Annotated in this window: 191 protein-coding genes, 2 tRNA genes and 3 CRISPR repeat arrays (2 of these 196 only partly in view); of the genes, 105 read left to right on the top strand and 88 right to left on the bottom strand. The window is 46.0% G+C overall.

The features are described 5' to 3' along the window. Positions 1–179, top strand: partial view of an acetyl-CoA carboxylase carboxyltransferase subunit alpha gene (locus R3D00_20200; protein ID MEZ4775518.1) — the end only. It extends 865 nt beyond the left edge of the window; 179 of the gene's 1,044 nt are visible here — the last part of the coding sequence; its start codon lies off the left edge, out of view; the stop codon is at positions 177–179. 127 nt (positions 180–306) lie between these two features. After that, positions 307–816 carry a hypothetical protein gene (locus R3D00_20195; GenBank protein MEZ4775517.1) on the top strand — a complete coding sequence of 170 codons (510 nt, stop codon included), beginning with the start codon at positions 307–309 and terminating at the stop codon, positions 814–816. Here R3D00_20195 and R3D00_20190 read toward each other — a convergent pair. After that, a complete protein-coding gene (locus R3D00_20190; protein MEZ4775516.1) occupies positions 800–2,056 on the bottom strand; it encodes an MFS transporter in 1,257 nt (418 codons plus the stop codon). The genes R3D00_20195 and R3D00_20190 overlap by 17 nt on opposite strands. A gap of 95 nt (positions 2,057–2,151) precedes the next feature. Here R3D00_20190 and dapF point away from each other — a divergent pair, with 95 nt between their 5' ends. Next, positions 2,152–2,949 carry a diaminopimelate epimerase gene (dapF, locus tag R3D00_20185; protein MEZ4775515.1) on the top strand — a complete coding sequence of 266 codons (798 nt, stop codon included), beginning with the start codon at positions 2,152–2,154 and terminating at the stop codon, positions 2,947–2,949. Here the strand turns inward: dapF and R3D00_20180 are convergent. From R3D00_20180 to R3D00_20170, 3 genes are all read right to left on the bottom strand, one after another. Continuing rightward, positions 2,946–3,983: an alkane 1-monooxygenase gene (locus R3D00_20180; GenBank protein MEZ4775514.1), complete on the bottom strand. Its 1,038-nt coding sequence runs from the start codon at positions 3,981–3,983 to the stop codon at positions 2,946–2,948. The genes dapF and R3D00_20180 overlap by 4 nt on opposite strands. A gap of 69 nt (positions 3,984–4,052) precedes the next feature. Then, complete coding sequence (locus R3D00_20175; protein ID MEZ4775513.1) at positions 4,053–4,253, bottom strand: hypothetical protein; 201 nt, start codon at positions 4,251–4,253, stop codon at positions 4,053–4,055. 33 nt (positions 4,254–4,286) lie between these two features. Further along, a complete protein-coding gene (locus tag R3D00_20170; GenBank protein MEZ4775512.1) occupies positions 4,287–5,723 on the bottom strand; it encodes an NADP-dependent isocitrate dehydrogenase in 1,437 nt (478 codons plus the stop codon). Between the two features lie 93 nt (positions 5,724–5,816). Between R3D00_20170 and R3D00_20165 the strand changes: the two genes are divergently transcribed. Beyond that, the gene (locus R3D00_20165) at positions 5,817–6,740 is read left to right on the top strand and encodes a LysR family transcriptional regulator (GenBank protein MEZ4775511.1); all 924 of its coding nucleotides are present in this window, start codon (positions 5,817–5,819) and stop codon (positions 6,738–6,740) included. 103 nt (positions 6,741–6,843) lie between these two features. On the opposite strand, the gene R3D00_20160 is transcribed toward R3D00_20165, so the two are convergent. Beyond that, positions 6,844–8,766 carry a PAS domain-containing protein gene (locus R3D00_20160; GenBank protein MEZ4775510.1) on the bottom strand — a complete coding sequence of 641 codons (1,923 nt, stop codon included), beginning with the start codon at positions 8,764–8,766 and terminating at the stop codon, positions 6,844–6,846. A gap of 218 nt (positions 8,767–8,984) precedes the next feature. On the opposite strand from R3D00_20160, the gene R3D00_20155 reads away from it, so the two are divergent. From R3D00_20155 to R3D00_20140, 4 genes are all read left to right on the top strand, one after another. Further along, positions 8,985–9,227, top strand: a complete 243-nt coding sequence (locus R3D00_20155; protein MEZ4775509.1) for a hypothetical protein — start codon at positions 8,985–8,987, stop codon at positions 9,225–9,227. A gap of 64 nt (positions 9,228–9,291) precedes the next feature. Then, entirely contained in the window at positions 9,292–10,050 is a 759-nt protein-coding gene (locus tag R3D00_20150) for a LytTR family DNA-binding domain-containing protein (protein MEZ4775508.1), read from the top strand. 79 nt (positions 10,051–10,129) lie between these two features. Beyond that, positions 10,130–11,404: a DUF2341 domain-containing protein gene (locus tag R3D00_20145; protein MEZ4775507.1), complete on the top strand. Its 1,275-nt coding sequence runs from the start codon at positions 10,130–10,132 to the stop codon at positions 11,402–11,404. A gap of 99 nt (positions 11,405–11,503) precedes the next feature. Then, a complete protein-coding gene (locus R3D00_20140; GenBank protein ID MEZ4775506.1) occupies positions 11,504–13,543 on the top strand; it encodes a S9 family peptidase in 2,040 nt (679 codons plus the stop codon). Here the strand turns inward: R3D00_20140 and R3D00_20135 are convergent. Next, positions 13,540–15,162 (bottom strand): GMC family oxidoreductase N-terminal domain-containing protein, encoded by a 1,623-nt coding sequence (locus tag R3D00_20135; protein MEZ4775505.1) that lies wholly within the window; start codon positions 15,160–15,162, stop codon positions 13,540–13,542. The two genes, R3D00_20140 and R3D00_20135, sit on opposite strands and share 4 nt — an antisense overlap. A gap of 130 nt (positions 15,163–15,292) precedes the next feature. Here R3D00_20135 and R3D00_20130 point away from each other — a divergent pair, with 130 nt between their 5' ends. The 12 genes from R3D00_20130 (at position 15,293) to R3D00_20075 (ending at position 31,403) form a co-directional block, all read left to right on the top strand. After that, the gene (locus tag R3D00_20130; GenBank protein ID MEZ4775504.1) at positions 15,293–17,326 is read left to right on the top strand and encodes an alpha amylase C-terminal domain-containing protein; all 2,034 of its coding nucleotides are present in this window, start codon (positions 15,293–15,295) and stop codon (positions 17,324–17,326) included. Positions 17,327–17,335: 9 nt separating this feature from the next. Then, entirely contained in the window at positions 17,336–17,836 is a 501-nt protein-coding gene (locus R3D00_20125) for a CinA family protein (GenBank protein MEZ4775503.1), read from the top strand. 55 nt (positions 17,837–17,891) lie between these two features. Further along, positions 17,892–19,751, top strand: coding sequence for a glycosyltransferase (locus tag R3D00_20120; GenBank protein MEZ4775502.1), 1,860 nt, complete (start codon positions 17,892–17,894; stop codon positions 19,749–19,751). Next, positions 19,748–21,061 carry a glycosyltransferase family 4 protein gene (locus R3D00_20115; protein MEZ4775501.1) on the top strand — a complete coding sequence of 438 codons (1,314 nt, stop codon included), beginning with the start codon at positions 19,748–19,750 and terminating at the stop codon, positions 21,059–21,061. Before R3D00_20120 ends, R3D00_20115 begins: the two co-directional genes overlap by 4 nt. A gap of 9 nt (positions 21,062–21,070) precedes the next feature. Beyond that, positions 21,071–22,249, top strand: a complete 1,179-nt coding sequence (locus R3D00_20110; protein ID MEZ4775500.1) for a glycoside hydrolase family 57 protein — start codon at positions 21,071–21,073, stop codon at positions 22,247–22,249. A 36-nt stretch (positions 22,250–22,285) separates the two neighbouring features. Next, entirely contained in the window at positions 22,286–23,122 is an 837-nt protein-coding gene (locus R3D00_20105; protein ID MEZ4775499.1) for a hypothetical protein, read from the top strand. Positions 23,123–23,137: 15 nt separating this feature from the next. Beyond that, on the top strand, positions 23,138–25,534 hold the full coding sequence (locus R3D00_20100; protein MEZ4775498.1) for a glycoside hydrolase family 31 protein: 2,397 nt from the start codon (positions 23,138–23,140) through the stop codon (positions 25,532–25,534). A 132-nt stretch (positions 25,535–25,666) separates the two neighbouring features. Beyond that, positions 25,667–28,462: an alpha-amylase family glycosyl hydrolase gene (locus tag R3D00_20095; GenBank protein MEZ4775497.1), complete on the top strand. Its 2,796-nt coding sequence runs from the start codon at positions 25,667–25,669 to the stop codon at positions 28,460–28,462. A gap of 359 nt (positions 28,463–28,821) precedes the next feature. Further along, on the top strand, positions 28,822–29,094 hold the full coding sequence (locus R3D00_20090) for an autorepressor SdpR family transcription factor (protein MEZ4775496.1): 273 nt from the start codon (positions 28,822–28,824) through the stop codon (positions 29,092–29,094). Further along, positions 29,091–29,732 (top strand): SdpI family protein, encoded by a 642-nt coding sequence (locus R3D00_20085; GenBank protein ID MEZ4775495.1) that lies wholly within the window; start codon positions 29,091–29,093, stop codon positions 29,730–29,732. Before R3D00_20090 ends, R3D00_20085 begins: the two co-directional genes overlap by 4 nt. Then, positions 29,729–30,685: a CPBP family intramembrane glutamic endopeptidase gene (locus tag R3D00_20080; GenBank protein MEZ4775494.1), complete on the top strand. Its 957-nt coding sequence runs from the start codon at positions 29,729–29,731 to the stop codon at positions 30,683–30,685. The genes R3D00_20085 and R3D00_20080 overlap by 4 nt, the downstream gene beginning before the upstream one ends. Positions 30,686–31,100: 415 nt before the next feature. After that, positions 31,101–31,403 carry a hypothetical protein gene (locus tag R3D00_20075; GenBank protein ID MEZ4775493.1) on the top strand — a complete coding sequence of 101 codons (303 nt, stop codon included), beginning with the start codon at positions 31,101–31,103 and terminating at the stop codon, positions 31,401–31,403. A gap of 2 nt (positions 31,404–31,405) precedes the next feature. On the opposite strand, the gene R3D00_20070 is transcribed toward R3D00_20075, so the two are convergent. The 3 genes from R3D00_20070 to R3D00_20060 form a co-directional block, all read right to left on the bottom strand. Next, positions 31,406–32,380 carry a transglycosylase SLT domain-containing protein gene (locus R3D00_20070; protein MEZ4775492.1) on the bottom strand — a complete coding sequence of 325 codons (975 nt, stop codon included), beginning with the start codon at positions 32,378–32,380 and terminating at the stop codon, positions 31,406–31,408. After that, positions 32,381–33,409 carry an amidohydrolase family protein gene (locus R3D00_20065; GenBank protein MEZ4775491.1) on the bottom strand — a complete coding sequence of 343 codons (1,029 nt, stop codon included), beginning with the start codon at positions 33,407–33,409 and terminating at the stop codon, positions 32,381–32,383. 189 nt (positions 33,410–33,598) lie between these two features. Then, positions 33,599–34,003: a MerC domain-containing protein gene (locus tag R3D00_20060; GenBank protein MEZ4775490.1), complete on the bottom strand. Its 405-nt coding sequence runs from the start codon at positions 34,001–34,003 to the stop codon at positions 33,599–33,601. Positions 34,004–34,103: 100 nt separating this feature from the next. Here R3D00_20060 and R3D00_20055 point away from each other — a divergent pair, with 100 nt between their 5' ends. The 7 genes from R3D00_20055 to R3D00_20025 all read left to right on the top strand — a co-directional run bounded on the left by R3D00_20055 (position 34,104) and on the right by R3D00_20025 (position 39,348). Then, positions 34,104–34,730, top strand: a complete 627-nt coding sequence (locus tag R3D00_20055; protein ID MEZ4775489.1) for an ATP-binding cassette domain-containing protein — start codon at positions 34,104–34,106, stop codon at positions 34,728–34,730. Positions 34,731–34,762: 32 nt separating this feature from the next. Continuing rightward, on the top strand, positions 34,763–35,971 hold the full coding sequence (locus tag R3D00_20050; protein ID MEZ4775488.1) for an FtsX-like permease family protein: 1,209 nt from the start codon (positions 34,763–34,765) through the stop codon (positions 35,969–35,971). After that, complete coding sequence (locus tag R3D00_20045; protein MEZ4775487.1) at positions 35,964–36,401, top strand: DUF3299 domain-containing protein; 438 nt, start codon at positions 35,964–35,966, stop codon at positions 36,399–36,401. Before R3D00_20050 ends, R3D00_20045 begins: the two co-directional genes overlap by 8 nt. Before the next feature lie 407 nt (positions 36,402–36,808). After that, the gene (locus tag R3D00_20040) at positions 36,809–37,903 is read left to right on the top strand and encodes an IS110 family transposase (protein ID MEZ4775486.1); all 1,095 of its coding nucleotides are present in this window, start codon (positions 36,809–36,811) and stop codon (positions 37,901–37,903) included. A 248-nt stretch (positions 37,904–38,151) separates the two neighbouring features. Continuing rightward, complete coding sequence (locus tag R3D00_20035) at positions 38,152–38,367, top strand: hypothetical protein (protein MEZ4775485.1); 216 nt, start codon at positions 38,152–38,154, stop codon at positions 38,365–38,367. A 317-nt stretch (positions 38,368–38,684) separates the two neighbouring features. Continuing rightward, positions 38,685–39,041, top strand: a complete 357-nt coding sequence (locus tag R3D00_20030; GenBank protein ID MEZ4775484.1) for a nucleotidyltransferase domain-containing protein — start codon at positions 38,685–38,687, stop codon at positions 39,039–39,041. Beyond that, entirely contained in the window at positions 39,010–39,348 is a 339-nt protein-coding gene (locus R3D00_20025) for a HepT-like ribonuclease domain-containing protein (GenBank protein ID MEZ4775483.1), read from the top strand. Before R3D00_20030 ends, R3D00_20025 begins: the two co-directional genes overlap by 32 nt. Positions 39,349–39,552: 204 nt before the next feature. Here the strand turns inward: R3D00_20025 and R3D00_20020 are convergent, their stop codons facing one another. Further along, positions 39,553–40,134: a hypothetical protein gene (locus R3D00_20020; protein ID MEZ4775482.1), complete on the bottom strand. Its 582-nt coding sequence runs from the start codon at positions 40,132–40,134 to the stop codon at positions 39,553–39,555. Continuing rightward, complete coding sequence (locus R3D00_20015; protein ID MEZ4775481.1) at positions 40,131–41,081, bottom strand: hypothetical protein; 951 nt, start codon at positions 41,079–41,081, stop codon at positions 40,131–40,133. Before R3D00_20015 ends, R3D00_20020 begins: the two co-directional genes overlap by 4 nt. A 157-nt stretch (positions 41,082–41,238) precedes the next feature. Between R3D00_20015 and R3D00_20010 the strand changes: the two genes are divergently transcribed. After that, positions 41,239–42,612, top strand: a complete 1,374-nt coding sequence (locus tag R3D00_20010) for a VWA domain-containing protein (protein ID MEZ4775480.1) — start codon at positions 41,239–41,241, stop codon at positions 42,610–42,612. A gap of 132 nt (positions 42,613–42,744) precedes the next feature. Here R3D00_20010 and R3D00_20005 read toward each other — a convergent pair whose 3' ends face one another. The 8 genes from R3D00_20005 to ilvD are packed head-to-tail and all read right to left on the bottom strand — an operon-like array spanning position 42,745 to position 52,194. Continuing rightward, positions 42,745–43,527, bottom strand: a complete 783-nt coding sequence (locus R3D00_20005; protein MEZ4775479.1) for a sulfite exporter TauE/SafE family protein — start codon at positions 43,525–43,527, stop codon at positions 42,745–42,747. Then, a complete protein-coding gene (locus R3D00_20000) occupies positions 43,527–44,501 on the bottom strand; it encodes an aldo/keto reductase (protein MEZ4775478.1) in 975 nt (324 codons plus the stop codon). Before R3D00_20000 ends, R3D00_20005 begins: the two co-directional genes overlap by 1 nt. A 30-nt stretch (positions 44,502–44,531) precedes the next feature. Next, positions 44,532–45,788, bottom strand: a complete 1,257-nt coding sequence (locus R3D00_19995) for an aspartate kinase (protein MEZ4775477.1) — start codon at positions 45,786–45,788, stop codon at positions 44,532–44,534. Positions 45,789–45,790: 2 nt separating this feature from the next. Next, positions 45,791–47,053, bottom strand: coding sequence for a threonine ammonia-lyase (ilvA, locus tag R3D00_19990; GenBank protein MEZ4775476.1), 1,263 nt, complete (start codon positions 47,051–47,053; stop codon positions 45,791–45,793). Positions 47,054–47,074: 21 nt separating this feature from the next. Beyond that, on the bottom strand, positions 47,075–48,121 hold the full coding sequence (gene ilvC / locus R3D00_19985; protein ID MEZ4775475.1) for a ketol-acid reductoisomerase: 1,047 nt from the start codon (positions 48,119–48,121) through the stop codon (positions 47,075–47,077). A gap of 45 nt (positions 48,122–48,166) precedes the next feature. Then, positions 48,167–48,724, bottom strand: a complete 558-nt coding sequence (gene ilvN / locus R3D00_19980) for an acetolactate synthase small subunit (GenBank protein MEZ4775474.1) — start codon at positions 48,722–48,724, stop codon at positions 48,167–48,169. 23 nt (positions 48,725–48,747) lie between these two features. Continuing rightward, entirely contained in the window at positions 48,748–50,478 is a 1,731-nt protein-coding gene (ilvB, locus tag R3D00_19975) for a biosynthetic-type acetolactate synthase large subunit (protein ID MEZ4775473.1), read from the bottom strand. Between the two features lie 42 nt (positions 50,479–50,520). After that, complete coding sequence (gene ilvD / locus R3D00_19970; protein MEZ4775472.1) at positions 50,521–52,194, bottom strand: dihydroxy-acid dehydratase; 1,674 nt, start codon at positions 52,192–52,194, stop codon at positions 50,521–50,523. Positions 52,195–52,555: 361 nt separating this feature from the next. Between ilvD and R3D00_19965 the strand changes: the two genes are divergently transcribed. The 5 genes from R3D00_19965 to R3D00_19945 are packed head-to-tail and all read left to right on the top strand — an operon-like array spanning position 52,556 to position 58,571. Beyond that, a complete protein-coding gene (locus tag R3D00_19965; protein ID MEZ4775471.1) occupies positions 52,556–53,395 on the top strand; it encodes an ATPase in 840 nt (279 codons plus the stop codon). Positions 53,396–53,448: 53 nt separating this feature from the next. Continuing rightward, positions 53,449–55,338: a metallophosphoesterase gene (locus tag R3D00_19960; GenBank protein ID MEZ4775470.1), complete on the top strand. Its 1,890-nt coding sequence runs from the start codon at positions 53,449–53,451 to the stop codon at positions 55,336–55,338. A 25-nt stretch (positions 55,339–55,363) separates the two neighbouring features. Further along, positions 55,364–56,704 (top strand): PQQ-dependent sugar dehydrogenase, encoded by a 1,341-nt coding sequence (locus R3D00_19955; GenBank protein MEZ4775469.1) that lies wholly within the window; start codon positions 55,364–55,366, stop codon positions 56,702–56,704. A 20-nt stretch (positions 56,705–56,724) separates the two neighbouring features. After that, on the top strand, positions 56,725–57,186 hold the full coding sequence (locus tag R3D00_19950) for a cytochrome c (protein ID MEZ4775468.1): 462 nt from the start codon (positions 56,725–56,727) through the stop codon (positions 57,184–57,186). Positions 57,187–57,197: 11 nt separating this feature from the next. Further along, on the top strand, positions 57,198–58,571 hold the full coding sequence (locus R3D00_19945; protein MEZ4775467.1) for a DUF1028 domain-containing protein: 1,374 nt from the start codon (positions 57,198–57,200) through the stop codon (positions 58,569–58,571). Between the two features lie 4 nt (positions 58,572–58,575). On the opposite strand, the gene R3D00_19940 is transcribed toward R3D00_19945, so the two are convergent. Then, on the bottom strand, positions 58,576–59,100 hold the full coding sequence (locus R3D00_19940; protein ID MEZ4775466.1) for a DUF3299 domain-containing protein: 525 nt from the start codon (positions 59,098–59,100) through the stop codon (positions 58,576–58,578). Positions 59,101–59,404: 304 nt separating this feature from the next. On the opposite strand from R3D00_19940, the gene R3D00_19935 reads away from it, so the two are divergent. The 3 genes from R3D00_19935 (at position 59,405) to R3D00_19925 (ending at position 60,851) form a co-directional block, all read left to right on the top strand. Then, on the top strand, positions 59,405–59,629 hold the full coding sequence (locus tag R3D00_19935; protein MEZ4775465.1) for a hypothetical protein: 225 nt from the start codon (positions 59,405–59,407) through the stop codon (positions 59,627–59,629). 68 nt (positions 59,630–59,697) lie between these two features. Beyond that, complete coding sequence (locus R3D00_19930; GenBank protein ID MEZ4775464.1) at positions 59,698–60,273, top strand: PepSY-associated TM helix domain-containing protein; 576 nt, start codon at positions 59,698–59,700, stop codon at positions 60,271–60,273. Between the two features lie 2 nt (positions 60,274–60,275). Beyond that, positions 60,276–60,851, top strand: coding sequence for a PepSY-associated TM helix domain-containing protein (locus R3D00_19925; protein MEZ4775463.1), 576 nt, complete (start codon positions 60,276–60,278; stop codon positions 60,849–60,851). A gap of 18 nt (positions 60,852–60,869) precedes the next feature. On the opposite strand, the gene R3D00_19920 is transcribed toward R3D00_19925, so the two are convergent. Next, on the bottom strand, positions 60,870–62,267 hold the full coding sequence (locus tag R3D00_19920; GenBank protein MEZ4775462.1) for a hypothetical protein: 1,398 nt from the start codon (positions 62,265–62,267) through the stop codon (positions 60,870–60,872). 408 nt (positions 62,268–62,675) lie between these two features. On the opposite strand from R3D00_19920, the gene R3D00_19915 reads away from it, so the two are divergent. The 4 genes from R3D00_19915 (at position 62,676) to cas2 (ending at position 75,030) form a co-directional block, all read left to right on the top strand. Next, positions 62,676–71,456 (top strand): PKD domain-containing protein, encoded by an 8,781-nt coding sequence (locus R3D00_19915; protein ID MEZ4775461.1) that lies wholly within the window; start codon positions 62,676–62,678, stop codon positions 71,454–71,456. Between the two features lie 143 nt (positions 71,457–71,599). After that, positions 71,600–72,007, top strand: a complete 408-nt coding sequence (locus R3D00_19910) for a hypothetical protein (GenBank protein ID MEZ4775460.1) — start codon at positions 71,600–71,602, stop codon at positions 72,005–72,007. Positions 72,008–72,079: 72 nt separating this feature from the next. Next, a CRISPR array of direct repeats spans positions 72,080–73,316; the repeat unit is 36 nt; unit sequence GTTACAGTCCTCATTCTAATGGACATAGACTTTAAG. 425 nt (positions 73,317–73,741) lie between these two features. After that, a complete protein-coding gene (gene cas1 / locus R3D00_19905; GenBank protein MEZ4775459.1) occupies positions 73,742–74,746 on the top strand; it encodes a CRISPR-associated endonuclease Cas1 in 1,005 nt (334 codons plus the stop codon). Then, complete coding sequence (gene cas2 / locus R3D00_19900) at positions 74,743–75,030, top strand: CRISPR-associated endonuclease Cas2 (GenBank protein ID MEZ4775458.1); 288 nt, start codon at positions 74,743–74,745, stop codon at positions 75,028–75,030. The genes cas1 and cas2 overlap by 4 nt, the downstream gene beginning before the upstream one ends. 17 nt (positions 75,031–75,047) lie before the next feature. Here cas2 and R3D00_19895 read toward each other — a convergent pair whose 3' ends face one another. From R3D00_19895 to R3D00_19835, 13 genes are all read right to left on the bottom strand, one after another. Continuing rightward, a complete protein-coding gene (locus R3D00_19895) occupies positions 75,048–75,386 on the bottom strand; it encodes a HepT-like ribonuclease domain-containing protein (protein MEZ4775457.1) in 339 nt (112 codons plus the stop codon). After that, positions 75,379–75,720 carry a nucleotidyltransferase family protein gene (locus R3D00_19890; protein ID MEZ4775456.1) on the bottom strand — a complete coding sequence of 114 codons (342 nt, stop codon included), beginning with the start codon at positions 75,718–75,720 and terminating at the stop codon, positions 75,379–75,381. The genes R3D00_19895 and R3D00_19890 overlap by 8 nt, the downstream gene beginning before the upstream one ends. A gap of 70 nt (positions 75,721–75,790) precedes the next feature. Further along, positions 75,791–76,828: a reverse transcriptase family protein gene (locus R3D00_19885; protein MEZ4775455.1), complete on the bottom strand. Its 1,038-nt coding sequence runs from the start codon at positions 76,826–76,828 to the stop codon at positions 75,791–75,793. A gap of 897 nt (positions 76,829–77,725) precedes the next feature. Further along, positions 77,726–79,173: a CRISPR direct-repeat array (repeat unit 36 nt; unit sequence GTTACAGTCCTCATTCTAATGGACATAGACTTTAAG). Positions 79,174–79,383: 210 nt separating this feature from the next. Further along, positions 79,384–80,130 carry a hypothetical protein gene (locus R3D00_19880; GenBank protein ID MEZ4775454.1) on the bottom strand — a complete coding sequence of 249 codons (747 nt, stop codon included), beginning with the start codon at positions 80,128–80,130 and terminating at the stop codon, positions 79,384–79,386. A gap of 69 nt (positions 80,131–80,199) precedes the next feature. Beyond that, positions 80,200–80,901: a hypothetical protein gene (locus tag R3D00_19875; protein MEZ4775453.1), complete on the bottom strand. Its 702-nt coding sequence runs from the start codon at positions 80,899–80,901 to the stop codon at positions 80,200–80,202. 10 nt (positions 80,902–80,911) lie between these two features. Beyond that, positions 80,912–82,228 (bottom strand): type III-A CRISPR-associated RAMP protein Csm5, encoded by a 1,317-nt coding sequence (gene csm5 / locus R3D00_19870; protein ID MEZ4775452.1) that lies wholly within the window; start codon positions 82,226–82,228, stop codon positions 80,912–80,914. Then, entirely contained in the window at positions 82,215–83,306 is a 1,092-nt protein-coding gene (locus R3D00_19865; protein MEZ4775451.1) for a hypothetical protein, read from the bottom strand. Before R3D00_19865 ends, csm5 begins: the two co-directional genes overlap by 14 nt. Then, complete coding sequence (gene csm3 / locus R3D00_19860) at positions 83,303–84,052, bottom strand: type III-A CRISPR-associated RAMP protein Csm3 (GenBank protein MEZ4775450.1); 750 nt, start codon at positions 84,050–84,052, stop codon at positions 83,303–83,305. Before csm3 ends, R3D00_19865 begins: the two co-directional genes overlap by 4 nt. Positions 84,053–84,056: 4 nt before the next feature. Next, positions 84,057–84,530: a type III-A CRISPR-associated protein Csm2 gene (csm2, locus tag R3D00_19855; GenBank protein ID MEZ4775449.1), complete on the bottom strand. Its 474-nt coding sequence runs from the start codon at positions 84,528–84,530 to the stop codon at positions 84,057–84,059. A gap of 5 nt (positions 84,531–84,535) precedes the next feature. Continuing rightward, positions 84,536–86,707 carry a type III-A CRISPR-associated protein Cas10/Csm1 gene (gene cas10 / locus R3D00_19850; protein MEZ4775448.1) on the bottom strand — a complete coding sequence of 724 codons (2,172 nt, stop codon included), beginning with the start codon at positions 86,705–86,707 and terminating at the stop codon, positions 84,536–84,538. Positions 86,708–86,731: 24 nt separating this feature from the next. Further along, positions 86,732–87,439, bottom strand: coding sequence for a CRISPR-associated endonuclease Cas6 (locus R3D00_19845; protein MEZ4775447.1), 708 nt, complete (start codon positions 87,437–87,439; stop codon positions 86,732–86,734). A gap of 495 nt (positions 87,440–87,934) precedes the next feature. After that, positions 87,935–88,672: direct repeats of the CRISPR family, unit length 36 nt; unit sequence GTTACAGTCCTCATTCTAATGGACATAGACTTTAAG. A gap of 641 nt (positions 88,673–89,313) precedes the next feature. Continuing rightward, positions 89,314–89,397 (bottom strand) — tRNA-Leu (locus tag R3D00_19840). A gap of 53 nt (positions 89,398–89,450) precedes the next feature. After that, positions 89,451–90,497, bottom strand: coding sequence for a Gfo/Idh/MocA family oxidoreductase (locus R3D00_19835; GenBank protein ID MEZ4775446.1), 1,047 nt, complete (start codon positions 90,495–90,497; stop codon positions 89,451–89,453). Between the two features lie 57 nt (positions 90,498–90,554). On the opposite strand from R3D00_19835, the gene R3D00_19830 reads away from it, so the two are divergent. Both R3D00_19830 and moaA read left to right on the top strand, forming a co-directional pair. Continuing rightward, positions 90,555–91,736, top strand: a complete 1,182-nt coding sequence (locus R3D00_19830; GenBank protein ID MEZ4775445.1) for an aminotransferase class I/II-fold pyridoxal phosphate-dependent enzyme — start codon at positions 90,555–90,557, stop codon at positions 91,734–91,736. Between the two features lie 35 nt (positions 91,737–91,771). Beyond that, positions 91,772–92,773 (top strand): GTP 3',8-cyclase MoaA, encoded by a 1,002-nt coding sequence (gene moaA, locus R3D00_19825; protein ID MEZ4775444.1) that lies wholly within the window; start codon positions 91,772–91,774, stop codon positions 92,771–92,773. A 1-nt stretch (position 92,774) separates the two neighbouring features. Here moaA and R3D00_19820 read toward each other — a convergent pair whose 3' ends face one another. Both R3D00_19820 and R3D00_19815 read right to left on the bottom strand, forming a co-directional pair. Continuing rightward, positions 92,775–93,410, bottom strand: a complete 636-nt coding sequence (locus R3D00_19820) for a response regulator transcription factor (protein MEZ4775443.1) — start codon at positions 93,408–93,410, stop codon at positions 92,775–92,777. A gap of 18 nt (positions 93,411–93,428) precedes the next feature. After that, the gene (locus R3D00_19815) at positions 93,429–96,488 is read right to left on the bottom strand and encodes a two-component regulator propeller domain-containing protein (GenBank protein ID MEZ4775442.1); all 3,060 of its coding nucleotides are present in this window, start codon (positions 96,486–96,488) and stop codon (positions 93,429–93,431) included. 142 nt (positions 96,489–96,630) lie between these two features. Between R3D00_19815 and R3D00_19810 the strand changes: the two genes are divergently transcribed. From R3D00_19810 to modA, 3 genes are all read left to right on the top strand, one after another. Then, positions 96,631–98,091, top strand: a complete 1,461-nt coding sequence (locus R3D00_19810) for a tachylectin-related carbohydrate-binding protein (GenBank protein MEZ4775441.1) — start codon at positions 96,631–96,633, stop codon at positions 98,089–98,091. A 115-nt stretch (positions 98,092–98,206) separates the two neighbouring features. After that, positions 98,207–99,010, top strand: coding sequence for a TPM domain-containing protein (locus R3D00_19805; GenBank protein ID MEZ4775440.1), 804 nt, complete (start codon positions 98,207–98,209; stop codon positions 99,008–99,010). Continuing rightward, entirely contained in the window at positions 99,007–99,753 is a 747-nt protein-coding gene (gene modA, locus R3D00_19800; protein MEZ4775439.1) for a molybdate ABC transporter substrate-binding protein, read from the top strand. The genes R3D00_19805 and modA overlap by 4 nt, the downstream gene beginning before the upstream one ends. Here modA and miaA read toward each other — a convergent pair. The 5 genes from miaA to folE all read right to left on the bottom strand — a co-directional run bounded on the left by miaA (position 99,729) and on the right by folE (position 105,400). Beyond that, complete coding sequence (miaA, locus tag R3D00_19795; GenBank protein ID MEZ4775438.1) at positions 99,729–100,658, bottom strand: tRNA (adenosine(37)-N6)-dimethylallyltransferase MiaA; 930 nt, start codon at positions 100,656–100,658, stop codon at positions 99,729–99,731. The two genes, modA and miaA, sit on opposite strands and share 25 nt — an antisense overlap. Positions 100,659–100,881: 223 nt before the next feature. Continuing rightward, on the bottom strand, positions 100,882–101,247 hold the full coding sequence (locus R3D00_19790) for a transmembrane 220 family protein (protein ID MEZ4775437.1): 366 nt from the start codon (positions 101,245–101,247) through the stop codon (positions 100,882–100,884). 4 nt (positions 101,248–101,251) lie between these two features. Then, a complete protein-coding gene (locus tag R3D00_19785) occupies positions 101,252–103,639 on the bottom strand; it encodes a TonB-dependent receptor (protein ID MEZ4775436.1) in 2,388 nt (795 codons plus the stop codon). Positions 103,640–103,748: 109 nt separating this feature from the next. Further along, a complete protein-coding gene (locus R3D00_19780) occupies positions 103,749–104,603 on the bottom strand; it encodes a hypothetical protein (GenBank protein ID MEZ4775435.1) in 855 nt (284 codons plus the stop codon). Positions 104,604–104,671: 68 nt separating this feature from the next. Beyond that, positions 104,672–105,400 carry a GTP cyclohydrolase I FolE gene (folE, locus tag R3D00_19775; GenBank protein MEZ4775434.1) on the bottom strand — a complete coding sequence of 243 codons (729 nt, stop codon included), beginning with the start codon at positions 105,398–105,400 and terminating at the stop codon, positions 104,672–104,674. A 228-nt stretch (positions 105,401–105,628) separates the two neighbouring features. Here folE and R3D00_19770 point away from each other — a divergent pair, with 228 nt between their 5' ends. After that, positions 105,629–107,110 carry an NAD(P)/FAD-dependent oxidoreductase gene (locus R3D00_19770; GenBank protein ID MEZ4775433.1) on the top strand — a complete coding sequence of 494 codons (1,482 nt, stop codon included), beginning with the start codon at positions 105,629–105,631 and terminating at the stop codon, positions 107,108–107,110. Further along, positions 107,035–107,931 carry a glutamate--tRNA ligase family protein gene (locus tag R3D00_19765; GenBank protein MEZ4775432.1) on the top strand — a complete coding sequence of 299 codons (897 nt, stop codon included), beginning with the start codon at positions 107,035–107,037 and terminating at the stop codon, positions 107,929–107,931. Before R3D00_19770 ends, R3D00_19765 begins: the two co-directional genes overlap by 76 nt. Positions 107,932–108,225: 294 nt before the next feature. Here R3D00_19765 and R3D00_19760 read toward each other — a convergent pair whose 3' ends face one another. After that, positions 108,226–108,543: a hypothetical protein gene (locus tag R3D00_19760; GenBank protein MEZ4775431.1), complete on the bottom strand. Its 318-nt coding sequence runs from the start codon at positions 108,541–108,543 to the stop codon at positions 108,226–108,228. Positions 108,544–108,632: 89 nt separating this feature from the next. Next, positions 108,633–109,361: a TIGR02206 family membrane protein gene (locus R3D00_19755; protein MEZ4775430.1), complete on the bottom strand. Its 729-nt coding sequence runs from the start codon at positions 109,359–109,361 to the stop codon at positions 108,633–108,635. Positions 109,362–109,901: 540 nt separating this feature from the next. On the opposite strand from R3D00_19755, the gene R3D00_19750 reads away from it, so the two are divergent. The 3 genes from R3D00_19750 to R3D00_19740 all read left to right on the top strand — a co-directional run bounded on the left by R3D00_19750 (position 109,902) and on the right by R3D00_19740 (position 112,078). After that, positions 109,902–110,279: a GxxExxY protein gene (locus tag R3D00_19750; GenBank protein ID MEZ4775429.1), complete on the top strand. Its 378-nt coding sequence runs from the start codon at positions 109,902–109,904 to the stop codon at positions 110,277–110,279. Positions 110,280–110,731: 452 nt separating this feature from the next. Next, positions 110,732–111,547 (top strand): hypothetical protein, encoded by an 816-nt coding sequence (locus tag R3D00_19745; protein ID MEZ4775428.1) that lies wholly within the window; start codon positions 110,732–110,734, stop codon positions 111,545–111,547. A gap of 12 nt (positions 111,548–111,559) precedes the next feature. Further along, positions 111,560–112,078 carry a hypothetical protein gene (locus R3D00_19740; GenBank protein MEZ4775427.1) on the top strand — a complete coding sequence of 173 codons (519 nt, stop codon included), beginning with the start codon at positions 111,560–111,562 and terminating at the stop codon, positions 112,076–112,078. A gap of 228 nt (positions 112,079–112,306) precedes the next feature. Here R3D00_19740 and R3D00_19735 read toward each other — a convergent pair whose 3' ends face one another. Continuing rightward, a complete protein-coding gene (locus R3D00_19735; GenBank protein MEZ4775426.1) occupies positions 112,307–112,894 on the bottom strand; it encodes a hypothetical protein in 588 nt (195 codons plus the stop codon). 194 nt (positions 112,895–113,088) lie between these two features. Between R3D00_19735 and R3D00_19730 the strand changes: the two genes are divergently transcribed. From R3D00_19730 to R3D00_19705, 6 genes are all read left to right on the top strand, one after another. Then, positions 113,089–114,552, top strand: a complete 1,464-nt coding sequence (locus R3D00_19730) for a class I SAM-dependent DNA methyltransferase (GenBank protein ID MEZ4775425.1) — start codon at positions 113,089–113,091, stop codon at positions 114,550–114,552. A 51-nt stretch (positions 114,553–114,603) separates the two neighbouring features. Further along, the gene (locus tag R3D00_19725; GenBank protein ID MEZ4775424.1) at positions 114,604–115,887 is read left to right on the top strand and encodes a restriction endonuclease subunit S; all 1,284 of its coding nucleotides are present in this window, start codon (positions 114,604–114,606) and stop codon (positions 115,885–115,887) included. After that, positions 115,884–119,219, top strand: coding sequence for a DEAD/DEAH box helicase family protein (locus tag R3D00_19720; GenBank protein ID MEZ4775423.1), 3,336 nt, complete (start codon positions 115,884–115,886; stop codon positions 119,217–119,219). The genes R3D00_19725 and R3D00_19720 overlap by 4 nt, the downstream gene beginning before the upstream one ends. Before the next feature lie 295 nt (positions 119,220–119,514). After that, complete coding sequence (locus tag R3D00_19715) at positions 119,515–119,883, top strand: transcriptional regulator (protein MEZ4775422.1); 369 nt, start codon at positions 119,515–119,517, stop codon at positions 119,881–119,883. 40 nt (positions 119,884–119,923) lie between these two features. Further along, on the top strand, positions 119,924–120,832 hold the full coding sequence (locus R3D00_19710; protein ID MEZ4775421.1) for an ABC transporter ATP-binding protein: 909 nt from the start codon (positions 119,924–119,926) through the stop codon (positions 120,830–120,832). Further along, entirely contained in the window at positions 120,829–121,647 is an 819-nt protein-coding gene (locus R3D00_19705; protein ID MEZ4775420.1) for an ABC transporter permease subunit, read from the top strand. Before R3D00_19710 ends, R3D00_19705 begins: the two co-directional genes overlap by 4 nt. A 378-nt stretch (positions 121,648–122,025) precedes the next feature. Here R3D00_19705 and R3D00_19700 read toward each other — a convergent pair whose 3' ends face one another. The 3 genes from R3D00_19700 to R3D00_19690 are packed head-to-tail and all read right to left on the bottom strand — an operon-like array spanning position 122,026 to position 126,222. Beyond that, positions 122,026–122,712 carry a methyltransferase gene (locus tag R3D00_19700; GenBank protein MEZ4775419.1) on the bottom strand — a complete coding sequence of 229 codons (687 nt, stop codon included), beginning with the start codon at positions 122,710–122,712 and terminating at the stop codon, positions 122,026–122,028. Further along, on the bottom strand, positions 122,702–124,210 hold the full coding sequence (locus tag R3D00_19695) for a radical SAM protein (protein ID MEZ4775418.1): 1,509 nt from the start codon (positions 124,208–124,210) through the stop codon (positions 122,702–122,704). Before R3D00_19695 ends, R3D00_19700 begins: the two co-directional genes overlap by 11 nt. A gap of 5 nt (positions 124,211–124,215) precedes the next feature. Beyond that, entirely contained in the window at positions 124,216–126,222 is a 2,007-nt protein-coding gene (locus tag R3D00_19690) for a glycoside hydrolase family 3 N-terminal domain-containing protein (GenBank protein ID MEZ4775417.1), read from the bottom strand. A 476-nt stretch (positions 126,223–126,698) separates the two neighbouring features. Between R3D00_19690 and R3D00_19685 the strand changes: the two genes are divergently transcribed. The 3 genes from R3D00_19685 to R3D00_19675 all read left to right on the top strand — a co-directional run bounded on the left by R3D00_19685 (position 126,699) and on the right by R3D00_19675 (position 131,058). Beyond that, complete coding sequence (locus tag R3D00_19685; GenBank protein ID MEZ4775416.1) at positions 126,699–127,763, top strand: hypothetical protein; 1,065 nt, start codon at positions 126,699–126,701, stop codon at positions 127,761–127,763. A 94-nt stretch (positions 127,764–127,857) separates the two neighbouring features. Then, a complete protein-coding gene (locus tag R3D00_19680) occupies positions 127,858–130,146 on the top strand; it encodes a TonB-dependent receptor plug domain-containing protein (GenBank protein MEZ4775415.1) in 2,289 nt (762 codons plus the stop codon). 24 nt (positions 130,147–130,170) lie between these two features. Next, entirely contained in the window at positions 130,171–131,058 is an 888-nt protein-coding gene (locus tag R3D00_19675) for a DUF4249 domain-containing protein (protein MEZ4775414.1), read from the top strand. Positions 131,059–132,047: 989 nt separating this feature from the next. On the opposite strand, the gene R3D00_19670 is transcribed toward R3D00_19675, so the two are convergent. From R3D00_19670 to R3D00_19660, 3 genes are read right to left on the bottom strand one after another with little or no spacing between them, the layout of a single operon-like run. Further along, complete coding sequence (locus R3D00_19670) at positions 132,048–134,135, bottom strand: polysaccharide biosynthesis C-terminal domain-containing protein (GenBank protein MEZ4775413.1); 2,088 nt, start codon at positions 134,133–134,135, stop codon at positions 132,048–132,050. Next, positions 134,132–135,565 (bottom strand): hypothetical protein, encoded by a 1,434-nt coding sequence (locus R3D00_19665; protein MEZ4775412.1) that lies wholly within the window; start codon positions 135,563–135,565, stop codon positions 134,132–134,134. Before R3D00_19665 ends, R3D00_19670 begins: the two co-directional genes overlap by 4 nt. Positions 135,566–135,587: 22 nt before the next feature. Next, on the bottom strand, positions 135,588–136,328 hold the full coding sequence (locus R3D00_19660) for a class I SAM-dependent methyltransferase (protein ID MEZ4775411.1): 741 nt from the start codon (positions 136,326–136,328) through the stop codon (positions 135,588–135,590). 121 nt (positions 136,329–136,449) lie between these two features. Between R3D00_19660 and R3D00_19655 the strand changes: the two genes are divergently transcribed. Continuing rightward, positions 136,450–136,962, top strand: a complete 513-nt coding sequence (locus tag R3D00_19655) for an emopamil-binding family protein (protein MEZ4775410.1) — start codon at positions 136,450–136,452, stop codon at positions 136,960–136,962. Positions 136,963–136,981: 19 nt separating this feature from the next. Beyond that, positions 136,982–137,383 carry a MaoC family dehydratase gene (locus R3D00_19650; protein ID MEZ4775409.1) on the top strand — a complete coding sequence of 134 codons (402 nt, stop codon included), beginning with the start codon at positions 136,982–136,984 and terminating at the stop codon, positions 137,381–137,383. A 3-nt stretch (positions 137,384–137,386) separates the two neighbouring features. Here R3D00_19650 and R3D00_19645 read toward each other — a convergent pair whose 3' ends face one another. From R3D00_19645 to R3D00_19625, 5 genes are all read right to left on the bottom strand, one after another. Continuing rightward, on the bottom strand, positions 137,387–138,106 hold the full coding sequence (locus R3D00_19645) for a hypothetical protein (GenBank protein ID MEZ4775408.1): 720 nt from the start codon (positions 138,104–138,106) through the stop codon (positions 137,387–137,389). Positions 138,107–138,181: 75 nt separating this feature from the next. Then, complete coding sequence (locus R3D00_19640) at positions 138,182–139,426, bottom strand: alanine dehydrogenase (GenBank protein ID MEZ4775407.1); 1,245 nt, start codon at positions 139,424–139,426, stop codon at positions 138,182–138,184. 4 nt (positions 139,427–139,430) lie between these two features. Continuing rightward, on the bottom strand, positions 139,431–139,853 hold the full coding sequence (tsaE, locus tag R3D00_19635) for a tRNA (adenosine(37)-N6)-threonylcarbamoyltransferase complex ATPase subunit type 1 TsaE (GenBank protein ID MEZ4775406.1): 423 nt from the start codon (positions 139,851–139,853) through the stop codon (positions 139,431–139,433). An 82-nt stretch (positions 139,854–139,935) separates the two neighbouring features. After that, positions 139,936–141,507, bottom strand: a complete 1,572-nt coding sequence (locus R3D00_19630; GenBank protein MEZ4775405.1) for a bifunctional response regulator/alkaline phosphatase family protein — start codon at positions 141,505–141,507, stop codon at positions 139,936–139,938. Positions 141,508–141,654: 147 nt separating this feature from the next. Continuing rightward, positions 141,655–142,065 (bottom strand): hypothetical protein, encoded by a 411-nt coding sequence (locus R3D00_19625; GenBank protein ID MEZ4775404.1) that lies wholly within the window; start codon positions 142,063–142,065, stop codon positions 141,655–141,657. 84 nt (positions 142,066–142,149) lie between these two features. On the opposite strand from R3D00_19625, the gene R3D00_19620 reads away from it, so the two are divergent. Continuing rightward, positions 142,150–142,515, top strand: a complete 366-nt coding sequence (locus R3D00_19620) for an endonuclease domain-containing protein (GenBank protein ID MEZ4775403.1) — start codon at positions 142,150–142,152, stop codon at positions 142,513–142,515. A gap of 76 nt (positions 142,516–142,591) precedes the next feature. Here R3D00_19620 and R3D00_19615 read toward each other — a convergent pair whose 3' ends face one another. Then, positions 142,592–143,938 (bottom strand): VWA domain-containing protein, encoded by a 1,347-nt coding sequence (locus R3D00_19615; GenBank protein ID MEZ4775402.1) that lies wholly within the window; start codon positions 143,936–143,938, stop codon positions 142,592–142,594. A 77-nt stretch (positions 143,939–144,015) separates the two neighbouring features. On the opposite strand from R3D00_19615, the gene R3D00_19610 reads away from it, so the two are divergent. From R3D00_19610 to R3D00_19580, 7 genes are all read left to right on the top strand, one after another. Further along, a complete protein-coding gene (locus tag R3D00_19610) occupies positions 144,016–145,254 on the top strand; it encodes an HD domain-containing protein (GenBank protein MEZ4775401.1) in 1,239 nt (412 codons plus the stop codon). Then, the gene (locus R3D00_19605; GenBank protein ID MEZ4775400.1) at positions 145,251–145,979 is read left to right on the top strand and encodes a sulfite exporter TauE/SafE family protein; all 729 of its coding nucleotides are present in this window, start codon (positions 145,251–145,253) and stop codon (positions 145,977–145,979) included. The genes R3D00_19610 and R3D00_19605 overlap by 4 nt, the downstream gene beginning before the upstream one ends. 38 nt (positions 145,980–146,017) lie before the next feature. After that, complete coding sequence (locus tag R3D00_19600; GenBank protein MEZ4775399.1) at positions 146,018–147,001, top strand: hypothetical protein; 984 nt, start codon at positions 146,018–146,020, stop codon at positions 146,999–147,001. Between the two features lie 120 nt (positions 147,002–147,121). After that, on the top strand, positions 147,122–149,518 hold the full coding sequence (locus R3D00_19595) for a sodium-translocating pyrophosphatase (protein ID MEZ4775398.1): 2,397 nt from the start codon (positions 147,122–147,124) through the stop codon (positions 149,516–149,518). A 71-nt stretch (positions 149,519–149,589) separates the two neighbouring features. Beyond that, positions 149,590–151,206: a S8 family serine peptidase gene (locus R3D00_19590; GenBank protein MEZ4775397.1), complete on the top strand. Its 1,617-nt coding sequence runs from the start codon at positions 149,590–149,592 to the stop codon at positions 151,204–151,206. A gap of 18 nt (positions 151,207–151,224) precedes the next feature. Next, a complete protein-coding gene (gene sdaAA, locus R3D00_19585) occupies positions 151,225–152,127 on the top strand; it encodes an L-serine ammonia-lyase, iron-sulfur-dependent, subunit alpha (protein ID MEZ4775396.1) in 903 nt (300 codons plus the stop codon). A 100-nt stretch (positions 152,128–152,227) separates the two neighbouring features. After that, positions 152,228–153,046 (top strand): hypothetical protein, encoded by an 819-nt coding sequence (locus R3D00_19580; protein MEZ4775395.1) that lies wholly within the window; start codon positions 152,228–152,230, stop codon positions 153,044–153,046. 32 nt (positions 153,047–153,078) lie between these two features. Here the strand turns inward: R3D00_19580 and R3D00_19575 are convergent, their stop codons facing one another. From R3D00_19575 to R3D00_19565, 3 genes are read right to left on the bottom strand one after another with little or no spacing between them, the layout of a single operon-like run. After that, positions 153,079–154,548, bottom strand: coding sequence for a polysaccharide biosynthesis C-terminal domain-containing protein (locus R3D00_19575; GenBank protein MEZ4775394.1), 1,470 nt, complete (start codon positions 154,546–154,548; stop codon positions 153,079–153,081). A gap of 11 nt (positions 154,549–154,559) precedes the next feature. Next, positions 154,560–155,048 carry a hypothetical protein gene (locus R3D00_19570; GenBank protein ID MEZ4775393.1) on the bottom strand — a complete coding sequence of 163 codons (489 nt, stop codon included), beginning with the start codon at positions 155,046–155,048 and terminating at the stop codon, positions 154,560–154,562. Between the two features lie 2 nt (positions 155,049–155,050). Then, a complete protein-coding gene (locus tag R3D00_19565) occupies positions 155,051–155,599 on the bottom strand; it encodes a hypothetical protein (GenBank protein MEZ4775392.1) in 549 nt (182 codons plus the stop codon). A gap of 167 nt (positions 155,600–155,766) precedes the next feature. On the opposite strand from R3D00_19565, the gene rpmG reads away from it, so the two are divergent. From rpmG to R3D00_19550, 3 genes are all read left to right on the top strand, one after another. After that, a complete protein-coding gene (gene rpmG, locus R3D00_19560) occupies positions 155,767–155,955 on the top strand; it encodes a 50S ribosomal protein L33 (protein ID MEZ4775391.1) in 189 nt (62 codons plus the stop codon). Between the two features lie 10 nt (positions 155,956–155,965). Continuing rightward, on the top strand, positions 155,966–156,130 hold the full coding sequence (locus R3D00_19555; protein MEZ4775390.1) for a DUF4295 domain-containing protein: 165 nt from the start codon (positions 155,966–155,968) through the stop codon (positions 156,128–156,130). A 90-nt stretch (positions 156,131–156,220) separates the two neighbouring features. Beyond that, positions 156,221–158,485 (top strand): choice-of-anchor Q domain-containing protein, encoded by a 2,265-nt coding sequence (locus R3D00_19550; GenBank protein MEZ4775389.1) that lies wholly within the window; start codon positions 156,221–156,223, stop codon positions 158,483–158,485. An 11-nt stretch (positions 158,486–158,496) separates the two neighbouring features. Here the strand turns inward: R3D00_19550 and R3D00_19545 are convergent, their stop codons facing one another. Further along, positions 158,497–159,849, bottom strand: a complete 1,353-nt coding sequence (locus tag R3D00_19545; GenBank protein ID MEZ4775388.1) for an enolase C-terminal domain-like protein — start codon at positions 159,847–159,849, stop codon at positions 158,497–158,499. A 1,241-nt stretch (positions 159,850–161,090) separates the two neighbouring features. Here R3D00_19545 and R3D00_19540 point away from each other — a divergent pair. From R3D00_19540 to R3D00_19505, 8 genes are all read left to right on the top strand, one after another. Beyond that, positions 161,091–162,368, top strand: a complete 1,278-nt coding sequence (locus tag R3D00_19540) for an alpha-L-fucosidase (GenBank protein MEZ4775387.1) — start codon at positions 161,091–161,093, stop codon at positions 162,366–162,368. Positions 162,369–162,579: 211 nt separating this feature from the next. Then, positions 162,580–162,957, top strand: a complete 378-nt coding sequence (locus tag R3D00_19535; GenBank protein ID MEZ4775386.1) for a hypothetical protein — start codon at positions 162,580–162,582, stop codon at positions 162,955–162,957. Between the two features lie 36 nt (positions 162,958–162,993). Next, complete coding sequence (locus tag R3D00_19530) at positions 162,994–163,746, top strand: hypothetical protein (GenBank protein ID MEZ4775385.1); 753 nt, start codon at positions 162,994–162,996, stop codon at positions 163,744–163,746. A gap of 26 nt (positions 163,747–163,772) precedes the next feature. Further along, on the top strand, positions 163,773–165,050 hold the full coding sequence (locus R3D00_19525; GenBank protein MEZ4775384.1) for a hypothetical protein: 1,278 nt from the start codon (positions 163,773–163,775) through the stop codon (positions 165,048–165,050). 68 nt (positions 165,051–165,118) lie between these two features. Then, positions 165,119–165,607: a TFIIB-type zinc ribbon-containing protein gene (locus R3D00_19520; GenBank protein MEZ4775383.1), complete on the top strand. Its 489-nt coding sequence runs from the start codon at positions 165,119–165,121 to the stop codon at positions 165,605–165,607. Between the two features lie 75 nt (positions 165,608–165,682). After that, positions 165,683–166,483: a hypothetical protein gene (locus tag R3D00_19515; GenBank protein MEZ4775382.1), complete on the top strand. Its 801-nt coding sequence runs from the start codon at positions 165,683–165,685 to the stop codon at positions 166,481–166,483. Between the two features lie 51 nt (positions 166,484–166,534). Then, positions 166,535–167,083: a CAP domain-containing protein gene (locus R3D00_19510; GenBank protein MEZ4775381.1), complete on the top strand. Its 549-nt coding sequence runs from the start codon at positions 166,535–166,537 to the stop codon at positions 167,081–167,083. 61 nt (positions 167,084–167,144) lie between these two features. Next, positions 167,145–167,618 carry a hypothetical protein gene (locus R3D00_19505; GenBank protein ID MEZ4775380.1) on the top strand — a complete coding sequence of 158 codons (474 nt, stop codon included), beginning with the start codon at positions 167,145–167,147 and terminating at the stop codon, positions 167,616–167,618. A gap of 44 nt (positions 167,619–167,662) precedes the next feature. Here R3D00_19505 and R3D00_19500 read toward each other — a convergent pair whose 3' ends face one another. Next, positions 167,663–170,719 (bottom strand): HEAT repeat domain-containing protein, encoded by a 3,057-nt coding sequence (locus R3D00_19500; protein MEZ4775379.1) that lies wholly within the window; start codon positions 170,717–170,719, stop codon positions 167,663–167,665. Positions 170,720–170,776: 57 nt separating this feature from the next. Beyond that, complete coding sequence (gene lgt, locus R3D00_19495) at positions 170,777–171,568, bottom strand: prolipoprotein diacylglyceryl transferase (GenBank protein MEZ4775378.1); 792 nt, start codon at positions 171,566–171,568, stop codon at positions 170,777–170,779. Positions 171,569–171,664: 96 nt separating this feature from the next. Between lgt and R3D00_19490 the strand changes: the two genes are divergently transcribed. Then, complete coding sequence (locus tag R3D00_19490) at positions 171,665–172,114, top strand: DUF3299 domain-containing protein (protein ID MEZ4775377.1); 450 nt, start codon at positions 171,665–171,667, stop codon at positions 172,112–172,114. Between the two features lies 1 nt (position 172,115). Here the strand turns inward: R3D00_19490 and R3D00_19485 are convergent, their stop codons facing one another. Beyond that, a complete protein-coding gene (locus tag R3D00_19485) occupies positions 172,116–174,500 on the bottom strand; it encodes a hypothetical protein (GenBank protein MEZ4775376.1) in 2,385 nt (794 codons plus the stop codon). Between the two features lie 108 nt (positions 174,501–174,608). Between R3D00_19485 and msrB the strand changes: the two genes are divergently transcribed. Further along, on the top strand, positions 174,609–175,061 hold the full coding sequence (gene msrB / locus R3D00_19480; protein ID MEZ4775375.1) for a peptide-methionine (R)-S-oxide reductase MsrB: 453 nt from the start codon (positions 174,609–174,611) through the stop codon (positions 175,059–175,061). 158 nt (positions 175,062–175,219) lie between these two features. Here the strand turns inward: msrB and R3D00_19475 are convergent, their stop codons facing one another. Beyond that, positions 175,220–178,174 (bottom strand): c-type cytochrome, encoded by a 2,955-nt coding sequence (locus R3D00_19475; GenBank protein MEZ4775374.1) that lies wholly within the window; start codon positions 178,172–178,174, stop codon positions 175,220–175,222. A gap of 10 nt (positions 178,175–178,184) precedes the next feature. Next, positions 178,185–179,000, bottom strand: a complete 816-nt coding sequence (locus R3D00_19470) for an SH3 domain-containing protein (GenBank protein MEZ4775373.1) — start codon at positions 178,998–179,000, stop codon at positions 178,185–178,187. A gap of 76 nt (positions 179,001–179,076) precedes the next feature. Here R3D00_19470 and R3D00_19465 point away from each other — a divergent pair, with 76 nt between their 5' ends. After that, complete coding sequence (locus R3D00_19465) at positions 179,077–179,583, top strand: ferritin (protein ID MEZ4775372.1); 507 nt, start codon at positions 179,077–179,079, stop codon at positions 179,581–179,583. A gap of 45 nt (positions 179,584–179,628) precedes the next feature. Here R3D00_19465 and R3D00_19460 read toward each other — a convergent pair whose 3' ends face one another. From R3D00_19460 to R3D00_19425, 8 genes are all read right to left on the bottom strand, one after another. Next, complete coding sequence (locus R3D00_19460) at positions 179,629–180,339, bottom strand: hypothetical protein (GenBank protein ID MEZ4775371.1); 711 nt, start codon at positions 180,337–180,339, stop codon at positions 179,629–179,631. Positions 180,340–180,358: 19 nt separating this feature from the next. Next, positions 180,359–180,745: an RDD family protein gene (locus tag R3D00_19455; GenBank protein ID MEZ4775370.1), complete on the bottom strand. Its 387-nt coding sequence runs from the start codon at positions 180,743–180,745 to the stop codon at positions 180,359–180,361. A gap of 103 nt (positions 180,746–180,848) precedes the next feature. Next, on the bottom strand, positions 180,849–181,592 hold the full coding sequence (locus R3D00_19450) for a DUF1295 domain-containing protein (GenBank protein ID MEZ4775369.1): 744 nt from the start codon (positions 181,590–181,592) through the stop codon (positions 180,849–180,851). After that, complete coding sequence (locus R3D00_19445; GenBank protein ID MEZ4775368.1) at positions 181,589–182,563, bottom strand: NAD-dependent epimerase/dehydratase family protein; 975 nt, start codon at positions 182,561–182,563, stop codon at positions 181,589–181,591. The genes R3D00_19450 and R3D00_19445 overlap by 4 nt, the downstream gene beginning before the upstream one ends. A gap of 52 nt (positions 182,564–182,615) precedes the next feature. Continuing rightward, positions 182,616–185,039 (bottom strand): FtsX-like permease family protein, encoded by a 2,424-nt coding sequence (locus R3D00_19440; protein MEZ4775367.1) that lies wholly within the window; start codon positions 185,037–185,039, stop codon positions 182,616–182,618. A gap of 121 nt (positions 185,040–185,160) precedes the next feature. Beyond that, positions 185,161–187,614 carry an ABC transporter permease gene (locus R3D00_19435; protein ID MEZ4775366.1) on the bottom strand — a complete coding sequence of 818 codons (2,454 nt, stop codon included), beginning with the start codon at positions 187,612–187,614 and terminating at the stop codon, positions 185,161–185,163. Positions 187,615–187,722: 108 nt separating this feature from the next. Next, a complete protein-coding gene (locus R3D00_19430) occupies positions 187,723–188,415 on the bottom strand; it encodes an ABC transporter ATP-binding protein (protein ID MEZ4775365.1) in 693 nt (230 codons plus the stop codon). A 10-nt stretch (positions 188,416–188,425) separates the two neighbouring features. Continuing rightward, positions 188,426–189,679, bottom strand: coding sequence for an efflux RND transporter periplasmic adaptor subunit (locus R3D00_19425; GenBank protein ID MEZ4775364.1), 1,254 nt, complete (start codon positions 189,677–189,679; stop codon positions 188,426–188,428). Positions 189,680–189,940: 261 nt separating this feature from the next. On the opposite strand from R3D00_19425, the gene R3D00_19420 reads away from it, so the two are divergent. Next, entirely contained in the window at positions 189,941–190,636 is a 696-nt protein-coding gene (locus R3D00_19420; protein MEZ4775363.1) for a methyltransferase domain-containing protein, read from the top strand. A 3-nt stretch (positions 190,637–190,639) separates the two neighbouring features. Here R3D00_19420 and R3D00_19415 read toward each other — a convergent pair whose 3' ends face one another. Further along, complete coding sequence (locus R3D00_19415) at positions 190,640–192,109, bottom strand: M28 family peptidase (protein ID MEZ4775362.1); 1,470 nt, start codon at positions 192,107–192,109, stop codon at positions 190,640–190,642. A gap of 169 nt (positions 192,110–192,278) precedes the next feature. Between R3D00_19415 and R3D00_19410 the strand changes: the two genes are divergently transcribed. Then, on the top strand, positions 192,279–195,719 hold the full coding sequence (locus tag R3D00_19410; GenBank protein ID MEZ4775361.1) for a M12 family metallo-peptidase: 3,441 nt from the start codon (positions 192,279–192,281) through the stop codon (positions 195,717–195,719). Positions 195,720–195,737: 18 nt separating this feature from the next. On the opposite strand, the gene R3D00_19405 is transcribed toward R3D00_19410, so the two are convergent. The 4 genes from R3D00_19405 to R3D00_19390 all read right to left on the bottom strand — a co-directional run bounded on the left by R3D00_19405 (position 195,738) and on the right by R3D00_19390 (position 199,672). Continuing rightward, positions 195,738–196,685, bottom strand: a complete 948-nt coding sequence (locus R3D00_19405; GenBank protein ID MEZ4775360.1) for a ketoacyl-ACP synthase III — start codon at positions 196,683–196,685, stop codon at positions 195,738–195,740. A 90-nt stretch (positions 196,686–196,775) separates the two neighbouring features. Further along, positions 196,776–198,191 carry an aminopeptidase P N-terminal domain-containing protein gene (locus R3D00_19400; GenBank protein MEZ4775359.1) on the bottom strand — a complete coding sequence of 472 codons (1,416 nt, stop codon included), beginning with the start codon at positions 198,189–198,191 and terminating at the stop codon, positions 196,776–196,778. Positions 198,192–198,201: 10 nt separating this feature from the next. After that, on the bottom strand, positions 198,202–199,227 hold the full coding sequence (locus R3D00_19395; GenBank protein ID MEZ4775358.1) for a tetratricopeptide repeat protein: 1,026 nt from the start codon (positions 199,225–199,227) through the stop codon (positions 198,202–198,204). Positions 199,228–199,321: 94 nt separating this feature from the next. After that, the gene (locus R3D00_19390) at positions 199,322–199,672 is read right to left on the bottom strand and encodes a T9SS type A sorting domain-containing protein (protein ID MEZ4775357.1); all 351 of its coding nucleotides are present in this window, start codon (positions 199,670–199,672) and stop codon (positions 199,322–199,324) included. Between the two features lie 278 nt (positions 199,673–199,950). Here R3D00_19390 and R3D00_19385 point away from each other — a divergent pair, with 278 nt between their 5' ends. Next, on the top strand, positions 199,951–200,748 hold the full coding sequence (locus tag R3D00_19385) for a metallophosphoesterase (protein MEZ4775356.1): 798 nt from the start codon (positions 199,951–199,953) through the stop codon (positions 200,746–200,748). A gap of 1 nt (position 200,749) precedes the next feature. On the opposite strand, the gene folB is transcribed toward R3D00_19385, so the two are convergent. After that, on the bottom strand, positions 200,750–201,124 hold the full coding sequence (gene folB, locus R3D00_19380; protein MEZ4775355.1) for a dihydroneopterin aldolase: 375 nt from the start codon (positions 201,122–201,124) through the stop codon (positions 200,750–200,752). Between the two features lie 66 nt (positions 201,125–201,190). Between folB and R3D00_19375 the strand changes: the two genes are divergently transcribed. Then, positions 201,191–202,363 (top strand): PLP-dependent aspartate aminotransferase family protein, encoded by a 1,173-nt coding sequence (locus tag R3D00_19375; GenBank protein ID MEZ4775354.1) that lies wholly within the window; start codon positions 201,191–201,193, stop codon positions 202,361–202,363. Here R3D00_19375 and R3D00_19370 read toward each other — a convergent pair. The 8 genes from R3D00_19370 to R3D00_19335 all read right to left on the bottom strand — a co-directional run bounded on the left by R3D00_19370 (position 202,324) and on the right by R3D00_19335 (position 213,104). Beyond that, entirely contained in the window at positions 202,324–202,947 is a 624-nt protein-coding gene (locus R3D00_19370; protein ID MEZ4775353.1) for a metallophosphatase domain-containing protein, read from the bottom strand. The genes R3D00_19375 and R3D00_19370 overlap by 40 nt on opposite strands. A gap of 278 nt (positions 202,948–203,225) precedes the next feature. Continuing rightward, positions 203,226–205,967, bottom strand: coding sequence for a TonB-dependent receptor (locus tag R3D00_19365; protein ID MEZ4775352.1), 2,742 nt, complete (start codon positions 205,965–205,967; stop codon positions 203,226–203,228). Then, on the bottom strand, positions 205,967–207,211 hold the full coding sequence (locus R3D00_19360; GenBank protein MEZ4775351.1) for a TonB family protein: 1,245 nt from the start codon (positions 207,209–207,211) through the stop codon (positions 205,967–205,969). Before R3D00_19360 ends, R3D00_19365 begins: the two co-directional genes overlap by 1 nt. A gap of 396 nt (positions 207,212–207,607) precedes the next feature. Further along, positions 207,608–208,321 (bottom strand): helix-turn-helix transcriptional regulator, encoded by a 714-nt coding sequence (locus R3D00_19355; GenBank protein MEZ4775350.1) that lies wholly within the window; start codon positions 208,319–208,321, stop codon positions 207,608–207,610. A 259-nt stretch (positions 208,322–208,580) separates the two neighbouring features. After that, entirely contained in the window at positions 208,581–210,299 is a 1,719-nt protein-coding gene (locus tag R3D00_19350; protein MEZ4775349.1) for an amidohydrolase family protein, read from the bottom strand. 16 nt (positions 210,300–210,315) lie between these two features. Continuing rightward, on the bottom strand, positions 210,316–210,942 hold the full coding sequence (locus R3D00_19345; GenBank protein ID MEZ4775348.1) for a hypothetical protein: 627 nt from the start codon (positions 210,940–210,942) through the stop codon (positions 210,316–210,318). 10 nt (positions 210,943–210,952) lie between these two features. Beyond that, a complete protein-coding gene (locus tag R3D00_19340; GenBank protein ID MEZ4775347.1) occupies positions 210,953–211,960 on the bottom strand; it encodes a response regulator in 1,008 nt (335 codons plus the stop codon). Between the two features lie 88 nt (positions 211,961–212,048). Continuing rightward, positions 212,049–213,104 carry a glycosyltransferase gene (locus R3D00_19335; GenBank protein MEZ4775346.1) on the bottom strand — a complete coding sequence of 352 codons (1,056 nt, stop codon included), beginning with the start codon at positions 213,102–213,104 and terminating at the stop codon, positions 212,049–212,051. Positions 213,105–213,188: 84 nt separating this feature from the next. Between R3D00_19335 and R3D00_19330 the strand changes: the two genes are divergently transcribed. The 15 genes from R3D00_19330 to R3D00_19260 all read left to right on the top strand — a co-directional run bounded on the left by R3D00_19330 (position 213,189) and on the right by R3D00_19260 (position 226,666). Beyond that, positions 213,189–213,261 (top strand) — tRNA-Gly (locus R3D00_19330). Positions 213,262–213,328: 67 nt separating this feature from the next. Beyond that, positions 213,329–214,246: a dihydrodipicolinate synthase family protein gene (locus tag R3D00_19325; protein MEZ4775345.1), complete on the top strand. Its 918-nt coding sequence runs from the start codon at positions 213,329–213,331 to the stop codon at positions 214,244–214,246. Positions 214,247–214,327: 81 nt separating this feature from the next. Further along, the gene (locus R3D00_19320) at positions 214,328–215,020 is read left to right on the top strand and encodes an SGNH/GDSL hydrolase family protein (protein ID MEZ4775344.1); all 693 of its coding nucleotides are present in this window, start codon (positions 214,328–214,330) and stop codon (positions 215,018–215,020) included. A gap of 22 nt (positions 215,021–215,042) precedes the next feature. Next, positions 215,043–215,669: a LysE family transporter gene (locus tag R3D00_19315; protein ID MEZ4775343.1), complete on the top strand. Its 627-nt coding sequence runs from the start codon at positions 215,043–215,045 to the stop codon at positions 215,667–215,669. 10 nt (positions 215,670–215,679) lie between these two features. Beyond that, a complete protein-coding gene (locus tag R3D00_19310) occupies positions 215,680–217,776 on the top strand; it encodes a glycoside hydrolase family 97 protein (protein MEZ4775342.1) in 2,097 nt (698 codons plus the stop codon). 24 nt (positions 217,777–217,800) lie between these two features. Next, complete coding sequence (locus R3D00_19305; GenBank protein MEZ4775341.1) at positions 217,801–218,835, top strand: hypothetical protein; 1,035 nt, start codon at positions 217,801–217,803, stop codon at positions 218,833–218,835. A 7-nt stretch (positions 218,836–218,842) separates the two neighbouring features. Beyond that, complete coding sequence (locus R3D00_19300) at positions 218,843–220,663, top strand: carbamoyltransferase (GenBank protein ID MEZ4775340.1); 1,821 nt, start codon at positions 218,843–218,845, stop codon at positions 220,661–220,663. 27 nt (positions 220,664–220,690) lie between these two features. Further along, complete coding sequence (locus R3D00_19295) at positions 220,691–220,840, top strand: DUF5989 family protein (protein ID MEZ4775339.1); 150 nt, start codon at positions 220,691–220,693, stop codon at positions 220,838–220,840. A 3-nt stretch (positions 220,841–220,843) separates the two neighbouring features. Next, positions 220,844–221,206: a hypothetical protein gene (locus R3D00_19290; protein ID MEZ4775338.1), complete on the top strand. Its 363-nt coding sequence runs from the start codon at positions 220,844–220,846 to the stop codon at positions 221,204–221,206. Between the two features lie 72 nt (positions 221,207–221,278). Continuing rightward, positions 221,279–222,535 carry a family membership gene (locus R3D00_19285; protein MEZ4775337.1) on the top strand — a complete coding sequence of 419 codons (1,257 nt, stop codon included), beginning with the start codon at positions 221,279–221,281 and terminating at the stop codon, positions 222,533–222,535. 64 nt (positions 222,536–222,599) lie between these two features. Beyond that, complete coding sequence (locus R3D00_19280) at positions 222,600–222,962, top strand: hypothetical protein (protein MEZ4775336.1); 363 nt, start codon at positions 222,600–222,602, stop codon at positions 222,960–222,962. Between the two features lie 367 nt (positions 222,963–223,329). Further along, positions 223,330–223,683 carry a DUF4406 domain-containing protein gene (locus R3D00_19275; protein ID MEZ4775335.1) on the top strand — a complete coding sequence of 118 codons (354 nt, stop codon included), beginning with the start codon at positions 223,330–223,332 and terminating at the stop codon, positions 223,681–223,683. A gap of 156 nt (positions 223,684–223,839) precedes the next feature. Continuing rightward, positions 223,840–224,079 carry a hypothetical protein gene (locus R3D00_19270; protein MEZ4775334.1) on the top strand — a complete coding sequence of 80 codons (240 nt, stop codon included), beginning with the start codon at positions 223,840–223,842 and terminating at the stop codon, positions 224,077–224,079. Between the two features lie 5 nt (positions 224,080–224,084). Then, positions 224,085–224,495 (top strand): putative toxin-antitoxin system toxin component, PIN family, encoded by a 411-nt coding sequence (locus tag R3D00_19265; protein ID MEZ4775333.1) that lies wholly within the window; start codon positions 224,085–224,087, stop codon positions 224,493–224,495. 230 nt (positions 224,496–224,725) lie between these two features. Next, entirely contained in the window at positions 224,726–226,666 is a 1,941-nt protein-coding gene (locus R3D00_19260; protein MEZ4775332.1) for a glycoside hydrolase family 127 protein, read from the top strand. Positions 226,667–226,696: 30 nt separating this feature from the next. Here R3D00_19260 and R3D00_19255 read toward each other — a convergent pair whose 3' ends face one another. Then, on the bottom strand, positions 226,697–227,458 hold the full coding sequence (locus R3D00_19255; protein ID MEZ4775331.1) for a cupin domain-containing protein: 762 nt from the start codon (positions 227,456–227,458) through the stop codon (positions 226,697–226,699). A gap of 74 nt (positions 227,459–227,532) precedes the next feature. On the opposite strand from R3D00_19255, the gene R3D00_19250 reads away from it, so the two are divergent. The 3 genes from R3D00_19250 to R3D00_19240 all read left to right on the top strand — a co-directional run. Continuing rightward, positions 227,533–228,456 carry a prolyl oligopeptidase family serine peptidase gene (locus tag R3D00_19250; GenBank protein ID MEZ4775330.1) on the top strand — a complete coding sequence of 308 codons (924 nt, stop codon included), beginning with the start codon at positions 227,533–227,535 and terminating at the stop codon, positions 228,454–228,456. A gap of 104 nt (positions 228,457–228,560) precedes the next feature. Beyond that, entirely contained in the window at positions 228,561–230,309 is a 1,749-nt protein-coding gene (locus R3D00_19245) for an FG-GAP-like repeat-containing protein (protein ID MEZ4775329.1), read from the top strand. 54 nt (positions 230,310–230,363) lie between these two features. Beyond that, positions 230,364–230,686, top strand: partial view of an NfeD family protein gene (locus R3D00_19240; protein MEZ4775328.1) — the 5' portion only. The gene runs 247 nt beyond the window's last position; 323 of the gene's 570 nt are visible here — the first part of the coding sequence; its start codon is at positions 230,364–230,366; the stop codon falls past the right edge of the window.

Here is a 230,686-nt window from a genome sequence, read left to right as displayed (position 1 = left end):
TTTCAGACATCGCTACGCTGGGGCAGGCCGACATTCCTTCGCTGGTAGCTGCACGGATTGATAAATTTACCCACATGGGGGTTTATCAGGATGCAGAAGAGACGGAAGGTATGTCTGAAGCTCTCAGCAGCGTCCTTATGGGACTGGGAAAGATCGTTGAAACAGATACAGCAACCTGATTTTATACGTAAATTTCCCTTTTTCGCATATTTCGTGTTGCGGATTGAGAATTAATTTGTCTACCGCTTTAGTATTTCCTCTACATGTATTATTTTTGGTTGTGCTTTTTTAGAAGCCCGGAAAATCATGACCAAATACCACCTCTCCAATAAGTATCTATTGACGTTCTTCCTGATCCTTTCCCTTGGATGTGGAGAGATCCGTCCTGTATGGAAAGGTGAAGTTAAGCTGGCTAATTACGAGCTGTTTTACTCTGAACCCTGCGAGTTTAATGTTGTTGTCCCTCCCGTTCAAGATTCCATTAATGGTATGCTTGAACTGGTGATAACCTATTATGTGGGGATTACCCGCAACAATCTTCCGCTGTTTATTGTACTCGAAGACCAGCAACACAATGTGAGAGAATTTACGACTAATGTCATTCTCAAAGAAGAAGGTGAATGGCTGGGAATGCCGGAGGAAAATGAAATTGACTATACACTTACCCATATTGCTATTCCTGAATTAGAACTCAGGGCTGGCAATTATACCCTTCGCCTCTATGCCAATGACGATAGTGAGGAAAAAGTGTATGGAGTCGTAAATATTGAAGCCCGGATTTTCGAAGTCGAACCGGAACCTATGCAGGGATTGTAGCAGGATTTTTTTTCTGGAATACGAAAACATACACCAGGCCCCCACACAAAGTAAAAGCCGCTGCCGCCAGTATTGGAAAATTTCCATTCAACGTATTCAGATATCCGGCAATTACAGGTGGTATCATCTGACCCAGCGATTGTACCGATTGATTAATACCCAAAATCTCTCCCTGCTGTCGTGCGGTAGCCTGCTCTGAAATCACAGTTGTGAGGTTAGGTGCGGTAATTCCCTGAAAAGATGCCGTAAAAGGCGTAATGACAAACAGCCACCATGCCTGGTCCGGGATCAATATCGTCGCGAGTGCTATCCCAAGAAAAAATGGTGTAAAGTTCAGAATTTGCCGGGAAGAAAATTTCTTGCTCAACTTCCTGACCGTAAATCCCTGGGTAAATGCCAGCCAAATACCTACCCAACCAAAAACAAGCCCGATGTTTTTTTCTGTAAAACCAAATTTGTCAATCAGCAGGACAGAGAAAAACTGGGTGAAAAATGAAAAGCCCAGAGAAAGCAACAATACAACTGTAAAGATCACCCGTAAACGTGGTGAAGTCATGGATGTCGCGATATTTTTAAAGCCTTTTGCCAAGCTGATTTCACTTTCCTGCTTCTCCTTTAATGTTTCCTTAAAACGAAAGTGAACCAGCAGGGTATTGATGATAGTGAGGGCTGCCGTAAACCAGAAGGGGGTTTCGTGATCAAACCAACTAACCACAGTACTATCTGCCAAAATCCCACCAATAGCTGGTCCCAGAATAAAACCAATACCAAAAGCCATACCCACCAGCCCAAAATTTTGTGTTTTGGATTTTGCATCGCTCACATCCGCAATGGCAGAAAGTAAAATCGAAATATTCCCCCCCATAAAACCCGGCAACATCCTGCTGGCAAATAACAACCAGATATTCTGGGTCATGATCGCTACGGCAAACAGCAGATAGCCAACGGCTGTGCCTATCAAAGAAATAGAAAGCAACGGTTTTCTGCCATGTCTGTCTGACAATGCCCCCAATACCGGCGCGCCAAAAAACTGCATAAAAGGATATGCGGCAATGAGAAACCCGTACAGGATGGATCTCATTTCATGGGAAAAATCCGAAGAAAAAAATTGACTGCTTTCATCAAAAAATAAAGCGGGTATTACCGGAATGATAATTCCTACTCCCAGCATGTCTATAAAAACTGTCAGGAAAATAGAAAGAATCGATCCGCGGTCAGGTTTGTTTGCGACTTCAGTCATAAAAAGTAATTTTGACGCGCAAAGATACCTGCTACGGCTTTATTTTCCGATGTATTCCTCAAATAAAAGTATCTTTGTTTTTGTAAATAATGCGCATGAATCTTCCATTCTATAAGTATCAGGGTACGGGCAATGATTTTGTTATGGCAGACAACCGTGAGGGCAAATTCACGGATGTTTTTACCCAGAAGCAGATTGCTTTTTTGTGTAACCGTAGGTTTGGCATTGGCGCTGACGGGTTTATTCTCTTAAGCCCTTCATCATCCTACGACTTTCGCATGGTGTACTTCAACAGCGACGGTCGTGAAAGCACGATGTGTGGCAACGGTGGCCGTTGTTTGGTAGCTTTTGCCCATGATTTAGGTATTCGCCGGGAAGTATATCGATTTGACGCGGTGGATGGTGTACATCACGCTACCATCGGAAATGGAATTGTAAGCCTGGAAATGATTCAGCCTCAGGGTTTTCAACAGCTTGCAGAAACAACCTTCTGGCTGAATACCGGTTCTCCGCATTATGTACATTTTTCGCAAAAGCCTGTGGCCGGGATTGATGTGTTTGGCGAAGGTCGCACCATTCGCTATAGCGAAAGGTTTACAGACATCGGGGGTACCAATGTGAATTTTGTAAATGTCGTGGACGCAGGTCACCTGAAGGTAAGAACCTATGAACGAGGGGTGGAGGATGAAACGCTGAGTTGTGGTACAGGAGTCACGGCCTGTGCTTATGCACATTTAACTACCCACAACCAGGGATCGGCTATTTCCAAAGTAGCGGTTGAAACTCCCGGCGGAAATCTGGCAGTAGAAGTCAAAAATATAGGAACAGCCGAAGAACAGGTTTTTCTTCAGGGGCCGGCAACTTTTGTATTTGAAGGCGAAATCAATATTTAAGCCTCTATTTTATGGAGTTGTCGGTGCATGATCCGAAACCATACAGGCGGAATTAAAGTCAGTATCATCATACCCGGATAGCCTTGGGGCAGTTGTGGACTTTCCTCAAAATGCCTGAGCACCTGATACTTGCGGCTTGCCAGAAAATGATGGTCTGAGTGGCGCGTAAGTTCATACAATAAGATACGGCCCACCGTACGGTTGGTATTCCACGAATGCCTGGGCAAAACTCTTTCATATACGCCTGCACTGACCTCCTTCCGCATCAATCCGTAATGTTCGAGGTAATTGACGGTTTCTAACTCGATGATGCCGACCAACGCTGCACCAAGGAAAGCAAACATCGCTGGCAGCCCGAATATCAGGCCAATCATTCCCACAAAAACCAGCTCGATCAACTGAAACCATATCATCTGGTTGTCAAAGGATACAAAAGGCTTACCGAGTTTTAGCAGCCTTTGTTTTTCCAGTTTCCATGCAGAAAGATAACCGCCACTGATAGACCGAAACCAGAATGCGTAAACGGTTTCACCCTTTCGTGCAGTAGCGGGGTCTAAAGGGGTGGCTACATATTTGTGGTGACCGCGGTTGTGTTCGATAAAAAAATGCATATACAGCGAAGTCAGCAGAAGAGCCTGCGCCATGCGTTGCTCTGATTTTTTTGCCCGGTGCCCCAGCTCATGCGCGACATTGATACCGAGAGAGCCACAGGCCATTCCCATACTCAAAATCATGCCTGCCATCTCCCATGGGGTGAGGGTTTCTGTGCGGAACACAAACAGAAAATAACCCAATAATCCGTACTGGATGGGCAGATTGAGGTACAGCAATAAATCAAATAACCTGCGATTTTTGTTTTGTTCTTCTATTTCTGGTGGCAGGTTCTCCTCCGTGCCGGAGATAAACTGCTCCAGCAACGGTACGACTCCAAATAGTACCGCAATCGCAAGGAAAACCCAGTTTCCGCGAAGATAAAGGGAGAGGAAAATTACCCCGGGTACGAGATATGCGAGAAGATATTTGAGATCTTTCATGTTCTAAGATAATCAGGGAAATCAAAAATCTCAATACCCGGGGTTTTATTTATTGAAAGCTACATGGGCTTACTTCATCTTTTGTTGACTATTCACCATCGTTTTTATCTCCATACTTCGCAATGCCAGACAAAGCGCGATGATAGAAAAGCCTAATATTCCGCTGTTTATGATACTCTTCGGATCGGTGATGGAGAGATAAATTCCCGCTGAGAGGAATACGAGACAGGCAGGAATAATGGCAGATTTGATGGCTTGGAGAATTTTCATACAATGGAAATTGGAGGTTGATTATGTCAATAACTATTGCCCCTGAGCTACAGAAAATGCAGACTTGCCATTAAACTCATAAAGATTTTCAGTTTTAATGGTGTCAATATTGTAGTCAATGGATTTGTTGAGCAGGTCGATAATATGCTTTTTGGAAATCTTTTTTCCCTCTGTTGCCTGGAATCGGCAGCGCCAGTGGTCTGTACAAAAGGTTTCTTCAAAGCCATGAGGCCAAACCATAATGCCTCGGTTGGTAATCATCGAAAGCTGGATATCCTCAGCATTCAGCTTCAGCAGTTCACTCGCGAGGTGATTGGGGTTGGTTACGGTTGATTGTACAAAGAGATCGATACCGACCAGCTCTTTTTGTGCAGAGGGTTTCCGCTGATATTTAGGCAGGTTAATCGCAACTTCTTTCTCATAGGAAGCCGCTTTCAAATGAACGGGTTTTTGTCCCAGGTTTGCAATGACTGCATCTGCAAATTCCCGTGTTCCTACCTTCTTTTTGCTGGTATCTTCCTGATAGATATCGGCAGTGTGAATTCCGTCTTCAATGGTTTTTAGCCATGCATTTTGTACTTTCTCTGCAATTTCTGTTTGGCCGATATGGCTGAGCATCAAGACAGCTCCCTGGAGCAGCCCTGAAGGGTTGGCAACATTTTGCCCTGCGATGGTAGGCGCAGAACCGTGAATTGCCTCAAACATGGCACATTCCTGCCCGATGTTGGCTGAGCCAGCCAACCCGACTGAGCCGGTGATCTGAGCCGCTATGTCAGAGAGTACATCGCCATAGAGATTTGGCATCACGATGACGTCAAACACTTCGGGGGTAGCAGCCAGTTTTGCAGCTCCGATATCAATGATCCAGTGTTCGTTTTCAATCTCTGGATATTCGGGAGCGATTTCGTCAAATACTTTGTGAAACAAACCATCGGTCTGCTTCATGATATTGTCTTTGGTGAAGCAGGTTACTTTTTTGCGTCCATACTGTCGGGCATATTCAAAGGCATACCGTACGATTTTTTCACAACCAGGGCGACTGATGAGTTTCAGACACTGAACCACTTCGTCGGTTTGCTGATGTTCGATTCCTGCATACAGGTCTTCTTCGTTTTCCCGTACAATGACTACATCCATTACCGGGTGTTTGGTTTTGATAAAAGGATGAAAGCTTACGCACGGGCGGATATTGGCATAAAGTCCGAGAAATTTACGTGTGCTTACATTCAGGCTTTTATATCCACCGCCCTGGGGAGTGGTAATAGGCGCTTTCAGAAATATTTTGTTTTTGCGGATAATGTCCCAGGAAGATTTTGCGATGCCTGAGTTGTTGCCAGAGAGGTAAACTTTCTCCCCCACTTCAATTTCATCTATTTCAATTTGTGCTCCAGCTGCCAGAATGATTTTTAGCGTGGCATCCATAATCTCAGGGCCGATTCCATCTCCTTTTGCTACTGTTATTCTTTTCATAATTAAATGATGATTGATTTATTGGGACAAAATTCAGTAAAAGGATTCATATAATTTTATTTATATTTGTAATGATTTATATAAAAATAATTTATGAACTATACTTTGCATCAGTTACAGGTATTCCTGAGAATAGCACAGACAAAAAGCGTTACGAAAGCTGCTGAGAGTTTGCATTTGACACAGCCTGCAGTTTCGATCCAGCTAAAAAATTTTCAGGATCAGTTTGATATCCCCTTGACGGAAGTCGTAGGGCGGAAGCTCTTTGTTACTGATTTTGGATTGGAAATCGCTATTGCTGCAGAGAAAATTTTGAATGAAGTAGCGGAGATAGATGTAAAGACCAGTGCGTATAAGGGGCAACTTGCGGGGAAACTGAAGTTGTCCATTGTTTCCACCGGTAAATATGTGATGCCTTATTTTTTGTCTGATTTCATGAAGTTGCATTCCGGTGTAACTCTCCAGATGGATGTTACCAATAAGGCGAAGGTGGTGGAAAGTCTGGAAAATAATGAAGTGGATTTTTCGCTGGTTTCTGTTTTACCTGAAAATTTGAAGATCCAGAATGTTGAGTTGATGCAGAATAAGCTGTTTCTGATCGGCAATACGGAGCGGGATTTTCATGGGAAGATCTACAATAATCAGATTTTCGAGCAATTGCCGTTGATTTACCGGGAAGAGGGCTCCGGTACACGGCGTACGATGGAAAACTATATTCGCCAAAATCAGCTTCCTGTCACTAAAAATATGGAACTCACCTCCAATGAGGCGGTAAAACAGGCCGTACTCGCCGGTTTGGGTTATTCTATTATGCCATTGATCGGTATCAAAAATGAATTGAACAATGGGGATTTGCAGATCATTTCTGTGAAAGGGTTTCCTATAAAATCGACGTGGAACCTGATCTGGTTGAAAGACAAAAACTTCTCTCCGGTTGCCAGGTATTTTCTGGAATATATTCAGGCGGAAAAAGACACGGTCATCCAGGAAAAATTTGCCTGGTATGAACATTATTAAACCGAACGGAATGATGCATTTCTCCCAATTACTTAATCATTCCGATATTAAAATACCTACTGCGATTTCTGGAAGAATGGGCGTTTTCTGAGCGCTGGGATGCTTAATTTCCAATAAAGTCGGAGATCGTAAAATAAAATGTGCTTCCTTTCCCATATTCTGATTCTACCCAGATCTTCCCCCCATGCAGGTGGGCAATTTTCTGACAGTGGGCAAGGCCTATTCCTGAGCCTTCATACTCACTGTCAGTATGTAATCTTTGGAAAATGACAAAGATTTTTTTCTGATACTCAGGCTCAATACCTATACCATTATCGGAGATACTAATTTCCCATTCATCCGTCTCCTTTTTTGCTGAAATGCGAATGATGGGAGGGATTTCCTGATGGCGAAACTTGATCGCATTTGAAATCAGGTTCTGGAAAATGACAAAGAGTTCTGTTTCATACCCTTTTACTACAGGTAAATGATGGATTTCTAAAACAGTATTTGTCGATGAAATTTGTACACTAAGGCTATTTATGACTTGTTGAACCAGAATGTTGAGATCAATATCGATCAAATTTTTATTCATGCCGATATAGGAATATTCAAGCAGCCCTTTGATCAGTTTTTCCATTTTTTCCCCTGCATGATAAATAAACCCCAGCAATTCGTTGATTTCCGGATCCAGATTTGTTCCCAGTCGAATTTTAAGCAGGCCTGTAAAACTCATAATGGTGCGTAAAGGCTCCTTTAAGTCGTGAGAAGCGATATAGGCAAATTGCTCCAGCTCTTTATTCTTCAGTTCGAGCTGTCTGGCCTTTATTTTTTGTTTTTCAGCCTCCTTTTCCTGGGTGATATCCCAGTTGGTGCCCAGCATTCGTATTTCTTTTCCAAGTTCATCGCGTTGTACGGTCGCCAGAGATTTTATATAGTGAATGGATTGATCTGGCCAGATGACTCTAAACTCTGTATTGTAGGCTTTTTCTCCCTTTAAGGCCAGGGTGATTTCTTGTTGGGCCAATGAAATATCATCAGGGTGAATTTTTTCAATCCACGATTCCGCGGTGTTCTTAAAATCTTCTTTTTGAATGCCATAAAGTGTGAACATCATTTCATCCCAAAACAAATAATCGGTTTGGATATTCCAATCCCAGATTCCAACCCCGGCTGCATGGGTGGATAACTGAAACCGCTCTGTAATTTCCGCGAGTTCTATTTTTGTTTTTTTTAGTTGTGTTTCAGCGAAAATTCGTTCCGTAATATCTGCCAGTATACTTAAGTTGAAGTCCTTACCTATGCGAATCGCATAATATTGGGCTATGCGGAATTCTCCGTCAGGCCTTGTAAAAGAAAATTCGCCAATCTCCTTCCCTTTTTCCAGAAATTCATGGTACTGGGTCTTACTATCCTTGATGTTGGTGGTTTTCAATTCGCTCACATTCATGCGAGAGAGTTGCTCTATCGGATACCCAAACAATTGTGCGCTAGCCGGATTGACAGATAGGTAGTTACCTTCGTCATCTGCAACCATTACTGCATTCAGGCTTTGGTCAAAAATAGTCTGAAGAAATGTTTCCCGATCCTGCAAAATCTGAATGGTCTCCAATCTTTCTGTAATATCCTCACATGTACCCATGATCCGATAAATGGTTCCGGAAGAATCATGTAGCAAAAATCCTGAAGATTGAATGTTCCTTACCTGCCCGGAAAGGATGATACGATATTCAAGGTTAAAGGTCTTATTCGAAACGTCTTGTTTTAATATCTGGTTTATTTCCTGCTGAAGCCTTTGCTTATCCTCGGGGTGCAGGACGCTGAGAAAATATTCATTTCTGTTTGCCTCGAAATCCAGCGGAATGCCAAATATATTGTGCATAGGTTCATCCCAATGTATAAGGTCTTCCATTGGATACCAATCGTAACAGCCTCTTAGGGATGCGCTAAGCACAATTTTCCGGTGCTCTGCACTTTTATTAAGTGTATTTTCTATCAGTAAGCGATACCATTGCTCGTCTTTACGGCTGTTAGTGGTATGTGTCATATCTATAGGTTAGGGTAAATCCCTTTTTCTTAAGAACCATGAATACGGATTATTCCTGCGGTTTACAGAATACGGGCCGTGTCGAGCAGATAAAGTTTGAGCTTGGGATTCCATGCAGGGCTTTATTTTGTAAGAATATGCCCTATCGACTTGTATTGGCAATATAGATAAATTGTAGAAAAACAACTATAGTTTTCCTCTCTGAAATATCTATTAGAATGTATCGGATTGACCCTGTCCACTCCGTAAGAATCCGCATTCATCTGGTTATTTTTCAGGTTCAGTATTTCCTATTTTGGTCTTATCAATTGTATGACTTGTTTCAGTCCACAAACAAACACATTATGAGCCAGATTCATTTCTCCCATACCGTTTTTACTGCTATCAAAATTTGTATCGGTTCGCTTGTCGTCGCAGGTAAGTTGCTTCTGATGTTACCCGCTTTACTAATGGACAAATAATCTAAGCGCAATTCTTCCTTTCCTTCGATACTTTTCCGAACTTCCCGAAGGAAATGTATGCCCTATGCTGAAAGTTCTGGTCATTGAAGATGAACACCTCGCGGCCCGCAGGCTCATCCGCCTATTGAAAGAAATAGAGCCTGATGTACAGGTTCTTGCAACGCTCGACTCTGTAAAAGCATCCGTCGAATGGCTCGAAGGCAATCAGGCCGACCTGATCTTCCTGGATATCCATCTTGCCGATGGCAACAGTTTTTCTATATTTGATCAGATTCGGGTTTCGACCCCTATTATTTTCTCTACAGCCTATGACCAGTACGCAATCCGTGCGTTTAAAGTCAATAGCATCGATTATCTGCTCAAGCCGATTGAAAAAGAGGAGCTTGCCCAAAGTCTGAAAAAATTTCAACAGGCTCGCCCGACAGAACCGAAAGTTGATCTTTCTGTGTTAGCCGAGGCTCTGCTGGGTAAAAAATCACCTGAATATCAGAAGCGTTTTATGGTCACGAGTGGCGACAAGATCAAATCAGTCCCGGTGGAGGAAGTCGCCTATTTTTTTGGTCAGCAGAAATATGTATTTCTGATTACCAAAGACAACCGGCGCCATATTATCGATATGACACTCAGCCAGTTGGAAGAAACTCTTGACCCTGCCAAATTTTACCGCATCAACCGACAGTTTATAATTGGTTTTGACTCTATTGTAAATATGGTGGCCTACTCTAAAAGCCGTGTGAAGGTTGAACTCAATCCTGCCAGCGATCTTGAGGCAATTGTGAGTATCGAAAAGTCCAAAAGCTTCAAGGATTGGCTAAATGGCTGAAATCCGAAAAAAATTGCAATAAGATATTACGTTTTTGCCTGCTTGTGATACCAAGCAAAAAATCACCTAATATCTTATCATGAAAAAGTACTTAGTAATTCTGTTTTCCATTTTTATTTTCTCAAATCTTTACAGCCAAAACTGCCTTACAGGCTGGGCTTATTATAAGGAGATTACCTTTGACAACAGTGCCGGCACAAATACCCTTACGGACATTCAGTTAAGGGTCGAAGTGAATACTGCCGAATTATTTTCTCAGGGAAAAGTCCGAAGTGATTTGGGGGATTTGCGGGTGGTGTTTCCCGATTGTACGCCGGTTCCTTTTTATTTTGACAGTGCGGCCACTTCATCAGAGAATACCTTATGGCTTCGTGTACCCCAGGTGATTGCACAGCAAAATCTGGTTCTGCGTCTGTATTATGGCAATCCCAATGCTACGTCTGAGGCAAGCGGTGATGATACATTTCTCTTCTTCGACGATTTCTCCGAAGATTCAGTGGATATGAATAAATGGCAGCCAGTAGGAGAATATGCCACGCTGGACATCATTGATGGTGCGCTTCGTTATTCAAGTACGTATTCGCAGGCAACGGGAGCTCGGTTTAAATATCTCCGGTCCGCAGCCGTCTTTTCCGAATCGGTGTGGATGGATTTCCGCATCAACCAGGCCAATTCTCAGGAATTTGGTTTCAGTAGTGCGGATTCTATTCTGGAGAGATATATGCTCCGCTATCAACTTCCCGGAGATACGATCCGGATTCTGGCTGTAATGACTGATACTACCTCCAACGGCTACGCAACCATTACCGATTATCCTTACATACATATTCCCCGGCAGACTTTCCAGACGATTCAGGTAAAAGCCAAAATCAGTGAAAATCAGAAATTTACAGTGGAAGAAATTTATAATCTGGACAATGGCAATGCCAATACAGACGGACTGGAATTTCCCTTTTTTAATATGTCCGGATTTCACTTTATGCTCTCATCTTTTTCCAATTCCCAATATGTATATCTCGATCATATAAAGGTATGGCGTGCCGTAGATGACAGACCCGAAGGTACGGCGGGAGATGAGGTAGCCAACCCGGTATTCGTGGGGATAACCCCTGATTTATGGATTGGCGTGAAGGTTTATCCCAATCCTGCAACAGATCAGATATATATGGAATGGACAGATTCCCGGGCGATTGAATCGGTGCGCCTGATGGATATTACCGGAAAAATTGTGTTGGAAAAAAATGCCCCCGTAAATCAGTTCAGCCTCGGAAACCTTCCCAATGGCCTGTATTTGCTTCAGTTGTTTGAGAAAGGGCAGTTGATGGGCAGCAAACGAATTGAGATTCTTCGCTAAGGATTGTCTTTATTTTCCTAAAACAGTGAAAATCAACGGTCAGGCATACAAAGAACATGGAGGAATTACGTAATTTCGCCGAAAGAATAAATCAATTTGATGTTGGTAAAAGCGAAACAAATTCCCAGGAAACTGGTGACACACGGCCATGAGAGAATAGACCCCTATTTCTGGATGCGAGACCGCGAAAACCCTGAAGTAATTTCCCATCTTAATGCAGAAAATGCCCTTACAAAGGCTGTAATGGCTCATACTGAAAATCTTCAGAACCAGTTGTTTGAAGAAATGAAAGGACGAATCAAACCCGATGATTCGTCCGTTCCTTACCGGTTGGATAATTATTTCTATTACAGCCGATATGAAGAAGGAAAAGAATATCCGGTGTATTGCCGGAAAAAAGATAATCTGGACCAGCCGGAAGAAATTATTCTGGATGTGAATATACTGGCAGATGGCAAACCTTATTGTGAGATTGGTGGCAGTACGATTAGCCAAAATCATCGGTTTCTGGCATATTCTGTTGACTATCAGGGTAGAAGGATTTATACTATTCATGTCAAAGACCTCGAAACGGGGGAGTTGCTGAGTGATGAGATCCCTGAAATAACAGGCAATATGGTCTGGGCACTTGACAATCAGACCTTATTTTACAGTAAGCAGGATCCCGTTACCCTTCGCTCTGACAGGATATTCCGGCATCTTCTGGGGACATCTGTTTTGGCTGATGTTCAGGTTTTTGAAGAAAAAGACGAAACCTTCTATGTTCAGGTAAGTAAATCCAAATCCCGGCAATACATATTCATCCATTCTTCGAGTACGCTTTCTGATGAGGTCTGTTATCTTGACTCGACCAATCCTACGGGTGATTTCACGACAATTATTCCCCGTGAAAAGGAACATGAGTATTCGGTGGATCACTTTGGTACGGATTTTTATTTATTGACCAATGACCAGGCAAAAAATTTCCGTTTGGTTAAGGCGCCTCTGACAGCACCTTCCCGTGAAAACTGGACAGAAATTATTCCGCACCGGGCGGATGTGTTGTTGGAAGGGATAGAAATTTTTAAAGACTTTTTAGTCCTGGATGAACGAAAAAACGGCCTGAACCAGATCCGGATCATGCCCTGGGAAGGAGAGGGCGAATATTATCTCGACTTTCCCGACCCGGCATATTCTGCGGGTGTGGATTTTAATCCGGAGTTTAATACGCAGGTGTTGCGGTTTAGCTATCAATCGTTGACTACGCCTGCTTCCACTTTCGATTTTGATATGGTTTCGCGCAAGCGTACACTGCTCAAACAACAGGAAATACTGGGTGGATTTTCTTCTGAAAACTACCGTTCTGAAAGAATTTACGCTAAAGCAGAAGACGGAACAGCCGTTCCTGTGTCTTTGGTGTATCACAAAGATACCCCAAAGGATGGCAATTCACCATTGCTTCTTTACGGTTATGGTTCATATGGCTATAGCATGGATCCTTATTTCAGCCCTGCACGGCTCAGTCTGTTGGATCGCGGCTTTATTTATGCGATTGCGCATATCAGAGGTGGTTCAGATCTTGGCCGGCAGTGGTATGAGGACGGTAAAATGCTGAAGAAAAAAAATACATTTTCGGACTTTATTGCCTGCGGCGAACATATGATCCGTGCCGGTTATACCCGGAAGGGCAAGTTGTTTTGTATGGGGGGAAGTGCTGGCGGTTTGCTGGTAGGAGCGGTCATCAATATGCGTCCCGATTTATTTTATGGAGCGGTAGCTTCCGTACCTTTCGTTGATGTCGTGACAACAATGCTGGATGAAGACATTCCGCTTACAACCGGGGAGTATGACGAGTGGGGAAATCCTGCGGATAAAACCTACTACGACTATATGCTTTCCTATTCACCCTATGACAACGTAACAAACAGTGCGTATCCGCATTTACTGATTATTTCTGGCTTACATGATTCGCAGGTTCAGTACTGGGAGCCAACAAAATGGATAGCCAAACTTCGCGATTACCGCACCAATAACAACCGCCTGCTATTGCACACCAATATGGATGCAGGCCATGGCGGTGCGTCCGGGCGATTTGAGTCTTACCGGGAGGTTGCGCTTGAATACGCCTTTCTGCTGGATCTTGCAAGTTCTGATACCTAGTGGACTGATCCGGCATTTACCGTTTCGGTATTTTGCGTATTGGCCAGCAGCGGGTTTGAGAGAATCAGATCCGCTGCTTTTTCTGCAATCATCAGCACGGGCGCCTGGGTATTTCCCCGGGTAACTTTGGGCATAATGGAAGCATCTGCGACGCGCAACCCCTCAATGCCAATTACCCGTAAATGGTCATCTACGACCGCCATTTCGTCCCGGCCCATTTTGCAGGTTCCTACCGGGTGATAGAGGGTTTGCGCATTGCGGGTAATATGAGCCCGAATCTCCTCTTTCGTCCTCAATGCTCTTCCCGGAAGGAAAAAGCCGTCAAAGTATTTTTTGAGTGCAGCCGTCTGCACCAGTTCCAACCCTACCTCATAACCGACAACGAGCGTTTCGAGATCAATATTTTCAGATAGATAATGATGATCTATCATGGGTGCCTGAAGGGGGTTGTCAGATAAAATTTTTATTTCTCCGACAGATTCAGGCTGAAGAAGGGTAGGGCCGTAGCTGAAGCCATGGCCTTTGGGCGGCGTATCAAAGCCGTGATTCATAAAGAATCCGGGGGCAAAGTGGAACTGAATATCTGGCCCTTCCAGCCCGCTTCGCGTGTGGATAAAGGCGCCTGCTTCTGCTACATTACTGCTTAGTGGACCTTCTCCCCAGATCAGATAGTGAAACAAACTTGTCAGACTTTCTGCATTCTCCAGGGTTTTATGGTCTTTGTTGTGAAAAACCATCGGGATAATCAGGTGGTCCTGAAGGTTTTTTCCTACCCCTGGAAGGTGAACCAAAGGCTTTATGCCCGCTTGCTGTAATTCGTTTGAATCGCCAATTCCGGAGAGCATCAGCAGTTGGGGACTATTATATGCACCGGCAGTGAGAATCACTTCCCGGCTTGCCCTGACCTGCTGAATATGTGTAGGCAGCTGATATTCAATCCCAACCGCGCGGTTGTTTTCCACCATAATACGGCGTACTGTAGCATGAGTGATGACGGTTAGGTTTGGCCTGGACAAAGCCGGGCGTAAAAAAGCATCTGCTGCACTAAATCTTTTCCCACCTTTTTGATTGACCTGGTAGAATCCAAATCCTTCCTGCTTTTCGCCATTAAAGTCGGGGTTTACCTCATACCCCAGTTCTTTTCCCGCTTCTACAAAAGATTCTGTTATGGGGAATCTTTCATTTAAGTCGGTAATATGAAAAGGCCCGCCAACATTGTGATAAGCGTTTTCACCGCGGGTCTGGTGTTCTGATTTTTTAAAATAAGGCAAAACGGCGTCGTAATCCCAGCCTTTATTTCCGAGTTTTTCCCAGTGATCAAAATCTTTTTTATTCCCCCGGATATAGATCATCGCGTTTACACTGCTACAGCCACCCAGCACTTTTCCCCGGGGAAGATAGTATGACCGGTTGCCCGAATGAGACTGGGGCGGTGTAGAGTAGTCCCAGTCAATTTCTGTCTTAAAAGTTTTTGAAAATGCCGCGGGGATTTTAATATAACGGCTTTTGTCTTTTCCACCCGCTTCCACCATCAATACACGGATGGAAGGATCTTCGGTCAGACGATAGGCGAGAACGCATCCTGCTGTTCCTCCGCCCACAATAATATAATCATACATAGTATAGTCCTTTAGGCCAATTACGAATATAAACAGAAAATTTCACCCGATACAAATTATGCATGCATACTTTTATCATTTACAAAACTGCTTTTGAAAAATCGCAGGATATTTTGATACTTTGTAGCATATGAAAGCTGAAGAAAAAAAGAAAAAGGTATTGGGACTGGTTGCGGACGATCCGTGGTTGGAACCCTACACAGAAGACCTCGAGTATAGGCTGGAGCGATTTCAGTCTGCACTGAGTGAAATTTCGGACGCAAACGGGAGTCTGCGGGATTTTTCAATGGCATACCGTCAAATGGGCATTCATTATGACCCAATGGCTCAGGGCTGGCGATATCGGGAATGGGCGCCCCGTGCGGAGGCACTCTTTCTGATTGGCGATTTTAATGGTTGGAATCGCTCTTCCCACCCATTAAAAAAGGGGGAAAACGGGATTTGGGAAATTTTCATTTCCGATGATGCGACAAACGGGAAACTTACTGTCGGATCAAAAGTGAAGGTGCATGTAGTGGGCGAGAATGGCACGTATGACCGTATTCCTGCCTATATTTTTCGCGCAGTACAAGCCGAAGGCTCGACAGATTTTGCGGGTGAAGTAGTGGACTTGCAACAACCATTTAATTGGACCGATAAATTGTACAACCCTGCGGAGATTGATTCTCCGTTGATTTATGAATGTCATACGGGAATGGCCCAGGAAAAAGAAGGGCTGGGAACTTATCGGGAGTTTGCCGACAACATTCTGCCCCGGATCTCCCGGCTTGGGTATAATGCTATCCAGTTAATGGCGGTACAGGAGCATCCCTATTATGGATCATTTGGCTACCATGTATCCAATTTTTTTGCTCCCTCCTCCCGTTTTGGCACGGCAGATGACCTGAAGTATCTGATCAATAAGGCGCATGAGTGGAATATTGCCGTGATTATGGATGTGGTACATTCTCATGCGGTGAAAAATTTTGCTGAAGGGCTGAATGAATTTGATGGGTCTACCGACCAGTATTTTCATCCCGGAGGAAGAGGTGATCATAGCGGGTGGGATTCGAAATTGTTTAATTATGGGAAATGGGAAGTGCGCCAATTTTTGCTTTCCAACCTTGCATATTGGCTGGAGGAATTTCATTTTGACGGATTTCGCTTCGACGGTGTTACTTCCATGTTGTATTTCCACCACGGAGAACATGTGTCTTTTGACAGTTATGAGAAATATTTCCGGGAGGGAGTAGAGTGGGATGCGATTACGTATCTTCAGCTGGCAAATGAACTGGTTCACAACCTTAAGCCTGGGGCGATTACCATTGCCGAGGATATGAGTGGAATGCCTGGTGGTTGCCGCCCGATCAAAGAGGGCGGAATTGGCTTTGACTATCGGCTTGGGATGGGGATTCCCGATTATTGGATAAAACTGCTCAAGCATAAAACTGATGAAGAATGGAATGTACATGAGTTGTGGCACGTGCTGACCAATCGCAGGTACAAAGAAAAGACCATCGCGTATGCAGAATCCCATGACCAGGCACTGGTAGGAGATAAAACGCTCGCTTTCTGGCTGATGGATAAGGAAATGTACTGGCATATGCAGATAGATGATACGCATCCTGTCATAGACAGGGGAATAGCCATACATAAAATGCTGCGGTTGCTTACCGCCTCACTGGGGGGAGAGGGATATCTCAATTTTATGGGCAATGAATTTGGCCACCCCGAATGGATTGACTTTCCTCGCGCCGGCAATAACTGGAGTTACCAGTACGCCCGCAGGCAGTGGTCGCTGGTTGACAGACACGACCTGAAATACCAATTTCTCAATGCCTTCGACAAAGCAATGATCGGCCTGCTCAAGAATGAATATATTCTTTCTGCCCAGCCGGCTCAGCCACTCAATATGGACGAAGAAAATCAGGTGATCGTATTCGAACGCCACAATCTGGTGTTTGTCTTTAACTTTCATCCTACCAGATCTATTCCTGACTATGAGTTTACTGTTCCGGAAAACGGTCCTTACCAAATTATTTTAAACTCAGATTCGGCACTTTTTGGCGGACACAAGCGGATAGTTGAGACGCTGGAATATCCCACATTAAAAGATGAATATGGCAATTTTCGTATTCGCCTTTATTGTACCAACCGCACGGCATTGGTCTTAAAACTTAAATAAATCTTTTGTATGTCGCCAGATATTGAATCAAAAAAGCTTGCTGCCAGGGTTGTCTCCCATTGTGGGAAAAAGGGGATCGTACTTGCTATCGCCGAATCCTGCACAGGCGGTTTGGTTTCCGCTTCAATCACTTCTGTTTCTGGCTCATCTGCTGTTTTTGACCGCGGATTTGTGGTTTATAGTGATAACTCTAAAACAGATATGCTTGCAGTTCCTGCTGATCTGATCAGAATTCATGGTTCGGTAAGTGAGCAGGTCGTATTGGAAATGGCACTGGGCGTTTTGAAAGTATCTGTGGCAGATCTGGCGATTGCGATAAGTGGTATAGCAGGCCCTTCTGGCGGGACAGATGATAAACCGGTGGGTCTTGTGTATATTGGGTGGGCAAGTCGCGAAGGGAAAAGTAAAGTCCGGAAATTTCAGTTTAAAGGCACACGCGATGAAATTAGACAGAGTACAACTATCGCGGCACTGTCTATGATCTTAATTGAAACAAATGGTTTGAGTTGAAGGTTTGGAAAACCCTAATCTATTCGTATTTTTTGAGGAGAATTAAGGTAAATATATGTCTGTAGAAAACGCTGAAACACTGCAAGCCCATTCAAATGGCCAGATGAATCCCACAGAACCCGATGCCAACGCGCTTCTGGTGGAAGTTTCCTGGGAGGTTGCTAACCCTGTCGGAGGAATTAATGCCGTTATTCGCTCCAAAGTTCCTACGATGATGGAAAAATGGGGGGACCGGTACCTGCTGATAGGTCCGTATATCAATCATAATGTAATGGCAGTATTTGAGCCGATGGAACCCGGGGATGACCCTTATGGTCGTGCAGTCACGAAGATGCGGAATATGGGGTTTCAGGTTCACTATGGCCGATGGCTGACCAGTGGACGGCCGCTTACCGTACTGCTTCCTCCTTATTCCGTATATGACCGCCTGCCGGAAATTAAATATTTATTGTGGGAACACCATGACATCAGCACACCCGGTGATGATGACCTGATCAATAGTGTGGTGGCCTTTGGCTGGATGGTGAAAGTATTTATGACCCGGCTCTCAGAACCAGACGTCAATACCCAGCCGGTAGTCGCACAGGTCCATGAATGGATGGCAGCTACTTCTATACCCGAAATACGTCGGGATAAACTGCCAATACATACTGTATTTACGACCCACGCGACCATGCTTGGCCGGTATCTCGCCATGAATGACCCCAATTTTTACGACAATCTTCCCTTTTATGACTGGGCCAAAGAAGCCCGCCATTTTAATATAGAAACACAGGTAAAGTTTGAAAGGGCAGCAGCACATGGTGCCCATGTATTTACTACAGTGAGCGAAGTTACTGCTAAGGAATGCGAATCCTTGATAGGCCGAAGACCGGAGGTCGTTACGCCCAATGGCTGGCGCCTGAGCAAGTACGATATCTCCCATGAGATTCAAAACGTTCACCAGAAAAATAAGGACCTGATTCATGAATTTGTCCGCGGACATTTTTTCCAGAACTATTCCTTCGACCTCGATAAAACCATGTACTTCTTTACTTCAGGTCGCTATGAATACAAAAATAAGGGATATGATCTCACGCTGGAGGCCTTGGCCCGGCTCAACTGGAGATTAAAAGATGCGGGTGTAGATACCACCGTAGTCATGTTTTTTATCACCAAACGCGACTATACTTCTATCAACCCCAGGGTACTGGAATCCCGCGCCACCCTGGGCAAAGTCAGACAGACCGTCGAAGAAATCAAACAACAACTGGGCGATCGTCTGTTTGATAAAACGATTTCCAATGACTACAACCGATTTCCCGATCTCAATGATTTTGTGGATGATTACTGGAAAATTAATCTTCGCAGAAGTGTTCAGAATTGGCATAGTGAATCGCTGCCTCCAATTGTAACACATAATCTGGTAGATGACGCCAACGATGAAGTTCTCAACTTCATGCGAATGGCAAATCTGCTAAACTACAAGGAAGACCGGGTAAAAATGGTTTATCACCCAGATTTCATTTCTACTACCAGCCCGCTGTTTGGAATGGACTACCTGGATTTTGTGAAGGGTTGCCACCTCGGAATTTTTCCAAGTTTCTATGAACCATGGGGCTATACACCTATGGAATGTATGTCCTTTGGTGTGCCTGCGATAACCAGCGATATGGCGGGTTTTGGCGATTACCTGGTCAAAACACTGGATAATCCGGAAAAAGCAGGGGTATATGTGGTCAACCGCGTGAATAGAAGCTTCGATGAGGCCGCAAACCAACTCGCAGACCAACTATTTGCTTTTGCCAAAATGTCGCGCGCCAAACGGATTTCCCAACGTTACAAACTGGTCGAAGCTGCGGAACAGTTTGACTGGAAAAATCTGGCTAAATTTTATGAAGAAGCCTATCAGAAAGCACTGAAAATCCATTCATGAAATACAAAATACTTACGCTGGGCTGGGAATATCCACCACAGATTAATGGAGGGTTGGGTGTTGCCTGTCAGGGACTTACTCTTGCGCTAAGCGAATATGCGGATATTTCGATGATCATTCCACGCTCTGATCCCAAATTACTGGAACAGAATATTCAGCTTATTGGTGCCAATGAGGTGGATGTTGAAAAACTCGTCGAACAAACCCCAAAACTTCACCGGTCGATTCTCTCAAAAGTTCACCTTGATTATGCCGATGTAATACTTTCGGGATACGAACAACCGCAATTGTATTTTACCCGAAAAAAAACAACCACTCCCACCATGGTAGTGGAAAGGCCTGTCAAAGACAATGTCATCGGGATGCCCCGCAAATTCAGATTGGGGGCGCTGTATGGTTCTGATTTGCTAACGCGTATCAGCGAATTTACAGAAATCGCTTCCCGCCTTTCCCGCAATATGGAGTTTGATGTTATTCATGCCCATGATTGGATGACTTTTCTCGCCGGTATGGAAATCAAAGCGATTTCGGGTAAACCACTTGTGCTGCATGTTCATTCCCTTGAGTATGATCGCGGCGGGCCTGAAAAAAGAGGGTATGTCTATGAACTGGAAAAACACGCCTTGCAGGAAGCCGATTTGATCATGCCCGTAAGTGATTACACGGCAGATATCATTGAAAATCATTACGAAATTGATTCTGCCAAAATCTGGGTCGTACCTAACGGCCAGGAAAAGCTGAAAAGCTATCGGAAAAAACCTGCATTTCCAGAAAAACTGGTTGTTTTTGTAGGCAGGCTTGTCGCTCAGAAAGGGCCTGAGTTTTTTCTTGAAGTAGCAAAGAAGGTGTTGGAGAAATACGACCGCGTACGTTTTGCGATTGCAGGGAAGGGCGATAAGATGGCCGAACTGGTACAAACAGTGGCCAAAGCCAGGTTGGGAGACCGGATTCATTTTACCGGATTCCTCTCCGGCAAAGATACCCGCAAGTTGCTGGCAATGGCAGATGTACTGGTGATGCCTTCTGTGTCCGAACCCTTTGGGTTGGTTGCAACAGAAGCTGTACAGATGGGGGTCGCATGTGTCATATCCCGCCAGTCGGGAGTATCGGGCGTACTTACCCACGCGCTGACTGCAGATTATCACGATACAGAAAAAATGGCCGGTGATGTCATTTCTTTGCTTCGCAATCCCAGTCTCCACCAGAAGATTGTCGCTGCAACACAAAAAGATCTGGAAAGTATTAGTTGGGAACTCTCCGCAAGAAAAGCTTTGGCGGGTTTTCAGAAAGTTCTGGGACACAATAAATAAGAAATTCCGATGCCTTCTGTATGTTTATATTTTCAGGTTCATCAACCTTACCGGCTCCGGCCCTTGTCTGTGTTTCATATCGGAAGCCACCACAAATACTGGAATAAAAGGCTGAATGAGTCGCTGCTGAATCGCATTTCGGATCACTGTTATCTCCCGGCCAATGAGGTGATTTTGTCTCAGATCGAAAAACATAAAGGTAAATTCCGATTAGCCTATTCCCTCAGTGGCGTTTTGATCGAACAATTGGAAAGCCAGCGCCCGGAAGTGCTGGATTCCTTTCGAAGACTGGCAGAAACTGGTTGTGTAGAATTTCTCTCAGAGCCCTACTATCACTCTTTAAGCTTTTTATATAATCGCGACGAATTTCACCGTCAGGTGTTGCTTCACCGGGAAAAAGTTCAGCAAATACTAGGCTATACGCCGACCGTATTTCGCAATACAGAGCTAATCTATCAAAATCACATGGCCTATTTTGTGATGAAGATGGGATATAAAGGAATCATTGCAGAAGGCGCTCATGCCGGACTCCACGGGCGCTCTCCCAATTATATTTACCATCCGCCCCATCTCCACAAAATCAGCCTGATGTTGCGCAATTATGCGCTTTCAGATGATATATCTTTTCGTTTTGGCGACCGCAACTGGGCACATTATCCTCTGCATACCGATGTTTTTGCGGGTTGGTTGTCCTCCCAGCACGGAGAAGTAGTATGCCTGGGAATGGATTATGAAACATTTGGCGAACATCACAAAGCAGATAGTGGCATTTTGAAGTTTCTCGATTCCCTTCCGGAAGCTGCTTTTCAAACGGGAAATATAAACTTTGTTACGCCTTCAGAAGCTTTTGAAAAATATCCCGCCAAAGGTAGTTATGATGCTTCGCGATTTGAATCCTGGGCAGGTACCGAAAAAGACATCACTCCCTGGCGGGGAAATGAGATGCAGGAGGAAGCATTGCAAAAAATATATGACCTGCGCGAGACAGTGATAGAAAAACAATCGCCTGGACTGATGCGTGAATGGTCGCTGTTGCAGACCTCTGATCATTTTTATTATATGGCTACCAAAGAAGGCGAAGAGGCAAATGTTCACGCCCATTTTTCCCCCTGGAAGTCCCCTTATGATGCTTATATTTGTTTTATGAGTGCAATTGCCGATTTTCAATTAAAACTGCAAAAAATTTGACAATGCGGCAATGTTTGACGAATATAGCCTGAGGTTATGTTAATTGCGGAAAGCGGATCGACAAAGACAGAATGGCGACTTTGCCATGGCGGAAAGGTTGTCAAATCCTTTCGTAGCAGGGGGTTTAATCCCAATGTCATGCCGGAAGAAATGATCCGGAATGAAATATCGTCCATACAAAAATCACATCTTTCCGGCGATCAGCCTGACAGCATATTTTTTTACGGTGCAGGTACCCGGGGAAAAACGCAAAACCAGCTTGTAAAAAATATTTTTCAAGGTTTGTTTCCTCATGCGGAAATTACCATTGGATATGACCTGCTGGCCGCAGCCAGAAGTACGGGAAGGACAGAAGGTCTTGCCTGTATTTTGGGTACAGGCTCGAGCGTTTGCCGACACAAAAACTTTGAAATCGAAGAGATTCGTGGAGGATTAGGCTATATGTTTGGCGATGAAGGTTCCGGAGCAGATCTCGGGCGAAGCCTGGTCAAAGCCTTGCTTCAGCATGATCTTCCTGAAGAAGTCGGCGTATATCTGGAAGAAAAAGAAGGGATGGGTATCCACGACCTGAAAATGGCAATTACCCGCCATCCCAAACCGAATGTGCGCATGGCTGTTCTTGCGCCATATCTTCAGGATTTTCTGCATCTGCCCGAAGTATTTGAGATGGTAACAGAAAGGTTTGGTCAGTTTCTCGACACGACAGTCTGTCGTTTTCCCGGATACCGGCAACTGCCGGTTGATATTATTGGTTCCGTCGGATACTATTTTTCGAAGGCCTTTTCGCAGGCCTGTGATGCGCGGGGGATTACCCCAGGAAAATATATTAAAGACCCCATTGAATTTCTGGTAACATACCATTTATCGCATTAGTAATTGATTTCTGCTTTGCAAAACCGAAAGAAAAATCCCCAGTTGGTTTCACATTGGGAACAAAAGGAAAATAAATATTACTTCTATTGTCCCGAAACCGTCCTAGAAGTCTCTGTTTATGCCGAAAACATTATTCGTTTTCGCTTTTTTCCTGAGGGTAGGCCAGAGCCTGATTTTTCTTATGCCATTCCCACAAAAGGAGATCTGCCCGCACCAGAATGTGCACATTCCGTAAAATCTGAAGGCGATGTTTATGTACTTTCCACAGATGAAATCGATTGCAAAATATCCAAAACCCTGCACACATCCATTTACGATAAAAGTGGGAAGCTGATTTCTCAGGATGAAAATGGTTTCCACTGGGATCCACATCCCGATTATGGTGGGAATATCGTCTATTGCAGCAAAAAAATTCAACAGCAGGAAAATTTCTTTGGCCTGGGAGATAAACCCAACCGGCTTAATATGAGGAGTTTGCGGTTTGAAAACTGGGGTTCTGATACCTATGGTTATGAGAAAACCACTGACCCTTTATATAAAAATATTCCCTTTTATTTCGGTCTCCATCACAATATTGGCTACGGCATATTTTTCGACAATTCTTTCCGCACCCGGTTTGATTTTGGACATGACCGCAGCGATGTATGTACATTCTGGGCCAAAGGCGGGGAGATGAACTATTACTTTATCTATGGCCCGGAGCTTTTGCGGGTAGCCGAAAGTTATACGTATCTGAGTGGAAAACCAGAACTACCACCATTGTGGGCGCTGGGCTATCATCAGTCCAAGTGGTCGTATTACCCCGAAAATAAAGTTAAAGCACTCGCGAAAAAATTCAGGGAAATGGAGATCCCCTGTGATGTTATCCATCTGGATATCGAATATATGGACGGGTTCCGGTGTTTTACCTGGGACAAAGAGCGTTTTCCCGATCCGCGGCGTATGATTGCAGAACTGGAGTCAGACGGATTTAAGACGGTGGCAATCATTGACCCCGGTATCAAGATAGACAAAAACTATTTTGTGTATCAGCAGGCAGTCGAAAAAGGGTATTTCTGCCGTAGAGCGGATGGCCCCATTATGCAGGGAACAGTCTGGCCGGGTGCCTGTCATTTCCCCGATTTTACCAATCCTGAAGTGAGAGACTGGTGGGCAGGATTGTTTAAGGACTTTATGAAGTCAGGGATTCACGGTATTTGGAATGATATGAATGAACCTGCGGATATGGAGCGGGGAACTTTTCCGGTAGATACACGCCACGATTATGACGGGCACAGATGTAGCCACCGTAAAGCGCACAATATCTATGGCATGCAGATGGCCCGTGCTTCCTACCACGGTGTGAAAAAGGCCATATTCCCACGCAGGCCCTTTCTCATCAGCAGGTCTGGGTATTCGGGACTGCAGCGTTATGCCGCTGTATGGACCGGAGACAATCTGGCCACGTGGGAACATTTGTGGATGGCCAATATCCAGTGTCAACGTCTGAGCATATCCGGTATTTCGTTTTGCGGATCAGATATCGGCGGATTTATCGGTGAATGTAATGGCGAACTTTATACCCGTTGGATGCAACTGGCGGTATTTCATCCGTTTTTCCGCACCCATTCTTCCGGTGATCATGGCGAACAGGAACCATGGTCTTTTGGCGAACCTTATACAGATGCAATCAAAAAAGCGATTGTTCTGAGATATAAGCTGTTACCCTATATTTATACAACCTTTTGGCGGCATACGGAATCCGGAACACCCGTCATTCGTCCACTCAGTTTTCTTGATCAGACAGACCCTGAGACTTACTTCCGAATGGAAGAATTTGCCGTAGGAGATAATATACTTGTTTGTCCTATTGCTGAACCCGGTTCAATCGGACGGAAAATGTACCTTCCTAAAGGCTTGTGGTATAACTTCTGGACCGACGAAATAGAAGAAGGCGGAAAAGAGTTTTTTGCAGAGGCCTCTTTGGATCAATTTCCGATTTTTGTAAAGGCCGGTGCGACCATTCCCCAAAGCCCGGTTATGCAGTATGTGGGACAGAAAAAAATCGAAGTATTGGATCTGCATGTATATTATTGTAAAGGGCAGTACACCAGCGAATTGTACGAAGATGCCGGTGAATATTATGATTATGAACTGGGCAATAATACAGTAAGAACCTTTACACTCAGGGTCGATTCCCCCTCGGTTGTTCATGTCTTACAGCGGAAGAAAGGCCGGTTTAATTCTGAATATGGAGAGTTTCAACTGATTTTTCATGGCCTGCCTTTTACTCCGGCCGGGATGATCGTTGACGGGGAAACTACGATATTTGAAATGGATCCTGATGCCATTGACGAACGATTTTCCGTTGTATTAGACAAAGACTTTGAAGAAATGCATCTGATGAGACTGGATGCTTTTGCCGAAAGCTGATGATTAGCGGCATAAATGCGGTTCATCCTATCAGGTGAAACTTTTTATTGTCGTGTATTTGTGCCAAATGATCGACTGGGGCGAATCTTCTATGCCTGTTTGGGTATTTTGCGCCATAAACAATAACACAATATGTTCAAAACTACTACCTTCTCAGCTATTCTGTTTTCCCTGTTGATTTTCTTTCAGGTAAATCTCCATGGACAGATCCTTTCAATTGACCCTGTTTTTCCCACAGTAGAAGACACCGTCACGATTGTGTACGACGCTACACAGGGAAATGGTGCACTCACGGGCGTTTCTCCTGTTTATGCACATGCAGGAGTAATCACCAATCTCAGTACAACTCCTACAGACTGGAAATATGTACAGGGGAACTGGGGTACTGCCGATCCCAAAGTACTGATGCAAAATCTGGGAAATAACCGACACCAGATAAAATACCATATTCGTTCTTATTACGGAGTTCCAGCCAATGAAACCGTAGAAGAACTGGCTTTCGTATTCCGAAATTCCGATGGCTCTAAGGTTGGCCGTGATACCGATGGCTCTGACATTTATTATCCCGTGTACAGCGGCGGGGTGCTCGATATCGCTATTCTTACCCCCTCCGGTTCTGTATTTGCCAATATCAATGATATGATTGAAGTGAAAGCAGCTGCTTCAGACTCCGCTTCCCTTCGGTTATATGAAAATGGCGTGCAGCTATTTCAGACTTCGGGCAAGTCGCTGGTATATTCTTATTCTCCCAATTCTCAAGGCAATAAATGGATAAAATTTCAGGCGGATAACGGCACAACCGTAAAGTCTGATTCTTTTCTCGTTGTTGTTTCCGCTCCTTCGAATATCGCCAGCCTTCCTGCCGGTGTAGAACCGGGAATCAACTACATCAATGATTCTACAGCGGTTCTTGCGCTCTATGCGCCCAACAAAAATTTCGTATATGTGCTGGGCGATTTCAATAACTGGCTTCCCGATGCGGCGTATCAGATGAACCTTTCCCCTGATAGTACTACTTACTGGATCCAACTCAACGGGCTTACTCCCGGCCAGGAATATGGCTATCAATATCTGGTAAATGGCTCACTGAAAATTGCAGATCCTTATTCACAAAAAGTACTCGACCCATGGAATGACCCCTGGATAACAGCTCAAACCTATCCCGGGCTTAAGCCTTATCCCCAGGAGACAGATGGAATTGTTTCTGTACTTCAGACCGCCCGCCCGGCCTACAACTGGCAAACAACCACCTGGGAACGCCCTGACCCTGCTGACCTTGTCGTTTACGAACTCCTGGTAAGAGATTTTATCGCGGCGCATGACTACAAAACTTTGATAGATACTTTGCCATATCTTCAAAACCTTGGTATCAATGCTATTGAACTAATGCCGATCATGGAATTTGAGGGAAATAGCAGCTGGGGGTATAATCCCTCCTTCTTCTTTGCCGCAGACAAATATTACGGCCCCGAAAAAGACCTGAAGGCTTTTATTGATACTTGCCATAGCCGGGGGATTATGGTTATACTGGATATGGTACTCAATCATGCCTTTGGGCAAAATCCATTGGTGCAGCTGTATTGGGATGCGGCAAATAACCGCCCTGCTGCGGACAACCCCTGGTTTAACCCCATAGCCAAACACCCCTTTAACGTTGGGTATGACTTTAACCATGAAAGCCCGCAGACCAAATATTTTGTTGACCGTGTACTGAGTTACTGGGTAGAAGACTATCATTTTGATGGATTCCGAATGGATCTTTCCAAAGGATTTACCCAGGTAGATTATGGCAGTGATGTAGGGGCATGGTCTAATTATGATGCTTCCCGTATCGCATTGCTGAAACGTATGTTTGATCAGCTTCGTTCTGTCGACCCCAGCGTATATTTTATTCTTGAACATTTTGCCAACAATTCAGAAGAAAAAGAACTGGCGGGTTATGGGATGATGCTGTGGGGAAATCTCAACCACAACTACAATGAGGCCACAATGGGGTATCTGAATGACTCCAACTTTGAATGGATTTCCTATAAACAGCGTACCTGGGCTGAGCCGCATGTAGTGGGCTATATGGAGAGCCATGACGAAGAGCGGCTGATGTATAAAAATATAACTTTCGGCAATGCAAATGGAAGTTATAACACCAAAGATCTGCCTACGGCACTTTCCCGAATGGAGTTGGCCGCAGCCTTTTTCTTTACCATTCCCGGTCCCAAGATGATTTGGCAGTTTGGTGAACTGGGGTATGATATCAGCATCGACTTTAATGGAAGGGTAGGGGAAAAACCCATCAAATGGGAATACTTCCAGGGCCCATACCGCCGCAGATTATATAATGTTTACAGCGCGATTATCAATCTGCGCAGAAGTCATGAAGTGTTTCACACTGATCAATATTCGTTGGCATTATCCGGCGCATTCAAGCGGATCAACCTCAACGGAGGGCAGATGAATGTAACCATAGTAGGCAACTTTGACGTAACTTTTGCCTCAGGAAACCCCAATTTTCAGCATACAGGAACCTGGTACAACTACCTGACAGGAGACAGTATGAATGTTGCCAATACTACCGCGGCTATCGGACTTCAACCCGGCGCGTATGCGATTTATACCGACGTGCGCCTTACAAAGCCCGATCTTACGCTGGCTGTTGATCCCGGCTTTGAGTCATTCCCTGCAAATGTGTACCCCAATCCCTTTTCAGACAACTTCGAAATAAGTTTTACACTGGACAAATCCTCATGGGTTAATATTGAGCTTTATACTTTGTCCGGGCAGAAAATACCTGCGATGAGCAGCCGTAGTTTTTACCCGTCGGGCGAACAGTTTCTGACCCTGGATGGTGAAAATCTCACTCCGGGAGCGTATATGCTGAAGATCAGTGACGAGAACGCCACGACAGTGAAAAAGATTATCCGGCTGCCGTAGGCAGACGTGAAGACGTGAGGCATGTATTGACATAGGGCGCTTCTGCGCCAGTAAAACCGGCGGCTGGTATTCAGCGCGCCGGTTTTTTTGTGGTGGAGGTATATACTTTTCGAAAGTATAAAGTGATCGGGATAAAGATACTTTTTAAATGAAAGTGAGGAATCATCTGCACAGCCAACCACCAACCACCAACAGCCAACAGCCAACAGCCAACAGCCAACAGCCAACCCCCCTCCCATTTAATTAATAGACATATAAAAATTTAGATAAATATCTAATTAGATACTTGCCTAATTATTTAAAACTTGTATATTTGAGCGTAGAATGATGAAGAAGTGGATGAAACTGACATACCGGAAATGAACGAATTGTTTAAAGCATTAAACGACCCTACGCGACGTAAAATCCTCGAAATGCTGAGGGAAAAGGATCTCACCGCCGGTGAGATTGCCGATGCTTTTGATATGACCAAACCGAGTATTTCTCATCACCTTGATCTTCTCAAGCAGGCAAAAGTCGTGATCGCTGTAAAAGAAGGGCAGTTTATTCGCTACTCGCTCAGTACAACAGTGCTGGATGACCTGCTGGGATGGCTAATGTCATTAAATGATCCTAAAAACAAAGAACTATGAACTTTGCAGAAATTGTCAAGCGAAACTGGCCGACACTTGTCGTTGCAATCCTTCCATTTATTCTACTGGCTTTATTCTGGAACAGACTTCCGGGACAGGTTCCCCTGCACTGGAATGTTAACGGGGAAATTGATAATTATGGTCCCAAGGCTACATTAGTCATATTCCCTTTTATCACTTTTTCGGTGGTTGTGCTGTTGTGGGCTGTGCCTTTTATTGACCCCAAGAAAAAAGGCGAATATTTCCAACCTACCTTGAACACACTGGGACTTGTGCTGGCTGCGTTTATGCTGTTTATTTTTATTCTGATTTTGGTTTCCAGTTTAGGTTACAAGAAGGATATTAGCTCTTTTGTGATTATTGGGGTATTACTGCTGTTAATGATTATTGGTAACTATTTTGGTAAACTGCGGCCCAACTATTTTGTCGGAATTCGCACGCCGTGGACACTCGAAAAAGAAGAAGTCTGGATAAAAACTCATCGCTTTGCCGGAGTTCTCTGGGTATTTGGTTCGCTGTGTATGATTGTGTTGACGCTATTTATGCCGAGAGAGGCGTTTGCCTACGTTTTTATTCCTTTTATCATTCTTATTTCTACTGCTCCGCTCATCTATTCCTATATTATTTATAAAAAATGAACCGTAGAAAAATCACACTCTACCTACTGTTGAGCTATGGAATCAGCTGGACACTGGCTTTGATTGCATGGATAGCAGGTTTGAAAATGGACAGTACTTATGGTGCAATACTGGTTGGGGGGCTGTTTATGTGGGGCCCGGCGCTAGCAGTATTTATCATTCAGAAGGGCATTTATAAAGAGCCGCTGGCAAATTATGGGTTTTCTGTAAAAAACTTTGATTACCGTTTTTTCTTCGCCAGTATGCTCACACCGGTAGCTGCCATTCTGATCTATTTTCTTGTAGTTTTTCTTCTTGGAAATGTCGCCGCATTACCTGGCTTCGGCCATTTTTCTCTTTCTCAGGATGGAATAGTCAACAATATCAGGGAAATGACCGCGGGTATGGACGAGACAAAACAAGCACTCGCCGAAGCTCAGGTGAGAAGTTTTCCTGCCTGGCTGTTTCTTGTAATTAACATTGCCAGTGGTCTGGTGGCCGGTGTCACTATCAACCTCTTGTTTACGTTTGGGGAAGAATTTGGCTGGCGTGGATTGTTGTTGCAGGAGTTGAAGCCTTTGGGATTCTGGAAAAGCAACCTGTTGATTGGTTTGGTCTGGGGACTATGGCATGCGCCTCTGATTGTACAGGGGCATAACTACCCGGGGTATCCCGTATGGGGAGTGATTGCGATGTGTTTTTTCTGTATTTCTATTTCTTTTGCCATCGCCTATATGGGAGAAAAAACGCGCAGTATCCTGGGGGCAAGTGCCTTTCACGGTGTATTGAATGGCATTGCGGGTATCGGCATATTGGTCGTTGGTGAGGCAAATCCTTTGGTCGGAGGACCCGCAGGTGTGGCCATGATGATTTCTTTTCTGATAGTGACAGTCATTATCAGATGGGCTGACCCAAAGTACTTCGGTTCTCCCATGAATCTTCCGTATGTGGAAAATATTTCTCCGGACCATTGATCTTTTGAAAGTGCGCCCGTCTAAACTGCATTCTATAGGAAAAGCTTATTGTAACGGTAGAGATTTTATATTTCTGCCGTTTTTTTTATTTATCAGGTCAGGTTTCTTTTTCCTCCCCGTCTAATGTGAGTGGGAAAAGCAACAGCCGGTGGTGGTACAAAATACTGCTGCCGGTTTTTTTTTGTTTCAAATTGAAACAACTGCGTTCCATACTGAAACATGGGACACAGAAGAAACAACAGAAGTATGATTTAAATTTTTGATTATCAGGTAATTGTGTTGTGGAATGTTTATTGGTAAATATAAGAAATGGTTGCTTGGAAAAGTAGATAGATGACAAAGTCTTTCTGGAAAATTTCCAACCATTGCTTAGAACGGGTGTCTTTTTTCTATAATTCCCCATAAAAATTCTGCCATGAATCGTTTTTACAAAACCCTGATCCTGTGTTTGTTTTTTTTCGGTAGCACCAGTCTTTTTGCTGCAACTTTTTCCCTAGCATTGCCTGTCCCCAATCCGGAGATCTCTCTTCAGGATAAGCCTAAGGCGAAAGACGAAAAAATAGAAAACACGGACTCGCCGTTGACTATGATGTTTAGGGAACTATTGGGGTATATTTATACACCTGCAATTTCTCCAACAGGTAAGACCGAAAAAATGGCTTCATCTGAGAAGGAAATTCAACTTCCCAAAGAAGACAAAAAACTTCCGGCAAATTAATATCAGGGCATCATAGCTTCCGGCGGGCAGATCAGCCCGGTATTCTGAATCATATCATCCAGTTCCATAAGCGCAGCCAGCACAATTTGGGAATAGTTTTGCGAAGCATTTCCAAATCTCCGCGACCGTGTCTGCCACAAATCGAGCATTAGCTGCATCCCTCCTTCTTTGGGCTGGATTTTTTTCATTACTCGTGCGACATTGCCGATCCCGGCGTGGTAAACATGCATCACCAGCAGTCGAAACCATAAGTCAGTTTCGTTGTATTCAAGATTGTATTTTTGGCAAAGCTGTCGGGTTTGGGGAAGGCAAATGGTATTTAACAAACGTGCGGCTCCTTTGGCCGATTTTTCAAAGTCTGCCCGCTCGTCGATGGTGTCATTGACCAGTAATCCCATATCGCGGGCGACACCTTCCATCAGTTGAAAAGCGCCATAAGCCCCTTCGGTAGAAGCCTGTAATTTTCCCGGACTTTCAATCAGCAGAATGGCCTGTGCATACCAGGGATCGGTGCCTTCCTCCATAAAGACTCCCACGGCCTTATCGATTCCCCTAAGGACTTTATCAAACTGGTAAAAATGCCTTCGCCCACTGGTGAAATAAATTTCATCCCTGGATGAAAGACCATACTTTTTGCGAATCTGGTCTTCGTAGGCTTTTTTCTGTTTCCGTGTTTTAAAAGACCATTCCCATGTGGAAACCAATCCCACGATTTCGCGGGTTTTGGCAATATTTACTACGCTGGTATCAGGGCCGATTTCCATCATTTTCCGCCAGAATTTTGGTTGTCCCAGCGTATCCCAACCTTCTTTATACAGGGTCGAGTCCTGGACAATCCGCAGGCAAATGGCATCATCTGTAAACTGGAGAAACAGGGCCTCTTCAGAGATGACATCTCCCGGAGAGGTTACTTGTGCCGGCCAGTTGACAAACAGAAAGGCGATCAGGCTCCAGATAAAAGAACGAACTTTTCTCATCTATTCGGGAAACTGTGAAGCGTCAATATTGGGCACTACTTTTAGTGCATTTTTGTAATAGATTTTTTTCAGCACATCATCCGGCAAATCCATTCCATACATTTTCCAGAAGGCATGGCGTTTCCGGTAATAATCAAAATACTCATCCGCTGTTTCCAGTACGCGGAAATACACATAATATTCTTCCGGATGCCATGAATCTTTGCCAAACATGATCCGATCCTGATATTTGATAAAAAATGCCCGTGCTGCGCGTGGCTGCCGTCCCAGTTCTGCGAGAATAGCGCCGATCTCTGTGTACATATTGGGAAGTTCGTCCATCAGTTTGCCCAACTGGTCCAGGTCATTGGCAAGCCAGCCCATATGTGCGTTGATAAATTTTGTTTCCGGGTGTTTTCTGAAAATATGGTGCTGTTCTTCCATGACCTCTTCCCACGATGGATAAACCTTCGGGTCGCGGTATCGGTTGGGCACCTGCTTTAGCTCCAGCCATCTTTCATTGTATTTGTCTCTCGGCTTCCAGAAGGCCGCAGGTTCGCCGGTATGGATTAAAACAGGTATGCCAAGCTCGCCGCATTTGGCCCAGACAGGGTCCAGGCGCGGGTCATCCACGTGGATACGGTTGCCTTTACTGTCTTTTGCAGTGAGCCCCAGGTCTTTAAAAATTTTTAGTCCATTGGCACCCAGTTTTACGTCGTTTTCAAGTTGCCTGACCGTAGCTGTTGTCCAGTTGGGGTCGTCAAAACCATCGAAACTGATATTGGTGAAGATGATAAACCGGTTGGGTTTATTCTTTTTTACGTTTTCCAAAGATTTGGGAAGATTGTCGGGACTCCTCCATCCACGGCCGCTGAGGTTTACCATGACGGCCATATTGAGTTTATCCATTTCATCAGTCAACTCATTGAGATCCATAGTCGGCATCTGCCATTGATGGTTGTGCACATCGATGAATGGATACTTTGCACGGGTGACCGGGTGCTGGGGTACTACAAGCGTGGAGATCGGGGTATATTCTTCAAACCCCATGGTTGTATCAGCCGGATTCAGCGGTTGCCCCTGAAGCGTCCAAAAACCTGCTGTAATGCCGATGGTCAAAACCATTCGTAGAAAATTCATAAGGCAGTCTGGATTATGTTTAAACAAAAATAACCCTGCAACAATCAAGCTGCAACTTTTATAAAATTTTCCCGATACGAATAATTGCTTTTTCCAGGCTTATGACCTGGCCAAACCTTTGCGCAGATTGATCAGGTGGGTTACGATGAGGGTAAGTGCAGCTCCATAGGCCAGAAACTGGAAAACAGGAGCGTAGGATTCCAGCATCAGCATAGCTGCGAGGAAGGAAAAAGAAACCCAAAGCAATATTTTCATGTTTTTGCTTTCCGTATGTTTGGCTGAAAACCACACTGCGGCAAATCCAAATACCAAAAATACATAGTCCCACCACGGTTCCAAAAACCAATGGCCTCCTGAAGCATGATCGTGTACAGAGGCGCTGATACCGATATAAAATGGCGCAACCAGACAGTGAATCATGCAAATGGTCGCACTGGTAATTCCGAGATAATCAGAAATTCCCGGAGAAGTGGTTGCGGTGGATTTTGTGGGAGTAGAAAACATGCCGCAAATATACAGGCATTTTGTCTAAATGCAACGATGTTGCAAATAATTCTTGTACATTTCCTTTTGCTGGGATTGGGTCTTTGTTAGATTTGTAGCTATGCTTAGCAGTCAGTCATTAGTATTTTCTTATCCGGGTGGTCAGGCGTTTCATTTTCCTGATATCTCCTGTGAAAAAGGCCAATCGCTGTTGATTCTCGGTGAGTCCGGCAAAGGAAAAACTACCTTTTTGCATGTACTGGCAGGTTTACTTCCCCCACAGTCCGGCGAAGTCAGGGTGGGGGAGACGAATCTGTATTCGCTTAAGCCTTCTGTATTAGATACCTTTCGGGGAAGAAATATAGGGATGATTTTTCAGCGGGCACATTTTATTTCTGCTCTCTCGGTTCGCGATAATCTGATCATGGCGCAATACCTGGCCAAAAAGCCACAGGATCGCCATTCTGCGGAAGCTGTGCTGGAAAGGCTTGGGCTTGCCCAAAAATTTACTGCCAAACCTTACCGTCTCAGCCAGGGAGAACAACAACGCGCCGCCATTGCCCGGGCATTGATGAACCAGCCGAAAGTGATTCTGGCTGATGAGCCTACTTCTGCTCTCGATGATCGCAATTGCTCCCAGGTCATCGGGTTGCTGGAAGAGCAGGCTGCCAATGTGGGCGCTGCTCTTGTGATTGTCACCCATGATGCGAGGCTAAAAGATCGTTTTCACAATCAGATTGTGTTGTAAAAGGATGTTTAAAACAAAAGAAATCTCCGGAAATGAATATACTTTCTGTCAGTTGGCATAATCTCCGTGCAAGGCCGCTGGCCTCCTTTCTGAGTCTGCTGCTGCTGACTTTTGGGGTGAGCATTATTTCTCTCCTTTTGCTGCTGAATGCGCAACTGGAGGGCAATTTTAATAAAAATGTGCGGGGCATTGATATGGTGCTTGGCGCCAAAGGAAGCCCTTTGCAGCTGATTTTGGCAAGTGTTTATCATATCGACAATCCGACAGGAAATATTCCCCTTGAAGAAGTCGAAAAGGCAATGGACAATCCGATGGTCGAAAAATGGATTCCGCTGGCGTATGGCGACAATTACAAAGGTTACCGGATACTGGGTACTGATCATCAGTATGTCGATCATTATGAGGCTTCGCTCGCAGAAGGTTCGCTCTGGGAGAAAGATTTTGAAGTTACGCCCGGTGCGTTGGTGGCAGAAAGGCTGGGGCTGAAAGTAGGCGATGAGTTTCTCGGCGCGCATGGGGTGGTGGGCGAATTGAATATTCACGATGGCCATGCCTATAAAGTCTCCGGCATTCTCAACCCGTCCGGAACGGTGATCGACCAGCTGATTCTTACCAATATTTCCAGCGTCTGGAACATTCATGAAGAACACGAAACTACCGAAACAACCGGAGCAGAAGCTGAGCATGAAGCTGAACACCGCGATATCACAGCTGCCCTTGTAAAATTTCGCACACCGATGGGCACGATGATGATACCCCGGAAAATCAATCAGGAGACCTCTATGCAGGCTGCCCTTCCTGCCATAGAAATCAACCGGCTGTTTAGTCTGTTTGCTGCGGGGATTCAGACCATCAGGGCGATTGCGGTAGCGATAATTATTATTTCGGGAATCAGTGTATTTATTTCCCTATACAGCAGCCTGAGAGACCGTAAGTACGAACTGGCAATCATGCGAACGCTGGGTGCATCGCGGCTTCAGTTGTTTGGATTTGTGGTGCAGGAAGGGTTGATTTTATCTGTATGGGGATTTATACTTGGAATGTGTGTCAGCCGCGGAGGAATGATTTTTCTTTCAGCTGTGATCGAGTCAGATTATCATTATCAGTTTGATCCCTGGCATATTTTACCGGAAGAAGGTTATCTGCTCGGATTAACTTTGCTGATAGGGTTTGTTGCCGCACTAATCCCCGGCATTCAGGCGTTTAATACCCATATTTCAGAAACACTCGCAGATGGATAAAATAAAGTGGATGATCGTATGGCTGGTGATGGGGATATTGCCCCTGCCAGTTTTTGCGCAGCAGAAAGTATCGTGGGAAACGCTCGCAAAAGTAAATTATGAATTTATCCGCAAGGAAGGCCAGGCGCTTTGGTTTGGGAAAGCCAGTTTTCCACCCGAAATCCAATCGCTGGAAGGCCAACAGATTCGAATCACCGGCCACGTACTTCCGGCAGATGCCAGCGAAAACAGCTATATTCTGTCTGCTTTTCCATTTAGCTCCTGCTATTTTTGTGGAGGAGCGGGCCCCGAGTCAGTGGTCGAACTACATCTGAAAAAACGAAAAGAGAAATACAAACTCGACGAAGTTGTAACCTTTACGGGCATTTTGCGGCTCAATGACCGGGAGATGGAGCTGAACTACATTTTGGAAGAAGCGGAGGCGGAATAAATTACAAATGGCAAAGGGAAGGTTATCGCTTATTGACTCGGCCTAAAATAGGTTAACACAGGGGTTGATTTTTATTCGGAATTATCAACTTATTGGGATAAACCACGAAGGGCACAAGGAAGTCTCAAGGGGCACAAAGCGCAGTTTCCTTGTGCCCTCATATGTTTGCAAAATAGAAAAAATGAGGAGTACTTAAAAGAAGAATGAGGCCGGATAGGCAAGCCGATTTGTGCCCGAGTACGGATCAAGCGAGCCGATACTGACACAAAGGAAAAGTCCTATCTGGTTCTCTCCTTCAGGCTGAACAGTACTGTAGGAAGGACGACTGAAGTTGCGATCCTGAATCAAACGGTGAGAAGAGTCAAGGGGAGAGATTCATTCTTTGTATCACCTTCAATTACACTACTATGACAAAGTCCTGGATTCGTTACGGTGTGGGTTTCGACCTGTCCAAAGCCACCTTTTCTGCTTGTATCAAAGGATTGACCGAAGCCGAGCAGGAGAAGATCATCGCTACACGTAGCTTTCAAAATACGAAGGCGGGTTTTGAGGCTGCGCAAGCATGGCTAGCCAGCAAATGCAAGGATACCGATATTCCATGTAGGCTATTGCTGGAGGTAACAGGGGTCTATCACGAGAACCTCTTGCATTTCTTCCATGGCCAGGGGTATTATGTCAGTCTGGAGCTGGCCAAACGGGTGAAGAGTTATCTCAAAAGCCTGGGGCATGATTCCAAAACCGACAAGGAAGATGCCAAAGGGCTGGCCTCGATGGCGCTGCATCGTAAGTTGACACAGTGGCAACCCGTCAGTGAGCAGTTGCATGAGATTCGGCAGTTGGTTCGGTTTCGTAATACCCTGGTAGAGAGTCGGGTAGCATGGGAAAATCAACTACACGCCTATAAACATGCCCACTATTCCATCAAGGAAATCGTGCGTTCCCTCAAACGGAAAATCGCCCAAACCCACAAAGAAATCCGGACCGTTGAAGCCCAAATCAGGGCCCTCATACGTGCCGATTCCCAGCTTTGTAAACGGTTTGAGCAGATTCTCCATTCGCTCCCCGGTGTGGGGTGGATCAGTCTGGCCACCGTCATTGCAGAGACCGATGGGTTTAGTGCCATTCAGTCCGCCAAGCAACTGACTAAGTATGCCGGATATGATGTCATTGAACGCCAAAGCGGTACCCTCTCGGGGAAGACCCGCATTTCCAAACAAGGCAATGCCCGCCTGCGAACGGCCATGTATATGCCTGCCCTGGCACATTTGCGAAAAAAAGAAGGCCCTTTATTTGCCCTCTACCAGCGACTCCTCCTGCGCAATGGCGGACTTACGAAAAAAGCCCTCGTCGCCGTACAACGCAAACTCCTTTGTTTAATCTATGCCTTATGGAAATCGGACCGACCCTATGATCCCAAATATCAACCCAAACATACACCCAAACAACAGCTAGCCCCTAAAACGGAAGTAGTCCAGACTCAAGGCCCGGACTACACGAGATAGTGCGGTCTTTGACCCACTTCTCTATATCTAAGATATAACTTTTTTTTAAATTTCCCTTGCTTCTCAACACAGTACCTTTGTGAGGCCTTTGTGTCCCTGGTGGTTTCTGCCTCGCTTCGGAAAGATTACTTTCTCCCAATTACTTTATAATTCCGTTTTTATTTAACTGACCTTCCCCCACAGTTGCACATAGACAGACACATTTTCAGGAGAATTTCGTGTCTTGGGTGTAACGAAACAAAATGACTATGCCTGAACTTGTAGATCAAATCCTGGCACTTTCGAAATCTGCACGTCTGAAAATTGCTATGCAAATCCTGCTGAGCATCCAGGAAGAGGAAAAACGAGAGGAAGACGACCATACAGCGGAACTGGAAAAGTTTCAGCAAAAGCTGACCGGAGGAAACGTCCGGTACTATTCTGAAGCAGAATTTTGGGCCGAAGTGCGTAAGCGCGTATCATGAGTGGTTGGAGTGTTGAATCCTCAGAAGATGCCTTGAGTTCCGCCGAAAGGAGACCGACCCCGAAATTTATATCACCGGCAATGCCGTTTCTTACAAGTACCGCGTCGAAGATGCGTGGCTGGGGCGATTTTTGAATGCTTCCAGCACTACTTTTGTTTTGAATTCTGATGTGAATTTTCTCCTTCCCATAACAGTAAATTTAAGGTTTTCGGACAAACTTAACTTGCTATCCTAACAATTGGGGTGGGGGCACATCAGGAGTAGGTTATTGCCCTATTGTATTTTAACTTTCTGCTCATTTTTCGTATTATTAGGATATGAAAGCAACGACTGAAATATTGCCTGATTTTCTGGCGAGCAGACTTCATGCTCTACAAGTGCATTGCCGGAAATACAAGGTGAAATATTTATGGGCGATTGGCTCTGTGTTGACCCAAAACTTCAGAAATGATTCTGATATAGACCTTGTATATGATCTGGATCGCCATTCAATACAAGATGAAGAATATCTTGCTGTTCTGGATGGTTTTATATCCGGCCTTATGGTTCTGTTTCCTGGAAGAAAAATTGATCTTATTCATTATCCCAGCCTGCGGAATCCCTATTTTATTGAAGAAGTGGACGAAACCAAAGTTATTCTTTATGAACAGAGAAGCAAGGAAGTATCTGTATGACATTTCTCAGGCGATTAGTTCTATTCTTGATGACTTTCTTGATGACATACATTCGCTCGATCAATTTGAAACAGACAAGAAAACCCAGGCAGCAGTTGAGCGAATGTTGATGATCATTGGTGAAGCTGTTTATAAACTTCAGCAGCAGGGGATCGTATTTTCCTCAGGAGATAGAATTATTAACCGTAGAAACACTCTGGCGCATCAGTATGATGCCTATAACCCTTATACCATTTGGATAAGTATTCAACGTGAACTTCCGGGCCTGAAGGCAGAAGTTGAACAACTGCTGAATGAGCAAGATTGAGAAAATGGTATAAACCACTTCGGTCGTCAGTTCATCAAACGGTGTTAAGTGATTTTTTCAAATATTACCTTAGACGGCAATAATGGACTCTTTTACATCGCCTCGTATGAGGCGGAGGTGTTGAGTGTGCAGGATTAGTATGCTTGCATCCGCCGAAAGGAGACCGACCCCGAAATCTACTACCCCAACCGGATTTTCAATTTGTCATTTGGAATTTTTCATCTGGATCTCCCCCAAAAACACCTCCCACACCCCGATCATTTCGCTGCCAAATTTTTTGGTGGTCTGCCTGAGGGTGATTTCGGCGGTATGGGGCGTGCGGGTTTCGCCTGATTTGAGCATGAAAGATAGTTCGCCGGAAAACTGGTTTTCCCGAAGTCGCAGCGGCTGACTGACAGAAACTTCTTCAACATATACCTGCCCGGCCTGGCTTTTACCACGCAGTCTGGATGTCACCATTTGAGAAAGTGTACCCATCGAGCCTACAGGCACCTGTGCGCTGACAAACAGGCCGTAAATCAGTTCTGATGCATGCTCGCGCAGGCTTTTTTCGTAGGTATTGTTTCCGATGATTTCGAGGTAATCGCCAAAATCTACAAGTTTTTGTACGGCTCTTTCTTCAAATGCCTGAAACTGGGCTGCAGAAAGGTTTGTGGCCAGAAACTGAGATTCCAGTTGATGGTTGGGCCTATTGACGGGTCTTTCGATCGCAGCCTGGGCAAAAATGCCCGAAGGAGCCATGGTCAAAAGCGACACCGCAAAAATTATATATCGGATAATCATCATTGTTCTTTTTGTATAAAACGCATGCCGGCGATTTTTCCATTTACATAGTTTGTTTCCAAAATCTCAATATTCCGGAGGCTTTTCAGCGGCATGGTCATTTTGTCGATAAACTCTTCTTTATTAAACATTTCCATTCCCTGCATGGATCCTGGGCTTACCTGGAAAATCCGCACTTCGTCGTCGAAGATTTTTTCCAGTTGTTCCCTTCTTTTTTTCCAGTCTTTAAGATTGTCGGTAGAAAAATAGTGGAGCATCAGGGCGTAGTCATCCTTTCTGAGAGGAATGGATTCGGGTTCGCGATGGCTGGCGCTTTTTCTGACAATGGTGTCGGGCCGATAATAAGGCGCTTTTACCACGAAGGTGATTTCAGGCCGGTTTTCGGCGATTTTCACACAGCTCTTTTCATCTACTGCAATGGCCCGGGGGGTCTCCTGGTTTTCGAGTATCCACACCTCCACACCATTGACGGGTTTCTGTTCGTCAGCATCCACAAAACAAAACACATAGTCGGCCTTTCGGATTGTATTGGCGAGGATCAACGCAAATACTGCAATCAACGCTATACCCGCAGTAAGCTTTGAGATCAAAGACCAAGGTTTCGAGCCGATGGTACCGCTACTCGGAAACCTCAATTGCGGCTCTGTTCCCTCTGCTTCAGCCACAGACTGTACAAAAGCTTCCCAATCCGGAAAACCCACATACAGACTCAACATATTCAGCACATCAATCCGGGGAAGATGGCGATTGTCAGACGATTTGAGATGGGTGTAAAACCATTTTTCGCTGATACGTCCATTCACTTCTCTGGCAAGGTCTTCCTGAAAATTGACGATTTCCTGCCCTTTCCATTCTGCTATGGGACGGGTTATGTGCGGGTAGCCGGACTGGTATTTTTTTTCCAGGGCCTGCTTCAGTAATTCAAAATTTTTGCGGTCGCTTTCCTGCATACCCGAAGATACGCAATCGCCCGAAATTGGGCTAAAAAACCTTTTGTAAAATGTTTTACAAAGCTTTTACAAGGGTTTTTCCGGAGTTGCAAACACATTTCCCCCAAACTTGTATTCACACAGTCGCTTTTCTGCTTCACTTATAATTGATCAAAAAATGAAAACCTTATCAGCAAATGTATTCATTAAAACAGCCTTCATTTTCCTGTTGGCTTCTTTACTTTTTTTCGCTCCCGCAATAGGACAGCATGGGTATTCTTCCGCATCTATTGCAATGGGAAAACAGCAATCGGTACAGCGAATCATCCCGAAGCCAGAGCAGATTGTTACGCCGGAATACTTTAATTACCACAAACACAACATTCCCCAGCCCGGCCGTAATGAAGCAGTGCACCTCGACCTTCGGTGGGACAATACTATTGTAAACAGAGAAATGATTCTTCAGGTGGGGATTACTACCGGAGAGACAATTGGTTATTTTGACAGAGATGCTGCCAATATTTGTCTGGTCATCGACCGCAGCGGTTCTATGGGTGGAACAAAGATGCAACGGACAAAAGAGGCCATGATGACTTTTCTGAAACATCTGCAGGCAGAAGACCTGCTTTCCATCGTGGTTTTTGATCACGAAGTTAATGTACTTCGGGCGCCGATTCCTGTTGGGGATAAATATTTAGTCGAACAGACGATCAATGGTATTCAGGCCAGAGGTTCGACTGATCTTAACTCAGGTATAATTGCGGGCTATCGCCAATTAGTAAATAATTACCAGCGGGGAAGTACCAACCGGGTGATTATCCTGACTGATGCGATGACCAATACGGGGACGCTGGATCCCGAGCAGATTATTAAAAATGCAGGAACTTATGAGGATGGTTACAATGTAGATTTCACCTTCATTGGGGTAGGAATGGATATCAATGCCGACCTCGCCCGGCAGCTCAGCGAAAGCAAAAGCAGCACATTCCACTTTATCCACGATGCTGCCGATATCGACAAAGTATTTAATGCAGAAGTAGAAAGCCTGCTTAAAAAGGTTGCCCGTAATGTCGAACTGATTATTGAATATGGAAATCATCTGGCATTTAAAGGCGCGTTTGGACAGCCATTTTCCTCCGGAGAAAATGAGATTCAGTTTAGTCTCAATGATTTCAACGGGGGGTTGACACAGGTGGTACTTGCTTCCTTTTTACAGGATCAGGCTGATAAAATGGTAAAAGTTTCATTGGTCTATGACGATATGCGCACCGGGAAAAGGGTGTCTCTGACCCAAAGCATTTCTACCCCGGATGGGAAAACCACAGATCGTGACGTACAAAAAAATGTAACCATCGCACAAATGGCTGTAGCCCTCCATCAGATGGCAGTGCAATACCATCAGGGGTTTGGCGGTCAGGCTCAATATACCTTAAAGTCTGCAATTGAAGTAGCTAAAGAAAGCGGGTATGCCTACGACCCCGATGTCAACAGAGTGTTGGAAATCCTGCAAAATTATGCCGGAGACCTGCGGGAAATTGTGAGGAAGGATTAAGTGCGAAACAATAATTGTTAGGAATTATAACCCTATTGCGATCATAAAATGCACATCTGCGGAACTTTGCGATTCCTCTGTGAAACTCTGCGTTAAACCTTTATTTTTCTTATCCACGACAAACCACCTTCCTTACCGCACAAAAAACTTCACGGCAGAGGCAATCACAATCACAATCAGCAGACGATGAATCCAGACATTGGCGTTGGGAATTTTGGCGATCACTCTCACGCCAATCACAGCGCCAATGGCCTGGAAAAATGCCATCATCAATCCAAATATAAAGTGCACCTGCCCATACCGTATAAAGATAGCCAGGGCCGGAATGGTAATCACCAGTACCACGAGCAGCTTGATGCCATTGGCCGCTACCAGGCTGTAACGTGCCACCAGAACAAGTGCGGCCAGCAAAAAGATTCCCACCCCCGCCTGGATAAATCCGCCGTAAAACCCTATGGCAAAAAATATGAGCAGACTCAACGGCTTTTTATTCCGGCTGACATCTACATCTGATTCTTTAATCCATCGTTTGGTATCGAGCAGAAGTGTAAAAAGCATAAAGATCATCAACCCGCCGATGGTATAATTCATCGCCTGCTCATTGAGGTCTGTCGCGACAAATGCACCTAATATGCCACCCAGCACAATCGGTACGAGCAACCAGGGAGCACCTTTCATTTCCAGTTTGCCGCTTCGCTGGAAACTATACACCCCCACTATGCTCTGAATCAGCACACCGATGCGGTTGGTACCGTTCGCAATAGGGGCGGGGAGTCCGCACAGGAAAATGAATATCGGCAGGGTGATCAGCGAACCACTACCTGCAAGGGTGTTGATGATACCGGTAAAAACACCGGCAACTGCAAAAAGAATCCAGCCTGTGGGACTGAGGTCAGTAAGGGCAAATTCTCCCATCAGAAGCTTTCTCTTACGGGTTTATTTTGCAGAATCGCCTCAATTTTTTCCACGACTTCGTCTGTAAGTTTGGGCAGCGCATTCAGCGATTTGAGGTTATCTTCGATTTGAGAGACTTTGGAAGCGCCCAGGATCACCGAACTCACATGCGGATTTTTGACACACCAGGCAAGAGCCATGTGGGTCATGGACATATCGTATTCGCCGGCCAGGGCTGTTAATGCTCTTACTTTATCAAGACGACCTTCTTTAAACACATTGGTCTTGAGCCAGTCCAGTCCCTGAATGTCAAAGCGGGTGCCTTCCGGCATACCATCGTTGTACTTTCCGGTGAGGAGGCCGGAGGCAAGGGGAGACCAGATGGTGGTCCCCAATCCTTTTTCGTAAAGGCTGAGATAATCGAGCTCTACTTTCTGACGGTGAAACATATGGTATTCCGGCTGCTCCATTGTCGGGGGAATGAGGTGGTTTTGCCGGGCAAAAAGGTGGGCTTCCATGATCCTTTCGGCAGGCCATTCGGAGGTTCCCCAGTAGAGCACTTTTCCCTGCTGGATCAGGCTATTCATCGCCCAGACGGTTTCTTCAACCGGCGTGTCGTAATCCGGGCGGTGGCAAAAAAACAGGTCGAGATAATCCACCTGAAGTCTGCGCAGGGCATTGTGGCAGCCTTCCATGACGTGTTTTCGGCTCAGGCCTTTCTGATTGGGCAGGTTGCCGCCCCAGAAGACTTTGCTGGAAACGACAAACGTGTCGCGGCCCCACTCCATTTTTTTGAGAATACTGCCCATGACCTCCTCGGACTTTCCGCGGGAGTAGATTTCGGCATTGTCAAAAAAATTGATCCCGCCGTCATAGGCAGTTTTCATACAAAGTTCGGCGGTTCCGTCTTCGATCTGCTTGGCAAAAGTGAGCCAGGAGCCAAAAGACAAAACACTTACCTGAAGACCTGATTTTCCGAGTCGGCGATATTGCATGGAATTTTATTTTTTTGAGTCTCGCTTAATTTACTTCACCACAAACAGCTTATTATCATGCTGTTGTACCATCACTGCATCAACCGTTTCCTTCAGATCTTTGATGGAAAAATTGATCATGGTGTAAAGTTTTAGATCAGGCTGAATCTCCACATCAAATTTGTCGAGCAGCAGCGACTCAAATGAAGCTACTTCTGTTTTATTATCTACACAAAGCATGAGTGAAATCGCCGAGTTTTGCACCAGATTGACTTTTACTCCCGATTTATAGATATGGTCAAATATTTCCTGCATCAACCGCTCTTCCATAAAGGAAAAGTCTTTGGGTTTGATTCGGACAAATGACTGCTCTTTTTTGACGATGTAGGAGGTGATCACATCGTCGTTGGTTTTGGCCGAAATGGTCGTTCCCGGTGCTTCGATGTCGAGAAAACATTTTACATGCAGGGGAATGGATTTATTGAAAATGGGTTTGATCGTTTTGGGGTGAATGACACTCGCTCCGTAGAAGGTCATTTCCACCGCTTCCTCATAGGAGAGATTGTCGATCTTTATGGTATTCTCCCTGATGCGCGGGTCGCCATTTAATACACCGGGCACGTCTTTCCATACGGTCAGACTTTCTGCGCCGAGGCAATGTGCGAAGATCGAGCCGGTATAGTCAGAACCTTCTCTTCCCAGTGTTGTCGTTCGTCCGCTGGTGGTAGAGCCGATAAATCCCTGTGTAATGACCGAAGTCCCGGGTTGCATTTGGGGCAATATTTCCCTGCGGATATTTTCTTCGGTCAGCGTCCAGATCACACCTGCCTGTTTGTACGTCGCGTCGGTTTTTACCAGGAGACGAGCATCTGCCCATACAACACTCTGGCCGAGTGAGCGGATATATTCGGCGACAATGACTGTCGAGATCAATTCTCCGTAAGAAACGATCCGGTCATAGGTACGGGGCGGGAACTCTTCCAGCAGCAGGATACCGTTGACGATCCGTTCGATTTCTTCCAGAAATTTCCGCACTTTTTCCTGTACCGGGTGAACGTCTTCCTGCCCAAAAAGGTCGTGAATCAGGTGTACATGAAAGCGGCGTATCTTCCTGAATTGTTCCAGCGCTTCTTCCTGTTTCCCATCTCTGGCGAGGTGCGCGAGGTCCTCCAGATGATTGGTGGTTTTGTCAATTGCAGAAATGACGATCAGGCAGGGATCGCTGCTGAATTTGATAATGATATTGGCAACATTACGGATGGCATCGGCATTTTTTACCGAAGCGCCCCCAAACTTCATTACTTTCATACTTAGACTAAGAGGTTAAACAACATTTGATTATCGTTGACCAGCTGAAAATTAAATTTATACTGTTTCATTCGCTGCACCAGTCCTTCAAAATCGCTGCCGGAGACCAGCTCAATTCCCACCAGTGCAGGCCCTGTTTCCCGGTTATTCTTTTTTGTGTATTCAAAATGGGTGATATCGTCATTGGGTCCCAGCACATGGGTCAAAAACTCTTTGAGAGCGCCTGCCCGCTGGGGGAAACGAATCAGAAAATAATGTTTCAGCCCTTCATAGAGCAGCGCCCGTTCCTTAATATCTTCCATCCGCATGATGTCGTTGTTTCCTCCGCTGAGGACACATACGACTCTTTTTCCCTGAATCTGCGTTTTGTACTGGTCAAGTGCTGCGATAGCCAACGCGCCGGCGGGTTCGGCGACGATGGCATCTTCATTGTAAAGATTGAGGATGGTTGCACAGACTTTTCCTTCAGGCACGAGCAGCAGATCGTCGAGCACTTCCCGGCATATTTCGAAAGTTTTTTCTCCGACTTTTTGAACAGCAGCGCCATCGACAAATTTGTCAATTTCTTCCAACTGGATCACTTTCCCCTGGCGCAAAGATTGGTACATAGCTGGCGCGCCTTCCGGTTCTACGCCGATGATCCGGGTTTTGGGGCTGATTTGTTTGAAATAACTGCCCAGTCCGGATGCCAGGCCGCCGCCACCTACGGGGATAAAGACGAAGTCGATGGGTTCGCGGCTGTCGGAGAGAATTTCCAGCCCTACCGTTCCCTGACCGGCCATGACTTCCGGATCATCAAAAGGGTGGATAAAGACCTTGTCATTTTCGAGGCAATCTTTTGCCGCTGCATGATACGCCTCATCATAGGTATCGCCCATGAGGACGATTTCTACGCGGTTTTTTCCAAAAGACTTTACTTTCTGAATTTTTTGTTTGGGGGTAGTTACGGGCATATAGATTTTCCCGCCGATACCCAGCCTGTGGCAGGAATAGGCTACGCCTTGTGCATGATTGCCGGCACTGGCGCAGACTACTCCTTTTGCCACTTCGGCCTTGCTCATCTGAGCCATCCGGTTGAAAGCGCCCCGGAGTTTGTAGGAACGCACAACCTGCATATCTTCTCTTTTCAGCGAAATATGACAGCCAAACAGCTCCGACAGATAGGGGTTTTCGATAAGAGGGGTATGCATAGCAACCCCTTTCAGTCTTCCACTGGCTTGCATGATACTGGCCAGCGGAAGCATGTGGATGGTTTCAGAGACCATGAGATTAAATATTTGAGGATATTAGCTTCTTTCAGGGCGAAGTTTACGAACGGCTGCCCCTGCCTGCCACATTTCAGACTCGCGGAGTTCGCGGAGTTCTTCTGAAAGTTTTGCGCGGTAGTCGGCTTTTTCGTTGGCTTCGATCGTGATGGCTGCTTCGTTTCCTGAGGATACGCTTTCGTAGAGTTCGTCAAACACTGGTGCAACCGCATCGCGGAACTTGTGCCTCCAGTCAAGCGCACCGCGCTGAGCAGTGGTGGAGCAGTTGGCATACATCCAGTCCATACCATTTTCTGCAACCAGTGGCATCAGGCTCTGGGTAAGTTCTTCTACGGTTTCGTTGAAGGCCTCTGAAGGAGAATGACCGCGTTTGCGGAGCAGATTATACTGCGCTTCCATGACCCCTGCGAGCGCACCCATGAGGATTCCTCTTTCGCCGGTAAGGTCGCTGTATACTTCCTTCTGGAAAGTAGTTTCAAACAGAAAACCTGAACCAATCCCGATGCCTATGGCCAAAACGCGGTCTCTGGCTTTTCCTGTCGGGTTTTGTTGAACGGCGAAGCTGGCGTTGATGCCTTTTCCTTCTTTAAATAGTCTGCGCACACTCGTTCCGCTGCCTTTCGGAGCTACGAGGAATACATCGACATCCGCGGGAGGGATGATGCCAGTTTTTTCGTGGAAGGTAAGCCCAAATCCATGAGAAAAAAACAGTGCTTTACCTGTGGTGAGGTGTTTTTTTACTGTAGGCCAGGTAGAGATCTGACCTGCATCTGAAAGCAGGTTCATCAGAATGGTGCCGCGCTCACAAGCCTCTTCCAGATCAAAGAGGGTTTCGCCTTCAACCCATCCGTCTTCGAGGGCTTTTTGCCAGGACGCAGAATTTTTCCTTTGGCCTACGATCACGTTAAAACCGTTATCTCTAAGATTTAACGCCTGGGCAGGACCCTGTACGCCATAGCCGAGGGCTGCGAGTGTTTCGTTTTTCAACACTGCTCTGGCATGATCCAGGGTAAATTCTTCACGGGTTACTACCGTCTCTGATGTTCCTCCAAAATTGATAATTGCCATTGTTGGTAGAATGAATGATTAGTGGAAAATAGGTTATGATGTAAACTAATTGCCTGGTTCAGGCTCTATATTAAAAAGGTTGCCTTTTTTCAGCCGCCCATCGAGATAGGCAACGAGGTTCAGGGGTTTGCGTGAAATCGCAATGGTACCTGAGCGGGAAAATCCCAGTACGCCCAGTGGTTCCAGCACTTTCAGCAATTTTTCGGTTTCGTAGGGATGTCCGGTGGCTTCGATCATCATATAGTCTTGTTCTACTGACAATACCCGTGCATGATTGTCGCGGATGATTTTTTCCAGAGAGCCATTGACCAGGCTGGCCGTCGATATTTTGTAAAGCGCCAGTTCCTGATGCACGACTTCACTTTCAGTCAGTACAAAGGCTTTGATTACACCTACGATTTTGTCCAGTTGTTTGCGCAATTTGTGGATTTCATTTTCGGTGGAATTGATGACAATGATAAACCGGTATATGCCTTTCACCTCTGTTTCTGAGGTGGTAAGACTTACGATGCTGATATGTCTTCGGGTGAAAATCGTGGTGATTCTATGTAGAAGCCCGATCTGATTTTCGGTGAAAATTGATAACGTGAACTTTTGTTCCATAACTTAAAAAGGTAATTCAATCCTTACGGTTCAAGTTTGATATCTGAAACGGAAGCACCACTGGGTACCATTGGGAATACATTGTCTTCTTTTTCCACAATGATTTCCAAAAGATATGGGCCTTCATGGCTGAGCATCGCATCAATTGCTGCATCCAGGTTTTCCCGTTTATCAACCAGTTGAGATTGGATGCCATAGGCTTCGGCAACCTTAACAAAATCGGGGTTGATGAGATTGGTGAAAGAGTATCTTTTTTCATAAAACAACTGCTGCCACTGTCTGACCATACCGAGGAAGTTGTTGTTGAGAATAATCACCTTTACACCGGCTTTTTCCTGTACCAGACAGCTCAGTTCCTGAATGGTCATTTGAAACGATCCGTCTCCGATAAAAGCAATTACTTCTTTGTCTGGTCTGGCCATTTTGGCTCCAAATGCTGCGGGAAGGGCAAAACCCATGGTGCCGAGTCCGCCTGAAGATACCCAAGCTTCCGAAGTTTTAAACTTATAGTATCGGGCGGCAATCATCTGGTGTTGTCCGACATCTGTAACGACGATCGCCTCACCGTTTGTTTTGTCAGATACCATTTTGACAACTTCCGCCATATTGATTTTCTGGGTAGTCGGGTGAAGGTCGCGGTAAATGACTTTCTCGTGTTCGATCCGGTCGCACTCAGCAAACTCTGCCAGCCATTCGGGGTGGGTACGTTTTTTGAGTTTGGGAATCATTGCTTCAAGCACAGCTTTTGCATCTCCCAGTACCGGAATATCTGCTTTTACGTTTTTGTCGATTTCGGAGTGATCCAGCTCTATATGGATGACTTTCGCTTGTTTGGCATAACGGCTAACATCGCCCGTAACCCGATCGTCAAACCGCATACCTACGGCAATGAGCAGGTCGCATTCGTTGGTTTTGATATTGGGGCCATAGTTGCCGTGCATCCCGAGCATACCCATATGAAGCGGGTGGTCAGAAGGCATGGCAGACAATCCCTGCAGGGTACTGCCAAAAGGAATACCTGCTGTTTCGACAAACTGGCGGAATGCTTCCTCCGCACCTGAAATCAGCACGCCATGACCCAAAAGGCAGAAAGGTTTTTTCGCCTTATTGATCGCTGTTACAGCCTCATCAATTGCTGCGGGATCAATACTGGGATAGGGCTGATAGCTTCTGATGCCTTTGCAGGGCGTGTAATCAAAATCGAGTGTTCCGGTTTGGGCATTTTTACAAATATCGACAACTACCGGTCCGGGGCGGCCCGAATTGGCGATATAAAAAGCCTTGGCAATGGCCGCCGGAATATCGCGGGGATCTGTTACCTGGCAATTCCACTTGGTAATCGCCATGGTAATACTGATGATATCCGTCTCCTGAAAGGCATCAGACCCCAGAAGATGGCGGGAAACCTGGCCACTGATGCATACCATAGGTGTCGAATCAATCATCGCATCGGCAATGCCTGTAACCAGATTGGTAGCGCCGGGTCCTGAGGTTACGAGGCATACGCCAGGTTTCTGAGTTACCCTTGCATAACCCTGGGCGGCATGGGTTGCCCCTTGCTCGTGTCTTACCAGCACGTGATGGATTTGGTCATCATAATCAAACAGTGCATCATAGACTGGCATAATCGCCCCGCCCGGATAGCCAAAAATAGTGGTCACTCCCTCTTCAATCAGAGAAAGAATGATTGCTTCTGATCCGGTAACCGTTTTTCGATTTACCGGGTTTGTCTTAACTTGAGTTCCTGTCGCCATATTGAATGGATTAGGTTAAAAAGTTGGTAGTTGCTTCCACCCTTATTTCGAACCGTCTGTAACACAACCTTTGGAAGCGGGTGAAACGGTTTGTATATACTTATAAAGAATTCCTTTGCTGACTTTGGAAGGGTGTGCCACCCATAGTTTGCGTCTGCGGGCAATTTCTTCTTCAGATAGATGTGCATCTATGCGGTTTTGGGTAATATCGATGGTGATTTTATCTCCGTCTTCCAGCAGGCCGATCAGTCCACCTTCCTGTGCTTCGGGAGTAATATGCCCCACCACAAATCCGTGAGTGCCGCCTGAAAACCGACCGTCGGTAATCAGCGCCACGGTATCTCCCAGTCCGGCACCGATAATGGCTCCGGTTGGCTTAAGCATTTCGGGCATTCCGGGGCCTCCTTTGGGGCCTTCATACCGGATGACTACGACATTTCCGGGCTCGATTTTTCCGGCAACGATTGCTTCATTTGCCGCAAATTCGCTGTCAAAAACTTTGGCCGTCCCTTCAAATTTTTCTCCTTCCTTCCCCGTAATCTTGGCTACCGCTCCCTGCTCAGCGAGGTTGCCATACAAGATTTGCAGGTGCCCGGTGGCTTTGATTGGCTTTTCGATCGGGAAAATCACTTCCTGGTCTTCTGGTAAACCGGGGACTTGCATCAGATTTTCGGCAATGGTTTTTCCCGTTACTGTCAGGCAGTCTCCGTGTAGAAATCCTTTTTCCAGCAGATACTTCATGATGGCCGGCGTGCCGCCAATGGCGTGTACATCTTCCATCAGGTATTTTCCGCTGGGTTTGAGATCTGCCAGTAACGGTACCCTGTCGCTGATACGCTGAAAGTCATCCAGCTCGAGGGGCACCTCTACAGCGGCAGCCATCGCAATCAGATGCAATACCGCATTGGTAGATCCTCCGAGTGCCATGACGATCGTGATCGCATTTTCGAAGGCTTTGCGCGTCATGATATCTTTCGGGCAAATATTCTTTTCCAGCAGCTGCTGCATTGCCAATCCGGCCATTTTACATTCGGCCTGTTTTTCCCGGCTCATCGCCGGATTGGAAGAACTGTAGGGCAAGCTCATGCCCATCGCTTCAATAGCAGAAGCAATGGTGTTGGCTGTGTACATTCCGCCACAAGCACCTGCACCAGGACAGCTAGCTTTGACAATTTCTTTAAAATCTTCAGGCGTAATTTTTCCGGCAATTTTTTCACCCAATGCCTCAAAAGCAGAGACAATATTTAACGTCCGGTCTTTATATCTTCCGGAGGCAATCGTGCCGCCATAAAGCAGGATTGCCGGACGGTTGAGCCTGCCAATGGCCAGCATAGCGCCGGGCATATTTTTATCACAACCTACTACTGCAATCACGCCATCATACCACTGTGCATTCACTACAGTCTCAATGGAGTCGGCGATAATATCCCGGGAAGGCAAAGAATAACGCATGCCCTCTGTGCCCATAGACATCCCGTCGCTTACCCCGATGGTATGGAAAACCAATCCCACCATTCCCGCTTCGTTTACCCCTTCCCGCGCCTTCACGGCCAGGGCATTGAGGTGCATATTGCAGGTATTGCCTTCATAACCCGTACTTACTACGCCGACCTGCGCTTTGTTCATGTCTTCATCTGAAAGGCCTATGCCGTACAACATGGCCTTTGCTGCGGGTTGTGTTTCGTCCTGAGTGAGTCGTTTACTAAATTTATTCATCGATATACTTTTAATCAAAAAGCCTTTCCCAAGTAGGAGAAAGGCTTCTGTAAATTTCAGATAATAATTTTTTACACCAGCCTTTCAGTACAGGTAAAGATAATACCCACCACACTAATAATTCCAAATAGTAGCCCAATACTGAAAAGCATAATCTTTTAAACTTTGTAAAAAAAGCCATCCCCGTATTGAGAATGGCTTTTTATTTTATCTTTATAGCAAACCATTCTCACCCCTTGCGACTAATAATCACAATTAGAAAAATGGAGGTGATAATAATTTGAAAAAAATTCATGTTTTTTATTTGCTCATTGCAAATATGATAAGGATTTTCCTTAATCCAAAGAAAAATTGATTTTTTATGATAAGCGCTCCATTTTTAGTTACTAAAGCATCTGGGGAACAGGTTCCTTTTCAAGTGGAAAAACTGCGTGAATCACTCCTTTCTGCCGGGGCAACGTTTTCTGAAGTGGATACCATTATTGACACCATTGAGCGAGAGCTGACTACCGGTATTTCCACTAAAAAAATCTATCACCGGGCATTTGAGTTACTAAAAAAGCATTCCCGCGCTTCAGCTGCCAAGTACAAACTGAAGCGCGCGGTGTTTGAACTGGGGCCTTCCGGCTATCCTTTTGAGCGGTTTGTCGGAGAAATTTTTAAGATGAAAGGATATCAAGTGCAGGTGGGCATCACGCTCCCCGGGCATTGTGTGACGCATGAAGTGGATGTGTTGGGGCGAAATGGGGAGGAACAGTTTGCCTTCGAATGTAAATTTGGCAATACCGTAGGGAAAAAAATTGATGTAAAAGTTGCACTCTACGTGCATTCCCGGTTTCGCGACCTCGAACGCCAATGGAGAAAAGATCCTGAAAATGAGGGACTTCACTTCAAAGGGGGGATTATTACCAATGCAACTTTTTCAGCTGATGCCATTCAATATGGAATCTGTGCCGGTCTTACCATGGTTTCGTGGTCATTTCCCAAAGCCGGCAACCTCAATCATCTGGTCAACCAGTGCCGGTTGTATCCCATCACCAGCCTGACCTATCTTACAAAGTCTGAAAAACAGCATCTGATTGCCAAAGGAATTGTACTTTGCCGGGAGCTTGCCGGCCGGGAAGATTTACTGCTCGAACTGCGCATCCCCGAAGCACGAATCCGGCGGGCACTTCAGGAATTGGATGACCTTTGCGGCTAATTCCCTTTTTGTATTCAGGTGTATTTTGGTTTACTTAGTTTCAAAATATGATTATGTCTTATCGCCAACTCCTAAAAATCGGGATACTGTCTGCACTTTCGTTGTTCACCGGTGAATTGTTTGCCCAAAAACCGCCTTCTCTTCACCTTGGTATTTCAAATGGGGAAGGAGGCTACCAGGCTAAGCTGGGCGATCAGGTTCTTCAGGAGTATGTAACTAAGCCCAAATACACGCTTGACCAGATGATCGGACGGCCCAAGGGAAACAGTAAGGGGATATTGTTTGATTTTGATAACCCCGAATTTGCCGGAAGAGTATATTTTGGGTTTATCCCTTACGGCGATTCCCGGCACCCAATGCCTGTATATTTCCGGATGTATTCAGAAATTCTCAGTGGAAGAGCATTTATCAATATTCAGGACAACCTGAGTGGAAGATTTGATATGGTAGGCTGGGAAAAAAGTGGGGTAGGAACGCTGGGCTACCGGGTTATGGACTTACAGGGATCGATTTTGTACGACGGAATTGTCACATTCGAAGGAACCGGACCATTTTCCGTGGTTTGTACTGTTACAGAAGGCCCTTTTGTCAACCTGCTTTCCCATGACGGAGCTACGATTTCCTTTGAAACCAGCGAAAAAACCAAAGCAGCGGTTTCTGTAAATGACCAATTATTTGCTGAAGAAAAAGCCGCTACCCACCACGAGATTAGACTTACCGGGCTACAGCCGGATACAGAATATCCCTATACCGTAATTTACGGGAACAATAAGCTGAATTTTTCCTTTCGCACGGCCCCGCTTCCGGGCACGCGCAAACCATTTGTCTTTGCCTATGCCAGTGATTCCCGCAATGGACAGGGTGGGGGAGAACGGGATATTTACGGGACAAATGCCTATATCATGAAAAAAATCATGGCACTCGCCAGCCAGCAAAAAGTCTCCTTCTTCCAATTCTCCGGCGACCTGATCAACGGTTATTTATCCAGTCCGGAAGAAACGGATCTGGAATATGCCAACTGGAAACGTGCCATCCAACCCTTTGCCCACTACTTTCCCGTCTATATCAGTATGGGTAACCATGAGGCGGTGGTGAGAGATTTTGTTGGCGAAACCCGAAGGGATTTTGTCAGTATCGATCGTTGGCCTTATGATACCGAATCTGCGGAAGCCGTATTTAAACGAAACTTCGTCAATCCTGTCAATGGCCCGGAAAGCGAAGATGGCGCAGTGTATGACCCCAATCCTAAAAAAACAGACTTTCCCTCTTATGAGGAAAATGTATTTTATTATACCTATGACAACGTCGGGGTCATTGTCCTCAACTCTGACTATTGGTACAGCCCCTCAGCAAGTACCATCGATGATGTGGGCGGAGGATTACATGGGTATATCATGGATCAGCAGCTCAAATGGCTGAAAGAAACCGTCGCTTTGCTTGAAAAAGATGCCAATATTGATCATGTGTTTATCACTCAGCATACCCCCGCTTTTCCCAACGGTGGCCACGTCGCAGATGATATGTGGTACAACGGGAACAACGAATATCGTCCCTGGGTGGCCGGCCAAAAGCTCGAAAAAGGCATTATTGAGCGTCGCGATGAATATCTGGATATCCTGGTCAACCAAAGCACAAAAGTTGCCGCGATATTTACGGGAGATGAGCATAACTATGCGCTAACGAAAATCAACAGCGAAACCAATATCTATCCGGAGGGTTATCCTGGTTCGAAGGTAAATCTGAGCCGAACCATTTATCAGGTGAACAATGGAGCTGCCGGTGCGCCGTACTATGCACAGGAACAAACACCCTGGACGCCAAAAGTTACCGGATTTACCACCCAGAATGCGCTCGTTTTAATGTTTGTGGATGGAAAAAAAATCCGGATGCAGGTGTTGAATCCAGATACCCTGGAAGAGGTTGACAGTCTGGATATGCGATAAAGAACCTATATTAAATACTACCCATATGAACCCCTTACTTTCTGTCTCACGATTTACGGTTTTGCGGAAAATCGCAAAATATGCTGGCATACCGGCTATTGTGCTCGGCACGCTGATGTACTCCTGCCAGACGGCAGGCACAACCGGGCAGGAACCCAAACTGCCGCAGGCGCTGGCCGACAATGGCGGGATTTCTCTTCCCTCTGGTTTTGGTGCTGTACTGGTTACAGACTCTCTGGACAAAGGTGCGCGGCATCTGGCGATACGCGAAAACGGCGACATTTATGTAAAGTTGCGGCAGACTGCCGGAGGCAAAGGCATTGTTGCGCTCAGAGATACTGACGGCGACGGCGTGGCTGACCAGAAGGAAATGTTTGGCAATTTTACCGGCACAGGTATGCGCCTTCACAACGGCTATCTGTATGCATCTTCCGATACGATGGTCATGCGGTATAAACTTCAGGAAAATGCCCTTCTTCCTGATACCACTGCCGAAGTAATCGTCTCAGGGTTTCCGGTACAGCGCTCCCACGCTTCCAAGCCGATGGCTTTTGACGGAGCCGGCAACATGTATGTAACGGTCGGTGCGCCATCCAATGCCTGCCAGGAGGAGGCTCGTAAGGCCGGTTCGCCCGGAATCGACCCCTGTCCGCAGCGCGATATGCAGGCAGGTATCTGGAAATTTAGCGATTCCAAACTTAACCAGACACATACCGCTGACGGGGTGAATTATGCCCGGGGTATCCGCAATGCAGTGGCTATCTGCTGGAACAAATCCGCTAATTCTCTTTATGCCCTTCAGCATGGGAGAGACCAGCTCAATACCCTCTGGCCGGAGAAATTTACTGATGAGGACAATGAAATACTGCCCGCAGAAGAGTTTTTGCAGATCAGTGACGGGGATGATTTTGGCTGGCCATATTGCTATTTTAATCAGAACCTGAATAAAAAAGTTCTGGGGCCAGAGTACGGAGGTGATGGCACAGAGACCGGACGTTGTGAGGGAATAAAACCGCCTATCGTTGCTTTTCCCGGCCATATGGCCCCCAACGACCTGCTGTTTTACACAGGCGATCAGTTTCCGGAGCCTTACAAAAATGGGGCATTTATCGCTTTCCATGGTTCCTGGAACCGCGCGCCACTACCTCAGGCCGGATATTTTGTGGTATTTGTACCGATGAAAGACGGACAACCCAGCGGCGATTGGGAAGTATTTGCAGAAGGTTTCCCGCAAATCCCTGAGGTGAAGAACCCCAACGATGCCGTTTACCGGCCGGTAGGGCTCTCACAGGGACCTGACGGGTCGCTATATATTTCTGATTCAAGGAAAGGTCGCATCTGGCGGATTATGTATTATGGTGTGTAATGTAAAATGTGTCAATCTATATGAATAAGTTTTTATCAATTTCCCTTATTTCCCTTTTCATTCTTGCTGCCTGTGGTGGCGGAGCCTCAGATAAGACTGAAGAAACACAGAAGCCAGCCTTAATCAAGGAATCGGCACCTGCTGCTGATCCTGCTCAGCTTGCCAGTGGTGAGACGGTGTTTAAAACCTATTGTATCGCCTGTCATATGGCCGATGGAATGGGGGTGCCGGGGATGAATCCGCCGCTAAGTAAAACCGAGTATGTCAATGGAGATAAGGAACGTCTTATAGGTATTGTACTGAATGGACTTACGGAGCCGCTGACGATCAATGGGGAAACTTATTCCGGAGTCATGCCTCCACATGGTTTTCTGAGCGATGATGACATTGCAAATGTGCTGACGTATGTTCGCGCCAATTTTGGCAATAGCTCAGGTGCGGTTTCTGCCGCAGAAGTTACTGCCCGAAGGGCGAAACAATAAGTAACATGTCAATGAAGTTTATTCGAACATACTTACTGCTGACAGGAATATTTTTTTTAGGGCAAATGCTGTCTGCGCAGCACACTTTTTCCATCGTTGCGGTTGATACGCTGACGGGAGAAGTGGGCAGCGCAGGCGCCTCCTGCCTTGACAATTCCAATATTAGCGGTGGGGTGTTGATAATCAGTGATGTTTTCCCCGGCCGTGGTGCCATACATACCCAGGCCTCCTGGCTTCCTGCCAATCAGCAGACCGCACGGACCCGGATACTTGCCGGTGATTCACCACAGGAAATTATAGACTTCCTCGTAGCCAATGATGCCGGTGTAAGTATTGGAAGTGGCGATGCTACCAACAGGCAATACGGCATAGTAGATTTTGATTCTTCCGGGCAAGCACGCTCTGCGGCCTATACAGGTATCAACTGTTTGGATTACAAAAACCATATCACAGGGCCGGGGTATTCGATTCAGGGAAATATTCTCCTGGGGCAACAGATCCTGGACTCTATGGAGCATCATTTTCTCACTACCCCCGGCAACCTGGGCGACAGGCTGATGGCAGCCTTGCAGGGCGCAAATGTGCCCGGAGCCGATACGCGCTGCCTCAGTGAAGGGGTTTCTTCTCTTTCTGCATTTTTGCGTGTGGCGCGTCCATACGATCCTTACGGCAATTATTATCTCGACCTGCTGGTCGGGCAGACCCCTTTTGGGGTAGAACCCATCGACGCTTTGCAGTCATTGTACGATAGCTGGTCACCGCCAGACTGCGGTTTTGCTGTTCCTGCTGATGCCGTTGTCATCGCCAGTGATAGCGCGCTGAGCGTGAGCGGAAAAGTACTGTGGGTATGTACCGGCGATACAGTTACCTTAAATGGGAATAATAATGTTGTGTTGCTGGAACCTGGCGCTTACTTTTTGGGAGCCGGTGGCAGCAACAATCAGGTGTTTTTGAAGGATTCTGCGGGAATCAGTGGCGGGAATTCTATTCTAACGAAAATTTACCATAGCCTGGGTAGCAGGATTGTTCACCCCGGACTGGCTCCTAAATACGTTTCCTGTGATTCTGTTTATTTTACTTATACAGAAGCTCCTGCAAACGGATGTATCGCTTCCTCCACTTCGGTAGATACCTATCTGAACCGATCCCTATTTTCTGTTTTCCCCAATCCTTCCGGGAAAGAAGTGTTTTTGAGCGCGGAAGATCAAATCCAGAGAAAGGTGTTTGTGAAATGGTTTGATATTCAGGGTAAATGTGTCCTGACTGAAAAGGTACAGATGTATGGCGGAGAATCCGTCTTGCGTACTCCTGAAAAAAAAGGTTTGTATTTGCTGGAGATTCAGTACGGAAATACACGTTGGAGCAGAAAACATCTGATAGAATAGCCGGTTAATCAACAGGTTTTGCTCCAGTAAGCACATAATTCATCTTATCCAGATTGGTGGTGTTGAGAGAAAACTCTCCGCGAAAGGTCCGAAATTCGTCCGTGTAGTACATTTGATCGTAAGAGGCTAACTCAAGTTCTATGACGGATTCAGGTCCTGCATTTCCGCAAAAAAAGCAGGCACTAAACGGATTCGCCGACAGCGCATATCGCGTGGGTTCGAGTGGAATGACATAGCCGGTAATTTCTACTGTCTTGCCTGCGAGTGTCTGTACTGAATGGCCAAAGGTGGGGAACAGCATCCACTCCTTCTCTTTTTCGTAAAATTTTTCATTAAACTCCACATCCTTCAAATCCTGCCAGGAAATGATGACAGCCTCTTCGAGTACTGTTGACTGACGGGATTCCATCCTGTCTTTTACCTGTTCTGTGCTGACAGAATCCGGTGAAAACTGCTTTTTTTTATAATCGTCTGATTTACAGGCAGAAACTATGATGGTCAGGGAGAGTAGCAGAATTAATCGAATCATATTTTTATATATTTTTTATTGCAAAATAAAATCAATCAGCAAACAATTTTTGCATTTCACTAATAATTTTTCAACAAGTTTATAGAGTTGGTTAATTTGTGGTAAAATTGAATATATCACTTTTGAATTATTTTAATTTCGCAGAATTGTTGTTAATTTGTCGGAAGACGTAAGAATTTATGATTAAAATCATTCTTATATGATGATAAAAATGTTTTTCTTTCGTCTGAAGAATTAGAATTTTTCCATCCCTGCTCTCCGTGATTTCGGTTTTGCTATTTAATCGACCCCAAAATGTACTCTAATGATGATGATGATGGAAATTCTTATGACCAAAGAGCCCTACTCGATGGTCCAGGCAGCAAAAACCGTACTTACACATGATGGGTATCAGGTAATTGTTGAATTCAGAGAAAACATGGATTTTTCCGGGAAGCTGATGGATGCACTGGATATTATCCGCTATGTAAGGGAATCTTTTGGACACGATACGACGATTATGATTATCGCCGGTGGTCCGGAGAATTGATTTTTTTTGAAATCCTCTATTCTTTCGCTTACCTTTTCTGAATGAAGATGTTCAACTGGCGTCTAATCATGCAGTTACACCTGTATCTGGGGTTACTGTGTATACCGTACCTGATCATATTTGGGGTAAGTTCGCTTGACTTTAATCATCATTTTTTTTCGACGGAATCCCATCGGGAGCCGGTTTCCCGTTCGCTATCCATTCGTGTACCGGAGCTGGACGACGACCGTGCTTTGGGCGAAGCATTGAGAGATTCACTGGGATTATTTGGCTGGTATTTGCCCTGGGAGACGAAAAGAGACTCTGTGCAATTTCAAACCACCATTTCCCAGCCGGGAAAAGACTATCATCTGAGCGTTGATCTGCTGACGGGTAAGGTTGAAATAACCGATAGATTTAAAACAGGCGGGCAGATCTTTCGCAGTCTCCATTTTATAGGAAATGCTATTCCCAATGCTCCCTGGTGGATAAATATGTGGCAGTATTATCAGGTGCTTACCGTTTACTCCATGCTTTTCTGGGCCATTACCGGGGTATATCTTTGGTGGAGGAAGAAAAATTCGCACCCTGCAGAGCGGTGGACCTTGTTGGGAATGGGTATTTTTTCAATTGCTTTTATCATATTTTTATGGCTGGCAGGATAAATATGTATTCAATTTTCCGGCAGATACACTTTTACTCCGGAGCTTTTCTGCTCGTTTTTCTGTTGTTGTTTTTTGTGACGGGCTATCTGTTAAACCAACACGACTGGTTTGAGCATCCTGATCCGGTGTTTGAAGCGAGTAGCTACAAACTTTCTGTTCCGGAAATGGAAAACGAACAGCAAAAAACCGACTGGCTCAGAAAGGAATACAGCCTGAAGGGTAAAAGTAGTCCTGTGAGGCAAAAGGACGATGGCTCGTGGCATGCCGATTTTGTTAGCCCCAGATTCACGATCAAAACGCATGTATTTCCGGCAATTGATTCTGTCGCAATAGAAAAATCTGAGAATCCCAATTACCGGACCATCGTCGTATTTCACCGCATGCACAATTATGGCGGAGGGTTTATCTATGATGTGTACCTCGTCTTTATGGATCTGGTGAGTTTTTCTCTGCTGATTTTTTCCGTCACAGGGATTTTCTTATGGTGGAAACTGATTCCTTCCAAATGGCTGGGCGCAGGGTTGCTGGCAGCAGGTTTTTCCTACGTGATTTGGGTGATACTGACATTTATCCTTTGAGTGTGAGGGTAGAATGTATTATTTATCTCCCAGAGAGCCATTCCAGATTTCAAATTTTCTTCCGGACCTTTCTCCGTTTTTAAAAAAACCGATATAAGTCATCACCTGAAACCCTAAAAACATCTGCGCTTTCCGGTTGGCGCGGGTAAGCTCAAACACCTGTCGCCAGGTACCGGAGTTGAAGTACAATTGTTCAGCATCTTCTGTGGCATCGAGGGGTACAACTTCCTGATGATGGGTATGACCATAAACGATAAAATCCGCTGTTCTTTCCTGAAATGCAGGCTCTTTCAGCGCTTCCGGGTAATAGGTTTCCCCTGCGGACCTTTTCAGACCAGCAATTTTTCCCATGATATTACTAATGGTACGGAAACTGGTTTTTTGCGAAATAAATAATCCCATTTCCAACAAATCGACCGTTTCAAAAGGCATGATCGTATCCTGCCGGCGAATAAAATCGAGTTTCATAAAATCCCCTGCCAGCTCATTCCATATTTCTTTTACCTGCTGTTTGAGAGTCGGTTCCGGACAGGTTCTTTCCAATAAGCCGTTGATCCAGATGGGGATAAACATCAATGGCCTTACATTGTCGATTTCCAGTAACCCCTGCAGGCATGCCGGACTGAGTTGGCCGGAGAGTCGCTTTTTTATTTCGGCAGGGAATCGGTTTAATAGTTCCACCACAATGGCATCGCCTAAAGTAGAAGCGTCGCGGCCTTTTTGCGCATCGTAGTTGATTGAATCAAATATATCGCCATGGCGCACATATACCCCATGCCGGGCACAGATTTCGGCCAGTTCAGGATATTCTTCGAGTGTGTGCGGAAATGGCTTGCAGGGATCATTTGCCAGACCAAGTGCATCTACAACTTTTTTACGGATGTCGTCAAACGCTTCTCCTTGCAGATGATAAAACCAGTCGTGATTTCCCACCATATAGTGTATCCTTACCTTGACAGAACTCCTGGGGACATTCCCGCCTTCCACCTGAAAACCCATCATCGGTAGCTTTTTTTCTGTGGAAAGAGGCAATGTCATCATGCCTTTGGTAGATTTTCCTTTTCGGGAGCGACTGAGGTCTCTGAGTAACTTAAAAGCCTCACGGTTATGCGTGAGAATATCCTCATTGATCTGAGCGACCATCGCAGCAAATTCGGGACTTTGGGGGTCTGTCCACGGCCTGACCGCACTATGGATCCACTTTTCAGACCGGATCACATCGAGAATATCTCCTAACAGGATAATATCTACAGCTTCGACCGGCTGGTAAAACCGGTTGCCCTTTTCGTCAAGCCGCCAGGAAGCTTTGTAAGCCATTTCAGAAATCCTTTCTTTAAAGATCTCAAATGCCCGAAGACCAATGGTTGTACCTGAAGAGCCATCTGTAAGGTGAAGGTCGCTGATAATGACTAACATGCTGTGTGCTTAATTGTGAAGGGAGGAAAAGGTATGCGATATTTCTCTATTTTCCAATTCGCCGAAAGTCAGGTTTGGGTTTACCATTCACGAAATGGTAATATTCTTACTTCGGTTTATGCTGACAGTTTTGTCTGATATCTTTCATGAGAATGATGGTGTTAAGGGCCTTTTTTTTATTTTCCCCCCTGCAAAATTGACCCAAAAACATGGTGACGTGATATGGATTATGATAATTATATAAAAAATTGATCGTATCGGGGTTATTTATTACATGTCGGAAATTAAAATGATTTTTGAATAATCGATGGAATGTACAAATTGGAGGTGTGATTCTTACATGTGGTGGCTCCACCTGTATGGCACATTGAGTTTGGGTTAATAAATAATTTCTCGATTACCGTTTGCATGAACGACACGCTACGCCGACGTAACAGGCAGAGTTTGGTGTTGTACTGTTACCATTCGTTCTTTGCTCTTTTGATCCTCTTGTCCTTTTCATCGCTTCAGGCGCAGGTTACTGCTGACTTCACGTCCAATGCGCAGTCTGGCTGTAGTCCGCTTACTGTGCAGTTTACCAATCTGTCTTCCGGTCCCATCACGAGTTATCTGTGGGATTTTGGCAATGGTAATACCTCCAACCTTCCCAATCCCGGCGTCATTTATGTGAACCCTGGAACTTACACCGTGACCCTCACCGTTTCCAACGGTAGTGCAACAGATGTCATGGTTAAAACTGGTTTTATTACCGTTTTTCAGGATCCGGCTGCCAATTTCAGCGTAAACACAAACAGTGGTTGTGCGCCGCTACCGGTCGCTTTTACCGATCAGAGTGTGTTGGGAAATGCACCGATTACCAGTTGGGTCTGGGACTTTGGCGATGGGAATATTTCTACCCTGGCGGCTCCTACGCATACGTATGGTGCGCCGGGCAGTTATGATGTCACTCTGGTAGTCACGGATGCAAATGGCTGCTCGTCCTCGCTGCTTCAGCCCAACCTGATCAACGTATCGACCCCTCCTTCTGTCAATTATACCTGGACGGGGAATACGGGGTGCCAGATACCTTTTTCGGTTACGTTTAATTCAACTGTTGCACCTGCCGGAGCATACACGTACTTGTGGGATTTTGGCGACGGTACAACTTCCACGCAATCCAATCCGGTTCATACTTACACCACAGTTGGGAATTATTCGATTACGCTTACCGCAACGGATCCCAATGGTTGTTCGGATGTATTGATTGATCCGAATGCGATTCAATTGCAATTTCCGGTTGCGGGATTTCTCGCCTCCAATACCAATGCCTGCGCGGGAGAAGGGGTTTCTTTTCTCAATACTTCATCAGGAGCAAGCAGTTATATCTGGGACTTTGGAGATGGTACTGTTGTTACCGGGCCATCACCGGTTCATATTTACAATTCACCCGGAACCTATACCGTAACCCTTTATGCGAGCAACTCTGCCGGCTGTAGCGATACGTTGGTCAGAAATGCATATGTGACGGTTAATCCTTCTCCCACGGCGGTGCTTAGCAGCACAGATCCGACGGGTTGTGAGGTGCCTTTTGTGGTAGATTTTACGGACATTTCAACCGGAAGTCCGGTCGCATGGTTCTGGGATTTTGGAGATGGAACCACGGCCACTGCCCAAAACCCTTCACATGTATATAATGCGCCGGGATTTTACAATGTTACCCTGGCGGTAGAAAATAGTTTTGGTTGTACCGATACGATTGTACAGCCGGCATACGTGCAGATTGTAAGGCCAACGGCCGACTTTGTTGCCGATACAACTTCCGGTTGTATTCCCCTTACCGTAGATTTTCTGGATCTGAGCCTTTCGCCCAATGACACGATCGTCACATGGATCTGGGATTTTGGCGATGGCGGTACCGCCTTTGTGCAGAATCCTTCTCATGTGTACACTGGGGTGGGGCAGTTTACGGTTTCGCTGGTTGTGATCACCCAGGCAGGATGTCGCGATACAGTGACGTATCAGTATATCGAGGCGGGCATTCCTCCGACTGTCAACTTTACTGCAAACCCGCTGATTGTCTGTGCGGGTACGCCTGTGGATTTTATCGACCAGTCCAACCTGGGTACAGCCTGGACGTGGAACTTTGGCGATGGCGGATTTTCCAATCTGCAGAATCCCTCCTATACCTATAGTGACACCGGAACGTTTGACGTTACGCTGATCACCGAATACTTCGGCTGTCGGGATACTTTGACCCAACCAGGCTTGATTTCTGTGCTGGGACCCATCGCAGACTTTATCTTTACCCCGACTACCGGTTGTGATACACCACTGACGGTCAGCTTTTTTGATCAGTCGATTGCGCCTGACAGCTGGTTTTGGGACTTTGGCGACGGGACAACTTCCACGCTTCAGAATCCCACCCATACTTATACCACGCTGGGAACATTTGCGATTTCCCTGGTAGTGGGGAATGTCAATACCGGCTGCGTGGATAATGCAACCCAGACGCTGGATATCTATTCCCCGGCAGCCAGTTTTACTGCGGCCAATACCTCAGGCTGTACAGGTTTGGTTGTGAATTTTACCAACAATTCTGTCAATGCTTCCAGCTACTTATGGAGTTTTGGCGATGGTACTACTTCTACCAATCCTAACCCCTCGCATGCTTACGCTTCGCCCGGTGTGTATGATGTCATGCTGATCGCATCCAACCCCAGCGGTTGTGCGGATACGATGCTGCTTGCCGGACTGGTGAATGTGATTGGGCCCGATGCACTGTTTTCGGTGAGTAGTACTACCGGCTGTGCACCGCTGGCGGTCGCATTTACCGACCTTTCGACTGCAGTTTCGGGTTCGATCGTAGGCTGGCAGTGGAGCTTTGGCGATGGCGGCACTTCTTCTGCTCCCAATCCATTTTATACTTACAACCAACCGGGAAACTACAATGTAACCCTGATCGTCGCTGACAATCAAGGTTGTGCCGACAGTCTTACTATTCCTTCATTTGTCAACCCTACTTACCCTGACGCTTCATTCACTTCTTCAGATACTTTAGCCTGTCCCGGAAGCCTGGTGACTTTCAACAACCTTTCAACCGGGGTGGGAAATACTTACCTGTGGGATTTTGGCGACGGAACGACTTCCTCCGCCATTAACCCGGTACACGTCTTCCCTTCCACCACCGGTTCGTACACAGTTTCGCTGACAGCTACAGATATCAATGGTTGTGTCAGCAATACGATCAAAACCGGTTTTGTGAGTGTGGGCGTTCCTACGGCTGCTTTTTTTGCTGCCCCAACGCAGCAAAACTGTCCGCCGCTTCAGGTGACATTTACCGACCAGTCGAGCGCCAATGTAACATCGTGGCACTGGGACTTTGGCGATGGTACCACTTCCACTTTGCCCAACCCTTCCAAAATTTACAGCCTCCCGGGAACTTTCGATGTAACGCTGATTGTCGGTACTTCTCAGGGATGTACAGATACCCTGGTGATGGCAGATCTGATCGATCTCAGTGGCCCGGGCGGATCATTTACCTTTTCTCCCATATCCGGTTGCAGCCCGCTGGATGTAACATTTACGGCTTCGACAGGCGGTGCGATCAACTGGACCTGGGACTTTGGCGACGGGAATCTCGGTTCGGGGCAGACCGTAACCCATACTTACGCCAATGATACCATTGCATTTCCTGTACTGGTGATCCAGGATACCGCAGGCTGTGTGGTGGCCATTCCCAGCCCTGACAGCGTGATCGTCTATGGCGGGCCCAATCCCATGGCAAGCGTGGATCAGACACAGATTTGTCTTGGGGAAATCCTTTCCTTTACAGATCTGTCTGTTTCTGCCAACCCCATCATCAGCTATTTGTGGGACTTTGGAGATGGCGACAGCGCATTTGTCAAAAATCCCCAGCATATTTATACTAATCCGGGAAATTATGCCGTAAACCTGATTGTAACCAATTCGGATGGATGTACGGACAGTATCGGTATTCCGATCAGTATTACCGTAGGAACTCCGCCAACGGCCAATATCAGCCCTTCTGCGAATCTCGGCTGTGCCCCGTTGGCAGTAGTATTTACGGATAGTTCGACCGGGCCGGCAATCATGACCGGCTGGGTATGGACCTTTGGCGACGGCACGGTCTCCTCCCAACAGAATCCCTCCCATACTTATACTACACCTGGCGTTTATACTGTCAAACTGGTAGCCACAGATGCCAATGGTTGTACCGACAGCACCACCCGGCTGATCACCGTTACGGGTCCGCCAAATGTCGATTTTATCGTATCTTCTTCAAATGGCTGTGCGCCCAAGACCGTACAGTTTAACGACCTGACAACAGCGGCAGTACCCATTCAGTCGTGGTTTTGGGACTTTGGCGATGGATTTACCTCAACTGCGCAAAACCCCATTCATACCTATACTTTCAACGGTACATTTGATGTAAGTCTGACCGTTACGGATATCAATAACTGCGTCAGTACAAACTTAAAACCGGGGCTCATTCATCTAGCCAATCCTGCGGGGAGTTTTGTTTCAGATGCCACGCCGTCATGTCCGCCCGCTGCGGTTAACTTTACGGCTTCGGCCAGTTCTGATACAACCGTTACAAACTGGATCTGGGACTTTGGAGATGGTTTTGGGGCGAATGTGCAAAATCCTTCCCATACCTATCAGACGCCGGGGATATACAATGTAAGCCTGATTATTACGAATGCCTTTGGCTGCAGCGACACGGTCGTACAACCCCAGCATGTGACCATTCACACTCCTCCTTCGGCATCGTTTTCCGTTTCTGATTCATTTTTCTGTGCGCCACAGACCGTGACGATATTGGGCAGCAGTACACCCGGCACAGGACCCATTGCCTCCTATTTCTATACATTTGGCAATGGCGCTACCTCCAACAATGCCAACTCCACGCAGTTGTACAGTACGCCGGGAAGTTATACTGTAAGCCTGATTGTCAGTGATATCAATGGTTGTGCGGATACGGTGACAAAAACCATCATCGCAAATCCGGGCATAACGGCCAACTTTGGCGCTTCGACTACTACCGGCTGTGCGAGTGCGGCAATTACCTTTCTGGATCAGTCCACGGGAACCAATCCGCCGGTTATCTGGCAGTGGGCTTTTGGAGACGGTACAAACGGATTTACCCAGTTTCCGACTCATGTGTATGGCAATACCGGAATTTATTCAGTTTCCTTATATGTAGAGGATCAGAATGGTTGTTCCGATTCAATTGTAAAACCCGCATTTGTGAATCTGACCGCACCGGTGGCCGACTTTCTGCCAGACAGTGCGAATGCCTGCCCCGGGCAGAGCATTAGTTTTACCGATGCTTCGATTCCCGATACGACGATTGTGGCCTGGCTGTGGAACTTTGGCGACGGCACGACCAGTGGCGTGCAGAATCCTTCCCATGCCTATGCCAATCCCGGGATATATACCGTAAGTCTGACAATTACCAATGCCATTGGCTGTCAGCATACCGAAACCAAAATCAATGCAGTGCAGATATGGAATCCGCCTGCGGCAAATTTTCTTATGTCGGACAGTGTCGGTTGCGCACCCCTTACTGTGCAGTTTACCGATACCTCAATGATGGGGGCCACCAATATCATTGGCTTTCAGTGGGCATTTGGGAATGGTGTGACCTTCGGGTTTCCCAACGCGACCCAAACCTACGCGAATCCGGGAAATTATCCCATTTCGCTGATCGTCACGGATGCTTATGGCTGTAAGGATACGGCTGCACGTAACGTCATTGTTCACGGTGTGCCCGTTCCGGATTTCGTTAGCAGCAGCCAGGCAGGGTGTGCCCCCAAATCTATCAACTTCGTCAGTCAGACTACCGGCACGGCCCCGATTGTCAACTGGTTGTGGGAATTTGGTGATGGGGGCACTTCATCGGTGCAATTCCCCAGCCACAACTATACGGCAAATGGATCTTATGACGTAAGCCTGACCGTGGTTGATGCCAATGGTTGTACCGATTCGCTGACCAAACCGCTGTACATTATTTTGGGCGATCCGCCGGTAAGTTTTTCGGTGGACAATCCAACGCCATGTACCGGGGCGACGGTCACCTTTACCGATACATCAGTCCCTGACACAACAGTAGTGAGCTGGCTGTGGAATTTTGGAGACGGCACTACGTCTAACCTCCCTAACCCTTCTCATTCGTACCTGTTACCGGGTGTTTACACGGTCAGTCTCACTACTACCAATATAGAAGGCTGTGTGGGGACTGATACCGTAGCCAATTTTATTCAGGTGAATTCGCCCCCCACTGCGGCATTTATTCCTTCAGATACTGCGGGTTGTTCGCCGCTTCAGGTGGTATTTACCGACGCTTCCAGCGGTTCCGGCGTATTGATCAACGGATGGAACTGGACTTTGGGAAATGGTTCGACTTCTTCATTTCCCAATCCTATCGGGACGTACACCAATCCGGGGAATTATACCGTAAGGCTGATCGTATCGGATATCAACGGCTGTACAGATACAACTTCCCAAAATATCGAAGTATTCGTATCTCCCACGGCCAATTTTGTTCCGCTTTCAACGCTGGCCTGTGTCAACGACCCTGTAGATTTTCTGGATCTTTCGGGCGGGCCCTATCCGATCAGCAACTGGTTGTGGAATTTTGGCGATGGAACCCTTTCGACCACCCAGAGTCCGAGCCATGTATTTACCACAGACAGCCTGTTTACCGTTACCCTGACAGTAGTGGATCAGAATGGATGCGTAGATTCGATGACCTTGTCGGATGTGGTGAAAGTAACGGCGCCTAAAGCCAATTTTTCCCTCAGTAACGTCAATACCTGTCCGGGTACGGTGGTTACTTTCAACGATCTGAGCATTCCCGACACGACGATTATCAGCTGGTTCTGGACATTTGGCGATGGATATACCTCTACGCAACCCAGTCCGACCCATACCTATACTGACTCAGGATATTACAGTGTGAGTCTGACCGTGACCAATATTCTCGGTTGCAGCAATACCTTTACGGCGGTGGATACGGCCCATGTACTTCCTGCGCCGGAGGCCAATTTCCTTTCCACCTTTACCAAAGGCTGTGTACCTTTTGTGATGGGAACCTCCAGTATCAGTATTGGCAACAATACCATTACCCAATATCAGTGGTACAGAGATGGAATTCTCGCATCACAGAGTCAGTCTGCGCCTTTCCAGTTTAACAATGCGGGCAATTACAATATTACGCTGGTGGTGACAAATGAAAATGGCTGTAAAGATACGGCCAGCCAGATCATCGAAGCGTTTGATAAACCCGTGGTAGATTTTCTGGTTTCGGACACCATTGGTTGTTCGCCCGAAATCCTCATTTTCACGGACCTGACCAATCCGGCACCGCCTGCGACATGGTTTTGGGACTTTGGCGACAGCACATTTTCCAATACCCAAAACCCGATTCACACCTACGAAGACGACGGTTATTTTACTGTCAAACTTACCATTACAGACGGCAATGGATGTATCGATAGCATGGTCAAGCCACAGTTGATTTTCCTTCGCACACCGGAGGCAGATTTTGTGGCCGATTATTTGCCCAACTGTCCACCCCTGGACGCGACATTTACTGCGGTGGCGACCAGTCCGTACGGGATTGCGAGCTATTACTGGGACTTTGGCGACGGAGGAAACGCCTATGGAAATCCAGCAGTTTACACCTATGTGGACACCGGAAGTTATGATGTACGCCTCATTGTAACCGATTCGGTGGGATGTAAGAAAGAAGTGCTGAAGCCCGACGCAGTAACTGTCCAGGGGATCGATGTGCCCGACCCAGCGGAGATTCATTATGTTTCTGTAGAAAACAACGAATCCGTTCGGATCGCCTGGGCACCCATAATGGATCCTCGGTTTGATGCCTATGTGGTTTACCGGAGAGACAGCGTCGGAGGGCCCTATATGCCGATTCACACCACATTTTCCCAGTTTGACACCCTGCTGGTGGACATCGGAGCCGGAGTACTCAACACACTGGAACGCTCCTATTGCTATAAAGTAGTGGTGAGAAACTACTGCGGTACAGAGTCCCGGCTAGGCTTTGCCCAGGAGCATTGCACCGTGGAGGCAACGGCCACACCGATACCCGACAGGATCATTGTGGATTGGAACAACTATATCGGCTGGGATCAGGTAGATCACTACGAAATTCACCGCGTAGCCTCTTACAACCCCAACAATACAGAGTTTCTGGATCTGGTTCCGGGTTTTGTTACGGCTTATATCGACTCAGCGACCAGTTGTTTCAACACGTATACGTACCGCATCAAAGCTGTAGGCGTCAATCCGCTGGAAGTATCGTGGAGCGACACCACACAGGCCACCAATCTCAAGTCAGAGCCCAGCGTGGCAACCGAGCTGGTAACCGCTACAGTACTGGGAGACCAGTATGTGCAGGTCGAATGGAAACGATTTATCATGAATGACCTGACGACGGTATTCCTTGAAAAGAGCATCGACGCCGGCCAGAACTGGAATACCGTGGCCTCATTGCCACCGACGGCGACCAGTTATATCGACACAGCGGTGATTGTCCACGAAGAATTTTACACCTACCGGCTGAGGGCGCGGGATAGTTGTGGATTTATCTCTCCATACAGCAATATTGGCACGAGCATACTACTGACAGCAGGATCCAACGGCATTGAAAACGAGCTGAACTGGACCGCATATGACGGCTGGGAAAAAGGTGTGGATTATTACGAAGTGCAGCTATTCCGCCACGGCAGCAATACATGGGTAACGATAGACGTGGTGCCGGGCGACAGAACGAGTTATCTCGATGCCAGCACCTTCGAAGACATCGAAGAATTTTGCTACCGCGTAGTCGCCTACGAATCCGGCGGCAATCAGGCTACGAGTGTGTCCAATACCGACTGTTTGCCCATTGCCCCAGACATCCATGCACCCAACGCCTTTACGCCGAATGCCGACAATACCAACGACTATTTTTATCTGAAAGGCGTGTATATCCGCGAATTTCACATAAAAATCTACAACCGTTGGGGCCAGCAGATCTTTGAAGCCGCCAATATCGACGAAGCGTGGGACGGGAACTTCAACGGACAACCCGTACCTGAGGGCGTGTATGTATTTGTGGTAGAAGCCACCGCCAACAACGGACGGAAGTTTACGAAGAGCGGGTCGGTGACGTTGATACGGTAAATTCCGGGGCTTCGACTGCGCTCAGCCACCGGAATTGCGCCGTCGGCGCGCATCAAAAAACAAACGTCGGTAGGGGCAATCCCTTGTGGTTGCCCCTAATCGGATGGCGATTGCGCCAATCAATATGGGGCAACCACAAGGGATTGCGCCATCCAATCGGGCAACCACAAGGGATTGCCCCTACCAAAATGGCGATTACGCCAATCAATATGGGGCAACCACAAGGGATTGCCCCTACCAAAATGGCGATTACGCCAATCAATATCGGGCAACCACAAGGGATTGCCCCTACCAAAATGGCGATTACGCCAATCAATATGGGGCAACCACAAGGGATTGCGCCAATCTCTTTGTCATTTGTCATTCCTTGTTTGTCATTTCCCAATTCTCCACGCCGTCGGCGCGCCAATGTGACCGGGGCTTCGACTGCGCTCAGCCACCGGAACCGCGCCACCGCGCGCATCAAAATACAAACGTCGGTAGGGGCAATCCCATGTGATTGCCCCAATCGGATGGCGATTGCGCCAATCAATATGGGGCAACCAAAATAAACAGGGCAACCAAAATAAACGGTGCAACCCCAACGGATTGCGCTAAATCAAGGCAACCACAAGGGATTGCCCCAACCAGTCCTCATTCTAATGGACATAGACTTTAAGGCAGATCGTTGACAAACTTAAGCGCGCGGGAGATCGGTTACAGTCCTCATTCTAATGGACATAGACTTTAAGTTTTACTGATGAAGAGTTCGCCATGAGTCTCGCCGTTACAGTCCTCATTCTAATGGACATAGACTTTAAGCTGCTCAATGGAACTTTGCGCCATGTTCAAGCCACGGTTACAGTCCTCATTCTAATGGACATACACTTTAAGGACTCACCTCTAAGGTTTCATGCCGGACTCGCAGCGTTACAGTCCTCATTCTAATGGACATAGACTTTAAGCGTTAAAGTTTTCCTCGGCATACCAGTGCCGAGTTGTTACAGTCCTCATTCTAATGGACATAGACTTTAAGCAGCCAAGGTAAACAGTGAGTCAGGAAAGCTCTCGTTACAGTCCTCATTCTAATGGACATAGACTTTAAGGTCCCCGCTGGGTGGGGACATCGATTTCGGTGACAGTTACAGTCCTCATTCTAATGGACATAGACTTTAAGTGGGCTGGGGGCATTTGTACACCGCCCTACAGTAGTTACAGTCCTCATTCTAATGGACATAGACTTTAAGACTTTAATTTATTAACTAAATTTTAATTTTACAGAGTTACAGTCCTCATTCTAATGGACATAGACTTTAAGCTTGAGAGGGGTTGGTATGAAATTTCAGAAATGTTACAGTCCTCATTCTAATGGACATAGACTTTAAGAATAATTGCAAAAAGTTCGTGGATCTTAGGTGGATGTTACAGTCCTCATTCTAATGGACATAGACTTTAAGGTCTTTTACATTGTTCAACCTTTTTATTCATTCAGTTACAGTCCTCATTCTAATGGACATAGACTTTAAGCAACAATATTGGATTGAAAATGGTTAGCGTTGCTGGTTACAGTCCTCATTCTAATGGACATAGACTTTAAGAAAAAAAGTTTTAGGTTTGTTGTTATTCATTGTGGGTTACAGTCCTCATTCTAATGGACATAGACTTTAAGTTTCAAATCGCAGCAGATAAAGTAATCTTGAGCGGAGTTACAGTCCTCATTCTAATGGACATAGACTTTAAGCCTAGAGTCCCAAATTGATGGGGCCCGTAACACGTTACAGTCCTCATTCTAATGGACATAGACTTTAAGGGCCATGTTCGCTTTTTTCCTCGTGCGACTATGTAGTTACAGTCCTCATTCTAATGGACATAGACTTTAAGAGCTAATTTTGCATAATTGGCTGATAGTCAGGTGCTAACACTGTTACGAAAAACCCCGAAAAAAGGCCGTTTTTGGAAAAACATGTGACTTTTGCTTTTTTCATAAATTTTTTGTATAACGTTTTTCTACTGACTTCTGTTTCCAGGTTTTTTTCCCCGGTAATAGTATGCTTATTCAGCTTCTTAAAACTATTTCAATATAGAAGGTTTTTCCGGGATTACCAAATTTCTGCTACTGAAAATCAAAGTTATTTTTTTCTGATGGAATATTTATTGGCCAAACTTTTTTCAGGCACTTGCGTTTATTATCAAAAGGTTTTTTGACCTTCGTTCTTTCTGACAGGGAATACTGAAAGTGTGCTTTAAAAGGTACACTACTGACACTCGTATGGATTATCGTTTTTTCACAACTAACGCTTTCAGTTATGCACCTTGTCATCAACTCTTATGGTTGCAGCCTTTCCAAATCCAAAGGCCGCTTTTGCATCCGATCCGAATCGGGCGAGACCTTCGTTTCTCCTGAAAAAGTGACGGCCATCACGCTGTCCAATGCCTGTTCTCTCACTACTGATGCGGTCATGCTCGCGCTTGAGCACGATATCCCCATCGTACTTCTCACCCGAACCGGCAAACCTGTAGGCCGATTCTGGAGCCAGTATTTTGGTTCTATCCCCACCATCCGCCGCAATCAACTGATCTGGTCATCTGCTCCCGAAGGTGCTGACTGGGTTGTGCACCAACTCATCCAAAAGGCTCAGTTGCAAATTGTCCATCTCCAAAAACTGGCCGACCTCCGCCCCAAAAACAGCCGGGAGCTCAAAGCTTGCTGCCAGTATATCGAATCCCAGATAGAAAAACTCAGCGAACTGTCAGGCAAACCCATTGCCGAAATTGCCGCAACCCTCCGCGGAGTAGAAGGATCGGTCTCTCGTGTCTATTTTACCCGAATCTCTGACTGCCTGCCACCCCGCTACCAGTTTGAAGGCAGGTCGCGCCGCCCGGCGATGGATCGGTTTAATGCCACCCTCAACTATTTCTATGGCATGCTCTACAACCTCGTGGAGACGGCCATCATCGCCGCCGGACTGGATCCTGCGCTGCCCGTGCTGCACCGCGACGCGTATCACAAACCTTCGTTTGCCTACGATTTTATAGAACCATTCCGCCCCTGGGCAGATGAAATCGCTTCCAGTCTTTGCTTGCAGAAAAAACTCAAATCCCTGCATTTCCAGCCCAAAGACGCCGGAGAATGGCTCAGCGACAATGGCCGTGCCCTGGCAGTAGAGGTCTTCGATGTTTTTATGGATGAAAAACCGGGAAAATCGCGGGGCGAACTGCCCCCCCGAAAACAAATTTTTTCCGACGCTTCGTCCCTGGCTCAGTCGCTGCTGAAGTATTCTACTTTACCACCTGAACCTGTTGCTGCATGACGGTACTCGTTACCTACGATATCCGAAAGGATAAACTGCGCACCAAAATGGCAGACAGCCTGCTGGAAATCGGGTTTACCCGGGTCCAGAAGTCGGTCTATCTCGCCCGTATCAAAAAGAAAACCCTCGCCAAATGGCTCCAAAAATATGAGCCGAAACTCGAAACAGATGATAAACTTTATATCATCAACCTTTCCGAGTCCCGGCTCCGGCAAATGTATGCCTGGGGTTTTGACCAGAATATGGATATGATCCTCAGTCGAACCAAAACCCTCGTGATCTGACTCCCGTCAGCTCGCTTTTAGCTTTCTATAATTTGTTGGATATTTGTTTTGAGTAGGGGGACATACTGTTGAATAATTTGCCAGACTTCTTCTGCGTCTATTCCAAAATAATCATGTGCAATCATATTTCGGAATCCCTTAATTTTCTGCCATTCGATATGGGGATTGGCTTTAGTGATTTCTTCGCTAAGGCGGGCAATGGATTCTCCGATAATTACGAAATTCATGAGTGTAGCGTCGAAAGTGCGGATGTCGCTATAAAAATTCTCAGCATTTGATATAGCCGATGTGAACGCCTGAATCTTATTGACAGAATCCAGAATTGCCGCAAGATTTCCCCTATCTTTTTCAGACATAAAGTGCTTCTTTAAGTATCTGATCCCGGAAATAGGATTTGATATATTTTTCCCGACACAAATCTATTTCACGTTGAAAAATTTGTTGCAAAAAATCTTTTATCATGCGTTTTTTTTCAAAAAGGCCGGGAGTATTGGGTTCAAATTCGACCAGCAGGTCAATATCACTTTTGAGTGTTTGTTCTCCTCGCGCAAAGGAGCCAAACAAACCCAGTCGTGTGACCTGAAATTCGTGATTCAGGAAATTTCGGTACGTCTTTAGTCCCATTAACACATCTTCCCGCGTGTTTACCGCGATTGGAATTAATTTAGCCGGTCTTTCGGAAGTTTTCACAAAAAATTATTTAACCTAATTTAGACTACGAAGCGGGAATTTCCAATGTTTCCGTCTGAAAAAATTCCCGTCAGCTCGCTTTTGCGTAAGGGATTTTGTAGAGTTCCTTCATCAGTGCCAGAAAGGAATCGTGTTGCCTCCCCCTGACAAATCCCACAAAATTGATTTGCCCTATAATCGATCTGCGGAGTTTTTCGGCAGGAAACTGCTGGAAAATGCTGCGGGTGAATCGTTTGTCCGATCCCAGCATCTGTAAAATCTCCATATCAGAGCGAATCCCCTCGATATAATCCTCTGCGATATCGGGAAACTCTGGCAAAAGGCGCAGGCCAGTGACGATGGGGGGATCTGACTTTTTGTACAGGTTTACCTTCTCTTCATTGGGTTCAAATCCACATTCCCTGATAATCTCAAAAATCGCTGCGATATCATTGGGATAAATCTTTTTGCCGGAGGACAACGTGAGATCGTCAGAAAAGCGCGTGTATTTCCAGCCGCGTTTGTCCGCGTATTCCTGCAATTTGGCATCCATTTCGAGGCAGGCGAAATTGGAGATAATGGGTGAAGACGGTGCGCCCATCGGCAGGCGTTTGCGGAACGTGGTGAGCCGTGCGAGGGTGCGGGCGGCTTTCGGTTTGAACCGGAAAGGAGACCCCAGGAAGATATTTTCCACCTTGGCGCTGGTGATAGTATGGAAAAAGTCTTTGAGGTCGAGATTCAGCACATGTGACTGCCCGAGGTGTTTGCAGGCATTGGTGTAGATATTGCGGGCTTCGGTATCGTCTTTGGCTGTGATGATAAAACCAAAGGCGCAATCAGGCCGGAGGCCGTGATAGACACATTGGAGGATATGATTGATCCGGGTCTGGATGTCTTTCAGCTCTTCGCGGGGCGTTTCGATGAGTCGGGAACCCCCTTCACGTTTGGGCATACGGAAGGAATAATAGTCAGAGGAAGCAGAATCAACAATGCGGAGCAGACTTTTCCTACCTTCCTGGAGGAATGCTGCGAGGTCGCGCTGGCGTTTGAGTTTGCAGAATGCGTGGGAGATCTGTCCGATCTGCCGCGAACGCATCTTTACGGAGTAAGGGAAATACAGAGCGTACATAAAAGAGCGATTTTAGGTTGGTTTTCTCTTTTCTTTACGCGATAGGTCAATAATCCGGATACTTTTTTTCAACGAAAATGCGGGAACGGTAAAATATTTATGTTAAACTGTGATAACTCGCTACCGCGCGGTTTTGTGTCGAACTCCCTTCCGCCTGGCCGTCCCTCTTCCGCCAGTCGAACCCCCTTCCGCCAGTCGAACCCCCTTCCGCCAGTCGTCCCCCTTGGAATGGGGGACTGGCGGGATTATGTTTGCCGGAGGCATAAAACCGGTGGGTGAGGCTCACCTGGAGGTATCTTCGACTCGAACCCACCGGAATTGCGCCGTCGGCGCGCATCGTGTCGAACCCCCTTCCGCCAGTCGTCCCCCTTGGAATGGGGGACTGGCGGGATTATGTTTGCCGGAGGCATAAAAACCGGTGGGTGAGGCTCTCGAACCCACCGGAATTGCGCCGTAGCGCGCGTCGTGTCGAACCCCCTTCCGCCAGTCGTCCCCCTTGGAATGGGGGACTGGCGGGATTATGTTTGCCGGAGGCATAAAACCCGGTGGGTGAGGCTCTCGAACCCACCGGAACTGCGCCGCATGGCGCAACCCCTTAAGCGCGGGGTTGAAACCGCCGCGCTATTGATATACCAAAATGTAATGGGGCGCAGCCAAACCGCGAAGCGGTGAAATTATTATAGCCTACGGCAGCTCATTTTTAATTTTCCCCCATCATAACGCGCCGCATGGCGCATAAAAAAACAAACGTCGGTAGGGGCAATCCCATGTGATTGCCCCAATCGGATGGCGATTGCCCCAATCAATATGGGGCAACCAAAATAAACAGGGCAACCAAAATAAACGGTGCAACCCCAACGGATTGCGCTAAAACAGGGCAACCACAAGGGATTGCCCCAACCAGTCCTCATTCTAATGGACATAGACTTTAAGTCTGACCCAATTTGGTCTGTCGTCGCCATACGGTCTGTTACAGTCCTCATTCTAATGGACATAGACTTTAAGTTAACCAGCTGAAATTTCTCGAGATTTTCACAGTAAGTTACAGTCCTCATTCTAATGGACATAGACTTTAAGAGTTTTGTACAGGAATGTGACCCAACAAGTTGGGTGTTACAGTCCTCATTCTAATGGACATAGACTTTAAGAAGTTCCGGCCGCCCCCCCCGTACCGCTGGAAGAGTTACAGTCCTCATTCTAATGGACATAGACTTTAAGACCATTGGTGAGCAAATGGAGAAGATTGATTCCGGTTACAGTCCTCATTCTAATGGACATAGACTTTAAGTTTGCGGCAGGAGCAGGGGCGTTTGGAGCTTATGTTACAGTCCTCATTCTAATGGACATAGACTTTAAGGAGATGCAGGGAATGTGCCTGATGAGCGGCGAACGTTACAGTCCTCATTCTAATGGACATAGACTTTAAGTGATACAGACAACTCCCCAGTTCGGGCATCATTTGTTACAGTCCTCATTCTAATGGACATAGACTTTAAGGTTTTAGAGGCGGCTTCCGATCAGCGCCGGGGTTAGTTACAGTCCTCATTCTAATGGACATAGACTTTAAGCCAGACCACCACGGGCGGACGCGACGTCTGTGACGCGTTACAGTCCTCATTCTAATGGACATAGACTTTAAGTAAGTCCCTGGCTTCTACATAACATAATGCAAGGTTACAGTCCTCATTCTAATGGACATAGACTTTAAGTTTTACCGAATTCTTAAACCATTCAGAAATGAACGTTACAGTCCTCATTCTAATGGACATAGACTTTAAGAGTTCAAGATAGGAGATTCTCTTTTTGTGCCGACAGTTACAGTCCTCATTCTAATGGACATAGACTTTAAGTTAGTGGTGCTGGGAAGTCGAGTCTTTGTGATGACGGTTACAGTCCTCATTCTAATGGACATAGACTTTAAGAAGAGATACAGTGATGCTCCCTGGAGATACGATCGTTACAGTCCTCATTCTAATGGACATAGACTTTAAGGCATCGGAGGGCAGGTAGTTACCGCCGCAACCCGTTACAGTCCTCATTCTAATGGACATAGACTTTAAGATTTAGATTTTTTATTGGATGCATTATGCATTGAATGTTACAGTCCTCATTCTAATGGACATAGACTTTAAGCGGTATGCCTCCTCATCAGATGACAATCAAGTTCAGTTACAGTCCTCATTCTAATGGACATAGACTTTAAGACTCCAGTCGCTACGAAATGATCCCGCCTCCGCCGTTACAGTCCTCATTCTAATGGACATAGACTTTAAGTTAAACCGAAACTCATGAATAATTCTAAGTCTTTTGTTACAGTCCTCATTCTAATGGACATAGACTTTAAGAGCTAATTTTGCATAATCGACTGATAGTCAGCGGCTAACACTGTTACGAAAAACCCCGAAAAAAGGCCGTTTTTGGAAAAACATGTGACTTTTGCTTTTTTCATAAATTTTTTGTATATGCAGGTGGTTGACTGCTACAATTATGCCGGTTGATTTGCGCTTAAATTCTATTTCAATATGGTTATTTATCCTGAAAAATGCAAATTTCAATCACTTGTTATTTGTCTTATTTTCACTGCCGGGCAATGCCCGCAGTTTCAGCAGATTCATCATATTGCCGTAAATCTGGGAAGGGAAATTGGCCGACCCCGCCAGCTCGTGCTGCTGCATGATCTGAGGGTTGAGGTGTTTGCCCCCAAAATAAAAAAAGGCGACGCCGCTCCCGGCGGCTGTTTGCAGATATTCTTCCACCAGACTCAACGCTGTGTCAAAATGACCGCTGCCGTTATCCACAAACACAAGGTCATACGTTTCGACAGATACCTTTGCTCCCGCCGCCAATGTCACAGGGGAGAGGTTCTGCCGGGCAAATTTTCCGAGCACTTTACCCGCCGGCGAGCCGTGGTCAAAGTCGCTCCCAAAACTCAATACCAGTATCCGGGTATTTTGTAACAGCAAATATTCGCGCTCCTGCCCGGCGGCAATGGCCCGGATGAGTTCGCGTTTTTCCTCGATGATGGTGGCGATTTTTTGTTCAACCTGTGATTGCGCGTATTTTTTGGCCCAGAGGTACAACCCGCCATAACCACCCAGGAAGGCGACAACCGCCACCACAGCACCGATCCAAAAATTCTGACGCTGCCTTTCTGCTTCCTCAGCGACTTTTTCTTCGATGGTTTTTTCGAGGGAGATAACCTCTTCCAGCGCCGCGACGCGGGCATTAAGCAGGCTGTCCTGGGCGTGGAGGGAGTGGGGGAAGAGGAGAATGATGAAAAAAATGAATGGGTGTAACCTCATAAGTTTTGTTGAAAAGAAAATAGCCACGAATGATACGAATGCACACGAATATTCCACACAGTTCTGGCATTAAATCCGGTAATCTTTCACAAACTGCAGCATCTCCCGGATACGTGCATGTAGCGCAAACAGGGAATTTGCGGCATGGGCTTTGGCTCGGTAGCGGTTTAGAAGGTATAGTTCTTCTCCTAAATGGATAAAGTGAATAGGGATATTCTCCATACATTCAGATATCTCTTCCAGGTACAGTTGCTGCGATTCATCTAATTCGCCGCGATCACTCCATGTCCTCACCGGACCGAGAAATCGATTATCAAAGACGATCAGATCATATCCTTCTACTGAATCAAAATCACGGGCAATACAATAGTCTTCCGGTCTTAAGACATATCCCAATGGATCAAAAAAATTCATTTTCATGTATTTCAACGCTCCCTGGTCGTGTGCGATTACCCGTATTCTGAAGGATATTTCAACATGCCGGAGTGAATGGTGGGATATTATCACAGGATCGTTACCTTTTGCAGCCAGGTCTGTGAGTTTTAAAATTCTTTCCCTAACCTGGTTTGCATTTCGCCGGGCTTCATCCCCGCTCATTAAACCCATAACCTGACTTTTTTTCAAATCCAGATACTCCGCTTCGATTGTGATAACCATGTTTTGCAACTCGCTGGAATCGCCCACAGCCATGTTGAGTTTTTCCAGTGCGTCGTCCAGCTCATTCAGCCGGACATTTTCTTTTACAGATTGTAGTAACTGCTCTTTTTTCATCCTTCGGGGGTTATAACAATTCGAGTTTTACCCAGCCCATCGGCAGATTTTTGTAGGTGGTGACGGTGCGGGTGACGGGGAAAAATTCTTTTCTGGGGTTGACATTGAACAAAACTTCCCGATATCGCAGAAAGGCTTCTTCGCCGTCTTCGTGCAAATCTTCGGCGTAGTTCATCATTGCGAGCAGCAGGGAGTTATCAAATACAGTTTTGCCCAGTCCCAGGCGTATAAAGATTTCGCCTTTTTCAGACCGGTCGGAAAGGTCGCGGTAAAATCGAAGCAGGGCATTTCTTGCATGTGTATCGGGCATATCAGTGGCAGATTCCAGATTGTAGATTTCGTTTTCGATACAATCTGCCGAGAAGTCATGAATGATTTCCAGCAGGCGATTGGCGGAATCCGATTTCAGGTAGTGTAAGGTTTTATTAAAAATTTTATCGGGCAATAGATTGAGTCGAAATTCTGCTGTTCCTCCAATATCTATACATTCTCTGGGTTGGGGAATCTGGCTTTGATCTGCTCTGCTGCGGGCTTTTTCGTCCAGTGGGTTCATTCGTATTCGCTCTGCCTGGTAAACTGTCAGCGCCTGGGCGTCAAAAAAGCTGCTGTCGCTTACCTGTATCTGCTGGCTGTCAGGTCCACGCTCTTTTTGGTGAATATTTCCAAATAGCTTATCCTCTTTGAGAATTTCTCTGTCCAGGATTCTTATTTGCCTGCTGAAAGCTTTTCCCAGTTCCTTCATTTTCTGGAAATCTGCGTCAGAAAGTCTTCGTTCAGTTTTTTTGCGGAGTTCGAGTTCTTTCTTCTCAGCAATTAAATGATACGCTTTCTCCATTTCTTTGTATGCGCTTCTCATTACTTCCTCCCCTTCAGTGGTTTTATCCAGCCAGTCGTATAAAATAGCAGTGCGAATGGCGCCTTTGAGGCTGCTGCCGGGGATATATAGTTTTCCGGCAGATTTGATCACTGACTGGATCTGTTGTCGTTTGTTGCGTTCCAGACCGTAACTTTTGACCGTTTCCCGTGTGATAGATTCTACTGATCCCCCCATCTGCCTGCTTACAAAATCGCTAAAGTCAAATTCTGAGCGGGTTTTGTTTAATATCCCGCTGCGCAATTCTTCAATAAAGGCTGTGCGGAGTTCCAGATTATTACCCAGCAACGCCTCCAGTTTTTGTTTGTCGATATAATGCAGTTGTGTTCCGTCATGGCTTACCACATAGTCGGCGTAAGGTGATAACACGTGTGCCTTGTCCGCACCTATGGAAACAGGCGACTCCGTAGTGAGGCGGATGTTAAAACTGACAATTTGTTCACTGGTGTTCATACTTCACGGGTATTGAAAGGGTTTTTCCGTTTCGCGTTATGTTTCCTTTTTTTTCGGGAGATACATTTTGCAGTGATCCACTGACGGGACCTTTGTGCATGCTGCCTTCGGCAATCATGCGCACCTGCCGCCGGTGGGTTTCTTTGTCTTCGTCTCCGCCCAGTGAACCGCCACCGCGAATGATAAACTGGTAGTATTCAAAAACATCAAACTCGCGCTGACTGGCAGGTATGGACAGGGAAAGGTTACATGCCCATTCGTCAGCCGTGATCGCTCCTATTGCCAGGGGAAAGTCTGATTCCCTGATTCCCTCAAACAATCCCGTACCCGTCGATCGGTCGCCGCCGATTCCTTCATCGGGCAGGATATGAATAGCAGCTTCTATATATTTTTTCACCTTCGCGTCGCAGGTGTTGGCTATGTCCAGCAAAAAGTAAAAATGGGTCTGCCAGCCGGAACTGAGTTGCATTAGCTGGAGATTGGTCTGGGTATAATAGGCGCTTTCCTGTCCGGGCTGATGTACGCTTACTTTAGGGTAGGAGATCATGTCCACAGGCTTATAGCCTCCCAATACCTGGCTATTCTTATTATAAAAGGCTCTCTTATTTTCCCTTGCTGCTTCTGACTGGGTGAATGAGTCTGTGTATTTTCGTAGTTGTAACTGATTGAGTTCCTCCCATGTAACCGCATATGTTTCTCCCAGAAGTGGCAAACCCAGCAGATCGGCAGGTTTTTGCATTTGTTGCCATACGCCGGTAGAGAGGTAGCGGATGTTTCTCACCCTGGGAGCAAATTCGCCACTGAGCAACTCATAACCCGCTGGTCGTGGCAGAAAAAATATTGTAGCTGTTTCATCCCGGTTGCTCAAGCAGTGAAAGGCGGAGGACAGGCGAATATGGTCATTTTCAAATGCTTCCACACAGGCATCTGCCGCTTGTTTTCCGTACATCATCGCGCAGGTATTGATGAGTGAGGAAAAAAGGGTGTCAGAATGGATAAAATCCAAGGTCTGTTCCAGATCGCTGACGCCGAGGCGAAACTGGTTAAACGGGCTACACTTCAGTATAATGGCCTTCATGAGGTTTTCGCTTTTTTTCCAAGAAAATCGGCTTCAACCACTTTCCGGGAGTTATTGGCTTCGTAATCTTCGACGGTACGCTCCGAAAGTTCGACATCCACAAATTCGATAGCGCCGTATCCACGGCTTCCCTGTCCGCCGAGGTAGTCTTCTTCGAGGATTCGCATGGCGCGGCGGATATGCTTAATGTGTGCATCTTTTTTTCCGTCGTCATAGACGTTGTAGATCATCACAAAGTCAAAATCTGCCCCTGCGGGCACACGCTCCAACTGGCGGGGATGTTCGGCGGTTCCGGTGCGGCGGTTGATGGTGTTTTCCCATTTTTCCTCAGTGTATTCGTCTGTGAGGTCGGCTTCTGAGAATGTTTTTTCAAAACCATAAGTATCCAGAAAAGCATCGCGCACAAGAAGCCGTGTAGGTACTTCGGTTTCGTTTTCGGCATCTCCGGGGAATCCGAAGATTTCAGAAATATAAATGGCTTCGGGAGACATATCGTGAATTCCCGGAGCGCCTTTCAATTGTTTGGCACTTACTGCGATGGAACCTACTTCTCTTGCGAGCAGGGTGCGCAGTTTGCCTTTAAGCGAACTTCCGGGTATAAAAGGCACTTTCCCGATGGCCGTCTTGATAACGTTAAGGTCAATGCCGCCAATGTCGAGGGCTGCTTTGGATCCGCCGATATGGAGTCCGGTTACTGCGCGTATTTTACCGGTGATAAATAGTTTTCCTGTGAATTTTGGGGCCATGGGATTAAAATTTATTGGCATTAAACTTTTCGTTGTATTTGTGGTAGGCGACGAGCATTTTGAAAAATTCTTTGAAATTTTCCAGTGTTTTCTCGTCTCTGACTCCTCGAATCAGACGGGTGAGGGTTTCTGTAAGCCCTTTAAAGACCTTATTGGAATCATTTCTGCCCGCGAGATACACCAGATCAATTTCCAGTTTCCATACATCCTTAGGTTCATCCTGTTTGATCGCCTTGTTGAAAAGGATTCGCAACTGATGGGTAGTTACTTTATTGTTTTTATCCTTTACAAGAAAGTGAGTATAATTTTTAACATGATCGGCGAGTGTCTGGTAATCTTTCTCTGGCTCATGTAATACCAGTTGAGTGGTAAAAACCTTTGTGTCGTAATCGTTATCACGATTGTTGTGATTGTTGCGTCGGTCGCGATTTTGATTTGGTTTTTGTTGCCCCCGGTTTTGATTTCTTTTGTCTTCCATATTCACTAGTTTTGATTGGAGTCAATATTTCGGGTTAAAAATTCTGCCATACGTGCACCCACGGCGATTAAGCCAGGGTTTATAGCTGCTTTTGGGTGTTGCAAATGTTCTTTCAGCCATCTTTCATATTTCTGGATAATGTCTTTTTTCACTACTTCGAGATTTTCTTTTTTTGTATCGCGCAGGTAATAGTTGAGCCGCCAGAAACGTGAGAGATCGAGGCTGCGGCGCTGGCGGATGACTCTGTTGATTTTTTCAAATCCGCGCATGCTGTTGCGCACTTTGGTGATGATGGCGCGCGATTCGGGGTTTTCTTCTTTCGTGACCAGTTCGCGCAGGGTATCGCTGATGGCGCGGGCTTCCTTAAACTCCGCCCATTTCAGCGGCTGGCCAAATACACAGATATTGTCCCGTTCAATTTTGGCTTCTTCCAGGGCTTCGCTGGCCAGTTGGGCAAAGCGGCTGACGGGAAACTTCGAGTCCACCATGACCACTCCGGCAGAAATCGTCCGGGTACCTTTGGTAAACTTCCGGAAGGCATCGTGCATCTTCCACGCAAATTCGATCACCATATCCCATGCACCCACGACAAAAAAGTCGTCGCCTCCGGAGTACAAGACATAGAGATTGTCGCTCAGTTTTTCACCATTAACCTCCTGACTGAGAATCGTATGCAGGTGGCCCTCAAAAAACCACTTCATGGCGCGGGAAAGAGCCATATTCTGCAGGAGTGTACGCCCATGAGCGGTAAAAGATTTTCCGAGATTGTCCACATCCATTTTCAGAATGCCGAGTTTGGCGGTTCCTGTCCGCTTTTTGGCAAACAGGCTGAGGTAGGCAAATTCGATCAACCTATCTGCTTTGGGCGGTTGCCGGTCCTCCTCATCGCGGGCGAGTTCGCGGATATAGGTATTGATTTCTTCCTGGTAAAAATTGATCAGTCCGGGCGTCCATACAGGCAGTTGATTGATCGCAAACAGGAAGGGCTGTTGCTGATAGTTTTCATTGATTTTGTGAAAAAATGACCATTTTTTTTCTCCGTTTCCGGAAAACGAAATCTTTCGGTTGGCTACGGAAAAGGGCGCGGGGAAGGTATATGTTTTTGAACCGGTATCTTTGGTAATGGTCTGGGTTGCACGAGAGATCCCGTTGGTCTGAGGCAAAATCGAAATTCCTTCCAGATTTTTCAATTGTCCCGTAATTTCCTTATAATTTTCCGCTTCCACTTTTCTCCGATCGGTCTGGCTGATGGGTTTTAGGGGGGTAAATAACTTCTTGTAATCTATCCCTTTGTGATAGCGAAGCCTCTCTTCGCTGATCTGGTCGGCGACTTTTTGCCAGGTTTGGGAAATAGAACGTGTGAGATTCTCCAGGGGAATTTCTTCTGCTGCAACAAATATCCTGAGTTTTTCGGGGACGGGCATAAAGTCCGGATCGGATTTCGCTTCCAGTTCCAGAAGGTGTTCGCTCATATCTTTCCGGAATTGCCCGATATCATCTTTTGCGCTCGTCGGCGCCAGGATATAAAAATTTCCCCCACCTTCGTAGAGGAGGTTGGCGGGACTGAGATCGAGCTTTTCGAGGAGATAGTCCACATACATGCGGGTAAGCATCTGCACGCGAAAGGAGCGGCCTTTGAGCGAACGCGCTGCGCCGTCAGACACCACATCGAAGATAAAATCCTGAATCCCAGAGAGGTCACCCTTGATGAGCAGGGCAGATTCAGCATCCTGATCTGCGCTCAGACAAACCGCTACTGCGGCAGTCAACCGTGCTTGGTCATAGAGACTGGCCTCTGAATGATCGACTGGTACGGTCGCAAGGTGATAATGAGCCAGAGAGAGGATTTGTTCTGCCTGCCCGTAGACTGATTCGTTTGGTTTGATTTTGTCCAGGCTTTTGACAAAATCTTCGATGAGTTTTGCTGCGCTTTCCCCGGCTTCTTCAGAGGGGAACAGGTATCTTTCTTCCAGTGATAGGGTAGTGGAGGGAATGTAGAAATTGCCTTTTTCCGACCCAAACGCAAAAGACGAGAGAATGCGGTTATCGGCTTCACTTTTCCGCTGGCTACCGGTAAAGGATGCAGCTTTACCGACAGTCGAATCTACTTTCACTGAGTCAGGCTTTACCGAATGCAGGAAAGCGTTTTTGTAAATATGTAGGAGTTCTTTATCCATAGGTTATAAAAGCCGGAATAGTGATTAAAAATTTCTGTGTCTTTCTTCACGCTGTTTGCGGCGGCGGATGTTTCCAAACCCCGTACTCGCTCCTTTACCCAGACCGATTCCATCGGGAAGCAGGACGTTCGTCTGGAAGGCAAAATTGAAAAGCACGGGTTCAAAACCCTTAAACTCCCGTGTGCGTATGGGGTACATTTCGGTGATTTCGAGCTGGATTTTTTGTTCGATACTCCAGCGAATGCCTTTGGCAAAGCTGATAATATGCGCGACAAGCTTCGGCTCCAGGAACTGAATGATTTCCATTAGTCCTTGCAGAGACTGATATTCGCGGTAGTTTTTCTGGTTGAGCGGTTGCCAGTCATAAAGCTGGTAGGTATAAATCATTTCTTCACCAATGCCAATGGGATATTTGCGCAACACAAGTTCTTCCACCTGCATGGGGCGCAACACGCCATTCATTTCCATATCCCAGACGAGGTTATCAAAAAACATACGGGCAGCTTCCACGCCTTGTCCGATGCAGACGATTTGGGGCTGATTGCCCCTGCGTTTGTATTGAATGAGCGGGTATCGGTAGTGAAATTTATGTTCACTTTCCGAGTTGTCATGATTGTGAAACCACTCGTTTTCCAACCCCACCCGATGTGCAAAAGCGCCGCGGAAGGCAGGAAGATCTTGTGGCCCGATAATCGTATCGAACAAAACATTCAGCACATGGATATGATCCATAAATCAATTAATCAGAAGCCGGATAAAATACATTGCAGCCAACAATTGTAATCTATGCACTTTGCCGCATTTTTCATAGACCGCCACCGAAAATTGTATAAAAAAACTCTGGAAATGTCGGGCATCGTGTCTACCGATGTTTCGGTCCTCCGGACCTATTGCCTTCGGCAAGAATGACAGGATATCAATCATCGGTATGCAAAAAGCATAGCCCCGGTAGGGGCGAAGCGTCGGTAGCCCGAAAGGCGCCCCCCCCCAAAATTTCCCTCCAAAGGCGCGCGCCGTCGGCGCCAATGTGCCCGGGGCTTCGACTGCGCTCAGCCGCCGGTCAATGTCGCGTCGAAGCGCACCCCAAAAAACAAACGTCGGTAGGGGCAATCCCTTGTGGTTGCCCCTACCAGGAAGGCGAATGCCCCAATCGATATGGGGCAACCAAAATAAACAGGGCAACCACAACGGATTGCGCTAAAACAGGGCAACCACAAGGGATTGCCCCAACCAGTCCTCATTCTAATGGACATAGACTTTAAGCTTTGCGCTTTTTTTGAAAATGTTGCCAATGTTCGTTACAGTCCTCATTCTAATGGACATAGACTTTAAGATGAAATGCCCGACCAGATTGCACTTAGCAAGCGTTACAGTCCTCATTCTAATGGACATAGACTTTAAGGTCGGTTATGTTGAGTGTCCTGTTTGTCGCAAGGATGTTACAGTCCTCATTCTAATGGACATAGACTTTAAGAATCGGTCGTGGAGCCCCAATTACTATGGGGATCGTTACAGTCCTCATTCTAATGGACATAGACTTTAAGTTATTCCATTACAGGTTTATTCCTGGAATAAGAGGTTACAGTCCTCATTCTAATGGACATAGACTTTAAGCTTCAACGCGCTGGACATCGGAAGTCAGTACCCGTTACAGTCCTCATTCTAATGGACATAGACTTTAAGTTGATATCGAAGAAGTGAAAATCAAAAATGCGAAAGGTTACAGTCCTCATTCTAATGGACATAGACTTTAAGTAAATACGCGAACGGTTCAGTGAAAGATTGCTCCCGTTACAGTCCTCATTCTAATGGACATAGACTTTAAGTTCTGAACACAAAAACGAGAAGGGATGGACATTTGTTACAGTCCTCATTCTAATGGACATAGACTTTAAGTTTTAACCTTAATCTTGCTGTTTTCTTTTGCCTGTTACAGTCCTCATTCTAATGGACATAGACTTTAAGAGCTAATTTTGTATAGTTGACTGATAGCCAGCGGCTAACACTGTTACGAAAAACCCCGAAAAAAGGCCCTTTTTGGAAAAACATGTGACTTTTGCTTTTGTCATATTTTTTTTGTATGTGAGTGTTTGGGGCTTGTCCTCGTTATATTGGATGTTTCCAATCATTCACTATTTCAAGGTAGAGCCTTTTTCCGGTAAAAGCAAATTTTTGTGTTTTCGCAAGGTTGGTATTTTTGTGGATGAGGTCACAAAACCCGGTGGTTGAGCGGAGCCGAAACCACCGGAAATGCGCCGTCGGCGCGCCAATGTGCCCGGGGCTTCGAGAGCCTCAGCCGCCGGTCAGCGATGCGCCGCAGCGCGCATCAAAAAACAAACGTCGGTAGGGGCAATCCCTTGTGGTTGCCCCCCTATTGATTGGCGCAATCGCCATTTTTGTAGGGCAACCACAAGGGATTGCGCCATCCAATCGGGCAACCACAAGGGATTGCGCCATCCGATAGGGGCAACCACAAGGGATTGCGCCATCCAATCGGGCAACCACAAGGGATTGCGCCATCCAATCGGGGCAACCACAAGGGATTGCCCCTACGTGGCGGTACCCCTACAACAAAAAAAAGTCTCTGAATCTCAGAGACTTTTTCGTACCCAGGGCCGGAATCGAACCGGCACGGGTTTAACCCCAATGGTGTTTGAGACCATCGCGTCTACCAGTTCCGCCACCTGGGCTTTTAATAAGGCTACAAAGGTAATCAGGGGACGAAGATTTAGCAAATGATTTTTTACATCTTGATGCGTTTTCCTTCCTCAAAGCTGCGGATCGCGGCTTCGATCGTCCGGATGGTCTTTACTCCGTCGCTGCCGGGTACGGCCAATGGCTTGCCTTCCCGGACAGCTTCGTATATATTTTGGTAATATCCGGTGTAGTCGCCTTTCAGGCTCTCGATTTTGCCTCGCAGATTTACGCCTCTATGGGTGGTGTTGACCTGCCCCCAGTCGGTCTCGGGTTCTACGCCCCAACCTGCTCCCGTTGGCATGATCCCTTGTTTCAGAAACTCCTCCTGCGGATCCATCCCAAATTTGACAAATGTGCCTTCCGTGCCCTGTAGCTTAAACCGTGGGCCTAACTCCCGCACCAGATATCCGGCCATCAGGTTTGTTTTCATTCCGTCATAATACAGGGTGATCTGGAAATGATCGGGGATTTTCCCGCCTGTGCGCTGTGTGCGGATGTCGGCAAATATCTCCTCCGGCATGCCAAACAGGTGCAAAGCCTGGTCGATCAGGTGTGAACCGAGGTTATAGACAATGCCTGCTCCGGGCAGGGGCTGTTCTTTCCACGTATTGGGCTGGATGAAGTTGCGGTAACGCTGGTAGCTGGAATGAAACTCCACGAGCCTGCCCAGCCATTCGCCTTCCACTACCTGCTTTAAGGTCTGAAAATCGCTGTCCCACCGTCGGTTTTGATATACGCTCAAAATCAGCCCTTTGCTTTCTGCCAATTCGACCAATTGCTGTGCTTCTTCTGAGGTGATCGTAAATGGTTTTTCTACAATTGCATGTTTTCCTGCTTCCAGCACAGCTACGGTATGGGCGTAGTGCAGGGTGTCGGGCGTATTGACAAATACGAGCTCGATTTCCTCGTCTTCGAGGATTTCTTCCATACTCCGGACGATTTTTACATAGGGAAACATTTCGTGAACATCGCTTTTGCTGCGCTGCCACACACTGCAGATTTCAAATCCGGGGTGAACGTGTAGAAATGGCCCGTGAAAAACGCGGCCAGACATGCCAAAAGACAATAGTGCTGTTTTGATAGGAGCAGTCATTTATTTTGATTTGAGGCTTATTTTGGTAAATGTATTAATTATTGTTTAATCTCGCTTATGAATCTTGAGACCATTCTCGCTCACCTCGGAGAAGACCGTACGCTGTATGAAGGTGCAGTCGTCCCGCCCATTTTCCAAAACAGCCTGTTTACTTTCGAAAGCTGGGAGGCGATCGATGCCGCCTTTGACGATCGGTACGAAAGTTTTATCTATACCCGGGGTCGTAACCCTTCAGTGGATATGGCCGAACAAAAAATTGCGGCGATTGCAGGGGGCGAACGTGCCTTGTTGTTTGGTTCCGGAATGGCGGCAATCTCTGCGGCGGTGATGCACTATGTCCAGGCCGGCGATCATGTGATTACGGTCAAAAATGTCTATGGCCCAGCTAATAACCTGCTGAACAGCTATTTAAAAGACAAACTCAACCTAGAAACTACCTTCGTGAAAGGCGATAAGGTGGAAGCGTTTGAGGCTGCCATTCGCCCCAATACAAAACTGATCTACCTGGAAAGCCCTTCCTCGGCGATATTTTCGCTTCAGGACATCAGCGGGGTAGTGGAAGTAGCGAAAAAACACGGTATTCCCACCATGATTGACAATTCGTGGGCAACACCGCTGTTTCAGAAGCCGCTGGAAATGGGTGTGGATCTGGAAGTTCATTCCTGCACCAAATACCTGGGCGGACATAGCGACATTGTGGCGGGGGTGGTCATTGGCCGGGAAAAGGATATAAAGGAAATCTACATGCGGGAGTATCAGTTTATCGGCGGAAAAACTTCTCCCTTCGAAGCCTGGCTGCTGATGCGTAGCCTGCGCACCCTTCCCATGCGTATGCGCGCTCATGGAGAAAATGCAATGAAAGTGGCGCTATTTCTCGAAAACCACCCCAAAATCGCTTCTGTCAGTTATCCCGGCCTGAAAAGCCATCCGCAGTATGAACTGGGTAAAAAACAAATGACCGGCTACAGCGGACTGATGAGTTTTCGGCTGGCAACAGAAAATCTGGATCAGATCAAGGCTTTCTTTAATACGCTCAGTCTCTTCAAAATCGGCGTGAGCTGGGGCGGGCACGAAAGCCTGATTTATGCCCCTGCCATCAGCTATCTGAAAGAAGTTCCCCCCGAACAATTTCAGGCAATGGGCATTTCATTGGGGGATATGCGCATTTCGGTAGGACTGGAACACCCCGATGATCTGGTGCGCGACCTCGAAAATGCGCTCGCAAAGGTGAGTGTCTAGGTAAAACATCGGGAACTTATTTGTAACTTTCCCTCATGGATGTTGCCAGATTATATGACAACCACGGCAGACCGATTGATTATGTGCGGATAGCCGTAACGGACCGCTGCAACCTGCGGTGTTTTTACTGTATGCCGGCAGAAGGGATTGTGTATGTCAACCGAAAAGATTTGCTCACTTACGAGGAAATCGGGCGCCTGGTGGAGATACTCGCCGGAATGGGCGTGCGGAAGGTGAGAATAACCGGAGGTGAACCCTTTTTACGCCGTGATCTGATGCATCTGTTGCGGCAGATCACGGATACCAAAGGAATTGAAGCTGTTCATATTACGACAAATGGCGTCCTTACCGCTGCGCACGTCCCCGCATTGAAGGAAATGGGCATTCAATCCATCAACCTGAGCCTCGACACCCTCGACCGTCAGCGGTTTCTGGATATGACCCGAAGAGACGAGCTGCCCAAAGTGCTGGATTGTCTCGATGCCTTGCTGGCGCACGACATGACGGTAAAAATCAACGCCGTAGTGATGGATGGAAAAAATGTGGAGGACCTCATTCCCCTGACAGAACTCAGCCGCCAACATCCGGTTGGGGTGCGGTTTATCGAAGAAATGCCCTTCAATGGCGCGGGTGCCAATTACCCCCGTCTGGTCTGGAATCACCGCCGGATTCTGCAGGAGCTGAAAAACCATTATCCCGACATACAAAAACTGCCCGATCCGGATCACTCCACTTCTGAAAACTACCAGATTCCCGGCTTCGCCGGTACGGTGGGAATTATTCCAGCCTTTACAAGAACCTTCTGCGGCACCTGCAACCGGATACGACTGACGGCAGTCGGCCAACTCAAAACCTGCCTGTACGACGATGGCGTCCTGGATGTAAGGGCGCTGATGCGTAAGGGAGCGGATGATGCTGAGATTCGCGACGCTTTTCTGAAAGCCTTTGCCAACCGCCCCAAAGATGGCTACGAAGCCGAAAAAAGACGCAGTACTGACCGGCCTGTCAACGAGTCGATGTCGACCATCGGGGGATAGATTACAGCAGTTTGTCTTTAATGGCCTTAGCGACGGCTTCCGATTTGGTGTGAACCTGAAGTTTGGCGTAGATATTCCGGATGTGCGCCCTGACAGTGTCCATGCTGATGTCAAGCTCGACGCCGATTCTTTTATAGCTGTTGCCTTTCATCAGTTCGCGCAATATTTCGATTTCTCTGTTGGTGAGCAGATAATCGGGGTTCAGCGGGGCTTTAAAGTAGGTTAAAATTTTTTGAGCGATATTGGCTGTTAGCGGTACGCCGCCTGACTGCACGGAGGTTACTGCGGAAATAATTTCTTCCGGTGAGGATGATTTAAGCAAATAGCCGGAGGCGCCATTGCGAAGGGCGAGGAAAATTTTATCCTCATCGTCAAAAACCGTGAGCATCAGAACATGAATTTCGGGATGGTGGGTTTTGATAATTCGGACTGCATCAATGCCATTGATGCCCGGCATATCGATGTCCATAAATATGACGTGGGGTTCAACCTGATCTACAATTTTAGTGAGTTTTTCGCAGTTGGGAAAGGTTCCTGCCAGGTGGATTTCCGGATGATCGGCAAACAGCCATTCCATCCCCTGCCGAAGATCGGGGTGGTCGTCAAAGACAATCAGTGTGATTTTATCTGTTGGCATAGGAGGTGGTTAAATCAATCAATTCTTCCATTTGCGTTTCTTTTTCCAGATCAGTTGTATCTGTGTGCCTTTTCCGGGGGATGATTGTATGTTCAGTTTACCTTTGATTTCGGCGGCGCGGCGTTGCATATTTTTCAGCCCATTGCCCGGCGTAATTTCTTCCAGCCAAAACCCTTTTCCGTCGTCTGCTACAATAAGCTCAATTTCACTGCCTTTGAGGTTCAGATAAATGTCTATTTTATGGCATTGGGAATAACGGACCGCATTGTGAAGCGATTCTTTAAAGATGAGGAAAATGTTTCTTTTGCGTTCCGGATCCAGATTCAGGGTTTGGAAAGTACCGGAAAAATGATAGTTACTGGCTATTCCAGCCAGTTCAGTAACTTTTTCTGTATGCTCCTTAATCCTCACCGAAAGATCTTGCAAGCTGTCATACCGGGCGTCAATCGACCAGATAATGTCCCGCATATTTTCCATGATATTCTGGACAGTGCCGCCAATTCGCTCAAATAAGGGAATGAGGTCTGGCCTGTTTACTGCCACTGACCGGCGTGCGGCTTCGCTGTATAAACGGATGCTGAGCATGGTAGAACCTATATCATCGTGCAAGTCTCCGGCAATCCGGTTTCTGAGTTCTTCAATCTGCTTTTCCTGAAACCGCCTCCACGAAAATATTCCCCATACTACCGAAAAAAATGTCAGCAATATTGCTGTCCGAAACCAACGGGTCGCCCACCATTCCGGCAATATGACAAACTCGCGGGTGCAGCCTGTTTCGTTCCAAACGCCATCATTATTGGCAGCTTTTACATGAAACCAATAGTGTCCGGGCGGGAGATTGGCGTATAGGGCAAAACGTGTTGGTCCCAGATTTTTCCAACGAGTTTCTGCTCCTTCCAGATAACAGGCGTATTGGTTGGCTGGTCCGTTGATGAAGTTTAACGCAGTGAAGTTAAACTGGATATGGTTTTGATCGGGCGGAAGTTGTAATACTTCATCTGAATTATCGGAAATGGGTTCACCATTGACCAGCATTCCCTCAATGAAAACCGGCGGTACGAAGATGTTTTTTTTAATATTATCAGAATGGAATCGGGCATAGGCGCCTTTGAATCCTACAAAAATTTCGCCATTACTATTCGGAATGACAGAAACAGAAGACACCTCATTGTCGGGGAGACCGGAAGGCGTGAGAAATACTTTGACCGATTTTGAAACGGGGTCAAACCGGTTGAGTCCGTAGGAAGTTGCCAGCCAGAGGATGCCCTGATCATCCAATGTTATTCCGTCAATCTGGGTATGGGAAAGCCCGTCGGCACGGCCAAAGGATTCACAGGTGTTTTCCCGGATATTGTATTTTACCAGTCCCTGACCGGAGGCGGATATCCATATTCCGCCTTTTTTGTCGGCGACCAATACCGTAATCAGATCATTGGTAAAACCGGGGATTTCGTAGGGATGAATGAGGCTAAAGCAATCTCCGTTTCGATCCCATTTTACCAGTCCACCGCCGCGTTGGGTAGCCATCCATAAATTTCCCGCTTCATCTTCTGCAATGGTATAGGGGTGGCGAATGGGTAAAACGGCCTTTGAACCAGTGCTGGGGTAGTGGAAATAGCTGTTGTTTTTAGGATCGTACTTCATTACGCCGTTTCCTCCCCCCAATCCTATCCACACCAGGTTATAAGAATCGGTAAACTGAGTAATCGGTATATATTTCCTCAGCAATGGATTTGCATGAGGGCCCCAGGTGAGATGATGTTTGTCCAGCCACAACATCCCGTGGCTTGTGCCGACCCAGAGGGTATCGCCGTTATGTTGTTTGATGTTCCATACCTCATTCTGGTTGTAAAAGAGGGTGCTGTCGGGAAAAATAATATGGTTGATCTTACCGGAGGTGAGATCATAGCGGATGATACCTTTTCCAAATGTTGACAGGAAAATATAATCACCCTGTTCCAGATAGCCGGTTATTGGGGTCGTGGCAAATTTTTTTAAATATTGAGTAAGCTCGGGTACCTGCTGGAAAACCTGCCTGGCAAAACAAATTTCGTACAGACCGGTACCTTCTCCCCACAGCCAAAGATTACCCTGATAGTCTCTGATACTTTGAAGCGGACTTTGCTGTACTTCCGCGTATTTGGATAATTGCCAGGGGAGTAAGGCCATTTTCCCATTGTCAGTATTCATCAGCGCAAGGGAGTGATTGGTGTACCAGAAAAGCACCTGGTGGTCTGATAAAGGAAGGAAATTTAGTACTTCTCCGGACTCCAGCCCCGGTGGAGGATTGTAGGCATAGGTTTGAGTTTGATGGGTTTTCGGAAAATAGCTTTGCAGGACTTTCACAGATTTGGAAAACGTCCAGAAATTACCCTCTGCATCAGTTCGGGTCAGGTTAAAAATCTGGGAGAAGAAAGCAGATTCGGGTAGTTGTGAGCTTATCGGGAGAACGGTATCACAGTCAAAATCAACTTTTGCCCAAAGAGATTCGAGAACATAACTTTCGAAAATGATCGTATGGTCTGATGCAGTAAACAATCGGTTGACAAAGGGAAGGCGGGTCGCCTGAAACTGCGATTCTGGAGCAAAGAAAGAGTGAACAGGATTCAGGCACTGATCAAAGACATGAATACCGGTATAAGTCCCCAACCACAGCCTGTTGGCTGAATCCAATCGTACGGAGGTGGCCATATTGTCAATGGGGTACATGTGAGAAATTTTTCTGTTAACCGGAATCACCGAAAATTTTTTTGAATGAATATCAAAAATGCTAAGTCCTCCCCGGGTAGCCAGTGCCAGCTTGTTGTCTGGCAGTAAAATCATGTCGTAAATCACATCCGTATTGGCAGATTCCTGGGTGGCGTGCTGAAAGTATTGGGTAAAAACCGTCCCATCATAGCTGTTGAGCCCTTGTTTGGTACTGATCCACAATATCCCTTTGTCGTCTTGTACGATAGCGGTAATCCAGTTGTCTGAAAGACCGGATTCTCTGTAAAATGCATCTGCATGGATTAGCGGATCCTGGCCTGCGACCCGAAAAATGTTAAAAACGATCCATAGAACCACCAGCCATCGCATATCGTGAGATTAACAGCCAATTGGGATATAAGGCACAGAATTTATACCCATTAATGTACTAATTCAATAGCACAATTGTGCGATTGCCGGGGGGAATCCTGCCACTTAATTTAGGGTAAACAAACTATAACAATCCAAACACATGAAAAAAATCAAAATCTTATGGCTGGTCTTATGGCCTTCGCTTGTGTTTTCTCAGGGAAATACCGGACAGGTAACCCAGGGGCTTAGTGTGCTTGCCGGCGGTTTATGGCCCAATAATACCTGCGAAGTATGTTGGGAAAACGCGATGGCTTCCAACGCTACCGAGCGCGCATGGGTACGTGATGCCGTTGCCAGTACCTGGGAGCGGGAGTCTGATTTCCGGTTTACCGGTTGGGGCAATTGTAATGCGCAAAGCAGAGGAATCCGGATACAAATCAAAGATGAAAGGCCGCATACGGTGGCTTTGGGTTCAAATCTTGACGGGGTTGCAAATGGGATGGTGCTCAACTTTACCTTTATGCTGTGGGGATCGAGTTGTTCGGGTACAAGAGAATATTGCATTAAGGCAATTGGTGTTCACGAGTTTGGTCATGCGCTGGGGTTTGCGCACGAGCAAAACCGCAAGGATGCCCCTTTGGACTGCCAGTTGGATGCGCAGGGAGGGGATGGCGACTGGTGGGTGACAACCTATGATGAAAGTTCGATCATGAATTACTGCAATCCCGCCTGGAACAACGACGGTTTTCTGAGCGATAAAGACAAAGTTGGTGTGAGGTTTCTCTACGGAGGGAAGCTGATTGAAGATCCGATCATCTATGCATTAGACCCATCGGGCAAACTCCTTTGGTATAAACATTCCGGTTACTGGACCGGTGCATTTGAATGGGCACCTGCTTCCGGAGCTACGGTAGGTAGCGGATGGGGGAGTTTTGAGCGGATTTTTTCCGATGGAGACGGGTATGTTTATGCGATTCAGCCCAATGGTGATCTGCTATGGTACAATCACAACGGGTTTCATAAAGGAACCTTTGAATGGAGCGCTACATCTGGCAGAAAGGTTGGCAATGGCTGGGGTGGGGTTCGAACGGTCTTTGCTGCCGGAAAAGGGGTGATTTACATTATTAAAGAAAACGGCGACCTGATATGGTACAAACATACAGGATATCAGGATGGGACAATGAGCTGGGATGCTAAAAGCGGCACAAAGGTAGGCAACGGCTGGACGGATTATTACGCTGTTTTTTCGGGTGGATTGGGCGTAATCTATATGATAAAAAATAATGGCGACCTGGTATGGTACAAACACGCCGGGTATGCTGATGGCTCCTATTCCTGGTATGGGGGAAACAATAATGTCGTAGGTTCGGGATGGAATTCTGCCAAGCAGGTGTTCTCGACTGGCTGGGGAAATATTTATCTGGTCGATGGAGCCGGAAAGCTTCGGTTTTACAACCATAAAGGCTTCAACAACGGAACAGCTACCTGGGGCCCCGGTACAGGCAATACTGTTGGATCAGGTTGGAACGGATTAAAAACGATTGGACTCGGCGGGCAGAATCCTTCTCCAATCCAGATCAAAGATGTGATAGGGTTGGACATTAAATATTTTAACCACTAGACACAAAAAAAACATTTGCAAAAGCCCTTCTGTTTCTGTGCAGAAGGGCTTTTCTGTTTTACCAGAAGTTTCCCGATAATTTCCTAGTTTTACGACTCATACAATTGAAATCCTTATGTTTTTTAATAAGTTATTTTTTATAACAGTGTTATTGGGGCTGGTTGTAGTGGGTTGTAAATCAGATCCGCAGCAGTCGGCGGCAAAAGTGGGCTACCAGGGAAAATACGTCAGCGACTCGGCGGCTTTATTTCCTAAGGCTGATGCACTGGTGCTGGAAACGATGCTGGCCGGATATGATGATTCGTTGAATCTGCCGCTGGCAGTGGCGACGGTGTCTGAACTGAAAAATCAAACCATCGATGAAAAAAGCATTGATATTGCCACCCGTATGGGCCTGGGAAAACCTGGCATCAACAATGGCGCACTACTGCTCATTGCCAGCAAAGAGCGAAATATTAAAATCCTCACAGGTTTTGGCCTCGAATGGCAGGTGCCGGATTCTATTTCCAATATGATCCTCGACCGCATGATTTTACCCCGCCTTAGGGAAGATGATTTTTTTGCCGGTGCCAGAGACGGTGTGCAGACCATTGCGCACGAGGCGGCTCAGGCTTCATGGATTATAAACTTTGATGAGTTTGATCAATTGCAGGAAAACAAAGAGAATGCGGTAGGAAAAATTGTAAAATTCCACGCCCGGGCGCTCACAAATCCGCCGGTCAGTACCATTCAGGATTATCAGTTTCACCCTGCTTATGCCGTGATGGTTGAGTCGATTACGGGTGACTCGATAAAGGTTCATTTCTCCCGCTATATGCTGGATATGGTGGACCGCATCGCCAATTGGAATGACGGGCTGATCTTCGCAAGGGTGAGAAATACCGATCCCTGGGAAGTGGATTTATTGGGCGCTGAATGAGTCGGTTTGCCTATATCGTTGGCGGCTTATGCCTTTTCTTTTTACTGAGTTGCCAGCCCGACCGCCCGTTGTTGGTAGCTGTCGCCGCAAGCCTCTCCGCGCCGATGGAGGAAATCGCCGCAGCTTTTGAAGCTGAAAAGAATATCCACGTGGACATTTCGGTTGCAGCTTCCGGCGTACATGCTGCCCAGATATCCAATGGCGCTCCTTTTAATTTGTTTTTTTCAGCTGATATGAAATACCCGGAGTTCCTCCGTGAAAAGGGCTTTGCCCAGGCTGAACCCGTTGTTTTTGTAATGGGACAGCTTGTGTTCTGGTCAAAAGATTCTGTCGGGGAAAGGGATCTGATCCATTTTTTTACCGATCCTAAGCTGGAAAAAATCGCCATAGCCAACCCGGAGCAAGCGCCTTTCGGGCGCCGGGCCCTCGACTGGCTTACAGCCAATGGCTGGGACGAACTGGTCGAAAGCCATCTCGTATACGGGGAAAATGTCAGCCATGTCAATCGGTATATCTTCTCCGGCGTCGTTGACGCGGCTTTCACCTCACGCTCCGCGATGTTTGATCCAAACCTGAAAAACACGGGTTTCTGGTTGGATATTCCGGGCGAAGGTATTCCTCACGGAATGGTCATCCTCAAAAATCGCCATCGCGATATGGCGGCGTTCCGCGATTTTCTTAGATCCTCCCGTGCCATCGAAATCTGGGAAAAATACGGCTATGCGGTTCCCGCCAGTCGCTGAATTTCCTGCTTTAGCCAATTGACTACTGTTTCGTTTTCTCCTGCCCGAAACCAGTTGATGTCGTCGTACCGCCGAAACCAGGTGAGTTGCCTTTTGGCGTAACGGCGGCTGTTTCGCTGAATAAGTTCCACGGCTTCCGAAAGGCTTGTTTTTCCTTCTATGTAGTCTATTATTTCAATATATCCTATAGATTGAAGCGCCTGATTTTCCCGTGAATATCCTTTCGCCAACAAATCTCTGACTTCCTTCTCCAACCCGTCTTCTGCCATTTGTTCCACGCGCCGGTTGATTCGTTCATATAAGGCTGCCCGCTCATCTGTCAGCCCGATTTTGATCAGATGGTAGTTTCTTTTTTTTCCGGAAGTCTGGTTTCTGTAAAAAGAAATGGGCTTTCCTGTCGCCCGAAATACCTCCAAAGCACGGATGACTCTGGCATGGTTGGCTTTGTCGATTTGGGTATAGGTTTCGCTGTCAACCTGCGCCAATTCTTCCAACAGATTTTCCAATCCGTTTTCCTGAAATTCCTGATTGAGCTGTGCGCGTATCTCCGCCGGTATCGGGGGCATTTCATCAATGCCGTTCCACAATGCATCTACATACAGGGTCGAACCACCTGCTGTAACAAGATAATCCCGTGTTTGAAACAACTGCTCAATCAGTATGTCCGCTTCCGCCTCAAATCGCCCGGCATTATAGGTTTCGTCGGGGTACAGGGTGTCCATAAAATAGTGGGGAATGTCTTTTTTTTCGGCTTCTGAAGGTTTTGCAGTTCCGATGTCCATGAACCTGTACATTTGCCTCGAATCAGTGGACAAAATCACTGTATCCAATGCCTCCACAACCGCAATAGATAGCGCAGTTTTGCCCACAGCCGTTGGCCCTACAATGGAAATCAGGTACTTCATGCGGGCCAAATGTAAAAAATTAAATAGTTATTGAAAATATGCGCAAATGGCATGGAATTTGTCTAAAATCAATTATCCAAGATCTATTTGTAGGGGTAAATCAAATAGATTTGTTCATCCTCATTCAAATTGCATTCTACGGCGGTTATGTTAGAATGATTTTGAAATGAAGGGTAAATGAAACGTAAAATGACTGTCCTGGTTTTTGCCGGGACAGTTTTTTTTATGCCTTGTTTTTTGGCAATTGCATATACAGAAACATCAGCGCCCCAAAGCTGATAACGAGTCCGCCAAATTCTCTGGCCCTTTCTATATAAGGGTAGGTATTGGACATGCCCTGGCTGAAGGTAATGCCATCATCATTAGTCAAAAACTGAAATGCCCCCACTACATGGTATGCTGCACCGATGATACATGCCGCCAGGCCTACCCATACGGCCGGTTTGTAAAACTTACCAGCTGCTGCAAAGCCAAATAAGGCAGTAACAAAACCGTAAAAAATAATCCATTCCCATGCATCCGGATCGTTGTACTGGACGAGGGTAAATACAGCAAATAATGCTGCGAGGAGGATATTCGCGACTTTCATAGCTTTAAAATTCTATTCGGTAACTGAGTAATGGTATGATTCCTAACTGATATTTGGTTACGACTCTTTTCAGGTAGGTGTCGTAAGTCCTGAAAGCAATATTTTTACTATTTGTGGCATTTTGAATATCAATTCCCAATGTTCGGGTGTAGTTCTGACGGTTGCGTTTGAAGGTAATTCTCAGGTCGGCGCGGAAATAGTCGGGAAGCCGCTCGGAAAACCCGCCGGTTTCGTCAAATACAGTAGTTGCCGCCAGCGCCGATGCTGCGGTATCTATGGGCATGACACTAAATCCGCCCTGATAAATCAAACGCACATTCAGCCCCAGAACTTTATTTTTATTTTTCTTCGTGATCCGGTCAAATTCCCGGCCTCCGGTCGCACTGAAAACATAATTTCCATTAAACCTCGTATCTCTTTCAATACCGTCTCCTGCTGTAAATTTTGATTCGTACAAAGAACCACTCAGCAGGTAGTAGTAATTTTTGCTCAGGTATTTTTCCAGAGAAAATTCCAGCCCGTAGTTTCTGCCGGTACCCACATTTTCCAGTGAGTCTGGGCTATAACCTTCTACGAGATTCAGCACGGAGTACGTACTGGTGGGGTTATTGATGATGGGCACCTGAAAGAGTTGCTGATAATAGGGTTCCAGCCGCAGCACGAGGTTGTCGCTCAGCTGCCGGTTGTAGCTCAGCACAATATGGTGGGCTTTGGTGAAGCCGAGGTCTTTATTGGGCAGTATAGAGGGGTTTTCCGGAAGTGAGGAGAAGTAGGTTCCGGGCAACTGCAACTGACTGTGCAGGCCGTAGGCAAGCCGTATCGATTGCCGGGAGTTGGTTTGCCAGTTGAGCGAAAGGCGTGGTTCCAGAGATTTGCTGTCATTGAGCATAAACAACATACTGTGAACGCCTGCAATCAGGTTTAGTGAGGGGGTAAAATAATGTTCTACCCGCGCATACGGCTGAACCAGCAGATAACCGCCAGTATTATTGATCAATGTTTTGAAATCATCGGTACTTCCTGGCAGCCTGGATATGCTGGACATCTGATACCCCAGCTGATTGACAAAAACTCCCGCCTGAAGGGAGGTTCTTACGTTTAGTTTATGTGTAAAAGCACTGGTGGCTGAAAATCTGATCTGTGTTTGCTGATCACCTTCTGATTGGATTCTCGTACTGGCATCCGGCAGGTAATATCCTTCCCTGTCACTATCAATCGCCGATACCGCTACCACACTTTTCAGCAGTGATTTTTCTCCCAGCAACAGGGTATGGGTAATACCGGCTGCGCCCATATTGGAGTGAAAATCGATATCAAACCGGTCTTTTTGATCGCGGATCGTATCTCTCGGCGCCCGGAAAAAATTGCTGCTAAGTCCACCTATACCGAAAATAGTGAAGTTTCCCAGTTTTTTGGTTGGGAAAGACAGGTTAAACGAAAGGTCCTGAAAGGCAATTTCTTCGTCTCCGAAGGAAATGCCCATTTGCGAAAGGAGGCCGACGGTGGAGTAGCGGTAGTTGACGAGAAATGAACTGCGGTTTGCTTTGCTTATAGGGCCTTCGGCAGCGAGGTCAATGCCGATAAGGCCGGCCTGTCCGGTAAACTCGTATTTTTCTTCATTACCCTTCCGCAGGTGAATATCAAAAACGCCGGAAAGTGCATTGCCAAACTGTGGGCCGAAGGCACCGGTGCTGAAACTCGATTCGGTCAGCAACTGGGTACTGAGGATAATCGTGCCGCCGCCGGCCTGGGTAAGTCTGTCGGTAAATGTCCCTGCATTGGTGAGGTGGTTGGGGTTTACGATATCCACGCCTTCCATGCGCCAGAGAATACCGTTGGGGCTGTTGCCGCGCACGACCAGATGATTGGCCTGATCATTTCCCTGAATCACACCAGGGTAGCTGGCTGCCATTCTTGCGGGGTCAAAATATACAGCTGCATAACGTTTGGTCTCTTCAACCGTAAACACGCGGGTGCTCACCCTCCCGATATCGTGGATATTGCCAGCAGTGATTTCGACGGCATCTGTTTCGTATATTTTTTCCTCCATTTGCACTTCCAGCACGACTTCTTTCCCGGCATTGAGTACAAGGTCAGGATAGGTATAGTCTGCGTAGCCGGGTTTAGCTACCTTGAGAATATGCCTTCCGGCAGGAACATTCGCCATGCGAAACAGGCCTGAAGAATCGGATGTTACAGGTAAGAAGTCGGGAAGATCTTTCAGGCTGATGATTGCGTCTTCTACCGGGTGGCCAGTCGCGATGTCTGTAACTGTACCGCGTATGGTTTGGGTAAATTTTTGGCCAAATGCAGGGGAAAAAAGGAAAAATGAGAGAAGAAAAAATGAACAGGAAATGAAAAAGCGGGTAGAAATTATATAACGATTATTCATTGTTCAGGTAGTTTTGGTTTCACTTTGGACTGACAAAGGAAAACAATTTTGACTAAAATAATTGCTCGTTGAAGGTACGAATATTTCCCCTGAAGGAGAATGATATATCTCACTTCACCTTTGAAATAAGAAATGAATGGTAGGCATTTTGAAGCAGGATGTACAACATGGGTCCGAGTGCAACCAACGGCGACATATAGGTCAGCCCCAGCCAGATGCCAAAAATCGTATTTTTTCTGGCGAGGGCCATGCTGCCTTCGGCTTGCATCGTTTTGCCTCCGGCGATTTTTCCCAAAAGCAAACTCAGCGCAAAAATGATGACTACCACCAGAGCGATTCCCGCAATTTCTCCAATTCCTGCGGTGCTTTCAAATCTTATAAAATGTGTGGCTTTGGCAATCGCGATATACACATTGAGGATAAAGAGGTAAAACGAAATCCGGTTGAATGTGTCAATTTTTTTGTTGAGTGTGGGAAAAAAGGTTTTAATTCCTATAGCCAAAACCAGGGGGATGAGAATCACCGTGAGTACGGAAGAGAATATGTCCAGCGTTGTCACGCCCGATGACGCGGGAATAATTAAGGGAAGCACAACCGGAAGGTAGAGGGCCGTCGCGCAATTGGTGGTGAGAATAGCCAGAGTTACCGGCGCGATTTTGCCCTTCAGGTAACCCATAATCACTGGAGCCACTGAAGCTGTCGGCTGAATGGCCAGCACAAACCCTGCGAGTGCGTAGGTTTCTGACCAGTTTCGCACGATCAGATACCAGGCAAGGGGGAGTCCAAGAAAAAATACCAGTAGCCAGATTTGAATTCTATGGAATATATCTTTGTTCAGGCTGATTTCCCTGAAGGAAAAAAACAGCATGAGCATGATAAAATATTTTACCAGAAAGGTGATTTGGTGGCCGACGGGAAAAACGATTCCCAAAATCATGGCCATAACCAGGTAGCGGATATCCATGTGGCAAAATAAAAAAAAGCCCGGAGCAAAACTCCGGGCTAAAGGATCTATTAAAACTACTACTACTACTACATAGATACATACTGTAAAAACTCCTTCCGGGTTTCAGGATTTTTAAATTTTCCTGAATATTCTGCAGTAATTGTGCTGCTGTTTACGTCGTTGACGCCTCTTGAAGACACACAATGGTGGTTGGCGTCGATGATCACCGCTACATCTTGCGTTCCCAGCGATTTTTTGAGCTCTTCGGCAATCTGCCGGGTCATTCGCTCCTGTACCTGCGGGCGGCGGGCATAGTATTGAACAATACGGTTGAGTTTGGAAAGTCCCACAACTTTTCCGTTGCTCATATAAGCGACATGTACGCGTCCATATATCGGCACAAAGTGGTGTTCACAGTTGGAGTAAAAGGTGATGTCCTTTTCTACCAGCATTTCTCTGTACTCATATTTATTTTCAAAAAGCCTTACGTCGGGCTTGTTTTCCGGGTTTAGACCGCTGAAAATTTCCTTTACATACATTTTGGCAACACGACGTGGCGTACCACTCAGGCTGTCATCGGTAAGGTCGAGACCCAGGGTCTCCATGATCTCGCGAAAGTGAGCCGTGATTTTTTCGATTTTCTGATCATCACTCAGCGCAAAGGCGTCAGGTCGCAGTGGCGTATCTACGGAAGTGGCCACGTGATGGTCGCCAATCTCGTCATGATAAGTCCCGTGTTTCCCTGTGTGGTGGTGGCCGTTATGACTTTTTCCGTTCAAAGACGAGCCATTCCACAAAGTTTCGTTCGGTTTCATTTATTATTATTATTAGTTAAAGAGAATTCCATACAACAAACGGCAACATACTCAAAAGGTTCAAACTGATTATAATTCAAATTTACTTATTCTTTCCCGTATCTTATGTCGCCTGAAAGACCTGGGGAATTTTATCCTGTTCCTGATTACAAACAATTCCTTATTCATTTTGTTTAAACTTTGATTTTAAATCTTAAACAAAATGTATTTCGGGCGAAATCGCTGATTATGCAAAACACAGAAATACTGGTAATCGGAAGTGGAATGGCTGGGTTGACGGCTGCGGCACTGTTGGCAAAAGACGGTCATCATATTACGGTTTTGGAGCAAAACTGGTTGCCTGGCGGTTGTTCTTCTTCCTATCCGCGCAAACATTTCTGGTTTGAAAGTGGGGCAACTACCTTGGTCGGGTTGGACCCCGGTATGCCTGTACATTTTCTTATGGAAAAGACGGGTATTTCTTTTCCCGTCAAAAAACTGGAAACGCCGATGCAGGTATATCTCCGCAACGGCCAAAAAATCACCCGGTATCAGGACCTCGAACAGTGGATCGCAGAGGCGGAACGTGTCTTTGGTCCCGAAGGGCAGCGGCCTTTTTGGGAATATTGTTACCAGATCAGCCAGTTTGTATGGCAAACCTCCCTCCAGCAGCTTTCATTCCCGCCTTCCTCTCTCAATGATTTGCTCGATACTGCCCGTAGTTTTCGTCCGGCTCAGCTTCGTTTTGCCATTCTGGCTTATCAGTCTATGGGGGATCTGCTGGCAAAATATGGTTTGGACACTAACCCCGATTTTGTGGCTTTTGTCAACGAACAATTGCTGATCACTGCACAAAATTACCATCACGAAGTCAATGTGCTCTTTGGCGCAACGGCACTTTGCTACACACTTTTTTCCAATTTTTATGTCCCCGGGGGGATGATCAAAATGGTTGAGGCCTTAACGGGTTTTATCCAGTCCAAAGGGGGCGAAATCGTACTTCGCAACCCGGTGGAAAAAATCACCAGAACCATAGACGGGTTTGTCGTACAGTCAAAAAAGGGAGAATACAAAACGCAAAAGGTGATTTCGGCCATTCCGATCAACAATACCCTCAGTCTGTTTGATAGTCCTGCACTCACAAAAAAATATAAACCCAGGGTTATGCCCTCTGATATGCTCAACAGCGCGTTTTCTCTGGGATTTGCGGCAAAAAGATTCCGGGAATTTGACAGTTTACACCATCAGATCCACCTCGAAAAGCCTTTTTCCTTTACCGATGCCAAAAGCATATTTCTCAGCCTGAGCGATCCCAATGATCATATTCGCTGTGAGGCTGGACAAATGGTGGGGTCTGTCTCTTTTCATCTGCCTGATCCGGGAGAGCGGCTGGTGGAAAATAAAGAAACCGTTCAACAGGAAGTACTCGACTTGCTGGAGGCGCGGGGATTTATCCGGAAAGAAGATTTGCTATATGTCCATTCCTCCACACAAAAATCATGGGAAAAATGGACAGCAAGAAAATGGGGATTTGTCGGCGGATACCCTCAGTACATGAATATTAAACCCTGGCAGATGATCGATGCCCGACTTAATGGCTCAGGTGCTTATATTTGTGGCGATAGCGTGTATCCGGGGCAGGGAATTCCGGGTGCATGTCTGAGTGGGATCATCGCATGGAAAAAATTATCAGCAGACTGGCACCTACCCCGAGTGGCTTCCTTCATATAGGCAATGCGGTTAACTTTGTCCTTACCTGGGTGCTCACCCGAAGGGCAGGGGGGAAGTTATGGCTGCGGATAGATGATCTGGATGCGCCGCGTATGCGGCCTGAGTATCTGGAGGATATTTTCCGCACCATTGACTGGCTGGGACTGGACTATGATTTTGGTCCGTCGGGACCCGATGACCATATCAAAAGTTTTTCACAGCAAAGCCGGCAGGATACCTACCTGGCCGCGATTGAGCAGCTGAGACAGGGGGGTGGGGAAATATTCGCCTGTGTATGTTCACGGTCAGAAATCCGCAGCAATAGCGAAGCGGGGCAATATGGGGGAACCTGCCGAAATGCCGGTATCCCGTTTATCCAGCCAGAAACTACTATAAGAATCGCCACTCCACCTGACGCCGTGATTAGCTGGAGCGATCATTTATTGGGAAAAACTTCGGTAAACCTCTATGACCAAATGCGAGACTTTGTTGTAAGGCGTAAAGATGGCATTCCCGCTTATCAGATTGCTTCTTTGGTAGATGACCTTCGTCTGGGCGTCAACCTGATTGTCAGGGGGGAAGATCTTGCAAATTCTACGGCCGCTCAGCTGTTTCTCTCCACCTTTTTATCTGAAAATGCTTTTTCCCAAACCCAATTTTACCACCACCAGCTTCTTACTGACGATGAAGGGCGAAAGCTTTCCAAGTCAGCGGGTGCATATTCTCTCAAAGAAATGCGGGAATCCGGAAAAAGTACTTCTCTTGTATTCAGCCTGGCTGCCCAAATACTTGCCCAACCGGGGGGACACTTCCTTTCGGCTGTTGATTTTCTTGATAAATGAGCGCGTAAACCCAACTGTCGGAGTGATCCGGAAGTTGCGAAGTCGCCTTTGGTGCTCCGATCGTCAGGGAGAATAACATTTCTCCATTGGAGAAGCGGGGATGCGCGCTACGGCGTGCAACGAGGAGGAAAATAGAAGGGGGACACCTTCTGTGCTACAAATATGTGACTCCTCCGGAGTCCCGGCTTCGCCGGAAAAACAGGAAAAAAATTACTTGCACCGGGTTTTGCCGTTAAGTAAGACCTCTTTCCCTTACGACAATTTGATTTGCGCCCGTTACATAAGGTATCAATTTCACCTTTGGGTAAGCAGTTGCTCAAAAAGTAAACGAATGGTATGAAGTTCGCTTTCTTCATTGTGGGAATTGTACTGATCTTTGTCGCGGTTGACCCAACATTGTTTTACAGTCGCTGAGCCGTCTGCCGCCATCGCGAGTTCTATCCGGAAAATTTCGATTCCTGTCCAACTACGGTGAAAGTATAAGTAGTTGTCTTCGAAGAATATAAACCATTTATCTTCCATCTCATGGGGGATCAGTCCGTTTTTAAGCCGGGTTACCTCCCAGGGTTGGAATTTTTTTTCGAATTGTAATTCGGCGCGTGCTTCAGGCATGGGGGTATTTTGCCACGTTGTTCGGGTTGCGATTTCCATTTGAATAATTGTATAATGAGTGGGCTAATTTAAAGTGAATTTGGGATAAATTAAGCGGTGTTGTCTTGAAAACTTTTCCGCTTACTCAGATAAAAGGGTAAATACAGCAGAAGGAAATAGGGAATGACAATTAGCTGCGCCACAATAATATACCAGGGCCAGGGGCCAAAGAGGTCCAGCACAGTCGCGAAGGGCGGTTTGCTGTTGAGGTAAAAATAGTTGGTATCGAGCAGGGTGTTGATACCCATCATGAGCAGAAAATAGATTTCTAAACCAATATAAGATCGAAATAAGCCCCGGAGAGTCGGACGGTATCCCCACACAAATGTGGCGTATAAAACGATGATTACCAGTCCGTTGTGCACAATCCAGAATTTCCAAAAGGTATAATGAGGAAATCCGTCCTGAAGATCAGGCGTAATAATCGCCTGAACTGTGCCCGCAAGAATCCAAAAGAGAATCAGTTCATAGACTTTTTTGTTGCGGGTAAAAGTAAATATCGGAATTGTAAGGGCGAGAAAGTTGCACAATACCAGGGGTAAATCTTCTTTGTAATTGAACTTTCCCCGAACCACTTCAAGTATTGTCCAGATAATCACGGTGGTGGAAACAAATATTCCCAGTAGGTTGAGGATTCGTTGCTTTTCGATTTCTCTCGAAGTGGTTTGCCCATAACGGATAACCATATATCCCAAAACTGCGGAAACCAACACCACACCGATATGCTCAAAGCCCCAGGTAGTGAAGCGCGTATTTTCAGAGAAAAACAGTTCAAACATAAAAAAATAGTAGAAGTCTACATCTAAGACAAATATCCAAGAAATCTCGTCAAAATGAAATCCATTGTAAAACGTCACTGCCTTCTGCGAAACTCTGCGATTCCTTCCTGTCTGCCTTAGCAGATGCGTGAACCTTCAATATGTTGATCATGGATCAGTTACGTTGATATGAACGCAGAGTAACGCAAAGTACCACGCAGATTAACGCAGAATACCCTTTGCGAAACTCTGCGATTCCTTCCTGTCTGCCTTAGCAGATGCGTGAACCTTCAATATGTTGATCGTGGATCAGTTACGTTGATATGAACGCAGAGTAACGCAAAGTACCACGCAGATTAACGCAGAATACCCTTTGCGTCTGCCCGAGCAGATGCGATTCCTTCCTGTCTGCCTTAGCAGATGCGTGAACCTTCAATATGTTGATCGTAGATCAGGTTTATAATTTTCAACGCTCGGGTTCGAAAAATGCCAAATAGTTTCTGCAATATTTTGAAGAAAAATATCTTTATTTGAAAATCAACCTTTTTAAACACAATACATATGACTGAAAATGAAATCAGCTACCAAATTATTGGTTGTGCTATGAAAGTTCATAGTGAGCTTGGACCAGGCTTATTGGAAAATGCTTATGAGAAATGCCTTATTTACGAACTTGAACAATCAGGTTTAAAGGTAGAACAACAAAAAGCATTACCCTTGATGTACCAAAATATCAAGTTAGAGCTAGGTTACCGTATAGATTTACTTGTTGAGAGAAAAGTAATTGTAGAGATTAAAGCCGTAGAGGTTCTTCATGAAGTTCATATTGCTCAATTACTCACGTATCTTAAGTTGTCAAAACATCGGTTAGGATTATTAATAAACTTTAATGTAAAAAGTTTGTCAAACGGAATTCGCCGTCTGGTTCATGACCTTTAGGTGGAGATGCGCTTGCAAAACCTTCAATATGTTGATCGTGGATCAGTTACGTTGATATGAACGCAGAGTAACGCAAAGTACCACGCAGATTAACGCAGAATACCCTTTGCGAAACTCTGCGATTCCACTGCGATTCCTTCCTGTCTGCCTTAGCAGATGCGTGAACCTTCAATATGTTGATCGTGGATCAGTTACGTTGATATGAACGCGGAGTAACGCAAAGTACCACGCAGATTAACGCAGAATACCCTTTGCGAAACTCTGCGCTTCCTCTGCGTCCTCTGCGTGAACCTTCAATATGTTGATCGTGGATCAGTTGCGTTGATATGAACGCGGAGTAAGGCAAAGTACCGCTGAGGATTTGTTTTCTCTTTGTGAAACTTTTGCAAAATCTATCCATTTTGTACAGATCATCATCTGACTTCATTTAGAAAATTATTATATTTCAATGTATGAAACTAATCGAGAGATTTCTGCAAGGCAAAACAGGACGGGCAGAGGATTGTGAAGATTTTCTGGTTTTCTCAGAAAATTTTGCTGCTGTCATTGATGGTGTAACTGCCAAAAGCCCGGAGATGGCTGGCTCTGGCCGTGTGGCAGCTGAGATTCTAAGCAACGTCATTGAAAATTTGCCCGAAACTATTTCCTGGGAAGATTGCCTCGCCCGGTTGACTGAAGCAATTTTTCAACATTATGAGAAAACCGGTATCGCCGATAATGCCCGCCATAATCCTCGTTTGCGGATGGGCGCATCTGCCGTAATTTTTAGTGTAGCACGCAGCGAAATATGGCTCATGGGCGACTGCCAGTGTCTGGTCAATGATGTGTACTTCGACAACCCGACGTCAATTGATAACATCATGAGCGAGGCCCGGGCCATGTACAATCACATCGCCCTGCAGTCGGGCAAAACTCCTGAAAGTCTGGCCGAATCTGATCCCGGCAGGGAATTTATCAGCCCATTATTACAGAGCCAGAGCCTGTTGCAAAATAATCCCACTGCCGGTGAATTTGCTTTTTTTGTCATTGACGGATTTGAACCGCTCAAAAATCTTGTAAAGGTCATTTCCGTACAAAAAGGCGATGAAGTGGTGCTCGCTTCTGACGGTTATCCCAGACTTTTTTCGACACTTGATGCTTCAGAAAAATATTTGAGGGAGTTAATTACACATGATCCACTCCTGATTTCGTTATATAAATCTACCAAAGGGGTGAAAAAGGGCAATATCTCTTTTGATGACAGAGCATATCTGCGTTTTCTATTTTAAATCTGCCGGACTATGAAGATTACTCAAATTGTACTACCCGCGATCCTGTACCTGCTCCCGATGGAATTGTCAGCCCAACTGATGTATTCCTCCACAACGATTGAAGACCTCTCTTTTTTGCTGGGAACCTGGGAAGGCGAACTGGAATACCTCAACTATCATGATCTATCTGTCAGTGACCGGATACCCGTAAGCTGGGAATTTCGGAGAGTAAAAAACAAAATTGTTTACGTCTGGAATTTTACCCGTCCCGACGGACTTCCAGGCAGGCAGAAAAGCCATATTGAGTTTAAAAATGGATTGCTGTATTTTGGCGACGGGTATTATGAGCTGAAGGAAAAACGCACATCCCGTAGTGCAAATAATCAGGAATGGGTGTTTTACCGAAGGGCGAAAGAGGGAAAAGAAAAACTGATGATCAAACAAACCCTCATTCAAAAAGACAAAACCCTGATCCTCAAAAAAGAAATCCAGCCGCAGGGAGAATTTGAATTTGTCCCCGTTACCATTTACCGGATGGAGCGGAAATAGAGGTAAATTTAATATGAGTCTGCGACAGTAAGTTGAAAAGGCTCTTCCTCCGACTGTCATAGAAGTAGGTGTTGAATTCTTAATTCCCTCATAATATTAACCACAAGGAGCACGACGGATTCACGAAGGGCACTAAGGTGAATGCGTTCTTTGTGCCCCTTGTGGTTTCCCTTGTGCCCTTCGTGGTTTCCCGAATTCTTATGAAAAGTTCATTTGTCTCAAAAAATTTCACCTTTCAGTCAAATAGTAGATTCCCTGTTCTCTGACGAAAATGTAAAGTGGTTTTTTAACCGAATGCCCGTCTTCCGTTTTCCATGACACGAGGTAAGACAATTCAAAAGAATGGCCTGCCCGGAGTTCCCGATCGACTTTTGCCATGAGGGTGAAAGTCAGCAGTCCTTTGCCCGCCACAAAACCTTTGAAGCTTGTGCCGGGTTTGAGCGCCTCTGCGGCTTCCCGCCAGGCGGGATCAAATGACAATCGCAGAAAACCGGCCTTATTCATATTAAACCCATTGCCGACGGTAAGACCACCCGAAACCGGAAAAGGATTCTCCCACGGATCAGGAGCTGATGGGCCGGAAATCTGCGGCAGTGTTTGCTGCCAGGGGTCGGATATCTGTTCCGGTCGCCAGTTTTTGGGAGGAAGGGGTGCTGTGTTTGGGGTGGAAATGACGGGCAGACTGATCACCTGTTCGCAGAGAATCCAGGGGTTGTCGCAGGAGTTTTGGTTATGCCATTGTGCATGGAGGGAGGCGGAAAAGCCCGTAAACAAAACCCCCAAAAACAGAGAGAGCGGTAAAGTAGAAAAATACATAAGCAAAGACTTTGGGTACATTCAAAGGTTCGTTCCCCAACCCCCGCAAAACGTAACTCCCCAATTGTTCTGTTTTCTGCCAAAATATTTGGTGGGCTGGAAAAGTATGAGCAGATTTATTTTTTGAAGCAGATGGGGTGGGGAGGGAAAAATTTTGGGCCTAAACCAATAAAACGAACAACTAAATTGACACAATGATCACCGGAGAGTTAAAATCACAGATAGACAGAGTGTGGGAAGCCTTCTGGACGGGCGGACTTTCTAATCCGTTGACGGTAATTGAGCAAATGACCTACCTGCTTTTTATTCGCAGGCTGGATGAACTCCATACCGCCAAAGAACAAAAGGCCAACCTGTTACAAAAACCCATCGAAGAACCGATCTACGATGAGTCAAACCAGCAACTTCGATGGAGCCGCTTTAAAAACATGGACCCGGAAGTCATGCACAAACTTTTTACCCAACAGGACGGCGTGTTTGACTTCCTCAAAAATGTGGGCAGCAAAAGTGCTTCTTTCTCCAAATTTATGAAGGGAGCAACTTTTATGATCCCCACGCCCCGATTGCTGGCTCAGGTTGTGGAAATGATTTCTCACATCCCGATGCAGGACAGGGACACCAAAGGCGATGTGTATGAGTATCTCCTGGGCAAAATTGCTTCCGCCGGGCAAAACGGACAATTCCGCACGCCGCGCCATATCATCCGGATGATGATCGATATGGTACAACCTACGATCGAAGATGTGATCTGTGATCCTGCGGCGGGTAGTTCCGGGTTTTTGGTGGGTTCCAGCGAATATATCCGCGAGCATTTTGAAAAAGAACTTTACGATGAAAAAGCGCAGGAACATTTCCAAAACAGGATGTTTATGGGCATGGAGTTTGACCCTACCATGATTCGCATTGGTGCCATGAACCTGATCCTTCACGGTATTGAAAACCCGCAGCTTTCTGATGTCGATGCATTGAGCGAAGCCAACACGGGTTTTACCGAAAAAGCGACATTGGTGCTGGCAAACCCGCCTTTCAAAGGCAGCCTCGACCGTGAAGCGGTGGATGGAAAAATCCTCAGCGTGGTTGACAGCAAAAAGACAGAACTTCTGTTTCTGGCATTGATTTTAAAAGGCCTGAAACTGGGCGGACGTGCAGCGGTGATTATTCCCGACGGGGTGTTGTTTGGCAGCAGCAAAGCGCACCAGCAAATACGCAGAGAGCTGATCGACAACCAAAAACTTCAGGCCGTGATCAGCATGCCCAGCGGGGTGTTTAAGCCCTATGCCGGGGTGAGTACGGCGGTTTTATTATTTACCAAAACCAACAGCGGCGGAACGGATACTGTCTGGTTTTATGACATGCAGGCCGATGGGTATAGTCTGGATGACAAACGCAACCCCATCGAGGCCAATGATATCCCCGACATCGTATCGCGTTTTTTAAACCTGAAAGCTGAAACAAACAGAGCCAGAACAGACAAAAGTTTTATGGTTCCTGTAAAAGAAATACAGGACAACAAATACGACCTCAGCATCAACCGCTACAAAGAAGTCGTGTACGAAGAAAAAACGTACGAAAAACCCGAAGTGATAATCGGACAAATTGAAGCCCTCGACAAAGAGCGGGCGGAATTGTTGAAACAGTTAAAAGCGATGTTGTTATGAATTCCGATAGTTTAGTTCATGCCATAGAGCGCAAACCGACCGAAGTGCGGCATGATGGTTTTCGCCCATTTTGGCGTTGCCCCCAAAAGAACTGTTAGAAGCCTTCATTCAAAAAGAAATGGAAACATGGAAGTGAAAAACGAAAAGTATATGGGAGAAATAACTAAAAGCGATGCTGGTATGGGTTGGGAAATGGTGAAGCTTTCAGATGTGGCTGATGTAATTGCAGGACAATCACCTGAATCAAAATTTTACAATGATAAGGGCGAAGGTATTCCTTTCTTTCAAGGAAAAGCTGATTTTAGGTTAGATTATCCCGTAGTTAGATATTGGTGCACTCAGCCAACTAAAATTGCTAAACCTAAGGATATTTTAATTTCTGTTCGAGCTCCTGTTGGACCTACAAATATATGCGATATTGAAGCTTGTATTGGTAGAGGTTTAGCAGCAATTAGAACAGGTGAAGAATTGGACTATAAGTATCTGTATTTTTATTTTAAAACAATTGAAAACAAACTGGCTTCACAAGGAAATGGATCAACTTTTTCAGCAATAACAACGTCTGTTATTAAAGACCTCCAAATCCCCCTCCCCCCACTATCTACCCAAAAGCGCATCGCGGAGATTCTCGATGCTGCCGATGCCCTGAGGCGCAAAGACCAGGAACTCCTCAAAAAATACGACGAACTGGCGCAGGCTATTTTTATTGATATGTTTGGGGATTTTTCAAATAAAGAACAGACAAAATCTTTAAATGAATTATCAGAAATCACAAATGGGGTAACAAAAAATGAAAAATTACAGTATTCCGAAATGATTGAGACTCCATATTTAAGAGTAGCAAATGTTCAGGATGGATACTTAGATTTGTCTGAAATTAAAAATATAAAAGTAAAGCTTTCGGATTTTAAAAAATATCAATTAAAAAGATCTGACATTTTAATTACAGAGGGTGGAGATCCAGATAAATTAGGTAGAGGAACTACCTGGCAGGAAGAAATTCCAAACTGTATTTTTCAAAATCATCTTTTTAGAATACGTGTGACGAGTGAAGCAATAAGGCCATTTTATTTGGCAAAACTTATCGGGAGTAAATATGGGAAAAAGTATTTCTTAAAAGCTGCAAAGCAAACAACTGGTATAGCAACTATTAATTCAAGCCAGCTAAAATCTTTTCCCGCTATTGTTCCTCCAATAGAAAAACAATTAGAATACGAAAAAATTAGTTTGCGATTGGAAATAATTAAAAAGAATGCAGTTTCAAATCTTTTTTACTCCGATTCCCTCTTCAACTCCCTCCTCCAAAAAGCATTTAAAGGCGAACTCGTAACATGAGTAATTTTTCATTCATACCGGGTCAGTGGGCAGCTATAGCCAAAACGCCAAAAGAGGCAGAACAGCATGTATATGGCGCGCCCTTGTATGCTGCCATGCTGTGCCGCAAAAGCCTCGAAGAATGGGTGCGCTGGATGTATGAACACGACACGGACTTATCCCTGCCCTACAACGACTCGCTAAGTTCGCTCATCCACGAGCAGGGTTTTAAGAATGTGGTGGCGCCCATGCAGTTTAACCAGATCAACCTCATTCGCAAGCTGGGCAATACTGCTGTACATACCAATGCCAAAATAAAGCCGCAGGAAGCCCTGTACGCCCTTCAGTTGCTGCACGGGTTTATCGGGTGGGTAACGATGGTTTACGGCGAAGAAAAACCTCATATCCGGCGGTTTGATGAAACGATTGTCCCCAGAGAATCAGGGAAAGATAAAAGCAAAGAAGAATTGCAGCGTCTGGAAGCTGCGTATCATGCGCAGCAAAACGAGTTGCAGAAACTACAGGAAGAGCTGGCAGAAATAAAAGCCATCAAAGAACAGAATATTGCTTTTGTTCCGCCCCCCATCGACCCCAACGAAGACCTCACCCGCAAGATTTATATCGATACCTTATTGCGTGAAGCAGGCTGGGACCCTTATGGTGCCAATGTGCCCGAGTATCCGGTCAAAGATTGTATGCCCCAGGCCAACGGGACCCATGGCGATGGCAAAGTCGATTATGTGCTGTGGGGCGACGACGGCAAACCGGTTGCGCTGGTAGAAGCCAAACGCACCAGCCGTGATCCCCGCGTGGGGCAGCATCAGGCCAAATGTTATGCAGATTGTTTGGAAAAGGCATTTGGTCAGCGCCCCGTGATTTTTTACAGCAATGGCTTCCAGACGTGGATGTGGGACGATATGAACTATGCCCCACGGGAGGTATTTGGTTTTTATTCTAAAGATGAGTTACAGACACTCATTCAGCGAAGAATATTTAAAAAACCATTGGCCAGCCAGACGATTAATGATGCGATTACAGACAGGTATTACCAGCATGAAGCCATTCGGAAAATCGCTGAAGCTTTGGAGAAAAGCCATCGCGAGGCGTTATTGGTAATGGCTACGGGTACTGGAAAAACAAGAGTATCCGCGTCATTGATTGATTTTCTGAGCAAAGCCAACTGGGCAAAACGCATATTGTTTTTAGCAGACAGAAACGCCCTGATTTATCAGGCAAAAACCAATTTAAACAATTATTTACCCCACTTACCTGCTATTGATCTGACCCGTGAAAAAGAAGACGAAAGCAGCCGGATTGTTTTCTCTACTTATCAGACCATGATCAATATGATCGATGGCGAAACCGATGGCGACAACCGTTACTACGGCGTGGGGCACTTCGATGTGATTGTGTATGATGAAATTCACCGCTCTGTGTATAAGCGCTACAAAGCAATTTTTAAATACTTCGACGGAATAAAAATTGGCTTAACAGCCACGCCAAAATCAGAAACAGACAGAGACACCTATGCATTATTTCACATGGAGTCCAACAACCCGACGTATGCCTATGAGTTGGATCAGGCGGTGAGTGATGGTTTTCTGGTTCCGCCGAAGGCAATTTCTGTCCCTGTTAAGTTTCAGCGCAAGGGCATAAAATACGCAGAGTTAAGCGAAGCAGAAAAGCTGCAATATGAGGAGCAGTTTGCCGACCCGGTTACCGGAGCGTTTCCCGATGAAATTGACTCCGGCGCATTAAATAGCTGGTTGTTTAACACCGACACGGTAGATAAAGTGCTCGGGTATCTGATGCAAAATGGAATTAAAGTGGAAGGCGGCGACAAGCTGGCCAAGACCATGATTTTTGCCCGTTCTCACAAACACGCCAAGTTTATTGAAGAACGTTTTAATCATCAATATCCCGAATACAAAGGCGAATTTTTAAAAGTAATCGACTACCAGGAAGAGTATAAATACGATTTGCTTAACAAATTTAAGGTGAAGCAAAATATGCCGCAGATTGCCGTTTCTGTGGACATGTTGGATACCGGGATAGATGTACCGGAGGTAGCCAATCTGGTATTTTTTAAACCGGTGAGAAGCAGTGCGAAGTTTTGGCAGATGATCGGTCGGGGAACGCGCCTGTGTAAGGATTTATTTGGGTATGGAATTGACAAAAGAGAATTTGTGATTTTTGATTTTTGCGAAAATTTTGAATTTTTCAACAACAAACCCCAAGGTATTGAAGGCAGCACGACAAAATCGATTAGCCAGCGATTGTTTGAGTTAAGGTTGCGATTATCGTTTGTATTGCAAAATCAGGAAGAGGAAGAACTTAAAGCGTATGGCAGTTCGATATTAGAAGGGCTGATTTTACAAACACAATCATTAAATACAGATAGTTTTATTGTTCGCCAGCATTGGCGGGAAGTGGAAAAATACAAAGATCCCAATGCCTGGAATGCGTTGACAGATTTAGACATAAAGGAGATTTTTGATCACATCGCACCTTTAATGACGGAAACCGATCAGGACGAAATGGCAAAACGTTTTGATGTGTTGATGTTGGATATACAGCTTTCCATTTTGAATGGAGAAAAAAGGCAGGCGGGATTAATTCAGAAAGTAGTGGCCACTGCGGGTAAACTTTCAAAGAAAGCGAGCATCCCATCTGTTGCCAGAAAGATGGATTATATCAGGGATGCGCAAAACAAAACATTTTGGCAGGCAGGAGACATCCCCGCGATTGAAAAATTGCGTGTGGAGTTAAGAGAACTGATGAAGTTTCTGGATGTTGAGTCAACACCTGTTTATTACACCATGTTTGAAGACGAAATGCAGGGGCAGGGGATGGAACATGAGCTGGTGTATAACATCAACAACCTGGAGGCATATAAACGCAAGGTGGAGCAATATTTAAAACAACAAAACAATCACCTTACGATTCACAAAATCAGAAACAATATCCAAATCACGAAAGCTGAGTTGGGCGAATTGGAGCGAATGCTTTTTGAACAGGGCGAAATCGGCACAAAAGATGAATTTGTGAAAGCATTTGGCGAGCAACCATTGGGCAAATTTATCCGAAGTATTGTGGGCTTAGAAGTCAATGCAGCCAAACTTGCCTTTGGAGAAATTCTTAGCCGTCAAACCTTAAATTCGCAACAAATCAGGTTTATGGACACCATCATTAATTTCTTCACAGTAAAAGGGGTAATAGAACCAGCCATGCTTTTCCAGCCGCCCTTTACCGATATCAATACAAGTAGTGTTATGGGCGTTTTTGATGAAGAGACATCCAGTAAAATCATATCCTTAATCCACAAGATTAATCATACTGCAGAAGTAGCTTAGCAGCCAACAGCCAAAAGCCAAAAGCCAAAAGCCAACAGCCAACAGCCAGCAGCCAAAAGCCAACAGCCAACAGCCAACAGCCAAAAGCCAACAGCCAACAGCCAACAGCCAAAAGCCAACAGCCAACAGCCAAAAGCCAACAGCCAACAGCCACCGTAACCATTCACAACTATGAACAGCGAAATTATCACAAAACCTGACAGAACTGGAGGAAGACATTAAGAAAATTGTTAAGGGTTAATTATTAATGGTCAATGAAATCAGCTGGTAAACCAACTATTTAAACAAAGAACAAATGAACATTCGACCTATAAAAACAGATAAGGACTATTACATGGCGTTGGCCAGAATGGAAGAAATTTTTGACGCGCCAGCAAACAGCCCGGAAGGAGACGAAGCAGAAATCCTGTCTTTGCTCATAGAAGATTTTGAAGATAAATTTTATCCCATAGAAGCGCCCGATCCGATTGAGGCGATAAAAATCCGGATGGAGGAATTGAATTATAAGCAGAAAGACCTCGTCGGAATCATTGGCGGGAAAAGCCGTGTATCAGAGATTCTGAACCGGAAAAAGAAGTTAACAGTAGAAATGATACGGAAACTAACCGAAATACTAAAGTTACCTTCCGAAATTCTGATTCAAGATTATTCGCTGGCTGAATAAAACCCAGTTTTCTTCCTATATTCGCCTAAATACCCAACACTTGGAAACCGTCCTTCATATCAAAGATCTCACCCGCCACTTTGGAAAAATCCACGCTGTGGATGGGATTTCCTTTTCTGTGGAAAAGGGTTCTGTTTACGGCCTGCTGGGCCCTAATGGAAGCGGGAAAACGACAACTTTAGGCATTGTACTGGGTGTCATCCGCGCCGACAGCGGGTCGTATTCCTGGTTTGATGAAAAACCCTCTCCGCAGGTATTGCGGCGTATTGGTGCCGTGCTGGAGCAACCCAATTTTTTCCCTTACCTCTCGGGCAACGACAACCTGAAAATGGTCGCTGACATTAAAGGTGTGCCTTATTCAAGGGTGGAGGAAGTGCTGGCACTTACCGGGCTTTCGGGCCGGGGTGTGGATGCTTTTGGCAAATATTCCCTCGGCATGAAACAGCGGCTGGCCATTGCTGCTGCCATGATCAGTCAGCCCGAAGTGCTCGTCCTCGACGAGCCGACCAACGGCCTCGACCCGCAGGGAATCGCCGATATACGGGCGTTGATTGCTTCCATCGCGCAAAGCGGTACGACCATCCTGCTGGCAAGTCACCTGCTCGACGAGGTGGAAAAAGTCTGTTCCCACGTCGGTATCCTCAAAAACGGCAAACTGCTGTATTCCGGCCCGGTCGAACAAATGCTCAATCAGGGCGCTTCTGAATATCTGGAGTTGCTGGCTGAGGATATGAAACAGCTTTTTGCGGTCATACAAACTTACCCGGGTGTGAAGGAAATCAAAAAAATTGATGGGAAAATGGCCGTGTTTTTTGAAGGTAAACCCGATGTAAAATCGCTCAACCAGTTCCTCATCGGCGAAGGGGTGGTCATCACCCACCTTGCCCTGAAAAAACGCAGCCTCGAAAGCCAGTTCCTCGACCTGATCAAAAATAAAGAAAACCCATGAACAGCCGTTTATTGCAAATCGAATTTCGCAAAAGCCTGAAATCCCGCACTTTCTGGATTTTGGTAGGGCTTTTTTGTGTTTTCCTCCTGCTCGCAGTGATGGCTTTTCAGAGTATCAAACCTACGGAGATCAACGGGCAAAGTACGGAAGACATCGAATTTGGGTTTTACTCCTTCCCCATGGTCTGGCATACAGTCGGTTATCTCGCCGGATATATGGGGCTTTTTCTGGCTATTCTGGTCATCATCAATATTACCAACGAATATAACTTCCGCACGCTGAGGCAACATATCATCGATGGTCTGGGCCGGGGAGAATTTCTGATTTCCAAACTTTTGCTGGTGCTGATACTCACCGGCGTAGCTACAGTTTGGGTGTTTGCTACGAGTCTGCTCTTTGGGTATCTCAATACCGATGCGGGCGAATCTTCGGTATTTCAATCGGTAGGCTGGATCGGTATCGTCGGGTTGCAGATTTTGGGTTATCTGAGTCTGGCGGGTCTGATTGCACTGATTTTCCGAAACGCGGGGCTTTCCATTGTTTTGTTTATCGCTTACAATCTGCTGATTGAAAGGATTGTATGGGCGTTTTCTCCGGATATGATTGATCGGTTTTTTCCGGTGAAAAGTCTGAGCAACCTGATTCCGTTTCCTATTCCGGAGCAGATGATTCCGCCTACGGAAGCGACGGGCGGGCAATCGCTGCCTTTTATCCCTGATCAGGCGATGCCCGGCTGGGAAATGCTGGTGTCTTTTGTTTGGATTGTGGTGTTTTGGGGCGTTGCGTATCTGATCCTCAAAAAGCGGGATTTGTGATGGTAAAAATACTTTTCGCCAACAGTAGGGTTCACGCAAAGATCGCCAAGAACCGCAAAATACGCTAAGGGGAGTCCAACTTTGCGCCCTTTGCGAGACCTATGCGGACTTTGCGAGAAATACTTTTCGCCAACAGTAGGGTTCACGCAAAGATCGCCAAGAACCGCAAAATACGCCAAGGGGAATCCAACTTTGCGAGACCTATGCGGACTTTGCGAGAAATACTTTTCGCCAACAGTAGGGTTCACGCAAAGATCGCCAAGAACCGCAAAATACGCCAAGGGGAGTCCAACTTTGCGGACTTTGCGAGACCTTGGCGGACTTTGCGAGAAATACTCTTCGCCAACAGTAGGGTTCACACCAGGGCAGTTTAAACCTTCATTCTTCCATTCGTCCAAGCTGGAAAATATAATTCCATTCCCCCCATTGTTTTTCGCGGAATATTTCCTCCATGGCCAGGTGGTTATTGGCGGCAATCCGGCTGATCCGTTGAAGATCACAATCTTCGGATAAAATCATCCAGGTTGCTGACTCTGAAGAAATATACCCGGGCAAATCTTTAAACAGCCTTTCAAAATATTCAAATTCCTCTCCACAATAAAACGCGTACTCCTTTTCCGATTGTGGTTTTCGAGGATAATAGGGCGGATTGATGACGATGATGTCAAACTTCTCTTCCGGCAACGCTTCAAACAAATCGGAATGAATGGTGGTGATAATCACCCCATTGTTTGCTGCGTTGCTGCGAATATTGCTGACCGCAGCCAGGCTGATATCTGAAGCTGTTACGATAGCACCCTGCTTCGCGGCAAACACCGAAATAATGCCACTCCCTGCCCCCAGTTCGAGGAATTTTTTGCCTGACAGGGTTTGTTCCAATAAAAAATTGAGTAAAATTTTTGTGCTGATAAACAGTCCCGGATGAAAGACACCCGGCACTACAGTAACTTCTATATTTTTCCAGGTAAACTTCCTCGTGCGTCCCAGATACCAGTCTGCCAGAGGCCGTAAAACTGGAAACAGCAACCGTTTGAGGATTTGTCTGAGTGAAAACCTATTCGGCATAAAATCCTTCAATTTCGGGCTGACGGTATCTCCAGAGCTTTTGTATGGCTTTCAGTTCGTAGGGAAAGTGGTAAAAATTGGTTTTGTAGCGAAGGGAAGATGCCATTTGCAAAACTTTTCTTTTGGCGGGTGTAAGCTTAAAGTCTGAAGCCGTAGGGTAGTAGGCGTTGAGTACCGTTTCAAAGTTTTTGATTTTGTCCACCATTTCCGGAGTAAGCCAGGGTGTCAGGGGATTTTTCCGGAGATCAAAATTTTCCCACTGCGGATTCAGCCAGTCGTCGAGGGTTTGGGGGAACTGAAATCCTTGTTTTTTGACCTGTTCGTACAGTTCGGAGCCTTCGGTTGCTACCGGGCTGTAGAGATAAATAATGATTTCCGTTGCAGGATTGATTTCTTTAATCTCTTTGATAAACTGAATGTCCTGGTCAATCTGCGCCATGACTTTTTCCGGTGTGGCCGCAGGCATTCCCAGCACAAAAGAATATTCGGGGATAATGTCAAACTTGCGGAGCCGCCCGGCAAACGCCTTGATCTGCGCAGCGGTCTGTGTGCCGCCTTTGTCCATTTGGCTGAGAATGTCGTCGCTGGAAGTTTCTGCACCAAAGAATATCATTCGACAGCCTGCGGCCCGCATTTTTTCCAGCGATTCGTCTGTGTACTTGTCCAGCGTATCAATTCGCCCCTCGCCCCACCAGTTCATGTTGTCGTTTTGAACCAGTTCTGAGAAACGGACCACCCGTTTTTGCGAAACAAAGAAGTTGTTGTCGTGAAATTCGATCGCATTGGCTCCGTAGGCATCTTTGAGATGGCGGATATCGGCATATACTTTTTCGGCTGATTTTCCCGACCAGCGGGCATTGTAGATAGGAACCACGGCGCAAAAGGAGCAGGTAAACGGACAACCCACACTGGAGTGGTATGCGATGGTCTTTGAGCCGAGAAAAGTTTTTCCGAGATAATGGCCGATCGGGTAAAACCGATTGAGTTTTTCATAGGGAAGATCAGGTAAACCATCCTGTTCAAACAGCGCGGCTTTGGCCGTCTGAATGATTTTTCCCTCTTCCCGGAAAATAAGGTTCTGAATTTTTGCCGGGTTTCCACCGGCGATGATACAGTCCAGCAGTTCGGGAAAAGCCTTATCTCCCGGGCCGTTGACGATAAAATCCACATACCCCGATTCGATCACCACTTTATACTGATTTGAGGCAAAATATCCGCCCCAGACCGTCTTTACATGCGGATATTTCTCCCTGATCATCCGGGTAAACGTAATCGCCTGCCGAAGTTGCGGGCCGGGCATAACCGTTACGCCGAAAAAAGCATATTCGCCCGAATCAAAATAGCTGCAGATTTTACGGAAAGGGTCATTTTCCAGATTCCCGTCCACAAAAGCGTATTCGTATTTCCCCTCAATAGATGCCCCCACCTGAAGGATTGAGTTGGGAATGCGGTGTTTGGCGGTAGCGCTACGCGGGTTAAATAAAACGACTTTGTTCATGGTGGTTAATAACTGATTCCTTCGTCAAATTTGAACAAAGAATAGCCCTCGCCTTCCATATAACCCGGAACATCGGGGATTTGGTTTTTGACAGATTCTTCTGAAACCGGCGTTGAAAAAGGCATTTTCCCTGAAGGATTAAATTTGCCGGTAATCACATCCAGCAGCGCTTCCGTTGTAGTTCCGAATGTCGCAAGGACACCCGAAATGTTCTTTGGATCATACAACTCATCGATCACCCAGGGGTTGGAGTAGTTTATAGCCATAATTACCGGTTTTTTGGCCATGAGTTTGCGGACATGGGTTACGTCCACACCGTTTTGGGACAGGGAAAGGAACAGCGGCGAACCGTCTGACTGGAAAAGCGGTTTGGATTTGGGCACAACCCATACAACTACCACCTCCGCTTTTTCGGGAGAGTCCACAAAATCAAGATCCCAGGCAGTAGAATCAGCAGAAAGCACAGCCACAGCGGATTCTCCTTCCCCGGGGATTGTGGTTGCAAAATACACTTTGGTTTTGGGTTTCAGAGGGAGAACGGGCGACTGGCCGGCATTTTCATTGCGCAGCAAAACGATAGATTTTCGCAGGGCAAGATCAGCTTTTTCCTGAAATTCGGGTTTTCCCACGGTTGATTCGGCGGCATCGACCTCTACATAAGGATTTTCAAAAAGCCCAAGCGCAAATTTTTCCATCAGGAGGCGATGAACCGAAGCATCAACCAGCGGCATCAATTCGGGGTACTTGCGAATAGCCTCAATCAGTTGGGAAGGGTCGGCAGTGCCCGAAAATATATTTATCCCCGCCTCAATGGCAGTCTTATACCGATCTGGAAGGCTCATCTCCTCCACGCCCCAGGGCATCATATCGATAGGCCCGGTATCGGAGTTGATAATTCCATCAAACCCCAGTTTTTTGCGGAGAAGATCCTGGAGTATAGGTTTGTTGTAAGCATAAGCGACTTCCTGGTATTGGGTTCCGACGGGAAACGAATAATAAGGCATGATGGAAGAAGTTCCCGCTTCAATCGCAGCTTTGAAGGGAATGAGGTTGTTTTCAAACATTCCGCCGGTAAACATTTCCCTTTTACCCCACTCAAAATGCGGATCTTGTCCGCCTTCGGTAGCACCTCCGCCCGGGAAGTGTTTGGTAGTAAGGGCGACGGAGCCGTTGCCAAGTTTTTCGCCCTGAAATCCGAGTACAATTTCGCGTATCATATTGGCAGCCAGTTCGGCATCTTCGCCAAAAGTGCCCTCAGCCCTTTGCCAGCGGGGTTCGGTACAAAGGTCGGCCATATACATATACCCTTTGCGCAAGCCTACGGAAGTCCACTCCTGCCGGGCGATGTCGGCAAATTCGCGGGTAAGGGCAAAGTCTCGCATGGCGGCCATACCCAGTTCGCCCGGCCATTGGGAAAAAGTGGTTTTGCCTACGCTCAGGCCTGCCGAGGCATCCATGGTAACATGGTTGCGGGGGTTGGAGGTTACAATTGCCGGTATTCCCAGACCGTCGCTCTCGCATAGCGCCTGGAGGTTATTGGACCATTCGGCGATGACACGGGCGGGCGGATTAGCTCTCAGAATAAAATGCCGGAGGTGAAGCTGGGTTACCCCTTTGGTCGTACCGGCAGCCCCCATATTGGGATAAGGCAGCGGTTTTCGGGTAAACATATTATTATCGGAAACCAGGTCCTCCTCATTAAATCCGCTGCCAATAGGCCCTGACTGCCGGCCACGCTGGAAGGACCAGTCATTTTCCATACGCGTGGTACTGATAATCATAAATCCGGCTTTCTCCTCCAGCGACATACGTGCGACGAGGTCTGTACTTCTTTCTGCATCTGAAAGGCGCCAGTCCTCATAAGGGTCAAGGGAGCCATTGCGGTTGAGGTCTTTGAAGCGGAGGCCGTCTATCGTCAGGAGAGAGACACTTCGATAACCTAAGAAAGGTTGAGATACTGATTGGTCGGCAGAGGTCTCAGTACTTTTGATACCACATGATAAGAATAACATTTGAATCAGAAAGCTGGTGACGATTGTCCCCCAAAAATAATCGTTTGAGGGTGTAGTAGTTTTTTTCATAAATGGATAAATAAAAGTCAAGTTTTTCGGCGTGGATCAAAGGTAAAAAAATCGACGGAAGTTTATTAACTCCTGGCGGACTATAAAAAATCTTTAACGTTTGCCATCTGAGGGCACAAACCCAATTGTCGCAAACGTGAATACCCTTCCTTCCCACACTGGTAAGCACCCTATTAATTTTAGGTAATAAGAGGTACTGTTTTTTTTTATCATTTAAATTCATAAGTTTACCAACTCAATAATTACAATCAGCGCAACAATACTTCCTGAAAAAAAATTCGTATTTTCAATTTTCCATCTACCAATTCTATCTCAATTAAAGCAGCGAAATCAAATCTCTTAACAGATCATAATCCTGCCTTTAACCGGATAGCACAAACCAAGTAACTTTTTAATTACCTTTTTATATGAAAACAATACTTAAGCAATCCCCCCCCCCCCCCCGCAAAATAAGGCAAATTTCCACCTTTTTAAGTGCAGTTATACTGAGCTTATTGGTATTTACTGCGTGCCAAAAAAGTGCCATAAGTCCTATTGAAGAAAACACTATCTTTGAAACCAAAAACAATGATCTTTTGCCCAAAAATCAAAATGGGCTGCTAATTTTTACCAACCAGAATCAGTTTCAGCAATTCAATAATTATGTTTTAGCTTTTCCTGCTGAGGGAAAAGATTATTCAGAAGCATTGAAAGATGTAGGGGATTTTTATTCCTATGCGATGGCATATGAAGACATTCATGAAGATGATCATCTCGCAATTGTAGAGGCATACATGAGAGATGGAAGTCTTGCCGGCTTTGAAAACCTGATTACTATTATGCCAGATGAAGGTCGGGAACTTCAGGAAGTAGAAGTTGTTGTTATTCCAACAATGAGACACTTTCTCAATAAGGATGCAATGATTCAGATTGGAGATTTGGTATATAAATTCCTTTTTTATCAGGTAATATCTGTTAAAGCCAGTGATGAAGCCGCAGTTGAAGCATTAAAAAACCTTAACGAAAGCACACTCCCATCATTTTACTTCGATTATGAAACAGAACCCATTGAAAGAGAAGTTATTCAAACCTCAACTGCTGCTTCGAGGGGCATTGTACAACATTATGATTGTATAACAGTTAATCCCAATGATAGTAAGTACAGGGTTAAAGGGGAAGTTGCCTGGTCTAACTATTCTGGCAGCCAGGGATATTCGCTGGAAACCAAACACCAGAAAAAAACTGCAGGTATCTGGTTTGGGAACGAAGTTGATCAGGTTGGATTTCACGCTTTTGGATATGTTGAGTGGGGTAGTACCCATAATGATCGGGATTTTTGGTTCAATAAGGATTATGCAAAAACAACTGGCTCAATCGGATTTGAAGATTCTTTTTGCGGAGGTTGTTTAAGAGGGGATGCCGATGTTAAGGGTTTTCATACATCCAGTGAAGATTACGGAGACTGCTATTCAAGGTATCTTTACGAATTGTAATTACAATGCAACTCACTGGCCAGCTTAATCGTCTGGCCAGTGATTATCTTTATCCAAATACTAATAAATCTATATGTTCCGAAATTATGTTCGTTTGGCTGTTTGGCTAATTGGGATGGGAGCGATAATGAACAACCTGAAAGGGCAGAGTTATACTATCAGCGGTTATGTAGAAACGGTTGGGGGAAAAGAGCCTATGACAGGCGTTTCGGTTTACGACTCTCTTTCCCAAAGAGGGATTCAAACCAATACCTACGGCTTTTTCAGCCTTACCCTCCCCAAAGGGCCGGTCATATTAAAAACCCGTTTTGTTTCATTTAAAAGTAACCGGGCTTCATTTCAATTGCAAAATGATACTTTAATACAGTTTGAACTGGCTCCCCTGAGTCTTGACGAGATTGAAATAGTAGCTGAAAAACAAAAGGAAACCCATGAATTGGGGCGTATCCAGATTCCGATTGAACAGCTCAAACAAGTGCCTCCTTTAATGGGAGAAGTGGATATTTTGAAGGCATTGGCACTTACCGCCGGAGTAAGTACAGGGGTGGAAGGTACTTCCGGATTGCTTGTCAGAGGCGGAAGTCCTGATCAAAACCTACTTTTGCTCGATGGCTCTCCGGTTTATAATGCCTCTCACTTGTTTGGGTTTTTATCCGTTTTTAACTCCGATGCGATTCGTCAGGTGGATCTTTATAAAGGAAATTTTCCCGCCCGATTTGGAGGGAGATTGTCTTCTGTGGTAGATATCCGGCTAAAAGAAGGAAATCAAACCAAAGAAAAAGGAACCGCAAGCGTCGGATTGATTTCCTCAAAATTTCTTCGTGAGGGGCCCATTAACGACCAGACATCTTATCTGTTTTCAGCAAGATCATCCTACCTCGGGTTGTTTCTTTTACCAGTGTACCTCTCATACCGATCCGGAGGCGCCGATGCCTATTTTAATTACTGGTTGGTTGATGTGAATGGGAAAATAAACCATCGATTTAAGGATGGAAGTCAGCTATTTTTCAGTACCTACGGAGGGCAGGATTTTTGGCGGGCCGGAGACGGGAGACCTCAAAATGGTTCATCGATTTTTGGGCTTGACTGGGGAAATCAAACGGCAACCTTGAGGTATAACCGGTTGCTGAGTGACAAGCTTTTTATGCAAAATCAGCTTACCTATTCCCGCTATCAATACAGAATAAAAACTTCAGAAAAAGCCCCTGCAGGCCAGAATGATTTAAAAGACAATAGCTTTATTTCACGTTCTCATGTGAGAGATTGGGCGATTAATACCCAGTTCGATTATTATCCCGTTCCCAGCCACGAAATCAAATTTGGTGTAACGGGTACTTACCATCATTTTTCACCGGGAAAACTTGATCTCAGAGGAGATATTGATACCACGATAGCAGATGCTCCGATTCCGGCTTATGAAGGAGGCATATTTCTGGAAGATCGAATGAAAATTTTGCCCTTTTGGCATCTCAATCTGGGATTCAGGTATTCGGGGTTTGCCGTTTCGGATACCGCCTATTTTAATCCTGAACCCCGATTAAGTACCGAAATCCGTTTTCCTGCGAATATCCAATTAAGCCTTGGGTATGCAAAAATGAACCAGTATCTCCATCTGCTCTCCAACAATGGTGTAGGACTTCCCAATGATATTTGGGTACCCCCAACGGATAAGGTACCTCCCCAAAAAGCGATCCTATGGTCAGCGGGTTTAGCCCAAACCATCAGAGGAATTGAATGGTCTGTAGAAGGATATTATAAACAATTATCAGGCTTGATAGATTATCGTCAGGGGATAGATTTTGCCACCAGTATCAATACCAATTGGCAGGAGCTGGTTGAGATAAATGGTGAAGGGACAGCGTATGGAATAGAAACCATGATTCGTAAGCCGGAAGGAAGGTTAAATGGCTGGATTGCCTATACTTATTCCAAAAACCAACGAAAATTTGCCAATATTAATAACGGAACTGCGTATCCCGGTAATTTTGACCGGAGGCATGATATTTCCATTACAGGGGCCTATCAACTAAATGACTATTGGAGTTTATCACTTGCCTGGCAATTCCAATCGGGAAGGCCCGTTACCTTACCTGTTGCTATTGAAAAAGCACATAACAACACCAATTCTTCCAGGGAAACTTTTATTCTGATTTATAAAGGGAGAAACCAATCCCGAATGCCTGATTTCCATCGCCTCGATGTAAGCGCAACTTTTTATCCCGACGGGAATGATCATTCCAGAAGCTGGTCATTTGGCGTTAATAATGCCTACAACCGAAAAAATCCGTTTTTTCTGGATCTCCGCCGGACTGAAAAATATAACCTTATCCAATGGTCCCTGATTCCTTTCCTCCCCTGGTTGTCTTATCAGTGGGAATTCTAGCTGAGCATATTCAACCTAACTATTATGAATATTTTCATTAAATATCCGATTCCAGCAATTTTTTTTCTCGCCTTATTATTCCTATCCGGTTGCCGGAAAGAAATTGATTTCCGCCTTTTTTATGAAGGGGATCAATTGGTTATCAATGCCATGTTAACTTCAAATGAGCCATTTTTTGTTGAACTATCCCATACAATTTCCCCTTCGGAAAGTATTGCAGCAGATTTACTGGTTGCCAATGCGACCGTAAATCTTTATCAAGGTGACAGCTTATTATTTTTGCTGGAAGAACAGGCGAAAGGTCAATATCGGGCTCCCATGAACTGGAGACCGGTACCGGGCGAAAGTTATAAGATTGAAGCAATTGCAGCGGGCTATACAACGGCCAGTACCCAGCCCGTTATGATGCCGACTCCTCCCGATATTCAGATTTCAAGCTTTCAGGATTCCGCCTATAAACCCATGGATACCGGATCATCCGGTGGAAGAGTGGAACTAACGATTAATGACCCGGCAAGTGAAAATGATTTTTACCTGATCAGAGCGTTTGCGGACTGGGACTCCATCATAGTTCGGATCTCCAATATTTTAGCAGATCCTGTGCTTTCAGGGAACTCCATTTGTAGCTACAATAATTCATACCTCAGCGATCATTGTTTTGTGGAATCGCCCTTTAAGGTTATTTACCTGCTCTCCATCCCCTCCAATTTTGATAGAAGCATCAGACCTTCAAGAATCTTGTTACAAGTCTCTAAGATATCGGAAAGTTATTATCGCTATTATCAATACCAGATCCAGCCCGAGGATTTTGAACTAGCATTTACTGATCCTGCCCCCACATATACAAATGTGGAGCAAGGTTATGGTTTTTTGGGTGCCCAAAATATTAAAATGCTGGAAATTCCGCTATAGGGATATTCTGTCAGAATTTTTTATTAAAAACCTCCCCATAGACAATAGCGCGACATGAACCCAAGGTCAGTGGTCAAAATCCGACGAAAAGCCCCTTGTCAGAACCCTTACCCAAGACCGGTTTTGCAATCTAAGAATCTATACGTATCGGTTTGTAACGGATTTTTGAAAAGAAACACGACTTAAGTATTTGACTATCAATATATTATAATTGGGGTGTCCGATTTAAACGGTTTTTAACGGATTCCAACGGATTGTAACGGATTGTAACGGTTTGTAACGGTTTGTAACGGATTGAAACGGTTTGCAACGGTTTGCAACGGATTCCAACGGATTGTAACGGTTTGTAACGGATTGAAACGGTTTGCAACGGTTTACAACGGTTTGCAACGGATTCCAACGGTTTGTAACGGTTTGTAACGGATTCCAAGAGCAAAAACAACCCAAAAACCTCTGCGAAAATCTGCGTTTCCTCTGCGAAAATCTGCGTCCCATGTCCATCCAGCTTGTCACGGACAAAGAAGCGGATTCCAACGGATTATAACGGTTTGTAACGGATAGAAACGGTTTGTAACGGATTTTTGAAAAGAACTATATCTTAAGTATTTGGCTATCAATGTATTATGATTGTGGTATCCGATTTAAACGGATTCAAACGGTTTTTAACGGATTCCAACGGTTTGAAACGGATTGCAACGGTTTACAACGGTTTGCAACGGATTCCAACGGTTTGTAACGGTTTGTAACGGATTCCAAAAGCAAAAGCAACCCAAAAACCTCTGCGAAAATCTGCGTTTCCTCTGCGAAAATCTGCGTCCCATGTCCATCCAGCTTGTCACGGACAAAGAAGCGGATTCCAACGGTTTGAAACGGATTCCAACGGATTCTAACGATTTCCAACAGTTTCCAACAAACTCCAATCGAAGTATCCCTAAAGAATCGGTTTCCAACGCATTTATCGTTTTCTCAAATGATAAAACAGGAGGAAATCACAGTGCCTGATTATAAACCCCATAATACATTTTCGCCCTTCCAGGAAATAAGCCTGTCTTCAGGTTGTGAATCATCATTTTTCGATATACAAAAAGTTTTACTCCTGCATTTACTAAATCGTCTTTATCTCGCTTATCGAGATAACCGCGCGTAGGTTTTGAAAATAGGGGGAACCCGTTTTCCTCCAGAAAGGTTTGTTCATAGGCTGCCATTTCCGCTTTTCGCGCTTCTCCGTCAGGATAAATATGCAATCCTGTCATTAACAGAATGCCTCCGGGCCGCAGCTTCTGCTTTAGCAGGCGCAACGCCTCCGCCGGATCGGTATAATAGGCAAAACAACGGTTCAGAATTATCATATCGTAGTCGCCGGCCAACAATTCCATTTCCTCCACTTCCATCTGTACCGCCAGCCATTTTTCGGGATAATACTTCATTGCTCCCTGCCCGTCTTTCGGGTGGATAAAATAATCGACACTGGTAAGTGCGTGCCCGGCTCTGACAAGATGATGACTCAGCCAGCCATTCCATGCGCCGATTTCAAGGATTTTTTGCTGATTCTTCTGTCTCAACAATTGAAAAATAATCTCAAAATCTGCTTGTTTGGCTCGCCAAAACCCTGGCGCTTCGCTTTCCTTGACAAATGGGAGGCGTGGGAAAATCGTCGGATCTTCGATAAACCATCCGGTTTTTTCGCGAAATCGCGCAAATTTTTCCAAAAATGGATCCAACTGCTCAGCCTTTTTTTCGGTTACCAGCCGGAGGACGTGGTTTTCGGTTTCAAATGTATGTCCGCCGGTACAGATAGCCTCAGCGATATGAATCTCTCCGCCACATTCAGGGCACCGGAGCTTTTCTCCTCTGATAATCTCGTCTCGGGAAATTGGTTTGGCGGGGTAAGGCGGCCGCGGAAGTTTGTTTCGGTAATATTCGTAGCAAAATAAAATTACCCATTGGGCAATCACACTCGCTATCAGGGCTCCCTTGATGTCCCAAAGCGGAATAAAGTATATATTCAACCCGATATTCACGGCTATTCCAAGGGCATTTAGCCCCAACACCAGCCCTTCCTTCTGGTGTTTATAACAAAGGTAAATGGTCGGCAAATACCAATAGATGGGAAATGCCAGCAGAAACCCCCATACATAAAAAGCTGCTTCCAGGTCAAATTTGTAAAGGCCATTCAGTACCCACCAGGTCGCGGGTATTGCTGCTAACAGTAAAACCAGTCCTATGCCGCCCAACTTGTATGGGATTCGGGCTATATTTTCACTGGGAAGCCGGTATATGTTTTTGACAAATGGTAAGGTGATCATTCCTGAAAATGCCTGGAGGTAAATAAAGAGACTGGTCATCACCTGATAAACGGCGACTTTATCTTCTGTCAGCCAGGCATTTGCCATGTAAAGATCTATGCGGGTGTTGAGCATGCCACTCAGTCCTACAAGAAAGAAGGGAAACGCTTCGGAAAGGTGTTTTTTGCTTAGCGAAAATTGGAAGACGGCCAACCCTGTTTTCCTGAACCAAAAGGTTAGCATAGCAGATTTGAGCAGGTTGGAAATCGCGTAAAGGTAAACTATCTGAATCAGGGTGATATCCCCTCCCAGACGGAATAACCCGCCAGCAATCAGCCCAAACCCCGCCAGTTCTGTGAAAATTGCCAATCCAAACTGTTTTTCATACAATACAATCACTTCCCAGGACTGGGCAATAAAAGCTGTCATAAGCCAAAGCAAAATCCAACCGTATGTTCCGGATGGAAACCCTTGCCATAGAAAAATTCCTGCTGCGAGGAAAAGGCCCGTTCCTCGGGTGAATAAATTTTCCTGCCATACCTGAATGATTCGGGAGGGATTTTTACTGAAAATCCGCAGTAAATACTCTTTATTACCCCAGGAAAGAATATGTAAGGTCAGACTGACCCATATCAGCGTATTGACAAAACCTCCCCAAAGGGTTTCGCTGCCCAGCTGTATGACCAAAAGTGAAATACTAATATTTAAAATGGGTATCAGCAAGTTTCGTACAGCAAAAATCAGGGCTGTGCGGGATTTTCGCCAGATAGTCGAACGGATATTCAGCATCATGGCTGGCGGCGTTTTCTTTCTCTGATCCTGTACAATGTCCACCCCTCGGGAAACTGGTTGAGGAGTTCTGTTTCATATTGGCTGCGGGCAAAGTTCATATTGATCACAGGATTTTGATCCTTCCACTGATTTTCCCATTTGACTTCATTGACCAGCAGCAGGCTGTTTTCGGGAAAAATATCAATTTTACGATCGTAGAGACTGTGAACCTGATGGGGAACTTCGTAGGATTTAAAGGCCATATTTAATTCGAAGGTATATAAAAGGGTAGGGGGAAGAGCCGAAATTTCTTTCACCAGAAATTTTTCTGTCTGGCTGATTTTATAAAAACTCCGAAAAAGGTAGGCTGAAAAGGCCAGTTGTATAAATGCTGTGATAATAACCGCAATTGTAAAGGTGGTCGTGGGTATCTGTGCTTTTATTCGCTGCCAGGCTGGGAAAAAGCAAATGGCTACCAGGGGAAAACTCAGAATCAGGTACCGCTTATTTTGAAAGTTTAACCCTGCGATAAACAGGGAGTATAATACAATCGAAGCCAGCAAAAACTTAACAGATTCTTTTTGTAAATCTACCTTTCTCACAAATATCACCAGTGCAATACCCGGGAAAATATATGCTGGATGAAAAAAATGATAAAATACTGTTACCAGATTGATTATCTGATAATTGGCTGTGCCATCAGGGCCTGAGAAAGACCGGCGGAAGGCATTGAGCACAGACCATGAAGTCATCAGGTGGTGATTGGCAAATTCATTGGTATTTCCCTGTTTTATAAGCAGGAAGGGTACAAAACAGATCAAAACTACCCCTGCTGCCAATACTATATGCGTCCATTTTTTCTCCCGGATCATTATCCCGATTACCAATGTGCATGGAATTGCCAGCAGGGGGGCAACTGCATACCGGGTAAGAAATGCGAGTGAAGCCGCGCCTGTCAATAGGATTATCTGCCGGGCAGCGGTTTGTTGCCGATACTGTATGATATAATACACGGCTAAGGTGGAAAGGAAAGTCGTCATCAAATCAGTCATGACCATCAGGGAACCTCGCAGCATATAGGGAGAGAGGATTAGGATCACGCTGAGATAGGTGGCAACAGAATTTTCGGGCGATTTGGGATGAATATGCCTGATGATGCGGTCTGCCATCCAGGCAGTTCCGGTAAGGCTGAGTGCCGAAATCAGTTGGAGGAAAAAGTCAGGATGTCCGGCAAAAAATCCGGGAATTGCCCCGGCAAGGGGATAGATAGGAGGAACGCGGAATTGACTAAAATCTGCATTTCCCCTTAATGAGCGAATGATTTCGAGTGAAAACTGATAAAATGAATGCCCATCCTGTCCGTACAATCCGTTGAAATCCATCCCCCAGCGAACGACTACGAATGCTGCCAGTGGCAGAAAATAAAGGATAGTGTGCCGGGGAGGTTTCATATTTGCTATTTTGACTGGCGGGCTATTTTTTTCTGAACAGATAGTTTGGATTTTTTAGAACATATTCATAACCAGAGTGATTTTTTAGTTCCCGTGCCAGTTGGTTCCTGCTTCCACTGATATGATCGCCCGAATCATCTAACAGGACAAATCCTCCGGATTCGAGATATTTATCCAGATTTTCCCAGTCATTCCGGGCATATTCATAGCGGTGATCGCCATCGACAAAACAAAAACTTATAGGCCCGCCCATTTGTTCCATTCTCCCGAAAAGATCTGCACTTTTGGCTTTATGTTCCCACGCAGAAAAAAAAGAACTTGAAGTGCATTCATAACTAAAAGGCAATCGCCTGCTGCTAAACATAAGTATATTTTGTTTGAAGCTGTTTTTTACAAACTGCATATAGTCTTCTCGTGTAAGCGAAGGATGTTCACCCACCATTTGTAAATAAGGCGCTCCGGGATTAAGATGATCTTTTTCACCCATATATTCCCAGGTATCGCAGGTAAACAGTGCATTAGGTTTGTTGTATTTTTCTAGGTAATAAGTAAGCACATTGGTTGACAACCCGCAGTAGGAGCCGATTTCTACGACCGGAGCATCAGATGGCAAATTTTTGATTGCATAGTCGAATGCATAGAGATTGCCCCTGAGAAGCATGCCTGCATTGGCGCAAAACAATCGGTTGATATACTCATCGGATATATCCACAGGGCCGGGAAACAGCCGTTTTTTAATTTTTCTGAGTACGTGTTCAACCATGTGTACTGTAAAATTGAGATATTTTTTTAAAAAGGTTGTCCGGAATTTCGAAAAAAAACTGAATCTTTGAAACGACGCAGCAAAAGTGCCTGCTCAGAGTATTATTTTATAAATAATCCATATGCTACCCAAACCCCTGAGTGAACGAAAATACGATTGGTTTTTTGTCATTGCATTTAGCCTGTTTATCGTTACGTCGATTGTCACAGATTCTGTAAACGGATTAAACGGCCAATTGGATCCCAATAGTGGATATGCCGTTGAGCGGTTTATTTACCACAATTACGCTAAGTACGCTGACCCGCTGCTGATTGCAAATCCCCCACAAGTGCGTGTTTCTGCGTGGATTTCAGCGTTTATCTGGTTGCCCTTGTATGTATATTTTGTATTGGGCTTTGTCAGGGGTTGGGAAAATATCCGGGTTCCCGGGCTTATTTATGGTGGCGCGCTGACCCACGGTATGATCACTTACATGGCTGAGGGAATGTTTGGACAGGTGGCCCGTGAAGGCTGGCAACAATTGCCGGAATGTGTGGAGCCTGACCTTGTGCGGTATTTTTTTACCAATATTGCCTATTTAATTGTTCCGGCACTGATGATGGTTCGGATGTGGAAACCCAAACCATTTTCCTGAATGCCTTAATTAAATCAAAATGAAAACAGGAGATACCTACGAAGTCGAATTTTCCTTTTCCCAGGAAGATGTAGTTGCCTTTGCGGCTGTTTCGGGAGATTACAACCCTATTCATCTGGATGCAGAATACGCAGCCCAGACACCTTTTAAGAGGCCGATTATCCACGGATTTTTAGGCGGGAGTGTGATTTCAAGAGTGATGGGCACCGAGTTTCCGGGAGAGGGCACCATTTACCTTAGCCAAACCATGACATTTCGCAGGCCGATGTTTGCCGGAGAGACCTATAAGGCAGTTTTTACAGTTATGGAAGTCGATGAGAGGCGTCATCGGGCGAAAATCGAGACTACTATTATCTCTGTAGAAGACAAAAAGCCTACCCTGACAGGGGAGGCTTTTGTGATGAATTCGTTAAAAATCTAAGGATTAATTATTGTCCTCCTTAATGGCGGGCGTTTCTTCCTTGATTCCCTGAGAACCGCTGATAACTTTGGTCATTTCTTCCTGGAAGCCAGCTAGTTTCATTTTTTCCTGCTCAATGGTTTCCAGTTGGTTTCGGCGGTCTATTTTATTGTTTTCGATTTCCTGAAGTGTTTCAGCCAGCTTATTTTCGAGTTTGACGCTATCGCTGACCATTTTTTCATGGTCTTTAATAGCTTTGTCGATGACTTTGGTTTGCTCTTCAATGGCGAGTTCAAATTCGTAGATGGTAACTTCTGTTTGCAGCCCTTTCAGGATTTCAGAAGCACCGCGCATGGTTTCCGGGTCAGACTCGGAGGTGATAAAATTATTATTTCCTGAAGAAAGGAAAAGATTCACCCGGGTATGGTTATTGTCTGTTTTTGTGGCTGCCTCCACTTTGTAAAACATATCGAGCGTATTGGATGACATTCGTGCATAGCTGGCACCTTCAATCATTTTTACCCCTTTGGAGTTTTTGGGTTTACTGCCTGTTGCGGCTTCAAATTTTTTGTCGAGGACAGCTTCCACGTTTTTGGGTTGGCCGACGACTACTACAGAAAGCGCATTATAAGACTCGTTTTTGATAAAGTTGCGGGAGCCTTCGACAATTTCCTGAGCCGAAGCTGTGAAGAAGCCGGCGATTGAGAGCATACCTGCGAGAAGTAGAGTTTTTGTTATTTTCATGACGAATAAATTTATTGGCTATATACTAATAGACAAAAGAAATCAGAAAAAGTCACCGGGAATCTGTAATAAAAATCACATCGAGACAATGAGCAGGTCTATATCCCGGTAGTTCATACTCATTCCAAAGATTCTGGCGATATTCTTTTTGGTAAGATGACGCCGGTATATGTAAATGCCCTGTTTCAGGCCTTCGTTATATCTGACGAGGTTGTCTATTCCTCCACTGTCGCCAATGCTTACCAGGAGTGGGCCAAGGATATTGCTGATTGCGATAGAGGCCGTTCTTGCTACCCTTGATGCGATATTGGGTACACAGTAGTGAATGACGTCGTGTTTAATAAAAGTAGGTTGGTCGTGGGTCGTAAGCCGGCTGGTTTCAATACAGCCGCCCTGGTCAATGGCGACATCAATTATAACAGAGCCAGCCCGCATTTGTCTTACCATATCTTCGGTAACAACCATCGGTGTGCGTTGGCCTTCTCTGTAAGCTGCGCCGATCACGACATCTGCGGCTACTACTGCATCGTAGATATAGTTTCCCTGCGCTACCGAGGTATATACATTGATCCCCAATTCTTTTTCTATCCGCCGGAGTTTGTAAATTTCTTCATCTATGATCCTTACTCTGGCGCCCATTCCCATTGCGGTTTGAGCCGCATTAAAGCCTACATTTCCCGCTCCGATGATCGTTACTTCTGCAGGGGGGATACCGGTAATTCCTCCCAACAGAATACCCTGTCCGTCGTTGTTGCCCGTGAGCAATTCGGAGGCAATATGAATGGAGGACACACCGGCGATTTCGCTCATCATTTGAACCAGCGGCAGAGAGTTGTCTCCCCCCCGGTAAAATTCAAATCCGATAGCGGTAATATTTTTGCGAATAAGTTGATTCAGATAGTCGGGGGTAAGACTTCCCAGGTTAACGGCAGAAATTAAAGTCTGGTTTTCCCGCAGCAATGCCAGCTCTTCTCCGGAAAGCGGAGATATTTTCAAGATAAAGTCTGCCTGTTTGAAAACGTCTTCCCGTTTATAGCAGATGATAACACCCACTTCAGAATAGTCTTTGTCTGTAAATCTGGCTCCCTCACCGGCCTTGTGTTCAATATATACTTCATGGCCATTGGCGACGAGAACAGCAGCAGAGGAAGGCGTAAGTGCTACCCTGTTTTCCTGAAAAAATCCCTCTTTGGGAATACCGATTTTAAGATTTCTTCGCGATTTGTCGGCCCTTGCAGGCATTTCCTGCGGCACGGCCCATGAACCGGGATAAATTCCCGAAAACAAACCACTGTCTATTGCAAAAGAGATTTTCCCCATTCAGTCAGCAAATTAAGCGAATTACTCTACAGTCATTTTCAGCAATATGTATATGAATCCGGGCGGTTTCGGTGGGGAGCAAGGTCGGGATTTTTTCAGGCCACTCGATAAAAATATAAGCACCAGAATCCAAATACTCTTCTATACCAATATCATAAGCTTCGGTTTCGGAACGAATACGATAAAAGTCAAAATGATACACAGAGGTAGTAAGGCTGGCATATTCATTCACCAGGGTGAACGTCGGACTGGTTACAGGTTCATCCACACCCAAAACCTCACAAAAGCTTTTGATAAGGGTTGTTTTTCCCGCTCCCAAGTCACCGTAAAGTGCAAAAATTTTCAGAGGATTACAAACAGCTAAAACGCTTTTTGCAATCTCCGGATTCTCAGACTCCGTGTGACTCCGAAATATATGTTCCTGCATACGGGGGTTGTTTGGGTTTGCCGGTTTTGCTGAAAGGGCTCAAAGATAATCACCGACTGGCAAATTATCCAATAGTAAATTTTTACCGGTTTTTCGGAACAAGATCTACTATTGGAATAATCATCTCCTCCAAACTTATGCCGCCATGCTGAAAAGTATCTTTATAATAGTTGACGTAATAATTGTAATTGTTGGGATAGGCAAAAAAGTGGTCCTCCATAGCAAAAACGTAGGTGGAGCTTACATTTGTTTTGGGCAGAAACGCATCTTCAGGTTTTCTGACTGTAAAGAGATGTTTGGCCCCTTCGTCATAGTTGAGGTTTTTCCCCTGTTTGTACCGGAGGTTGGTCGTAGTGTTTCTGTCGCCTATGATTCGCGTAGGACGTTTTACCCGAATGGTTCCGTGGTCCGTGGTCAAAACGATTCTTACATTTCGCTGGCTGAGTGTCTGAAGTACACGTAGCAGGGGCGAAAATTCCAGCCAGGATCGGGAAATAGACCGGTAGGCTGCTTCATTGGGGGCCAGTTCCCGGATAATGTTCATCTCTGTACGGGAATGGGAAAGCAGATCTATAAAGTTATAGACAATGACATTGAGGTCATTGTTCATCAGATTGAGTATGTTGTCGGCGAGATTTTTTCCGTCTTCGTTGGTGATGATTTTGTGGTAGCTGTGTTTGATGTTCAGCTTTTTGCGTTTGATCTGTTCGGCCAGCAGATCTGCTTCAAAATTGTTTTTGCCACCTTCCTCTTCGTCATTCAACCAGAATTTGGGATATCGGTATGCAATTTCAGAAGGCATCATCCCGGCAAAAATGGCGTTACGCGCATATTGGGTTGCAGTGGGAAGAATGCCATAGTAGGCCCGCTCATTTTCAATATAATACAATTCAGAAATAATTGTCTCAAATGCTTTCCATTGGTCATAACGAAGGCAGTCTACCAGAATAAAGAATACACTTTCATATCCTTTATCGAGAAGCGGGAAAGTCGTTTCAGGAAGAATATCAGGAGAAAGAATCGGTTTTTCTGCTGGATTGGAAGTATGTAACCAATCGATATAATTGCGACTGACAAATCTCCCAAAGTTGTTGTTCGCCTCTCCGAGCTGCGTAGTCAGCACTTCCTCCATGCTTTTGTCCGTATTTTCTCCCATTTTGGTTTCCCAAAACATAAGTTTACGGTAGATATCCACCCAGTCTTTGAAGTCATTGTCTTCAAAAAATTGCATCGCTATATTCCGGAAATCCTGCTGATAGCCAGAGTTTACTTTTTCGGTTACGAGCCGCTTATTTTCGAGGATTTTTTTACAGGCAAGCAGGATTTGCGTGGGCTTGACGGGTTTGATCAGATAGTCGCTGATCTGCGAGCCAAGCGCATCTTCCATGATATGCTCTTCTTCAGACTTGGTGATCATAATCACCGGCGTATTCGGTTTTATCTGTTGAATTTCAGACAAAACGGTCAACCCGTCCATCCCGGGCATTTGTTCGTCCAGAAAAACGATATCATAACTATCCTGTTTGATCATTTCCAATGCATCAATGCCATTGCTGACACTTTCCACATCAAAATTTTTCTCCCGCAAAAACAGTATATGAGCTTTCAGAAGGTCTATTTCATCATCTACCCAAAGAATTTTCGGATTTGGCATAAGCAATACTTAGTTAAAATCAATCTGCGGATTTCCCGCAAGGTTACGAATTTAATAAAGGTAAAGATTTTTCAGACGATCTGTTGGGGTTTGGTGAAATGATTCTCGGTAAACAGGTAAGAAAATCCTGCTTTCAGTTATACGGGCTTACGGTTCGACGGTTGTGGGCGATTGGAACTCACCCCCGTTCCCTTCGGGAACAGCCCCCGCTCTTTGGAAGAGCGGGGGCCTACAAGTTGTGGTTTCCCCATACATCGCATCGAGTTTTCCCTGCTCTTTGGAAGAGCGGGGCGATTGGAACTCACCCCCGTTCCCTTCGGGAACAGCCCCCGCTTTTTGGAAGAGCGGGGGCCTACAAGTTGTGGTTTCCCCATACATCGCATCGAGTTTTCCCTGCTCTTTGGAAGAGCGAGGCGATTGGAACTCACCCCCGTTCCCTTCGGGAACAGCCCCTGCTTTTTGGAAGAGCGGGGGCCTACAAGTTGTGGTTTCCCCATACATCGCATCGCGTTTTCCCTGCTCTTTGGAAGAGCGGGGGCCCGGGTGGGAGTTCATCATGCCTGAAAATTATTTTTTTAAAAATGCTTCAAACGATTTCTGAAATTCGTAAAATCGTATCTCTCATTTTTTGCGACTACAACCATGAAATACGATGAAATTTTAGCTTTTGCCCGAGTATTACGAAAGCGGCAGACCGCTTCAGAAAAATTGTTTTGGGAAAAGGTTCGCAACCGACGGTTTTTAGGTAAAAAGTTCTACCGTCAATACATTATTGAACATGACGACAACCTGGGCGATAAAAAATTTTTTATCGCAGATTTTTATTGCCATGAACCTCGGTTAATTGTCGAGTTAGATGGTGAAATACACTTTTCTCAAAATGACTATGACTTGTATCGGGAAAAAATTCTTAAAAATCTTGGTTTTCAGCTAGTTCGCTTCGACAATGAAGTGGTTTTGAATAATTGGCACATTATTGATGCTGAACTTTCAAAGTTTTTTATTTAGAACTCACCCCCGGTCCCTTCGGGAACAGCCCCCGCTCTTTGGAAGAGCGGGGGCCAGGAGGTGAGTTCAATTTGCCCTATACCACTTGCTTCACCATATGTTTTTTTTCGGAAGTAAGCCCGCCGTTGGTAATCGTGCAGAAATAAACGCCAAAAGGTAATTCCGAGATGTCCATCTCATATCGGCGTTTTCGTCCGGGGAAGACGGCATCGATTACCGGCGTGCCGGCATCTGTGAAAATGGTCAGTTTTACCGGGCGGTTGCGAAGCGGAATATTCACGTCTAAACGGATGGTATTGTTTCTGCGATGAAATGTGATATTGGTAATCGCAGGAACAACCAGGTCGGAATATAAACGATTTCTGCGCCACATGATAAATCCTGCCACAATTCCCATGCAGACAACTATGGCGAAGATCATACCCCAAAGGTTTTTTCTGTTTTTAGGAGAGGTGAGAATCTCCGAATCTTTTGAAGGTAATTTGTCGATCCGATAAGTGGTTTTTGTGTTTTGAGGTGGGAGATCTGGCGAAATCGTGCTGATAACTTCGACCGTCCTTCTCAGTGGTTCAGTCCCATCAGGTACGGGCGTTATGTAAGTCAGTTCGCTTACATTTTGCAACTGTTGACTGATTTGCTGAAATGCCTGGGTCAATTCCTCCGCATTTTTGGCATAAATGAGGGAACCACCTGTTTTGGAAGCCAACGGCTGAAGGGCAGAATAATCTGCTTCTCCTGTTGCAATAATATAGACGGGGATGCGCAAAAGCCGGGCTGTCTGCAATACAGTCTTCGAAGGGGTGTCCGAGCCCTGGTCTTTTCCCGAGGTAAACAATACCATGATTCTTCGGCCGTTGTGGGGCAATAATGCCTCTAACCCTACCTGCATCGCATCGAAAATGCGCCTGCCACTATCGGGCTCAAGACTATTGAGAATCATGCTGAATACTTCTGTATTGTTGTTAAAGTCTGTATTGTCCACACCACTTGCAAAACTTACCAGCAAAAAAGAGTCGCGTTCCGCTTCCATCGAAGCTAAAAAGCCGGCAGACGCAGTTTTAGCTGTTTCCCAAAAAGCAAGCGAATCCTCTGATGATACCCCTCCTAAATAACCATGATCAAATATCAGCCCGATTTTAAGGGAATGATTGGCCCGACCTACAGTGAAAGAAAGTATTTGAGCCGCAACTTCCTCTTCCTTCACCCGGAAATTGTCCAGATGAAAATGTTCCCAATTGTTTTGCGTTTTGGTAAGGACAAGCGTAATCAGTGGGAAGTCGTCAGTGAGAACTGCCGTGATGGTTGGAAATAAAGCGGATTTTGGCGAATCCGTTTCCGGGGCTTCGCCGGATTTGTCCTGTGCCGGTACAAGTGCCGTAAACAGGAGGAACGTAACAAACAGCGACAGGATTCTTGCCATCATTCAGTAGAAATGCCACAACATCTTCAGACCAAAGTAAGGTTTATTTTTTAATTTGCCGATACTAAATCATCTATTCCTTGAAAAAGAGAATTATACGATCCAAAATTATCAATGATCCTGTACATGGGTTTATCGAAGTATCCCGTGGATCACTGCTCACCCTGATCGATACGCCTGCTTTTCAGCGGTTGCGTCGTATCAAACAATTGGGATTAAGTTCGCTGGTATATCCGGGTGCGGTACATACACGCTTCAATCATGCTCTGGGGGCGATGCATCTTATGCGTCAGGCCCTGGATGTCTTGCGGCGAAAAAAGGTGAAAATATCTAAAGAGGAATATAAGGCCGCCCTGATTGCCATTCTCCTCCACGACATCGGGCACGGCCCGTTTTCTCATGCATTAGAGCACGCGATTATCAGAGGGATGCATCACGAGGAAATGAGTCTGGCGCTGATGCATTATCTCAATGACCGTATGGGAGGGAAACTTACGCTGGCCATAGACATATTTACCGGCGATTATCCCCGCAAATTTTTGCATCAACTGGTTTCCAGCCAGCTGGATATGGACCGAATGGATTATTTGATCCGCGACAGCTTTTTTACGGGAGTCGCTGAGGGAATTGTAGGCATAGATCGAATTATCAAAATACTCAATGTCGCAGATGACGAACTGGTCTGCGAAGACAAAGGGATCTATTCAATCGAAAAATTTATCGTTGCAAGAAGGTTGATGTACTGGCAGGTCTATCTGCACAAGGCTGCGATGGCGGCAGAACATATGATGGTCAATATTCTTCATCGGGCGAGATTTTTGGTGGAGGCGGGGGAAAAAATATTTCTCGATGAAAATCTGAGTTTTTTTTTCCACAACCCCATTTCCTCCGAACAGCTTACCGATGAGGTGATCGAAAGATTTATCGCTCTGGATGACAATGATATTGAATATGCTATCAAAAAATGGCAATACGCTGCTGACCCGGTTCTTTCTGACCTTTGTAAGCGCCTGCTGAGTCGCAAACTGCTAAAAGTCAAATTTGCCGCTCAACCATTTGATCCGGCAGAGGTGATGGAAAAAAGACTTGCTTATAGCCAGATTTCCGGATTAACTACCGAAAATGCTGCCTACTATGTGTTCGATGGAAGCGTGATCAATCAGGCCTACCTGAAAGGAAATAAAGAACCTATTATGATTTTGGATCGTTCAGGAAAGGTATTGGATTTGCCCTCGGTTTCCGATACTCAGAATATTGTCGCACTTTCGCAGCCTGTAGTAAAAAGCTTTCTCTGTCTGCCGGAAGAACTTGTATTATGAGTGTACTTGACTGGGTATTATTTGCAATCAGCGCCATGATTTCTGGTATGTCCAAGGTTGGCGTCGCCGGAATCTATTATCTGACAATACCAATTATGGCTACCATTTTTGGCGGAAAAGTTTCGACCGGTGTGTTATTGCCTATTCTGAATGTAGCTGACTTTTTTGCTGTATGGTATTACAAGAGATCTGCCAACTGGAGTTATATTGTCCGTCTTGTGCCAGTGGCATTTGTTGGCGTGATCATTGGCACCTGGGTCGGCAATTCTATTTCAGAAGAGGGCTTTAAACTTGCCATGGGAATTGTCGTTCTCGTCGGTATTGGCGTTATGGTATTGATGGATATGCGCAAATCGACAACTGTGCCTGACTTCTGGTGGTTTTCACTTCTTACCGGACTGGTCTCAGGGTTTAGTACAATGGTGGGAAATGCAGCGGGTTCTGTGTTGGCCGTCTATCTGTTGTCTATGCGCCTCCCCAAAGATGTCTATATCGGCACTACTGCCTGGTTTTTCCTGATTATCAATCTTTCAAAAATCCCCTTTCATGTATTTGTCTGGAAAACGATTACCTGGGACTCTCTGTTATTGGACCTGCCAATGATTCCCGCAATTGGATTGGGCGCAGTAGTAGGGGTATGGATTGTCAGGCAAATTCCGGACAGATATTATCGCGGATTTGTACTGGTCGTAACCGCTGCATCCGCCATATTCTTACTCATTTAGATCTGAATGATTATTTTTGCACATAAAACCTACAAAACATGAATTCAAACATTTTTCAGAAACTTATTCTCGTTACAGGGCTGCTGGTGATGTTTGTGTGGGCTTGTAAACCTGAGCCTGTCGGCCCGCCACCCAGTAGAATATTTGACCTTGAAATCGCCGGAGATTCTGCTACTGTGTTTCCGGCACTGGGAGAAACTGTTATTGCCGAGGTCAATGTACAGGTGCCTTTTGAAAAAACGGTCATTCTGAAGGTGTATCGTCAGGTTGATTCGACCATGGAGGAATTGTATGATGACTCACCAGTAGCCGAAGCCAGCAATTTTCAGTACAATTTAGTCTATAAGACCGGGACTCCGACACCCGCTGGAAATGGTCTGGCAACGCATGTGGAAACCGCGGGTTCAGCAATTTGGTTTCGTTTTGTTGCAACAGATGAAAAAGGTTTGGTGGCAGAGCGGAAATTTCATATCGCAGTCAGAGGGGGGAAGATTAAAGATTTGGGGGAAATAGTACTTTATATGCTCAATGACAATAATAATGCTGACACGCTGAATATGCTTAATGCCACTACTGGCGAGCGAATCAGCCCTAAAGCGGCATTAAAAGATATTGCCAACCTCGGAGTCCAGATTGATTTTGGCTATTTGTATACACCCATAGACGAAGTAGCCGCGTTGGCTTCGATCAGCACCTATCCGCCCAATTTTCTCTTCGATCCGCTGGTACCAGGCAATATTACCCGCTTTCGTAAAACCAATCTGAGCATTCTGGATTTTGTCAGGTTAACGGAAACGGACGAAGACATCCTGTTGGATGCCTATATAGCCGGAGAAATACCTAAAATCTCCGCATTTAAACCACCAGAATCTATCTATAAAGGATTAAAGGCCGGTGATATCCTCGCCTTTGCAACTGATGAGGCAAAGCCGGGAGGGCGAAAGATTGGTTTGATCCGGATCGCTGACATCCTTCCCGGACTTGGCGGAAACATCACATTCGAGATCAAAGTGCAGGAATAGCGCGGTTGACATACTCAAAATGAGCGCATTAACTCAAATGAATCTTTTGAAGTTTCGCAAACCTTCCTAACTTTGCGGCTTGTTGAATTTCTGGAACGTTTAAATATATTAGTGGACTTCATGAACTACTTGATTTATTTACTACCACTCGCTGGCGTAATTGGCTTGCTTTACACTTACCTTCGCTCTTCATGGGTGGCTAAGCAAGATGTCGGTGATGCGAAAATGGCAAAGATTGCCGCAGCCATTTCCGAAGGAGCTATGGCATTTCTTCGTGCAGAGTATCGCGTATTAGCGGTATTTGTACTTGTTGTCGCACTTCTTCTTGCCCTTAAAGGAGCTTCGGAAACCGATTCTAATTATTGGGTTGCTGTTTCCTTTATTATTGGTGCCGTTTGTAGTGCGCTTGCTGGGTTTATTGGGATGCGCGTTGCCACGAAAGCGAATGTTCGCACAACACAGGCTGCAAGAACCTCTTTAGGTAAGGCGCTTGAAGTTGCGTTTGCCGGCGGCTCTGTAATGGGACTCGGTGTTGTAGGGCTGGGTGTCCTTGGATTGGGTGGTTTGCTTGTGCTTTATCGCTCAATGGCCTTCGGGGACGAAATGAGTGAATTGCCATTGGTGCTCAATGTCATATCAGGGTTTTCCCTGGGTGCTTCTTCCATTGCCTTGTTTGCACGCGTGGGTGGCGGTATCTATACGAAAGCCGCTGACGTAGGTGCTGACCTTGTCGGAAAAGTAGAAGCAGGTATTCCTGAAGACCATCCGCTAAACCCCGCTACCATTGCTGATAATGTGGGTGACAACGTCGGTGATGTCGCTGGTATGGGTGCTGACCTTTTTGAGTCTTATGTCGGCTCTATCATTGGTACAATGGTATTGGGTGGCGCTTTTGTCGGTTTAAGCGAATTTGCCAATGATGGTATGGGCGGAATGGGACCTATTTTGTTGCCACTTACCCTTGCCGCTGTGGGGATTTTAGTATCAATCTTTGGAACTTTCTTCGTAAAGGTAAAAGAGGGGGGTAGCCCGCACAGAGCCCTTAATATAGGAGAATTTGGATCTGCTATAGTGATGGTAATCCTTTCCTATTTCATTATCGTTCAAATGCTTCCCGAATCATGGACACTGGAAAGTGGAAAAACTATCACCTCTGTAGGGGTGTTTGTCGCCGTGATTGCCGGTCTGCTTGCCGGTCTGGGAGTAGGTAAAATTACAGAATATTATACGGGTACTGGTACAAAACCTGTAATCTCGATCGTAAGACAATCACTTACCGGTAGTGCTACCAATATTATCGCTGGTTTGGGTGTAGGTATGATGTCTACGGCCATTCCCATTTTGTTGATCGCCGCCGCAATTCTGATCTCTTATGCCTACGCAGACCTTTATGGTATTGCGATCGCAGCGGTAGGTATGCTTGCCAATACGGGTATCCAGCTGGCAGTTGATGCCTATGGTCCCATCTCCGACAACGCAGGTGGTATTGCCGAAATGGCCGAACTGCCCAAAGAAGTGCGGAAACGTACCGATAAACTGGATGCTGTAGGAAATACCACAGCTGCCATTGGTAAAGGTTTTGCCATCGCTTCGGCTGCTCTTACTGCGCTTGCCTTGTTTGCCGCTTTCATGCAACAGGCGGGCATCAAAGTAATTGACATTGCACAGCCCCGCGTAATGGCCGGACTTCTGGTCGGTGCCATGCTTCCTTTTGTGTTCTCTGCGCTTTCTATGAATGCCGTAGGTCGTGCCGCTATGTCGATGATCGAAGAGGTTCGCCGTCAATTCCTGTCAATTCCTGAACTGAAAGCGGCGCTGACAATCATGCGCAAGTATGACTCTGATATGTCCAAAGCGAATGAAGAGGATCTCGCTATTTTCCATGCAGCTGAAGGCAAAGCCGAATACGCAAAATGTGTGGAAATTTCTACCAAAGCCTCTATCCGCGAAATGATCCTCCCCGGCTTGCTCGCACTTGCAGCTCCGGTATCCGTAGGATTTATCGGAGGCCCTGAAATGCTCGGCGGATTGCTCGCCGGTGTTACCTCCAGTGGGGTTTTGATGGCGATTTTCCAGTCCAATGCCGGCGGTGCATGGGATAACGCCAAGAAAATGTTTGAAGAGGGGGTTGAGATCAACGGACAAAAATACTACAAGGGCTCTGACCCTCACAAAGCTGCCGTCGTTGGAGATACCGTAGGTGATCCTTTCAAAGATACTTCCGGCCCTTCGCTCAATATCCTCCTGAAACTGATGTCTGTCGTTGCGCTGGTAATTGCTCCGTCAATTGCTACGATTCACGGTACAGCCTCTATTGATAAAAAGGCTAACTACGAATTGAACGTTCCCGCTACTTCCAAAGAGCAGATCTATGAAGATTCGGTAGACCCTGTAAAAGAAACGAAAAACAAAGGTGCGCAAAATACTGAAAGTGTAAGTATCGAACCCACCCAGCTTCCCGATGTTTCGTTTTCTCTGTACAGTCTTCTTATGGTCGTTCCTGATTCAGAATGCTGAGCCCTTGTGCTGATACATTCTGATTCTTAACAATATTTTAGGGAGGCTTTGGTCTCCCTTTTTTTTATACTATGCGATTGATCCTGCTCATCTTGATCCCGGTATGTCTTTTTTCTCAACCAGTCTCTGCCCAGGAGAATGGCTGGATATTTTTGAAGGATAAAAATCTCAATGACATTCCCGTGCTTTCCCCTCATGCACTTTCCAACCGCATGAACCAGGGCATTGCGCCTGATTTTTATGATCTTCCAGTCAACAAGGTCTATGTCCAAACACTCAAAAACTCAGGAATTTCTATTCTCGCCACATCCCGATGGCTAAACGCCGTTTTCGCCACAATGACTCCGGATCAATGGATATGGGCGCAAAAACAGGCGTTTGTCCAATCTGTTCGCCCTGGTTCCACGCTTCATACCTATGTTTCTGATCTTTCTCCGGTTTTTCCTCCACAATCCAACCGCTACGCTCCTCAGCTCCAAATGCTCGGTCTTGAGCAGATGCATGGTAATGGATTCACCGGACAAGGGGTGATCATTGCGGTCTTCGACAACGGTTTTGCAAATGTGGATTCCCTGGAAGGATTTGCACATATTTTCAGAGAAAATCGCCTCCTTGCTACCCGCGATTTTGTGGATGGCGATGTAGATGTGTTTGAACCTTGCAGTCAGTGCCGGCATGGTACGCAGGTACTGTCGGTATTGGCTGCCAATATGCCGGGACAACTCATCGGCGCTGCACCAGATGCTTCTTATATCCTGATCCGGACGGAGAATAGTTATGAAGAAACCAAAGCTGAAGAAGCGCTTTTTATTACTGCCGCAGAATGGGCTGACAGTCTGGGTGCCCAGATATTTAATCTCAGCTATGGATATCGATATTTTGATCCGGGAGAAGGTGATTATTTGTTGGGTGATTTGGATGGAAATACCTCACTGATTACACGGGCAGCAGATATTGCAGCTTCAAGAGGTATTTTGGTGGTAACCAGTGCCGGTAATTATGGCAAAGATGGGATTCAGGCACCGGCAGATGGCGACTCTGTGCTGGCTATAGGTGGAGTAGATGAAAACCGGAACCTCTACGCATCGAGTAGCAGAGGCCCTACGGCTGATGGCAGAATCAAACCCGACCTCACCGCCATGGGTGAGGGGGTGCGTACCCTGATCTATTCGGGCGAATTGCGCAATAGCAACGGAACCTCCTTCGCTTCTCCCCTGGTCGCCGGACTGGCAGCAACAATCATTCAGGCTCAGCCTCAGACAAACTGGACACAACGCCGCGATGCGTTATTAAAATCTGCTGACAGGTATGCCGCACCTGACAACAATTTCGGATATGGGATCCCTTTTGGCCCGGAGGCTTTAAGACAGCTGGGTTTTACCAAAACCAAATCGGTGCCTTTTGCGGAAGATCCTTTTGGGCAAAATGATTTTTTTGTTTTCCCCAACCCTTCCAACCATTCTTTTACCCTGATTCAAAATCCTGAAAACATAGGGTTTGAGGCTGTAATCAGGGTGACGGATATTTCAGGACGGGTGGTTTTTCGGGATGAATGGACTTTTGGAAATATGCACTTACAGTACAATCTGACTCTGGAAAGTGGCCCTGGCATCTATTATATCCTCATACTGGAAAAAGAAAACAACACCCGGAAATTTGCCGGAAAATTGGTATTTTTACCTGACTGAACCCCCGAAATACAAATTATGGCAATCCTTTTTGACAGCTTTGAAGAATGGCGGATCAATTGCCACACCCAGGGCGGACTGATCTGGGAACCGGTACTTGCCTACGAGATCGAGCAACGCGGAAGGAGTGAGGCAGAAATCTGGGATAAACTTGCCCAGGCTTATGCCGTGATGAAAGACGCCGTGCATACCGGTCTTACTGAAGATATGCGTTCGCTGAGTGGAATGATCGACAATGGCGCCAGGAAAGTCATGAAGTGTGAAGTGAATGTGCTGGATGATAAATTCCGGCGCCTCGTCGCCTATACGCTGGCAGCCAAGGAGGTAAATTCCTGTATGGGGCGGATTGTTGCCGCACCGACGGCTGGAGCATCGGGCATCATGCCCGGTGTGCTCACTACGATCGAAGAACTTCACGAAATTCCCAAAAGAAAGCTCTACGAAAGTATGCTGGTTGCCGCAGGAATCGCACTCATCATCGAACGGCGGGCATCTATCTCCGGTGCAGTGGGCGGATGCCAGGCAGAGACGGGAACTGCGGCAGCCATGGGTGCCGGTGCGATTGTGTATGCATTGGGTGGAACCCTCGAACAGGTGTTCGAGGCGGTGGGTATTACCATCATGAATATGCTCGGCCTGATCTGCGATCCGGTGGCCGGATTGGTTGAGGTTCCCTGCGTAAAACGCAACGCCTCCGCCGGGGTGATTGCATTCGCTTCTGCACAGATTGCCCTGGCAGGAGATACCGCGGTCATTCCGGTAGATGAAATTATTGATGTAATGGGTGAGGTGGGTGCTTCGATGGACGACAAATACAAAGAAACCGCACTGGGAGGGCTGGCCGGTACACCCACAGCGCGGGAAATTGAGAAACGTGTATTGGTCCAAAATGCAGAAACCATGGAAGATGAGAACCCCTAGGCATTTCAGGCATGGACTTTGTGTAGAAAGCTTACCGCCTGATCTACCAATTTCCCTTTACATTTTAACAAAGACCATTCAACTCAGGAACAAACAACCTATGAGATTTTCCACATTGATTCTTGCCCTGCTGTTTTGCTTCAGCAGTAGTGTTTTTGCCAAAAAGATCATTTCAGATCTTGATTTTAATCGCGGAGATTGGGCTATGGTAGGCGTTCCCCTCCACAATTACAAACAACTCCCCATTCAGAAGGAGTTGAGTACTTTTGTCTCTAAGGATATGGACATGATGCGGGAAATACAGCGCACATGGGATTTTGAACAGACTTTTGAAGACAAATGCGATTTCCATTATTCGCTGAAATTTTACCGCAATGGTGAATTAGTCCGCACCTTAAATCTCAACCTCTATTGCGGATATATCACCTACGACGGTATGTCCTACGAGTTTAATCCCGTTGAATTTGAGCGTTTTCGCAACAACTCCAGCTCCATCGCCTGGTCCCGGATCAGTTTTGCCGATCTCGAATTGTTGAGAAAGGCCATTTATACGCTCGACAAAGCAGATGATGTGTACTGGTACGACGACGTCAAACAATATACCTATCCCGGTTTTATTGTCGTAAGCATTGACGGACTTTCATGGAATACAGATATGGATTCACTGTTTTATGTAGTAGAAAAAAAGGTAGTAGAAAGAGCCGGAACCAACCAGTTTTACCTTCAGAAATATTTTCACGTGATTCGGGGAGATGATATGTATGCCAAATACCTTATCAATTGTACGCCGGAAGTAGCCGCAAGGCTGGAGCAATACGCCGATTATCCGTGGCGATCTCATCTTCACAATCGCGATTCAGTGAGCATTCTGGCGATCGGGATTGACCGAAACAGGTACTGGAAGCTGATGAATGAATAAAGCCAGCTATTAAAATATATTAATAAGCCCGTTTACCCATGCCAGTAAACGGGCTTATATTTTTCTGTCACATATACGATTCCCAATGCAGAAAAACATACCACCGTTTTCAGGAAAAATGCAGGTAAATAGCCGTCTGTAGGGCCGATTTGCCGGTTGATCAGATAGGCAAAAATAAACAAAGCTGTAAAAAGGCTGATTCTTCCCATACGGTAAGGAATGGGGTAGTATTTCTGGCCAATCACGTACACCAAAACACACATCAGCGAAAAGCAGATCAAGGTTGCCCAGGCGCTGCCCATATAACCGTAAACCGGAATGGTCAGATAATTGATGATCAGCGTGATGGCTGCGCCAGTCCCCGTGAAAAATATTGCATATCGCACCTGCTTGGTAATTTTAAACCAGATAGACAGGTTCATATATGCGCCATTAAATACATAGGCCAGCAATAAAATCGGCACCACGCCCAACGCTTCCCAATAGTCTTTTCCGACAAAGGTAAAATGAAGCAAACCAAACAGGTTGAATGAAACAATCTCCTTGGCAAAAGAAGCCAGAATCAGAAAACCTGTGAGTGAGGCGAGTGCAAAATAATGAAACACCCGGGCGAATGTTTCTGGCGAATCTTTTTTTCCGGCTTCCTTGAAAAAAAACGGTTCTACCGCATACCGGAAAGCCTGGGTAGCCAACGCAATGAGCATAGCAACTTTATAATTGGCACCGTACAATCCATTGAGTTGCTCGCCTGTGCGGGCGACACCGTTGAAGAGCGTTCCATCCACCCATAGGGCGGGAATCAGAATACGGTCAGCGGTTTGGGTCATCATTCCGGCAAGCCCTGCGATCATGATATAATATCCATACTTTACCATTTCCTTCATCTGTTCTTTATCCGGGCGGAAAGTGGTCGGCAGGTTTTTCCAGAGCGACATGGCCAACTTTATGGAGGAAGTGATCAGATTGGCAATAAAAATAAACAGAATACCCTTTTCCAAGACCAGAATAAAGATCATATTGAGGGTAATCGAAAGTACTATGTTGGAAAGATTGATGGTGGCAAACCACGCTACTTTTTCTTCATAACGAAGCCGCGCCTGGGGCATCGCAGCAACCGTGTCGAGAAAAATAATGGCGAGCGTAAGGAGTACCAGCAGAGACTGGTCTTCATATCCGGCGAGCCCGGCAATTCCCCTGAAAAACACCCCGGTCAGCAAAAAGAAGCCAGCCGAAATAAAAAGTACCCAGAGAAAAGCCTGGTTGTACACAGATTTGTAGTCTTCATTTTCCTGCGCATAACGAAAAAATGTTGTCTCCATTCCAAAGATCAGCATGACATTGATCAGGGCAATCCAGGAGTACAAATAGGTGACAACACCGTATTGGGCGTCGGCAAAAATATTGGTGTAGAGTGGTGTGAGCGCAAGATTCAGTACCCTTCCCAGTACAGAACTAATTCCATAAATAGCCGTCTGACCAGCAAGTTTTTTGAGAACACCCATAGGTACAGCGATTACTCAATCAATTTTTCTTCTTTCATCATCAAATAAGCGGCTTGTGCAAGCTGTGTATCACCTTTGCGGATACTTGGCAGAAAGATTGTACGTCTGAGAGTAGCTCGTTTGGGGCGGAAAAATATAGTGAATGAAGCCCGGGAAACCCCCTGAACCGCCTCTTTATATTCGACAGCAGTGATATGTTCACGCTGGATATTTGAAGCAAAAGAGACTTTTCGACTAAACCAGATAGCAAAGAGATCTGCGAATGCAAAGGCCGCAAAAAAAGCTGCCAGGAAATAATTTTCGATTTTCACAGCGAGAAGAGCAGAAAGAACCAATGCAATCAAGAGCGCCAGATAGATAATCCAGCTTCGACGGAGGCCTCTTTTTTCGAGAAAATGAAGAATCTGGCCGGTGAAGTCATTTCTTTCGATCAGAATATGATCCTGAAACAGGTAGCAGTAGCCGTTTTTGAGCGGGAATGACCTTGCGCGGGATTGCATAACTATTTTTCCTTTACCAAAGCATTATAAGCCTGGATAAGTTCCTCCTGACGGAAAAGCTTGCGTTTGATGATATATTTTTCATTGCCCATTTCCCAGCCGAGGAGATCGTCGGGAAAATCTTCTCCCAGGCCATAGTCCCATTTTTTTTCTATATAGTAAACAGTAGGGTCTAGTTTTTCAAATTCGCCGCGATAGTCATGACCATCAATCTCAATCCACTCCTCCTCAAGCTTGCTTTCGCGGAGCATGGGGTCACCATAAAGATCTGTCCAGATCAGATAGTTGCTATTAGCCAGATTGAGCAGGCCGCCTTCTACTACCCGAAAATCCGTTTCTTCGGCTTCAGTTGCATCTTTTCGCTTGATTTTGAGAAGGTGACGGCCTTTTTCCAGACGGATTCGCTGATATTGTCCCGGAGCCATTGTGTACGAAATCGCATCAATCGTCACTTCTATCGGCTCTTTGCCGGCATTATCCATATCGATATTCCCCCGGTTACAACCCAGAGTCATACACACACCCACCAGAAGTAATACGCTAAATCTCATAATCCTTATAAAATACAAAAACTTCCCGGAGGTAAATTTAATGTATTATCCTAATTTCCCCATAGAAAATTAAATTCAAGCGAATTTAACGAGAAAATTTGAATTATTTTTCCCATTTCAGGAAATTTAACTACCTTTGCTTCCTGTTTCAGTAAAAGCATTTAGCGATGGCAAAGAAAAGTAAAGCGAACCGAATTCAGGTGATCCTAGAGTGTACAGAACAGAAAGAGTCTGGTCTCCCTGGAATGAGCCGTTATATTACGACCAAAAATCGTAAAAATACCACAGGAAGGATGGAACTGAAGAAGTACAACCCAATCCTGAAGAAATACACTGTTCATAAAGAAATCAAATAATTATTAAGTTATGGCTAAGAAAGTTGTCGCCGGTTACCGGGATAAAAGTAAAGTTAAGACTTTCACGAAAGTCATCCGGCCAGTAAAAAACGAAGAAACGGGCGCCTATACATTCAAGGAAGATGTAATTCCGAGTGATATGGTCCAGGAGTTCCTTAAAGACTCAAGAGAATAATTTCAGGCATTTTACCTGAGAAATCCGGCAACCCCTTGCCGGATTTTTTTGTTTTTACACATATTCGTCTCTCCTTTTCGTTATCCTTCCATGATTTACCAATCCCTCCTTACCACCGTCTTTCTATGCCTGCTGGCAATCACTGCGCCGGTAGATGCTGCCATATTGCCCGTTACCAATAACGCAGACGCAGGCCCTACCAGCCTTCGCGGCCGTATCGATCAGGCGCTGCCCGGTGATACGATTACTTTCTCCATCACCGGTACCATTGCACTCAATTCGACGCTTTACCTGACCCAAAATCTCACCATTGCGGGACCGGGTGCAGATTTGCTTTCTCTCAACGGTCAGGGACTTATCCGCCTTTTCTGGCTCACAGAAGGCGATACCGTACATATGAGCGGACTGACGCTCACCGGCGGCCATGCCATCAATGATACCAGCGCCCGAAAGGGTGGGGGAGCCATTATCAATCGCGGGTATCTGGTAATGACAGATTGTGTCCTCAGTGGAAACATCGCCAAAAACGGGGGAGCTATCGAAAATGACGGATTTGACAATGCCACAACCTTGCTGCTTACCGGTTGTACATTTTCCGATAACCAGGCCATTGCCGTTGCAGATACCTTTAATACGCCTTTTGCCGGAGGTGCCATCTATTCCAATGGCGCAGGTAACGGATATTCCCTGACAAGGGCCGTCAACTGTACCTTTTCCGGCAACTATGCAGATAAAACCGGCGGTGCCTTTTTTGCAGAAGGCGATATTTCCGGCGGCACTTCCCTTACTGCTACCAACTGTACCTTTGCCTTTAATGCGTCGAAAGGAACAGCCGGAATTATGGACGAACGGTTTTCCTCGATCATTCTCCGAAACTGTATTGTGGCTGAAAACCAGGGAATCTCAAGCGCACCTGATATCCAGGGAGCAATCCTTACAGAGGGAAATAACCTGATCGGAAAACCCGGGATCGCAACCTATACCCCTGATCCGACAGATATTATCAATACCTCCGCTATTCTGGCACCTTTGGCGCTCAACGGCGGCACCACGCCTACTCACGCCCTGGCTTGTGGCAGCCCTGCCATTGATGCGGGAAATCCCACTTTTGCCCCGGCAAATGATCAGCGAAATCAGGCCCGTATCGGTCTTCCCGACATAGGCGCATTTGAGCGTTATGCCGCCGTGGATGTCGTTGTGACGAATGTGCTTTCCCGGGGAAATGGCTCTCTCCGCCAGGCAATTTTTCTGGCCTGTGATGGCGATACCCTGGATATGCGCACGATCTCTGGCGTTGTTTCACTCGATGAAACCATTGAAGTCGGCAAGTCCCTGACTATTTTGGGAAATCCTTCCGCTCCGCTTGCGTTTTCGGGCAATGACAGCCTGCGAATCTTTGATATTTTTCCGGGAAAAAATGTGTCGATGAACTGGTTGACTTTCCGAAACGGCAACCCAACTCTCTATGGCGGGGGAGCAATCCGCAATAAAGGAAAATTAACTTTGTCAAACTGTACCCTGCGCCGCAACAAAGCGGTAAGCGGCGGGGCGATTGGCAACTATGGCGAAGGCGACAGTGCTGAGCTCACACTCATAAACTGCACCCTTTCAGGCAATGAGGCTACCGTGCTTGACGGAGGCGCGATTGACAACCGTGTCGTAACCCACCCCGCTACCATTTCGTTGCTGCATGTTACCCTTTCCAATAATACAGCCTTCAATAAGGGAGGAGGCCTTTACAACGATGCCGGGGGAGAAGTTTCCCTCCGCAATACACTCGTAGCAGGTAATCACTGCGAATCAGGCCCCGATATATTCGGCGCAGTGGCTTCTCTTGGTCATAACCTCCTGGGGAATGATAGCCAGGCGCAGCTTGTGGGTGGCACCGCCGACAAAATCAATATAGATCCGGTATTGATTTATCTGAGCGATTATGGAGGCCCTACGTTTACGCACAGGCTGGGGGACAACAGCCCGGCTATTGATGCTGGCGGCGCTGACAATATCCCTGCGACGGACCAGCGCGGAGAGAGCCGGGTTTTCAACGGTATCCCCGATATCGGTGCGTATGAATATGACCCCGCGACGCGGGTAGAATCTGTCAAAGACCTCCCGGTCGTAAGACTGTGGCCCAACCCCAACGGGGGTAGTTTTGCGATTGAAAGCGAATCGCTGACCGGAAAATCCGTCCGGATTGCCGTGTTTAACCTCGCCGGGCAAAAAATATACGGGCAGAATACAGCGTCTGCTCCTGCCCGTTGGGAAGTTCGTTTACCTTCTGTTCCTCCCGGAATCTATGTCTTGATGGTAGTATCCGCTGACCAGCAGACAAACATCCGTTTTGTGGTGGAGTAAGGCAGCGGTTATTATGGCCTGACCGGCGTTCCGTCATTTTTGCGGAGTTGGGTCCAGTCGGTGTTCACTTTATCCGGAATGGGGTATTTGGCAGCGGCTTTTTCGTTGACGTCAACGCCAAGACCCGGCGCATCATTTACATACATAAACCCGTCCTTTACATAAGGCGCACCGGGGAATACTTCAAGGGTTTGTTCGTTGAAGAAAACCGATTCCTGAATGCCGAAATTCCAGACAGCAAAGTCGATATGTGCATTGGCGGCGTGGCCTACGGGCGATACGTCACCGGGGCCATGCCAGGCCGTGCGGATATTAAACCATTCGCCGAGGCGGGCAACCTTCATCGCAGGCGTTATGCCCCCGATTTGAGAGATATGGATACGGATGAAATCAAACAATCTTTCGGTCATGGGCCCCACCCATTCGTGGGGGCTGTTGAAAAGTTCGCCCATGGCGATGGGGACAGTGGTTTTCTGACGAAGGAGTTTGAAATACCCCATATCTTCAGGCGATAAAGGATCTTCGATAAAAAACGGGCGGTATTGTTCCAGAGAGGTAAGCAGATTGACGGCATCCGTTGGGGTCAGTCTTTCGTGTACGTCGTGCAGGAGTTCGATTTCTTCGCCGCAGACCTTGCGTACAGCTTCGAAGATTTCCCTTACAGACTTCATATACATGTAGGAATCCATGTAATTGTCTTTGCTGCGTCCGAAGCTCGCGTTTTGGAAGTCGGGTGTTTTGGCGACACTGGCGGCGCCATAGCCCCCCATTTGGATGCGCACGTGGCGGTATCCGGCTTCGATAAACTTCTGGGCACTTTCGACGACTTCGCCGACGTTGTTTCCGCTGGCATGGGCGTAGCAGTCCACGGCAAAGCGGCATTTGCCACCGAGGAGTTGATAGACGGGCATACCTGCGCGTTTGCCTTTGATATCCCAAAGGGCCTGATCGAGGCCGCTGAGGGCATTGTTGAGCACGGGGCCGTTGCGCCAGTAGGAGCTGACGTAGGCGGTTTGCCAGATATCTTCGATATTGTCGGGATCTTTGCCGACGCAGAAGTCGTTGAGGTATTTGTCGATCGCAGCCACGACACTGTAAGCGCGCTGGCGGAAGGTCGCGCAGCCGACCCCGTAGAGGCCAGGTTCGGAGGTTTCGACTTTGACGATGATCAATTCGATTCCTCCCTGAGGTGCGGTTGCGATGGCTTTGACATTGGTGATTTTTAGCGGCTTGAGGCCGCGGGTCGCCTGGTGGTAGTTGTCGGAGGCGGTAGCCGTCATAGGCGAAAAAGCCAAAGCACCGGCAGCACCGAGGCCGAGGGTTTTGAGCATATTGCGGCGGGAGAGGTCAGGATGAGTACGCATGTGAGTGAAAAATTGAAGGTGAAAAGTAGTTAGTACAGGATGAGGTTAGGAAGAAAAACTGGAAATCGAAAATAAATATGTGTAAATTCACGATCAAATGTAGGGTTAGTCGTAATCCTTATATTTTTTGCCTGATAAGGCCAACTAAATTAAATTTGGTAAAAACACGATGGAATCAACGAGAAAATTGACGAATCTACAGATCGAGCTCTTGAAGATATTCAGGTTCGATATTAGCGAGGATCAGGTCAAAGAGATTCGATCGTTGCTGTCAGCCTATTTTGCAAAGAAAGTAACCTCAGAAATAGATTCCCTGTTTGAAACAAATAATTGGGGTGCGGAAAAAATTGAGGAATGGTCAAAAGAACATATGCGCACAAAATATGAAAAGCAGTGAAGGTTGTTATTGATACCAATGTACTGCTAATGTCTATTCCCCGAATTTCTAAATATAGACAGATTTTTAATGCACTTCTTTCAGCAAAGTATGAGTTATCGATTTCAGAATCTATTCTTTAGGAGTATATAGAAATTATTGGTAAGAAGACCACTGGGCAAATAGCACAGAATCTTGCTGAATTATTTTCCCAGCTGAATAATGTGACACAAACAGAGGTGTATTTTCATTGGGATTTAATCACTGCTGATCCTGATGATAACAAATTTGTTGACTGCGCTGTATCGGCAAATGTTCAATTTATTGTTACGAATGATAATCACTTTAACTTGCTAAGGCAAATTGACTTTCCTCCAGTAGCAGTGATTAGCGCAGATGAATTCCTGGAGAAGTTAACACAAATTTGAATTAGGTTAACCACAACATTCCCTTTGCGATTTCCCCCATTGGCATGAAAGGCAGATACATGATACTATCAGGCAAAACATTTGGGATGTTGAAGAAATATCAGCAGATTTATAGACCTCCGATTGAGGATATGGATTCCGAAGATAGTCGGGGGATATGCGCAATATTGGGGGTGGGGAGATGATGACTGCCTATTACAGAATGACAGCACCGTAAAACACATTCCAACCAATGAAGAATAACAAACAACAGGCTCTGACACCCCTCCCCAAATTGGCGTTTCAGTGGTTCTCTCAAATCTTTTACGATAAACCAGCATATGTCTAAATATTTGATTGCGCTTTCATTCTATTTTATTGGGATCATTTGGAATATAAAGGCACAAAATGAAATGCCGATCCCATCCCCGGCCCAAATTCATTGGCAAAATGCCGAGTTGGCTGTACTAATTTCCCTCGATCTGCATGTGTTCGACGGTAAATACTATGTGCAAAAGGAAAATCGTATTACACCCATTGAAGATTACAATATCTTCAATCCTCAGAAATATGATATGGATCAGTGGATCCAATCAATAAAGGACGGGGGATTTAAAGTAGCCATTCTTACAGTGAGTCACGAAACAGGCTTTTTTTTCCATCAAAGTAATGCCACTCCTTATTGTATGAAAGCGTTAACATGGCAAGACGGGAAAGGAGACATTTTACGTGATTTTAAAGCCTCTTGTGAAAAATATGGAATATTACCCGGGGTTTATATCGGGACACGCTGGAATGCATTTTATGGTATCCACGATTTTAAAGTAGATGGGAATACGACTTTTGCCCAAAACAGGCAAAAGCACTACAACCGCATGATCGAAAACATCACAAAGGAGATTTTCAACAACTATGGGGACTGGGCAATCGTCTGGTTTGACGGGGGGGCTCATGGCCCCGATCAAGGCGGACCCGATGTGCTTTCTGTTTTTGAAGAATATCAGCCCAATTGTTTATTCTATCACAATCTCCAACGTGCCGACATGCGTTGGGGTGGAAGCGAGAGCGGAACCGTTCCTTATCCTTGCTGGGGAACATTTCCTTATGTTTCGACAGGAGCCGGAGAGTCTGCCAAAAAGGAGATCGCTGAAAATAACTTCCAGCTTCTAAAAACCGGAGATCCCAATGGGAAATATTATATGCCTGCCATGAGTGATGCTCCTTTGCGAGGCAATGGCGGACACGACTGGTTTTGGGATCCGGACAGGGAGGATATCATTTACCCGTTAGATAAGTTGGTTGAAATGTACTACCACTCCGTGGGGCATAATACCAGTCTTATTCTGGGTGTCACGCCCGGGCCGGATGGGTTAATGCCCGAATCTGATGTGCGACGGCTGAAAGAATTCGGAGATGAAATACAGCGAAGATTTTCAAATCCAATTGCCGTTACTTCAGGAACGGGCGAAAGTATCAATTTGAAACTTCCTGGAAGGCAGAAAATTAATCAGGTAGTCGTAATGGAAAATATTGCCAGGGGGGAGCGAATAAGAGCGTTTACCCTTGAAGGAAAAACAAAAAAGGGCTGGCAAACGATTTTTGAAGGTTCTTGTATTGGACACAAATTTATCCATCGGTTTGACGAAATGGAGGTTACCGAAGTTCGGTTGGTTGTAACTGAGGCGAAGGGCGAACCCGCTATTCTGAACCTTTCTGTTTTTAATTTATCCCTTTAAAGCGCATATCGTGTAATGCCACTGTCATCTGAATATCGAAATATGAATTAAAATGCAGTTACTAAGGTAGGCGGAGGAACCCGAAACGGGGGATGGTGCCTAAAGAAGCAGCAGTTGTTTATGGTAAATACAAAAAAAGGAATAAATTAGGAGGCTGGAATAATAGGGCATAATCATCCTTTTATACCTTTCTACCTGCAATCAAAATAGGATGCCTAACATCAAAACAAAAATTGACGAATGGGAAGTGCGCGATCTGGAAGATAATGGCGTACTCAAAATTTATGTGGAACATAATACCGAACTGGGCAACCAGGGGGTACCGGGTATACAGGTCTGGTACACCATCGCCGGTGGCACTTCGATCGTAAACTTTGAACCCAATCATGTTGAAAAATGGGCATATCAGGCGCAAAAGGCCAATGTTTCGGAGTATTTACTTTCTGACTATTCGTGGATGTATTATGAAGATACCTATATCCAAAACAGTCTGGTAATCGGAGAAACCCTCAAGGCCAGGGTTGCCGTAAAAGTCAGGAGCAAAAAGGAACCGATTGTCAAAGAGTACGAATTGCCTTTCACTCTGTAGTTTTTGCAAAATTGACCTTTTCTTCACCCGATAACAATGACTCCGGAAGAGGAAGAAAAACGTATAGCCGAAGCTGTCGCCCGACAATTGCAGCTACTCGCAACACAGCAGCAGGAGCAATGGTCCCATAGCCTCGAATCTGTCATAAAAAATGCCCTCAGTGGCGTTGACAAAGCCCGTGCAGCTCTGGCTCAGGAACGAAAGGCGGTAGAAAAAGAATTGGATGCCGCCCGCCTGCTCCGCAAAAAAGCTGAAAATGAAGGGGAAAAAATGGCCGCAGAAGCCTTTGAAGCCCATCGAATCCAATACGAAGAAGCTACCCGTACGGAACTGCTCCGCAACCTTTGCCGGATGCATATCGAAACGGGAAAATCAAACCGCGACATTGCGGTGTGGCTTGATGTGCCACAAGATTTTGTGGGAAATATCCGCCAACTATTGCAGCGCACCGAGCAATACCATACCGATAAACCCAAACGCACGCATCTCGAAGGCAACCCTAAAGTGTGGCTCTCCGGCAATGGCCGTGGCGGTGAAGTGCATTTTGAAAGCAGGGAAACGAGCTTCGCCTGTTGGTGGGAATTTGGCGCATATGGTACCTTCATTATCGTAGAGATTCCGACCAAAGAAAAATGGGAAGATCTTACCCAGTTGCCGCTGGAAAAACGGAACGCAGTACTTAATTTTATCGGGGAGCATATTGTCATCAGTGAAACCTCCAATAAAGGGTCGTTTATCATTGGCGACAATGTTCTGACGGTTTTCGCTGAAGTTGCCACAAAATCTTAACAATGCACTACGATTAATCTATACAGATGAAAATCACCCTTTTGATTACAGCTTTTGTTCTCGTTGCCCTGGTTATTTATTCATTCACCAAAGGCAAACGCGAGGCTTCCGGCACGATTTCCAAAGAGGTACTTTATGGTCCATTTACCATAAAAATTACCGCAACGGCGGGCAAGACTTTCAACATGAACTTCGGCATGGTCAGATATACCAAAGTAGCCTATGGCGTGTATTACGATAATAAACCGGTGGCTTTTCCCGGTTCTCTGCAAAACAATACGGGGCTTCCGTTTTTATGGGCCGTATATGCCCTGCCTGGTGCGCCCGACCCGACACTCGTGGCAGGTAGCCAGAGTCTGTATTTGATCTATCTGAAAGACAATGTCCCGGTAGTTGAACCTATCCTTCAGCAAGGACATGACTTTGCGTCTCTCCAGTTTTTGGACAGCGCAAACGGCCAGCCGGGGCTTTATTCGGGCGTGTATATGAAGAGCGAAGTTACCAATCTGGAAAAGCTGGACAGCCTCGAAGGCGGGCGTTATCTCATGGTCAGCGAACATGCGGTGCTCGATGTACAGACCCGTGAAATCAGGGAGATGAACATTAATAACCATTCTGTGGAAAATTATTCCTATCCCTCCCCGCACGGTGCCATCGCTTTTTCGCCTGACCAGAAAACCATTGTATTCCGTGGCGAATTTCAAAGCTGGAATACGCCCGACGAAGATTTGCCCGATTCAGAACACGCACTGATTGCCTATGATTTTACCGTGGACAGTGGGTATGCAGTCAAATACGACGATACAGATACGCGAATGATTAATGTCCAGGATATTGACCTGCAATGGTTTAATACTTATTTTGAATGGAAACAAACCCCAACCGGTGACCGCCTGCAACTGCGCCAACTGGAAAAACTGCCCTATTGGACGGGCAAATACAACTCACGGGATAATTTTTACAATATTTACCCGGCCAATCCATCGCTATTGCCTGTTTTTCTGGAATTTGTACTCGGGCAAATGGGCTGGTCAAAGGAAAATATTCTGGAAGATAAAACCGCAGAATATACGGGGCATACCCTCATTCTGGGTTCGGGTGATATAAAATTATGGATGAATTATAAAGAAGATGGGAGGGTGTTGTCCTTCAGCAAAGATCTTTATGTGGAAAAGTCACCTGAATATGAAGCATTAGTGAAAAAAGTAGCTGAAGACTTTAATGCAGAACTCAGTGAAGGAAAACATCAGGAGCACTTTGGAAGGGTAATCAACCAGACAAAGCAGATTCGGGGGGTTGATTAACAATATGATCAGAACTACGGGTTATTTCAAAACACGGGGAGACCGGCGAAGTATGTATCGTTAGAATTATGGAAGACAGAACCAAACATACGTATCGTGTTCAGATTTACGAATTTGTCAAAGACATTCTCGTTGTTTGTCCAAATTGTGAAGGCAAAGCACTGGTGAAAACAGGCGATTTCCATCTGCCTAAATATGAAGTCAATGAAGTGAAGGTGGTGTGTGCTGATTGCAGTTTCAATAAGACTATGAAAAATGTGGTCAAACGGCGGGATGAGAAGCAGAAGCGCGGCAATATCCTGATCTTTGGTGCGCCCATTGACCCCTTTTTTCATCTCCCTGTTTGGCTGTCGACTGAATTTTCAGGGGAAACGCTCTGGGCCTATAATTTGGAGCACCTGGACTTTTTGGCTGCACATGTCGGCGCAAAACTCCGCGAGCGCAACGGGTTTAGGTTTAATGTCAAAAGCGTCGGGGCACGACTACCGCGTTGGATGACTGCTGCAAAGAATCGGGATGCTGTGTTGAAAGCAATTGAAAAGCTGAGGGAAAAATAACCGAACGTACCTTCCTCCGGCAAAACCCCACGCTTTAAATTTCAAGTGAAACGCCTGCAGGCAAAACAGATTTATATGAGAAGAAAAGCATATTGGGTTGTATCTATTGCCCTCATTTTTACCTCATGCTCAAATAGAAGTAAGGTAGAAATAAAAAAAATCGAGCATTTTTATGTTTCTTCCACAAAGGCTAAAGAGCTGTTTCAGATTTTTACCGTCCAGTTGGGTTTGCCCATAGTATGGGATTATCAGGATTGGGGAGGCTTTTCCAGTGGCGGAATAACCCTGGGAAATGTTGTGTTAGAATTGGTGGAAAGCAAGTCTGATCCGATCCCGGCTAATTATGGAATGGCATTGGAACCCAGCCAATCTTTAAAAAAAATAGTTTACCCGTTAGACTCAGCCAAAATCGCACACGGCAGAATAAGCAGAGCCGCTGATTGGAGTACGATGTCTCTGAATAATCTCCTTCCGGATAATGTTAATGTATTTGTATGTGATTACCATGACAGGGATTTGGTCAAAATGGGTAGAGAAAAGGCAGCTGGCGAATTAGCTACCAACCATGGCGGCACCCTGGGCCTCCAGTTTTTGAAAGAAATCGTAATCGGTACGGAAGCGCCCGGTGAATTTGAAGATGAATGGGCAAAAATCCCTGGAATAGTCAAAGTCGGGAATGAGTTCCATTTCCCGGAAGGGCCGGCCCTAAAATTGATAAAATCTGAAAGCCCTTTGTTTGGTCTCTTCATAAAGGTGGCGTCAGTGAGTAAAGCCCGGCAGGAATTGGCGGCGCTGGGTTTTGAAACCAGGATTACGGCCCAGGGAGTAGAACTGATTGATAAAATATTTGTAGCAAGTATCATGTTGGTTGAATAAAACGTTAGTAGATTTTAAATCGGAAAATCGAACGACATTTAATTTTCAAATATGAGATTACAAAATATTTTAATCGCGCTTTACTTTGCGCTTAGTTCATTCAATTCCTTTTCTCAGGTATTAAGTGATGAAGAGAAAAATTTATACACGCTCATCATGGAATACCGGAAAGAGAAAGGACTTCCTTCTATTCCGCTATCTGCTTCTCTGACTTATGTCGCCCAGACTCATGCCCGTGATTTGGTAGATAATAAACCTGATGTGGGAAACTGTAATGCTCATAGCTGGTCTTCAAATGGCAACTGGACAGCTTGTTGTTATACCCCGGATCATGCGCAGGCAGAGTTGATGTGGTCAAAACCCAGAGAACTTACCGCTTATCAGGGGGATGGATTTGAAATCGCTTGTGGTTCAAATGACTGTTGCAGTGATTTTGAGATGACAGCTGATTATGCCTTACAATCATGGAAAAAAAGCTCCGGTCATAATGCCGTTATAATTAATCAGGGTATCTGGAATGACCAATGGAATGCTATTGGAATAGGCTTATATAAGGGCTTTGCGGTTGTCTGGTTCGGAAACGAATTTGATAATGAATAAAATCCAACCCTTTCGTATATTTAGGTTGAGAAACCGTTTACTCTCTGTTTATGCTCCGAATATGAAAACAAGCACTTTACTAAGACTGTGGGTTTTTTCCCTATCTCTGCTGCTGTTTGCCTGCAATCCAGACCCGGAAATACCTGTTGTTCAGGACCCGCCTATATCCCAGGGCGATATGTGGATCTGTCATCAAAATGCTGTGTGGGATTCTGTGGCAACCATCAATCACCTGATTGGAGAATGGGAGTGGGAGTATATCCGGTGTTTTTGGAACCCTGAAGATGGAAATTATGATGACTTTAAAGGGCTTTCCATTGATTTCAAATCTGACAATACCCTGGATGTAAAGATGGATGGACTGGTTACCCAATCGTCAGCCTGGTCCATAGAGGGCAGTAATGAAAACTTGTTCGTAATCAGGGTTGAACCAATTGTTCTGCAGGCAGTTGGGCAAATTCTGTTTTGTGACAACAGAGTCGAATTTAATGATAGTTATGTAGATGGATGCGATAATTACTTCACAAGAAAGTAATTATCGCATTTACCCCATTTCCTCGATAAATCGTTGAAAATCTGCTAAATACCTGCTGCTGGTTCTTTTCCCAGACTGCTCAGATATTCCACCAGATCGACAAATTCCTGTACGGACATCACCCTGGCGAGGCCTTCGGTCATCAGGGATTGTTCCTGCATTTCGCGGGATTTGATTTCTGATTTGGCGAGAGATCTCACGGTACCGCCCATCATTTTGACATCCACTTTGTCGTCGGGTTCGCTGAAAATATAGCCCAGCAGTTTGCTATCGTCTTTCAGCGTAAAGAGATACGCTTCATAGCCAAAACTGATTCCCGCACTGGGATTAAATACCGCACCGTAAAGGGCAGATTTTGAGAGTTTATTCCCGATTTCGGAAAGGTCAGGACCAAAATTGATTCCTTCCCCTTTTACCTGATGGCAGGTCTGGCAATATTTCCCAAAAACAATTTTTCCATTTTCCAGGCTACCTTCCTGAGTTACCAGTTCGTCAATGGAAGGAATCGCCATATCATTGTCTGAAATATGGAGAACTTCCGCTGCGAGTTCGCGGTAGGCTTTGCGGTAGACGGAGAGCAACTGGGTTGCTGCCGCTTTTTCGAGTTCGGGCGAAAGCGCTTTTTCTTTCAGCATGGCGACGAGACGATTTTCGCCTGACCAGCCACGTCCCATATATTGTACCGCAGCCCGGCGAATGCCGGGGGGGCGTTTTTCGTCTGTAATGACGGTTTGGATCATATCGAGTGCCTGGTCGGAGCCCGCATGGTTGAGTGCGATCATCGCAGCAATCTGCTGTTTTTCGTCCTTACCATTGAGGTAAGGCTGGAACAGCGGCAGTTGTTGAAACTGCCTGACCAGCTGCGCTGCGCGCACGCCTTTGGCCGAACTCCCTTCGGTGAGCGCCAGCTCGACCAGCTCCTGGCTTTTGTCGGCCATGGAAAGGCTTTCGATAAGGTCGAGGTACTCGTCTGTTCCTTTTCTTTCGGTAAGTAGGTTGTTGAGTACGCCCCGAACTTTCGCATTGCTTTTTACATACCCATAATCCATGTGACGGATCGCCAGATAGCCGATTTGCTCCTGGTCCGGATGCTGACCGAAAACCAGTTTTTCCAGCACCTGATTTTTGGATTTGTCGGTGTGGAAATCCATCGCACGGAAATACCGCGTTGCGGCCGCAGAAGAAGGCGAAGCTGCAATAATTTCCCCCATTTTAGGAATCGCTGCTTTTGCGCGGATCCGCCAGATGATATCCTTGTTGGCGGGAGTATTCCATGAATCTCCTACAGTTTTTTCCCACACAGCATATACTGCGTCGGGATCAGGATTACTGGCAATGCCTAAGGCTTCCAGATACCAGCGGTCTCCCTGCGGATATTGCTGGGCCAGAGTCGTCCAGATTTGCGCTTTATCTGCGCCTGTATAATGCCGGAGGGCAACGGCTACTTCTCTGCGCACCTGGGGATTCTCGTCTTTGGATAGCGTGTAAAGTAGAGAGGCTATATCCATGCCCAACTGACGGGCAGCGCGGAGGCCGGTAATGCGAATGTCGGAATTGCTGTCGGCAATCGCTTTTTCTACCCATGCCTGACCTTTTCCCGGAATTTTGGTCAATAGCCACAAAGCCCGTGCGCGATATCGCGGATTTTCCGACTGCCACAGATTGGAAAGTGCAGGTTCTGCAGATTCTCCAAAGCCATGCAACGCCTGCCAGGCCAGTGCTCTGGTAGCTACGTTTGGACTCTTCAAAGCCTCGGCAGCTTTTTCGGGGGTAGAAAAGTCAGGTGGAGTAACCTGGTATTTGGATTTGGGCGGCGCTACGCGATAAATACGACCGCGAAGCGTATCGCCCATCTGGTGGCCACCTACACCCGGATCATACCAGTCGGAGATAAACAGAGAGCCGTCAGGTGCAATGCATACATCTGATGGGCGAAACCAGTTATCTTTTCCTTTCACAATATCTACTATGGATGCCGTATAGCCTGCGCCCGCGTTTTCCACAGGATATGCTCTTACTACATTGGGGCCCGCATCACAATGGATCATCTGGTTGTGGAATACCTCCGGCAGCAAATCGCCCTCATAAACGAGGATCCCCGTGGGCGAACCAGCGCCTGTTTGCAGGAGGTTAGGGACTACGCCCGGATCATTCTGGTGCCAGTGACGGGTGGAGATATCATCGCTCATCCCGGTACGGGGTTTTTGCCATCCGGCGCCGGTCATTTCGTCGTTGCGGCCATAGTTGCCAAACTCCATCACATAGTTGATCCGCACGCCTTTATTGCCGTCGTCGTCATTGTCTGATTGCCAGAGCGAACCATAAGCGTCGACTGCTACCTCGTAATTGTTGCGGAAATTCCATGCCACAACTTCGAGGTTGCTGCCGTCAGGGTCGCAGCGGAAAACCATTCCTTCCTGAAAAGGCTGGCGGGTAGCTTCTACTTTGTTGCCGTATTTATCTGTGATCAGGTTGCCGGCGGCATCCTGGAGTTTTTCGCCTGCGTTGCCAAAATTAAAATACAATTTTCCATCCGGTCCCAATACTGAAGCATGTGCCCCGTGGTCGTGTTGCACGCCGCCAATTCCGGTGAAAAGTACTTCTTTGCTGTCTGGTTTGTCGTCGCCGTCTTCGTCAGTAAATACAAAAATATTGGGGCTGCAGGATACGATAACTTTATTTCCGATTACAGAAATCCCAAGAGCAGCATTTACATCATTCCCCTGATAAAAGACGGTTTCCTTATCTGCTTTTCCATCGCCGTCTGTGTCTTCAAGGATCAGGATCCGGTCGCCTTCTTTCCGTACCGGATTGGTAGGATTGAGCGCGTTGCGGTAGTTAAACGCTTCACAAACCCAGACTCTGCCCCTGGCATCTATGTCGATATTGGTGGGGTTGAGAAAAGTATTTTCTGATGCAAACATCGTGATTTCAAGCCCATCGGCAACTTCCAGTCCTTCAATGGCGTGCGAAAGATCGTGTCTTTCATTTTCAGAAAGAGACTCATAAGGCACGGCCGGTTTGGGAGAAGTGTTGCAGGCGTTGATAGTCAGCGATACAATCATCGCGGAAAGGAGTAAAGCGGGTAGTAGTTTATTCATGGATATCAGGGGTTTTGTATGAGTGCAATATACAATTTTTACAAAATACTCTTTATTTCAGGAAGGCTTACTTCGACTCCCCCAAATCAGATACAACCCCAGCGCAATCAGCGGAAAACTCAGCCATTGGCCCATATTCAGCGTCATACTTTCTTCAAAAGGAACCTGATTTTCCTTCAAAAACTCAATTAATACCCGCGCAGTAAAGGTCAGTGCCAAAAATAGTCCCGTGATGAATCCGCGATAATTAACGGCATTGGTTTTGAAAAACAGGTAAAACAATAAAGCAGCAATGCAGAAATAAATGATGGCTTCATACAATTGTGCCGGGTGCCGGGGAATGGCGTCCCGCATGGTGAATATAAATGCCCAGGGCACATCAGCGGGAGATCCCAAAATTTCTGAATTCATCAAATTACCGGTTCGGATCATACCTGCGGTCAACATCACGGACATCACTACACGGTCTGTGGTCCAGAGCAGATGTTTTTTGATGACAAATTTCGAAAATATCCAGAAGGCGATAATCAGCCCGATCGCACCGCCATGGCTGGCAAGGCCGCCTTTCCATATCATCAGAATCTCTTCCGGATGCTGGGAGTAATAATCCCACTGATAAAAAAATACGTGCCCCAGCCGGGAACCTAATATGGCACCGGCAACCAGCAAAATCAATAGGGTGTCAAGCTGGGTTTCGTCTTGTTTTTCCCTTCTCCATACCCGCTGGGTAATCAGATAACCAATGAAAAAACCTCCGGCGAATAAGGTGCCGTACCAGCGAAGACTAAACTGTCCGATGGAAAAAATGACGGGATCAACGTCCCATGTTATATAGTTCAGGGGCATCATTGGAAGAATATTAGTGGTGGTTGATAATTGTAACTAACACAAGGTATGATTAACTTTGGCTATGAAAGTAGATAATTATCAGTAATAAATTCAATTGTGAAAGCTTTCATTCCAATAGTGTTTCTCCTGGGCGGATTGGTTGGTTTCCATTCTGCGCTGCGTGCACAAAATAATCTCAAATGGGAGATGCTCACGGACGTGTCTTATTCGGTCAAGTTTGACGAACAGACGCAGTCTGCGGTCATGGTACCAAAATACGGCAATCTGCTCACCGCGGTCGATGGGCAGATCGTCGAAATTAAAGGGTATATTATTCCGCTGAATACGGAAGGTACCGAATATATCCTTTCCGCATTTCCCTACAGTGCTTGTTTTTTCTGCGGAAATGCCGGAAAGGAATCGGTGGTCGAACTTGCCCTCAGTAGCGGTAAGGCTCGGTTTAAAACAGATCAGATCGCTACATTCAAAGGCAAATTTGTCTTAAACTACGGCGACTACGGGCTCAATTACCTTCTCGAAAACGCCGAGGTTACTGAGCTGGAATAGACTATTTCTCTACAATGATTTGTTCGTATGCTTTTCCAAATGAGCCGCTGATTTCCATAAAAAACAATCCGCTTTGAGGGAATAATTCTCCGGGCAACTCAAATTCAGCTCCGGCTTTGAACTGAATCTTACCAGCGAGCCGGCCTTCAACCGTAAATATTTTTACTGCTACCGGCGTAGTGCTATACGCAGCGAGGGTCATCCTGACAGGAAACTGAGCCGCAGGGTTGGGATATATGGAAACCATCTTTGGCGTTTCTGCTTTTCCTGCACCAATTATTCCTGTCGAATTTGCCGGCGTGCCTGTATGGCCATATACGCCAGTACCTGTTCCTACCAGAAGTTCGTCGTAATAGAGAAATTCTACCCGTGTTCCTGAAGGATATTTATACCCGAGTGTCCACCCCGCGCCTCCGGCCGGGTAATAATAAATTTCTTCATCTACGGCAACGTAAACGGTGTCAATACCATAGGTCGCGGCTTTGGCTGTTTTGCCCGGGAATGCGGGAAAACCGCTGGTGGTAAAGGGCGTCCATACATTGGCACCTTTGAGGTCTTTGTAGTAAACGGTCGGGTGATTGGTTCCGGCATCTGTGCCGCAGGCGATCAGTGTGTCGCCCGTCGGGCTCTTGTCGAGGTCGATGATACTCACGACGATGACTGATCCGGTACTCGTTCCGGATGGTCCCATATCCTGCGATACCAGCCAATTGCTTCCGCTTTTGGTCAGCTTATATACACTGTATCCTCCGGGGCTTGTAAGGTTATATCCGACACCCACATAGGCAACTGTGTCGGTTCCTTCCAAACTAAACAGAATGTCGTGGACATTGACATCAAATCCGCTTACTGATGCATGAATCAGTTGCTGCTGCCATGTAGAACCGCCATCGGTAGAGTAGAATAGCCCGCCGGGATTTCCCCAGTCAATGCTATATCCTGCCATAACGATGCTGGTATCAAAGGGACATACTTTGATACTGGTGATATGGGCTGCACCTGTCGTGAGATTTCCTGCACCGGGGAAATTGTATGGAGGGTCTTCTGCTGAAAAAAGTCTCTGCCAGTTTTTTCCGCTGTCTTTGGATCTGTAAACCCGCAGATTACAGGCAAATACGGTATTGGTATCTTCTCCGGCCATGGCAACCGCATAGTATGGGGAGCCATCCATATTGGGGAAAATGGCTTTTGTCCAGGTCGGGGAGGTCAGATAATTGGAGACTTTCCGGATGCCCGACTTCGATGCCAGCCAGGCAGTTTGTTTGTCACTGGTCATATCAAAATCACTCACCTGCACGGCCTCAACGCCATCGTTGATCTCAAACGTATTGGGTCCGCGGTTTTGAGATGCGCCAATACCCATATCGGTGGTCATATAGACGATATCTGTATTGACCGGATCGCCGTAAACCGGGCCGTCATTGGGGTGTGTCTCGGAACTGATATTCCCAAAATTTTGCCATGAACCAGCCATACCTTTATTTAAATTGTACATGCTGGCGTAATAGACACTGTAACTGGCCGAGTCTCCGCCAAAACTGAAATTCTTCCCGGCGGCCCCACCGATTCCACTTCCATACTGACTCCAAACCGTGTCATTGTCCGACCAGGCAAAGTATTTTTGGGAGAAGTCTGACCCGCCGATAAAAATTCGCCCGTCAGGTGCTATTCCCATTGCCGACCATTCCACCGATCCAATTATCGAAGCCGGAGAAATATTTTTCATGTTTGTGAGTGAAGTAAAGGAATCAAAATCATCGGAAGAAACATACAGTCCGGGTGTGGTTCCTCTTCCCATTACATACAATTTTTTATTGATCGGATCGACGCTCATCTGTGGCTGTATGATGCCGGGTGGTAAAATAATGGGAGAACCGATGGTGGGACTAAAGGTTCCGGATGGATCAAGGGTTCCAAATCGAAGTTCTGCGCCTTTAATATAAAAAAGATAATCCTGTACAATCAGCAATGTGTTGATGCCAAAACTATCGACGCCAGATACTCCTGAAGAAGCCGGATGTGTGCGGTAAAGTTTCCCCGTCAGGTTGAAATACAGATAGCCAGAACCTGCATGAGCTGCCATATCCTGTATGCCACTGCCAAAGCCTGCGACGTCATCCAGCCCGGGCATTACCTTAAAAGCTCCGGGTACTGAAGGGCCCGCGGAGGGATGGTAAATGTCTGCATAGAATGCCGAATTGGCACTTTCCGTCGTAATGAAGATCCTGGAAGTATCGGCGCTTATCGCTATGCCTGTAATGGCGTTGATTCGTCCTCCATAGACGGCTTCAACTTTGGGTGCACTGAGCTGTGAATAAGAAAAAGAAGCATAAATAAGGGCAAAAAGTAAGAGTGGGATAGTTCTGAATTGACGAAAGAAATTCATGTGAAATATTTTTATACAAAGATATTTTGATATGTAAAGTTTGTAAATCATATTTTGCCGGATACTTACATCTTTTTGCGTTATCTTTGTAATGCAAAATATTTTTATATGATCACCTGGATAGATGTCATTAAGTTTAGCAATAAAGCCAATCCCACTCCTCCCCGGCGGGTGGAAAAAACAGATATAGAATGGCGCGCTTTGCTGACACCGGAGCAATTCCGTATCGCACGTGAACATGGAACCGAAAGGGCTTATACCGGGGAATACTGTGAGTTATTTGAGCCGGCTTTGTATGCTTGTGTTTGTTGCGGCACTAAACTGTTTGACAGTCGCACGAAATTTGAGTCCGGCACCGGCTGGCCAAGCTTTACACAACCTTACACCGAAGATGTGGTCAAATATATCAAAGACCGCAGCTACGGCATGGTCAGGGTAGAAGTTCAGTGTAATGTGTGCGACTGCCACCTTGGGCATGTTTTTCAGGATGGCCCCCCTCCCGGCGGGTTGCGTTATTGTATCAATTCTGCCTCGCTGAAAAAAGTAACGGACCAAAGCTAGGCAGTTTCGCAAGGTTTACGCCCCGTTTTCAATCAGGCTAATGATCTCCGATCAGAGATTCTTCGGTTCACGCAGAGTCCCGCAGAGGAATCCGCAAAGTCCCGCAAAGTAACGCGGAAATGCATTTTATGATCCCAACAGATTTATAATACCGTTGATTAATTTGCCGGATATTCCTGCAGAAATGCCAGCAGGTCCGCCATTTGCCTGACATCTATTGCGTTTTCCAATCCTTCCGGCATCAGCGACAGGCCGGAAGAGGTAAAGCTTTTGATATCTGCCCGGGGAATAGTCCTTTCCACTCCGTTCATTTGTCTCAATACGATTTCTCTGTCATTTTCTACGGAAATAATCCCCGCGATAATTTCCTGATTCTGTGTCTCAATGGTATGACTGATATATTTGGTATCAGCTGCGGCATTGGGATCAATGATGTCATGCAGCAGGGTCTCCCCACTTTTCCGGTAGATTTCGGTAAGATTGGGGCCTACTTCATTGCCTTCGCCATTTCGCTGGTGACAGGTCGCGCAGTTCTGCTGAAATACGAGTTTTCCATTGGCCGGATTTCCCTGGAGGGCCAGTGCGGGCCGCATATTGTCAAGGGCATTTTTCCGGGTGAATACGCCAGCATCGCTAAAGAGCGCTTCGGCTCGTTTTCTCACAGATTCATCCTCTGAAAATAGCAATGTTCTGCGTCGTTCAAGGTGGAAATTCATTTCCCCTGGATTGATTTTTCCGGTCTCCAGTGCGGTGAGCAACAACTCATGATTGCCGCGCTGGTACAACAAAATATTTCCCGCAGCATTTTTAGTGGCTGGGCCAAGTGTTGGCCACAAGGCGATGAGTTTTTCCGCTACGGCTGTACCTCCTGCTTCCCTGATCTGTCCGATAGCAGCCAGTTGGAGTGCCTGGGGGTCTCGGGTATTGAGCAATTCATATAGCAGGTTTTCTCTTTCTGAAAATGGCAGATATGCTATCAGTGCAAGATTTTCGACTCTCTCTTCCGGATTTGCCTGCGAATTTCTAACGGTTATTTCCGCCTGTTGAATCATTGCCTGGCTATTGGCTGACAGGGGAATGTCCAGGGTTTTACGCAGTTGCCATGAGGCCAGAATAACGGGCAACGTACTGCTTTTTTCCAGTGAATTCAGCACACCTGCATACTGCCCGGCAGCCTTGAGTGGCTTTTCTCTTCGCGGTATTCCTGCCGAAAGCCCATTCAATAGCCTGACCTGCAACGGATTTTTAACCTGATTTGCCTGTTGCAGCAGTGCGGCTATTTCGGATTCTTCTGCCACTTTGCCATCCTGTCTGGCCAGCATTTCCAGTAATTCTTCCTTTCCTTCGGTAGGGTTACGATCAGTCAAAAGGTCTTTGGTAAGCCTCACCGGATAGGTTTTTGCTGCTGCCACTATTCCCATTCGAAGCCACTGATCTGATGAAGCCGTTTCCATAAGGTGATGTATCATCGGATAGGCTGTTTCTGCCTCTGGATAGGGCAGGGTAGAAAGAGAAAGCAACAACTGCATGACAACGGTGGGGTTCGATTCTTCCTGCATAGTAAGAATTTTCGACAGCATCTCATCACTTCTGAAAGGCTCAGCCATTTTTACAGCATTTGCCCTTACCTCCGGACTTGTATCATCTAATGCTGCCAGGATAATTGATTCATTGAATTCTCCTATTCCCCGGAGTGTCCAAAGTGCGTGGAGGCGACCGTCGGGAGATGGGCTTTCCCGAAAAAATGTTTCCAGCAAAGGTACAGCTGCGCGGTCCTGCCACTCGACAAGGAGGCGCTGTGCCGTCATGCGATACCACTGGTTGGTGTGGGCGAGCGTATTGACGACGGAGGCAAGATCATTTTTGTCGAATGTGGGGGTAACCCGTGGCAGCCCCCCTTGGGGAGTGATGCGGTAGATCCTCCCCTGATCTTTACCTGCATTCAGGTCGAGGGTATCTTCGATTTCGTCGGGAATCCATTCCGGATGCTCGATGACCTTCCGGTGCATATCGACGACATACAATGCGCCGTCAGGGCCGGTGGTCATATTTACCGGGCGAAATGATCTGTCAGTGGATGCCAGAAACTCTGTTTGGGTATCGTTGCGCGATGCGGTAAAGGATGGCCCTTTTGGGTGAATCACGTCGCGATGAATCAGGTTCAACACAACGTCCGCAACGAAAATATTGCCGTTAAATCCTTCCGGAAAGGCATTGCCCCCATAATAAGTGATACCGCATGAACCAGAAAAATAGCCTGCCTGTTCAGGATGATTCACCCTGGTATCCTGACGACCAATGGGGTAAATCCGTGCCAGATCTCCTTCGCTGTGATCGGAAATTTCGTCGAGGGTATTTGCCGGCTGCAGAGATAACCCGGATATATACGCCTCCGGAAATACTATATGGGAAATATGCTCGGTGTTGTGGGTGCCAAAAAAATTCCCCCAATCGTCCATCGCCAGTTCAAACCCGCCGGAAGTTCTGCCGATATTTTCCCAAACGTTATTGTGAAGATCAACTTTCAGGTCATACCCTCTGATACTGTGCTTTTCATCGGGAGATTCGGGTAAATAAATATTGCCGGAATTTCCTCCATTGGCGATATAAATCCAGTTATCCAGTCCGTATGTGAGTCCGTTGAAATTGTGCTGAAGATTGCCATAACTGAAACCGGAAATCAGAACTTCGCGAAAATCGGCCCGATTGTCACCATCTGTATCTTTGATCAGCAGGAGATTGGGCGGGGAGGCTACGAGAAATCCCCCTTCGTAAGGCATAAGAGAAGGCGCAACGCCAAGGCTGTCTGCATATACAATTCGTTTGTCAAATATGCCGTCATCATTTTCATCTTCCAGCATAATGATTTTTCCTTCTGCATCGCTCATGGGATAGCCGGGCATTTCGAGCACAAACATTCGCCCCTTTTCATCAAAGGCCATATCCACCGGATCAAATATCAGGGGTTCTGATGCCACAAGGCTGAGTTCAAATTCAGGGTGAAGCTGGAAACTATTTACTGGACCCGAAGTGCCGGATTTGCAGCCGGGCATCACAGTGAAAACAGATACTGCAAATAGCAGCAACGAAACAGAGCGCAAGGGGGCATTCATAATTGGTAGGTTACAAAGGTTTCCAGGAGTTTAATTGAAATTTGCCATTTTCTTCGGTTATATGGAAGGCAATTCGTTCTGACCCTTCCTGATGCTGAAAGTTGAACTGAAGTTCAAATCCTTTTTCTGACGTCAGTGGCATAAATTTTTCCAGTTGGGTACTCGTACCATCGGAGGAAAAAATCATAAATAACATATCCGAATCAAAACGATCCATGGAAGCCCAGTTGCCGTTTTGGGCTACAGTTTTGTCGCTGCAATAGATCGGATAAATTTCTTGTTCATTTCCCAAATATAAATAAGGGATAAACAGCGATTCGCAACCTGTCAGCCCTTCTTCATCGCTGGGGCCAATAGACAAATCTTTAGCCATACCCAGCCCCCAGGTTTGTCGCTGCATAGACACGGTTGTGTACCAGGGAGGACCGATATTTTCGGGATGGGTTTGAAAGATAAATTTGCCAAAAACAAAACTTCGGTTTCCTTTAAGGTCATCTACTTCATACCAGGGGTAGCCAAATTCGTCGCATGCATCTCCTGCGGTGATGCTGATCCGTTCGCCAATGGGCTGAATCATCTGTATCGGCGTACCGGACTGAAATGTACGTACAACCGAATCGTCAAGCGAGGGGAGTTCTCTTGCGCGTACATTTTTTCCGACAATGAAAGCATTAAACGAAGCGTTTTCGCCTGATCCCTCGGAGAGAATTTCCTGCACGAGGGTGTCTTCAGGGACAGATTGTGGGGGCTTAGCCTCTTTGGCAGGGGGATTGCCGCAGGAAAGAATAAGTAGGAAAAGCAAAGGGGTAAAGAGTCGGAAATCCATAGCGAAGCGGTTATATTTGTAAACAATCATTCCCGGAAGGAGTTTTTTACTTATATAAACTAAAAAATATATTGCCATGATAAGCAAAAAAATGGAAAAAATGATCAACGATCAGTATCACAAGGAGTTGTTGTCCGCTAATCAATATTTTGCCATGTGTTCTCATTTTCTCCAACGTGATCTGGATGGTTTTGCGCATTTTTTCCGGATACAGGCAGAGGAAGAAATGATGCATGCTGCCAAACAGTTTGATTATCTTCACGATGTAGATGGTAAAATTACCATAGGCCAAATTGCAGCACCGGAGACTGAGTTTACCTCGATTCTCGATGTATTTGAGAAAACGCTGGCTCATGAACAATACATTACCCGCTCCATACATGAGATTGTAAAGGCAGCCTTAGAAGAAGGCGATTATGCAACTCACCAGTTTTTTCAATGGTTTGTAGCAGAACAGGTTGAAGAAGAGTCCACTATGCGCACGATCATTGGAAAGTTAAAACTTATTGAAGATAACAAAAGTGCCATTTACCTGCTCAATGAAGAGATGCTGAAACGGCAGATTGGAAAAGGAGAAGTATAAAAAAAAGCCCCTGTTTAGGGGCTTTCTATTTTCTGAAGGTAACTACTAAAAAGCATCTTCATCTCTATAGTCGATTTCTTCGATTTCCTGACCGATTTCATCAATCCGGCTTTGCATAGGATCGACTTGTTCGCCAAAAATCGCTTCATAAGCGGCGTAAGTGATACAGGTTCCCAAAGGAATGGTGGCAAAAATACCTACGCCAAGGAGAAGGATTCCGGATACAACAATAAACCCTACCACAATGAAAAACCCGAAGAAAGCCCACCAGTTTTTGGTGATTACTTTCCGGCTGGTTTCCAGTGCCGGCCAAAATTCCAGCCCTGCAAAAGTGATGAGGGGAAGAACCAGGGCATAGGCAACCCCCAGGTAAATGCCTGGGATGATGAAGAACAAAACGCCCAGCATGGTGAGCATGCCTCCGATGAAATTGCCGAGGAATAACTGTCCCAGAAGGTTAAATGCGGAGAAAAAATCGTTGAAACTTCTGTCTTCGCCTTTCGCAATTTTATCGATATAGATATACATTCCGGCAGAGAGCACGGGAGATATAATCATCATACCGATAGAACCGACAAAAGGAATCAGACTGACGATAATAGAACCAAACATGAGCAAGAAATAAAAGCCAATGAGTGGCCATGGATCAGCGGTAAAGAGTTGCCAGCCACGATTGATATAATCGCCCATGCGAAACTCATATCCCTGATCGACGAGATGCTGATACCTTTCTGGTACGTCCTGAGATTGTGCCATTAGATAATTAAATTAAAATTTATTCTGCTACAATTACTTTGGTTTTAGCCCACTGGTCGCCCAGTCTTTTGCCGTCTTTGCCTGTAAGAAGGACCACCAACTCAACAATTGGGAAAAATGGGATCATCAATACAATATTTCTGATGATACCTGGCCCCCAATTACCGGATAGGCTTTGTCCGTCTTCTGTAACTGCCCGGAGCTTGAGTACTTTTTTACCAACACTCTGTCCATCGAGAAACGGAAGCGAATCACGGGTAAGTCCATACGCGATGACTATAAAAAAGCCAAGGATAGGTATAACAGCGACTACGCCCATGAGAATAGCATCAATGAGATAAGCCCCGATCCGCTGACCTGCGCTGGCAATTTGTTGAGTTCCTACAGTTGTTGTTTCGTTTTCCATAATGTTGTCGTGTTTGAAAAATCATTTAATTATTCGAAAAATTAAAGAAAAAAAGTTTTCAAATCAACCATTATGAAAAAAAAGAACTTCTGAGAGCATTGTATCAAAGCATATGGGGTATAATGGCTTTCCTGTTTTTGGGGTAGTCCGGGAAATGACTGAGGTACCATTTATGGTGGTCGAGTGCTCTGGGGATAAGATTAATTGCCGTCCATAAAGCAAAGGAAAACCCCGCCAGCGACCAGGTAAGTACCGCAAATCCCGTCCATTCGATGATTTCGCCCAAAAGATTGGGGCAGGAGACATAACGAAAAAAACCACCGTAGGGAATTTTATATCCCGTTTCCCCCGGTTTTCGCAAATGCAGCAGAATATTGTCTGAGTGCCAGTTGATCCCCATTCCGCCCAAAAACAAAATCATTCCTCCGATAAACCTTGGATCAGCCAGCCATTCTGTCCTGTAAGCCGCCGCATGGCTACCGAAATAGGTTCCGTTAATCGCGCCATTTGCCATGTTAAAAAAAATCGCAAAAACAACAATTAGCAGGGGCATTTCCTTTCCTTTTGTATGGGTTCTCAGTGGGAAAAGGATGGTGCGGTTGACATAATGCAAAATCCAGAGAGCCGGAAAAATCCATGAAACCGGCGTTTTGGGCGAATTTCCCAGGACAAACAGTGCAGGCATAATGACCAGCGCAGGCAATTCCATCACGATCCACCCTGCCCGGTTGGGAATCAGGGGGCCCCAGCTTTGAGAAGTATGCCGTCCGTAAGGCGCAGTAACCCGCAATAGGACCGGAAAAATTGCTATGCCAATGATAATCCAGGCAAAGGTGAAAATCGTCATATATGGTTTTTTAGCATCCAGTCCATTGCTGTTTTCAGGGTGTCTTCAATCGGCCCTGGGTTAAAGCTCAAATCTTCACGTGCTTTCTGGTTGGATATCAACAGGTTGCCTGTGCGTAAAGCCGCGAGTGATTCTTTGGTAAAAAGTGGCGGGCTGCCGGTAAGTGCGGTAAAAGCTTGTAAAAAGGGAAGTCCCGCCTGGGCAAAAATATGGGGTAAAACCACGCGTGGAGCGCGCCGGTTGTAAAGGTTGCACAAAATGTCTGCAATTTCTGCCAGCGAGCGCCACTGACCGGAAAGTAAGTATTGTTCGCCGCTTTTGCCTTTTTCCATGGCCTGAATGGCCGCTGCTGCTACATCCCGCGCATCGACCCAGTCAAATCCCCCCCGAAGCAGGGCCGGAACTTTATGGTGATAAATATCCCACAGCCCGCTACCCAAAAACGAAGGTTTGAAGTCGTAGGGGCCAATGACAGACGTGGGGTTTAAAATAATGACTTCCAGCCCGGATGCGACGGCTTTTCGCACGACTTCTTCTCCCGCGGCCTTCGACCGGTCGTAGGCAAATCCCTCTGGGCCTGTTTTGGTCCGGGACTCGTTGAGCGCTTCATCTATCGGTGATTGTTGAAAGGCGTGGATCGAACTAAAATGAACCAACCGGCGAACGCCCGCTTTCAGGCAGGCATTTACCACATGTTGTGGTCCTTCCACATTGGTGTGGAAAACCGATCCGTCTGGGTCTCCGGTGATAGAAATTTTTGCAGCTAAATGGAATACAACCTCCGCACCGGCTACGAGTCTGTCTATCGAAGCCGGGTCCATAATGTCTCCGCTAATCACCTCCACATCCAGCCCTTCGACTGCGCGGAGATCATTTCTGCCAAGTATTCGTGGGCTTATGCCCTTTTCCAGTAATTGCCGGGTAAGATTAGCCCCGATATGACCCGTTGCTCCTGTAATCGCTACTTTCAAGCTTTTTGGATTTTCCCGAATATAGGACTTATTACAGTATGTCCAAACATGATTATTCGTCCCGCAGTGCTTCTACCGGATTGGAAAGCGCCGTTTTAAAAGATTGGTAGCTGACAGTAATCCATGCAATGGCAAGCGCGATAACTCCTGCCATCAGAAACACTCCGGGATGAACATTTACCCGGTAAACAAAATCTTCCAGCCATTTATCCATCAATATCCAGGTCAGCGGTATGGAAATAACCAATGCCAGCAAAACCAGCAAGGTAATTTCTTTGGACAACAGTATAACCAGTTGCGAAACGGAGGCGCCGAGAACCTTGCGGATGCCGATTTCTTTGGTGCGTTGCTGAGCCAGGAAAGTTGCCAGGCCAAACAGTCCGATACTGGCGATAAGAATTGCAATAATAGAAAATGCGGCAAACAATTTTCCTGATGCTTGCTCGGACTGGTATAGCTGAGCTAGCTGGTCATCCAAAAAATGATAGCTGAAAGGAATATCCGGATTGATTTTCGTCCACTCTGCTTCAATACCGGCCAGTGTGGCTGGGACATTTTCAGGGCTGATTTTTACAGGGACAACTCCTCTGAAGCCTGTGGGGTTGTGGGTGGAGATAATGGCCAGGCCGGCGATTTCTTCGTGAAGCGATTGGAAGTGAAAATCTTTGACCACACCGACGATGGTCAATATTTGGGTAGCCTCCGGCGTATCTCCGGGGTTGATGACCTGTTTACCGATGGGATCGGTCATTCCCAGTGCATTGACCATGGTTTCGTTCAGAATAATGGAAAGCGTGTCATTAAATTCCTTTGAAAACCCTCTTCCTTTGATAATTTCGAGGTTCATCGTTTCGGGAAAATATTCATCCGCAAACATTCCCCTTCCGGTTATAATTTCAGCTGAGGGAGAAGCTTTGAGAAAATACCCAAAAAAGTTGCCACCGGGAAGGTCATGAGAAATGGCTGCGTGAAGCACCCCGGGTATTTTGCCTATTTCCTCCCTGAAATTTTCTGCTTTCTGTGGTTCCAGCGCATTTATCCGTTCGATTACCACCACAAAATCTTTATCAAACCCCAGGTTTTTGGTGCGCACAAATTGCATCTGCTGATAAATCACAGCCGTAGAGGCAATCAGCAGTGTGGATATGCCAAACTGAAAGACTACCAGTCCATTGCGAAGAAAGGTGCCTTTTCGGGTCGATTTAAATGCTCCTTTCAGCACGCTGACAGGTTCAAAGGAAGAGAGTACGAAAGCGGGATAACTCCCCGCCATCAGGCCGACGATCAACACGGTAAAAACCAATAAGACAGGAATCCACCACTGTGTTCCAGCATCCATATTGAGATGTTTGCCTGCGAGTTCGTTAAAACCCGGTAGCGCAAATTGTATGATTACCAATGACACAACCAGACTAATGGCGCTGATAATCACAGATTCTACCAGAAATTGCAGGATCAGCTGGCTGCGGTGAGATCCCAGCACCTTCCGGATGCCCACTTCTCTGGCTCTTTCAGAGGAGCGTGCTGTGGCCAGGTTCATAAAATTGATACATGCGATGATCAGAATAAAAAACGCAATGGAAATAAATAACCAGACATAAAGGCTATTGCCATTGGCTTTGAATTCTCCTTCCAGTTGAGAATGCAGATGGATATCCCATAGAGGCTGCAGAAAATAGCGGTAACCATTACCTGCGGCAACATATTCGGCATAGCTTTTTCCCAGGCGGCGCTGGATCTGACCGGAAGCATACTTTTCCACCAGACCGGGGAATTTTGCTTCCAGCCCGGCGGGGTCGGCGCCTTCTTTCAGCATAAAATAAGTAACCGTGGAAAAGGAAAGGTAATCTTTCTCCGCGATAAAAAACTGGAGATTCATGGCGGAAGCCAAAAGATCAAAATCGAAATGAGAATTTTCCGGAACATTGCCACAGATGCCTACAACTTCAAAATTTCCATTTTGGGTTTCAAGTATTTTCCCCAGCGCAGATTCTCCCTTAAAATACCGAAAGGCAGTTTCTTCTGTCAGAATAATGGTGTTGGGGCTGCTGAGCACTTTTTCCGGATCTCCTTCGAGTAAAGGAATGTCAAATACCTGGAAAAAATTTGAATCCGCAAACATCACAGCCGACTCTTCATAGGATTGTTCTCCGTAGCGGAAAGTCTGCGTCTGTCCAAACTGCCACAATCTGACGAGTGTTTCGATTTCGGGAAACTCATCTTTCGCTGCTTCTCCGATACCGCTGGGAATAATGGCATAAAAAGTCCGGCGGTCCGGATAAATCCTCTCCAATGCCATGCGGTAGATACGATCGCCTTTTTGGTGAAACCGGTCGTAGGAGAATTCGTCGCTGACATGCAACAAAATGAGGAGACAGCAGGAAATGCCAACCGAAAGCCCGGCAATATTAATCAGGCTATAGACTTTGTGTCTGGCCAGATTTCTGAAAGCGATTTTAATGGCGTTGGAAATCATAGGAAAAGGATTAAAAAATATTGATTCCGGGAACAAAGTATTCAGGTGGCTAGGGTTCTCCCGCTGGAAGAGGTTCTCCCGGTGGCAGAGGTTTTCGAAGCCACCGGGAGAACAAACTTAATTACTCATTTCTCAACGAATCGACCGGATTGGCGAGTGCGGCCTTCATACTTTGAGCACTCACGGAAATCACGGTTATCAAAAGCGTAATTCCGGCAGCAATCAGGGCAGCCCATGGCGCTACGGAAGCCAGGTCTATATGGTTGGCGTAGTCTCTGAGCCAAAGATGCATACCGTAAATAGCGATTGGCAGGGAAATCACAAATGATATGGCAATCAGCCAAAGGAAGTTTTTGGAAAGCAGGAGAACGATGTGTCTCATGTCTGCGCCCAGCACTTTTCTGATTCCTATTTCCCGGGTTCTTTGTTCTGCCATAAATGCTGCCAGTGCAAATAGTCCCAGACAGGCAACCAGTATAGCCAGCAGTGTGAATGCCGTCATAATGCTGCCCATTCGTTGCTCGGCCTGGTACATTTTGCTGAAACGGTCGTCGAGGAAAGAGTAGTTGAAAGGCTGGCCAGGGCCAAATTCTCGCCATATTTTTTCAACTCCGGTAAGGGTTTCCTGAACATTGTCGGTAGAGATTCTTGCCGAGATAAAAGCCGTACTGTTTCCGATCGTCATACAAAGTGCAGTTACATTCTGCCGGAGTGATTCGAAGTGAAAATCTTCTACTACGCCAATGACCGTATAGGTAGCGGCTACCGGCTGATTGAGTATTTCATTAAAATCGTCAAACACAGAAATCCGCTGACCGATAGGATTTTCAAAGCCAAAGTTTCGCACAGCGGTCTCGTTTAGAATCATGGCATTGGAATCTGTCGAAAATTCGGGGGAAAACGCTCTTCCATCAGCCATTTTCATATTCAGGGTAGGTATGTAGTCAAAATCTACCGTCCAACGCTGCATCAGCACCTGGTTGTCTTCCGTCTGTTGACCTTCCGGCCAGAAGACCGTATTGTTTCTATCTGTGTTTTCTACCGGCAGATAAGAAGAAATCGTAGCAGACTGAATATCCGGCCTTTTTAGCAACTCGTCCTTAAACGCCTGTATTTTATCACCCAGTGAATAGGTATCGTCGATTACCAGCACCTGCTCTTTATTGAAACCGAGTTTTTTGTTTTGGACAAAATTCATCTGCTGATAAATCAATACTGTTGAAATGATCAGGACAATCGAAGCGATAAACTGAATCACAACAAGTACACTTCGCAGTGAAGTGCTGCCGGAACCTGCGCTCAGTTTGCCTTTCAATACATTTACCGGCTGGAAAGCAGAAAGAAAAAAGGCGGGGTAAGCTCCTGAAAACGCTCCGACAGCCAGAATACCCAACAACAGGCTGATCAGCATCCAGGGAGAGGAGAGCGGTAATTCGAGCGCCTTTCCGGAAAGCTGATTAAAAGCTGGTAGAAAAGCTTCTGCCAGAATTGCCGCCAGGATAAATGATATAAATGTAATGAGCAGAGACTCCACGAGAAACTGTGAGATCAGATTACTTCTGTATGATCCCAGTACTTTTCTGACGCCTACTTCTTTGGCTCTGTTGGCTGACCTGGCCGTTGAGAGATTCATAAAATTGATGCTCGCAATAAGCAGGATTATAATCGCAATGGCCGAAAAAATCCAAACATAAACGATATCGCTGTTGGGCCCAAAATCTGCGTCAAGGTGTGATTTCAGGTGAATGTCAGTAAGTGGCTGAAGGAAATAACTGATGCGGTTGCCGCTTTTTTCAAAATCTGCCATTTCCACATTCATAAAAGCCTTTATCTGCGGGCCTACATATTTTACTGCCATATCGGGAAACTTTGCTTCCAGCAGCGCCGGGTCTGCCCCTTCTTTGAGCAAAATATAGGTCTGAAAATTATGACTTACCCAAATGGGCTGTTTGCTTTCGTCCAGGCCTTCCATCGCCAGGAGGTAGTTTTGGCGGAAATGTGAGTTCTGCGGCCAATCTTCGATAATCCCTACCACTTTGTAATCCCAGCGGTTGTCAAGCGTAAGGGTCTGGTTTAAGGCTCCACCATTAGGAAAAAATTTATCTGCCCTGGATTTTGTCAGGACGAGTGTATTGGGTTCTTTTAACGCAGTATGAGGGTCTCCTTCAATAAAGTTTACAGTGAAAATGTCGAAGATTTCCGGGTCAGAAAAAACAAGCCCATCTTCTTTAACATTTTCTGCGCCTGATTCTTTGTGTTTGATCAGGTAGCTGCCTCTGGTGCGGAAACGCATGGCATTTTCTACTTCGGGGAAATCGTTGACCATGGTTTTTGCCATGGGGGCAGAAACTACAGCCACTTCTCCATCCATTTCTCCGATAGTGAGATGGGCGCCGATGCGATAGATTCTGTCAGCTTTTTCGTGAAATTTATCATAGCTGAGTTCATCCCTCACAAATAATACAATCAACAGACAGCAGGCAATACCTACTGCCAGCCCCAAAATATTAATTGCCGCATAAAACTTCTGCTTGAGCAGATTGCGGAAAGCGGTTTTCAGGTAATTTTTCCACATAGACCAGTTGATTTCAGGATGTATGGATTTTTTTCAGGCAATACAAAACCAGGGCAAAAAAATCTGCCTCAAAGTATGATTACTCAATTCAGGGTCAGGGAGATGGACCTAGATCTGCTGTCTGTTGCTTACAGTATTTTCTGAAACGATTTTTCCGTCAAGGAGGCGCACGATTTTATGGCCAAACTCTGCATTGCGGGCGGAGTGCGTAACCATCACTACCGTAGTTCCCTGCTCATTGAGTTGGGTGAGCATTTTCATGACATCATCTCCATTGGAGGAGTCGAGGTTACCCGTTGGCTCATCCGCAAGGATCAGTTTGGGCTCATTCACGATGGCTCTGGCCACAGCAACCCGCTGTTGTTGACCACCGGAAAGTTGCTGCGGAAAATGGTTGCGGCGGTGCATCATATTCATATGCTCCAGTACATTTTCTACCCGTTTTTTTCGGTCCGCAGATTTCATCCGGGTGTAGATCAGTGGCAACTCCACATTCTCAAACACCGTCAGCTCGTCGATCAGGTTAAAACTCTGAAACACAAACCCCAGATTTTCTTTCCGGAGATTGGCGCGTTGTTTTTCTGAATAGCGGGCAACGTCTTCGTCGAGGAAAAAATACTGACCGCTGGACGGGCTGTCAATAAGACCCAGAATGTTCATCAACGTTGATTTTCCACAGCCCGAAGGGCCCATGATGGAAAGAAAGTCTCCCTGATTTACGGTTAAGGATACTTCATTGAGCGCAGTGGTCTCAATTTCTTCTGTCCGGTAGAGTTTTACGAGGTTTTGTGTACGGATCATATAACAGGCATTATTCGTTCAAGATAAGTTCGTCGGCGTTGTTGAATACATCATAATTGGAAGTGATGACTTTTTCGCCAGGCTCCAGTCCTTCCAGTATTTCGTAGTTACGGTCACTCTGCCGCCCAATTCTGATAGATCTTTTATAGGCGGTTTTCCCATCTTCACTCAACACATATATATAGTTTCCTCCGCTGGTCTGATAAAAACCTCCGCGTGGGATCAGAATTGCCTCTGACTCATCACTCAACGCCAGTCGAATCTGGAGATTTTGACCAACTTTAATTCCTTCTGGCTCGTCTTCGATGAAGTTCATGTCAACTTCAAATGAACCATTGGTAACCGTTGTATAGATCTTTCGGATAACCAGCATATGGTTGCTGCCGGCAAATGGGAACGAACCTTTCAGATCTTCCTCGATGCGGGATACATAGTGTTCGTCAATGTTTGCTCTTACTTTATATCCATCGAGAATATCGATCTGCCCCAGGTTATCTCCCTGCCTTACGGTCTCCCCGATATCCACCCGAATGGCCGAAAGCTGACCCGAAACAGGTGCTTTGATGATCAGGTTGTCCAGGTTTCTTTTGATGGCGATCAGGTTTTGGTCAACCAAATCCAGCGAGTTTTCCACCTGTCCGATTTGCTGACTGGTAAGCACCGAATCCCGGTTAATTCTTACCAGCATGAGCTTTCTTCTGCCTATCTGGTATTCGTATTCAAACTTGGTGGTCTCATATACCTGACGGGAGATAACACTATCTTTAAATAATTGCTCATTCCGCCTGTGTTGTTCCCCTAAATCCCGAATGCGATAATCAATTTGGATCAGTTCATCTTTGAGATTCAGCCCGGTATTTTCCATCGTAATCCGCGTATTTCTCAACTGGTCGGCCTGTTCCAGCAGGTTGGTCGTGAGATTCATATAGTTGAGCTCCAGTCCGGGGTTGGTAAGCTTCAAAATAATGTCGCCCTTATCAACAATTTCCCCTCCTTCCAGATAAACCTCTTTTACCTGCCCGCCTTCTACCGCATCGACTTTTACGGTATTCAGCGGCAATACCTTCCCGGTAATGGGGATCGTTTCCTGGAAAATTCCTTTTTCAACCGTGCCGATAGTCAGGCGTTCTTTTTGCACTTTCAGTCGGGATCCGCTGGTGGAGGTTACCAGCCAGCCAATTAAAAGAACCCCCAGCAGCGGCGCTACAAAATATAGTCCGATCTTCTCCGGTGTCCACTTTCTTTTTTTTATTATTCGATCCATACCAGGTGATTGTACAAATGCTTCTGTAAAAAGTAATCGGTAAGATTATACCAACAATCAAATCAACAAATATGCCATTGGGTATAATATTTTGATTGTCAGTGTTTTGTGTTATATTTATTGGCCATTTTTTCTGAAAATTGTTTCACATCGGTACATACCGGAAATACAAAAGTGTACCATAACGAAACACTGCGAAAAACAGGCTGGCAGATAATTGAAGAATGAATATATTGCATTATTGTTTACAATAGACAAATTATGCCTGAAAGTGAAATTGAGCAGCTGCGTCAGATATTGTCTCAAAAATATGCCTTTTCTTTTTTCGATCTGGAACTTCAGGGCGAAAAATTTGAATTAGCTACCGTCACCAACATTGACGAATTGTATGACGAGTTAATTGCCAAAGGGCCGGCGCATGAAGATTTTATTGACGAACGAATTCCCTATTGGGCTGATCTCTGGCATTCAGGTATCGGGCTGGCTGATTATCTGCTTCGATCGGGGATTTGCCGGGGAAAGACGGTACTGGAAATTGGCTGTGGGCTGGGTTTGCCTGGCATAGCCGCAGCCCGTTCCGGCGGCCAGGTCATCCTTACCGACTATCTGCCTGATGCGCTTGAAGTGACAAGATTGGTTTGGAAAATGAACATTCCGACAGAACCCAACCTCCGGTTGCTGGATTGGCGTTATCCCGATTCTGCGATGGCTTCAGATATTCTTCTGGCTTCAGATGTCGTGTATGAAGAGCGAAATATTGAACCGTTGCTTCAGGCTTTTGATACATTACTTAACCCGGGCGGGACCATCATTTTTAGCGATCCCGGAAGACCCCTAAGCAGAGACTTTATCAAATCGCTGGTTCAAAAGGGGTATTCGATGAAGGAAACCCAATTGCAAGTACCATTTCGCGATGTGCTGACAAAGGTTTATGTTTTTGAGTTATGTCAGAACTAATGGTCAGTCTGGCGGCGTTTTGTCTATGATCAGACGGTTTTCCCTGTTGGCAATTTCCCAGGCAGTATAAAAAATCAGTTGAGCTACGGCTTCTATTCGCTCAAATTTTATTCTGTCAATGGTATCAGTTGGTTTGTGATAATCTTCATGGTCGGCACTGGTGTAAAAAATGACGGGAATTCCATACTTCGCAAAGTTGTACTGATCAGATCGGTAGTAAAACATCTCCGGGTGGGAGGGCGAATTGAAGCTATAATCAAGCGAAAGTTGCACATACTTGCGGTTGGCATTTTCATGGATTTCGTGCAATTCGCTGGAAAGCCAGTCAGAGCCGACGATTGTGACAAAACGGGGATCCTCCGTATGATTTTGATCGAGATGCCCGACCATATCCATGTTGAGGTCTACGATTGTTTGATCGAGTGGGAAGAGCGGGTGTTGGGTATAATATTCAGAGCCGAACATCCCTTTTTCTTCGGCGGTAAGGGAGATAAACAGCACACTCCGGCGCGGCCGGATGCCCTGCTTTGCCGCTTCGGCAAAGGCTTCTGCGATTTCCAGTAAAGCCACGGTCCCGGATCCATTGTCATCAGCGCCGTAATAGATTTTTTGCCCGCGAACCCCGATATGATCATAGTGTGCGGAAATCACAATTACTTCTGATTTTTTGTCGGTTCCTTCTACCATTCCGATCACATTTTCAGTAGAAACGGGTTTTTCGACAGCTTCAATTTTATAAGTGATTTCGGTGGAAATGCCTGGCGAGAGTTTTTTTAGTTGCGATTCAGTCGTATTCAGCAGTTTGGCCGCAGATTCCGGCGATATGATAAACGTAGCGAATGAACCTTCTGGAGTGGAAAGTCGCATTCTTGGCCGGCTCATATAATAGGCCAGGTATTTCATTTGCTGGTTATATTGTGCTGCATTTTTGGCATTGACTACCAAAAATGCCACTGCCCCCTTTTCCTGCGCATATTGCTTTTTATCCAGTGCTTCTTCAGAAGGATCTATCAAAAGTACTGCTTTTCCACTCACATCCAGTTGTTCATAATCTTCCGGATTACCCTCGCCCACATATACGATTTTTGTTTTGAGTTCTTTCCCCTGCGTATTTCCCCCCATGCAGAGCATTTCTTTGGTATGGGTAAGCTGAAAACCTTTTCCTGAAATATAGGCGCTGGTAATCAAGGCACTGGTCAGGTGAATATCCTGATAATAGCTATTTTCACCGGAAACAGGAACAGCCGGCAAAAGTCCGATGTCCTGAAACTGGCGGGCAATATAGGCAGCAGCTTTTTTTACCCCGGGCGTTCCCACTTCCCTGCCCTCCATTTCAGCAGAGGCAATGACTTCCATATAGGTCCGCAATTCTTCGCGGGTGATCGTTTTTCCAAAAGGAGCCGGATCGGGGATCTGAGTATATGCAGGCAATAAACATACCCACCAGAGATAAAGTACAGCAAAGTTTCTCATGAGGTAAAAGTAAAAACATTTCGGCATACGAAGGATATGCCAATGAAGATAAAGTTTGGTTGCAGGGTTTGTTTATTTGCGAAAATTTAGATTTGGTGAAATATCGAACTTGGAAATAGTCATTTTTCTTCTACTTTAGCCTCCGGAGATATCCATTAGACCTATGTATTTGGCTCATTCTTTACGCTGTTACCTGCTTGTAATCCTTTTCTTTGCTTTTTTCGCTCTTTCATTCGCTCAATCTGAATCTACCCGCCATTTTTGGTCTGAATCCACAAATGCCGGGAGCCTGAGTCTCGCCGATGCTGACATTCGTCCGCTGGCTTTTCGCCTGGTTTCGCTCGATGCTGCCTCGCTTGGTGGTTATCTTGCCCAGGTTTCCAGGACTGTCCCCGCCGTGATTTCGGTTCCTCTTCCTGACGGGACATTTGTCGACTTTCTGCTTTATGAAAGCCCTGTGATGGAGCCCGGACTGGCTGCTGATTTTCCTGAAATCAGAACCTTTACCGGCCAATCGCTTGCCGGGAATCTTTCCATGAAAGCGGATATGACACCGGCCGGATTTCACGCAATGATCTCCGGAAGTGGTGCTGTTCTTTTTATTGATCCGGTGTCCCGGGTTAATAATACGGAGTACCTGGTGTATAGGAAGTCAGACCTGCTGCCTGACCCCTCGCGGGTGTTTGAAGAAATAGACCCGATTTTACCCCCTTCGGTGGAAATCGCTCCCGGACAACCGGCGTCGGGTAGTTCGCTGGAATTTCCCGCAAATCCGGCCATCGAATCTGACGGTAACCGCCGCACGTATCGCCTGGCTGTTGCTGCGACGGGAGAATATACGGCTTTTCATGGCGGTACGGTGTCAGGTGCGCTTGCGGCCATCACCACGACGATCAACCGGGTCAACGCTATCTACGAACGCGATCTTTCCATCCGCCTCGTATTGGTCAACAACAATGACCAGGTCATTTTTACGAGCACCACCGGAGACCCTTTTACGAATAATAACTCTGCTTTGCTGGTCAATCAAAGTCAGTCTACCCTGGATGCACTGATCGGTACGGCCAATTACGATCTTGGGCATACATTCAGTACCGGACCGGGCGGTCTGGCTGCTTTGGGCGTGGCTTGTTTTACCGGTTATAAAGGTCAGGGCGTAACGGGTTCTACCAGTCCGGTTGGCGATCCCTTTGCCGTGGATTTGGTGGCACACGAGCTCGCACATCAGTTGGGCGCGCACCATACCTTCAATGGAAGTACCGGCAGCTGCGCAGGAAATCGTTTTGCCGCTACGGCGTTTGAGCCAGGAAGCGGAACAACCATTATGAGTTATGCCGGAATTTGCTCCGGACAAAATATTCAGATACACAGTGATGACTACTTTCATGCCGTCAGTACAGGCGAAATTTTTGCCTATACGGTTTCCGGCCTGGGAAATACTTGTCCGGTAAAAACCCCGGTTGGCAACAATCCGCCAACGGCAAATGCTGGGACCGACTATGTGATTCCGGTCTCAACCCCTTTTGAACTTACCGGAACCGGAACGGATCCTGATGGTGATCCGCTGACCTATACCTGGGAGCAGTACGATCTGGGTGCGCAGGGGCCTCCCGACGATCCCAATGTACCCGACGGGCCTATTTTCCGGTCAGTCCCACCTGTGACCAGGAGTACACGTACATTTCCACAACTTTCAGATATACTCAACCAGACCACCACTTCGGGGGAAATTTTACCGGGCATTGGAAGGACGCTAAACTTTCTATTTACCGTAAGGGACAATCACCCGGGTGGTGGCCGGGTTGCCGTAGATACAGCAAAGGTCGAGGTAGCTGCTCAGGCAGGGCCGTTTCGCGTTACGGGTCCCAACGCCCCCGGTTTGACCTGGCCGGGAGGTGCTCCGCTGACTGTCACATGGGATGTCGCAGGGACGACAGCGGCGCCAGTAAACTGTGCAAAGGTAGATATTCTGCTCTCAGTGGATGGAGGACTTACTTTCCCTTATCTGGTAGGCAGCCAGTTGGCCAATTCCGGCAACGCTTTTGTGGTGGTTCCCAATATAGATGCTACTGCGGCACGGATCAAGGTAAAAGCCTCCGGGAATATCTTCTTTGATATATCTGACGTAAATTTTACGATACAAAAAGTAACGAGGCCGGTTGTACGCTTTGACAATACAGACTACACAGTATCTGAAAAAGACGCTGTAGGTGCGGGCTGCGAACGATATATTGATCTTTCTATTCCCGTATCCTTGTCGCTGGCTCCTCAGGAAAACGTAATTGTCAATATTTCCCGGCTGCCAACTTCTACCGGAACATTAGGCGAAGATTATGCCTTTCCCAATGGCACACAGCTGACGTTCCCCGCCGGGGATGGGGCCACTCGCCAGTTACTCGTACGGGTTGCTGACGATGCAATTCATGAACTGGAGGAACTATTATCCCTGGAACTTACCGTCGCAGATACGTTGCGGGCGGAAGTGGGAAAGGTAAACAAAACGAATGTCCATATTGCCGACGATGACCAGGCGATGACGGCAAATCTGGCTATTTCTACCGCTATCGGGACTTCCCGCAGTTTTCCTTTTGGCGCAAATGCTGTTGTCCATCTGTTTGACGAAACAACCGGAAATCTGATGCTTTCACTCGAAAATCAAGGGGCGGAAGATTGGGGATGTGTTTGGGTGGAAATGGATCGTGCAGGTACAGGCGCTTCGCCATTTTGGCGAAAAGATCCTTCCCATCAGTTTGAGCTCATGGACAAGACCTTTTTTGTCTATGCAGAAAACCAGCCTGCCGCTGGCAGTTACCGGGTTACCTTGTATTATACCGGTGCAGAAGTAGATGGCTGGAAAACCTTTACGGGCAATGACTGGTCAGATCTGGAGGTTGTATTAAGCCCGGGCGCCATTTCCCGTATTACCCCCGATCAACCGGAGCCTGACGGGAAGGTTTCCATTGTAAGGGCTGCACAGATCGGGAGATTGGGTAGTAACTATCAGGTGTCGGCAGTTTTTCATTCCTTTACAGGAGGATTGGGCGTAGGGAAGACCGGTGTTGAAGGGTTTGGATTGGACTGGCTGTCGCTGAATGGAAAATACGAAGATGCTGTGGGGGTTAATCTCGAATGGGCGACAAGCCAGGAGCAGAATATGGCATATTTTGTCGTCGAAAGATTGGAAAAAGGCCAGGGCTTTGTATCGGTTTCGGAGGAAATTTCTGCGGCAGGATTTAGTATTGCCCAGCAGTATTATTCCTTTATTGATTCATTGCCGACCGAACCCTATGCAGATTACCGGATAAGGGCTGTTTTTACCAATGACAGCGTAGCCTACTCAGAATTGTTGCGCGTCGAGACAGCATATCCTTTGGTTACGGCGTATCCCAACCCGTTTACTGATGTATTGAAAGTGTTTGTGGAGGGAGAGGGCCCGGCAATATTGATGATCACATCAGCGACAAGTGGGATATTGTACCGGCAGGACTGGGATATTTCGGAAAATAGCCTGGTGGAATTGCCTTTAGAGAATTTGCCATCAGGTATATATTTCTATACCGTGGTAAATCGGGGAAGATCTGCCGGAGGAATGATTATCAAAAATGAGTAAACGACTGGCATTTCCGCTTTAGCAAGCTTCGAGGAGCATGGCTCCGTAAGAATATCCGCCACCAAAAACAGATACCACGATCACGTCGCCGGTTTTGTAATCGCTTTGCCTTTCAGAAAGTCCGATTGCACAGCCGGCGCAACCTGTATTGCCGAGGTACTGGATATTAGAAACGATTTTCTCTTCCGGCAGTTTGAGTTGTTCGGCTACATTTCGGGAAATGCGCATGTTGGCCTGGTGGGGAATGAAGTAGGTGAGTTCGTCAATAGAATACCCGTTTTTCTTCAAAATCTCATCCGTAGTCTGGGCCATGTACTGGCAGGCGTTGATAAATACGTCGCGTCCGTGCGGCATGATGATTCCTCCGTCAAAGGGACGAAGTACGACCCCTTCTATACCTTTGCCTACAAGGGCTGCGCCTTTGGTTGAGATTTCCCGGATGTAGAGATCTTTATCGGACTGTTGTTCACGGGAAATAAATACGGCTGCGGCACCATCGCCCCACAGGTGGCCGGCCATGGTGTCCTCTTCATTGGCATACGCCGTATTATGCTCAGAGACGACAACCAATGCTTTGGTGGCTTTGCCGGTTGCAAAATATCCCTCTACAATTTCAATAGCATTGAGAAAGGAGGAACAAGCGGCAGAGATGGTAACAGCCGGAATATGATTTACCCCCAGTTCAAATTGAACGGCATGAGCCAGGGTTCCTACTGTGTCATAGGGGGAATAGGTAGCGCCCACCACCAGATCGACTTCATCTTTAGGATAGGGAAGGGATGCAATGGCATTTCTCAAAGCCCTGATAGCCATTGTATTCGTGTTCTCACCGGTGGCCGCTTTCCTTCTTTCCTTAATGCCGGTACGGGCTTCTATCCATTCATCTGTTAACCCGTTGACATTGAGGAAGTAAGCGTTCGGAACTATTTTTTCCGGAAGGTAATGTGCCAAAGCATTAATATACATACTCGCTGAATTTCCAAAAAATATCTTCTCAAAATCAGCGGGCAAACTTAGTAAAAATGCAGCGAAAAAAAAGGTATTTTCAATTATTTGCTAGTCTTTAACATCTTCGAGTGCCGGTAGTACAAAATTGTCGAGGGGGCTGGGCTCTGCCATGACGGCCTCGATTTCTTCAGATTTGCGCGGTGCGTATGCCGAAAGATTTTCATAACCGGTTTCTGTGATCAGGATGTCGTCTTCAATTCGCACCCCGATTCCCCACCATTTTTCATCACAGGGGCTTCCTTTTGGAATGTAGATGCCTGGTTCTACGGTGATCACCATATTGGCTTTAAGTGGCCCTCTTCCACCGCTATCGTGTACATCCAGCCCAAGAAAATGCGAAGTCCCGTGGGGGAAATAGGTATGGAAGGCACCTTTATTGGTAATCCCCAGCCTGCTCAGGCCTTCATCTATAACTTTTTTAGCGGCGATATGCGGTGCGCTAAAAGCATTTCCCGGTTGGCATGCAGCAAAGGCTGCTTCCTGCGCTTGATACACCAGGTCGTAAATGGCTTTTTGTTCGGGCGAAAATTTTCCATTGGCAGGGATGGTTCGGGTAACATCTGCGGTATACCCGTGATATTCTGCGCCAAGATCCATCAGGACAAGATCGTCGTTTAACTGCGGTCGGATATTTTCAATATAATGAAGAATACACCCATTGTCTCCTGCACCGACGATAGATGGGTACCCTTCATATTCCGAGCCGTATTTTTTATATACATATTCGTGGATACCCTGAATTTCTGTTTCTGACATTTCCGGGTGCATGGCTTTCATCACTTCTTTTTGCCCGATGGCGGAAATTTGAATGGCCTTGCGCATAAGGCCCAACTCTTCAGGTGTTTTAATTTCGCGCAGGCTTTGCATCATGTTCCTCAACGAGTTGTCTGACTGTTTGGAAACATCAGGTGCTTTTTCGCGGAATATTCTTACCAGATCATACAAATCTGCGGGATCGCCCGTATTTCGTATATCGTCTTTAAAAGGAAAATAAAATACTTTGTCAAACTTTGAAAAATCGATGGGATATTGTTCAAATGCAGTATTGAGTTGTACACAAGGAATGCCCAGGGCGGATTTTGCGTTTTCGTCTCCCAGACGTCTGCCCGTCCACATTTCTGCAGTTTTGTTTCGGGGTTGCACAAATAGTACTTCCTGACAGTCGGATACCGGCTGATCTTCAGAAAAAATGAGCAAAAGGGCATGCGGCTCTTTGAAGCCCGTGAGATAATAAAAATCAGGATTTTGATGGTAGACAAAATCTACGTCATTGGCGCGGTTGCGAACCGGCGCGGCAAAAAATACTGCTACTGAATGCGGCGGCATCAGCGCCCTTAAGGCTTGTCTCCGCCCCTGGTGAAATTCTTTCGAAAGGAAATCGTTGGGAATTTCTTCCTGACTGTATATTCTGCCTGAAGAAAAAATCAGGCAAGACACTAAAAATGCCAGTTGTAGCTTTTTCATACTTGGGGGGTTATAAGTCCAGAATCCGACAGCGGTTTAATTCCTTGTCAAGTTCTTCTGAGTATATGCCTTTATCACGGGCCAATTGAAATTCTTCGCAGGCCTCAGTTCTGCGGGAGCGTTCTTTAAAGGTAAGTCCCCGGTAATAATATGCCTGTGCATAATCAGGGCTAATTAAAATCGCCGCAGTAAAGTCAGCTTCGGCAGCAATCATTTCATCTTCCATATAATTCACTTTTCCCTGAAGAAACCATGCCTCCGAATCTTTCTGTTTGGTGATATTAAGCGCGGCCTGGATATCTTTTCGCGCATCTTCAAATGCTTCCATTTCGATATGGGCTTTGGCACTTTCCTTCAAATAATGAATATTGAGGCTGTCGAGCATAATCAGCGCAGCATATTGAAATACGGCGCTGTAATATTCTTTCTGTTGCATATAAATCTCCGCCCGAAGCTCCATCGCAGGGATATTCTGAAAGTTATCCTCAAGAATAATCTGAAGGTGAGTGAGTGCACGGGTATAATCCAGTTCTGCTACTGCTTCGCGTGCCATACGGAAGTGGGTATCGTAAGAAAGTGAATCGAAATCTGCCTCTTTTCCATACACCGCGCTATACATAGCCGCGAGGGGATATTGATAGACAAAAATATTATCTTCTGATCCTTTGACCCCAAATATTTCAATGTTCAGGGTATCGTAATCTTCGGAGCTGTGCAGACCGGACACGATAACTTCCGCGAGTTTGTCAGCAACAAATTTGCATCTGGATTCTGGTTTGTTGGCAAGAAAGGCGGGCCGGTTGATTTCCAGTTTTAAATGCCCGTCCAGTTCTCCATTTTCATCATAGGTTTCTTCAAACGTCGCCTGAAATGCCTTAAGAACATTCAGATATTTCCCCAATTTTTCCCTGCCATTTTCCTGAAAATACACATTATAGGAGATATCCGGATTGTCTTTATCCGATTCATAAGGATTCTCGCATCCCCAGAAAGAAAGAATGGACAAGTATATCGTACAGGATACTAAGATTCTCATTGCAGACAAACGATGATTTTTATACAATTTACACAAAAAATAAAAAAGGGGAACCAATTATGATTCCCCTTTTAGTTAGGTTGCCTAAGGCGTCTCAATCAATTTTTATCATTTTCTGGAAAAATGCTTCGCCCTCCGTGTACAAACGTACCAGGTAAAGGCCCTGGCTAAGTTCTGTGCCCGTTTCATATCGGATGAGACCATCGTGATGGTGTTTGTAGATGGTTGCGGGAATTTTTGCGCCGCCAAGCGAAAAAACCTCCAGTTTAAGATCTGCATCCTCTGATTCGATCGAAAAATTGTCTGTAAATGGGTTGGGGAAAAGCGAATGTTTAATACTTGAACTAACAGTTAAAGATGCGTAGGCCTCAGGTGCGGAATGTGCAAAGGTTACGAGTTGAAAAACAGGTAGCAGGAGCAAAGTAAAGAATAAGCCATACTTCATTTTCAAGGTGTAAGGGGTGGTAAGTTTCTTTCGTTCAGGTATTTATCTATATTCAAAATTTGTGCTAAAAAGGCCCTTTTTTTTCAATAGGTAAGGATTTGAGGGGATTTGCAATAAAAACAACGGACTTTCCAATCATTCGCCCGGATAAATCAATCTGAAGGGCTTGCAGATGGAAAATAGTATGTTAGATATCAGCGGTAAATTGGGGATGAATCACGGCTTAAGGGAATATTTTCCTAATTTGCAGTGTTTATTTCATAGAAACCTCGGATAAAATGAACAAATTCTCTTTTCTTCTTATCGGTCTGTTTTTGATTTGCGGATGGATTCCGGCTGCATTTTCTCAATATAAATTGCCGGATGAGGCGTTTTCTTTTGCCATTACCGGTGATCATACTGAGGGTGCGTCCGGGCGGTTTGACCAAATCATTGCAGGTGTCAGTCTGATTGGCCCAGCATTTATGATTCAGAATGGCAATATGATTGCCGGAAAAACTACGGATACAGAATTATTGCGGCAGCAATGGCAGGCTTTCCGGCAGCAGATTCGCCCTTTGGATGGGATTCAGTTTTTTCCGGTTCCGGGTACCCGGGATGTTTCGGGAAAAGACGGAAATATAAAGGTGCAGAAAATCTATCAGGAGCAATGGGGGAGTTTGTATTACTCTTTCGATTATAAAAACGCCCATTTTATCGTTTTACACTCCAATGACTCTACAGAAGCCAATATTGCAGCACTTCAGACCAACTGGCTGACCCATGATCTGATCAAAAACCAGGAGAAAGACCATATATTCGTTTTTGTCCACCACCCTGCGACAAAGCTCAGAAATGCAACGGAGATGCATCGTCTCTTTGCCGAATATGGTGTATCGGCGGTGTTTTGTGGCCATGCACCCGGGTACGAGTACAGCGAGAAAGACGGGATCGCTTATGTGATGACCAACGGAAGTGGAAAGTCAGGTTTCACTGACAATGATTTTTTTCTGTTGGTATCAGTTCGCGACCAATCCTTCCGGATTGCCCTGATTGCTTCCAATGGGGTAGTGGCACCTTTTCCTCCGAAGGAGTAGATTACCGGGGGAATCTTTCCACGGAAACAGCCGAAAATGAGGCCTGTGGCACAGCCGCCGGTTTTTTGATTTTTACTTTACAACGGGTCACCTGCGGCCATCGGGCAAAAACCAACTGGCAAATTTCCTCTGCCGCTGTTTCTATTAACTGATACTTTTTGGTAATAAGAAGCGCATCAGCAGCTTCAGCCAGTACGCTATAATCTACGGTATCTCCTACAAATTCGGAGTTGGCCGCCGGGGCAAAATCCTGATCGACTTCTATATCGAGAAATAAAGCCTGCTTAAAATCCCGCTCTTTGGGGTGAATACCTACTATACAGAGAACTTTAAGATCCTGAAGAAATATCGTTCCGGTCATAAATTGATTTTGCATGCAAGATAATGATTTCAACATTCTCATTACCTTTACTCTATCATTTGGAACTAAAATAAATCTGTCATGCATCTCAATAAATCTACCGCAGCGGTTCACTCAGGCACAATCAAAGACCCCCAAAACCGGGGAATACTATCTCCTGTATTTCCGGGTACTTCCTATGAGTATCTTGACACGGACAAAAGCGTGTATCCCCGTTATTACAATACTCCTAATCAGGAATCCGTGGTGAAAAAGCTCTGTGCACTGGAGCATGGAGAAGATGGACTCGTATTTTCCTCCGGAATGGCGGCTGTCGTTACCACGCTGCTTGCTTTGCTGAAAGCCGGCGACCACGCGGTTTTTCAGGGAGGAATTTATGGCGGTACACATCATATGGTGACCGCAGAGTTTGGGGGAATGGGCATCGAATACTCTTTTACCCCCACCAACGATCCTGCGGATTTTGAAGCTGCGATTCGCCCCGAAACCAGGCTGATCTATATCGAAACACCTTCCAATCCGCTTTTAGCGCTTACAGATATTGCGGCGATTGCTGATCTGGCAAAAAGGAAGGGGTTAATCACGGTCATAGACAATACTTTTGCTTCTCCTGTCAATCAGAATCCCATTGACCTGGGTATAGATGTCGTGCTTCACAGTGGTACCAAATATCTCAGTGGTCACAGTGATATTATCTGCGGAGCAGCGATCAGTTCACGGGAGATTATGGCTGAAATCCGCAGTCGTTCGGTCAACCTCGGCGGAACCCTCAACGCACAGACGTGTTACCTGCTGGAGCGGAGCCTGCGCACGCTTGTGATCCGGGTTGAAAGACAGAACCAAAATGCCCTCGAACTGGCAAGGTTTCTTGCGCGCCATGAAGCCATTTCCGCTGTAAATTATCCCGGACTGGAATCTCACCCTGATCATGTACTGGCTGTACAGCAAATGTCGGGATTTGGGGGAATGCTTTCTTTTGAATTAAAAGATCTGGATGTCGTGGCATTTCAGCAAAACCTCCAACTCATCCATCCGGCGATGAGCCTTGGTGGCGTGGAGTCAATTATTTGTTCTCCGAGAATGACTTCACATGCAAAACTTACGGCTGAAGCCCGCGCTGCAATGGGTATCTCTGATCAATTGCTGCGGTTTTCGGTAGGAATTGAAGATGCCAATGATTTGATTCAGGACATTCAGCAGGCGGTGGAAAAGACCTACCAGTCAATGACCACCGGTTCATTTTCCGGCTCGTAATGTAGGTTGAGCATACTGGCATTCACAAAGAGGGTTCCGTCTTGCTCTATTGTCCCTGCTGCCTCATGAATATGTCCAAAGATATGTATCCGGGGCCGAATGGTTTCAATTCTTTCTTTTAAGTCGAGACAGCCCACTTTTTCACCACGGAAAGTTTGGTCAAGAATGCCGGCTGGTGGCCCGTGGGTGAGAAGAATTTGTGTGTCTGGCGGGATTTTTTCCCAGTAGGGGAGAATTTCTGCCCCCCGGTGGCGGTTAAACGCCCAGTCGTAAAACCAGGGGGTTACCGGCGATCCCCAGATTTTTATTCCTTCAATTTCTACCCCCGAATCCTGCAGGTAGATGCAATTGTTGGGAATCAACCGGTGAAATTTCATCGGTTCTTTTTCGGCAAGGAAATCGTGGTTTCCCGCTATAAAAACCTTATACCGGTAGTCGAGCGAAGAAAACCACTTCAGAAAATCGCTGATCTGATCTTCTGTTCCTCTTTTGCTGAAGTCTCCGGCATGGAGAATCATATCTCCTTCCGGAAGCGGAAACAATTGGTGTTTACCGTGGGTATCAGAAATGCATATAATTTTCACTGGCGCAAAGTTGATATTTTTTTCAGCCCTTGAAAAGTAAAAAATAACGGAATTATCAACTTATTGGGATAAACCACGAAGGGCACGAGGAAGGCGCAAGGGACACAAAGCGGGGTTTTCTTGTGCCCTTTGTGAGGCCTTTGTGTCCCTGGTGGTTTCTGCCTCACTTCGGAAAGATTACTTTCTCCAAATTACTTTATAATTCCGAAAAATAAAAAAGGCCGCCATGTGACTGACGGCCCGGGGGAGTATCGATTTTGAAGTAACCGATACGGTTCTCAGGGTTGCCCTGACAATTCGTCAAAGGTAAGGCTCAGGTAATATTGGGCACCAATAGCCGGTCCTCCATAGATTTGTTTGTACTCATGATTCAACAGGTTGGCTGCACCCACTTTTATCGTGGACTTTGCGGGTGCGATCCGATAGCTGAGTGCCGCATCGACAACACTATAGGCTTTGATTTCACCCTGTCCAAAAGGAGACTGCCAAAGGTAAGAATCTGACCAGCGGAAAGCTGCGCTGAACCCAATTCCTTCAAAAACATCGCGGTTGCTGATATTGATATTAAACCGGTTTTTGGGTGTATTGAACGCTGGGAAAAAGCCGGGATTATTGGCCAGTGCTTTATCTGCATCAAAGTTTGTATAGGTATAGTTACCCCATACACGATAGCCCAGTGGGAAGAGATACTCCAGTTGCAGCCCTGCGCCATAGCTGGTGATTTCGTCGGGAACATTGGTATAGACGGCAAAGGCCCGGTTGACCAGCAAGCTGTAAGCAAGGGTTCGGGTTACAAAGTCGCGGTAGGTATTGTAATAGACATTTGCATCGATCAGGAGTTTTTGTCCCAAAAGTCCCCGGTAGCCAAACTCAAAGGTAGATATCTGTTCTTGTTTCAGAAATTCGAGCCGGGCGGGTACCAGCAGGGAAGGATTATTGGCGCCAGTGGCGAGAAATTGTCCGACTGAAGCGAGCGTTACGAGTTGCTGGTGGATATCCCTTCCATTGACGACCTGGCTTTCCCCCATGCTGTAGTTATAGTTATAAATATTATCCTGGGTTCCACCGAGGATAACGGCACTTCCAATATCAAGCGCTATATAGGTCTCCTGCGTTGCCGGGTTGCGAAAACCCGTTTGGCCTGAGAACCTGAAGTTGTGCTGCCGCTCTTTCCCCAATGTTACCACAGCCGATGCCCTGGGGCTGACTCTCGCTTCAAAGTTCTGGTTTTTATCCATGCGGAGCGAAGCCCTGATCGCCAGATGGTCATTCAGCAAATCTTTGGATCCCTGTGCATATGCGCCGTATTCCTGGATTGGGATGATGCCGTTAAACCCTGAAGGCCCGTCATTGAAAAGATTGCCTTCGGAGTTGAGGAAATACCGGCGGAAGCTGATTCCTTCCTGAAGATCAAAGAAGGTAATTTTTCCCCGGAAGTCGTAATTGGCTTCGACATGCAACATACTCGATTTGTCGATGAATCGGGAGCCGCCGGTGAGTACATCGGGGTTGGAAAGACTGGCTGTGCGAAGTTTTTGAAAAGCTTCGCTGGTGGAACCAGGTATATCTCTGTCAGCAAATAACCGGGAAGCTGAGTGGTCGCCGGGGGCTATACCGGGAACTTCACCCCTGTAAGCCGCTCCATAGTCCGCTGACCAGCGGGCACTGGATTTCAGCCCTTCCTGTATAAATGCCCCTGTTCCCAGCAGTGCATAGGATTTATTGGCATCCTCGTAGCTGTAGTAGGCCTTTACATTAAACTCATCCCCGTGTACTTCCAGTTTCTGGATCAACTGCCGTATATCGCGCAGAGGGTAAACAGTGGTATGACGCAGGATAGCGTCTGCATGAAAAAAGCGCACGTCGTAACTTGCCTCTACATTTTTTGTCGGGCGGAAATGCAACGAACCATTGACTTTGAAGTTGTTGACACTGTAGTCAAGGATTTCTGATTCGGCAATACCTGAGCGGTTGACCTGAATCGAAGAATCCGGAGTAATAAATACCGGCACAGCAATTTCATCCCCATAAACGTTCACTGCGTTGAAGTTGGGGTGGGAGCGGGGAAGTTGTAATAACTGGTCTTTCTGTGAAATATTTTGAGGCGTGATATGATAAGATTCGTCATTTGCCCCCCAATCGGTCGCAGTGAGATAGTTGAGATTTATTTTCCATGCCCATTTTTCGTTGATCATTTTCCCATAGCGGAGAGAAAATTCGCCGAAAGGATTATTCCCGGAAGCATTTTGTACCGTTATCCCGCCTTTCACCTGGGCGCTGACACCCTGATAGTCAAAGGGACTTTTGGAATTCATTACAAGCAGACCGTTAAAGGCGTTAGGTCCGTAAAGCGCAGAACCCGGGCCCGGTACAATCTCTACATTGCGCAGGTCAAGCTCTGTAGGGCCGATCAGGTTTCCGAATGAATAGTTCAGCCCGGGTGAATTGATTTCCATACCATCGGCATACTGAATAAACCGCCAGTTTTGAGCATCGGCAAATCCACGCGTGTTGATGGAGGTAAAGGTGAGGCTGCTGGTATTGATTTGCACACCTTTCATTCCGGCCATGCTGGCAAAAATATCTACCCCCGGCGTTTCTCTGATTTTCATCAGGGTAAACTTCTCAATGGAGACCGGTGATTCAAGGATTCTTTCTTCGATCCGTGAAGCGGAGACCACGATCTCTTCGCTGAACGTATTTTCGGGTCGTAAAACAATTGCAAGAAGTTCGGTTTCTTCTTCTACAATGACATAAGTTGTGATAAAGTCGAATAAGGAAATTTCAAGGGTTAGGGGAAAATCCAGGTCAGTACTGAGTGAAAACATGCCATCCATATCTGTGGTGGTTCCTACAGCCTGATTTTTAATGGTAACCGTAGCGCCGATCACAGACTCGTCGTTGGATTCGTCAAGGACGACACCTCGGATCGTATGTTGGGCAAAAGTGTAAGCAGATGAAAGCAGCAATAAGGTGAACAAGGAGATTACATAGCGTAAAATAGTAAGGCGAATCGTCATTATTTAAATCTGAAAGTAATAGGCAATGTTTTGATCACAGAAACTTTTTGTCCCGATTGTTCTCCGGGAATCCATTTGGGCATGTTGTTTACTACACGGAGGGCTTCTTCATCACAGCCGAATCCAATCCCCCGTACGACCGTAAAGTCGCTGGCAGAACCATCCGGACGAACGACAAACCGGACGTACACTTTCCCTTCAATTTCGTTTTCACGGGCCATTTCGGGATAGTTGATCTGCTGATTGAAGAAGTCGTTCAGCGCTTTGGATCCTCCGGGATAGGCAGGCATTTTTTCTGCAAATTCCAGGGGTGTTTTGGGCGAAATTACTGGTTCGGTTTTTTCTGTTTTAACTACGGGTTGGGGTTGCACAGGAGCAGCTTGCGGTTGTTCTTTGATTAGGGTAGTTGCAGAAGGCCCGGGGCCCGATAATCCTGTCTGAAAAGATCCGGAATCCCGTACAGGGTTTTTGGGGAGTTGAGTGTCAGCCTTTGCCAATGGACTGGAACTTGCCGGAGGAATTGGATTTTCAGCGAGAATATTGTCTGTCTCCTCTATCTCTACAGGCTTGATTTTAAGGTAACGGTGCACAAATAGCCCAGGCTCTCCGGGTTTGGAAAAACTCAGGGTGACCTTAAAACTTCCCGGCTCGGCATATCGGTAGGTCGTTTCCTTAAACACACGTTGACGCTCTCCATTGCCTAAATTAATTTCATAGACAATCGAGGGATCATAGTTGCGGATCCGAAACTGAAGCGGTTCGCCGGCAAGCGGGTTCCCCAGAATATCAAAAATGCCATCAGGTGATCCCAGGTTGATCGCATCAGGTATTTTTTCCGCCCCGGATTCTGCGGGAATATCCTCATCAGGGGAAATACCTGATTCGTCAGAAATTACAATTTGCGTATCACTGAGATTCTCTCCGGTAAGTCCTGATTCCGGCAAAGCAGGTTTTGCAGTCGGATTTTCTTTCTGGCCTGCGATGAGCTTTTCAGCGGTTTTCCCCCCTTTTCCTGAATAGAAAGAATCTTTCAGGAGAAAGCCCATCAGTAAAAGAGCAAAAAATAAAGCAAGGAAAATTGTCGTTTGACGTGAATTGAGCCAGGTTTTCACCATTTGTACAAATGGTAATGTCGGTGGATCATATACCGGATTAGTTGTGGTTTGAAGACTTTTTTCTTTAACAGGTGTTTGTTTAGGAGAATAGAGCTTGCGACGTGATTTTTTTTCGCTCAGTTTGTTCATCGGGCTTCATTTGAAAAATGAAAAAATTGACCGACGATAATCGAAAAGTAGAGTTACAAGAGTGGGGTGAAATACTTGAATTTGAACCAAAGAGGAGGTGTGCATGGCAAAGGAATTACCACCACACCTTCCATCGACCCAAAAAATGCTCTAAAGAGATCAAATCTTATAATAAATTTATTTTCTTTTAAATAGTCTTATGGCAGGTAGACAGCGAATGAAAGTGCAAGAAAATAAATTGAACGTCTATTTAATAAATACTACGACAATTTTACGATTAATATTTTTAATAAGCAATACCCATGTGTAGGTATAAAAGACTGACCTTATCCCTTTCGGGACAAGGCCATGTCACTGCTGAATAGATATGCATTCTTAAATATCTTTTTCTGGCCGTTATTCGAAGAAAACGAGATAATTGGCCAGTTCCATTGGGTTTGCGGTTTGTAGTTTTTTCACTACTTTTTTTCTGTGCGTTTTCACGGTTTGCTCTGAAATTCCTAGTTGCAAAGAGGCTTGACGGTTGGTAAAACCTTTTGAGAGTAGATGCAAAACTTCTTTTTCTCTAAAAGTGAGGTCAAAGAACTTTTCCTGATTCGCTCTGATAAAAGAGGCATCTTGAATATAGGTCTCAAATTTGCGTTCGTGGTTGACAATATTTTCTGTTGTAACAGCAATGCACAATAATCTGGCAGGCAGCTCAGCCTGATCTTTCCGTAAGATTTTTACAGTGAAGAAATGCCAGATAAATCTTTCTGGTTCACTTTGTGGAGTTGATTCTACGCGTAGCCTGGCGAAAAATTGAAACGCATCAGTTTCCGGCCTGACAGAGCTTTTAAACCGATCTACCAGCCACGTATAATCCTCCGGATGAATACATGGTCTGAAACTATCTGTTTCGTTTGTATGATCAACTTTGCTGCTATCTTGATAGCTGCAAAAAGTTGTGTTAAGTTCTATGTTTCCCGACGTTTCAAAGATCTCCAACAAAAAAATTTTCCCGGGTAATATTGTCGCAATATTATCCATTATGGACAGGCCATGTTCACGGTCTCTCTTAAAGAGATCTTCAATAGACTTTATATGTGAAGATTCCTGGTTCTGTTCCACAACGCTGTCTTTCTGGTATGTGCCCTTCGGTAAAATGGCGAGTAACTGATAGGCCTTAACCTGATTGCTTTACAGTGCGAATTACTCCAAGGAAAACCCCAATTGCAATACCTACTAGTGGGTAGATATAAACTTTTTGCCTCTCTGTTATTTCCGTATAGGTGAAATTTATTTTGATAACTGCTGAATAATTTTTCAAATAAACTAAATGGTTGTTCAAAAAACAAAATTTTATAACAGATTTTCCGGATTTTTTTCCTCAGGGATAGATAAAGGTTACTCTGATAATTTTGTTTCCGGCTACTTCATAGATGGCAACCACTCGTCGGGGAGGGGCCGTTCCTATTCCGGTGATTTTCTCTTCATCTATTATCACATTACCCATATGGATTCTCTTTACTACCTCACAATATGCCTGCGGGACTTCTTTGAAGAATGGTGAATACAGCTCGTATAGCTCATTTCTTCCTGTATATTGTTTATCATTGGGATACTTGTACACCTCGACATGTTCATCAAAACAATTGGCAAACGCCTGAATGTCTTTCAAATTCCATGCATTTAATTGTTGTTGTGCCAACAACTCCGGACTTCCCGGCAACAGTGAATCCGGATGCATGGCCCTGCCTTTGGCAACGACCATATGCACTTTGCTAAGATTTTGGATATTTTCCAGTGGATTTTCCGAAAGCAGCACCAAATCTGCCTGGTTTCCTGCTGCGACAGTACCCTGTGTTTTATCTTTCCCTAACATTTTGGCTGCATTGAAAGTCGCCGATCTCAGGATCTCCAGCGGAGACAGACCTGCGGCTTTCATCGCTGCAATCTCTTCGTAATAACTGGAAGCATGAAGGGTGCCTATATTTCCGGCGTCTGTACCTGTTACAATATTTACCCCTGCGGCCTGAAGCTGACGCAGATTTTCATACATCGTATTCACTTTGGGCGAACGGGAAAACGGTTTTTCCATGAGGTTTTGTACATAGTCCGGGATTTCATTTGCCGGGAAACCTCTTAGGTCCGTCAGACTTCCCAAAGTATATGGGTTGGCTATCGTAAAGTCTTCCTGCCGGAACTCCATATGCTGGCCCAACACCTGGGAATAATTTTCGCTTACCGTCAGGGTCGGGATATAACTCACCTTTTTTTCAACCAATAAGTCAATAAACTCCTGGTCCACGACCTGATCATCTACACTATGAACGAGTATGTTGGCACCGGCCATTACCGCAAGACGCGCCGTTTCCAACTGTGTGGCATGAACTGCTACGGGCAATCCGTTTTTATGACTTTCTTCTACCACCGCATTGACAATGGGCAGAAATTGTTCGGGTTTCTCTCCCCGCCGAACAATATACCAGATTTTGATATAGTCGGGATGTAACGGAATCTGCGACCTGACCATTTCCCGTGCCTCTTCAGGCGTCCAGACTTTGACGATCGGCGGGTCTTGTGTGCCAAACTCTTCCGGCTGGTAGGATGAAATCAGGGGCCCGGTTACATACACATCGGGCGCGAAGTCGTTTGTGCGGGCTTTCGCTCTGATATCATAGTTGGTGAGTGGCCCTCCCATATCACATACCGTTGTAATACCACAACTCAGATAACGAGCCAGAAAATCCGGGGCCATTTCCATTACGCGCTTTCGCTCTTTCTCTAAAGGTACCCGGTTGCGAAGGTCAATGATATCGGGTCTCGCATATAATCCTCCCGACTGAAAAAAATGGATATGTGCGTCGGTCAGGCCGGGAATGACCCATTTACCAGAACCATCAATGGTAGTTTCTCCCGGTACGCCTGGCCGGTTCCGATGAGATGAAATGCGTTTGACCTGATCTCCTTCCACCAGAATATCCTGGTTGGCGGCGATTTTGCCAGAAACAGGGTCGATGATATTGCAATTGATAATACGGACAACAGACTGACTATAGGCAGAGAGCCCGTAAAAGAAGATGAGTAAGGATAAAAATGGTTTCATAGAACCAAATTACCCTTTATTCCTCAACTACCAATTCGTAGATGAGCAGGATTTTCATCAGGTCTTTGGCTTCGCCTTTTTCAGCTTTATTTACCCATTCGGTGATTTGCGCCCTGACCGATGATTCGAAGGGAAACATTTTGTAATAATTCCATCCGGTAAATTGCGCAACCGCCTGATCCAGCACAGCTTTTCGTTGGTGAGGGGCGACTGTCAGCACATCCATAGCATAACCGCGAACCTCAAAGTAAGTGCGAAAGGGTGCCGGAATGGGTAGGAGAAACAGCAAAAACAGCAATGCCCAGATTCCCAAAAAAGGGAAAAGAAAAACACCCAGCGCAAGAATTTGAGGAAAAAGGTAAGCCCCTGCAAAAAAGCCGGGCGTCCAGCGGTCCATGTCCAGAATGTGTACTGCTTCATGTGCGAGGGTGCGCATGGCAGCGTCAGGGTTCATGCGGATAAATGACCGGTTGGGGAAATAGATATTATTGCCGACAACAGTGGTAAACCGGGAGAGAAATTCAGGGCAGAAAGGCATGGCAAACAGATTTAATACCTGCATTTCCCAGGACTCGTCCTTGTAGCGGATATTAAAGGGAGCAATCTGTTTCAGCTCTTCTGCAAACTTCTCAAATCTGTCCATAGTCGTCGTACTAAGCGGTTTTTTGTCTTTCGACGCTGTAAAGTGTCATGGGTTTTTGTTTTCCGCGAAGGATAATATCGTCAATTTTTCGGGAAACAAAGAAATCATTTTCAGGCAAATGTCCCATCAGGTCCTCCGAAAGGAGAAGATTTACCCGGTAACGGTTGCACAGGCCTTCAATTCTGGCGGCGACAGCCAACGCCTCGCCTGAAAATACAATTTCCTTTTTAATGGTACCAATAGAACCTGTAGTTACAATTCCACAGTGAAAACCTGCTTTAAATTGAGGTTGAATACCATATTTTTCCAGGTAGCGGGGGGCGAGCATATCCATGCGGTCGCAGATTTGGAAAAAACAATTCAGGCATCGGGCCGCTTCAATGCCTGTTTCCAGCGGCCATGACACGACGACTTCATCCCCTACGTACTGGTATATTTCTCCTTCCCATTCAGAGATGGACTCAGAGATATCGGCAAAAAAATCATTCAGGAGGGTAAAGTAGCGGAAATGACCCAGGGTATCGGCGATTTCTGTCGAAGATTTGATGTCCAGAAACATAAATACCCTGTTTACTTCTGCGGCTGCAGAAGTAGTAGGTATAACCATTGGAGAATGGCTGCCAGTCATCTGGCTTTTCTTAAATGCATCGAGAACCGTAGCGATCAATTTTTCATTTTCCCAGGGTTTGATCACAAAATCCATCGCACCTTCTTTTATCGCCCGGATAGCCAGTTCGATATCAGCATAAGCGGTCATCATGACCACTTCCGACTCCGGCGAAAGCTCCTTAATGGTTTTCAGCCAGTGAAAACCTTCTTTACCATTGGTCGCACCAATGGCAAAATTCATATCGAGCATGACTACATGAAAATGTTGCTGGCTCAGAAGCTGCGTGATTTTTTGCGGCGTCATTTCGGTGACAATCTCACAAAAGTGCTTGCGTAGCAGAATTTTCAGCGTAAGGAGAATCCCTTCATCATCATCTATCACCAAAACTTTCCCGGTTTTCTCAAACATATTTTACATTCATTGTTGTCGTTAATACGGGATTTTACCCGCTTAAGATACTACACAAACTGGTGATTTTCCAACGATTAACGGTGGGTCATAACAGAGACAAGTAGTATTTTCGATAAGTTTGAACCATGTCATAAATTGTCGGAACTTTTTCCCGCAAAGGACTATAGGGCTGTGAAAGTGATTTTTTCGCAATATTGACCATATCTTCATCGTCTTTCGCAACCATCCAACGGGGGCCGGGTGTGGCTGCACCAATGGCCCGGCTGCATATCTGCATCCCTGAGTACAATCCTTCTGAAAATACATATCCAAAAGATTCATACACCGAGGGATGAAAGAGCACCCGGCTTTGGCTCATTTTTTCCAAAACCTCTTCCCTCGGTATTTGCCCGCAAAAGTAAAAATGGTCTGTAAGCCCTGCATTTTCTACCATTTTTTCCAGCCTCTCTCTTTCGACGCCGTCTCCGGCAAGCTCACATCGGAGGTCTGGAAACAGCAGACGGAGCTTTTGCGCTGCTTGTACAAAAACCCCATAGTTTTTTAGGGGAATGAGTGACCCTACGCCGAGCAGATGAATCGGGCGAGGTGCTGTATTTAGCGGAGGAAATGCTGTTGTGTCAATACCCAGCGGAACTACGGAAAGAAGGTTTTTTCCGGTGGAATCGCGAAACCGCTCCGCGTGAAAGGGAGAAAGCCCCACAAGCTGCATTTTTTCCAGAGGGAGGGCATTGAGGTAGGGATTGTTTTTTTTTGCATCCTGCCCCATTACGGTGTTGAGATGAGGAATGCCGAGTTGTCTTCCGATATAATGCCCCAGAAGGGCGCATTCACTAAGCCAGAAGCTATGGATCAGGCTGATGGGGGTTTTCTGGTGAAGGCGGAGGATATACTTCTTTGCCTCGTACCAGGTTTTGAGCCGGAGCGGAAACCGGCGGTTTTTGCCTGCGGCAGTATAGACCGGGAGACCATTCCACCGGTATTCGCCCACTTCATAAGGATACTGCGTAGATACGACGGATACCACTGTTTCCGGAAAATGAGCAGCCATTTCTTTGATCAGGGTTTGAATCATGGGCAGACAGGCGGTGTCTGCTTCGCTGGCAGGAAATCCCGGAGTCAGAAACAGCAAATGGTTCAGCATATGTCTGAAAATTACTTAAATTTTTCCGTAACAATCTTATCAAAAAGTCTTATACTTGTATAGGATTTAGACAGAAAATCCTAAGCGAGAATAGCTCAGTTGGTAGAGCATCAGCTTCCCAAGCTGAGGGTCGCGGGTTCGACTCCCGTTTCTCGCTCTCTCCTGATGCGGCACAGTTACAGCTACTGCGCCGCATCATTTTTTTAGCCGTTAATTTCCCCTATATGGACCACCATTTACCTAAACACGCTATTATTTCTGCGCCTTTTACCCCGATGAATGCTGACGGTAGCATCAACCTGGAAGTGATACCCGGAATGGCCGCTTTTCTTGCATCCAATGGCGTGAAAGGCGCATTTATCTGTGGATCTACCGGAGAAGGCCCTTCCCTGACGCTGGAAGAAAGGAAAAATATGTTTTTAGCCTGGGGCGAGTCCTGTCCGGCAGGTTTTACGACGATCGCAATGGTCGGCGGAAATTGTCAGCCCGACGCCATAGAGCTTTCCCGGTATGCCAGAGATGCCGGTATGCATGCGATCGCCATCATTCCGCCCAGCTATTTTCCCGTTCATTCTGTCGAATACCTTGTACAATATTGTGCTGAAATTGCCGCTGTTGTCCCGGAAATGCCTGTGTACTATTACCACATTCCGGTTCTTACAGGGGTAAATTTTTCTATGTATGCATTTCTGGAAATCGCAGAGACAAAAATCCCCAATCTGGTGGGGATCAAGTACTCCCATAGCAATCTGATGGACTTTCACCGCTGTACGCAGTTTCGCGACAGAAAGTACACAATGCTCTGGGGGCGCGATGAAGAGCTGTTGGCTGCCCTTTCTATGGGGGCAGATGGGGCGGTAGGCAGTACCTATAACTATCACATGCCGGTTTATCAGCGATTGCTGGAAGCATTTGGCAAAGGAGACATCTATCAGGCGCGGTTTTACCAGAACAAATCGGTGGAGGCAATTGCCCTCCTTCACCAGTACGGCGGACTTTCCGCCGGCAAAGCCATCATGCAGATGATCGGTAAAGACTGTGGTCCTCCGAGGACTCCTATTCGCACATTGACCGAGGCTGAAACCAATGCGCTCTATGAGGCGCTGGTCGCGATTGGCTTTTTTGAAGATTGTTCGGTTTAACGCCACTTCCACAGCGTGAAACACCTTCCCGAATTGCCCGGATGGCAGAATTTAAATGAATCTTGTTTTAAAATATGTCTTATGAAAAACTTGAAATTGCTATTTGCTCTCTTGCTTACTCATTACTTTCTAACCATTTCCCTGGCTCAGGACTGGCCAAATCTGGCGAAGTTTCAGGAACAAAATGCCCAGCTAACTGCGCCCGGACCCGGAGAAAACCGGGTAGTATTTATGGGGAACTCTATTACCATCGGCTGGCTAAACAGCCGTCCCGGGTTTTTTGAAGGAAAACCTTATGTCAACCGCGGCATCAGCGGCCAGACTACCCCGCAGATGCTCGTTCGTTTCCGGCAGGACGTCATCGCACTGAAACCCTCTGTCGTAGTCATCCTGGCAGGTATCAATGATATCGCCGGAAATACAGGTCCCTCCACAATCGAAGCCATTGCAGACAATATCTACTCCATGGCAGAACTGGCAAAAGCCAATGATATAAAGGTGGTTTTGTGCTCAGTACTTCCCGCTTATGATTTCCCCTGGCGAAAAGGACTTGAGCCTGCCGAAAAAGTGGTGAAACTCAATTCTCTGATTCAGGCGTATGCGCAAAAAAATAAACTGGTATATGTCGACTACTTCTCCGCTATGGTTGACGATCGCAAGGGACTGAAAGAAAACCTCGGTACCGACGGTGTTCATCCCAATGCCGAAGGGTATGCGATTATGGAGCCATTGGTGGAGGCCGGGATAGCCAAAGCTTTGAAAAAGAAAAAGTGAGCGTGGAAAAAAGTGTGCTCTCATGTTTACACTTCAGACTTTTCAATATCTGTCTATCGGGGCACTTTTGGGCTTGACCGCAGGCATTTCTCCGGGACCCCTGCTGTCACTCATGCTGATGGAAACCCTTAGGCACAATCTGAAAGCAGGGATTAAGATTGCCTTTGCACCGCTGATTACAGATTTGCCGGTTATTTTGATTTCGCTGGCGATTTTCTCCCGCCTATCAGCATTTCATACCGTGCTGGGCCTGATTTCGCTCGCCGGCGGTATTTTTATCGCTTACATGGGGTATGAAACTTTCCGTACAAAGTCGCTGACTCCTGATCCTGAAACAAACCCATCTTCGCTTCGGATTGGCATTATTACCAATTTCCTCAGCCCGCACCCCTATCTTTTCTGGGCAACAATCGGCGCACCATTGGCACTAAAAGCAGCCGAAACCAATACACTGTCTGTGATACTGTTTTTCTTGTCTTTTTATCTGTTATTGGTCGGTTCAAAAGTAGGGGTTGCCCTTATTGCCGCCCGGTCCAAAACATTTCTGAACAACCAGTCTTATCTGCGGCTTATGCAGGTATTGGGCATTTCTCTATTTCTGTTTTCCCTCTATTTTTTGTATGATGGGATGAAAATGATCTTGGAATAATTACCGCAAAATGAAAAATATATTTCTCTCAGTTCTTCTCATCGCCACAGGTTTTTTTCTGCATGCTGCCGGGCTTACATCACCGGATGGTGCGCTGGTTTTGACTGTAACGGTTACGGATGGCGCACCCACTTATCGACTCGATTATAAAAGCCGCCCGGTCATTCTTCCAAGCCGTCTGGGGCTGGAACTAAAAGACGCACAATCGCTCACCACAGGGTTTGCGCTTACGCAAAGTGCGACTTCAACTTTCGACGAAACCTGGGAACCAGTATGGGGAGAGGTAAAGGCGATTCGCAACCACTACAACGAGCTGGTCGCACACTTTACCCAGGCATCTTCCCGGCGGAGTTTTATTGTCCGGTTCCGGCTGTTTGATGATGGACTGGGCTTTCGGTACGAATTTCCCCAGCAGGAGAATCTGGGTTATTTTATCATTAAAGAAGAAAAAACACAGTTTGCCCTCGCGGGTGATCATACAGCTTTCTGGCTGCCGGGCGATTTCGATACCCAAGAATACAGCACGGTTACTTCCAAATTATCAGAAGTACGCAGTAAAATGGCCGCAGCTATCACGCCCAATGCCTCACAAACGACCTTTTCAGAAACGGGTGTACAGACTCCGCTTATGCTCAAAAGTGATGACGGCTTGTATATCAACATTCATGAAGCCGCTCTGGTAGACTATTCCTGTATGTCGCTGAATCTGGACGACAAAAACTTTGTGCTTGAATCTTTCCTCACCCCCGATGCCATTGGAGACAAAGGATATATGCAGACCCCCTGCCAGTCGCCGTGGCGTACAGTGATTGTAAGCGATCAGGCAACCGATATTCTGGCATCAAAACTGATTTTAAACTTAAATGAGCCCTGTAAATACTCTGATGTATCGTGGATCAGGCCGGTTAAATATGTCGGGGTCTGGTGGGAAATGATTACCGGGCGCAGTTCGTGGGCTTACAACAACTACCAAAGTGTAAAACTCGACCAGATTGATTACAGCCAAACCGAACCCAATGGCCTTCACGCTGCCAATACTGCGCATGTCAAAGAGTATATTGACTTTGCCGCACAGCATGGCTTTGATGCCGTGTTGGTGGAAGGATGGAATACCGGCTGGGAAGACTGGTTTGGCAAATGGAAGGATTACGTTTTTGACTTTGTTACGCCTTATCCCGATTTCGATGTGGAGGAAATCCACCGCTACGCGGCAAGCAAAGGAGTGGAAATGATCATGCACCACGAGACCTCCGGCTCCGTCCGCAACTACGAGCGGCATATGGACAAAGCCTACCGGTTTATGGTGGACAATGGCTACCATGCGGTAAAAAGCGGATATGTAGGCGATATACTTCCCCGAGGAGAATACCACTATGGGCAATGGATGGTCAATCATTATCTGTATGCCATCACAGAGGCCGCAAAGTATAAAATTATGGTCAATGCCCACGAAGCGGTTCGCCCTACCGGTTTGTCCCGTACCTATCCCAACCTGATCGCCAACGAGTCTGCCCGCGGCACAGAGTACGAAGCCTTTGGCGGAAGCAACCCTGACCATACCACGATTTTACCGTTTACCCGTCTGATGGGCGGCCCCATGGACTATACACCCGGTATTTTCGAAACCAAAGTCTCCAAAATCAACCCAAAGAATAATTCTTTTGTCCATTCTACCCTGGTGAGGCAGTTGGCGCTCTATGTTACGATGTACAGCCCTTTGCAGATGGCAGCGGATTTACCCGAAAACTACAACCGTTTTCCCGATGCGTTTCAGTTTATCAAAGATGTCGCCGTGGACTGGGACGACACGAAAATCCTGGAGGCGGAGCCGGGAGACTATATCACCATTGCGAGAAAAGCCAAAGGAACGGGTAACTGGTTTATCGGTAATACCAGCGACGAAAACGGACATCAGGCTAACATCAAGCTCAGTTTTCTCGACCCCGGCAAAAAATACCAGGCAATCATTTATGCCGATGCCAAAGACGCCCATTATGAAACCAACCCCCAGGCCTATACCATTAAAAAGATGGAAGTGACGAGCAAGACGGAACTGACCTTACAGGCTGCGCCCGGTGGAGGGTTTGCGATTAGTATCATGGAATAACTAACGGGTAAGTACAGTTTCTGTTTGGAGAGCCCCCAGCCGCATATCACCCCGCTTCGGTCCCAGGTTTTGTATGGGCTGTATATTGCTTTGCTGTTTTTTCCTTGTCTGGAAGCGGCTTTGTGGATTCTCGGTTTCCGCCCTTACCGGCAGGTGGCATACTCGATTGAGTCATCTCCCGCAAACTGTATACTCCCGCATGCTGAACTGGGTTTTGGGCTCAACCCGGGTACCTATGAAGTGACGATCAATCACGGACTGAAATATACCGTTTCGCATGGAGAGGATTCCCTTCGAATTACCACCTACAAACTTCGGGCAGAAGCTTCCCCTGATTCTGTCTATTTTTTGGGTTGTTCATTCACCTACGGAATGGGGGTTTCTGACAGCTTGACTTTTCCTTTTCTTGTAAATCAATATTTACCCAATACCTATACTAAAAACCTGGGGGTTCCTGGCTATGGAACGGTTCAGGCATATTTGCAAATCCGGCGACTTATCGCACAGCGGGAAATTCCGGGTACCATTATCCTCAACTATGCAGACTTTCACGACGCCCGCAATTCGCTGACCCCGGCCTATCGGCGTGATTTATATATGGGTTATCAGCGGTCAGACTCTTTGGTACAAACCCGTATGCACGGGAGCCGAATTCCCTACCTGAGTCAGGAAAATACAAACGTGCATTTCTGCAAATGGGAAGACCTTTACCAGAACTGGGAGTACCGGGAAACCTTTGCATCCGTAAATTTCCTTCAGGACCTGAGAGACCAAAGCCAGCGCCGCGCGATTGATGCCAGGGCCAATACGATCCAACTATTTTCCATGATCAAGGCCCTGTGTAATGAGGCACATATTCGCCTTGTAGTAACGGGAATTACCCATTCGGCGGAGACAAAAAAGATGCTGGCGTTACTGGAGAAATCAGGAATTGAAACACTCGATATTTCCGTTGATCTTTCGCTGAAAGAATATACAAATGCGCCGTTTGACGACCACCCCAATGCGGTGGCCCATGAAATTTATGCAAAAAAAATAATAGACTTTCTTTTACCATAACCGGCGAATGAAGAAGATTTTAGGTATATCCGGGTATTACCACGACTCCGCAGCAGCACTGATTATCGGTGGGCAAATTGTCGCCGCAGCACAGGAGGAGCGATTTACCCGAAAGAAAAATACGGATGTCTTTCCCGCCCGGTCTATTCGTTTTTGCCTCGAACAGGCCGGGCTGGATATAGACGAACTGGATGCCATTGTCTTTTATGAAAAACCTCTCCTCAAATTTGAGCGCCTGTTGGAAACCTACTATGCCTTTTCTCCCCGGGGGGTACAGTCATTTTTAAAAGCGATACCTGTCTGGCTGAATGAAAAATTATTCCTCAAAAAAATACTCATTGGCGAGCTTAAAGCTATTGGAAACTACGATAAAAAACGCATTCCGCTGCTATTTTCCGAACATCATTTATCCCATGCTGCGAGCGCATTTTATCCTTCTTCTTTTGAAAAATCAGCGATTCTGACCATCGATGGAGTAGGGGAATGGTGTACCGCGGCGATTGGTTCGGGAGATGGCCGTGACATCACCATTCATAAAGAATTGCGTTTCCCCCATTCAGTCGGATTGCTGTACAGCGCATTTACCTATTACCTCGGTTTTCGGGTCAATTCGGGCGAATATAAACTCATGGGCCTGGCTCCTTTTGGCGACCCCGGTTCTCCGCAGACACGCGGGTATATTGAAAAGATCAGAACCCAAATGATCGATATCAAAAGCGACGGTTCTGTATGGCTCAATCAGGCGTTTTTTCGGTACGCCACAGGTCTGCGAATGACCAAAGACAAACAATGGGAGAAATTGCTGGGTTTTCCCAGGAGGGCGCCTGAATCTGCCATCGAGCAACATCACAGCGATCTGGCATTGGCAATTCAGACCATCACGGAAGAAATGGTGTTAAAAATGGCGGTGGAGGCCCAAAAGATTACGGGGATGGATACACTTTGTCTTGCGGGCGGTGTCGCGCTCAATGGCGTAGCTGCGGGCAAATTGCTGAAAGCAGGGATTTTCAGGCAAATATACATTCAACCCGCAGCAGGAGACGCCGGTGGCGCGTTGGGGGCAGCTTTGGCGGTTTATTATTTGTACTTCGAACAGGAACGCAAAATTGATGCACAAAAAGACACCATGGAGGGCGCATTTCTTGGCCCGGCGTATTCTGATAAAACCATCGAACAAATGGCCCGCAGGCAAAAAGCTGTTTTTCAAAAATATACGGATTTTCATCAGCTTGCCGAAAAAATCGCTACAGCACTGGCCAGTGGGAAGATCGTAGGATGGTTTCAGGGACGGATGGAGTATGGCCCCCGCGCATTGGGAAACCGAAGCATTCTGGCAGATGCCCGTCGCGTAGATATGCAGACAAAACTGAACCAGAAGATCAAAAACCGGGAAAGTTTTCGCCCGTTTGCACCAGCCGTTTTGTATGAGGATATGGGCGAATATTTTGATTCCCGATTTGCTTCTCCTTACATGTCATTTGTGGTTGGGGTAAGGGAAAACCGCCGAAAGGCCTTGCCGGAAAATTTTCATCTCTTACCTTTGAAGGAAAAACTGTCTGTTGTGCGAAGCGATGTACCGGCAGTTACGCATTTGGATTATTCTGCCCGGGTTCAAACCGTTCACAGAGAGACAAACCCCCGTTTTTGGGAGTTGTTGACGGAATACAAACGGCAGACGGGATGTTCTCTGCTGGTAAATACGAGTTTTAACGTGCGGAGCGAGCCGATCGTATGTACGCCGGAAGACGCATATCGATGTTTTCAACAAACAGAGATGGATATTCTGGTGGTTGGGGATTATGTGTTTTTCCGGGAATCGTTGGGGTGAGTTTGATACTAAAAATAAATAAAAAAAATGGACATACTTCGGGATCTATGGCAGTATATGCGGGAGCGGAAAAAAATCTGGCTGGCCCCCGTCATCATGATATTGCTGTTTATGGCGATTTTGCTGGTGTATGGTGCAGGGAGTGCGGTTGCGCCATTTATTTACAGTTTATTTTAGGTTATGAAAAAGCATAATCCCTCCCAAACTGTACTGACCATTTCCATGGGGTTTCTGATTTTGTTTCTGATCTACGGATGGAATTGGGCCATTCTGGTTTCCCTGGGAGTAGGCCTTGCAGGCGTATTTTCTCCCAGACTCAGTAAAAAAATCGATTATCTCTGGCTAAAGCTGGGCGGGCTGATGTCATTGATTATTCCCCCGATACTATTGGCGATTATTTTTTATCTGTTGCTATTTCCGCTGGCAATGCTTTCACGGCTATTTGGTAACTCCGATCCGTTAAACCTGAAAAACAGAACAGACTCCCTGTTTATTTCATCCGGGAAAACCTATCAAAAACAGGACTTTGAGAAGATTTGGTGAGGATGGTTAATGATAAGGTATGATTTTGTAATTTGGGAACACAGATCCATTCACCATTAGACGCATTCTGTGATGAGAAAAGTCCTGAAGATTTCCCTGAAAATATTTCTCTTTGGTCTCTCAGGGGCTTTAGTATTGATTTGTGTGTGCTTAGGGTTGTTTTGGGTTGAACACAGTCAGTCGGTAACATTGCCCGTACCCACCGGGACCTATGCAGTTGGGCGTACCACCTTTGCATGGAAAGACAGTACCCGCACAGATAGTCTGGCACCGACGCCTGATGTAAAGCGCGAACTGGTCGTCTGGGTTTGGTATCCTGCGGACTCAGCAAATTCAGACATTGTTGCTGACTATTTTCCTGCGGATTTGCGCAAGGCCCTCAAAGAGCGACAGGGGCCGGTGTTATCAAATATAATTTTGAAAGACTTATCCAAAGTCCATTCTCACAGTATTTTGAACGCCAGGCTTTCATCCAAACAGGTGAGTTACCCGGTTTTGCTGATGAAGTCAGGGATTGGGGCCATGGCCGGAGACTATACAACCCTCGCGGAAGAACTGGCAAGCCATGGTTATGTGGTGGTAGGTTCGGATGCGCCATACAGCACCAGCGTTGTTGTATTTCCTGATGGGCGAGTGGTTTTTGGAACCCAACAGGGAAACCCGGGCGACAGCGCCCCCTCTGAAGAGCGAACCCGTAGGTTGAACCGTTTGGTAACGATTTGGACAGCAGATACCCGTTTTGTTTTGGATAAGTTGGAATCACTCAATAAAGGTGATGTTAATAATATATTTAGCGGGCATTTAAATCTTCAGGAATTAGGAGTTTTTGGACACTCTTTTGGAGGCGCTACAGCCCTTCAGTTTTGCCGGGATGATATACGTTGTAAAGTGTCGGTTGATATGGACGGGGCACCATTTGGAGCGGTGAGCACAACCGGCCTCCCAAAGCCTGTAATGTTTTTATTGGCAGATCATGCTGAAGAATCCGATTCAGCAAGTCTGGAAATACAATCAAACATTCAGTCGATATATGACCGTTTGCCGGAAAGCCGTATCTGGATTAGCCTTCGGGGGGCAAGACATTTCAACTTCAGCGACAGAGCAATTTTGACCGAATGGTTTGTCTCCAGAATATTTGGCGCACTGGGTCCGATTGGCGAAGAAAGGGGACTGACCGTTTCCTCCGCCTGTCTGCGTATTTTTTTTGATGTTTATTTGAAGGCCCGGCCGGTTACAGCAATCAGCAGGTTACCTGAACAATATCCTGAAGTCAGGTTTGAGAGATCACTCCCTCTGTCGCCTCCTCTCCCGGCGGACGCTGGACAGTAAAGGATGCAAAACCAGCAGAAATAGTGAAATCTGCGGAAATCGAAATATCTAAATACTACCTGCCATGAACTACTGTCGCCAAATTTTTCTCCCAGGGTTATTTTTCCTTCTGACCCTTTCACTTTCTGCACAAAATCCCGCACCCGTTACGCCCAATGCTTCCCCTGAAGCCCGTGCATTGCTCGCCTTTATGCAGGGACTTAGCGGAAAACATATCCTCTCCGGTCAACACAATTTCCCGATTTCGGGTGCGCGAAACTCCGAGTTTGCCGGAAACTATATCGGCGAAATGCCGGTGGTATGGAGTCAGGACTTTGGCTTTGCCGCAGACGGCGACAAAGATTCTTATCTGGCGCGGCACTATTCCTCGGCGAGACTCTGCGTTTCAATATGGAATGTTTTGTCTTCGACAAGTAGTTTGAAATGAGACACAGAGTACCGCAAAGTACACGCAAAGTTTCGCGGAGATGTATGTGCCCCCTCTTTGCGTTCCTCTGCGATTCCTCGGCGAGACTCTGCGTTTCAATATGGAATGTTTTGTCATCGACAAGTAGTTTGAAATGAGACACAGAGTAACGCAAAGTACACGCAAAGTCTCGCGGAGATGTATGCGCCCCCCCTTTGCGTTCCTTTGCGATTCCTTTGCGGACTTTGCGTGAACCCTATCATCTCAGATCGAAGATCAGTTTCATTAAGTTGTAAACATATGAGTAACGCAAAGTACACGCAAAGTTTCGCCAAGTTTTCCGTTGTTTGTTTTTCGGATTAATGTGTAATGCCATAAAATTTAACCTATGTCCCAACTCATTCTCGTAGCAGGTCCTTATCGCTCCGGTACCAATGATCAGCCGGAGCTGATCGCCGCCAATGTTGAACATATGAGCCAGGTTTCCCTGACGCTCTTTCGTATGGGCCATTTGCCGGTTATGGGCGAGTGGTTTGCCTTGCCGCTGATCGAAACGGCAGGCTCAAAGCAAATGGGTGACGAAATCTTCAACGAAATCTTCCACCCGGTAGCCATCCGCCTTCTCGACAAAGTGGACGCCGTGCTTCGTATCGGAGGCCCATCGGCAGGCGCCGATGAAATGGTGCGGATCGGGAGGGAGAAGGGGAAGAAGATCTATATGGATATAGATGATATAGGGTAAATTGTGTAAAGGTTGCGGGAACCAAGACAAAAATTTCTTAATCGCTAAAGAATACTTCTCAATACTTTTCGTAAATTTAATACTCGTGCAGACAGATATCAACAATTGAATTGTAGGCAAAAACAGGTGGAAGTCTGTTTCTAAAATATAGTGATTATGGATGCCATACCACAAAATTTCAGATTAAATAATCATCAGTTAGAAATACTTAAGCTCTTTGCAAGAGAGTTAGATGATAATGATATGGTCGAAATTAAAAGGTTGATAGTTAGGTATTTGGCAAGTAAAGTAACACAAATGGCGGATGAAATTTGGGAGAAAAACAATTGGACAAACGAGGAAATGGAAAGAATGTTGAAAACGCATAAAAGAACAGCTTACAACCCCAAAAACTAACTGTTTTGAGAATTGTTCTTGATACCAATGTCTTACTGGTTTCGATCTCCAGTAAGTCAAGATACCGTCCTATATTTGATTCATTTCTGGATGAAAAATATGAACTCTGTGTAACGACAGATATCCTGACTGAGTACGAGGAGATCGTAGGTGAGCATATGGGAGAAAAATTTGCAGAATATGTTCTCCAATTACTTGAGAATGCGCCCAATGTGTGCTGGATAACAAAATACTACAAATGGAATTTAATTGAAGCAGATACAGACGATAATAAATTTGTCGATTGTGCGATTGCTTGCAATGCAAAATATTTAGTGAGTGATGATAAGCATTTCAACGTGCTCAAAGAAAATCTTTTTCCCAAAGTGGAAGTTATCAATACCGAACAGTTTGCAGAAATAATGAAAGAGGCATAATCCGCCTTCTCGACAAAGTGGACGCCGTGCTTCGTATCGGAGGCCCATCGGCAGGCGCCGATGAAATGGTGCGTATCGGGAGGGAGAAGGGGAAGAAAGCCTATTTTTCCCTGGCAGAAGTACCTTCGGCAGGTTAATGCGAAAATTTCTATAGGCTTCCTCCTATGAAAATGACCATTCCTACCTTGTATTTTGAACTTAACAATTATAGTTTTTGCTAAAATCAAAAGATGAAAAAATACATTTACATTTTTCTGGGATTGACCATTTGGGGATGTGGCAATCCTGAGCCAGCGGAAAAACCGTTTGATTATCCTATCTCAGCGGTAGATATAAAAAACGTGGTGCTAATCGATGATTTCTGGCTTCCCAAAATCAGCACTATTCAGGATTCCACCATTCATTATGCTTTTGAAAAGTGTGTGGAAGAAGGCCGGATGGATAATTTTCTGATCGCCGGGAAGAAAATGGCGGGGAAAACAAGAGGGCAAATGCCTTTTGATGATACCGATGTATATAAAATCATTGAAGGCGCTTCCAATACGCTCATCAGTAAACCCAACCCCGCGCTGGATGCTTATTTAGACTCAATTATCGCTATCATAAAAGTCGGCCAGGAACCTGATGGGTATCTGACAACCTGGTTTACCATTGACAGAAAGAATCCTCCCGCCCCATGGGTAAAACCCGCTGAAAAACGCTGGGAGCAGGAAATCTCCAGTCATGAGTTATACAATAGCGGACATCTGTTTGAAGCAGCGGCCACACATTATATCGCAACCGGGAAAAGAAATTTTCTGGATATAGCCCTGAAAAATGCAGACTTACTGGTCGATAACTTTGGGCCTGGAAAATTGAGCATGCCACCTGGTCATCAGATTGTGGAAACCGGATTGATCAAACTATACCGAATCACTCAAAACGAGAAATATCTCAGTCTCGCCAAATTTTTTCTCGACATACGGGGCGACTCAACTACCCATCCTTTATTTGGCGACTACAGCCAGGATCATTTGCCTGTAACACAACAAAATGAAGCCGTAGGGCATGCCGTTCGGGCTATGTACATGTATGCGGCAATGACTGATATTGCAGCATTATACCATGATGCAGCATATCTCGCAGCGGTAAGAAGTCTCTGGCACAATATGGTAGAAAAAAAAACTTACCTTACCGGGGGTATTGGCGCTAAACACGAAGGGGAAGCATTTGGCGGAAACTACGAATTACCCAATCTTACCGCATATAATGAAACCTGTGCGGCTATTGGCAGCGTTTACTGGAATCAGCGTTTATTTCTCCTTACAGGTGAATCAAAACATTATGATGTAATTGAAAGAACGCTTTACAATGGTCTGATCGCCGGGATATCAGTAGATGGTAAAAAGTTTTTTTATCCCAATCCCCTCGAATCCGACGGTAAATATAATTTTAATCAGGGTGCCTGCACGCGCTCTTCCTGGTTTAATTGCTCGTGTTGTCCCACAAATATGATTCGGTTTATCCCTTCGATACCCGGTTTGATTTATGCAACAAACCCGGATGAGCTGTATGTTAATCTCTACATTTCCAACCAGGCAAAAGTTGAAATAAACAATCAATCAGTTGAGTTAATCCAACAGACAGACTACCCATGGAATGGCACAGTGACTTTGTCTGTAAATCCGGCTGAAAAAACTTCATTTACCCTAAAGTTGCGAGTCCCCGGCTGGGCACAAAATCAGGTCATTCCGGGAGGGTTGTACTCGTATATGAACCGGATGGATCAGCGTATTCAATTATCAGTTAATGGCAAAGCCGAACCGGTACACGTAACCAACGGGTATATTGACATTTCCCGGGAATGGAGCAAAGGCGATAAAATCGAAATAATACTCCCGATGGCTGTACGTAAGGTTATTGCAGATGAAAATATTGCAGAGGATTTGCAAAAAGTAGCATTCGAATATGGTCCGATTGTGTATTGCGGAGAAGAAACCGATAACCCGCAATTGGCAGAGCTCAAAATTTCAGACATGGACTCATTCGCCGTTGGGCAAATGAATCATTTTTCCAGTCAGGTAAATATAGTGAAAGGAGATATATCCGGCCAGCCAATTACCCTGATACCCTATTACCTGTGGTCAAACCGGGGGGTAAATAAGATGAAGGTTTGGTTTCCAGCGATTTAGGCGAAATGATTTTATAACTAATCGGTATGCTCACTCCCACCGAAAGGCAAAGTACTTGCATGGGCCTTCTCCAATATTGGTGATCCCGTGTGAGTCCTGTGAGCGCACAAAATACAGATCGCCTGCCGAGCCCTTATAGAGCTGGTCGTTGATCGACATTTCTGCATCTCCATTGATCATCAGGATAATTTCCGAGCCGACATGGGTGTGGGGCGCGTGGCTGGGGCCTTTATGGTCGAGTTGGGTGACATGCATTTCAAACTGCTTGCACATGGCCGTAGCTCTGTCAAAATAGTTGATTCGCCCGCCTTTTTCGTGGGGTTTATATTCGAGTGAATCGACATTCAAAAACAGCTTTCCTCCTGCTTCCTTACATCTTTCAATATCCATAGGTTCTTTGGAGCGAAACATCATCACATAGTAGGTCAGTGGTCCGTCGCCAATGTTTTGTAACGACTGCATCGCCAGTGGCGGAATCAAAATGACGCTGCCTGCGCCTAAAACAGCGTCTTCGCCGTCCATGGTAAATTTCATCGTGCCTTCCTTCACAATGATCACCTCTTCAATATCCGTCTGTGCATGGGGTGGGGCAGGGGTAGCGCCTTTGGCTTGTGTGGTGGCGTGGATTTCGAGATATTCGAAATGCGGCGAAGTGCCTTCAAAGATTTTTCGCGATTCCCGGTCTTTGCTCGTCTTTACGGGGAGTTCTGACCAGCGAAACACACCGGAGGAAATTTCATTCATGGGGGAGTGGGTTAACAGACTGAGGAGAAGGAGATAGATAATATTCATGCGTTTTTGATTAGGGCTTAACCAAAAGTAACTATTTTGCAGGAACACTGACTACTATCCTCAATGAAATTGTTATGAAAAACTTTTTCCTTCTCCTGCTTCTGGCTATTTATCTCACTGGTTGTAAATCGGTAGATAAAAATTCACCCGCAACGGGTGGCAACAATATAAAAGCTTCCGCACAGCTTTCTTCCGAAGAAACCCTTCAATGGGTGGAAAAAAATGTCGATAGCGTATTGGTTCGCCATGTGTTTGCCGCACCCAATGGATTACAAATGGCCTACCGCCTGTTTAGTCCGGACGGGAACATTCGCAAAAAAGTGCCGCTGGTGGTATTTCTACACGGAAGAGGTGATCGTGGGACGGATAATGGCCCTAAAATCTACAAAAGTACAGGTCTTTTTATGAGCGAAAATGCATTGATCGCGCCCAATATGCAGGCGTTATTTCCTTGTTATGTACTGGCTCCGCAATGTTCTGACAAAACCATCAATGAGGAATGGGCGAAATGGGTGGGAAATACTCCGGAGACGCCGTTTAAAGGTCTGGGCAAAGATGGTTCTTATACGATGAGCGAACAGCCTTCTGAATCGGGGGCGGCTGCCTTAGCCCTGATCGACAAACTGATCGATAGCCTCAATATTGATCCTGACAGGGTATATCTGATCGGTAAATCTATGGGCGGATTTGGCACCTGGGAGTTTACGGCCAGAAGGCCGGAACTGTTTGCAGCGGCGGTTCCTATGGCGGGGTATTCTGATCCGGGACAGATTGAAAAAATCAAACATATCCCTTTCTGGATATTCCACGGAAATGTGGATGAGGCAAATCCGGTGGAAGGTTCACGCACCATGTATAAACTGCTGACAGAGGCTAAAGCCGAAGTGAAATACACCGAATATGAAGGTGCCAACCATGGCGAATCATTTCGCAAAGCCTTTAATGAGCCGGAACTGATTCCGTGGATGTTTTCCAAAACCAGGGAAAGAAAAAAATAATGGCGACCCGTTGTCCTTAATCGGCAATTACGCAATTCTCGCACTGAGATCTTCGCGCCAGGTTTTTTAGATTAGGTTTTCTCTACAGGAATAATTGTAAACCTATGAAAACCGAAAACTTACGTTTGGCAATGGCGATCCTGGTAGCGTGTTTTGCCGGATTGCCGTATTTGTCTGCTCAGGGCGGCTGGATTAAAAATACAGATATAAATAATGCCGTCAATCAATATAGCTGTGTGCAAAATTATGCGGGGGCAGCTTTTATCGATATCAATCAGGATGGGTATGTCGATATTTTTGCCGCGCCAAAGACGTATTTTCTTAACGACGGGACAGGTAATTTTCCTGAGATTCACACACTTCCCTTCAACCCACCTAACGCTGCCTGTGGTGTCAGCTTTGCTGATCTGAATAATGACAGTTTACCGGATTGTGTAATTGCCGCCATACAATCAAAGGTGTTTTTTAACCTTGGCCCGGCAGGATTTGCGGATTCGAGCAGTAAGGTGCCGGTTTTTTCCAATTATGCAAGTTTTGGTTGTGCCATAGGAAACCTGAACAACGACGATAAGCCAGACTTTGTATTTGCCCATGCCAATGGCTTTCATCCTTCTCCCACACCGTGCAAGCTGTATGTTCAGTCCCCGTTTGGGTTTAACCCTGTCCGAATTACCGGATATACATTTACCAATACCCTGGCTCCCTATACCAATCCCTATTGGAGTGATTATGATCTGGACGGCGATATGGACCTGTTTATTGCCAGTGGCCCCGCGGTCGGAACCTCGCTGCCTGATTATTGTTTCCGGAATATGTTCGTCGAAACAGGCAAAGACACACTGGTAAAGATGGCATCAGAAAAGTTTGCTATAGACAATCAGGACGGACAGTGTTATAATTTTATTGATTATGATAATGACGGAGATCTTGATCTCTGCCTGTCGAATTACTTTGGTGCGCCAACCCGTTTTTATCGCAATGATGCAGGCATTTATACTTCTGTTTCCCTGCCTTTTACCAATGCCACAACCAACCTTGCCAACTGCTGGGGCGATTATGACAATGATGGCGACCTTGATGTGATTTTCACCAACGACAACCAGTCATCCCGATACTATCGAAACAATGGAAACGGGACATTTACCTCTCTGACCAATGGTTTTACAACCCTTCGCACATGTACAGTTGTCAATGGTGATGTGGACAATGATGGCGATCTCGACTTATATATTCACGGCCTGGGCAATGGCGGTAGCCCCGTTGCCTGCGGTTTATATATCAATGATACCGTAGCAGGTAACCGTAACTGGGTAAATATCACACTGAGAGGAAACCCCTCCAACTATACAGCAATCGGAGCGGTCGTTCGGCTGAAAGCGACAATCAGAGGGCAATCTACATGGCAGATACGGGAGGTAAATGCACAAAATACGTTTCAGGGGCAAAATGACTTGCGCCTCCATTTTGGGTTAGATGATGCTACGGTAATAGAGGCTATTGTTATCCGCTGGCCATCGGGCGGGATTGATACACATGTGAATTTTCCGGTAAATAAATTTTATGAATTGACGGAGGGAAAAGGCGCTGACGGGTTGAATAAAAATCCCGAAAAACCGCTTGCGCTGAAAATTTACCCCAATCCTGCGCATGACCGGATTCAAATCGAGGTTCCCCTAAAGATTGTAAAACAGGCAACATACTCTGTTTCAGAAATAAATGGAAAAGTAGTACTCACCGGAATTTTATCTGCTCATTCCCCAACCATAGACCTATCTAATGTAATAGCAGGGAATTATTTTCTTACCGTTTTGACAAAGTCAGGTACCTGGTCCGGTAATTTTGTCCGCCTGTGAACAACTTGATATTGGAAGCGTTTTTTTTGATATCTTTAGCAATAAATAATTGCTATGGAAACCTTCGGTACATTAGACCCATTACTCAAAACCTTTTGGTTGGTGGCGATTCCTTCGAGTATTTTTTTCCTTCTCCAGACACTGATGATTTTTATTGGTGGACACTCCCATGATCTGAGCGGAAGCGATGGCGGCTTTGATACCGGCGTAGAAGGCGTGGACTCTGTATTTGATCTTTTTTCGCTGAAAAACCTTATCCATTTTTTGTTGGGATTTAGTTGGACAGGAATTGCCTTTTATGAATCGATTTCCAGCCCGATTCTCCTTATCGGTATTGCGCTGATTGTTGGCGTGCTGTTTGTCTATATGTTTTTTGT

The sequence above is a fragment of the Bacteroidia bacterium genome, from assembly GCA_041391665.1.
In the GTDB taxonomy this organism is placed as follows: domain Bacteria; phylum Bacteroidota; class Bacteroidia; order J057; family J057; genus JAGQVA01.
The sequence above is the reverse complement of the archived record's forward strand: the minus strand, read 5'-3'. Positions and strand labels throughout refer to the sequence as shown.

Bases quoted from the DNA above. Each gene is read 5' to 3' on its own strand.
- R3D00_20195 (MEZ4775517.1), top strand. From the start codon at position 307: ATGACCAAATACCACCTCTCCAATAAGTATCTATTGACGTTCTTCCTG.
- R3D00_20190 (MEZ4775516.1), bottom strand. From the start codon at position 2,056: ATGACTGAAGTCGCAAACAAACCTGACCGCGGATCGATTCTTTCTATT.
- dapF (MEZ4775515.1), top strand. From the start codon at position 2,152: ATGAATCTTCCATTCTATAAGTATCAGGGTACGGGCAATGATTTTGTT.
- R3D00_20180 (MEZ4775514.1), bottom strand. From the start codon at position 3,983: ATGAAAGATCTCAAATATCTTCTCGCATATCTCGTACCCGGGGTAATT.
- R3D00_20175 (MEZ4775513.1), bottom strand. From the start codon at position 4,253: ATGAAAATTCTCCAAGCCATCAAATCTGCCATTATTCCTGCCTGTCTC.
- R3D00_20170 (MEZ4775512.1), bottom strand. From the start codon at position 5,723: ATGAAAAGAATAACAGTAGCAAAAGGAGATGGAATCGGCCCTGAGATT.
- R3D00_20165 (MEZ4775511.1), top strand. From the start codon at position 5,817: ATGAACTATACTTTGCATCAGTTACAGGTATTCCTGAGAATAGCACAG.
- R3D00_20160 (MEZ4775510.1), bottom strand. From the start codon at position 8,766: ATGACACATACCACTAACAGCCGTAAAGACGAGCAATGGTATCGCTTA.
- R3D00_20155 (MEZ4775509.1), top strand. From the start codon at position 8,985: ATGTATCGGATTGACCCTGTCCACTCCGTAAGAATCCGCATTCATCTG.
- R3D00_20150 (MEZ4775508.1), top strand. From the start codon at position 9,292: ATGCTGAAAGTTCTGGTCATTGAAGATGAACACCTCGCGGCCCGCAGG.
- R3D00_20145 (MEZ4775507.1), top strand. From the start codon at position 10,130: ATGAAAAAGTACTTAGTAATTCTGTTTTCCATTTTTATTTTCTCAAAT.
- R3D00_20140 (MEZ4775506.1), top strand. From the start codon at position 11,504: ATGTTGGTAAAAGCGAAACAAATTCCCAGGAAACTGGTGACACACGGC.
- R3D00_20135 (MEZ4775505.1), bottom strand. From the start codon at position 15,162: ATGTATGATTATATTATTGTGGGCGGAGGAACAGCAGGATGCGTTCTC.
- R3D00_20130 (MEZ4775504.1), top strand. From the start codon at position 15,293: ATGAAAGCTGAAGAAAAAAAGAAAAAGGTATTGGGACTGGTTGCGGAC.
- R3D00_20125 (MEZ4775503.1), top strand. From the start codon at position 17,336: ATGTCGCCAGATATTGAATCAAAAAAGCTTGCTGCCAGGGTTGTCTCC.
- R3D00_20120 (MEZ4775502.1), top strand. From the start codon at position 17,892: ATGTCTGTAGAAAACGCTGAAACACTGCAAGCCCATTCAAATGGCCAG.
- R3D00_20115 (MEZ4775501.1), top strand. From the start codon at position 19,748: ATGAAATACAAAATACTTACGCTGGGCTGGGAATATCCACCACAGATT.
- R3D00_20110 (MEZ4775500.1), top strand. From the start codon at position 21,071: ATGCCTTCTGTATGTTTATATTTTCAGGTTCATCAACCTTACCGGCTC.
- R3D00_20105 (MEZ4775499.1), top strand. From the start codon at position 22,286: ATGTTAATTGCGGAAAGCGGATCGACAAAGACAGAATGGCGACTTTGC.
- R3D00_20095 (MEZ4775497.1), top strand. From the start codon at position 25,667: ATGTTCAAAACTACTACCTTCTCAGCTATTCTGTTTTCCCTGTTGATT.
- R3D00_20090 (MEZ4775496.1), top strand. From the start codon at position 28,822: ATGAACGAATTGTTTAAAGCATTAAACGACCCTACGCGACGTAAAATC.
- R3D00_20085 (MEZ4775495.1), top strand. From the start codon at position 29,091: ATGAACTTTGCAGAAATTGTCAAGCGAAACTGGCCGACACTTGTCGTT.
- R3D00_20080 (MEZ4775494.1), top strand. From the start codon at position 29,729: ATGAACCGTAGAAAAATCACACTCTACCTACTGTTGAGCTATGGAATC.
- R3D00_20075 (MEZ4775493.1), top strand. From the start codon at position 31,101: ATGAATCGTTTTTACAAAACCCTGATCCTGTGTTTGTTTTTTTTCGGT.
- R3D00_20070 (MEZ4775492.1), bottom strand. From the start codon at position 32,380: ATGAGAAAAGTTCGTTCTTTTATCTGGAGCCTGATCGCCTTTCTGTTT.
- R3D00_20065 (MEZ4775491.1), bottom strand. From the start codon at position 33,409: ATGGGGTTTGAAGAATATACCCCGATCTCCACGCTTGTAGTACCCCAG.
- R3D00_20060 (MEZ4775490.1), bottom strand. From the start codon at position 34,003: ATGTTTTCTACTCCCACAAAATCCACCGCAACCACTTCTCCGGGAATT.
- R3D00_20055 (MEZ4775489.1), top strand. From the start codon at position 34,104: ATGCTTAGCAGTCAGTCATTAGTATTTTCTTATCCGGGTGGTCAGGCG.
- R3D00_20050 (MEZ4775488.1), top strand. From the start codon at position 34,763: ATGAATATACTTTCTGTCAGTTGGCATAATCTCCGTGCAAGGCCGCTG.
- R3D00_20045 (MEZ4775487.1), top strand. From the start codon at position 35,964: ATGGATAAAATAAAGTGGATGATCGTATGGCTGGTGATGGGGATATTG.
- R3D00_20040 (MEZ4775486.1), top strand. From the start codon at position 36,809: ATGACAAAGTCCTGGATTCGTTACGGTGTGGGTTTCGACCTGTCCAAA.
- R3D00_20035 (MEZ4775485.1), top strand. From the start codon at position 38,152: ATGCCTGAACTTGTAGATCAAATCCTGGCACTTTCGAAATCTGCACGT.
- R3D00_20030 (MEZ4775484.1), top strand. From the start codon at position 38,685: ATGAAAGCAACGACTGAAATATTGCCTGATTTTCTGGCGAGCAGACTT.
- R3D00_20025 (MEZ4775483.1), top strand. From the start codon at position 39,010: ATGAACAGAGAAGCAAGGAAGTATCTGTATGACATTTCTCAGGCGATT.
- R3D00_20020 (MEZ4775482.1), bottom strand. From the start codon at position 40,134: ATGATGATTATCCGATATATAATTTTTGCGGTGTCGCTTTTGACCATG.
- R3D00_20015 (MEZ4775481.1), bottom strand. From the start codon at position 41,081: ATGCAGGAAAGCGACCGCAAAAATTTTGAATTACTGAAGCAGGCCCTG.
- R3D00_20010 (MEZ4775480.1), top strand. From the start codon at position 41,239: ATGAAAACCTTATCAGCAAATGTATTCATTAAAACAGCCTTCATTTTC.
- R3D00_20005 (MEZ4775479.1), bottom strand. From the start codon at position 43,527: ATGGGAGAATTTGCCCTTACTGACCTCAGTCCCACAGGCTGGATTCTT.
- R3D00_20000 (MEZ4775478.1), bottom strand. From the start codon at position 44,501: ATGCAATATCGCCGACTCGGAAAATCAGGTCTTCAGGTAAGTGTTTTG.
- R3D00_19995 (MEZ4775477.1), bottom strand. From the start codon at position 45,788: ATGAAAGTAATGAAGTTTGGGGGCGCTTCGGTAAAAAATGCCGATGCC.
- ilvA (MEZ4775476.1), bottom strand. From the start codon at position 47,053: ATGGTCTCTGAAACCATCCACATGCTTCCGCTGGCCAGTATCATGCAA.
- ilvC (MEZ4775475.1), bottom strand. From the start codon at position 48,121: ATGGCAATTATCAATTTTGGAGGAACATCAGAGACGGTAGTAACCCGT.
- ilvN (MEZ4775474.1), bottom strand. From the start codon at position 48,724: ATGGAACAAAAGTTCACGTTATCAATTTTCACCGAAAATCAGATCGGG.
- ilvB (MEZ4775473.1), bottom strand. From the start codon at position 50,478: ATGGCGACAGGAACTCAAGTTAAGACAAACCCGGTAAATCGAAAAACG.
- ilvD (MEZ4775472.1), bottom strand. From the start codon at position 52,194: ATGAATAAATTTAGTAAACGACTCACTCAGGACGAAACACAACCCGCA.
- R3D00_19965 (MEZ4775471.1), top strand. From the start codon at position 52,556: ATGATAAGCGCTCCATTTTTAGTTACTAAAGCATCTGGGGAACAGGTT.
- R3D00_19960 (MEZ4775470.1), top strand. From the start codon at position 53,449: ATGTCTTATCGCCAACTCCTAAAAATCGGGATACTGTCTGCACTTTCG.
- R3D00_19955 (MEZ4775469.1), top strand. From the start codon at position 55,364: ATGAACCCCTTACTTTCTGTCTCACGATTTACGGTTTTGCGGAAAATC.
- R3D00_19950 (MEZ4775468.1), top strand. From the start codon at position 56,725: ATGAATAAGTTTTTATCAATTTCCCTTATTTCCCTTTTCATTCTTGCT.
- R3D00_19945 (MEZ4775467.1), top strand. From the start codon at position 57,198: ATGAAGTTTATTCGAACATACTTACTGCTGACAGGAATATTTTTTTTA.
- R3D00_19940 (MEZ4775466.1), bottom strand. From the start codon at position 59,100: ATGATTCGATTAATTCTGCTACTCTCCCTGACCATCATAGTTTCTGCC.
- R3D00_19935 (MEZ4775465.1), top strand. From the start codon at position 59,405: ATGATGATGATGATGGAAATTCTTATGACCAAAGAGCCCTACTCGATG.
- R3D00_19930 (MEZ4775464.1), top strand. From the start codon at position 59,698: ATGCAGTTACACCTGTATCTGGGGTTACTGTGTATACCGTACCTGATC.
- R3D00_19925 (MEZ4775463.1), top strand. From the start codon at position 60,276: ATGTATTCAATTTTCCGGCAGATACACTTTTACTCCGGAGCTTTTCTG.
- R3D00_19920 (MEZ4775462.1), bottom strand. From the start codon at position 62,267: ATGTTAGTCATTATCAGCGACCTTCACCTTACAGATGGCTCTTCAGGT.
- R3D00_19915 (MEZ4775461.1), top strand. From the start codon at position 62,676: ATGAACGACACGCTACGCCGACGTAACAGGCAGAGTTTGGTGTTGTAC.
- cas1 (MEZ4775459.1), top strand. From the start codon at position 73,742: ATGCACCTTGTCATCAACTCTTATGGTTGCAGCCTTTCCAAATCCAAA.
- cas2 (MEZ4775458.1), top strand. From the start codon at position 74,743: ATGACGGTACTCGTTACCTACGATATCCGAAAGGATAAACTGCGCACC.
- R3D00_19895 (MEZ4775457.1), bottom strand. From the start codon at position 75,386: ATGTCTGAAAAAGATAGGGGAAATCTTGCGGCAATTCTGGATTCTGTC.
- R3D00_19885 (MEZ4775455.1), bottom strand. From the start codon at position 76,828: ATGTACGCTCTGTATTTCCCTTACTCCGTAAAGATGCGTTCGCGGCAG.
- R3D00_19880 (MEZ4775454.1), bottom strand. From the start codon at position 80,130: ATGAGGTTACACCCATTCATTTTTTTCATCATTCTCCTCTTCCCCCAC.
- R3D00_19875 (MEZ4775453.1), bottom strand. From the start codon at position 80,901: ATGAAAAAAGAGCAGTTACTACAATCTGTAAAAGAAAATGTCCGGCTG.
- csm5 (MEZ4775452.1), bottom strand. From the start codon at position 82,228: ATGAACACCAGTGAACAAATTGTCAGTTTTAACATCCGCCTCACTACG.
- R3D00_19865 (MEZ4775451.1), bottom strand. From the start codon at position 83,306: ATGAAGGCCATTATACTGAAGTGTAGCCCGTTTAACCAGTTTCGCCTC.
- csm3 (MEZ4775450.1), bottom strand. From the start codon at position 84,052: ATGGCCCCAAAATTCACAGGAAAACTATTTATCACCGGTAAAATACGC.
- csm2 (MEZ4775449.1), bottom strand. From the start codon at position 84,530: ATGGAAGACAAAAGAAATCAAAACCGGGGGCAACAAAAACCAAATCAA.
- cas10 (MEZ4775448.1), bottom strand. From the start codon at position 86,707: ATGGATAAAGAACTCCTACATATTTACAAAAACGCTTTCCTGCATTCG.
- R3D00_19845 (MEZ4775447.1), bottom strand. From the start codon at position 87,439: ATGGATCATATCCATGTGCTGAATGTTTTGTTCGATACGATTATCGGG.
- R3D00_19835 (MEZ4775446.1), bottom strand. From the start codon at position 90,497: ATGACTGCTCCTATCAAAACAGCACTATTGTCTTTTGGCATGTCTGGC.
- R3D00_19830 (MEZ4775445.1), top strand. From the start codon at position 90,555: ATGAATCTTGAGACCATTCTCGCTCACCTCGGAGAAGACCGTACGCTG.
- moaA (MEZ4775444.1), top strand. From the start codon at position 91,772: ATGGATGTTGCCAGATTATATGACAACCACGGCAGACCGATTGATTAT.
- R3D00_19820 (MEZ4775443.1), bottom strand. From the start codon at position 93,410: ATGCCAACAGATAAAATCACACTGATTGTCTTTGACGACCACCCCGAT.
- R3D00_19815 (MEZ4775442.1), bottom strand. From the start codon at position 96,488: ATGCGATGGCTGGTGGTTCTATGGATCGTTTTTAACATTTTTCGGGTC.
- R3D00_19810 (MEZ4775441.1), top strand. From the start codon at position 96,631: ATGAAAAAAATCAAAATCTTATGGCTGGTCTTATGGCCTTCGCTTGTG.
- R3D00_19805 (MEZ4775440.1), top strand. From the start codon at position 98,207: ATGTTTTTTAATAAGTTATTTTTTATAACAGTGTTATTGGGGCTGGTT.
- modA (MEZ4775439.1), top strand. From the start codon at position 99,007: ATGAGTCGGTTTGCCTATATCGTTGGCGGCTTATGCCTTTTCTTTTTA.
- miaA (MEZ4775438.1), bottom strand. From the start codon at position 100,658: ATGAAGTACCTGATTTCCATTGTAGGGCCAACGGCTGTGGGCAAAACT.
- R3D00_19790 (MEZ4775437.1), bottom strand. From the start codon at position 101,247: ATGAAAGTCGCGAATATCCTCCTCGCAGCATTATTTGCTGTATTTACC.
- R3D00_19785 (MEZ4775436.1), bottom strand. From the start codon at position 103,639: ATGAATAATCGTTATATAATTTCTACCCGCTTTTTCATTTCCTGTTCA.
- R3D00_19780 (MEZ4775435.1), bottom strand. From the start codon at position 104,603: ATGGATATCCGCTACCTGGTTATGGCCATGATTTTGGGAATCGTTTTT.
- folE (MEZ4775434.1), bottom strand. From the start codon at position 105,400: ATGAAACCGAACGAAACTTTGTGGAATGGCTCGTCTTTGAACGGAAAA.
- R3D00_19770 (MEZ4775433.1), top strand. From the start codon at position 105,629: ATGCAAAACACAGAAATACTGGTAATCGGAAGTGGAATGGCTGGGTTG.
- R3D00_19765 (MEZ4775432.1), top strand. From the start codon at position 107,035: ATGTCTGAGTGGGATCATCGCATGGAAAAAATTATCAGCAGACTGGCA.
- R3D00_19760 (MEZ4775431.1), bottom strand. From the start codon at position 108,543: ATGCCTGAAGCACGCGCCGAATTACAATTCGAAAAAAAATTCCAACCC.
- R3D00_19755 (MEZ4775430.1), bottom strand. From the start codon at position 109,361: ATGTTTGAACTGTTTTTCTCTGAAAATACGCGCTTCACTACCTGGGGC.
- R3D00_19750 (MEZ4775429.1), top strand. From the start codon at position 109,902: ATGACTGAAAATGAAATCAGCTACCAAATTATTGGTTGTGCTATGAAA.
- R3D00_19745 (MEZ4775428.1), top strand. From the start codon at position 110,732: ATGAAACTAATCGAGAGATTTCTGCAAGGCAAAACAGGACGGGCAGAG.
- R3D00_19740 (MEZ4775427.1), top strand. From the start codon at position 111,560: ATGAAGATTACTCAAATTGTACTACCCGCGATCCTGTACCTGCTCCCG.
- R3D00_19735 (MEZ4775426.1), bottom strand. From the start codon at position 112,894: ATGTATTTTTCTACTTTACCGCTCTCTCTGTTTTTGGGGGTTTTGTTT.
- R3D00_19730 (MEZ4775425.1), top strand. From the start codon at position 113,089: ATGATCACCGGAGAGTTAAAATCACAGATAGACAGAGTGTGGGAAGCC.
- R3D00_19725 (MEZ4775424.1), top strand. From the start codon at position 114,604: ATGATGGTTTTCGCCCATTTTGGCGTTGCCCCCAAAAGAACTGTTAGA.
- R3D00_19720 (MEZ4775423.1), top strand. From the start codon at position 115,884: ATGAGTAATTTTTCATTCATACCGGGTCAGTGGGCAGCTATAGCCAAA.
- R3D00_19715 (MEZ4775422.1), top strand. From the start codon at position 119,515: ATGAACATTCGACCTATAAAAACAGATAAGGACTATTACATGGCGTTG.
- R3D00_19705 (MEZ4775420.1), top strand. From the start codon at position 120,829: ATGAACAGCCGTTTATTGCAAATCGAATTTCGCAAAAGCCTGAAATCC.
- R3D00_19700 (MEZ4775419.1), bottom strand. From the start codon at position 122,712: ATGCCGAATAGGTTTTCACTCAGACAAATCCTCAAACGGTTGCTGTTT.
- R3D00_19695 (MEZ4775418.1), bottom strand. From the start codon at position 124,210: ATGAACAAAGTCGTTTTATTTAACCCGCGTAGCGCTACCGCCAAACAC.
- R3D00_19690 (MEZ4775417.1), bottom strand. From the start codon at position 126,222: ATGTTATTCTTATCATGTGGTATCAAAAGTACTGAGACCTCTGCCGAC.
- R3D00_19685 (MEZ4775416.1), top strand. From the start codon at position 126,699: ATGAAAACAATACTTAAGCAATCCCCCCCCCCCCCCCGCAAAATAAGG.
- R3D00_19675 (MEZ4775414.1), top strand. From the start codon at position 130,171: ATGAATATTTTCATTAAATATCCGATTCCAGCAATTTTTTTTCTCGCC.
- R3D00_19670 (MEZ4775413.1), bottom strand. From the start codon at position 134,135: ATGATGCTGAATATCCGTTCGACTATCTGGCGAAAATCCCGCACAGCC.
- R3D00_19665 (MEZ4775412.1), bottom strand. From the start codon at position 135,565: ATGAAACCTCCCCGGCACACTATCCTTTATTTTCTGCCACTGGCAGCA.
- R3D00_19660 (MEZ4775411.1), bottom strand. From the start codon at position 136,328: ATGGTTGAACACGTACTCAGAAAAATTAAAAAACGGCTGTTTCCCGGC.
- R3D00_19655 (MEZ4775410.1), top strand. From the start codon at position 136,450: ATGCTACCCAAACCCCTGAGTGAACGAAAATACGATTGGTTTTTTGTC.
- R3D00_19650 (MEZ4775409.1), top strand. From the start codon at position 136,982: ATGAAAACAGGAGATACCTACGAAGTCGAATTTTCCTTTTCCCAGGAA.
- R3D00_19645 (MEZ4775408.1), bottom strand. From the start codon at position 138,106: ATGAAAATAACAAAAACTCTACTTCTCGCAGGTATGCTCTCAATCGCC.
- R3D00_19640 (MEZ4775407.1), bottom strand. From the start codon at position 139,426: ATGGGGAAAATCTCTTTTGCAATAGACAGTGGTTTGTTTTCGGGAATT.
- tsaE (MEZ4775406.1), bottom strand. From the start codon at position 139,853: ATGCAGGAACATATATTTCGGAGTCACACGGAGTCTGAGAATCCGGAG.
- R3D00_19630 (MEZ4775405.1), bottom strand. From the start codon at position 141,507: ATGCCAAATCCGAAAATTCTTTGGGTAGATGATGAAATAGACCTTCTG.
- R3D00_19625 (MEZ4775404.1), bottom strand. From the start codon at position 142,065: ATGATGAACTCCCACCCGGGCCCCCGCTCTTCCAAAGAGCAGGGAAAA.
- R3D00_19620 (MEZ4775403.1), top strand. From the start codon at position 142,150: ATGAAATACGATGAAATTTTAGCTTTTGCCCGAGTATTACGAAAGCGG.
- R3D00_19615 (MEZ4775402.1), bottom strand. From the start codon at position 143,938: ATGATGGCAAGAATCCTGTCGCTGTTTGTTACGTTCCTCCTGTTTACG.
- R3D00_19605 (MEZ4775400.1), top strand. From the start codon at position 145,251: ATGAGTGTACTTGACTGGGTATTATTTGCAATCAGCGCCATGATTTCT.
- R3D00_19600 (MEZ4775399.1), top strand. From the start codon at position 146,018: ATGAATTCAAACATTTTTCAGAAACTTATTCTCGTTACAGGGCTGCTG.
- R3D00_19595 (MEZ4775398.1), top strand. From the start codon at position 147,122: ATGAACTACTTGATTTATTTACTACCACTCGCTGGCGTAATTGGCTTG.
- R3D00_19590 (MEZ4775397.1), top strand. From the start codon at position 149,590: ATGCGATTGATCCTGCTCATCTTGATCCCGGTATGTCTTTTTTCTCAA.
- sdaAA (MEZ4775396.1), top strand. From the start codon at position 151,225: ATGGCAATCCTTTTTGACAGCTTTGAAGAATGGCGGATCAATTGCCAC.
- R3D00_19580 (MEZ4775395.1), top strand. From the start codon at position 152,228: ATGAGATTTTCCACATTGATTCTTGCCCTGCTGTTTTGCTTCAGCAGT.
- R3D00_19575 (MEZ4775394.1), bottom strand. From the start codon at position 154,548: ATGGGTGTTCTCAAAAAACTTGCTGGTCAGACGGCTATTTATGGAATT.
- R3D00_19570 (MEZ4775393.1), bottom strand. From the start codon at position 155,048: ATGCAATCCCGCGCAAGGTCATTCCCGCTCAAAAACGGCTACTGCTAC.
- R3D00_19565 (MEZ4775392.1), bottom strand. From the start codon at position 155,599: ATGAGATTTAGCGTATTACTTCTGGTGGGTGTGTGTATGACTCTGGGT.
- rpmG (MEZ4775391.1), top strand. From the start codon at position 155,767: ATGGCAAAGAAAAGTAAAGCGAACCGAATTCAGGTGATCCTAGAGTGT.
- R3D00_19555 (MEZ4775390.1), top strand. From the start codon at position 155,966: ATGGCTAAGAAAGTTGTCGCCGGTTACCGGGATAAAAGTAAAGTTAAG.
- R3D00_19550 (MEZ4775389.1), top strand. From the start codon at position 156,221: ATGATTTACCAATCCCTCCTTACCACCGTCTTTCTATGCCTGCTGGCA.
- R3D00_19545 (MEZ4775388.1), bottom strand. From the start codon at position 159,849: ATGCGTACTCATCCTGACCTCTCCCGCCGCAATATGCTCAAAACCCTC.
- R3D00_19535 (MEZ4775386.1), top strand. From the start codon at position 162,580: ATGCCTAACATCAAAACAAAAATTGACGAATGGGAAGTGCGCGATCTG.
- R3D00_19530 (MEZ4775385.1), top strand. From the start codon at position 162,994: ATGACTCCGGAAGAGGAAGAAAAACGTATAGCCGAAGCTGTCGCCCGA.
- R3D00_19525 (MEZ4775384.1), top strand. From the start codon at position 163,773: ATGAAAATCACCCTTTTGATTACAGCTTTTGTTCTCGTTGCCCTGGTT.
- R3D00_19520 (MEZ4775383.1), top strand. From the start codon at position 165,119: ATGGAAGACAGAACCAAACATACGTATCGTGTTCAGATTTACGAATTT.
- R3D00_19515 (MEZ4775382.1), top strand. From the start codon at position 165,683: ATGAGAAGAAAAGCATATTGGGTTGTATCTATTGCCCTCATTTTTACC.
- R3D00_19510 (MEZ4775381.1), top strand. From the start codon at position 166,535: ATGAGATTACAAAATATTTTAATCGCGCTTTACTTTGCGCTTAGTTCA.
- R3D00_19505 (MEZ4775380.1), top strand. From the start codon at position 167,145: ATGAAAACAAGCACTTTACTAAGACTGTGGGTTTTTTCCCTATCTCTG.
- R3D00_19500 (MEZ4775379.1), bottom strand. From the start codon at position 170,719: ATGAATAAACTACTACCCGCTTTACTCCTTTCCGCGATGATTGTATCG.
- lgt (MEZ4775378.1), bottom strand. From the start codon at position 171,568: ATGATGCCCCTGAACTATATAACATGGGACGTTGATCCCGTCATTTTT.
- R3D00_19485 (MEZ4775376.1), bottom strand. From the start codon at position 174,500: ATGAATTTCTTTCGTCAATTCAGAACTATCCCACTCTTACTTTTTGCC.
- msrB (MEZ4775375.1), top strand. From the start codon at position 174,609: ATGATCACCTGGATAGATGTCATTAAGTTTAGCAATAAAGCCAATCCC.
- R3D00_19475 (MEZ4775374.1), bottom strand. From the start codon at position 178,174: ATGAATGCCCCCTTGCGCTCTGTTTCGTTGCTGCTATTTGCAGTATCT.
- R3D00_19470 (MEZ4775373.1), bottom strand. From the start codon at position 179,000: ATGGATTTCCGACTCTTTACCCCTTTGCTTTTCCTACTTATTCTTTCC.
- R3D00_19465 (MEZ4775372.1), top strand. From the start codon at position 179,077: ATGATAAGCAAAAAAATGGAAAAAATGATCAACGATCAGTATCACAAG.
- R3D00_19460 (MEZ4775371.1), bottom strand. From the start codon at position 180,339: ATGGCACAATCTCAGGACGTACCAGAAAGGTATCAGCATCTCGTCGAT.
- R3D00_19455 (MEZ4775370.1), bottom strand. From the start codon at position 180,745: ATGGAAAACGAAACAACAACTGTAGGAACTCAACAAATTGCCAGCGCA.
- R3D00_19450 (MEZ4775369.1), bottom strand. From the start codon at position 181,592: ATGACGATTTTCACCTTTGCCTGGATTATCATTGGCATAGCAATTTTT.
- R3D00_19440 (MEZ4775367.1), bottom strand. From the start codon at position 185,039: ATGATTTCCAACGCCATTAAAATCGCTTTCAGAAATCTGGCCAGACAC.
- R3D00_19435 (MEZ4775366.1), bottom strand. From the start codon at position 187,614: ATGTGGAAAAATTACCTGAAAACCGCTTTCCGCAATCTGCTCAAGCAG.
- R3D00_19430 (MEZ4775365.1), bottom strand. From the start codon at position 188,415: ATGATCCGTACACAAAACCTCGTAAAACTCTACCGGACAGAAGAAATT.
- R3D00_19425 (MEZ4775364.1), bottom strand. From the start codon at position 189,679: ATGGATCGAATAATAAAAAAAAGAAAGTGGACACCGGAGAAGATCGGA.
- R3D00_19420 (MEZ4775363.1), top strand. From the start codon at position 189,941: ATGCCTGAAAGTGAAATTGAGCAGCTGCGTCAGATATTGTCTCAAAAA.
- R3D00_19415 (MEZ4775362.1), bottom strand. From the start codon at position 192,109: ATGAGAAACTTTGCTGTACTTTATCTCTGGTGGGTATGTTTATTGCCT.
- R3D00_19405 (MEZ4775360.1), bottom strand. From the start codon at position 196,685: ATGTATATTAATGCTTTGGCACATTACCTTCCGGAAAAAATAGTTCCG.
- R3D00_19400 (MEZ4775359.1), bottom strand. From the start codon at position 198,191: ATGAAAAAGCTACAACTGGCATTTTTAGTGTCTTGCCTGATTTTTTCT.
- R3D00_19395 (MEZ4775358.1), bottom strand. From the start codon at position 199,227: ATGAGAATCTTAGTATCCTGTACGATATACTTGTCCATTCTTTCTTTC.
- R3D00_19390 (MEZ4775357.1), bottom strand. From the start codon at position 199,672: ATGAAGTATGGCTTATTCTTTACTTTGCTCCTGCTACCTGTTTTTCAA.
- R3D00_19385 (MEZ4775356.1), top strand. From the start codon at position 199,951: ATGAACAAATTCTCTTTTCTTCTTATCGGTCTGTTTTTGATTTGCGGA.
- folB (MEZ4775355.1), bottom strand. From the start codon at position 201,124: ATGCAAAATCAATTTATGACCGGAACGATATTTCTTCAGGATCTTAAA.
- R3D00_19375 (MEZ4775354.1), top strand. From the start codon at position 201,191: ATGCATCTCAATAAATCTACCGCAGCGGTTCACTCAGGCACAATCAAA.
- R3D00_19365 (MEZ4775352.1), bottom strand. From the start codon at position 205,967: ATGACGATTCGCCTTACTATTTTACGCTATGTAATCTCCTTGTTCACC.
- R3D00_19360 (MEZ4775351.1), bottom strand. From the start codon at position 207,211: ATGAACAAACTGAGCGAAAAAAAATCACGTCGCAAGCTCTATTCTCCT.
- R3D00_19350 (MEZ4775349.1), bottom strand. From the start codon at position 210,299: ATGAAACCATTTTTATCCTTACTCATCTTCTTTTACGGGCTCTCTGCC.
- R3D00_19345 (MEZ4775348.1), bottom strand. From the start codon at position 210,942: ATGGACAGATTTGAGAAGTTTGCAGAAGAGCTGAAACAGATTGCTCCC.
- R3D00_19340 (MEZ4775347.1), bottom strand. From the start codon at position 211,960: ATGTTTGAGAAAACCGGGAAAGTTTTGGTGATAGATGATGATGAAGGG.
- R3D00_19335 (MEZ4775346.1), bottom strand. From the start codon at position 213,104: ATGCTGAACCATTTGCTGTTTCTGACTCCGGGATTTCCTGCCAGCGAA.
- R3D00_19325 (MEZ4775345.1), top strand. From the start codon at position 213,329: ATGGACCACCATTTACCTAAACACGCTATTATTTCTGCGCCTTTTACC.
- R3D00_19320 (MEZ4775344.1), top strand. From the start codon at position 214,328: ATGAAAAACTTGAAATTGCTATTTGCTCTCTTGCTTACTCATTACTTT.
- R3D00_19315 (MEZ4775343.1), top strand. From the start codon at position 215,043: ATGTTTACACTTCAGACTTTTCAATATCTGTCTATCGGGGCACTTTTG.
- R3D00_19310 (MEZ4775342.1), top strand. From the start codon at position 215,680: ATGAAAAATATATTTCTCTCAGTTCTTCTCATCGCCACAGGTTTTTTT.
- R3D00_19300 (MEZ4775340.1), top strand. From the start codon at position 218,843: ATGAAGAAGATTTTAGGTATATCCGGGTATTACCACGACTCCGCAGCA.
- R3D00_19295 (MEZ4775339.1), top strand. From the start codon at position 220,691: ATGGACATACTTCGGGATCTATGGCAGTATATGCGGGAGCGGAAAAAA.
- R3D00_19290 (MEZ4775338.1), top strand. From the start codon at position 220,844: ATGAAAAAGCATAATCCCTCCCAAACTGTACTGACCATTTCCATGGGG.
- R3D00_19285 (MEZ4775337.1), top strand. From the start codon at position 221,279: ATGAGAAAAGTCCTGAAGATTTCCCTGAAAATATTTCTCTTTGGTCTC.
- R3D00_19280 (MEZ4775336.1), top strand. From the start codon at position 222,600: ATGAACTACTGTCGCCAAATTTTTCTCCCAGGGTTATTTTTCCTTCTG.
- R3D00_19275 (MEZ4775335.1), top strand. From the start codon at position 223,330: ATGTCCCAACTCATTCTCGTAGCAGGTCCTTATCGCTCCGGTACCAAT.
- R3D00_19270 (MEZ4775334.1), top strand. From the start codon at position 223,840: ATGGATGCCATACCACAAAATTTCAGATTAAATAATCATCAGTTAGAA.
- R3D00_19260 (MEZ4775332.1), top strand. From the start codon at position 224,726: ATGAAAAAATACATTTACATTTTTCTGGGATTGACCATTTGGGGATGT.
- R3D00_19255 (MEZ4775331.1), bottom strand. From the start codon at position 227,458: ATGAATATTATCTATCTCCTTCTCCTCAGTCTGTTAACCCACTCCCCC.
- R3D00_19250 (MEZ4775330.1), top strand. From the start codon at position 227,533: ATGAAAAACTTTTTCCTTCTCCTGCTTCTGGCTATTTATCTCACTGGT.
- R3D00_19245 (MEZ4775329.1), top strand. From the start codon at position 228,561: ATGAAAACCGAAAACTTACGTTTGGCAATGGCGATCCTGGTAGCGTGT.